Raw genomic sequence first — 229136 nt, forward strand, 5'->3', positions numbered from 1 at the left:
CCGAGTTCACCTTGATCGCGTTGTGGAACGCCTGCTTGGTCAGGATGTCCGAGGGCTTGAGGTCCTCCGCCACCATCGCCACGATCCGCTTGCCGGTGAGATACGCCACCTCCTGCCGGTCGCGGTACGGCGCCGGGATCGCCGCCGAGCCGGGCAGCGACATGCCCAGCGCCTCGCACAGCGAGTTCATCGTCGTCGCCGTGCCCATCGTGTTGCAATAGCCCGTCGACGGCGCCGAGCTCGCCACCAGCCGGATGAACTCGGCGTCGTCGATCTCGCCCGCGGCGAGCAGCTGCCGCGCCTTCCACACGATCGTGCCCGAGCCGGTGCGCTCGCCCTTGTGCCAGCCGTTGAGCATCGGCCCCACCGACAGAGCGATCGCCGGGATGTTCACCGTCGCGGCCGCCATCAGCGCCGCCGGCGTGGTCTTGTCGCAGCCGATCGTCAGCACCACGCCGTCAAGCGGGTAGCCGTACAGCACCTCGACCAGCCCCAGATACGCCAGGTTGCGGTCCAGCCCCGCGGTCGGGCGCTTGCCCGTCTCCTGGATCGGGTGGACCGGGAACTCCAGCACGATCCCGCCCGCCTCGCGCACCCCCTCGCGCACCCGCTCCGCCAGCACCAGATGGTGGCGGTTGCACGGGGACAGGTCGCTCCCCGTCTGCGCGATCCCGATGATCGGCCGGCCCGAGCGCAGCTCCTCCAGCGACAGCCCGAAGTTCAGGTAGCGCTCCAGGTACAAGGCCGTCATGTCGATGTTCGCGGGATTGTCGAACCACGCCCGGCTCCGCAGCGCCGGCGTCTCGTTGCTCTGGGTCATCGCTCGCTCCGGGATCGCTCGTCTAAAAGTCAGACAAATATCATCACGGCCCACCGCGTCAACGCCGTAGCGGCGCGAGCGGGATCGACTCGCCGATCAGCCGATAGCCCGCCGCATTGGGGTGGAGACCGTCGCCGCTGTCGTAGCGCGGCGCGAGATAGGCCGGCCTGGCCGGGTCGCGCATCCGTCGATCGAGGTCGATGACGCTGTCCACGTGACCGGGCGCGCGGATCCAGGCGTTGATCGCCCGGCGGTCCGCCTCGGACTCGGCGCCGGGGTGGTAATAAGCGCTGCCGCCGAACGGCAGGATCGTCGCGGCGTGAACGGCGATACCGTGCGCCCGCGCGCGCGCGACCAGCTGCGCGAAGGCGCCGGTGACGCCCTCTACCAGCGCGCGGTGCGCCGCGGCGTCGGCGGGCGAGTCGCGGGTCAGCATGCCGATGTCGTTGACCCCCTCGAGCAGGATGACGTGGCGCACCCCGGCCTGGCCGAGCAGGTCGCGGTCGAGCCGCGCCATCAGACTGGGGCCGAGCCCGTCGAGCAGCACGCGATTGCCGCCGATCCCGGCGTTGAGCACCGCCACGCGGCCGCCGAGCCGGCGCGCGAGCACGTCGGTCCAGCGCGCGTAGCTGTTGGGCGACACGCCATAGCCGTCGGTGATCGAGTCGCCGAGCGCCACCACGCCGCCGGGTGCGGCGCAGCGCTCCACCTCGACGCCGGAGAGGAGATACCAGCGGTCGATCGCGCGCGCGCCGGGCAGCTCGGCCGCGCCGGTGCGCTCGCCCGCCGCGAGATAGGAGGTGGCGCGGCTCCCCGGGTGCGCGGTCTGTCCGTCGGGCGCGCGCGCGAGGTGGAGCGACACCGCGACGTCGGTGAACGCCGCGACCGGCAGCGCCGCGGGATCGCTGACCCACTCGGCGCCCGCCGGGATCGTCACCGCGGCGCGTCCGGCGAAGCGCAGCGCGCGCCGGCTCGCGGGCCGGATCACGCCGCCGGTCGGTGCCGCGGCCAGCGCGACGCTGGCGGCGTCGATCACCAGCGGGGCGCGGCCGAAGGCGTTGGAGAAGCGGACACGGACCCGCTGCCCGGCGAGGCTGGGGCGGACGATCTGGCGCAGCGTGGCATCGGTGAGCGCCCCCGGCTCGAGCTGCGCGTCCGCCGATGGGGCGAGCTGCGCCGACGACCAGGCCGCCTGCCACGTGCAGGGTCTCGCGTCGGCCGGGCGGGAGGCGGCGCCGAGGAGGAGCGCTGCGGCGAGCGCCACGCGCGGCCCTCGCCGCGATGCCCGCGGGAGAACGCGCTCACCGACGGGGGCAGGTGGCGTCGGCGAGCCGCCGAGAAAGGGGCCGGCCTCCCGCGGGACGCCGACCCGGCCGGCGGCACGTCTCAGAGGGAAAGGGAGGCGAGACGTGCCGGAGCCGATGATCGCGGCGATACGGGCGATGGGACGCGGGGCGAGCGGCCGGGAAGCTGACGAGCGTCCGCCCGACCGGCACGGCTCGCGGCTCTCACAGACGCGGGTTCGAGCCATAGATGCGCGGAAAACCCCTCCCTCTCCGACGCTACACCCACGCGGCACCTTCGCCTCACGTCGGTCTGTTAGCGCTATCAATATCTCGATCTATGTTGAAACCCCTGCACCGTCAAGCACCTACGTCGTCAAGGTGACCGGCCGGTAGCGCGGGTTGAGCAGGTGGAAGACGAGCAGCGCCACGAGATAGGCGACCCCGCACGCGACGAAGAAGGGGCCGTAGCTGCCCACCGTGTCGAGCAGCACGCCCAGCGACTTGGACGCGATGAAGCCACCGACCGCGCCGGCGAAGCCGCCGAGACCGATCAGCGTGCCCTGGGCGTAGCGCGGGAACAGGTCGCCCGGCAGCGCGAACAGATTGGTCGAGAAGCCCTGGTGCGCCGCGCAGGCGAGCCCGATCGCGAGCACCGCGAGCCAGATGCCGCTCGCCTGCGCGGCGAACATCACGGGCAGCGCGAACAGCGCGCAGGCGAACATCGCGCGCTTGCGCGCGCGTCCGGTCTCCACCCCGCGGCGCAGCAGGTGCGACGAGTACCAGCCGCCCGCGATCGCGCCGCCGTCGGCGAGCAGGTAGATCGCCACCAGCGGCGGCCCGAAGCTCTTCAGGTCGTAGCCGTACTGCTTGTTGAAGAAGTCGGGCAGCCAGAACAGGAAGGTCCACCAGACCGGGTCGATCAGGAAGCGCCCCGCCATATAGGCCCAGGCCTCGCGCCGGCGCAGCACGGTGAGGAAGCCGGCGCGGCCGCCATCGACCGCGGGCTCGGCCTCGATCCAGCCGCGCTCCTCGGCCGACAGTCGCGGGTGCTCGCCGGGTCTGTGATAGAGGCGCCACCAGGCGAGCAGCCAGACGAGGTTGAACAGGCCCGTCACGATGAAGGCCCAGCGCCAGTCGAGCGCCAGCCCGGCGACGAGGAAGCCGACGAGCAGGGGGGTGACGATCGCGCCGACGTTCGCGCCGGCGTTGAAGACGCCGATCGCGAGCGCGCGCTCCTTCTTGGGGAACCACTGCGACGCCGCGGCGAGCGCCGACGGGTAGGTCCCCGCCTCTCCGAACGCGAGCGGGATGCGCGCGACGACGAAGCCGGTGGTGGACGTGACGAGCGTCTGCGCGAAATGGCCGATGGTCCAGCTGCCCATCGCGAGCAGATAGCCCAGCTTGGGGCCGAGCCGGTCGATCAGCCAGCCGAACAGCAGGAAGCCGATGCCGTAGAACACCTGGAAATAGCCGGTGACGTCGCCGTAGCCGGTGTTGCTCCAGCCGTAGAGCGCGGTCAGCTGCGGCTTGAGCACGCCGAGCACCAGCCGGTCGATGTACGACAGCACCACCGCGGCGAAGAGCAGCGCGCAGATCAGCCAGCGCACGCGCCCGCGCGGCCGCGGCACCGCGTGTGCGGCGGTCTCGGGCGCTCCCCTGGCGGCCTCGGTGACGTCGCTCATCTCAGGCCGATCCTCTCGTCGCGAGCTCGGCGCATCGTCGGGCGCCCCTCACCAGCTCCACAAAGTGCCGTCCTCGAGCCGGTTCACCGGCAGATAGGCACGCTTGTACGCGTAGCCCGCGGCCAGTTCCTCGTCGATGTCGACCCCCAGCCCCGGCGCCTCGCCCGGGTGCATGCGCCCGTCCTCGAAGCGATAGGCGTGCGGGAACACCGCGTCGGTGGCGTCGGTGTGCGGCATATGCTCCTGCACGCCGAAATTCGGCACCGACAGGCCGAAGTGCAGCGCCGCCGCCATCGTCACCGGCGACAGATCGGTCGCGCCGTGACAGCCGGTCCGGACCTGGTAGAGGTCGGCCAGCGCGGCGACGCGGCGCAGGTGCGTGATCCCCCCGGCGTGGACGATCGTGGCGCGGACATAGTCGATCAGCTGCTGCTCGATCAGCGTCTTGCAGTCCCAGATCGAGTTGAACACCTCGCCCACCGCGATCGGCGTGGTGGTGTGCTGGCGGATCAGGCGGAAGCCGTCCTGCTGCTCGGCCGGCGTCGGGTCCTCGATCCAGAACGGGCGATAGGGCTCGAGGTCGCGCCCCAGCCGCGCCGCCTCGATCGGGGTGAGCCGGTGGTGGACGTCGTGGAGCAGATGGATGTCCGGACCCAGCGCCTCGCGCGCCGCGGCGAACAGCGCCGGCACGACGCGGAGATACCTCTCGGTCGACCATATCGCCTCGCTCGGCAGCGCGGCGTCGGCGGGCTCGTAGCGCTGCCCCGGCCTGGCAACGCCGTAGGTGGAGGCAAGCCCGGGGACGCCGCATTGCAGCCGGATCGCGCGATAGCCCTGGTCGCGGTGCGTCAGCGCGGTGGCGACCGTGTCCTCGATCGTCGTGCCGTTGGCGTGGCCATAGACCAGACAGGCCTCGCGGCTGGCGCCGCCGAGCAGCTGGTAGAGCGGCAGGCCGGCGAGCTTGCCCTTGATGTCCCACAGCGCGACGTCGACCGCCGCGATCGCGCTCATCGTGACGGGACCGCGGCGCCAATAGGCGCCCTTGTAGAAATACTGCCAGATGTCCTCGATGCGATGCGCGTCGCGCCCGATCAGACAAGGTATGACATGCTCGGCGAGATAGCTCGCCACCGCCAGCTCGCGCCCGTTGAGCGTGGCGTCGCCGATGCCGGTGGTGCCGTCGTCGCAGATGATCTTGAGCGTGACGAAGTTGCGCCCGGGCGAGGTGACGATGACCCGCGCGTCGGTGATGAGCGGCATGACGACTCCCTCAGGCCTGATCCGCGGCGAACCGCCGGCGACGGCCGTCTCTCAGACAGGGGCACAGGTCAACGACGGCGATCACGCGCGCTCCTCTCCGGCGTAGGTCGCCCCGTCATCCGATCGCGACGGCTTGCCAACGCAGCTGGTAGCGATAACATGATCGAGAGAGTAAGGTCGAGTCAATGCGGCCCAGGACGGAGAGGAAGATGGCAGCACGCTTGTGCGGGTTAGGGGCGATCGCCATGGCGCTGCTGCTCGCCGGAACCGCGCCCGCGCGCGCGGACGATGGCTATCGCCTCTGGTTGCGCGCCGACGCCCCCGCCGGGCCGAGCGCGCGCGTGACGATGCGCGGCGAGGGCGCCACGTTGCGGCTCGCCGCCGAGGAGCTGACCCGCTCGCTCCCCGACGGCGTCGGCGACGTGACGTTGGCGCCGGCGAGCGACCCCCAGGTGGCGGCGCTGCGCCTGCCCCTCGCGGCGCTGGGCGACGAGGGCTATCTCGTCCGCCGCGTCCGGCTCGGCCAGCGCGACACGCTGCTGATCACCGGGAACGGCGAGCGCGGCCTGCTCTACGGCAGCTTCGCGCTGCTGCGCCACCTCGCCACCGGGGGCAGCGCCGCGACGGTGGCGCTCGCCTCAGCTCCCCGGGTCAAGCTGCGGGTGCTCAACCATTGGGACAATCTCGATGGCAGCGTGGAGCGCGGCTATGCCGGCCAGTCGCTGTGGGACTGGTGGACGCTGCCCGACGTCAAGGACCCGCGCTACACCGATTATGCGCGCGCCAACGCCTCGATCGGGATCAACGGCACCGTCCTCAACAACGTCAACGCCTCGGCCGACAGCCTGACGCCGCGCTACATCGCCAAGGCCGCCGCGCTCGCCGACGTGTTCCGCCCCTGGGGGATCAAGGTCTATCTGTCGGCGCGCTTCTCCGCGCCCATCGAGCTGGGCGGGCTGAAGACCGCCGACCCGCGCGATCCCGCGGTCGCGGCGTGGTGGAAGGCGAAGGCCGACGAGATCTACCGGGCCATCCCGGACTTCGGCGGCTTTCTCGTCAAGGCCAACAGCGAGGGCCAGCCGGGCCCGCGCGACTATGGCGCGACCCATGCCGACGGCGCCAACATGCTCGCCGCCGCGGTGCGCCCGCACGGCGGGATCGTGATGTGGCGCGCCTTCGTCTACGCCGACACCGATCCCGAGGACCGCGCCAAGCAGGCCTATAGCGAGTTCAAACCGCTCGACGGCCAGTTCGCCGACAACGTGCTGGTGCAAGTGAAGAACGGCGCGATCGACTTCCAGCCGCGCGAGCCCTTCCACCCGCTGTTCGGCGCCATGCCCAAGACGCCGCTGCTGATCGAGTTCCAGATCACCAAGGAATATCTCGGCTTCGCCACCCACCTCGCCTATCTCGGCCCGCTCTTCACCGAGGTGCTCGACGCCCGCACCGGGCGCGGGGGCGAGACCGTCGCCGACGTGGTCGACGGCGCGGCCGAGCATCACGCGCTCAGCGGCATGGCCGGGGTCGCCAATATCGGCCGCGACCGCGACTGGTCGGGGTCGACCTTCAACCAGGCCAATTGGTACGCCTTCGGACGGCTCGCCTGGGACCCGACGCTCGACGCCGGCGCGATCGCGCGCGAGTGGGCGCGGCAGACCTTCGGCACCGACCCGCGCGTGGTCGAACCCGTGGTCGGGATGATGATGGCCTCCCGCGAGGCGGTGGTGGACTATACCGGCGCGCTGGGACTCGCGCACGTGATGGCGACCGGTCACCATTACGGGCCCGGCCCCTGGGTCAGCGACCTCAAGCGCCCCGAGTGGAACCCCGTCTATTACCATCGCGCCGACCGGCAGGGGATCGGCTTCGACCGCACGCGCTCGGGCAGCGACGCCGTGGCGCAATATGCTCCCACGGTCGCCAAGCGGCTCGCCGACCCGGCCACCACGCCGGAGCGCGAGCTGCTGTGGTTCCACCATGTCGCGTGGGACCGGCGCATGGCCTCGGGCAGAAGCTTGTGGGAGGAGCTGGTCGCGCACTACGACCGCGGCGTCGCCACCGTGGGCACGATGCGCGCGACCTGGGAGACGCTGCGCCCGCTGGTCGACGCCGAGCGCTGGAACAAGACCGCGACCTACCTGGCGGTGCAGGAGCGCGAGGCGCGCTGGTGGCGCGACGCGAGCCTGGCCTATTGGATGTCGGTCAACCGCCGCGCGCTGCCCGCCGGCGTCGCCGCGCCCGCGCACGACCTCGCCTGGTACGAGGCCCAGCGATTTCCTCACGCACCGGGCCACCCGGAATGACGCCCCTTGCGGCCGTCGCGTTCGCCGCCGTAACGTCGGCGGCGAAAGGATGTTCATGAAGGAAAGCCGCGGCTCGCGTCGTCAGCGCAACGCCCCCACGATCAGCGACGTCGCGCGCCACGCGGGCGTGTCGCCGATGACGGTGAGCCGGGTCATCAACGCCGAGAGCAACGTCCGCGCCGAGACGCGCCGCCGCGTGCAGGAGGCGATCGCGACGCTCCACTACGCGCCCTCGGCCGCCGCGCGGACGCTGGCGGGCGGCGAGGAGTTCCGCCTCGGCGTGCTCCACACCAACACCAGCCTGTTCTATTTCAGCGAGTTCCTCGTCGGCTGTCTCGACCAGGGCAGCCGCCAGAACTGCACCATCGTGATCGAGAAATGCGAGGAGGGCACCGAACTCGCCGCGATCGAGCACCTGCTGCGCGGCCGCGTCGACGGCGTGCTGCTGCCGCCCCCGCTCGGCGATTCGGCGACCGCGCTGGAGGCGCTGCGCGCGCGCGACGTGCCGGTGGTGGCCGTCTCCACCGGGCGCGCGCCCGACTGGGCGCTGTCGGTGAGCATCGACGACCGCAAGGCCGCCTATGAGATGACGCGTCACCTCGGCGCGCTCGGCCACCGCCGCATCGGCTTCATCACCGGCGCGGCCAACCAGACCGCCAGCGCCGAGCGGCTCGCCGGCTATCGCGACGCGCTCGCCGACATGGCGCTGCCGACGGACGAGGAGCTGGTCGCGGAGGGGTGGTTCACCTATCGCTCCGGCCTCGACGCGGCCGAGCAGCTGCTCGAGCTGGCCGAGGCACCGAGTGCGGTCTTCGCCGCCAACGACGACATGGCCGCCGCGACGGTGGCGATCGCGCACCGCCGCGGGCTCGACGTGCCGGGCGACCTCACCGTCGTAGGGTTCGACGATTCGGCGCTGGCGACGACGATCTGGCCCGAGCTGACCACGATCCGCCAGCCGGTCAGCGCGATGGCGCGCACCGCGGTGGACCTGCTGGCGCGCGAGATCCGGGCGCGCAAGACCAGCGACGCCGGGCTGGACCACCCGCACCTGCTGGCGGACTATCAGCTGGTCCGCCGCCAGTCGGACGCCGCGCCGCGCCGTCGGCCCAACGCCGCGCCGCGACGCGTGCAGGCGGGGGCGGTCTAGGCCGCGAGAGCGTCCGCCTGCCGACCTGCCTCTGCACCGAGGTCGGCGAAGAAAGTCTCCGCTCCCCATCTGTCATCCCAGACGTGTGCCGGGATCGACCCTGCCGCGCACCCTTCCGCGCGCGAGCACGCGGGATCGTGGATCCCGGAACCGTCAGTCCATATGACGACGGCCGGCCGCCCCTGAAGGCGACCGGCCGCTCGCATGCCGAAGCCCGCCCCGCCCGCGAACGGGCGGGGCCGAGCCTCTCAGCCCACCATGTCCTCGAGCTCGCGCCCGCGCGTCTCGTGCACCATCGCGCGCACGAAGAAGAAGGAGATCGCCGCGAAGATCGCGTAGCCGGTGTAGGTCACCGCCAGGCCGGGCGAGACCGCCAGCGCGGGGAAGCTCACCGAGATCGCGGCGTTGGCGATCCACTGCGCGAAACCCGACACGGCGAGCCCCGAGCCCCGGATCTGGTTGGGGAACATCTCGCCCAGCATCACCCACATCACCGGGCCCCAGCTGGCGTTGAAGAAGATCACGTAGAGGTTGGCCGCGACCAGCGCGATCACGCCGTTGTTGCCGGGCAGGCTCACCGCGCCCGCGGCGTCGGTCACCGCGGTGGAGAAGGCCCAGGCGACCACCGCCAGCGTCACCGCCATGCCGGCCGAGCCGACCAACAGCAGCGGCTTGCGCCCGATCTTGTCGACGGTGAAGATCGTGAACAGGCACGCGCCGATCGACAGCACGCCCGACAGGATGTTGGTCTGCAGCGCGTAATCCTCGGAGAAGCCGACCGCCTCCCAGAGCGTCGCGCCATAATAGAACACCACGTTGATGCCGACGAGCTGCTGGAAGACGGCCAGGCCGATGCCGGCCCAGACGATCGGGCGGATCTTGCCCGAGCCGCGGTCGATCAGGTCGGACAGCTTGGGACGGTGATGGTCGCCGGCGAGGCTGGCGCGGATCTCGCCGACCTTGCGGTCCGCCTCGGCGCGGCCGAACAGGCGGGTGAGCACTGCGTGCGCGCGATCCTCATGCCCCTTGGCGACGAGGTAGCGCGGGCTCTCCGGGATGATCAGCAGCGCGAGCAGGTACACCAGCGCCGGGATCGCCTGGAGCCAGAACATCCAGCGCCACGCCGAGAAGCCCAGCCAGAAGTCCGCGGTCGAGCCGCCGGCGTAGCGCGCCAGCGCGAAATTGGCGACGAAGGCGCCGGTGAGGCCGGTGATGATCATCACCTGCTGCACGCTCGACAGCCGGCCGCGCACCGCGGCGGGGGTCACCTCGGAGATATAGACCGGCGAGATCACGCTCGCCGCGCCGACGCCCAGGCCGCCGATGATGCGCGCGAAGATGAAGATCGCCGAGGTCGAGGCCGCGCCGGCGAGCAGCGCGCTGAACAGGAACAGCGCCGCCGACAGCATCATCACGCTGCGCCGCCCGATCCGATCGGCCAGCCGCCCCGCGCTGAACGCGCCGATCGACGAGCCGATCAGGATCGCCCCGACGTTGACGCCGATCCCGAGCTTGCCGAGGTCGAAGGCGGCCTCCAGCCCCTTCTGCGTGCCGTTGATCACGCCCGAGTCATAGCCGAACATGAAGCCGCCGATCGTCGCCACCGCGACGATCGCGGCGATGAAGCCCATGTTGACGCGACCTGCGTCGCCGTCACTGAAAGCCGTTGTCATCCTCACCCGCTCCCACTCGTGCCTTTTAGATTATAGTGTCGCCTCGACGGTCGTGACGCCGGCGACCCCGGGCTCGAACGCGAACAGGTCGCCCGCGAGCGGCTGGTCGGCGAGCGCCGCCGCGTCGAGCCCCTTGCGCGCCGTCGTGGCGTAAGCGGTGCGCAGCCCCTCGCCGCCGAACGCGATCTTGGTCACGTTGGCGCAGGGGAAGCGTACCGTCGTCATCAGCTTGCCGGCCGGATCGTAGCGGCGCACGCCCCAGCCGGCGAACAGCCCGACCCACAGGCAGTCCTCGGCGTCGAGCGTCGACCCGTCGGGATAGCCGGCACCCTCCTCGATCGTGACATGGCGCTCGGGCGTGCCCGACGTACCATCGTCGCGGAGCGGCACGCGCCAGATCGTCTTCCCCAGCGTGTCGGTGTGATACAGCGCCGTCGCGTCGGCGCTGATCGCGGGCCCGTTGGTGATCACCACGGGCGCTAGCCCGCTGTCGGCGCAGTCCTCGCCGGCGTGGCGGTAGAGCCGACCCGTCGCGGCGACCTCATCGTCGTCCATCGATCCGAACCACAGCCGCCCGCGCGCATCGATCGCGGCATCGTTGAGCCGGTTGCCGGGAAGGTGCGGCTCGGGCGCGTGCAGCGGCGTGAAGGTGCCGGTGGCGGGATCGAAGCGGTGCAGCCCCGTCTTCACGCCCGCGATCAGGTCGCCGTGCGCGCTCGGCAGCACCCAGCCGACCTGGTCGGGCGCGGTCCAGCGCTCGTGCGCGCCGGTGGCGGGATCGAAGCGGTGGACCTGGTGCTGCTTGATGTCGACGAACCACAAGGCGTCGCGCCCCCACACCGGCCCCTCGCCCAGCGTCGCGCCGACCCGCAGGACCGACCGCGGCACCATCTCAGCGCCAGCCCGCGTCGACGAAATAGTCGTGGCCGGTGCACATGCGCGCGTCGTCCGAGGCCAGGAACAGCGCCAGCGCGGCGACGTCGGCCGGCTGGATCCGCCCGTCGAGGCACTGCGCCGCGACGATCTCGGCCTCGCCTTCGGGCGTGTACCATTTCTCCTGCCGCGGAGTCTGGACGTTGCCGGGCACGATCGTGGTGACGCGGATATTGTCGCGGCCGAGGTCGCGCGCCATGCTCCGCGTCATCCCTTCGATCGCGGCCTTGGCGGTCTGATAGAGCACCAGGTCGGGCAGGCCGAGATGCCAGCTGATCGACCCGAAATTGACGATCGCGCCCCCGCCCGCGCGCTTCATGTGCGGCACCGCGGCCTGAGCGACGAAGAACAGGTGACGCAGGTTGACCGCCATCCGCTCGTCCCAATAGGCGGGGGTCACCTCGGCGAAGCTGTGGCGGTCGTCGTTGGCGGCGTTGTTGACCAGCACGTCGAGCCCGCCGAGCGCCGCGGCGATCTCGTCCACCATCGCGGGCAGTGCGGCGACGTCGGTGAGGTCGCAGGCGCGGAAGAGCGGTGCGCCCCCCAGCCCCGCGGCCAGCGCCTCGCCCGCCGCGGCGTTCACGTCGACGAACGCCACCTCGGCTCCCTGGCGCGCGAAACCCTCGACGAGACCCGCACCGATCCCGGTCGCGCCGCCGGTCACCAGCACCTTCTTGCCGCGCAGCGACGGGTAGATCGCGCCCTCGCTCACGCCATCGTCCCCAGCAGCCCGCGCGCGGCGAGATTGCGGATCAGCCCGCCGATGCCGAGCTCCCAGGGCGCCGCCTCCTTCGAGGTGACCACGCGGTTGGTCAGCCGGCCGAGCCGCTCGCTCTCGATCGTCACGCGGTCGCCGACCTTGTGGGTGAAGCCGCGGCCGGGCTCGTCGCGGTCCTGCACCGGTGCGAAGAGCGTTCCGAGGAATAGCACGAAGCCGTCGGGATATTGGTGCTCGGACAAGGTCTGGCGCACCAGGTCGAGCGGGTCGCGGCTGATCTCGGCCATGTTGCTCTTGCCGTCCAGGACATAGCCGTCCTCGCCCTCGATCCGCAGCCGCACCTCGGCGCCGCGCACGTCGTCGATCGTGAAGGTCTCGTCGAACAGCCGCACCAGCGGGCCGAGCGAGCAGGAGGCGTTGTTGTCCTTGGCCTTGCCGAGCAGCAGCGCCGAGCGCCCCTCGAAGTCGCGCAGGTTGACGTCATTGCCCAGCGTCGCGCCCAGCGCGGTGCCGCGGCTGTCGACCAGCAGCGCGACCTCGGGCTCGGGGTTGTTCCAGCTCGAGTCGGAGCGGATGCCGATCTCGGCGTCGGGGCCGACGGTGGCGAGCACCGGCGCCTTGGTGAAGACCTCGGCGTCGGGGCCGATCGCGACCTCGAGATATTGCGACCACAGCCCGTCCTCGATCAGCGCCGCCTTGAGCGCCGCCGCCTCCGGCGTGCCGGGCACGACCGAGCGGATCGAGCCGCCGACCCGCGACTCCAGCCGTCCGCGGATCTCGGCCGCGGCGGACCAGTCGCCGCGCGCGCGCTCCTCGATCACGCGCTCGATCGCCGACACCGCGAAGGTGACGCCGCACGCCTTCACGCATTGGAGGTCGACCGGGCTGAGCAGCTCCAGCCCGGCGGCCTCGAGCGCGCCGAGCGAGCGGCCGCCCGCGCCGGAGAGGTCCCCCGCCTCGACCAGCATCGCGACGGTCGGCGCGACCGCCGACATGTCGAACGCCTCGCCGCGCACGACGAGCAGCGGGATCGGCCCCTCGGCGGTCGCCGCGCGGCCGATGAAACGACCTTCCTTCCAGTCGTGCGGCAGACCCGACGCTGTCGCGTCCTGTTCGAGCGCCATCACCCCTCCCCAACTCAGCGGCTATCTTGATAGCGCTACCAACACGCTCGCGAGGGAAGTGTCAAGACGGTGCCCACGCGCCCCGCCGGGGCCCCGCGCAGCGGGCGACGAGGCTAGCCGATCATTCCCGCATATGCGGCCGAGCGCAAGACCGTTTCGAGCCGCTCGGGGCGACCGAGGAGATAGCCCTGCACCTGCGGGAAGCCCCAGCGACGCAGCAGCGCGAGCTGCTCCTCGGTCTCCACCCCCTCGGCGGTGACCGGCACCCCGAGGCTCTCGCCCAGCGCGGCGATGCTGCGCACGATCGACGCCGAGGGGGCGTGGTCGAGCATCGCCGACACGAAGCTGCGGTCGACCTTGAGCTTGTCGAAGCGGAAGTCGCGCAGGTTGCCGAGCGACGAATAGCCCGTCCCGAAATCGTCCATCACGATGCGCGCGCCGCGGTCCTGCAGCGCGCGCAGCGCCCCCAGCACGGCGTCGCGGCGATGCCCCAGCAGCGTCGCGCTCTCGGTCACCTCGAACTCGAGCCGCTCGGGCGCGAGCCCGTAGCGCCCGGCGAGCGCGAGCAGGTCGGCGGCGAGGTCGGCCTGGCGGAACTGCACCGGCGACAGGTTGAGCGCGACGATGGCGTGATCGGGCCAGCCGCGCGCCGCCGCCATCGCCTGCTCGGCTACCCACAGGCCGAGCGAGTCGATCCGCCCGCTCGACTCGGCCAGCGGGATGAACTGATCGGGGCGGACGTCGCCCAGCTCGGGATGGCGCCAGCGCAGCAGCGCCTCATAGCCGATCACGCGCAGCGTCCGCGCGTCCGCCATCGGCTGGTACACGAGTGACATCTCGCCGCGTTCCACCGCGCCCTCGAGATCGCGCGACAGCCGCCAGCGCAGCCGCGTCTCCTCCTTGAGCGCGTCGTCGAAGAAGCGCGCGGTGTGGCGCCCCTCCGACTTGGCGCGGTACATCGCCATGTCGGCGAGATTGTACAGTTCCTCGCGCGCCTGCTCGGCGCCGGAGAGCGCCACGCCGACGCTCATCTGCACCGGCACCTCGTCGCCCGCGGTGGCGTCGCAGGCGCGGAAGATCCGCATCAGCAGCGCCTCCGCGGCGCGCGGCTGGTCGGGTGCGACCTGGATGATGGCGAATTCGTCCCCGCCGAGCCGCGCCACCATGTCGTCGGCGCGGACGCAGCCGGTGAGCAGCCGCGCCGCGCGATCCAGCGCGCGGTCGCCGCCGGCGTGGCCGAAGCGATCGTTGACCGACTTGAAGTCGTCGAGATCGATCGCGAACACCGCGACGCGCTGGTCGCTGCGCGTCGCCCGCGCGAGGTCCTGCGCGAGACGCTCCTCGAACAGCAACCGATTGGGCAGCGCGGTGAGCATGTCATGGTGCGCGAGGAACTCGATGCGCTTCTCGGCGCGGCGACGCTGCTCCACCGCGTCGCGATACTCGCCCAATCCGCGCGCCAGATCGCCGATCTCGTCCGCGCGGTCGCGGCCCGCGACGCGTACCTCGCCGTCGACCGTGTCGAACTGGCGCAGCTGGTCGGCGATCGCGACGATCGGATGGAGGACCTGGCGTCGCAGCCACAGGAAGGAGGCGAGCAGCAGCAGCAGCACGCCGAGCACGCCGAAGACGATGCGCGAGATGCTGGCGTAGAGCTCGCGCGAGCTGCGCGCGACCGCGGCGTCGATGCGATCGACCAGCCAGCGCCGCGCCTCGGCGCGCTCGCGCTCGAGCACGCGCAGCGCGGCGAGGAACTGCGGCATGTCGCGCGCGATGCGGCGCGGCTCGGCGCGCGCGTCGGCGATCAGCCCCGCCGCGAGCCGCGCGAACTCGGCCGCCGCGGCCTCGCGCGCGGGCGTCGCCGCCGAGGGCGCCGCGTGGCTGGCGCGGAACGTCGCGAGCGCGTGCTCGACCCGGGCCCATTGCGCCGGGGTCACCTGGCGCGGCTGCTCGGCGGCGCGGGTCACTTCCCCGATCGTGAGCCGCAGCTGCTGCTGCGCGCGATCCTGCGCGTCCTCGACGCGGAGCCGCTCGCTCAGCCGCCGCACCGACTGGTTGGCGTGCCGCACGTCGCCCGCGACTATCCAGCCGGCGGCCAACAGCAGCAGCACCACCGCCACCACGGTTCCGAACGCGGCAATCACACGGGTCGAGATCGAGGTCGGCAGCACAGCTCCTCCGGGGACGAGCGTATTATACGGCGCGCCTTACTCAATGATGAGCGCCGCCGACCGCTTGCTTACCCCGTCCTGCCCCGGCACACACGCGGGGCATAGGGAGAAGCTATTGATGAACAGGCGTGATTTCATCGGCGGCGCGACCGCCGGCGCGGCCGTCGCGGCGCTGCCGGCGGTGGCGGCGACTCGGGCCGGCGGCGACGCCGCGCTGCGCGCGACGCTCGACCGCTTCTTCTACGCTCGGCTCGACGAGAGCCCCGAGCAGGCGACGCGGCTCGGCCTCGACACCGCCGCGCGCGCCGGGCTGAAGCGCCGGCTCGACGACGGCTCGGCCGCCGGCCAGGCGCGCGCGCTCGCCCGCGCACGGCAGGAACTCGCCGAGCTCCAGCGGTTCGATCGCGCCGCGCTGTCGCCCGCGGCGCAGCTCGACCTCGACGTCGTCACCTATCAGCTGAGCCGCGCCATCGGCGGCAGCGAGCGCTTCCGCTACGGCGCGACGATGGGCCGCTTCGCCCCCTATATCCTCAGCCAGCTCACCGGCGCCTATCGCGACGTGCCCGACTTCCTCGAATCCCAGCATCGCGTCCGCGACGCCGCCGAGGCGGACGCCTATCTCGCGCGGGTCGAGGCGCTCGCCGGCGCGATCGAGGACGATACCGCCCGCCAGCGCGCCGACGCCGCGCACGGCGTGTTCGCGCCCGACTATATCCTCGACACCACGCTGAAGCAGCTCGCCGCCTTCCGCGACCAGGCACCAGAACAGACGGTGGCGGTGGTCTCCTTCGCCGCCAAGCTCGCCGCGGCGGGCCTACCGCCAGAGCGCGCCGCCCGCGCCCGCGCGCTGGTGGCGGAGAAGGTGTTCCCCGCGCTCGATCGCCAGCGCGCACTCGTCACCGAGCTGCGCGCCCGCGCCACGCACGATGCCGGCTGCTGGCGCCTGCCCGACGGCGACGATTATTACGCCGCCGCGGCCGAGGCGGCGACGACGGTGCCGATGTCGGGCGACGAGATCCACCGCCTCGGGCTCGCGCAGGTGGCGGAGATCTCCGCCCGGATCGACACGATCCTGCGCGCGCAGGGCATGGCGCAGGGGACGGTCGGCGAGCGGCTCGTCGCGCTCAACAAGCGCCCCGACCAGCTCTTCCCCAACACCGATCCCGGGCGCGAGGCGCTGCTGGCGCAGCTCACCCGGCAGATCGCGGCGATGCAGAAGCGGCTGCCCGAGGCCTTCGCCTCGCTGCCCAAGGCGCCGGTCGAGGTGCGGCGCGTCCCCGCCTCGATCCAGGCAGGCGCGCCGGGCGGCTATTACCAGAACGCGTCGCTCGACGGCTCGCGGCCCGCGATCTACTATATCAACCTGCGCGACACCTTCGACCGGCCCAAATTCGGGCTCGCCACGCTGACGCATCACGAGGCGGTGCCGGGGCATCACCTCCAGGTGATGCTGGCGTTGGAGAGCGAGGACATCCCGCTGATCCGCCGCCGCGGCTTCTTCTCGGGCTATTCGGAGGGCTGGGCGCTCTACGCCGAGCAGCTCGCGGACGAGATGGGCATGTACGAGGGCGACCCGCTCGGCCAGGTCGGCTATCTCCAGTCGCTGCTGTTCCGCGCGACCCGGCTGGTGGTCGACAGCGGGATGCACGCCAAGCGCTGGGGGCGCGAGCGGGCGACAGACTATCTCATCGCCACCACCGGTATCGCGCGCGGCCGCAGCCAGGGCGAGATCGACCGCTACACCGTCTGGCCGGGCCAGGCGTGCAGCTACAAGATCGGCCACACCGTCTGGACCCGGCTGCGCGACGAGGCCAAGGCGCGACCGGGGTTCGACCTCAAGCGCTTCCACGAGGTGCTGCGGCTCGGCGCCATGCCGCTGACCGTGCTCGAGCGGGTGGTGCACGAGCGCGCGAGCGCGGCGTAGCGACCTAGGCCCTGATCCACCTCGATCGATCCGCGCTCCGGCGAACGCCGGAGCCCAGGGCCGGAGACGTGACGCTCGTGGCTCTGGGCTCCCGCGTCCGCAGGAGCAGCCCGCTGGTTCACATAAGCTGGATCAGTCTCCGACGCCGCTCCGTGATCCGGAACGATCCCAGGAAGCGGAAGGGAGAATCGGGTGGGCCGCTCCCGCTCAGGCCGCCCCGGCCGCCGTCACGCGGCCGCTGCGCTCGAGCTTGCCCCAGCCGACCAGCCAGCCGCCGATCGCCGCGGCGATCGCGCGCAGCACCACCCAATACATGATCTGGCGGTACACTAGGCGCTGCGCCACCAGCAAATGCGCGGGATAGCGCGTGCGATGGCCGTCGAGCCGGTAGGCGAGCCAGCCGCACAACACGTCGATCGCGGTGAAGGCGACCCAATAGACCCCCATGCGCGCGACGTCGCCGCTGGTCTGCGCCCAGCCGTGCTGCGCCACGCGCAGCGCGGTGCCCGCGATCGAGACGAGCAGCGCCAGGTCGATCAGCGGCGAGATCGCGGCGAAGGCGATCTGGAACAGCCACGCCTGCGGCAGCCCGACCAGCGCCAGGCCCGAGGGCTTGCGCGTGCGCAGCACCGCGCGGTGCTTCCACAGGCATTGTAGCGTCCCGAAGGCCCAGCGGAAGCGCTGCTTGGCGAGCGCGCGGAAGCTCTCGGGCGCCTCGGTCCAGGCGATGGCGCTCGGATCATAGGTCACGCGCCAGCCGGCGCGCTGGATCGCGATGGTGAGGTCCTGGTCCTCCGCCAGCGTGTCCTCCGGATAGCCGCCCACCGCGTCGAGCGCGGCGCGGCGCCACGCGCCGACCGCGCCGGGTACCACCGTCATCGCGTCGAAGCCCGCGAGCGCGCGCCGCTCGAGATTCTGCGCGGTGATATATTCCACCGCCTGCCAGCGGGTGACGAGATTGACGCGGTTACCGACGCGCGCATCGCCCGCGACCGCGCCGATCCGCTCGTCGGCGAACCAGCGCGCGAGGCGGCGGATCGTCGCCGGCTCGAACTGCGTGTCGGCGTCGAGCGCGATCACCACCTCCCCCGTGGCCGACAGCAGAGCGCGGTTGAGCGCCGCCGCCTTGCCGCCGTTCACCAGCGTCAGCAGCCGCACGCGCGGGTCGTTCGCGAAGGCGGCCTCGACCACCGCGCTGGTGCGGTCCTTGGAGCCGTCGTCGGCGACGATCACCTCGAGCGCGGGATAGTCGCTCGCCAGCACGCGCTGGATCGAGGTGACGATCACGCGTTCCTCATTGTACGCCGGGATCACGACCGAGACGCTCGGCGCGTACACCGGCGGCGCGGGCCGCTTGCGTCGCGCCTGCGCCCAGGCCAGCCCCGCCATCAGCACCGCGCGCGCCACGCCGAGCGAGATGGCGAGATAGAACAGCCAGGCGAGCGCCGCCGCCAGCACGGCGAGCACGACGAACACCGCCACGTCGGTGCGAACCGCCCAGAGGTCGCCCTCGGCGACGGGCGGCATCGCCTGCGCCGGGCTGGCACCGACCAGCTGCGAGGCGGTGACGAACGTATAGCCCTCGGCGCGCAGCTGGCGGATGATGCGCGGCAGCGCCGCCACGGTCTGCGAGCGGTCACCGCCGCCGTCGTGGAGCAGGATCACGTTGCCCGATTTCTCGAGCGTGGCCGAGTGGACCTGATCGAGCACCTGCTCGACGATCGCGTCCTCGCCCGGCCGCTGCCAGTCGTTGGGATCGACGTGCAGCCCGACGATCGTGTAGCCCGCCTGCTGCGCCTGGAGCGCGGGCTCGAGCTCGTCGGTGGTGGTCGGCTCGGCGTCGCCGAAATAGGGCGCGCGGAACAGCGTCATCGAGCGGCCGGTATAGGCCTGCACCAGCCGCTGCGTGGCGTTGAGCTCGAGCGCGGTCTCACGTGGCCCCAGTCGTGCCATATTGGGGTGCGTGTAGCTGTGGTTGCCGATCTCGCCGCCGTCGCGCACGATCCGGTTGAGCAGGGCGGGGTGCTCCAGCGCGTTGCCGCCGATCACGAAGAAGGTGGCGGGCACGTGCGCCGCCTCGAGCACGTCGAGGATGCGCGGGGTCCAGGTCGCGTCGGGGCCGTCGTCGAAGGTCAGCGCCAGCTTCTTCGGGTCGGCGGCACCGGCGCGGCGAACGACATAGGGCGTCGGCAGCGCGTCGTAGCGCTCGCGCCGGATCAGCCCCTGCGGATCGGCCCAGAGCGTCCGCTGACCCGGCGTCGGGGTCGCGGTGATGCGGAGGATCTCGCCCGATCCTTCGATGTCGGTGTTGAGCAGCGAGGTCGGGCGGCGCAGGTCGGGCCGCCCGCCGGTGCGCATCGCGACGAGGTCGGCCCAGAAGCCCTGGTCCTCGCTGCCCAGCCGCCAGAGCGCCACCCCGCCGATGTTGAGCTGACGCAGCACCTTCATCTCGTTCCAGCTGGTCGCGGCGTCGAGCATCCAGACGGTGTGGCGCTGGCCGTCCTCGTCATAGGCGAAATAGGCGTTGCCGCTGGCGGGATCGAAGCTGATCGGAGCCTCGCTGTCGTGCGCGGCCAGCCACGCCTCCTCGATCGACAGCGCGTCGGTGGTGTCGCCGTGCCAGTCATAGGCGTAGCTGCCGAGCGCGACGACCAGCTTGTTCGCCGGCACGACGCGGCGCGCCGCCTCGACCTCGCGGATGAACCAGTCCTGCGCCGCGATCGGCCCGGGGGTCGCGCCCTCCCAATGCTGGTCATAGGCCATCAGGATGACCTTGTCCGTCGCCTGCGCGATCGCGGCGAGCGGCCAGCTATCGTCCTCCGCGGGGGCGGTCACCGCCAGCACCGTGCCCTTGGGCATGGCGGCGTGGAGCGTGCGCAGGAAGGCGACATAGGGGCGCATCGCCGTCTCGGGCAGCGCCTCGAAATCCATCACCAGGCCGCCCGCCCGGCGCTGCGCGACGTAACCGGCGAGGCGCCGCGCCAGGTCGGATCGCGCGCGCGGGTCGGCGAGCAGCGCGGCGCTGCCCTTGCCGTCCCACTGGTCGTCGCCCAGGTTCTGCACCATCGGGAGCACCTTGGGCGCGTGCGGCAGGGCCGCCAGGCTGCGCTCGAACGCGCCGTCGCGCTCCACCGTGACGCGGTGCTGCGACCCGGCGACGCTGATCAGCGCCGGCACGACCCAGTCGAGCGCGCCGGCGTTGCGACGGAACGAGGCGAGGCTGTCGTCGTTGCCCGGCACGTAGAAGGCGATGCTGAGCGGCGCGTTGACCGCGCTCTTCGCCGCCGGGCGGCGGTGCGGCAGCCAGGCGGCGAGACCGTGACGGCGCTGCTCGCCGCGCGCCGCGGCGGCGTGCGCGCGCGACAGCGGCAGCCGCAGGTCGACCCCCCGCGGCACCGCCACCAGCGTGGTGGCGAAGGCGATCGCCGCCGCCACCACCGCGACCAGCAGCGCCGCGATCACGCGCTTGGAGCGGCGGCTGCGGCGACCGGTGGGATCGAAGAAGACGGGGGCGGACATGGGCAGGCCTTGCATGGACGCGCGACGCGCGGGAACCATCCTCCCCTACCCCGGCGCGGATAATCGCCGCGTGGGCCGAGGCTTACAAGTTCGTCATGATCCGTTTCGGCGGCAGTGGGGTACCGCGGCGGCGCGATCGGGCGAGTGGCCGCCGCGGCGCTACCCGAGCATCCCGGAGCGATACCATCGCCGGATCGCGGGCAGCCGGGTGAGCTCGCAGCCGCAGCGCCGGCAGCGCGCGTGCGCGGCGCCATGGGCGTCCAGGGTGACGCGCCGCGCCGGCAGGTGACGGCCCGCGCGGCAGGCCTCCGGCATCGGCTCGGCCGCGACATCCTCGTCGTCGCGCGCGCGCTCGTCCAACCGCGCGGGCCTCACGACGAGGCCAGGTTGAGCAGCGTGTCGACGGGGCGCGGCGGCGTCACCTGGAACCGCGCCATCATCCCGCCCGAGCGCGCCGCGATCGTCGCGGCGGCGGGCGGCTTGCCGACCAGCAGCGAGAGGTCGCGCAGCGCCTTGACCATCGCCAGCCCGCGCGGCGCGGCGATGTAGCGCGGCTCCCACTCGGGCGCAAACTTCTCCTTGTACGTGCGCAGCCCGCGGAAGCCATAGAAGCGCTCGCCGTGGTGGAAGATCAGCGCCGCCGCGCGCGCCCAGGCCGGGGCGAGCCGCCGCCCGGCGATCCCCGAGAGCGGCGCGATGCCGAGCGAGAAGCGCCGGTAGCCGCGCTCGCGTGCCCAGTCGATCAGATGGACGAACAGGAAGTCCATCGTCCCCGCGGGCATGTCGTCGCGGTGGCGCATCAGGTCGACCGACGCCTCGTCGCGCCCGTCGGTGAGCCACAGGTTGGCGAAGGCCACGATCCGCCCCTCGATCGACACCAATGCCATGTCGAAATGGCCGAGATAGTCGCGGTCGAAGCGGCCGAGGCTGAAACCCTTCTCATTGTGGCCCTTGGCGCGCATCCACTCGTCCGAGATGGCGGCGAGCTCGTCGAAGATGACCGGCACCGCCGCGGCGGGGACGATGCGGAACTCCGCTCCCTTGCGCGCCGCGGCGCGCTCCGCCTTGCGCACCGAGCGCAGCCGCGGCACGTCGAGCGTGAACGACGGCAGGTCGACGATCGCCTCCTCGCCGTATTTCACGATCTGCAGCCCCATGCCGATCGCCAGGTCCAGCACCAGCCCGGTGACCTGGTAGAGCAGCAGCCGCCCCTGCGCGCGGTCGGCGAGGTCGCGAATACGCCACAGCAGCTCGTCCCAGGTGTCGCTGGGGCCGATCGGGTCGCCCATGATGATCCAACTCGTGCCTCGCACCTGGTACATCAGCATCGCGCGCCCATCCTCGGAGAGCAGGAAGCGCTTGTCGCCGGTCAGCGCCAGCATCGCGTCGGTGCGCTCGGCGTTCGCGAGCACCCGCGCCACCGCCGCGGGATCGGCGGCCACGTCGGGCACGCTGCGCGCCGGCCCGAGCAGCCGCCACAGCGCCACCGCCGCCAGCATCACCGCCACCGCCAGCATCGCGCGCAGGAAGCGCGGCGCGTCGCCGTGGAGCGCGAAACGCCACCACAAATCGTCGTCATAGGGGACGTGGCGGTAGGCGATCAGCCCGGCCCAGGCGGCGACGCCGACCGCCACCGCCACCGCCACCAGCCACGCGCCCGACAGCGGTGCCTGGGTCAGCGCGGTGCGGCGGTAGAAGGCGCCGCGAGTCCATTGCAGCAGCGCGGCGAGCGCGAGGCACACCGCGGCCTCCTCATAGTCGATCCCCTTCGCCAGCGAGAAAGCCGCGCCGGCGAGCAGCAGCGCGCGGGTGGCGACGAAGGCGCCGTCGAGCCGGCGGTACAGGCCGGGCGCGAGCAGCAGCAGCCCGGTGCCGACCAGGCTCGCGGCGACGTGGCTCGCCTCGATGAAGGGCAGAGGCAGCAGCGCGTGGAGCGCGCCGATGCGCGGCGCCAGCGCGGGGAGCGAGCCCGACAGCAGCAGCATCGCGCCGCCCGCGAAGCTGGCCGCGGCGAGCACCAGCGGCGCCACCTCGCTCGCCAGCGCGCCCGAGTCGCGCAGCAGCCGCGGCAGGCCGTGCTGACGCCGGCCCTCGTGCCACGCCAGCAGCGCGACGCCGAGCGCGAGCGGCAGCACGTAATAAACGAGGCGATAGGCGATCAGCGCCGCCAGCAGCGCGGCGCGGTCGCCCGGCATCACCGCCAGCACCACCGCCTCGAACACGCCGATCCCGCCCGGGACATGGGTCAGCAGCGCGACGACGATGCCGAGCGCATAGGCCAGGACGAAGGCGGGGAGCAGCGCCACCGGCGCGTGCGGGATCAGCACGAACAGCGCCGCCGCCGCGGCCGCGGTGTCGACCAGCGCGATCGCGATCTGCGCCACCGCCTGCGGCGCGCTCGGGAGCGGCAGCGTGAAGCGCCACACGCGCAGCGGCCCGCGTGCCATGCCGCAGGCGACCACCAGCGCGGTGACGCCCGCGATCACCGCCACGCCGATCGCGCGCGCCGCCGCGGCGCTGAGCGTCACGTCGGCGAGCGCGATCGGGCCGTCGCGCAGAGTCAGCGCGGCACCGGCTACCGTGACCACGCCGAGCCAGAAGGTCGCGCTGGCGATCCCGACGACCCGCGCCACGTCGGGCCCGTCGAGCCCGGCGGCGGTGTAGACGCGGTAGCGCGCCGAGCCGCCGGTCAGCAGCGCGAGCCCGAGATTGTGCGACAGCGTGTAGCTGGTGAACGATCCGAGCGCGGCGACGCGCCACGGCAGCGGGCGACCGATCACCCGCAGCGCCATCGCGTCGTAGAGCGTCAGCGCGAGATAGCTCAGCGCGGTGAAGCCCAGCGCCGCGGCGATCTGCGCCCCCGACAGGCCGTGGATCGCGGCGCGCACGTCGGCGAGGCGGATCTCGCGGGTGAGCCGCTCGATCGCCGTGAAGCCGAGCCCGAGCAGCACCGCCACCGCGACCACCGTCGCGGGGGTACGATAGCGCTCGAGACGGGCGCGGAGCTCAGGCATGCGGCGGCTGCGCGACGCGGTGCCACAGCTGCGAGCGGCACACGAGACCGTGGAGGATACAGCCCTTTACCCGCAGCCCGTCGCTGCCGACCGGCTCGATCCGCGAGTAGAAGCGCCGACCCATGTCCGGGACGAAGACGGTGCCGACCCAGCCACCCGAGGCCGGACGATAATTCTCGAGCAGCTGGGTGCCGATCAGCCCGGTGACCCCGCCCTCGCGCGCGTCGGCCAGCGCCTCGGCGCTGGCCCAGACGACCCAGCCGCACAGCCGTTCGCCGCAGGCGCCGGTGCGCACCGCCACTGAGCCATAAGGGTTGAGCCAGGTGCCCAGCGGGCTTGCCGTCTCGGCGGCGGCGGGCACGGTCGGCAGCACCAGCGTTGCCGCCGCGATCGCCGCCATCACCCCGCGCATGCATCTCACGTGATCGTTTCCCTGGTCTGTTTGACCGTCGGTGTAGGACGGCGCGCATTGCGAGAGGCTCGTCGTCCACTGAATAATCGGTAATGTGGCGCTCAATGCCCGCGGCGGATCGCCTGCCACAGCGTCGCGCACAGCCGATCCGGGTCATGATGGAGATAATGGTCGCCCGGCAGCGTCACCACGCGCACGTTGCGCTGGCGCCATAGCGGGCACAGGCTGTTCGCCTCCTGCGCGCCGTGGACGCAGAGCACCGGTGCCCAGTCGAGCTGCCGCGCGCTCGGCAGCGCGGCGCGGTCGGGCGGACCGTCGAACAGGCCGTTGGGGCTGGCGCGGAACAGCAGGGTGTCACCGGGTACCGCGAACAGCAGCTGCGGCACGCGCGCGCGCAGCGGCAGCGGCAATAGGCCGGCGCCATATTGCAGCATGTCGGCGCCGAACGACTGGCCGATCAGCACCACCCGCTGCGCCCCCGGCAGCGCGAGCGCGCGGCGGGTCACCTCCGCCACCAGCGCCGCGGTCTCCGCCGGCGTGCGGCCCTCGCGGAACGCGGTGAGCGAGTTGATCTCCAGCACGGGCACGCCGCGCGCCGCCAGCGTGCGCCCGATGTGCGGCGTCATTCCCGCGTCGAAGCCGGAGTCGCCGGAGAACAGCACCGCCACCAGCCCGCGCTGCGCCGTCGCCGGCGCCGTCGCGGCCGGCACCAGCCGGTAGATCGACGGGTTGTAATAGCCGAGCGCGCCGAGATACCCGAGCACCAGCAGGCCAGCCGCCGCGAGGAGCGCGAGCGCCACCCCGCCCGGGTTGCGACGACGCGGCGGGACGGCGGGATCGGGCATGGCTCAGGCACTCAGCGCGTAGGTGATGACGAAACAGGCCGCCGTCAGCAGCAGCATGGCGAGGATGAAACAGGCGTCGGCGAGCTGCTCCATCAGGTGGAGGCGGCGATGCGAGGCGCCGCGCAGCGCGACGTAGGAGGTCAGCGTCGCCACCAGGAACAGCAGCGAGTCGATCGCGAGCAGGTCGTCGGCCACGCCGGCGCGGCGCCCGCTCGCGATGCCGAGGTGAAGCAGGCCGATACCGGTGAGGCACACGCCCACCATCGCCGAGGCGATCGGACAGATCAGCCGGCAGATGCGCTCGTCCAGCGCGGCGCGCGTGGGTGGGGGCGGCTCCATCGCCCCCCCCTGCCCGCCCCCGCCTGCCGGCGCGCTGACAAAAACATTAGCGATTCGTCATCTTACGCTCATCGCTCGAACAGCCCGGCGGGGGCACAACGGCGGCGACGCCCCGCGCCGCGGCGTCAGCGGAGACCGTCGCGCATGGCCAGCCATCCCGTCCACGCTTTCGCGGCCCGACTGCTCGGCAAGTCGCCCGCCGCGCTGGATGCCGAGGAACGCCGCGTCCTCATCAAGATCGAGGAACGGCTGCCGATCGCGCGCGACGCCGGCGACGTCGACGACGAGACCGCGACGCTGGGCGACCGGCTCGCCGACCGCGTCGCGGCGGTGGGCGGCTCCTGGGGCTTCATCCTGGCCTTCACGCTGCTGCTGGTCGGCTGGATGCTGCTGAACAGCGGCGTGCTGCTGCGGCTCGGCCACGCTTTCGATCCCTATCCGTACATCTTCCTCAACCTGATGCTGTCGACGCTGGCGGCGATCCAGGCGCCCGTGATCATGATGAGCCAGAACCGCCAGTCGGCGAAGGACCGGCTCGCCGCGCGACTGGACTATGAGGTGAACCTGCGCGCCGAGCTCGAGATCCTGCGGCTGCACGACGTGATCGAGCACGCCGTGGCGGCGCGGCTGGACGAGCTGCTCGAGCGCCGGCGGGAGGCGTCATGACCGGGCTGCAGCCGCTCGACCGCGCGGTGCTCGCCTCCGCGCTGCTCGCCGCGCTCGGCTCGGCGCTGGCGCTACGCGGCGTCGATCAGTTGCACCACGCGCGCGGCGACTCGGTCGGTGCGACCTTCGTCACCACCGCGCCGCCGCGCGGCGTGCTGCCAATGGTGACGAGCCTGCGCGCCGGCGGGCCGGCGGAGCGCGCCGGCCTGTGCGTGGGCGACCTCGTCGAGCGGGTCGACGGCCGCGCGCCCGCAACGCTTGCGGAAGTGCAGCGCGAGATGGCAACACACGCGCTGGTGAAGCTGGTGGTGCGGCGCGGCGCGCGCGACCTGCCGATCGAGGTCCGCGAGCCGTGAAAGGAAGAGCGTGTCGCAGAAGATCCTGCTGATCGAGGACGACGCCGCCACCGCCGATTTCGTCGCGAAGGGGCTCGGCGAGGAAGGCTTCGTGGTCGACCGCGCCGACAACGGACGCGACGGGCTGTTCCACGCCACCGACGGCAGCTACGACTGCGTCGTGCTCGACCGCATGCTTCCCGGCATCGACGGCATGGCGGTGCTCGCGGCGATGCGCGGCGCGGGGATCGAGACGCCGGTGATCGTGCTCTCCGCGCTGGGCTCCCCCGAGGACCGGGTGAAGGGGCTGACCAACGGCTCCGACGACTATCTCGTCAAACCCTTCGCTTTCGCCGAGTTGCTCGCGCGGATCCGGCTGCTGGTGCGCCGCGGCCGCACCGCACCCGCGGTCGAGACGGTGCTGCGCTGCGACGACCTCGAGATCGACCTGCTCGCGCGACGCGTGAAGCGCGACGGGCGGACGATCGAGCTCCAGCCGCGCGAGTTCCGGCTGCTCGAGTTCATGCTGCGCCACGCCGAGCAGGTCGTCACCCGCACCATGTTGCTCGAGGGCGTGTGGGACTATCATTTCGATCCCGGCACCAACGTGATCGACGTTCACCTCAGCCGGCTGCGCAAGAAGGTCGACGAGGGCTTCGCGCGCCCGCTGCTCCACACCGTGCGCGGCTCGGGCTACCGGCTCGGCGTCAACCCGTAACATGCGCGCGCGCTGACGTGCACTGGCGCTCGACCACGGCGCGCTTCGCCGCGCTGGTCTTCCTGCTGCAGGTCGCCGCGGCGGCGACGCTGTTGCTGACCTTGCGCGCGATCGTGCGCGGCCAGGTCTACGACCGCGCGCTCGCCACCGAGGAGGTGCTGCGCCAGGACCTGCTCGCGATCCAGGGCGACGCCGGCACCGCCGGACTGGCGCGCGCGATCGAGCTGCGCGGCACGCGGCCGGCGCGCGCAGGCGCGGTGGTGCTGCTCGCCGACGCCGCCGGCAATCGGCTGGCGGGCAATCTCTCCGCCTGGCCGCCCAACATCCTGCCCGACGACGGCACGATCGCGGTCGAGCTCTATCGCCGCCGCCACGACGCGCCCGAGGCCATGCTGGTGCGCGCGACGCGACTGCCCGGCGGCGCGCGGCTGCTCACCGGCAGCGTGGTGGAGGGCGAGCGCCGCACCGTGCGGCTGCTCGAGGCGGCGATGCTGGTGGCGCTGTCGCTAGCGATCGCCTTCGCCGCGCTGGCGGCGTGGCTGGCGGCGCGGATGATCGTCACGCGGCTCGACGATACGGTATCGACGCTGCGCGCGGTACGCGGCGGCGACCTCTCGCGCCGCGTCGCCGACGATCGCAGCGGCGACGCCTTCGCCTTGCTCGCCGACGCGGTCAACGCGACGCTCGATCGGCTCGACGCGCTGGTCAGCGAGCTGACGATCGCCACCGACACGTTGGCACACGATCTGAAGTCCCCGCTTACCAGACTGCGCTCGGCGCTGGAGCGCGCCGCCGCGCAGGTGAGCGAGCCCGCGGCGCAGGAGGCGGTCGACCGCGCGCTGGCGGAGGGCGAGCGCGTGCTCGCGCTGGTGGAGACCGCGCTGCGGATCACGCGCGCCGAGGCGGGGATCGGGCGCGAGGCGTTCGCGCCGGTCGAGCTCGCCAACGAGCTCGAGCAGCTCGCCGAGATCTACGGCCCGCTCGCTGAGGACGCCGATCGCGCGATCCGCGTGATCGCGCCGGTGCCGCTGACGCTGCCGCTTCACCGCGAACTGATCGCGCAGGCGCTCGGCAACCTGATCGACAATGCGCTGAAATACGGCGCGGGCACGATCACGCTGTCGCTCGCGGTGACGCCGCATGCCGCCACCGTGAGCGTCGCCGACGCCGGCCCCGGCATCGCGCCGGAGCATCGCGCGGTGGCGCTGAGCCGCTTCGGCCGGGTCGACGAGGCGCGGGGCGGCAGCGGCGCCGGGCTGGGGCTGTCGCTGGTCGCGGCGGTGGCGCGGCTGCATGGCGGCAGCGTCACGCTCGACGACGCCGCGCCGGGTCTGGTGGTGGCGCTGGAGCTGCCGCTGCGGTCGTGAGGGCTCGGACGCGGGTGGATCGCCACCATCGTACCGCGGCGAGGTCGAGGACCCGGATGGGTGACGCTGATAACCTACGCCGCCGCCGCTCCGACGTTGCCCCGGCCGTCGGCGGGGCACGCGGTCGGTGGCATGAGGCGGCGCCTACGCCTGCCCCGTCGTGATCTTGGCGATCTCGCGCGCGACCATCTGCTCGACCAGGCGCGGCAGGTTCTGGTCGAGCCACTCGCTCAGCATCGGCCGCAGCATGTCGCGGACCAGCCCCTCGAGCGTGCCGTCGCTGTCGGGCTCGGGCTTGACCACCAGCCGCGACAGCGCGCCGAGCGCGCCGCGCGTGGCCTCCACCGTCGCCGGCGACACCGCTGGCTCGGGTGCCGCGGCGGATGGCGCGGGAACGGGGCTCGGCTGGGGCGCCGGCGCGTGGCTCGGCTCGGCCTGGGTGAAGCTCGGCACGGCCGGCTCGGGTGCGCGCTGCTCGGGTAGGCGCTGCTCCGGCAGACGCGAGGGCTCGGGCGAGGACGTCGGTGCGGCGAGCGAGTCGTTCAGTTCGAGGACGTGGTCGCGATCGTGGCCGCCGAGCGGGCGCGGCGCGGGGCGGCGCGTCGGCTGGGTCTCGCCTTCCTTGATCACGCGCTTGATCGAGGCGAGGATGTCCTCCATCGAGGGCTCGGCGTTCAGATCCGCCATCACTTGGTCCCCACAGCGTGTTTTCCCGCGTCAGATCAAGGGCGCGGTCGGTCCACACCTGTCGTCAACGCGGGTGATCTGTCAACATTGCTCTCGAGCAGAGGATCCAGCGGCCGGGTCACCGTCGCGTCCTGCGCGCCGACCGCGGCGGTGCTCCCGGCGACCGGCTCGGCGGCGCGGGTCCGCGCGAAATCGTTGAAGCGTCCGCGCGTCGCGCGATAGTTGACGCTGGGGTCGTACAGGGCGCCGCCGTCGAGCCCGAGATCCTCCGCCTCGGCATGGCCCATCGCCGCGAGCAGCGAGAAGCCAGCGACATAGGCGTCGCGCCGCGCGGTGACGAGCGTCACCTGGCTGTTGAGCAGCTCCTGCTCGGCGTTGAGGATGTCGAGGATGGTGCGCGTGCCGACGCTGTTCTCGGCGCGCACGCCCTCCAGGCTGAGCTTGTTGGCGTTGACCGCCGCCTCGGCCGAGGCGATCACCTCGAGCGACGAGCGCCACACCGCATAGGCCGAGCGCGCCTGTGCCACTACCTGGCGCTCGGCCGCGGTGGCCTGCTCGATCGCCTGACCGCGCAGTTCCTGCGCCTGCCGCAGCTGCGCCGCGACGCGCCCGCCCTGGAAGATCGGCAGGTTGATCGACGCGCCCAGCGCGGTCGCGGTGCTGCTCTGCCCGCCCAGGCCGAGCGCGCTGCCGCTACCGAACGTGCCGAGATAGTTGAAGTAATTCTGCGAGACCGTGGCGCCGAGCTGGGGCAGCCGATTGGCGCGCGCGACCTTCACGTCATAGTCGGTCGCCTCGCGCACCTTGCGCGCGGCGAGCAGGTTGGGGTTCTCCTGCAGCGCGATCTCCACCGCGGCGTCGGCACTGTCGGGCAGCTTGGGCAGCGCGGGGGGCTGCTCGAGTGTCCCCGGCGGCGCGCCGACCAGGCGGACGTAATTCTCGCGGCTGGAGATCAGCGTCGCCTGCGCCGACTGGAGCTGCGCGCGCGCGAGACTGAGCCGCGCCTGCGACTGCGCCACGTCCGTCCGAGTGAGGTCGCCCACCTCGAAGCGGTCGCGGCTGGCGCGCAGGTTGGTGTCGAGCACGCGCACGTTCTGCGCGTTGAGCGCCACGATCGCCTCGTCGCGCAGCACGTTGTTATAGGCGCCGACCACGTCGGTGAAGGTCGAGGCCTCGACGCCGCGCAGGTTGGCGACCCCCGCCTCGACGCGGACCTCGGCGGCGCGCACGCCATATTTCACGCGGCCGCCCTGATAGATCGGCAGCGTCACGCCGGCCGAGGCGGTCAGCTGCCGCTCGGGATTGGTGATGCTGTTGCCGCCGCGCAGGAAGTTTTCGGTGACCCCGGTCGAGGTCGACAGCACCGGCCGCCCGCCCGCGCGCGCGATCGGCACGTTCTCGTCGTTGGCGCGCTGCGCCGCGCGCTGCGCGGTCAGCGTCGGGTTGTTGCGATAGGCCTGGGCCAGCGCGTCGCGCAGCGTCTCCGCGGAGAGCGGCGTGCTCGCCAGCGCGAGCAGCGGGAGCAGCGGCAGCGAACGTCGGCGCAAGCGGATACCTCGATCAGAAGGTGAAGCCGCGCGGTTTGGCGAAACCGGGCAGGCGGACGGAGTCGATGTCGGCGAAGGGGGTCAGCGCGGTCGCGACGCCGCGGTGCGCGCCGGCGGCGAGCCGGAATACGCCGCGGTCGATCAGCCCGGCGGCGATGCGGCCGCCGTCGGCGACCTGGGTAAGCAGCGTCGACGGCAGTTCCTCGACCGCGCCGTCGACGATCAGGACGTCATAGGGCGCGCCCGCCGGATGGCCGTGCGCCAGCGACCCCTCCACCAGCGTGACCCGCGCCTCGCCGGCCAGCGCGGCGCGCGCGTGTGCGGCGAGCTCGGGCGAGTCCTCCACTGCGACCACGTCGGCGACGATCCGCGCCAGCACCGCCGCGGTATAGCCCGCCGCCGCGCCGATCAGCAGCACGCGATCGCTCGCACGCAGCCGCGCCTCCACCAGAAGCCGCGCGGTGGCGAGCGGCGTGTTCAGCGCGCGCCCCTGCCCCAGCGCGATCGCGGTGTCGCGATAGGCCATCGCGGTCGACTCCGCGGGGACGAAGCGCTCGCGCGGCACCTCCGCCATCGCCGCCACCACGCGCGGGTCGGTCACTGCGACGGTGCGCAGCTGGCTCGCCACCATCGCCTGGCGCATCGCGGTGAAGTCGTCGTCACGAAGGGTGGCTGCGGCGATCATCGGACGTTCCTGTGACATAGCTGTTTTAGTAATGCAACACACGTTGCGCGTGGCGGGTTTGTATCGCGCGGCGGCGGCTTCGCCAATCACTTTGCCGCGCGGCGGCGCTTGACAGCCGGCGTCCCTGCCCGCAGATGCGCGCCTCCACGGCATCGAGGCGCGATGGCGGAGTGGTGACGCAGAGGACTGCAAATCCTTGCACCCGGGTTCGATTCCCGGTCGCGCCTCCAGATGCAGCGGCTCACACTCGCCCCACCGGCACGATATACCGCTCGCCCCCCGCGGTGACCCCCACCTCCACCGCCACGCCATAGGTCGCCGCGAGCGCCTCGGGCGTCAGCACCGCCGCGGTGTCGCCCGCCGCCACCACGCGCCCGCGGCGCAGCAGCACCACCGAGTCCGCCAGCCGCGCCGCGAGGTTGAGGTCGTGCACCACCAGCACCACGCCCGCCCCCGCGGCGGCGACCGCGCGCAGCCGCGCGCCGACGTCGAGCTGGTGCGCCGGGTCTAGGCTGGCGAGCGGCTCGTCGGCGAGCAGCCACTCGGGCTCGCCCGCCAGCACGCGCGCCAGCAGCGCGCGCGCGCGCTCGCCGCCGGAGAGCTGCTCGACCGGCCGCGCCGCCAGCGCGGTCATCGCGGTGGCGTCCAGCGCGCGCTCCACCGCGGCGCGATCAGCCGCCTCCTCCCCGCCGCGCCCGCGCCACGGCAGCCGCCCGAGCGCCACCAGCGCACGCACGTCGACGTCCCAGTGGACGTCCGCCTGCTGCGGCAGGAAGCCGATCCGCCGCGCCCGCTCCCGCGCGGGCAGCGCGGCGACGTCGACGCCACCCAGCGTCGCCGTCCCCGCCTCGGGCCGGCGCAGCGCGGCGAGGCAGGCGAGCAGGCTGCTCTTGCCCGCGCCGTTGGGCCCGAGCAGCGCGGTCACGCGCCCCGGCGCGAGCGCGAGCGTCACCTCCTCGAGCACGCGCCGCCCGCCGAGCGACAGCGTCAGCACCTCGGTCGCCAGCGCGCTCATGCAAGCCGCCGGCGCAGGCGCAGCAGCAGGTAGAGGAAGAAGGGCGCACCGAGCAGCGACATGGCGATGCCGAGCCGCAGCTCGCTCGCGCTCGGCACCAGCCGCACCAGCGTGTCCGCCACCGTCACCAGCAGCGCGCCGGCGAGCGCGCTCGGCCACAGAGTCGCGCCCGGGCGGTGGCGCGCGAGCGGGCGGACGAGGTGCGGCACCATCAGCCCGACGAAGCCGATCACCCCGGCGGTCGCCACGGTGGCGCCGACGGTGAGCGCGACGCCCAGCACGATCGCGCGCTGCAGCCGCCGCGGCTCGACCCCGAGCGAGCGCGCCCCGGTCTCCCCCAGCGTCAGCGCGTCGAGCGCGGGGGCGGTGCGCGCCAGCACCGCCATGCCGAGCGCGACCAGCGGCAGCGCCAGCCGCACGTCGTCCCAGCTGCGGTCGGTCAGCGCGCCCATCAGCCAGGTGACGATCTCGGACGCCACGAACGGGGTCGGCGCCAGGCTGATCGCCAGCGCGGTGAGCGAGCCGGTGAGGCTGGTCAGCACCATCCCCGCCAGCGTGAAGACCACGAGGCTGGCCGAGCGTCCCGCGATCAGCGCCAGCAATGCCATCGACGCCGCCGCCCCTGCCAGCGCGAAGAGCGGCAGCAGCCAGGCTTGCGCGGCGTAGCCGAAGAAGAGCGCGCACACCGCGCCCAGCGCCGCGCCCGACGAGACGCCGAACAGGCCGGGATCGGCCAGCGGGTTGCGCAGATAGCCCTGCATCGCCGCGCCCGCCACGCCCAGCCCCGCGCCGACGATCAGCGCGAGGATCGTGCGCGGCAGCCGCAGCTCGACGATGATGATCGAGCGCGGGTCGGCGCTGGTCCAGGCGTCGAGCGGCACCCACACCTTGCCCGCGGCGAGCGACCCCGCCGCGGCGAGCAGCAGCGCGAGCAGCAGCCAGAGCGTCGCGCGGCTCATCGACGCGCCCCGAGCCGCGCGCGCGTGCCGCGCAGCAGCGCCATCGCCTCGACGATCGTCGGCCCGCCGCAGTTCATCAGCCGCGCCGGGAAGGGCACGGTGGCGAGCCGGGGTGCGAGCCGGCGGAGCGCTGGGTGGTGCTCGGCGCGCTCGCCCCCTCCCCCACCCGCGCCCTCCGCCGCGGCGACGGAGAAGAGTACGCGCGGCGGCGCGGCGACGAGATGCTCGAGTGGCAGCACGTCCCAGCGCGCCAGGCCATAGCCGGCGCTGGCGTTGCGGAAGCCGGCGCGGGCCAGCAGATCGTCGGGCAGCGTGCCCGCGCCGGGCACCAGCCCGCCCGCGCCGAAGATCAGCGCGGGCACCGGTGTCACCCGCGCCGGCCGCGCCGCCGCCTCGATCCGCGCCGCGAGCGCCGCGCCGCGCGCCGGATGGCCGACGCGCGCGGCGAGGTCGCGTACCTGGGCGACGCTCTCCTCCACGGTCGCGGGTACCGCGAACTGCGCGAGCGGCACGCGCAGACGCGCCAGCGCCGCGACCGTCGCTGGGGCGACATGGCCACCCGCGACCACGAGGTCAGGGCGCAGCGCCACGACCTCCTCCGCCGTCCCCGCGTTGGCGGGGAAGCGCCGAGCGAGCGCGAGCGGGATCGAGCTGGAGCGCGCGTCCTGCGAGTAGGCGCTGATCGAGGCGATCTGGGCGGGGTCGGCGACTCGCACCAGCACCGCGTCGAGGCACGGGTTGATCGACACGATGCGCGGCGCGCGCGGCGTCGCGGCGGAGGCCAGCGCCGGCGCTGCGAGCGGCAGCAGGAGAGCGCGCGCGCCCATGTCAGTAGCGCAGCCGCACCCCGCCGTAAGCGGCGCGCCCGGGATTGCCATAGTCCACCGCCACCACGTAGCGCTGGTCGAAGGCATTCTCGAGCCGCGCGTACAGCTCGACCCTGTCGGTCAGCGGCAGCGCGGCGCGCAGGTCGGCGAGGACATAGCCGTCGAGCCGCACCTGGCCGACGTCGTAGCTGTCGCCGACCGCGGTGAGCGTCACTCCGGTGGAGAGGCCGAACGGCCAGCGATAGTCGGCGTTGACCGTGGTGCTGTCGCGCGGGCGGCGCAGCAGCGGCAGGCCGAAGCTCGCGCCGGGCGAGTGGTTCTCACCGTCGAGATAGGTGTAGGCGGCGACGACGGTCAGCGCCTCCACCGGGCGCAGCGTGAGCGCGAGCTCCAGCCCCTGCGCGCGGGTCCGCGCCACGTTGTCGTAGATGCCGAACGGCCGCGCGTCGCAGATCGGCCCGTCGATCGCTGGGCTGCACGCGCGCGTGTTGATCAGGTCGCGCGAGACGCGGCGGAACCAGGTCGCGCTCGCCTCCAGCGCGCCACCGAGCGCGCGCTGGGTCACGCCCGCGTCCCAGCCCTCGGAGCGCTCGGGGCGCAGGTCGGGGTTGCCGGTGCTGCCGTTGAGCTGGAACAGCGTCGGCGCCTTGAAGCCCTGCGACCAGCTGCCGCGCAGCAACGTGGCGCCGTCGTTCGGCGTCCAGGCGAGGCTCGCCGCACCGACCGTCGCGCCGCCGAAACGGTCATGATCGTCGTGGCGCACGCCGCCGGTCGCGGTGACGCCGGCGAGCGGGGTGAGCGCGAGCTGGCCGTAGACGCTGAACAGCCGCGCGCGGCCGCGATCGGTGCTGCCATAGCCGCGCGTGAAGAGGCGCGACACCTCGCGCTCGGCGCCGAAGGTCGCGCGCGCGACCGCGCCGAGATCGGCGACGCCCTGATACTCGATCCGATCGTTCCGCCCCCGCGAGCGATAGGTCTCACGCGGCGTGAGGTCGCGGTCGTAGCTGACGCGGGCGATGTCGGTCCGCGCATAGCCCAGGCGGTTACGCAGCGCGCCGTCGAACAGCGCGACGTTGAGACCGCCATAGCCGACCCACTGTTCGGCGTCGCTATACTCGCGCGTGTCGTTGAAGGAGAAGTCGGGCGGCGGGAAGCCGTCGAACTCGGTCCGGCCGTTGGCGTAGAAACCGCGCAGGTCGACCGAGACGTCGCTCGTCAGGGTGGCGGTGACGCTGGCGTTGCCGCCATAGTGGCGGAACCCGTCCCGCTCGCTGCCGCGCGCGTAGGACGAGATGCCGTCGGTGGTGTAATAGCCGCCGCCCAGGCTCGCCGCGATCGCCCCGGCGCGCCCCGAGACGTTGGCGAAGGCCTGGCCCGTGCCCATCGACCCGCCCTCGGCGCGCGCGTTGACGCTCAGCCGGTCGGTCGGCTGGCGCGTGATCATGTTGACCACGCCGCCGATCGCCTGGCTGCCCCACAGCACCGAGGAGGCGCCGCGCAGCACCTCCACCCGCGCGATGTTACCGACGAGCAGCTCGCCGAAGTTGAACCCGCCGCCGGGCGCCGACGGGTCGTTGATCTTGACGCCGTCGATCAGCGCCGCGGTCTGGTCGCTCTCGGCGCCGCGGATGAACACCGAGGTGACGCCGCCGACGCCGCCGGTGCGCGCCACCGCGATCCCGGGGGTCTGGCGGAGCAGGTCGGCGAGGACGACCGTCTGCCGCCGCTCGATCGTCGCGGTGTCCAGCACGGTCACCGCCTGCGCCACACTCGACGCCGGGGTCGCGGCGCGCTCGGCGGTGACGATCACGTCGTCGCCCGCGCGAGTCGCCTGCTCCAGCGCCTCGGTCGACTGGGCGCTCTGCGCGTGCGCCGCGGGTGCGAGTAGCAGCAGCGGCAGCGCGGCCGCGATGCGGCGATAGGATATGGTCACGTCTTCCCCACACGGTCGCGGGCGGGCGCGCGGCCCCGTGCCGCAACGCTGCCGCCCGATCGTCGTCACGCGAGGACAAGACCTCGATCGCCCGGCACACCCCGTCCGCGCGAAGGACAACCGCGACGGGCAGGTCTCCTGGCTCCCGGGTCAGCGCCCCGCTCCGGCCTTCCCGGACCGAGGGTCGAGTGGCACGCGCGGGAGGAGGCTCGCCGGTCACAGTTGCGGGGGCAGCGCCGGATCGCTGTCGAGGCTACCGGCTTCCCTCTTACTTCCCCTCGCGGGGAACCTGTCGCGTCGGCGCCCCTAGGGCAGCGCGAGGCCGCGGGCAAGCGCCTCGCGCAGCGCGGCGAGCAGCGGGACGTCGACCGGCGGCATCGGCAGCGCGGCCAGCGTCGCGGGCACGTCCCAGCGCAGCGCCGCGGCGGCGAGCGGGCGCGGCTCGCCCGACCAGGCACGCGCGACATAGAGCAGCATCACCAGCGCGCGCTCGCCCGGCGCGGCGTCGGCGGCGAAGGAGAGCGGCGTGAGCGCCTCGGGTGCCACCGCGATGGCGAGCTCCTCGGCGAGTTCACGCACCAGCGCGTCGACGGGCGCCTCGCCGGGCTCGACCTTGCCGCCGGGGAACTCCCACAGCCCGCCGTGGCGCTTGTCCGATGGGCGCTGTTGCATGAGGCAGCGTCCCGCCGGATCGAGCAGCGCCGCGGCGACCACCAGCATCGTCATCGAACCGTTCCTTAACCGTCCCCGCGCTAGGATCGGGCCATGGCACGTCCTCGCACCAGACGCCCGCTCTTCTCGCGCCTCGGCCGTGACGGTCGCGGCGCCACCGCGGTGGAATATGCCCTGATCCTCGCCGCCATCGCGCTGACGATCGCCGCGGGGCTCGGTCGCGTGTCCACTGCCCTCGGCGATGTCTTCGCGACAGTGTCGACGAACCTTCTCGTCGGCCGGTGAGTGACGGCCTAAACTAACCTGCGTATATTTCTGAAATCGCTGGATTGAGCTTAAGTCTTTCTCAACCGAGCCGGCGCTACACCGGACGTCGCTGGAGCCCCCAAGGCTCATCGGCCGGGTAACTGAAGCCAATTTGTCTCGGAGATCGACATGCAGAAGATTCGCGCTTTCCTGAAGAACAACAAGGCCGCCACCGCGATCGAGTACGGCCTGATCGCCGCGCTGGTCGCCGTCGCCGCCATCGCCGCGATGAAGGGCCTGGGCAACCAGCTGACCAACACCTTCACCAAGGTGCAGACCACGATGAGCAGCAACGGCGCGTAATCCGCCGGCTCAGCTCACGTGACAAGGGCGGCGGAACCTCGGTTCCGCCGCCTTTTTCTTGCTCTCTGCGCGGGCGCCGTGATCCTGGCGCTGTGATAACCCTCGGGTCAGCAACGCGCACACCCTCACACTGCCGTCATCCTGAACTCGTCGCAGGATCCGACGTCCCGCGAGCGCCTCGCGCATGATGTAAGCGGCACCGTGGATCCTGAGACGAGTTCAGGATGACGAAGCTGGTCGCAGGCGGAGCCCCCTTCCCCGCGAGAGGGAGCCAAGCCTCAGCTCAGCCGACCCATGCGCAGGAACTTGTCGCGGCGATCCTGGCGCAGCGCGTCCGGCGACAGCGGCGTGAGCTCGCCCAGCGCGCGCTCGATCGAGTCGCCCAGCGCCCGGATCGCGCCCGCTGAGTCGCGATGCGCGCCGCCGAGCGGCTCGGGGACGATCGAGTCGATCACGCCCAACCCTTTGAGGTCCTGCGCGGTCACTTTCATCGCCTCCGCGGCGTCGGGAGCACGGTCGGCGGTGCGCCACAGGATCGAGGCGCAGCCCTCGGGCGAGATCACCGAATAGACCGCGTGCTCGAACATCAGCACGCGGTTGCCGCTGGCGAGCGCGATCGCCCCGCCCGAGCCGCCCTCGCCGACGATCGACGCGACCAGCGGCACGCCCAGCGCGAGGCACGCCTCGGTCGAGCGCGCGATCGCCTCGGCCTGGCCGCGCTCCTCCGCCTGAATGCCGGGGAAGGCGCCGGAGGTGTCGACCAGCGTCACCACGGGTAGCCCGAAGCGATCGGCCAGCTCCATCAGCCGGATCGCCTTGCGATATCCCTCGGGCTTGCCCATGCCGAAATTGTGCTTGAGCCGGCTGACGGTGTCGTCCCCCTTCTCGTGGCCGAGCACCATCACCCGCTGCCCGCGGAACGTCGCGAAGCCGCCGAGGATCGCCTGATCGTCTCCGAACGCGCGGTCGCCCGCCAGCGGCATGAACTCGTCGAACAGCCCGGCGACATAGTGGCGGAAGTGCGGGCGCTCGGGGTGGCGCGCCACCTGCGTCTTCTGCCACGGCGTCAGCTTGGCGAACGTGTCCTTGAGCTGCTTGTCGGACTTGGCCTGGAGCTTGGCGATCTCCGCGGAGATGTCGATCGCGCCCTCCGCGCCGGTGTCGCGCAGCTCGTCGATGCGCGCCTGCAGCTCGGCGATGGGCTTCTCGAAGTCGAGGAAACTAGGCATCGGCCGCAGCTAGTCGCGGTGACGCAACGCGTCAACGAGCGGGTGCCGCTCGTTGACCAGCTCGACCAGCCGGCGGCTGTCGACATGGGTGTAGATCTCGGTGGTCGCGATGTCGGCGTGACCCAGCATCGTCTGCAGCGCGCGCAGGTCGGCACCCCCCTCGAGCAGGTGAGTCGCGAAGGCGTGGCGCAGCACGTGCGGGCTGATGCGGTCGGGCGGGATCCCCGCCTCGGCGGCGAGCGCGCGCACCAGCTGGAACAGCCGGACGCGCGACAGGTGAGTCGCGCCCGAGGGAAAGAGGAAGGCGCGGTCGATCGCGACGTGCGCGCGCCACGCCGCCACCGCCGCGCGCGCGCGGTCGGACAGCGGCACCAGCCGTTCCTTGCCGCCTTTGCCGCGCAGGATCAGGAACGGCCGGTCGGGGTGGATCGCGTTGCGCGGCAGCGACACCAGCTCGCTCGCGCGCAGCCCCGAGCCGTAGAGCAGCTCGATCAGCGCGGCGAGCCGCAGGTCGGTGGGGATGACGGGATCGCGCGCGAGCCGCCAGGCGATCGCGGCGAACAGCCGGTCGACGTCGGCGTGGCTCAGCGTGCGCGGCAGCGCGCGCCGCGCGGCCGGGCGCGGGAGCGCGGGCGAGGGATCGTCGGGCCGCGCGCCCTCCTCCGCGAGGAAGCCGAAGAAGCGACGCAGCGCCGAGGCCTTGCGCGCGACACTGGCGCTCGCGAGCGCGGTCCAGCCATCGGCCAGTCGGCCGAGCGCGGCGGCGTCGGCGCGCGCGAGCCCGCCGTCGAGTGCCTCGGACGCCAGCGCGAGGTCGCGGCGATAGGCGGCGAGCGTGTTCGTCGCCGCGCCGGCCTGCGCCGCCAGCATCTCGAGGAAGCGCTCGATCGCCTGGCGGTCCTCGCCCGAGGCGCCCGCCGCGAGCTTGAGCCGCCGCGCGCCGGTCACGCCCATCAGAGCCGCGCGATCGCCTCGGCCGCGATCATCCGCGCCTCGCCGTCGAGCCCGACCGCGCGCAGCGCGGCGACGACGCGGTAGAGCGACGCCGCCGGCACCGTCTCCCAGCCGCGCGCCTGCAGACCGACCGCGGCGAGCAGCAGCACCGTCCCCTGCTGGCGCCCCGCCACGGCCTGGTCGAGCGCGCGCGTCCAGCTGTCCGCGCGCGCCACCGGTACGCCGAAGCGCTCGCCCTCCGCCGCGAGATCGGCGGCGGGCACGTCGCCCAGCCCGGCGAGCGCGGCGAAGAACAGCTGCTTCTTGCGCTCGGCGTTGGCGCCGGTCGGAGCATAGTCGCGCGCACTGACGCCGCGCGCGCCGCCGTCGGGGTCGGCGAGCAGCAGCATCGCCCAGGCATCGCCGCCCGCGCGGACGTGGCCGCGCCAGCGCTGCGCGGTGCGGTCCAGCCCGGCGCTCAGCATCGAGGCGACGAGCCGGTCGGCCTGCTCCACCTCGCCCGCGGGCAGCAGCCGCGCCGCCGCACGCGCGGTGAGGATCAGCCGCCCGTAGCGCGCCGCGGGCGTCTCCGCCGCGTCCCACAGCCGCTGCATCGCACCCAGCCGCGTATCCAGGCTGTCGCCGACATAGGCGTCGCGCAGGTCGTTGGCGGTGCGCGCCAGCGGCGCGGGCACGTCGTCGCCGTCGGCCAGCGCCGAGTAGAGGTCGACCAGCGCCGCGCTCGACAATGCCCCCATCGCCGCGGCGCGATCGGCGACCGCGGCGCGCTCGGCGAGCGGGATCGCCGGGGCGAGCGCGCGCCACGCGGTCACCTGCGGCCCGACCGTGTCGTACAGCTCGGCGGGCACCGCGACACCGGTGGCGGTGGCGAGGCCGAAGCGCCACGCGGTGAGCTGCGTCACCGGCGCCCACTCGATCGTGATCGCCTGGCGGCTGTCCAGCCCCGCGCCCATCACCTTCTGCGCGAGCTGGAGGTCGATGCCGCTCGCGACGCGGCGACGGCGGATGTCGGCGAGCAGCGGCTGCGTCCTGCCGGTGCCGGTGAGGCCGGCGCACATCGCGCGCGCCACGATCCAGCCGCGCTCGCTGTCGCCCGCCCCGGGTGCCAGCGCGCAGAGCGCGGCGGGGTCGGCGGTGGCGAGCGCGGCCTGCATCCACACCTGGTGCAGCTTGGGGGTGACTCGGTCCAGGTCGACCGATTGCGCCACCGCGCGCGCCGCGACCGACTCGCCCATGCGCAGCAGCAGCCACGCGCGCTCGGCGGCGAAATCGGCGCCGTTGACGTGCGCCGGCGTGACCAGCTCGGCGGCAAGCAGCCGGCGCAGCGCGATCTGGAGCCAGCGCGACGGCAGCGGCGCGGACAAGCGCCGCATCAGCCGCTCGAGATAGCGGCCATCGGCGCCGGCGACCGCATCGGCGGCGAAGCTGTCGCTCGGGCCGAGTTGCGCGAGCGAGCGCCGCGCGAAAGCGGGCATCTCGTAGCGCGGCGCCACCGGGGTCGGCGTCGCACCGGGCGTCGGCATCACCAGCGGCGGGAGCGGCGGCAGCGGCCCGGCCGGCGTGGTCGCGGCGACGGACGGCGCGGTCGCCGGCGCCGCCCCCGGGGCCGCGGGGGCGGCCGGCGAGGGCGCGGGGGACGGCGTCGGCGTCGGCGCGTTGTCGCCGAAGCCGGGCGGGAGCAGCGACTCGGGCCGCTGCTGCGCCGCGGCGGCGGCACCGATCGCGAGCGCCGCGGCGCCCGCGACGAGCGCGCGCCTAGTTCGCGAGGTTGCCAAGCTCGACCGCCTTCTCGACCCGCGTCGTCGGCTGCTCGGTCGCGCGCCCCGCGAGGAAGAACACGGCGCCGAGCACGATCACCAGCAACACCACCACCGAGACGATCAACCGAGACATGGATACCCCATCGCGCACGCGCCCAACCGCCCCGGGAGAAGCGCGCGGCGCGCACGCTGTTGCCGGGGCATGAAGGCGCTGTATAGCCCTGCCGACGATGTTGCAAAGCCCGCCTGCCCCGCGCGAACGAGGAGCCGCCTGGATCGGCCAGACGATCGTGCTGGTCGGGCTGATGGGTGCGGGCAAGTCCACCGTGGGACGCCGGCTGGCGACGCGGCTCGGCCTGCCCTTCGTCGACGCCGACATCGAGATCGAGGCGGCGGCGGGCATGTCGATCAGCGACATCTTCGCGCAGTTCGGCGAGGCCTATTTCCGCGACGGCGAGCGCCGCGTGATCCAGCGGCTGATCGACGGCCGCCCCAAGGTGATCGCGACCGGGGGCGGCGCCTTCGTCAACGACGAGACGCGCGCGCTGATCCTGGCGGAGGCGCTGGCGATCTGGCTCGACGCGCCGGTGGAGGTGCTGGCCGAGCGCGTGCGCCGCCGCGACACCCGCCCGCTGCTGCGCGGGCGCGACCCGGCGGCGGTGCTGCGCGACCTCGCCGCCGTCCGCAACCCTTTATACGCGCTGGCGCATCTCCGCGTCGCCAGCGCCAACGCCCCGCACGAGACGACCGTGCGCGCGATCCTGGAGGCCCTCGGCAGATGAGTATCGAGCAGACCGGCGAGCAGAGCGGCCGCGGCGCCACCGTCCCGGTGCGGCTGGGCGAGCGCAGCTACGACGTGGTGATCGAGGCCGGGCTGCTGGCCCGCGCCGGCGAGCTGCTCGCCCCGCTCGCGGGCAGACGGCCGCTGGTGATCGTCGCCGACGTCAACGTCGCCGACCATCTCGCCGCGCTGGGCAGCGCCCTCGACGCGGTCGGCGTCGGCCACCGCTCGATCGTGCTGCCCGCCGGCGAAGGGTCGAAGAGCTGGGCGACGCTGGAGAAGCTCACCGATCAGCTGCTCGCGCTCGGGGTGGAGCGCGGCGACCATGTCGTGGCGCTGGGCGGCGGCGTGATCGGCGACCTGGTCGGTTTCGCCAGCGCGATCCTCAAGCGCGGCTGCCGCTTCGTCCAGATCCCCACCACCTTGCTGGCGCAGGTCGACTCCTCGGTCGGCGGCAAGACCGGGATCAACGCGCGCGCGGGCAAGAACCTGATCGGCGCCTTCCACCAGCCGCGGTTGGTGCTGATCGACCCCGACGTGCTCGACACGCTACCCGCGCGACAGGTCCGCGCCGGCTATGCGGAGGTGGTCAAATACGGGCTGATCGACGACGCCGACTTCTTCGCCTGGTGCGAGCGCCACGGCGCCGCGCTGCTCGCCGGCGACCCGGTGGCGCGCACCCATGCGATCGCGCACGCGGTCGCCGCCAAGGCGCGCATCGTCGCCGAGGACGAGCACGAGACCAGCGGGCGCCGCGCCTTGCTCAACCTCGGCCACACCTTCGGCCACGCGCTCGAGGCGGAGGCCGGCTTCAGCGACCGGCTGCTCCACGGCGAGGCCGTGGCGGCAGGCTGCGCGCTCGCCTTCGCTTTCTCCGCCGCCACCGGCCGCTGTGCCCCCGCGGACGCCGAGCGCGTCGCGGCGCACTGGCGCGCCAGCGGGCTGCCCGACGGGATCGCCGCGGCAGGCATCGACGCGCCCGCCGCGCGGCTGGTCGAGCACATGCACCACGACAAGAAGATGGAGGCAGGTGCCCTGCCCTTCCTGCTCGCGCGCGGGATCGGGCAGACCTATCTGGACCGAGCGGTCGCACTCGGCGAGGTGGAGACCTTCCTCGCCGCCCAGCCCCGCGCCGCGGCGAGCGCCCCGGCGGACGCGACCGGCTGAGCGGAACGGGCGTCGCGGGCGGCGGTTGACGTGGCTGAGTTTCCGAAGGAGCGAGCCACATGCCCTACGTCAAGACGCGCGACGGCACCGACCTGTACGTGAAGGACTGGGGCGAGGGCCGGCCCGTCGTCCTGCTCCACGGCTGGCCGCTCTCGTCGGACAGCTGGGACCCGCAGATGAAGGCGCTGGCCGACAACGGCTTCCGCGCGATCGCCTATGACCGCCGCGGCTTCGGTCGCTCGGGCCAGCCCTGGTCTGGCTACGACTATGACACGCTCACCGATGACCTCAGCGACGTGCTGGAGGCGGCTGGCGCGACCCAGGACGTGACGCTGGTCGGCTTCTCGATGGGCGGCGGCGAGGTGGCGCGCTACCAGTCGCGCTACGACGGCAAGGGCGTGGTGTCGGCCGCGCTGATCAGCTCGGTCGTGCCCTACATGCTGAAGACCGACGACAATCCCGACGGGGTCCCGGAGGACACGCTGCAGGGCATCGCCGACGGTATCCTCAAGGACCGGCCGAACTTCTTCCGCTCGTTCCTGAAGGATTTCTTCGGGGTGGGCTATGTCACCAGCCCGGTCAGCGAGGCGATGCTCGACTGGGCGTGGCGCCTGACGATGCAGGCCGGGCTGCAGCCGACGCTGAAGTGCGCCGAGAGCTTCGGTCACACCGATTTCCGCCCAGACCTCCCCGCTTTCCGCGTGCCGACGCTGGTGCTGCACGGCACGAGCGACAAGACGGTGCCGATCGACGCCAGCGGGCGCCAGGCCGCCCGCGGCATCCAGGGCGCGCAGCTGGTGGAATATGACGGCGCCCCGCACGGCCTGTTCGCCACCGAGGGCGAGCGCCTGACGCGCGACCTGCTGACCTTCCTGGGGCGGTAAGAGGAGCGGCGAGCGGACCGTCGCTTTCGCTGCGGTGGCACCTACCCGCGGCTACTGTCGCCACCCCGGCGTTCACCGGGGTGGCGCAGCAGGTGGGGCCGATGTGAACTTAGAGGCCTCTTACCGTCCTACGCCCCTCACTTCAGCGGGACGATCACCTCGTCGGGGTGGGCGACGTTGAGTTCCTTGCGCACCAGCTCGTCGACCATGTCGGGATTGGCGTGGCGCGGGTCGAGCAGCGCGACCCGGTTGCGCAGCATCTCGCGGCGCGCGTCCAGCGCCGAGTAATGCCGCTCGCGCGCCGCCAGCTGGCGCTTATAGTCGCCCAGCGCGAGCGCGCCGTTGGGCCCCAGCACCGCATAGGCGCCGAAGAACAGCATCACCGCCACCGCCAGCGCGGGCAGCGCGGCGGAGCGGAGCGTGGATCGCAGGCGATCGGGTTTGCGGGCGGCCATGGCGACGCGATTCTCGCGCGCCGCCATGTCCTTGGCAAGCCCCCTCAACGCGCGCGCAGCACGTCGCGCCCGGCGTAGCGCGCCACGTCGCCCAGCTCCTCCTCGATGCGGATCAGCTGGTTGTACTTGGCGAGCCGGTCCGAGCGCGCGAGGCTGCCCGTCTTGATCTGGCCGCAATTGGTCGCGACCGCGAGGTCGGCGATGGTCGAATCCTCCGTCTCGCCCGAGCGGTGCGACATCACCGCGGTATAGCCGGCGCGCTCGGCGACGCGGATCGCCTCCAGCGTCTCGCTCAGCGTGCCGATCTGGTTGACCTTCACCAGCAGCGAGTTGGCGAGCCCCTGGCGGATGCCGTCGCGCAGCCGCTTCGGGTTGGTGACGAACAAATCGTCGCCGACCAGCTGCACCTTGCTGCCGATCGCGTCGGTCAGCGCCTTCCAGCCCGCGAAATCGTCCTCGGCCATGCCGTCCTCGATCGAGAAGATCGGGTAGCGCGCGGCGAGGTCGGCGAGATAGTCCGCCATCGCCCCCGGCTCGAGCGTGAGGTTCTCGCCCGAGATGACGTACTTGCCGTCCTTGAAGAACTCGGTCGCGGCGCAGTCGAGCGCCAGCATCACGTCGTCCCCGGGGGTGTAGCCGGCGCGCTCGATCGAGCTCATGATGAAGTCGAGCGCGTCGGTGGTGCTGGCGAGGTTCGGCGCGAAGCCGCCCTCGTCGCCCACCGCGGTCGCCAGCCCCTTCTCGCTCAGCCCCTTCTTCAGCGTGTGGAAGATCTCGGAGCCGCAGCGCACCGCCTCGGCGAGCGAGTCCGCGCCCACCGGCACGATCATGAACTCCTGGAAGTCGATCGGGTTGTCGGCGTGCTCGCCGCCGTTGATGATGTTCATCATCGGCACCGGCAGCACGTGCGCCGCGACGCCGCCGACGTAGCGGTACAGCGGCAGCCCGCGCGCGTCCGCCGCCGCCTTGGCGACCGCGAGGCTGACGCCGAGGATCGCGTTAGCGCCGAGCCGGCCCTTGTTCTCGCTGCCGTCCAGCTCGATCATCGCGTGATCCACCTCGAGCTGGTCCTCGGCATCGAGACCGACGATCGCCTCGGCGATCTCGCCGTTGACCGCCTCGACCGCGCGCTCCACGCCCTTGCCCGACCAGCGCGCCTTGTCGCCGTCGCGCTTCTCTACCGCCTCGTGCGCGCCGGTCGACGCGCCCGACGGGACCGCGGCGCGGCCGAAGCTGCCGTCGTCGAGCAGGACGTCCACCTCGACGGTCGGGTTGCCGCGGCTGTCGATGATCTGGCGGCCGTGCAGGTCGATGATTGCGGTCACGTAACGATCCTCTTAGCTTGCGCCACAGCGGCGGCGTCGCCGCGTGTAGCGATCGCCGCGGCATGCTGCAACGCGAGGGAACCCCCGGCCCCCGGCGCCGGTTGTTCGACTTCGACCAGGGAAGGATAGATCATGGCCGACCAGCAGGACCGCGACACCGCGCCGATCAGCGACGGCGACATCACGCCGCCGCCCGCGGACGCGAGCTTCACCCCCGCCGCGCCGCTCAAGGACGCCGGCGTCGACTTCTCGCCCGCGAGCGACGCGGGCGGCGAGACCGGCGGCACCGTCGCCGGCGCCAAGCAGGCGCTGCGCGACAATGTCGCCAAGGGCCGCGAGCAGGCCGCCGACAAGGCGCGCCTCTTCGCCGAGGACGGCAAGGCCAAGGCGAGCGACGCGCTAGGCCAGCTATCGCAGATGCTGCGCGACGCCGCGCAGCAGGTCGACGAGAAGCTCGGTGAGCAATACGGCCAATATGCGCGCGGCGCCGCCGACCGCGTGCAGGGCTTCACCAGCGCGATCGACGACAAGAGCGTCGACGACCTGCTCGCCGACGCGCGCGAGCTGGTGCGCAAGAGCCCGGCGGCGGCGGTGGGTGTCGCGGCCGGCATCGGCTTCGTCGTCGCGCGGCTGCTGAGCGCGGGTCTCGACCAGCGCGACGCCTGACGCGATGGATCTTCGTGAACCGGTGATCGGGGAGCCCACCATCCCCCATCTCGTCGCGCGGCTCACGCACGACGCGCGCGACGTCGCACGCGCCGAGATCGCGCTCGCGAAGGCCAAGGCGGGTGCCGCAGCCGCGCGCTACAAGAAGGCCGCGGTCTTGTTCGCCGCGGCCGGCGTGCTCGCACTCGCCGCGTTGATCACGCTGCTCGTCGGTCTGGTGCTCACGCTGATGACGCTGATCGGCCCAGGCTTGGCCACACTGGCGGTCGTGGGCGTGGTGCTGCTCGCCGCGCTGGTGCTCGCGCTGGCCGGACGCTCGCGACTGGCCGCGGGGCCGAGCGCGTGAGCGGCGCCGACGTCACCGCCGCCGCGGCCCGCGCGGCCGAGGCCCGCGCGCGGCTCAACGGCACCGTGGGTGCGTTGCAGGCGGAGCTGGAACCGCGGCGGCTCGCCAGTGTCGCCAAGGCCGAGGTGCTGGACGGCGGCAACCGTGCCGCGCGCGCCGGGCTCGAGGCGGCGCGGCGCAACCCCGCCGCTGTCGCGGGTGCCGGGGCGGTGCTGCTCGCGTTCCTCAACCGGAAGCGGATCGCGCGCCTGCTCGCCAAGAAGAAACCGTGAGATCAACTTCGTCCGCTAGGCTCAGAGGATAGAGACCATGACCGACCACCAGCATCATGATCATGCCGACGGCCACGGCCGCCTGCGCGATGGCGTGGACCAGGCGCGCGACAAGGCGTCGCATGCCTATGAGAGTGCGCGCGAGCGCGCCAGCGAGGCAGCACATGCCACCGCCGAGACGCTCGAGGCTAACCCGCTGGGGCTGGTCGTCGGGGGGCTCGCGCTGGGCGCGCTCGTCGCCGCGGTGATCCCGCGCGGGCAGCGCGAGCGGGAATTGCTCGCCCCCGTGGGCAAGAAGGTCAGCGCGGCAGCGACGGCGGCCTTCGCCGCGGCGAAGGAGGCCGGGCGAGGTGAGATCGAGCAGCTCGGCCTCACCCCCGATGCCGCGCGCGGCCAGGCCAAGTCGCTGTTCCAGGGCGTCGTCAAGGCGGCGACGAGCGCCGGTGCGGCGGCTGCGAAGGCGGGCAAGGACCAGGTGAAGACCACCAGCTGACCCCTTCTATCGTGCGGCGGGTGGCGCTAAGGCCTGTTCCACCACAGGTGATCGGCACCGCGGCACCGATATCGCACGGGAATCAGGAGAGCAGTCGCGCGTCGGGCGTCGGCTGCTCTCGCCCGTTCGGGTCAGGCGGCGGCGACCGGTCACCGCTCACCCTCTCAGGAGCCGCCCCATGAGCAAGCTGCACCTCGTCTTCGGTGGACGCGTGACCGATCCGCGCACCCTCGACTTCGCCGACCTCTCGTCGATCGACATCGTCGGCGTGTTCCCGGACTATGCCAGCGCCGAGAAGGCGTGGCGCGCCGCGGCGCAACGCACCGTCGACGACGCCGAGATGCGATATGTCGTGGTGCACCTGCACCGCCTGCTGGAGCCCGACCTCACGGCGTGAGGTCGAGCGGGGGAGCCTGCTGCTCGCCCCACATGGCGCGTGATCCCTTCCCGCGCCACCCCGGCGATGGCCGGCGACGTGGGAGAGGGAGACGGCTCCCGCGGGGGGAAGATCACCGACGATGCTTGGTACGGGCGGTCGGACTCGAACCGACAAGGATTGCTCCGGCGGATTTTGAGTCCGCTGCGTCTACCATTCCGCCACGCCCGCGTGACGCGCGCGCCTTGGCACGGGACGTGCCCCGGCGTCTAGGGTCTGATACGACCTGAGATGGAGCCGCGCGCCGACCGACCGCCGAGCTTCGGGCCGCGAAGACGCTGGCGGCTCCACCCACCGCTTCCGCGGAAGCACGCTAGGCGATGATCCTTGTCGCTGGATCGCCAGCCTGCTCCTGCGCAAGCAGGGGTCAAAGGCCACGCTCTATTTACCCGCGGCCCTGGGCTCCGGCGTTCGCCGGAGCACGGATCAACGGAGATGGATCACTAGATCGCGCGCACGCGGCTCGCAAAATGGCTCAGTGATGGAGGATCGCGGCCGGGTCGATCAGCTCGTCGAAGGCGACGCCGGCGCGGCGGTCGATCTGCCACGCGATCCGCCCGGGGATCCAACCCAGCCCGGCGAGCTCGATCTCGACCGCGCTATCGGGCGCGAGCGGGTGCGGCAGCTCGGCCATCAGCCCGCCGGTCGAGACGTTGCGCACGCTGACGTCGAAGCCGTCGGCCTGACCCGCCAGTCGCAGGCGGGCGAACATCGCGACCTCGTCACGGCCCCGCAGGTCCCGACGCTTGTCGGGCTGTCCACCCGGCGCCCGGATCTCGTCGTCTCGCCCACTCATGCCGCCCACCGTCGCCAATCGCCCGAAATGCTCCATCCCGTCCACCGCCTGCTGATCCGCGCCGAGCCTAGCCGGCGAATAGTTAAGCAGACGTTAGCGCCGGGCCGATCCGCGCGGCTCAGTCGTCGCGCGAGACCTTCTCGTTGCGCTCGTGACGCTCCTGCGCCTCGACCGTCATCGTCGCGATCGGGCGTGCCTCGAGCCGGCCCAGGCTGATCGGCTCGCCGCTCACCTCGCAATAGCCGTACTCGCCCTCGTCGATGCGACGCAGCGCGGCCTCGATCTTCGAGATCAGCTTGCGCTGGCGATCGCGCGTGCGCAGCTCGAGCGACCAATCGGTCTCGCTCGCCGCGCGGTCGGTGAGATCGGCCTCGCGCAGTGAATCCACCTGGAGCTGCGACAGCGTGCCCTGCGACTCCCGCAGGATCGCGTCCTTCCAATCGAGCAGCTTGCGGCGGAAATACGCCTGCTGCCGCGGGTTCATGAACGATTCGTCGGGGCTCGGGCGATAGCCGTCGTTCACCCCCCCGACATCAGCCTCGTCATTGGCCGCCGCCAGTTTGCCGGGCCCGTCACCGAAACGATTAATCGCCGTCGCCATCGACTTACTCCCGCTGCGCCCAGGATGTCGTTAGCACCGCTGTGCGCCCCCTCCGGGGCGCCTATAGTCGCGCGGGCGGGCCACCACAAGCGAACACGCGCGACTAGCCGCGCCGCCCTGTCCAACTCATGAACAGGGTGACGCGGCCCGGTGTCCGACGACGGGACGGGCGGCGCGACGCGCGCGCGATCAGGCCGAGAGCAACGCCTGCTCGATGTCCGGGATGGTATGCCCGGTCAGGTCCTTGCTCAGCTCACCGGTCAACCGCTGGCTGACCTCCTTGTGATAATGTTTGCGCAGCTCTCCGAGCGTCTTGGGCGGCGCGACGACGATCAGCGACTCGAAGTCGTTGGCGAGCGCGCGCCGCTTGAGCAGGTCGGCCGCCTCGGCGGCGAAACGATCCTCCTCGAGCTGGTGGAAGTCGGTCTCCTCCATGCTGCCGCGCGAGGGCGCGAACTGCGCGCCCCCGCCCTGCGCGTGGCCCGAGCCGCCCTGCGCCACGCGCGGCGCGCCGGCACCGCTCTGCGTCGAGGAGGCGCCGCCCGCGGCGTCGCTCTTCTGGTCGCGGTCGGCGGGGTTCACGCGCTCCTCGGCGTGCTCGACGGTGAGGTTGGGGTGAACGTCGTCGCCCTCGTTGCGCAGGAAGAGCAGCTTGCGCCCGTCCGCCACCAGCACCACCGAGTCATGGGGTACCTGCATCGCTCTATCTCCTCTGTCCGTGCGGGTGTGGGGTCTGAACGCGGCGGGCGCGCGCCGGGTTGCCTCGTCGCGGCGCCCCCGCCATAGCGCGGCGCATGCACGACATCCGGCTGATCCGCGACGACCCCGACGCCTTCGACGCCGCGCTGGCGCGGCGCGGTGCTGCTCCCTCGGCCGCGGCGATCGTCGCGCTCGACCGGCGTCGGCGCGAGCTGATCACCGAGGCGCAGGGGGCACAGGCGCGGCGCAACGAGGCGTCCAAGGCGATCGGCGCGGCCAAGGCGAGCCGCGACGAGGCGACGGCGCAGGCGCTGATGGCGGAAGTCGCCGCACTCAAGCAGCGGCTCCCCGAGCTGGAGACGGAGGAGGCGCGGCTCGGCGGCGAGCTCGACACGCTGCTCGCCGCGCTGCCCAACCTTCCCTACCCCGACGTGCCCGACGGCGCCGACGAGGACGACAACCAGCTGGTCCACGCGCGCGGTACGCCCCCCGCGTTCGGGTTCACGCCGCGCGAGCATGACTCGATCGGCCCGGCACTGGGGCTCGACTTCGAGACCGGCGCGGCGATCGCCGGCTCTCGCTTCACCCTGGTGCGCGGCCCCGCGGCGCGGCTTCAGCGCGCGCTCGGCCAGTTCATGCTCGATCGGCTGACGCGCGAGCACGGCTATGAGGAGGTCGCGCCGCCGCTGCTGGTGCGCGACGAGGCGGTGTACGGCACCGGCCAGCTCCCCAAGTTCGCCGAGGACCTGTTCCGCACCACGGACGGCCGCTGGCTGATCCCCACCGCCGAGGTGTCGCTCACCAACATCGTGCGCGAGCAGATCCTGGGCGAGGACGTGCTGCCGCTGCGCTTCGCCGCGCTGACGCCATGCTTCCGCTCCGAGGCGGGTGCGGCGGGGCGCGACACGCGCGGCTATATCCGCCAGCACCAGTTCGACAAGGTCGAGATGGTGTCGATCGTCGCGCCCGAGGCGAGCGAGGCCGAGCACGAGCGGATGACGTCCTGCGCCGAGGGCGTGCTCGACGCGCTCGGCCTGGCCTATCGCCGGATGAGATTGTGCGCGGGCGACATGGGCTTCACCGCGGCGCGGACCTACGACCTGGAGGTATGGCTGCCGGGGCAGGCACGCTATCGCGAGATCTCGAGCTGCTCGACCTGCACCGACTTCCAGGCGCGGCGGATGAACGCGCGCTACCGGCCCGCCAAGGATCACCAGGGGGGCGAGAAAGCGACGCGTTTCGTCCACACGCTCAACGGCTCGGGGCTGGCGGTGGGGCGCACGCTGGTGGCGGTGCTGGAGAATTACCAGCAGGAGAACGGCGCGGTGGCGGTGCCCGAGGCGCTGCGGCCGTATCTCGGCGGGCTGACGGTGCTGGAGCCGCGCGCGTGAGCCGTGCTCGTTCGATCTTCCCCGGCCTGGGGGGCGGGACCGCTCGCGAAGCCAGTGGTGGAAGGGGGCCCCCACGAGCGCGGCGCCTGCGGCAGCCCCCCTCCACCACCCGGCTGCGCCGGGCGGTCCCCCTCCCCATTCTGGGGAGGATCTGAGGTCATGCGCATCCTCCTCAGCAACGACGACGGCTATCACGCGCCCGGCCTGGCCGTGCTGGAGCGGATCGCCGCGCGGCTCTCCGACGACGTCTGGGTCTGCGCCCCCGCCGACGAGCAGTCGGGCACCGGCCGCTCGCTCTCGCTCACCCGGCCGCTGCGCGTGCGCCGCTTCGACGACCGCCGCTACGCCGTCGGCGGCACGCCCACCGACGCGGTGATGTTCGCGCTCGCCGAGGTGATGCGCGAGACGCCGCCCGACCTGATCCTCTCCGGCGTCAACCGCGGCGGCAACCTCGCCGAGGACGTGATGTACTCGGGCACCGTCTCCGCCGCGATGGAGGGCGCGCTCGCGGGCATCCGCTCGATCGCGCTGAGCCAGAAATATGGCGCGCGCGCGCCGGGAGAGGCGGTCTCCTTCGCGCCCGCGGAGCAATGGGGCGAACGCGTGCTGCGCCCGCTGCTCGACTCCGACTGGGCGCCGCGCTCGATGGTCAACGTCAACTTTCCCGCGCCCGACACGGGCGACGTGCGCGGCATCCGCGTGGTGCCGCAGGGGCTGCGCGACTATGGCCGCGCGCGCTTTGAGACCCGTACCGACCCGCGCGGCCACGATTACCACTGGCTCGCGCTCGGCAAGGTCGCGGCCGCGGCGCCGGGCGAGAGCGATCTCAGCGCGGTCGCCGACGGCTGGATCACGGTGACCCCGCTCCAGCTCGACCTCACCCGCCACGCCTCGCTCGAGCCGCTGGCGCGCGCTTATGGCTGAGCCGGGTGCGTGAGGCGGGCCTGATACGCGCCGCGGGGCTGGCGCTGCTCCTCGCGGGCTGCATCCCCGCCGCCGACCGCCCCGTGCCCGTCACCCGGCCCGAGCCCCCCGCCCCCGCCCCTGCCCCCGCCCCCGCCGCGGTCGACCAGCGGCAGCCCGACCCGGCACCAACGGCGGACGATCGGCAGGCACCCGTCTCCGCGCGCCGCGACGTCGCCCAGCTCCCCGCGCCGCGCCCCGCCTGGGAGGCGCGTCAGGTCGCGCCCGACGCGCGCGCGGTCGCGGCGCAGCGCTACACCGTCCGCCGCGGCGACACGCTCGGTGCCATCGCGGCGCGTACCGGTGCGGGCGTCGACGCGATCGCGCGCGCCAACGGGCTCGCCCCGCCCTATCCGGTGCGCGTCGGCCGGACCCTCGACGTGCCCGGCGGCCGCTATCATCTCGTCCGGGCCGGCCAGACCGGCATCGCGATCGCGCGCGCCTATGGCGTGCCGTGGACCGAGGTGATCGCCGCCAACGCGCTCAGCGAGCCCTATCTGCTGCGCGCCGGCCAGCGCGTGCTGATCCCGCGCGCCGCTGGCGGGGCGGTCAGCGCCGCCGAGCGCGCTGCCGCCTTCACGCTCGACGTCGACACCATTCTCACCGGCGGCGAGCCGGCGGTGGTCGCGGGCCAGGCTCCCGCGACGCCGGTGGCGAGTTCGCGTCGCGTGCTCGCGCCGAGCGCCGCGACGGTGGCGCCGGCGGCGCTGCCGGGCCGCTTCGTCTGGCCGGTCGACGGCACGATCGTGCGCCGCTTCGGCCCGGGCGCGACCGGCGAGCGCAACGACGGGATCAAGATCGCGATCCCGCTCGACACGCCCGTCCGCGCGATCGCCGACGGCACGGTCGCCTATGTCGGCTCGGAGGTACCGGCGCTGGGCGGGCTGGTGATCGTGCGCCACGGCGGCGGCTGGACGTCGGTCTACGGCCACGCCGGCACGCTGCTGGTCCAGCGTGGCCAGGCGGTGCGCCGGGGTCAGGTGATCGCGCGCAGCGGCGAGAGCGGCTATGCCGATCGCCCCGAGCTGCACTTCGAGCTGCGCCGCGGCCGCACCCCGGTGGACCCCATGACGCAATTGCCGCACCGCTGAGGCGCGTGTAACGCCCGCGGCACCATGACCGACTATCAGTCCGACCTGCTCCGCCTGCTCTCCGCGCGCGGCTATCTCCACCAGCTCACCGACGCCGCCGCGCTCGACGCGCTGGCGCGGCGCGCGGTGGTGCCGGGCTATATCGGCTTCGACCCGACCGCCCCCTCGCTCCACGTCGGCAGCCTGGTGCAGATCATGCTGCTCCGCCGGCTCCAGCAGACCGGCCACAGGCCGATCGTGCTGATGGGCGGCGGCACGGGCAAGATCGGCGACCCCAGCTTCAAGGACGAGACGCGCAAGCTCGCCGGCGAGGACGTGATTGCCACCAACATCGCCGGCATCCAGCGCATCTTCGAGCGCTTCCTGACCTTCGGCGACGGGCCGAGCGACGCGGTGATGGTCAACAACGCCGAGTGGCTCGACCGGCTCGAGTACATCCCCTTCCTGCGCGAGGTGGGGCAGCATTTCAGCGTCAACCGCATGCTCAGCTTCGACTCGGTCAAGCTGCGGCTCGATCGCGAGCAGTCACTCAGCTTCCTCGAATTCAACTACATGATCCTGCAGGGCTATGATTTCCGCGAGCTGGCGCGGCGGCAGGGCGTGCGGCTGCAGATGGGCGGCAGCGACCAATGGGGCAATATCGTCAACGGCGTCGAGCTGGCGCGGCGGATGGACAGCACCGAGGTCTATGGCGTCACCACGCCGCTGCTCACCACCGCCGACGGGCAGAAGATGGGCAAGACCGTCGCGGGCGCGGTGTGGCTCCACGAGGACCAGCTGCCGCACTTCGACTATTGGCAGTTCTGGCGCAACACCGACGATCGCGACGTCGGCCGTTTCCTGCGGCTGTTCACCGACCTGCCGCTCGACGAGATCGCCCGGCTGGAGGCGTTCGAGGGCGCCGAGATCAACGAGGCCAAGAAGGTGCTCGCCAACGAGGCCACGGCGATGTGCCGCGGCCGCGCCGCCGCGGAGGAGGCCGCCGAGACCGCGCGCCGCACCTTCGAGGAGGGCGCGAGTGGCGCGGCGCTGCCCGCGATCGTGGCGAGCGGCGCGCTGCCGCTGGTCGACGCGCTGGTGGCGCTCGGCTTCGCCGCCTCCAAGGGCGAGGCGCGGCGCCTGATCAAGGGCGGCGGCGCGCGCGTCGACGGCGAGAAAGTGAGCGACGAGGCCGCGGTGATCGCGGTCGACGGCGCGCCGGTGCGCGTCTCGGCGGGGAAGAAGCATCACGGCGTGGTGAACCCCGGTTAACCCTCTCGCTTCGGCGCGCGCTCATCCCGCGTTAACGGCGCGCCGCTATGCCACCACGCTGGTAGAGCGGGAGAAGCCGGATGGTCGCGCGTTCAGCGATGATGGCCTATGAGGATCGCGTCGAGCCGCGCGACGAGACGCTGTGTCGCACCTGGCTATTCGACGCCGCGGGCGCGCGCCACGCGGCCACGGTCGTCAATCTCTCGCTCAACGGCTTCATGGCGCGCGTCGACGCGCCGCTCGCCAGCGGCGATCGCGTGCTGCTCACCCTGCCCGTGGTCGGCGACCGCACCGCCGAGATCCGCTGGTCCCTAGGGGGTCGCGTCGGCGCCAAGTTCGCGCAGGAGCTGCCCGCGTCGCTCTATCCCTGCGCGCTCGCCGCGATGCGCTGAGGTGGGCGCTGAGGTCGGGCGCCGGCCTGGCTCAGCCGCGCCGCATCAGCAGCGCCCCCGCGAGCACCAGCGCGACCCCGCCGAGCCTCGCGGGTGACAGCGGCTGCTGCGGCAGCCCGAGCCAGCCGAAACGGTCGATCACCAGCGCGGTGACGAGCTGGCTCGCGACCGCGATCGTCAGCGTCACCGCCAGCCCGAGCCGCGGCGTCGCGAAGGCGAGCGCGGCGACGAAGGCGGCGCCGTAGAGCCCGCCGAACCACGCCCACCACGGCGCGCCGCGGAGCGACGCCAGCGGCGTGCGATCCGCCGTCGCCCAGACCGTCAGCAGCACCGCTACACCGCAGGCGAAAGACACCAGCGCGGCGAGCCAGACCGACCCGCCGGCCTTGGCCAGCGCAGCGTTGGTCGGCGGCTGCACCGCGACACCGACGCCGGCGAGGATGACGAGCAGGAGCGGGAGGAAGCTAGGCATGAGCGGCGCGGCCTTGTCATTGATCCGAGGTGTAACAGGCCCACGAAACCCGAGTTGCTACCCGGCGCTCATACTAGCCCGCGATCGCCGTGCCGATGGCGTCCTTCAGCGCGTCGCGACCCAACGCGGCGAGCCTGCGATCTCATACAAAATCATGGGTGCGCAGGATCTTAGTCCGATCCCTTCTCTTCCTTCTCAGTGCGAAACTCTGAATTTCCCTGTTTTTACTGAGTTTAATCGTCGGCACTTCCCGGCCCAGCTATCACCGCTCCTACTGGCATCACCTCTATATTGGATCGAAGACTACTGAGTTGAAGCGAGGGAGAACGAGATGTGCGACACCATTTACCGGCCGAGACGTTTGCACACGCTCACGAGCCGAGGCAGCGCGATCGCGCTGATGGTGGCGCTTACCGGCACGTCACAGGCACAGGCCGCCTCTCCCAATTCTCCGACCAAGGTGCCGGAGGTACGCTCACTGAACAACATCGGCGACGTCACCTTCTCGAATGACGAGGATATCAACGCTGAGAACGACGCAGCCCTTATGCTCGGCACCACGGGCGGGCAGATCACGGCACGCAACGCTGGCACCATCACGGGCGCCGTGGGCTTCCAGTCTTACACCGGCGAAGGTGATGCCGCGACCCACGCGGTGGGCGTATCGTTCAATAATGTCGGATCGATCTCCAGCAAGTCGGACGATGTCGTCGACCTCTCCGTCGGCGATCGCACGGGCGCGCCGGCTATCGTGACCGTGACGAACAGCGGTACGATCACCGCGTCGGCTGCCAACTCGACCGCCTTGTGCATCGAATTTCCCTTCGAGGGATCCGACACCGTTCCGAAAGACAGTCGCGTCATCACCATAAAGAACAACGGCATGATCAGCAGCAACTTAGGCGCCGAAAACATTCGTAAGGATGACTCCGGCTATAAGCTATCATCGGCTATCTCGGTGTTCTCAGGCAAAGACTACACGGCAGACATCGACAACGGACCTGCCGGCGTTATCGAGGCGACCGGCGCTCGTTCGACCGCGATCGTGTCGAGTGCCGCGTTGAGTCTTGTCAATGCGGGAACGATCCGTGGCGGTGCGGGTGCCCGTATAGCCTTAAGTGAGGAAGAACGTCCTTCGAAAAGCTTCGATTACATCGACATTCCCGGTGCCATCCTCGGCCGAGACGGCGACGACAAGATCGTCAACACCGGCAGCATCATCGGCGCTATCGACCTGGCCGATGGCAACAATCGCATCGACAATGCCGGCCTGATCGACGGCGATGTTCGGTTCGGCAACGGTGACGATACCTTCGCCGCGACCGGCCCCGGTCGTGTCACCGGACTGATCGATGGCGGCGCCGGCGCCAATCACTTCCTCGTGAACGGCGGCACCGCGAACGCGCCCGCCGCCTTCACCGCCATCCAGAACTTCCAGTCGCTCGCGGTGAATCAGGGCGTGGCGACGATCGCTCGGAGCGCGACCGTGGGACGGATCGATCTCACCGGCGGCCGGCTCGTCGGCCTGTCGGGTTCGACGATCACCGCCAGCGAGATCATCGTCGGCAAGGACGCGACGTTCGGCTCGGCCGGCGTGGTCAACGCCAATGTCACCGTCGCCGGCACGCTCAGCCCCGGCGCGTCGCCCGGCACGATGGTCGTGAACGGCGACGTCGCGCTCGGCAAAGGTTCGGTATCCCTGTTCGAGCTCGGACCAGTCTCGGACAAGCTTCTGATCAACGGCAAATTGTCGATCGTGCCCGGGGCCACGCTGAAGCTCGTCGCGGTCGGGCCGGTGCGCCCCGGCCGTACCCTGGAACTGATCGACGCGTCGAAGGGCACCACCGGCAACTTCACCACGATCGACAAGGCCGCGAACGTCCCCGGCGCGCTCGTCCTCGGGCCGCGGGGGGTCGAGCTTCTCACCCTGTTCCAGGCACCCAAGGGGACGAGCCGCGCGGTCGCCGGCACGGTCGGCTATCTCAACGACCTCCTCACCGGTGGCGCGAGCGACGACCTACTCGGCGCGATCCCGAAGCTGCTGACATCGTCGGGTGAGCCGAATGCGGCCGCACTCGCGCGGCTCACGCCCGAGCCCTACGCGCAGGCGGCGCAGATCGGCACCGACGACGCGTTGCTGCTGACCCAGGCGACGCGGGGCGCCGCACTGGCCCCATACGGCGACGATGCGGGCCTGTTCACCTTCGGGCAGGCGCTCGGGCAGTGGCACACACTGCGCGGCTATGCGCCGACGGGCAGCGCCGACGCGGTGGGCCAGACATATGGCACGATCGGCGGTCTCGGCTTCGCCGATCACGGCTGGGTGGTGGGCGCCTTCGGTGGCAACCTGACCAACCGCCAGCACGTCATCGGTCGCGGCGCCCAGACGCGCGCGGAGAGCCTGATCACCGGCATCCACAGCCGCTATGCCAGCACGAAGGGGTTCGGCTTCTCCACTGCGCTGGTATTCGACGGCGGTCGCGCGCGGACGCACCGCTGGCTGCCCGACGACCGGCAGGTCTGGAGCCATTACAAGCTCAACAGCGTGACCAGCGACCTGTCCGCCTTCTACGCCGCCGACGTGAGGCACGACTGGACGCTGACGCCCCGCGTCGGTCTCACCTACGTGCGCACCACGCGCGGCGCGATGATCGAGGACGGTTACAGCATCTTCGCGCTCGACGTCGCGCGCGAGCGCCACGTCGCCGGCTTCGTGGACGGCGGCCTCGGCTTCTCGCGGAGCGAGCGCTCGAGCGAGGCGTGGCGCCCCTATGTGACGCTGGGCGCGCGCTACCAGTTGCAGGGGCAGCGCGTCCGCGCGGTCGGCGCGCTCGACGGGGGCGACCTCGACCTGATCGGCGTCGGGGCAAGCCGCGCGCGGCTGGTCGGCACTGTCACTGCCGGGGTCGGGTATCGCCCGAGCGACACGATCGAGATCTTCGCGGGCGCCTCGGCCCAGACAGGACGCGACGACCACCAGGAGACGATCACCGCGGGCGTCCGCGCACGCTTCTGACACGACGGGGCGGGCACGCGTCGGCGCGCGTGCCCGTTCCCCCGCGTCCCCGCCCCGTCACCCCGATCGCAAAAGCGCCACCCCCGCCTCGCGCTCGAACAGGTACAGCGCCACCCGCGCCGCCTGTCCCCGCGCGCCCTCCAGTCCGCCGTCGCGGTCGATCAGCAGCCGCGCGTCGTCGGTCGCGGCGGGGAGCAGCTCGCCGAGCAGCTCGGGCGTGGCGAGCCGGAACATCGCCTCGCCCGACTGGCGCGTGCCGAGCAGCTCGCCCGCGCCGCGCAGCCGCAGGTCCTCCTCGGCGATGCGGAAGCCGTCGTTGGTCTCGCGCATCAGCGCCAGCCGCGCGCGCGCGGTCTCGCTCAGCGACCCGCCGCGCAGCAGCAGGCACACCGAGCGCCCCCCGCCGCGCCCGACCCGCCCGCGCAGCTGGTGGAGCTGCGCCAGCCCGAAGCGATCGGCGTGCTCGATCACGATCAGCGTCGCGTTGGGCACGTCGACGCCCACCTCGATCACCGTGGTCGCCACCAGCACGCCCGCCGCGTTGGCGGAGAAGCGCGCCATCACCGCGTCCTTCTCGGGCCCGCGCATCCGGCCATGGACCAGCGCCACGCGGTCGCCGAAACGCTCCTGGAGCGAGGCCGCACGCGCCTCCGCCGCCTGCAGGTCGCTGGTCGCGCTCTCCTCCACCAGCGGGCAGACCCAATAGGCCTGCTTGCCCTCGGCGAGGTGGCGACCGAGCGCGTTGACCACCTCGTCGATCCGCTCCTCCGAGACGACGCGCGTCTCGATCGGCTCGCGCCCTGGCGGCATCTCGTCGAGCCGGCTCTGGTCCATCTCGCCGTGCAGCGCGAGCGTCAGCGTGCGCGGGATCGGGGTCGCGGTCATCGCCAGCACGTGCGGCGGGGTCTGGCCCTTGGCCTGGAGCAGCATCCGCTCGGCCACGCCGAACCGGTGCTGCTCGTCCACCACCACCAGCCCGAGGTCGCGGTAGCGCACCGCCTCCTGGAAGATCGCGTGCGTGCCGACCAGCAGCTGGATCGAGCCGTCGGCCAGCCCCATCAGCGTCGCCTCGCGCGCGCGACCCTTGTCGCGCCCGGTCAGCACCGCGATCTCGACCGGCAGGCCGGCGAGCAGGCGGCGGAGCGTCTCGAGATGCTGGCGCGCGAGGATCTCGGTCGGTGCGAGCAGCGCGCCCTGCGCCCCCGCCTCGATCGCGATCAGCAGCGCCATCGCCGCCACCAATGTCTTGCCCGCGCCGACGTCGCCCTGGAGCAGCCGCAGCATCGGCGCGCTCTGCGCCAGGTCACCCTCGATCTCGCGCACGCTGCGCGCCTGCGCGCCGGTGAGCTGATAGGGCAGCCGCAGGAGGTCGCGCAGCCGCCCGTCGCCCCGCAACGAGCGCCCGCGACGCTTGCGGGTGTCAGCGCGCACCAGCGACAGCGCGAGCTGGTTGGCGAAGATCTCGTCATAGGCGAGCCGCGCCCGCGCCACCGCGTCGGCTGGATCGGCGTGGATCCGCTCCACCGCGGCGCGCCAGTCGGGCCAGTCGTGGCGCGCCTTGAGGCTGGGCTCGATCCACTCGTCCAGCACCGGCGCACGCGCCACCGCCTGCTCGACCAGGGCGGCGAGCCGGCGCGAGGTCAGCCCCTCGCTCAGCGGATAGATCGCCTCGCGCGCGCGGAACCCCTCCTCCTCGCCGCCGATCTCGGGATGGACGATCTGGAGCGTCTCGCCGTAGCGGTCGAGCCGGCCCGAGACTCGCTTGGGCTCGCCGAGCGGCAGCTGCTTGCGCGCCCAGCCCGAGCCCCCGCCGAAGAACACCAGGCTCGCATGGTTGCCCGCCGCGTCGGTCGCCTGCACCCGCGTCGGCGCGCGCGGGCTGGAGCCGCTGCGATACTCGCGTGGGGTCAGCGTGATCGCGATCGTGCGGCCGACGTCGATCGCGTCGAGCGCGTCGCGCGCGACGCGATCGACCCAGCCCGAGGGCAGATGGAACAGCAGGTCGACCGCGCGCGCGATGCCGAGCCGGTCGAGCGGCTTGGCCAGCGCCGGGCCGACGCCCTTGAGCGCGGCCACCTCGGCGAACAGCGGATTGAGGATCTCGGGTCGCATGACTATGTACCGCCCGACTATTCTGCCTCCCGCCGTCGCGCCAGCGAAAGCTCGCGGCGGCGTCGTGGCGGCGCTTCGCTATGGCATCACGGGTCCGCGGCGCGGTCCCATGGGAGATCACGTGGATCAGAACATTCGGCTCAAGCGGCTGCGCTTCCGCGCCTGGCATCGCGGCACGCGCGAGGCCGACCTGATGATCGGCGGCTTCTTCGACGCGCATGCGGCCGGCTGGACGCCCGCGCAGCTCGACTGGTTCGAGCGGCTGTTGGAGGAGCAGGACGTCGACATCATGGGCTGGGCGATCGGCTCGCTGCCCTGCCCGCCCGAGTGGGAGGGTGAGATGATGGAGGTGATGCGGCGCGTGGACTTCGTGACGATCCCGTGAGCCGGCGGCGTGAGCCCCACGCCGCCTTCGTCCCGTCATCCCGGACTTGTTCCGGGACCCACTGATCCCCCCGGATCGAACCCGCCGACGAGGCGGCGGTGGCCCCCGGGAACAAGTCCGGGGGGTGACGGCGTAGCGGCGGCGGCGGGCACGGCCCGCGCTCCATCGACCGCTCCGCGCGCCCGCGAATGACCCCGACCAAGGACCCGAATGCCCGACCTCAGCAAGATCCTCCGTGCCACCACCCCGCTGACGCTCGCGGGCGTGCCCGCCGGCTTCCTGCCCGCGCTGCTCGCCGATCTCGCGCGTGCGGCGCCGCTGCGCGCGGTGTTCGTCGCGGCCGATGAGGCACAGATGCGGGGGCTCGCCGCCACCGCGCCCTTCTTCGCGCCCGAGCTCGAGATCGTTCAGCTCCCCGCCTGGGACTGTCTCCCCTACGACCGCGCCTCACCGACGCTGCGGGTGATGGCGGAGCGGATCGGCGCGCTCCATCGCCTCCAGCAGAAGCCGCGCGCCCCGCAGCTGGTGCTCACCACGGTCAACGCGCTCACCCAGCGCACGCTCACGCCGTTCCGCCTGCGCCAGCTCGTGGCCGAGCTGAAGCCCGGCGCGCGGATCGACCGCGACCGGCTCGCGGCGCTGCTCCAGGCCAACGGCTATGTCCGCACCGACACCGTCCACGACCAGGGTGAATATGCGGTGCGCGGCGGCATCGTCGATCTCTTCCCCAGCGGCGAGGAGCAGGCGCTGCGGCTCGACTTCTTCGGCGACGAGATCGAGAGCGTGCGCAGCTTCGACCCGGCCGACCAGCGCACCACCGGTCGGCTCGACGGCTTCGTGCTGCTCCCCGCCTCCGAGGCCCTGCTCGACGACGACAGCGTCAAGCGCTTCCGCGCGCGCTACCGCGAGACCTTCGGCGCCACCGCGACCGGCGACCCGCTCTACCAGGCGGTGAGCGAGGGGCGCCGCCTCGCGGGGATGGAGCATTGGCTGCCGCTGTTCGAGGAGAAACTGGCGACGGTCTGGGACCATCTCGGCGCCGACGCGGTGGTGGTGCGCGACAGCGGCACACCCGCCGCGGCCGAGAGCCGGCTCGACTCGATCGCGGACTATTATGAGAACCGCAAGCGCGCCGAGGCGGCCGAGCCGGGCAGCTATCGCGCGCTGCCCGCCAAGACGCTCTACCTCGACGCCGACGAATGGGCGCGCGAGGTGGCGGCGATGCCGGCGCATCTCGCCACCGCCTTCCACGAGCCCGAGTCCGCCAATGTGCTCGACTTCCAGGTCGACGGGCCGCGCGACTTCGCGCCGGAGCGTGCGGCGCAGGCGAACGTCTACGAGGCGGTGGTGGCGCATGTCGCCAAGCTGCGCCGCGACGGGCGCAAGCCGGTGCTCGCCAGCTACTCGGTCGGCGCGCGCGAGCGGCTGCGCTCGCTGCTCGAGGACCATGGCCTCACCGGCGCGCGGCTGACCGAGACGTGGCAGGAGTCGCTCGGCGCCGCCGACCGCGGCGTGGCGATGGCGGTGGTCGGGCTCGACCACGGCTTCACCGCGCCCGACGTCGCGGTGCTCACCGAGCAGGACATGCTCGGCGACCGGCTGGTGCGCCGCGCCAAGCGCCGCAAGTCGGCCGACGCGTTCCTCGCCGAGCTGGCGACGCTGTCGCCGGGCGATCTCGTCGTCCACAGCGACCACGGCATCGGGCGCTACGTCGGGCTGACCCAGGTGCCGGTGGCGCGCGCGCCGCACGACTGCGTCGCGCTCGAATATGCCGGCGGCGACAAGCTCTACATCCCGGTCGAGAACCTCGAGGTGCTGTCGCGCTACGGCTCGTCCGAGGAAGGCGCCGCGCTCGACCGGCTCGGCGGCGAGGCGTGGCAGCGGCGCAAGTCGCGGATGAAGGAGCGAATCCGCGAGATCGCGGGCGAGCTGATCGCGGTAGCGGCGGAGCGCGCGCTGCGCCCGGGCGAGGTCGCCGAGCCCGACAGCGCCGGCTATCCCGCCTTCGTCGACCGCTTTCCCTATACCGAGACCGACGACCAGGATCGCGCGATCGAGGAGGTGCTGGCCGATCTGTCCGCGGGCAAGCCGATGGACCGGCTGATCGTCGGCGACGTCGGCTTCGGCAAGACCGAGATCGCGCTGCGCGCCGCCTTCGTCGCCGCGATGGCGGGGATGCAGGTCGCGGTGGTCTGCCCGACGACGCTGCTGGCGCGCCAGCATTACAACAACTTTACCTCACGTTTCGAGGGCTTCCCGATCGAGATCGGGCGCCTCTCGCGGCTCGTCCCCGCCGCCGAGGCGAAGCGCGTCAAGGACGGGCTGGCGAGCGGGGCGATCGACATCGTGATCGGCACCCATGCGCTGCTCGCCAAGACAATCGACTTCAAGCGGCTCGGGCTCGTCATCGTCGATGAGGAGCAGCGCTTCGGCGTGACCCACAAGGAGCGGCTCAAGACGCTGCGCGCGGACGTGCACATGCTCACGCTCACCGCCACGCCGATCCCGCGCACGCTGCAGATGGCGATGAGCGGGCTGCGCGAGCTGTCAGTGATCCAGACCCCGCCGGTCGACCGGCTCGCGGTGCGCACCTATGTCATGCCGTGGGACCCGGTGGTGCTGCGCGAGGCGCTGCTGCGCGAACATTATCGCGGTGGCCAGAGCTTCCTCGTCACGCCCCGCGTCGCCGACCTGCCCGACATCGAGGACTATCTGCGCCGGGAGGTGCCCGAGATCCGCTACGTCGTCGCGCACGGCCAGATGGCGCCGAGCGAGGTGGAGGAGCGGATGAGCGCCTTCTACGACAAGAAGTTCGAGGTGCTGGTCTCGACGACGATCATCGAGAGCGGGATCGACATCCCGTCGGCGAACACGATCATCGTCAACCGCGCCGACCGCTTCGGGCTGGCACAGCTCTACCAGCTGCGCGGGCGCGTCGGCCGCTCCAAGACGCGCGCCTATGCCTATATGGTCGCGCCGCCCGAGCGGCAGATGACCGACGCCGCCGAGAAGCGCCTCAAGGTGCTGAGCGACCTCGACTCGCTCGGCGCGGGCTTCCAGCTCGCCAGCCACGACCTTGACATCCGCGGCGCGGGAAACCTGCTCGGCGACGAGCAGTCGGGGCATATCAAGGAGGTCGGCTACGAGCTCTACCAGTCGATGCTGGAGGAGGCGATCATGGAGGCCAAGGCCGGCGGCATTCGCGAGCGCCAGCGCGACTTCTCGCCGCAGATCAGCGTCGACGCGCCGATCCTGATCCCGGAGGAGTATGTGCCCGACCTCGACCTGCGCATGGGCCTGTACCGTCGACTCAACGAGATCGACGAGGTGGGCGGGCTGGAGAGCTTCGCCGCCGAGATGATCGACCGCTTCGGCGCGCTGCCCGAAGCGACCGACAATCTGGTCAAGGTGATGGAGATCAAGCTCAACGCGCGCACGGCGTGCGTGGCCAAGCTGGACGTGGGGCCCAAGGGCGCGCTGGTCACCTTCCACGACGACAGGCCGCCCAACGTGCCGGGGCTGCTCGCCTATGTCGACCGGCTGGGCGGCGTGGCGAAGCTGCGGCCCGACAGCAAGCTGGCGCTGACGCGCGCCTGGGGGGATCCCAAGGCGCGGCTGCACGGCGCACTGCAATTGTCGAAGGGGCTCGCCAAGGCGGCCGCGTGAGCGGCGGCGGAGTGTCGCACGCCGGTGAGTCTCTCCAGATCTCTGCGTGCCACCCCGGCGAAGGCCGGGGTCCAGGTGGAGAGGCCATGGTGAGTTCCTCGGCCGTCACCCGACTGGACCCCGGCCTCCGCCGGGGTGGCAGGTTGGCGGGGGTGCGTCGTTCGACCATCCAGCCGCGTCGATGAGCCGCGCCCCCCTCCCCGTCGTCGTTCCCCGGCGGAGGTCGGGGCTTAGGTGGAAAAGCCATCGGGTGACGAGACACCTCACCTCCCCGGCCGCTGCCCCGTCAGCTGCTGTGATCCGAGATGATGCGCCACCCCTCCCTGCGCCGCTCGAACAGCAGCGTCGTCAGCCCGGTCTGCGGCGCGGCGCCGTCCGTCGGTGTCAGCGTCCAGCGCGCGACGTGGAGCAGGTGGACCGCGCTCAGCGGCCGCCACATCACCGGCGTGAAGCTCAGCCGCCCCCGCACGTTGCCGCCGCCGACGAAGCTCTTGGCGTAGCGCGCCGCGATCGCGTCCTTGCCGCGCGCCACCTCGCCGCCCGCGACATAGACCGCGTCGGGCGCGTAGATCGCGGTGAAGCGCGCGAGGTCGCCCGCGTTCCAGCCGGCGGCGCTGTCCGCCATCACCGCCTCGACCTGCGCCTGCGGCGTCGCCGCCGCGACCGCCGCCGCCCAGACCAACATCGTCGCGCTCATCGTGCCACCTCCGCCTCGTCGCCGACCGCCTCGGCCAGTTCGTCCGCGTCGAACCGCTCGCGCGTCATCGCGAAGCTGCCGGCGTAATCGGCGAACGACCAGTCGCCGCGCACCTCCGTCCCGCGCGGGTCGACGGTGCCGCGATAATCGACGGCGTGCACCAGCACCTCGCCGTCATATTGTTTCACGAAGGCGACCCCCGCGCCGTCGCGCCGCCCGCTCACCAGCGCGCGGCGGACCGGCTCCAGCCCGAGGTCGTCGGGCTCGCTGATCGTGCCGCTCAGCGCGCCATCGCGCTCGCTCAGCCGCGCGATGAACTGGTTCGACTGCACGCCGTCCGCACCCTCGTAGCGCCCGTACCAGGTGCCGCCGAGGTCGCGCGGGTCGGTCACGCCGCGAGCCGCGCCTGCAGTGCCGCGTCGTCGAGCGGCCCGGCCCAGAGGAAGCCCTGGTAGAAGGTGCATCCCCGCTGCGCCAACAGCGCGCGCTCGTCCTCGCTCTCCACCCCTTCCGCCACCGTCTCCAGCCCGAGCCCCGCCGCGATCGCGATCACGCCCTCGACGACGACGCGGTCGCGCGCGTCGCCGGTGATGGTCTGTACCAGGCTACGGTCGATCTTGAGATAGTCGAGCGGCAGCCGCGTGAGATAGGACAGGCTGGAATAGCCGGTACCGAAATCGTCGAGCGCGACGCGGCAGCCCGCCGCGCGCAGCGCGGTGAGCGAGACGGCGGCGCCGTCGAGGTCGTCGATCAGTCCGGTCTCGGTCACCTCGGCGGTGACTCGCTCGAACCCCACGCCCGAGGCGCGCACCCGCGCGAGGAAGCGCTCGACGAAGGGCGCGCGCGCCATGTCGGCGGCGGTGACGTTGACCGCGATCCGCAGCCCCCCCATCCGCGCCGGCCAGCGCGCGGCGCGCTCGAGCGCCAGCGCCTGCACCTGGTCCGACAGCGCCACGCCCAGGTCGGCGCGATGCGCCGCGGCGAGCAGCGTCTCCGCGCCGAGCACGCCCAGCCGCGGGTGCTGCCAGCGCGCCAGCGCCTCCACCCCGGTGACCGCGCCGTCGGCGAGCCGCACCTGCGGCTGAAAGCGCACGTCGATCTCGCCGCGCTCGATCGCGCGGTGCAGGTCGGCGGCGAGCGCGGCGAGCGGCACGCCCTCGTGCTCGGCGGCGACCCGCGTCGTCGCGCCGTCGCTGGCGCGGGCGCGCGCGAGCGCCTCTGCGGCGCGGCGCAGCAGATGCTCGGCGGGCTCGTCCTCGGTCATCCGCGCCACGCCGATGCGCGCGCCGACATGGATCGTCTCGCCCTCGATCGCGAACGGCTGCTCCAGCGCGCGCTCGATCCGGCTGACCGCGGCGTCGCCGGTCGCGGCGTCCCCCGCGACGACGATCGTGAAGGTCGCGCCGCCGCGCACCGCCGCCATCTCGTACCCGGCGAGCTCGGCGGCGAGCCGCTCCGCCATCGCCTCGACCAGCTGGTCGCCGGCCGCGCGGCCGTAGGCGGTGTTGACGATCTCGAAGCTGGTCGGCGCGGCGACGATCGCGGTGACGCCGCGCGCCGCATGGGCCTCGACGAGGCGCAGCTGCTCGGCGCTGGCCGCGCTCTCCCCCGGGCGCCGCCCGCCCCGCTGCATCGCCCGTGACCGCCGCTCCATCCCGCGCTTGGTAGGCGCGGGCGCGGCGCGCGGCAATCATCTTGCTCTGCCGTGAACGACTCCCTAGCTCTCTGCGTTGTGCCAGTCATGGACCTAGACCGCGCGCCCGCGCCCCTCGTCGACTCGTTCGGCCGCGCCATCCGTTATCTCCGAGTGTCGGTCACCGACCGCTGCGACCTGCGCTGCCGCTATTGCATGGCGGAGCACATGACCTTCCTGCCGCGCGACCAGATCGCCTCGCTCGAGGAGCTGGCGATCATCGCCGAGCGTTTCGTCGCGCGCGGCGTGCGCAAGATCCGCCTGTCGGGCGGCGAGCCGCTGGTGCGGCGCGACGTGATGATGCTGGTCGAGCGGCTCGGCCGCCATATCGGCACCGCGCTGGACGAGCTGACGATGACGACCAACGGCACGCGGCTGCGCCGCTACGCCGCCGATTTGGTCGATGCCGGGGTGCGCCGAGTCAACGTCAGCCTCGACACGCTCGACCCCGAGCGCTTCCGCTACATCACCCGCCACGGTGACGTCGCCGAGGTGCTCGACGGCATCGCCGCCGCGCGCGAGGCCGGCCTCGCGGTCAAGATCAACATGGTCGCGCTCAAGGGCCTCAACGAGGACGATATCGCGCCGATGCTGCGCTGGTGCGTCGCCGAGGGCCATGACCTCACGCTGATCGAGACGATGCCGCTCGGCGCGATCGACGAGGATCGCGCCGACCGCTTCCTGCCGCTCACCGACGTGAAGGAGCGGCTCGACCGCGAGTTCGCGCTGACCCGCGACGCGGCGGTGACCGGTGGGCCGGCGCGCTACTGGCGGGTCGACGGCGGCGGCACCCGGCTGGGGCTGATCTCGCCGCTCACCGCTAATTTCTGCGACGGCTGCAACCGCGTGCGGCTGACCACCGAGGGCAGGCTGTACACCTGCCTCGGCCACGACGATCAGCGCGACCTGCGCGCGGCGCTGCGCGCCGGCGGCGTGGGCGCGCTGGATGCCGCGATCGAGGACGCGCTGCTGACCAAGCCGCGCCGCCACGATTTCCGCATCGCGCGCGACGCCGCCCCGGCGGTGGCGCGGCACATGAGCGTCACCGGCGGATGAGCCGCTACCCGCGGCGGGCGCTGGTCGCCTCGCCCACCGCCCCGGCGCAGGCCGCGCGCGCCGAGCTGGCCGACACCTGGGACTGGTGCGCGCTCGACGAGGCCGACATGGTGGTCGCGCTCGGCGGCGACGGCTTCATGCTCCAGACGCTGCACAATCTGCTGGAACGGCGCCGCGCGATCGTCCCGGTGTTCGGGATGAACCTGGGCACGGTCGGCTTCCTGATGAACGAGTGGCGCCGCCACGACCTCGACGGCCGGATCGAGCGCGCCCGCGCCTTCCAGGTCACGCCGCTGACCGCCACGGCCACCGGCGTGGATGGGCGCGTCCACACGCTTCCCGCGATCAACGAGGTGTCGCTGCTGCGCGAGACGCGCCAGACCGCCAAGGTCGAGGTGAAGATCAACGACCGTATCGTGATCGACGAGCTGTCGTGCGACGGCGTGCTGGTCGCCACGCCGGCCGGCTCGACCGCGTACAACCTGTCCGCGCACGGGCCGATCCTCCCGCTCGGCTCGCAGATGCTGGCGCTGACGCCGATCAGCGCCTTCCGGCCGCGACGCTGGCGCGGCGCGATCCTGCCCGACCGGACGCGCGTGTCGCTGCGCGTGCTCGACTCGAACAAGCGCCCCGTCTCGGCGGTGGCGGACCAGCGCGAGGTGCGCGACGTGACCCAGGTCGACATCGCGATGGACCGCGCGCGCGAGCTGACCTTGCTCTTCGATCCCGAGCACGCGCTCGACGATCGGATCGCGATGGAGCAGTTCGTCGCCTGATCGCGCGCGTGGCGCGAAAGGGTATTGCGCCGCGCGAAACCCCGGCTATAGACGCCCTCCACAGCGTTCCCCGATAGCTCAGCGGTAGAGCTCTCGACTGTTAATCGAGCGGCCGTTGGTTCGAATCCAACTCGGGGAGCCACTTTCCACATCACTGAGCAAGCGCCCATGTCCAATGGCTCGGGCACGTGGTCTGCTGTGCCCGGCAAGGCGTGCCGTACCCGTGATAGGTAACGCTACCAGCCACTTGCCAGGTTTTGATGAATGGCAGCATGTCCAGCTTCGGCACGTGTGGCGCGACCCGTCGTAAGCTCGATCGATCAGCCGCTCTCCCGGGTCAAGCGGCAAGGCAAGTCAAGCGTTTAGTCGGCGCTTTGGCCCCCAAGGTCCGCAATCTTGACTGACGTAGCGTCCGTTTAGCTTCCGTTGAAAACGGTTACACTTGGTCACGCTTACAAGTGTCGGAAGTTTCACATTGATCGGACAAGCGGCGGGGGTTACAAGCCGCGTGGTAGCGCTCATCAAAGCGCACCATTGAAGCCTCGCCGTGCGACGCGGCGGGATTAGGGGGGATGATGGAAGACCGGCTTCGACTTGCACGTGTTGTTAACGTTCACCGGCGGTCGCTCCGCGCCGGCGCCTCGCTCGCCGCGCTGCTCGCGCTGGGGCTGAGCGGCACCGCCTGGGCGCAGGCCGAGGTCCAGCCGATCGCTCCCGACGCCAGCCAGGCCGCCGCCCCCGGCCAGGACCAGGGTGAGTCCGGCGCCAGCGACCCCGGCGACGTTGTCGTCACCGGCCGCCGTGCCGCGCTCCAGGCCGCCGACGACCGCAAGCGCCGCAGCGAGACCATCATCGACTCGGTCGTCGCCGACGACGCCGGCAAACTGCCCGACAATTCGATCACCGAGGTGCTCCAGCGCGTCTCGGGCGTGTCGATCGTGCGCTTCGCCGCGCTCGGCGACCCGGATCACTATTCGGTCCAGGGCTCGGGCGTGCAGGTGCGCGGCCTCACCGGCGTCGCCTCGCGCCTCAACGGCCGCGAGATCTTCAGCGCCAACAACGGCCGCGCCATCCTGTGGAGCGACGTCACGCCCGAGCTGATGGCGGCGGTCGACGTCTACAAGGCCTCCACCGCCGACCTGATCGAGGGCGGCACCGGCGGCCAGATCGACCTGCGCACCAAGCTGCCGTTCGACTTCGACGGCGGCTTCCACGTCGCCGGCACGGGCGAGCTGGCGCTGGGCGACATGGCCAACAAGGCCGACCCGACCGGCTCGTTCCTCGTCACCAAGAGCTTCGACACGGGCATCGGCCGGATCGGCGTGCTCGCCGACCTCGCCTTCAGCCAGTTCAGCTCGCTGTCGCAGTTCCTCCGCACCAGCCCCTATTTCCTGACGAAGCTGAGCGACGGCAGCGAGAAGTACGTGCCGAGCGGCTTCGCCTACGGCGACGAGGCGTTCCAATACCGCCGCTACGGCATCTACGGCGCGGTGCAATGGGCGCCGAGCGACTCACTGACCTTCACCGGCACCTTCTTCCAGTCGCGCTACAAGAGCCAGTCGAGCGACTATGGCACCCAGCTCGACTCGCAGACGCTAACGGTCAATCCCGCCACGAGCACCTTCGACAGCGATGGTCTGCTGCTCTCCACCGACGCGCTGTACAACCGCAACACCGACACGTTCGCGCCGACCAACGCCGCGATCACCAGCAGCGGCAACAAGGGCTTCGTCCAGAGCAACACGGTGACTCGCGACTACTCGCTGTCGTTCGCCTACGCGCCCGACGGCGGCCCGTTCTCGATCAAGGGCGCGATCCAGCGGGTCGACTCGCATCAGGTCTACGACCGAATCGATATCTTCCGCGACGTCGGCTTCGGCAACAGCTACGGCATCGACCTGACCGGCGACCTGCCGCTGATCAGCGTCGGCGCCGACACCCGCGCCGCCTTCGCCGACCCGTCGAACTATTTCTGGTCGGCGTCGATGCCGCACAATGAGAACAACAAGGGCCGGCTCGACAGCGCCCAGGTCGACGCCGAATATACGTTCGACGACAGCTTCTTCCGCTCGGTCAAGCTGGGCGCCCGCGCGGCGGAGCGCAAGGAGCGCGACTTCGCCAACGGCTACAACTGGACCGCGCTGGGCCGCGGCTGGAACGGCGACCCGCAGCTCACCTATGCCAACGCCGTGCCGGGCGACGTCGCGGTCCATACGTTCGACGATTTCTTCCGCGGCAACACCGCTCTGCCCGGCAACCTGATGTTCGCGACCCAGGCGCTGGCGTCGCGCTACAATCGCGATCGCACCGGGCTGGTCCAGTCGCCGCCGGCCGGCTTCTGCCCCGCTGGCACCGAGTTCAACTGCTCGGCCTCCGGCCCGCTGCCGGTGGGCAGCGGCTATGGCGGCGCCGCGGGCATCCGCCCGGTCGGCTTCGTGCTGCCGGGCGATCAGGTCGACAACCGCACGCGCAACATCGCGGGGTACGCGCTGCTCCGCTTCGGGCCGCAGGACAACATGCCCGGCATCGCGGGCAACATCGGCCTGCGCGTCGTCAACATCCGCAACCAGGGCAGCGGTTACGTCCAGCAGAACGGCGGGACTCCCTACCTGCGGAACGGAACGCTGCAGACGCTGGCGAACACCTTCGTGCCGCGCGGCGGCGAGGCCGAGTTCACGCGCTTCCTGCCCTCGATCAACCTCGAGTTCTCGCCTAGTGCCAAGGTGAAGCTGCGCGGCAGCTACAACGTGACGCTCGACCTGCCGAGCTTCAACGCGCTGCGTTCCTCGGGCTCGGTCGGTATCGCCACCATCCCCAACCCGGGTGGTACCGGGCTCACCCCGGTCTTCGCCAACTTCACCGCGGACACGGGCAACCCGCTGCTCAAGCCGACGCTGTCGAACAATTTCGACATCTCCGTGGAATATTACGCGCGCGCCGGCACGTCCTTCCACGTCGCGCCGTTCTTCAAGCGCATCAAGAACCTTCCGATCTTCTCGGTCACCGAACGACAGGTGAACCTCGTGTTCACCGACGGCTCGACCGAGACCGCCACCGCGACCGCGTCGGACTATATTAACTCCAGCAAGGCGGCGACGGTGAAGGGCGTCGAGGTCGGTGGCCGCTTCTTCCTCGACATGCTGCCCGGCTTCCTCAGCGGCTTCGGCTTCGAGGGCAATTACACCTTCATCGACAGCAGCAACCCCGGAGACCTGTATCGCGACATTCGCGGCGCGATCCGCAACGACGCGCCGCTGGTCGGCCTCTCGAAGCACAATGCCAACGCCACCCTGCTCTACGAGCGCAACCCCTTCTCGCTGCGCGTCGCTTACTCGTGGCGCTCGCGTTACCTGCTGTCGACCAACAGCAACGGCACGAATGGCACGTACAATTACTATAGCGCCCCCGGCGTGCTGACCGACCTGGACGGTGGCGCCAACACCAGCACGCAGATCGCGCTGCCGATCTACGGCGGCAATTACGGGTCGCTCGACGCCGGCGTCCGCTTCAAGGTGACCGACAATTTCTCCTTCGGCGTGCAGGGCACCAACCTCACCGCCTCGACCCAGCGGACGCTGATGGGCGGCTACCCCAACGGGCGGCTCGTCGGTCGCAGCTGGTTCCAGTCGGACCGTCGCATCAGCACGGGCATCAACCTGTCGTTCTGATAGGATGCGCTGCCCCGCCGGTCGGCGGCGGGGCAGCGGGAGGACGGGCATGAGGAAGCGCGTGCTGATCGTCGGAGGCGGCACCGCGGGGTGGCTCACCGCGGGCTATCTCGCCAAGCGGCTCGGCGCGGACCTCGCCGACGGCGTGGCGATCACCTTGGTCGAGTCCAAGGACATCGGCGTGCTCGGCGTCGGCGAGGGCACCTTCCCGACGATCAGGCGCACGCTCGCCACGATCGGGGTCGACGAGGCCGAGCTGGTGCGCCGCTGCGGCGCCACCTTCAAGCAGGGCGCGCGCTTCGTGCACTGGCAGCGCGCGCCGGGCACGCCGGGGCGCGACCATTATATGCATCCGTTCCAGGTGGCCGAGGCGCCGGGCGGGCTCGAGCTGCTGCCTTATTGGCTCAGCGGCGCGGCGGGTGACGCCGAATGGGACGAGGTCTCCACCCCGCAGAAGGCCGCCGCCGACGCGGCGCGCGCGCCCAAGCTGCCGACCCACCCCGATTATGTCGGCCCGCTCAACTATGCCTTCCACTTCGACGCGGTCGCGCTCGCCAGTTTGCTGCGCGAGCGCGCGATCGCCAACGGCGTCGCCCATATCGTCGACACCGTCACCGCGGTGGCGCTCGACGAGAGCGGCGCGATCGAGCGGGTCGAGACCGAGCGCGCCGGCGCGCTCACCGCGGACCTGTACGTCGACTGCACCGGCTTTCGTGCCGAGCTGATCGGCAGGGCGATGGGCGTACCGTTCCGCTCGTGCCGCGACGTGCTGTTCTGCGACCGCGCGCTCGCCGCGCAGCTGCCCTATGACGCGGCGGACGCGCCGATCGCGTCGCAGACCATCTCCACCGCGCAGGAGGCGGGCTGGATCTGGGACATCGGGCTCGACCGGCGCCGCGGCATCGGCCACGTCTACTCGTCGGATCACAGCGACGACGACGCTGCGGAGCGCGCGCTGCGGCGTTATCTCGGGCCGCACGGCGACCAGGCCGAGGTGCGGCGCTTCCGCTTCGAGGCGGGCTTCCGCGAGGTCAACTGGCGGCGCAACTGCGTCGCGGTCGGCCTGTCGAGCGGCTTCTTCGAGCCGCTCGAGGCGACCGGCATCGCCTTCGCCGAGGTGTCGGCGGCGATGATCGCCAACCTCTTCCCGTGGAGCGGCGACTATGAGACGTCGGCGCGCCAGTTCAACGCCAACCTGCTGCGAAGGTACGAGCGCGCGCTCGACTTCATCAAGCTGCACTATTGCCTGTCGGAGCGGCGCGACACCGACTTCTGGCGCGACAACGTCGCCGACACCTCGAACACCGCCAGCCTGCTCGAGCTGCTCGACCGCTGGCGCCATCGCTGGCCCAACGAGCTCGACATCGACCCGCAGGTCGACATCTTCACCGAGGCGAGCTGGCAATACGTCCTCTACGGCATGGGCTGGCGCACCGACCTGAGCGCGCGCGCCGGCGCGCTGCGCTACCGCGAGGACGCGCGCCGCGCCTTCGGCGAGGTGCGGCGGCAGGTCGGCGTCGCGCTCGCCAACCTGCCGGCGCACCGCGCGTTGGTCGAGGCCGCGCAGCACCGCGGCTTCGGCGCCGCCGCGGCCTGAACCGCGCTCAGAAGGTCACGCCGGCGGCGTGCAGCGCGGCCTCGGCGACGTCGACGCTGCTGCCCTCCGGCAATGGCATCGCGATCGCGCGCGTATAAGGGGTCAGCACGCGGGCCGCGAAGCCCTCGCGGCGCGCGTCCAGCGCCGACCAGCCGACGCAGAAATCATAGGCGAGGCCGACGAGCACGCAGCGCCGCACGCCTCTGTCGCGGAGGTAGCCGGCGAGGCCCGTCGCGGTCCTGCGGTCGTTCTCGTAGAAGGCCGAGTAGGAGTCGACCGCGGGGTCGGCGCCCTTGCGCAGGATCAGCCCGGCGCGCGCGACCGCGCCCGCGACGTCGGGGTGGAAGTCGGCGCCCGCGCTGCCCTGGACGCAATGATCGGGCCACAGCACCTGCTCGCCATAGGGCATGCGCACCGTGTCGAAGGCACCGGATCCGGGATGGCTACTCGCGAACGACGAGTGGCCGGCCGGATGCCAGTCCTGCGTGACGACGACGTGGCGGAAGCGCTGGGCGAGCGCGGCGATGGGTGCCATCACCGCGTCGCCGTCCGCCACCGGGAGCCGGCCGCCGGGGCAGAAGTCGAGCTGCGGATCGACCACGATCAGCGCGTCCTCGGCGGTGTAGTGGTCGCCGTCCATCGTCCGCCCCTTCGCGCTTCCGCCCTGAAGCGGGCCATCCTTATTTCTGCCCCGCAGCATAGGCGTGGGTCCGCTCGACGCCACCCCGCCTCAGCATCCTATCGCACCCCGTCTCCGCATGCTCGCACCGCCTCCCCGCAGGGGGTCGACACATCGCGCCACCCCCTTGACGGCGGAGCGTTTCCGTTCATCGCACGTTCCACTCGCCTCGGCTACACGACGACAGTCGTGCCGCCCTGGTGCGATTGGAGTGACTCGCCATGTTGAAGAAATGGGGCCGCACTGCCGCCGTCGTGGCGCTGGCGGCCAGCACCACGTTGGTCGCGGCGTGCGCGACCGAGACCGCCTACCGCCCGGCGACCGGATCGGGCTTCTATCGCACCGGCTACAGCGACACCCGCATCGAGCCGAACCGCTTCCGCGTGACCTTCGCGGGTAACACCGTCACCGATCGCGACGTGGTGGAGCGCTACCTGCTGTTCCGCGCGGCCGAGCTGACGCTGCAGAACGGCTATGACTATTTTGTCATGGCCGATCGCGACACCGATCGTCAGGCGCGTACCTATTCGACGCCGGGTTACGGCGGATTCGGTCCCGGCTTCGGCGCGTTCGGCGGCGGCCTGTGGGGGCCGCGCTGGGGCTTCTACGGCCGCGGCTTCGGTTATCGCGCCTGGGACCCGTTCTGGGGTGGCCCGTGGGGCGGCTTCGGCGGCGGCGCCGACATCCGCACCGTCGACCGCTACGAGGCCTCAGCCGAGATCGTGATGTTCAAGGGTTCGCCCGAGCCGGGCAACGTCCGCGCCTTCAACGCGCGCCAGGTGGTCGAGACGGTCGGGCCGTCGATCAGGCTCCCCAAGGCGTCCTGATCCGTACTGGAGGTCGATCAGGGCCGCGACCGGTCGGGTCGCGGCCCTTCGCGTTCTCTCCGGGTCAGAACGCCATCGCGGCCTTGAGCCCGACCACGCCGATGTCTCCGGCCGAGCGCACCCCGCCGGGACGGTGAATCCATTGCAGGTTCGGCCGCAGGTCGAGCCAGCGCGCGAAATGGGCGTTGTAGAAGAGCTCGCCGCTATATTCGGCGTCGCGCGGGGGCATGGCGGTGCGCCGCGACTCGTCGAGCGCGAGCCGCTGGTTCACGCCGGTGCGCGCCACCGCCACCCCGATCGCGTCGCCGAGCCGCCCCGGCAACGGTGCGTCGTAGAAGGCGCCCAGCGCCACTTGGCTACTCTTGCGCGCGGTGGCGCGGTCGATCTCGGTCACCTTGAAGAACAGACTCAGCCCCGACACCACCTTGCCGTCCGCCGCGGTGCCCGAGACCTGCTGCTGCAGCGAGACATAGACGCCGTGGTGCCCATGGCGGCGCAGCGGCGGGGCGCCGGTGAGCGCGCGCGCGCGGCGGTCACCGTCGAGCAGCACGTCATCGCTGTCGCCGGTGGCATACCAGCCACCGGCCTTGTACGTGGCGAGCCTCTCGCCATCGCCACCGCGCACCGCGCCCAGTTCGACCGGCACCAGCACTCCGGTCGCGCCGTGCAGATGCGCGAGGGTGAAATCGGTGTCGAGGTTGCGCGGGTTGATCTCATAGGCGCCGGCCGCGACATAGCCGCCTTTCCCGGCCGCCACACGGAGCCGTGTGCCCCACTGGCCGATCGGCCAATTGTGCCAGTAATCGCCGGCGAGCGCGCCCGGGCTCGCCGCGCAGAAAGCCAGGTTCATGAAGTCGCAGGAGAAGACCGCGAAATCCTCGCCCGGGTAGCTGCGCCCCAGCTTCACCGCGACGCCGTCGCCCAGCTTCTGCTCCCACCATGCCTGGGTGAGCCGGACGACGTTGCCGCGACCGTAGATCTCCTGCACCTGCTGGAGCAGGCCTAGATCGGCGGCCACGCCCAGGCTGCGACCGCGACGCCACGTCAGCGTCGTCTTGACGATGCCGCCGCGCACGCCGGCGAGCCGCTCCATGTCGACGGTCGCGCCGGCGGCGAGCTGCGACGCCTCGCGCACCAGCGAGCGCGCCCCGCCGACGGGGTTATAGGCGGTCTCAGAGACGTAACGTGCGCTCACCGTCACCGCGCGGCGGCAGCGCGCCGTCGCCGGACCGACGCGGCGACAGTGTGCGCGGACGGCGTGCGGCGAGGCGTCCGCCGCGGCGGGCTGCGCCACCGCGGGCGCACCCAGCCCGAGCACGCCCGCGGCGGCGATCATCACTCCCTTCCCGACCATCACCCGCGTCCCCGGCTTCCTCGATGAAGCCATCATGGGACGGAAGAGACAGTCGGGGGCGGCCGCGGCGCCGCGTCTCCCCGGCCCGGGTCAGACGCGCGTCAGTCGCGCAGCAGGTCGTTGATGCTCGTCTTGCTGCGGGTCTGCGCGTCGACGCGCTTGACGATCACGGCGCAGTAGAGCGCCGGCCTGCCGTCCCCCCCGCCGAGCGAGCCCGGCACCACCACGGCATAGGGCGGGACCTCGCCGCGGAAAACCTCGCCGCTCTCGCGGTCGACGATCTTGGTGGAGGCTCCGAGATAGACGCCCATCGAGAGCACCGCGCCCTCGCCGACGCGCACGCCTTCCGCCACCTCGGCGCGCGCGCCGATGAAAGCCCCGTCGCCGATGATGACGGGGTCGGCCTGGAGCGGCTCGAGCACGCCGCCGATCCCGGCCCCGCCCGAGAGATGGACGTTGCGCCCGATCTGCGCGCAGCTGCCGACCGTCGCCCAGGTGTCGACCATCGTCCCCTCGCCCACGTGAGCGCCGATGTTGACGAAGCTGGGCATCAGGATCGCACCCTTGCCGACGAAGGCGCCGCGCCGCACCACGCTGCCCGGCACGGCGCGAAAGCCGGCGCCGCGGAACTCGGCCTCGCTCCAGCCCGAGAATTTGCTCGGTACCTTGTCGAACCAATGGCCCGCACCCGGACCGTTGTCGATCAGCGCGTTATCGTTGAGGCGGAAGCTGAGCAGCACCGCTTTCTTGAGCCACTGGTTGACGCGCCAGCCGCCCGCCCCGTCTGGCTCGGCGACGCGCGCCTCGCCGGCGTCGAGCAGCGCCAGCGCGCGATCGACCGCCGCGCGGATCTCGCCCGCGGTGGTGAGGCCGAGCTCGGCGCGCTGCTCCCAGGCGGCGTCGATGGTGGCGGCGAGATCGGTCGTCATTGGTCCTCCAACAGGGTCTCGAGCCAGGCGGTGAGATCGGTCACGCGGTAGTCGACGTAGGAGCGGTCGGTGTCGTGGTCCTGCTCGGACCCGTTGTCGACCCACACCGTCGCCATGCCGATCGCCTTGGCGGGTCTGAGGTTGCGCGCCATGTCCTCGACGAAGAGGGCGCGCGTGGGATCGATGCCGAAGGCGTCGCACAGCCCCTGATAGGCCGCGGGCGCGGGCTTGGGCACCAGGTTCATCGCGGTGATGTCGTGCACCGCCTCGAAGCTGGCGCCGAGGCCGAGCCGATCGAGCACCTTGAGCGCATAGGGCCTGTCGCCGTTGGTGAAGACCAGCTTGCGCCCGGGCAGACGCGCCAGCGCCGCGGCGAGCGGCGCGTTCTCCTCCAGCGCGTCCATCTCGATGTCGTGGACATAGGCGAGGAAGGCCGCGGGATCGATCTCGTGGTGCGCCATCAGCCCCGCGAGCGTGGTGCCGTGGCCGAGGAAATAGTCCTTCTGCACCCGCCGCGCCTCCACCGGATCGAGCCCGAGCAGCTCGCCGACGAAGGCGGTCATCCGCCGGTCGATCAGCGCGAACAGGTCGGCGCTGGCCGGATAGAGCGTGTTGTCGAGATCGAAGATCCAGGTACGGATGTGCGCGAGCGCTGGCAGCATGGCGCGGGGCTGTAGTGCCACTCTTCCGCGCGAGCAACGCGCCTCGCGTATGCGGTACGGTGAATCCCGGACCAAGTCCGGGATGACGGCTGAGGGATTTTTGGCGCGCTATGAAGCGGTGCCAGAGCCGCATCCACCAAGCCCCCACCGTGAAGGTGAGCTGCCCTCCCCGCGCCGCGCGTGCCCAAGCCACGCTTCGCCCGCGCCAAGCCACGCTCGTCTGGCAAAGTACAGCCGCCCTCCCCACCTCTCTCCCCATGACGCTCTACTCCCTCCTCGATCTCGTCCCCGTCACCGAGTCCGGCTCGGTCGCGGAGTCGCTCCGCAACGCCGCCGACCTCGCGCGCCACGCCGAGGCGCTCGGCTACGAGCGCTACTGGGTCGCGGAGCATCACGGCATGACCGGCATCGCCTCGGCGGCGACCGCGGTGGTGATCGCGCACGTCGGCCAGGCGACCAGCACCATCCGCGTCGGCGCGGGCGGGATCATGCTGCCCAACTCGGCGCCGCTGCAGATCGCCGAGCAGTTCGGCACGCTCGACGCACTCTTCCCTGGCCGCATCGACCTCGGCCTCGGCCGCGCGCCCGGCTCGGACCAGCGCGTCGCGCACGCGCTGCGCCGCAACCTGAGCAGCGACGCCAACGAGTTCCCGCGCGACGTCGTCGAGCTGCAGAGCTATTTCGCCGATGACGGCCGCACTGGCATCACCGCCACCCCCGGCGCCGGCGCCAGGCCGCAGATGTGGATCCTCGGCTCCAGCCTGTTCGGCGCGCAGCTCGCCGCGATGCTGGGCCTGCCCTACGCCTTCGCCTCGCATTTCGCGCCCGACGCGCTCGACCAGGCGCTGGCGATCTACCGCCGCGACTTCCGCCCGTCCGCGACGCTCGAGCGACCCTATGCCATGGCGGGCTTCAACGTCTTCGCCGCCGACACGCGCGACGAAGCGGAGCTGATCGCCAGCTCGCAGCAGCAGCAGTTCGTCGCGCTGCGCACCGGCAATCCCGGTCGCATGAAGCCGCCGGTGCCGGGCTACCGCGCCTCGCTGCCGCCTCAGCACGCCGCCATCCTCGATCACGCGCTGTCGGCCAGCGCGATCGGCACGCGCGACGAGGTCGCCCGCGGCATCGCCGCCTTCGTCGCGCGCACCGGCGTGGACGAGCTGATGATCACGAGCGCGGTCTACGACCATCAGGCGCGGCGTCGCTCGATCGCGCTGGCGGCGGACGCGATGCAGGAGCTCAAGCTGGCGGCATAATCCGGCGGTTTACGGTCCAAGCGCGCCCTTGCCGCGCGGCCATCGCGCCGCTAACCGCACGCGATGGCGCGCGTCGGCATCATCATGGGATCCACCTCCGACTGGGAGACGATGCGCCACGCGAGCGAGACGCTCGAGGCGCTCGGCGTCGCGCATGAGACCAAGGTCGTCTCGGCGCACCGCACCCCACGGCGCCTCTACGACTACGCCAGCGGCGCGGCGGCGCGCGGGCTCCAGGTGATCGTCGCAGGCGCGGGCGGGGCGGCACACCTGCCCGGCATGGCGGCGTCGATGACCCATCTGCCGGTGCTCGGCGTGCCGGTCGAGTCCAAGGCGCTCAAGGGCATGGATAGCCTGCTCTCGATCGTGCAGATGCCGGGCGGCGTGCCGGTCGGCACGCTGGCGATCGGCAAGGCGGGCGCGATCAACGCCGGCCTGCTCGCCGCCGCGATCCTGGCGCTCGGCGACGCCGACCTCTCCGCCCGGCTCCAGGCGTGGCGCGAGCGGCAGACCGACTCGGTCGCGGTCGACCCCGCATGAGCGATGGGCCGATCCCGCCGGGCAGCACGATCGGTATCCTCGGCGGCGGCCAGCTCGGTCGCATGATCGCCAGCGCCGCGGCCGACCTCGGCTACCGCACCCACGTGCTCGCGCCCGACCGCGAGAGCGTCGCGGCGCAGACCGCCTCGTCGCTGACGCGCGCCGACTATCACAACAAGGTGGTGCTCGCCGACTTCGCCGCGCAGGTCGACGTCGTCACCTATGAGTTCGAGAATGTCGCCGCCGGCCCGGTCGAGTGGCTGGCCGAGCGCGTGCCGGTCTATCCCGGGCCGAAGAGCCTCGCGGTGGCGCAGGACCGGATCAAGGAGAAGAGCTTCGTCGAGCGCGTCGGCGGTCGCCCCGCGCGCTGGCGCGCGGTGACCTCGCGCGAGGAGCTCGACGACGCCCTCGCCGCGATCGGCTGCCCCGCGGTGCTCAAGACGACCCGCTTCGGCTATGACGGCAAGGGCCAGGCGCGGCTCGCCTCGGCCGCCGACGCCGATGCCGCCTGGGAGGCGATCGGCGGCCCCGCGGTACTCGAGGCGTTCGTCGCGTTCAGCCACGAGTTCTCGATCGTGCTGGTGCGCGGGCGCGACGGCGCGATGACGAGCTACCCGCCGCCGTGGAACGAGCATCGCGACGGCATCCTGCACCGCTCCACCCTCCCCGCCCCGCCCGAGATCGCGCGCCAGTGGACCGAGGCGGCAGCGCTGACCGGCCGCATCGCCGACGCGCTCGATCATGTCGGCGTGCTCACCTGCGAGTATTTCGCGAGCGCGGAGGGCCCGGTGTTCAACGAGATGGCGCCGCGCGTCCACAATAGCGGGCACTGGACGATCGAGGGCGCGGCGACCTCGCAGTTCGCCAACCACGTCCGCGCGATCTGCGGCCTGCCGCTGGGCGACACCGGGCTCACCGCGGCGCAGGTGGCGATGGAGAATCTCATCGGCGACGAGTGGGAGCGCTGGCCCGAGATCGTCGCCGAGCCGGGCGCGTACCTCCACCTCTACGGCAAGCGCGAGAGCCGCGCCGGACGCAAGATGGGGCATGTGACGCGCCTGACTCGCTGAGGCGAGTGGGGCAGCGCCGCCTCCGCAACGGCGGCGGCGCGGAGCAAAGCCGGGCGCGGGGGGTTGCAGTGGCGTAACGATCCCCGAGGTTCACCGAATGACGATCCCGCGGCGCCGTGTCGAGAACGGCGGCTTGCTCCTGTTCCTGCTGCTCATCAGCGTCGCGCTGGTGGCGGTCGTGTCGAGCTTCCTCGGCGCGCTGCTCTGGGCCGCGCTGGCGGCCCTGCTGTTCCAGCCGCTGTATCAGCGGCTGCTGCGGCGCTGGCCCGAGCGGCGCAACATGGCGGCGGCGGTGACGCTGCTGATCATCACCGTGGCGGTGGTCATCCCGGCGCTGATCGTCGGCAGCCTCGTGGTCGACCAGGCGGCGGGCGTCTACACCCAGATTCGCGGCGGCCAGATCAACTTCGCGACCTATTTCCAGCAGGTCCACGACGCGCTGCCGCGGCGGCTGCAGGGGCTGCTCGACAATTTCGGCTTCAACAGCTTCGAACGCGCGCAGGCACAGCTCAGCGCGGCGGTGAGCAACAGCGCCAGCACGCTGACGCGGCGCGCCCTGTCGATCGGCGCCAACGCGGCCGCGTTCCTGCTGGCCTTCGGCGTGGGGCTGTACGTCACCTTCTTCCTGCTGCGCGACGGCGATCGGATCGGGCCGACGGTGGTGCGCGCGCTGCCGCTCGAGCCGACGGTGGCGGGCAAGCTCGCCGACAAGTTCGTCGCGGTGGTGCGCGCGACGATCAAGGGATCGGGCGTGGTCGCGATCGTCCAGGGTGCGCTGGGCGCCGTCACTTTCTGGATCGTCGGCCTGCCAGCGGCGCTGCTCTGGGGCATCCTGATGGCGATCGCGGCGCTGCTGCCCGCGGTGGGGCCGGCGATCATCTGGGCGCCGGTTGCGCTGTATCTCTTCGCCACCGGCGCGATCTGGCAGGCGGTGGTGGTGATCCTGTCGGGTGTGCTGGTGATCGGGCTCGCCGACAATATCCTGCGCCCCATCCTGGTGGGGCGCGACACGGGCATCCCCGACTGGCTGGTGCTGGTGACGACGCTGGGCGGCATCGACCTGGTCGGGCTCAGCGGGATCGTGGTCGGGCCGCTGGTCGGCGCGCTGTTCATCACCGGCTGGCAGGTGCTGACCGAGCAGCGCGCGGCGCAGCGGGCCGCGGACGATGCTCCCTCCCCTTGAGGGCAAGCTGGGGTGGGGCGTCGCCGTCTCACCGAGACCGGCGTCGTCCCGCAGATGCCCCACCCCAACCCCTCCCCAAGAGGGGAGGGGCTTAACTCACCTCATGCCGTACGCGTGCCCGACAGCGGGAAGCTGCCGAACGCGCCCGCGCCGACGCTGCCCGTGATCGTGTCGCCGTCCACCGTCGCGGCGATGTCGAGTGTCATCGGCATCGGCGAGGTCATCTGCTGCTTCCACGCCAGCGTGTCGCCGTCCACCGTGCCCTGCACGTCCGAGGCGCCCATCGCGCCCGAGGCCTGGCCGGTGAAGGTGTCGCCCTGCGACGTCACCGTCAGCGTCAGCTTCTGATCGCCCAGCGGCGACTTCACGGTGCAATCGTAGGTCCCGTCCACTCCGGCCATCACGCTCTCCTCACTTCGATGCGGCGACGGGCGGCGCCGCGGGCGGCGTGCCCGCGACCGCGGATGCCGCCATGACCTCCACCGGCAACCCCAAGGAGTCAAGCTGGGGCTTCACCTTCGCCGCCTCGCCGACGACCACCCAGACGAAGCGCGACGGGTCGATCGCCGCCTTGGTCGCCGCGGTCACCTGCGGCAGCGTCAGCGCGCGATATTTCTGCGTGATCGTGGCGTAATAATCGTCGGGCCGGCCGTACAGGTCGTTCGACTGCATCGCGTCGAGCACGTTGTCCGACGTCTCGAACTCGCCCGAGAGCGAGCGCGTGCCGCCGTTGACCGCGCGCTCGAACTCGGCCTGGGTCATCGGCTGCGACGTGAGATATCGTGCGATGTCGCCGCGCAGCGCCGCGAGCGCGGGGCCGGTCTGGTCGGCCTGCACCGGGGCCGAGATCACATAGGGTGCGGCGAAGGCGTTGCGGCTGTAATTGCCGCCGACGCCATAGGACCAATGCTTGTCCTCGCGCAGGTCCATGTTCAGCCGGCCGAGGAAGCTGCCGCCGAGCGCGTCGTTGCCGACCTCGAGCGGGAGCAGGTCGTCGGTGCCCTTGAGGCCGGTCTGCACGCCGCCCGCGATCAGCGACTGCGGGCTGTCGGGGCGATCGATCACGACGATGCGGGGGCTGACCGACGTGACGCGGGCCGGGAAGGTCTTCGTGCCCGCGGCGCCGTCGGCGCGCCAGTCGCCGAAGCGCGTCTCCATCACCTGCCGCACCTCGGCGAGCGGCCGGTCGGAGACGACGAAGATCTTCGCCTTGTCGGGGCGCAGCCAGGCCTGGCGGAAAGCGAGCAGGTCGGCGCGCGTCAGCGAGGCGACCGCCGCCGGGTCGCCCGAGCCCTGCGCCTTGGCGTAGGGCGAGCCGGGCGAGACCAGCTTGGGCAGCACGCGCCGCGCCAGCCCGTTGGGGCTGGTCAGCTCCTGCGCGATCGAGGTGAGCTGCTGCGTCTTGACGCGCCCCAGCTCGGCCTCGGCGAAGGAGGGCTCGCGCGCGATGCTGGCCCATAGCGCCGCGCCCGCGCTCAGATTGGAACTCGGCACGCGCAACCCCAGCGTCGTCCGGTCGGCACTGCTGCCGCTGGAGATCGCCGCGCCCAGCCGCTCGCGCGCCTCGGCGATCTGGATCGAGTTCAGCTCGCGCGTGCCCTCGTCCATCATCGCGAGCGTCAGCTGCTGGGTGCCGAGCTTGTCGGCCACGTCGGCGGCCACGCCCGCGTCGAAGCTGAGCACCGCCTGGGTGATCGGCACCGCGGTGCGCTGCGCGTAGACCAGCTCGATCCCGTTCGAGAGCCGCGCGCGCTCCACCTTGGGGAAGCTGAGCGCGCCGATCTGGCCGACATCGGGCAGCGGGCCGCGGGTGCCCTTGGGCGGCTGCTCGGGCGCGTCCTTCACCGGCGCGGGGGGCGGCACCTTGCTCTCGGCATAAGCGTCGCGCTGGCCATCGACGATCTGGAGCGAATAGGCCGGTCGGGTGAGCCACTTGGCCGCGGCGGCGCGGACACTCGCCGGGGTCTGGGCGGCCAGCGCGGCGAGCTGCTTCTTGTAGAAGCCGGGGTCGTCCGAGTAGAGCGCGCCCTCGGCGAGGGCCACCGCCTTGCCGCCGAAGCCGCCGACCGCCTCCAGCCCGCCGATGCGCGACGAGACGGTGCTGGTAACGTAGCGGGCTACCTCGTCGGCGCTCGGCCCGTTCCTGACGAAATCGGCGACGAGCTGGTCCATCCGCGCCTGCACCTGCGCCGCGTCGACGCCCGGCCTCACGATCGCGATCAGCTGGAACGTGCCGACCTGCGCGAAGCTCTCATATTCCGCCGACGCCTGCACCGCGAGCTTCTCGCCCTTGACCAGCACGTTGTCGAAGCGCGAGCTGGCCAGGCCGCCGAGCACGCCGGCGGCGACCTCCAGCGCCGGCGCGTCGCGGTCGTTGAGGCCGGGGACCGCCCATTCCTTCATCACCAGCGTGGCGGCGACGCGGTCCTTCATGATCTCGCTCGCCTTGCCCGGCAGCGACGAGGGCACCGGCGCGGGCGGCGCGACGCTCTTCGGCCCCGCGGCGATCGCGCCGAAATATTTCTCAACCTTGACGCGCGCGGTGGCGAGGTCGACGTCCCCGGCGAGCACTAGCACCGCGTTGTTGGGGCCGTAGTGGCTGCGGAACCACTCCTTCACGTCGGCGAGGCTGGCGGCGTCGAGGTCCGCCATCGAGCCGATCGTGGTGTGGCCGTAAGGGTGGCTGGCGGGGAACAGCCCCTCGGTCGCCTTGTAGCGCAGCAGGCCGTAGGGCTGGTTGTCGCCCTGGCGCTTCTCGTTCTGGACGACGCCGCGCTGCTCGTCGAGCACGCTCTGCGTGATCGCGCCGGTGAGATAGCCCATGCGGTCCGACTCGAGGAACAGCGCGCGGTCGAGCGCGGCGGTCGGCACCGTCTCGAAGTAATTGGTGCGATCGAAATAGGTGGTGCCGTTGAAGTCCGTCGCGCCGACCTGCTGGAGCGGCTCGAAGAAGTCCCCCGGCGCATTCTCGCTGCCGTTGAACATCAGATGCTCGAACAGATGCGCGAAGCCGGTCTTGCCCTGCGGCTCGTGCTTGGAGCCGACGTCATACCACACGCTGACCGCGACGATCGGCGCCTTGCGATCGGTGTGGACGATCACCCGCAGCCCGTTCTTGAGCGTGAACTGCTGGTACGGGATGTCGATCGCCTTGACGAGCTCGGACACCGGTGCCGCGGCGGGCAATCTGGTGGCCGTCTGGGCACGCGCGGGAGCAGAGAGGACCGCCAGCGCCGCGCCGGCGGCCAGGAACGCACGATAGGTCAACGGATGATGCTCCCGCGGGATGGTGTCGGCGGCGACCATAGCGGGCCGGCGACCGCCCGCAAGCGCCCGCCCCAGCAACATGACGACACAGAAATTGACTGCGCCGGCAATAGTTGCTAAGGCAACGGAATGTCATTCTACAACCGTGACAATTTCATGCCCGACGACTCGGTCGGCTATCTGATCAAGCGGTGCAACCAGCTCAACCTGGCGCTGCTCGATCGGATCTTCACCGAGGAGGAGCTGACCGCGTCGCAATGGTCGACCTTGCTCACCATCCACCTCGACTCGGAGGCGACCTGCGCCTCGTTGGCGCGCGACCTCGCCTATGACAAAGGCGCGATGACGCGGCTGATCGACGTGCTCGAGGCGCGCGGTCTGGTAGAGCGCGCGCGCAGCGAGGACGACCGCCGCGTCGTCAACCTGTCGCTGACCGACGCCGGACGCGAGGCCGCGATGCGCTGCCGCGACAAGGCGATCGACTGCTGGAACCGTCATCTCGCCGACTGGGGCAACGAGGAGGTCGAGCGATTCCTCGGCCAGCTCCGCAAGCTGCGCAGCACGCTGGAGGATACCGACGCATGCGCCGACTGATCCCGCTCACCGCCGCGCTGCTGGCCAGCGCCTGCGCGGTCCCCGGCTCGCCGCCGGTCACGATGGCCAAGACCGCGCCCGACCTCGCGCTCGCCGGTCCGTCGGTGACGCTCGCGCCCGACTGGTGGAGCGCGATCGGTGACCCGCAGCTGGATCGCGTCGTCGCCGACGCGCTCGCGGGCAACCCCTCGCTCGACGCTGCCGCGGCGCGCGTCCGCCAGGCCGAGGCTGCACTGGCGCGGCAGGACGCCGAGCTGCGCCCCGACGCCGCGCTCGACGTCAACGTCCAGGGCCAGCGCTTGTCGAGCAACTATATCATCCCGCCGCCCTTCGCCGGCACGGTGCGCGCGCTCGGCACCGGCCAGGCCGGGCTCAACTGGAACCTCGACCTGTTCGGGCGGCAGAAGGCAGCGATCGCGGGTGCCGCCGCGCAGCTCCAGGCGGCGGAATATGACCGCGCCGCGGCGCGACTGATGCTCGCCGGCGCGGTGGTGCAGAGCTATGTCGAGCTGGCGCGCGCCGAGCGCCAGGCGACGATCGCGCAGCGCACCATCGCGACGCGCGAGCAGTCGCTCGGGCTGGTCCAGGTGCGCGAGCAGAACCGCCTCGCCAGCCGCATCGACATCACCGCGGCGCAGACGCTCGTGTCGCAGGCGCAGCTGGCGCTGGTGCAGGCGCAGGGCGCGCGCGCGCTCGCCGCCGACGCGCTGGCGGCGCTGGCGGGGCGCGGCGGCGACTATGCCCGCGCGCTCCAGCCGACCCGTCTCGCCGCCGACGCCGCGCTGCCGGTGCCCGCGACCCTGCCCGCGGACCTGCTCGCGCGCCGACCCGACGTCGCCGCGGCACAGGCGCGGATCGCCGCCGCCGCCGCGCAGCGCCAGGTCGCTCGTCGCGCCTTCTATCCCAACATCAACCTCTCCGCGCTGGTCGGGCTGCAGGCGATCGGCTTCGGCAATTTCCTCGACCTGTCGTCGGGCATCGCGGGGGGCGGTGCGGCGATCCATCTCCCGCTGTTCGACAGCGGGCGGCGCACCGCCGAGCTGCGCGGCGCCACCGCCGCCGTCGACGTCGCCACCGCGCAGTACAATGAGTCGGTGGTCGCCGCCGCGCGCGACGCCGCCGACGCGATCGCGCGCGTCCAGGTCGCCGACGCCGCGCGCGTGCGCCAGCGCGAGGTGGTGACCGGGCTGGCCGAGACCAACCGACTCAACGGCGTGCGCGTGCAGAGCGGGCTGTCGAGCCGGCTCGACCTGGTCAACACCGACATCCGCCTGCTCGACGCCGAGCTGGCCGACGCCAATCTCGCGATCGACTCGCTCGCGGCGCGCGCGCAGCTCGCCACCGCGCTCGGCGGCGGCTTCACGCCGCCCACGCCGATCACGCCCCTTCCCGCCACCGGCGCCCAGGACCTGTCCCGATGACCGACACCGCCGCCCCCACGCCGTCGCCCGCCCCGACGCCCGCACCCACGCCCACGCCCACGCCCACGGGTAAGCCGAGAGCGCGCCGCCGCGCCTTCCTGATCCTCGGCGCGGTGCTGCTGGTCGTGCTGGTCATCTGGGCGATCATGCACTTCTTCTTCGCGCCGCCGGAGGAGGAGACCGACGACGCCTATGTCGCGGGCGACGTCGTCGCGATCACCGCGCGCGACCCCGGTACGGTGACGCAGCTCCACGCCGACAACACCCAGTCGGTCACCGCGGGGCAGCCGCTGATCGACCTCGACCCCACCACCGCCGACGTCAACGTCGCCGCGGCCGGCGCCGAGCTGGCGCGCGCGGTGCGCTCGACCCGCGCCGATTTCACACGCGTGGGCCAGTCCGACGCCGCGATCGTCCAGGCCGAGGCCGAGCTCAACCGCGCGCGCGACGACTACGCGCGCCGCCGCGGCGCCGCGCAGCAGGGCGCGATCTCGGGCGAGGAGCTGAGCCACGCCGCCGACGCGGTGAAGGTGGCGACCGCCAACCTGCGGCTCGCGCGCGAGCAGCGCCGGCAGGCGCAGAGCACCGTCCAGGGCACCGACATCGACACCAGCCCCGCGGTGCTCGCCGCGATCGCCAATTATCGCCGCGCCGCGGTCGCGCGCGGCCACATGCACGTGATCGCGCCGATCGCGGGCGTGGTGGCGCAGCGCACCGTCCAGGTCGGCCAGCAGGTCAACGCGGGCACGCCGCTGATGGCGATCGTGCCGCTCGACCGGCTGTGGGTCGACGCCAACTTCCGCGAGACCCAGCTCAAGGACCTGCGTATCGGCCAGCCGGTCAAGCTGACCGCGGACATGTACGGGGGTGATCTCGCCTATCACGGTCGCGTGATCGGGCTCGCCGCCGGCAGCGGCAACGCCTTCGCGCTGCTGCCGCCGCAGAACGCGAGCGGCAACTGGATCAAGATCGTCCAGCGCGTGCCCGTGCGGATCGCGCTCGACCCGCGCGAGCTGCGCGCCAACCCGCTGCGCGTGGGCCTGTCGGTCACCGCGACCGTCGACACCGCCGACCAGCGCGGCGCGCGGCTCGCGCAGGCCGCGGCGGTGCCCTATCGCGGCGACACCAACGTCGGGACCGACCCGAAGGTCGAGGCGGAGATCCGCCGCATCGTGGCGGCCAACCGGTGAGCGGCGTCGCGGAGCGGCTCGGCACGGTGACCGCGCTGCTGTTCCCCCATCCGTCCACGCCGGCGGACGCCGGGATCCAGGTGGGGGACCTCGGCGTCGCTCACCGACGTCACCCGACTGGACCCCGGCGTTCGCCGGGGTGGCAGGTGGGGGAAGCGGTCCTCTATCCCCTCTCGCGAACGGACCCTTACCATGGCTAGCGCCGCGCCGCAGGAGCAGGCGCCGCTCACCGGCGTCCAGCTCGGCGTCACCGCCTTCGCGCTGGCGCTCGGCACCTTCATGATGGTGCTCGACAGCACGATCGCCAACGTCTCGCTCCCGACGATCGCGGGCAACCTCGGCGTGTCGAGCGACAATTCCACCTGGGTGGTCACCGCCTTCGCGGTCGCCAACGGCGTGGCGGTGCCGCTCACCGGCTGGCTGATGCGGCGCTTCGGCGTGGTGCGCGTCTTCTGCACCTCGGTGGTGCTGTTCACCATCGCCTCCTTCCTGTGCGGGGTGGCGTGGGACCTGCCCTCGCTGATCATCTTCCGGGTTCTCCAGGGCGCCGTCTCGGGGCCGATGATGCCCGGCAGCCAGGCGCTGCTGATCTCGATCTTCCCGCACGACAAACGCTCCACCGCGCTCGGAATCTGGTCGATGACCACGCTGGTCGCGCCGATCATGGGACCGATCCTCGGCGGCTACATCTCCGACAATTACCACTGGTCGTGGATCTTTCTGATCAACGTCCCCTTCGGCGTCGTCACCGCGTTGGTCTGCTGGTTCAACCTGCGCAGCCGCGAGACGCCGACGATGAAGCTGCCGATCGACACGGTCGGGCTCGGGCTGCTGGTGCTGTGGGTCGGTTCGCTCCAGGTGATGCTCGACCTCGGCAAGAACGCGGACTGGTTCAACGACCCGCTGATCGTGGTGCTGACGCTCACCGCCGCGGTCGGCTTCGTCGCCTGGGTGATCTGGGAGCTGACCGACGCCAACCCGACGGTCGACCTCACGCTCTTCGCCCGGCGCAACTTCTGGATCGGCAACCTCTGCTTCTCGCTCGGCTACGCGGTGTTCTTCGCCAACATCCTGATCCTGCCGCTGTGGTTGCAGACCCAGCTGGGCTATACCGCGACCTGGGCCGGGCTGGTGGCGGCGCCGAGCGGCGTGGTGGCGGTGCTGCTGACGCCGCTGGTGGCGCGGCTGTCGGGCAAGGTCGACGCGCGCGTGATCGCCACGGTCGCCTTCGGCGGCTTCGCGATCAGCTATTGGATGCGATCGGGCTATACCGCGCAGGCGACCTTCGGCGACCTGGTGCTGCCGCTCCTCGTCCAGGGCGTGTCGATGAGCACCTTCTTCCTGGCGATGCTGACGATCTCGCTCGACAAGATCCCGCCGCAGCGGTTGCCCTCGGCGACCGGCATCTCGAACTTCTGCCGCATCACCGCGGGCGGGTTCGCGGCCTCGCTGATCTCGACCGCGTGGGACCGGCGCGAGGCGCTCCACCAGAGCCGTCTCGCCGAGGCGATCGGCAACGGCATGCCGTATCAGCTGGCGGCCGAGCAGATGAGCCGCATGGGCATGAGCGCGCAGCAGGCCGCCGCGGCGGTCACGCGCCAGATGGTCGGGCAGGCGTACCTGCTCGCCTCGGTCGACCTGTTCCGCCTGTCGGCGTGGCTCGCGGCGGGGCTGGTCCTGCTGGTGTGGACCTGCCGCCGGCCCAGTGCGCCATCGGGGCCGGTCGCGGCCGACTGAGGGGACGGACTGCCGCACAGGCTTGTTCGCCGCGTCTTCGCTCCCTTTCCCCCCCGGCGTCCGCCGGGGCGGTAGTGAGCGCGGGACGGTTGGCCCCGCCCCCTCCCGCGCGCTAAGACGCAGGAATGACCGACTTCGCCGCCACCCGCGCGCTGTTCCACCTGCCGCCGGGCGTGATCTACCTCGACGGCAACTCGCTCGGCCCGCTGCCGCTCGCGGCCGAGGCGCGCGCCGCCGCGGTGATCCGCGAGCAATGGGGCGAGCGGCTGATCCGCGGCTGGAACGACGCCGGCTGGATGGCGCTGCCAACGCGCGTCGGCGACCGTATCGCGCGGCTGATCGGCGCACCCGCGGGCAGCGTGATCACCGGCGACACGCTCTCGATCAAGCTGTTCCAGGCGCTCGCCGCGGCGCTCGCGCTCCGCCCCGACCGCCGCGTGGTGCTGAGCGACAGCGGCAATTTCCCGAGCGACCTCTATATCGCCCAGTCGCTGCTCGACTCGCTCGGCCGGGGCCATGAGCTGCGCGTCGTCGCGCCCGAGGCAGTGGCGAACGCGATCGACGATGGCGTGGCGGTGACGATGCTGACCGAGGTCGACTATCGCACCGGCCGCCTCCACGACATGCGCGCACTCACCGCCCGCGCGCACGCCGCCGGCGCGATCGCTCTATGGGACCTGGCGCACTCCGCCGGCGCGCTGCCGGTGGATCTCGCCGGCGCGGACGCGGACTTAGCGGTCGGCTGCACCTATAAATATCTCAACGGCGGTCCGGGCGCCCCCGCCTTCCTCTATCTCGCGCCGCGTCACGCCGAGACCGCGCGGCCGATCCTGAGCGGCTGGCTCGGCCATCGCGCGCCCTTCGCCTTCGAGCGCGACTATACGCCCGCGCCGGGTGTCGAGCGGATGCGCGTCGGGACCCCGCCGGTGATCGCCCTGTCCGTGCTCGACGCCGCGCTCGACGCCTGGGAGGGGGTCGACATGACCGACCTGCGCGCCGCCTCGATCCACCTCTCGCAGCACTTCATCGCCGAGGCGGAGGCGCGCTGCCCGCAGCTCGCGCTCGCCTCGCCGCGCGACCCGCACGCGCGCGGCAGCCAGGTGAGCTTCGCGCATCCCCAGGCCTATGCCGTGATGCAGGCGCTGATCGCGCGGGGGGTGATCGGCGACGTGCGCGCCCCCGACCTGCTGCGCTTCGGCTTCACGCCACTGTACCTCGGCGAGGAGGAGGTGGTGCGCGCCGTCGACATCCTCGCCGACATCCTCGCCACCGACGCCTGGGACCGCCCCGAGCATCACGCCCGCGCCGCGGTGACCTGATGGGCGAGCATCACGACGCCGAGCTGAACTTCGCCGAGCGCATGGGCTACGGCGACTATCTCGCGCTCGACCGCGTGCTCGACGCACAGCACCCGCTGAGCGACGCGCACGACGAGCTGCTGTTCATCATCCAGCACCAGACCAGCGAGCTGTGGATGAAGCTGGCGGTGCACGAGCTGGAGAGCGCGCGTGACGCGATCCTGGCCGACCGGCTACCGCAGGCGTTCAAGCTGCTCGCGCGGGTGGCGCGGATCCTCGAGCAGCTCAACGGCGCCTGGGACGTGCTGCGCACGATGACGCCGTCCGACTACACCAGCTTCCGCGACGCGCTCGGCCAGTCGTCCGGGTTCCAGTCGTGGCAGTATCGCGCGGTGGAGTATCTGTGTGGCAACCGCGTGGCGGCGACGCTCGGGCCGCACCGCCACCGCGCGCCGACGCTGGCGCGGCTGGAAGCGATCCTCGCCGCGCCGAGCATCTACGACGCCGCGCTGACCCGTCTCCACGCCGCCGGGCTGCTCGCCGACCCGGCGCGCGACTGGCGCGCGCCGCATGTCGCCAGCGAGGCGGTGGTGGCGGCCTGGGAGCAGGTGTATCGCGTGCCCGAGACGCGCTGGCCGCTCTACGAGCTGGCGGAGAAGCTCGTCGACCTGGAAGATTATTTCCGGCGCTGGCGATTCAACCATGTCACCACGGTGGAGCGCGTGATCGGGCTGAAGCGCGGCACCGGCGGCACCGCGGGCGCGTCCTATCTGCGCAAGATGCTCGAGGTCGAGCTGTTTCCCGAGCTGTGGCAGGTGCGCACGCGGCTGTGAGCGGTGCCACCGACGCTTCTCTTCCTCCCCGGCGGACGCCGGGGTCCAGGTGGGGCACGCCGGTGAGACCCACGACCGCCTTCCCAACTGGACCCCGGCGTCCGCCGGGATGGTCGAGAGCGGCGGGCCGGCGGGGGCGCCGTCGGAGGGGATGCGCTCCGGCCGGTTCCGTCCTACGCCCGCGGCAACCAGAACGAAGGTCGCGCCCATGAGACTCCCGCTGCTCGCCTCCACCGCCCTCCTCCTCGCCGCCCCCGCGCTGGCGCAACAGGGCCCTGCCACCGCCCCCGGTGCGGTGCCGCTCGGCCAGCTCCCCGATGTCGCGCGACCGAGCGCCTATCGCATCGACCTCACCGTCCGCCCCGAGCGGGAGCGCTTCACCGGCCACGCCGAGATCGACGCTGACCTGACGCGCCCCGCGCCCTCGCTCTACCTCCACGGCAACGGTCTCGCCGTGGGCAAGGCGGTCGCCCGCGTCGGCGGCCGCAGCGTCGCCGCGCGCTACACCCAGGTCGACGCCTCGGGCGTGGCGCGCCTCGACTTCGCCGCGCCGCTCCCCGCGGGGCGCGTCACCCTCGCCTTCGACTATGACGCGCCCTTCATGACCGGCGCCGAGGGCCTGTACCGCGCCAAGGTCGGTGACGATTGGTACGCCTGGACGCAGATGGAGCCGATCGACGCGCGGCGCATGTTCCCCGGCTTCGACGAGCCCGGCTTCAAGACACCCTTCACGCTCACCGTCACCGCGGCGAGCGGGCAGAAGGTGTTCGCCAACACGCCCGAGACCGCCGCCACACCCGGCGGCGCCGGGCTGACACGGCACGTCTTCGCGCCCTCCAGGCCGCTGCCGACCTATCTGGTCGCGATCGCGGTCGGGCCGTTCGACGTCGTGCCCGGCGACGCGCCCGCCAACGCGGTGCGCACCGCCGCGCTGCCCTATCGCGCGATCGCCACCAAGGGCCAGGCCGAGCGACTGCGGCTCGCCGCCACCGAGGGCCCCAAGATCCTCGCGCTGCACGAGCGCTATTTCGGCATCCCCTACCCCTATGAGAAGCTCGACCAGATCGCCGGCCCGGTGATGAGCGGCGCGATGGAGAATGCCGGGCTGGTCAGCTACAACGACACGCTTCTGCTGCTCGACCCCGACGCGCCCGCGTCGCAGCGGCGCGGCTTCGGCACGGTGGTGGCGCACGAGCTGGCGCACCAGTGGTTCGGCGACCTCGTCACGCCCAAGTGGTGGACCGACATCTGGCTCAACGAGAGCTTCGCCGAATGGGCCGGGAACCGCGTCGGCGAGATCTGGCAGCCCGGGCTCGGCACCGACGTGGCGCAGCTCGCCGAGGCCTTCGCGGCGATGGACACCGACAGCCGCGCGGTCGGTCGCCCGATCCGCCAGGAGATCACGCGCAACGACCAGATCGCCAGCGCCTTCGACTCGATCACCTACCAGAAGGGCGGGCAGGTGCTGAACATGGTGGAGCGCTACCTCGGCGCGGAGAAGTTCCGTCGTGGCGTGCAGTTCCACCTGCGGCGCTTCCGCTACGCCAACGCCGCCGCGGACGACTTCTTCGAGTCGATGGCGACCGGATCGGGTGATCCCGGCATCGTCCCGGTGTTCCGCAGCTTCGTCACGCAGACCGGCGTACCCGTGATCCGCATCCGCGCCGAAGGGGCAGGACGCTGGCAGCTGAGCCAGCAGCGCTATCGCCCGATCGGCGTCGCCGCGCAGCGAGCGCCGCAGACATGGACAGTGCCGGTCTGCGCGCGCCAGGGCGAGACGCGCAGCTGCACGCTGCTCAGCGACGCCGCGGGGACGCTGACCTTGCGCGGCAGCGGCCTGGCGGTGCCGAACGCCGACGGCGCGGGCTATTGGCGCTATAGCCTCGACGACGCCGGCTGGACGGCGCTGCTCGCCGCCGCCGACACCCTGCCCGCGCGCGAGGCGATGGCGGCGGCGGACAGCCTCTGGGCCGATTTCCTCGCGGGCAACGCCAGCTTCGCGCGCGTGATCGCGGGGGCGCGCGCCTTCGCCGCGCATCGCGAGCGCAGCGCCACGCTGCAGCTGCCGCAGGCGATCGCGCAGGTCGAGCAGCTCGATCTCTCGCCCGCCGCGACCCAGGGGCTGCGCCGCCTAGCGGGCGAGCTGTCGCTGCCGCGGCTGCGCGCGCTCGGCGCGGTGTCGTTCGCGCCCGGCGCCTATGCCGGCGAGGAGACCGGCCAGGGCCTGCTGCGGCAGAACTTGGTCGACTATGCCGCGCAGACCGCGCGCGACGCTGCGCTTCGTTCGCAGCTCGCCGCGGCGGCCGAGGGCGCGATCGCGGCGACGCCGCGGCCGGTCGATCCGTCCTATCGCGAGCTGGCGTTCGCGGTGGCGGTGGAGGACCGCGGCGTGGCCTTCATGGACCGGCTGCGTGACTCGCTGGCGGCGAGCGGCGACCCGCTGTTCCGCTCGCACGCGGTGCGCGCGCTGGGGCACGCCACCAGCGCCGCCGAGGTCGCGCGCGCGCTCGAGCTGACGCGCGACCCGGCGCTGCAGTCGACCGAGCGGCTGACGCTGATGACCCGGCTCGCCGACCAGCCGCTCGGTCGGGACGCGCTGCTGGCGCTGTTCACGCGCGACTTCGACGGCGCGATCGCGGGCGTGCCCGCTTTCGCGCGCGCGCGCGTCCCGACCATGTTCGGCGGCTATTGCAGCGCGGACAAGGCCGACGCGGTCGAGGCGCTGTTCCGCCCGCGGCTGGCGACGCTCGGCGGCGGCGCGCTGGAGCTGAGCCAGGCGCTCGGCGCGATCCGCCAGTGCGTCGCGCTACGCGCGGCGAAGCGCGCGGAGGTGGAGGCGGCGCTGCGGTGAGGAGGAGCGGCGATCCGTCTGGTCCGTTCCCGTGACGCCTCCCTGCTCCTAGGAGAGGGTCAAGGTGAGACGTCATCAAGCCGGATCGCGAAGAGCGTCTCCCCTTCAGGGGAGGGGTTCGGGTGGGGCGCTTCCTCGGACGGCACGTTCGTGGAGAGCCTCCACCCCTGTCCCCCTCCTCTGACGGGAGGGGTGATCCTGCACCGTGATCGAGCCGTGATGACGAGGGGGATAGACCCTTCGTCGCGCCGGCCCCCATGACGCACGATAGGGCCCTACGCCTCCCGCAGCATCCGGATGATGCCGGAGAAATCCTCGGCGCCGTGCCCGCCCTCGCTGAACGCGCGGTACAGGTCGCGCGCGTGCGCGCCGAGCGGCAGCGTCGCGCCGCCGTCCCCCGCCGCGGCCATCGCCAGTTCCAGGTCCTTGAGCATCAGCGCGCCCGCGAAGCCGCCGCGATAGTCATTGTCCGCGGGCGACGACGGGCCGACCCCCGGCAGGGGGCAGTAGCTCGTCATCGACCAGCTCTGCGCGGTCGCCTTGCTGGCGATGTCGTAGAACACCTGCGGGTCGAGCCCGAGCCGCTCGGCGAGCACGAAGCCCTCGCAGGTCGCGATCATCGTCGCGCCCAGGATGAGGTTGTTGCACAGCTTGGCGGCCTGGCCGGTGCCGCTCGCACCGGCGTGGATCACCGCCTTGCCCATCGCCTCGAGGAAGAGCCGCGCGCGCTCGAACGACTCCGCCGGGCCGCCGACCATGAAGGTCAGCGTGCCCGCGGTCGCCGCCGCGATCCCACCCGAGACGGGCGAGTCGACCGCGGCGACGCCGCGCGCGCGCGCCTGCTCGGCGACCGCGCGCGCGGTGGCGACGTCGATCGTCGAACAGTCGATCAGGATCGTCGCGGCGTCGACCAGCGGCAGTATCTCGTCGTAGACCTGGGCGACGTGACGCCCCGCCGGCAGCATGGTGACGACCGCCTCGGCGCCCTCGACCGCCGCCGCGGCGCCGTCGGCGGCGAGGCAGCCGGCGGCCTCGGCGCGTGCCAGCGCCTCCGCGGACAGGTCGTAGGCGCGCACGTCATGGCCGTGCTTCGCCAGATTGGCGGCCATCCCGCCGCCCATGTTGCCCAGCCCGATGAACGCGACCCGTGCCATATTGCCTCTCCTTCTCGCCGGGGCTTCTCGCCCATCCGTTCGCCTCGAGTAGCCGTCGAGCTTGTCGAGACCGCGTGTCGAGAGGTCAGCGGCGCGCGACCCTCTCGTCCCGTGATCTCGACAGGCTCGATCACGGCGCGAGGCGAACGGACGGGGTCAGCACCAATTTATCGCCCGCTCCACTGCCCCGCCCGTTTCTCGACGAAGGCCGCCATCCCCTCCTTCTGGTCGGCGGTGCCGAACAGAGCGTGGAACAGCCGGCGCTCGAACTGGACACCCTGCGCCAGCGTCGTCTCGAACGCGGCGTTGACCATCTCCTTGTTCGCGATCGCGGCGAGCGGCGCCATCTCGGCGATCGTCGCGGCGGTGCGCAGCGCCTCGTCGAGCAGCTCGGCCGCGGGCACGACCCGGCTGACCAGCCCCGCGCGCTCGGCCTCCGCGGCGTCGATCATCCGGCCGGTGAGCACCATCTCCATCGCCTTGGCCTTGCCGACCGCGCGCGCCAGCCGCTGCGAGCCCCCCATGCCCGGCGAGACGCCCAGCTTGATCTCGGGCTGGCCGAACTTGGCCGTGTCCGCCGCCAGGATGACATCGCACATCATCGCCAGCTCGCACCCGCCGCCCAGCGCATAGCCCGCGACCGCCGCGATCAGCGGCTTGCGCGTGCGCGTCAGCTGCTCGTAGCCCGCGAAGTGATCGCTCGCGTACATGTCGGCGAAGCCCTGCCCCGCCATCTCCTTGATGTCGGCGCCGGCGGCGAAGGCGCGCTCGCTGCCGGTGAGGACGGCGCAGCGCTGGGCCGGGTCGGCGTCATAGTCGGCGAGCGCGGATAGCAGCTCAGCGAGCACCTGCGCGTTGAGCGCGTTGAGCGCCTTGGGGCGGTTGAGCGTCAGCAGCGTCACCGCGCCGCGTCGCTCGACCAGGATCGTCTCATAGTTCATATGCGGTCCCTCAATCGTGCGGTGTCCATGCCTCGGCCTCGGGCAGCGGCGCGAAGATCTGGTCGATGACATGGTCGCTGACCGCCTCGGGCGTGGCGGGGTCCCAGCGCGGGGCGTTGTCCTTGTCGACGATCACCGCGCGCACCCCCTCGAGGAAGTCGTGGCGCTGCACCACGCGCGTGGCGACCGCATATTCCTGCCGCATCTCGTCGGCGAAGTCGGCCATGCGCGCGCCGTCCTTCAGCAGCTTGAGCGAGACCTTCATCGTCTGCGGCGACTTGGTGCGCAGCGTCTCCAGCGTCGCGCGCGCGAACTCGCCGCCGTCCGCCTCCAGCGCGGCGACCACCTGCTCGACCTGGTCCGAGGCGAACAGCCGGTCGATCGACTCGCGCTGGTCGAGCAGCGCGGCGGGGCCGGGCTCGACGTGCGCCGCGTCGAGGATCGCGCGCGCCTCGCCGGGACGCCGGGCGATCTCGCGCTTGACGCCGTCCAGCCGCGCGCTCTCGACATAGTGCGTCGCCAGGCCGAGCGCGTGGCACGCCGCGCCGTCGACGCGCGCGCCGGTGAGCGCGAGATACTGGCCGACCCGCCCCGGCAACCGCGAGAGATACCAGCCGCCGCCGACGTCGGGGAACAGGCCGATCCCGGTCTCGGGCATCGCCAGCCGGGTGTTCTCGGTCGCGACGCGGTAGCGACACGGCTGCGACAGCCCGACCCCGCCGCCCATCGTCACCCCGTCCATGAACGCCACCACGTCCTTGGCATAGGTGAACAGCCGGTGGTTCATCCGATACTCGACGTGGAAGAAGGCGCGCGCGGCGCTGCCATCGCCCGCACCGCTGTCGGCGAGCAGGCGGATGTCACCGCCGGCGCAGAAGCCGCGGCCCTCGGCATGGTCGATCGTGATGCAGCGGATCGAGTCGTCGCCGCGCCAGCGCTCGAGCGAGTCGAGGACGGCGGCGCACATCTCGGCGGTGAGCGCGTGGAGCGCCCTGGGTCGGTTCAGCCGCAGCCGCGCGACGCCGCCCTCGGTCTCGACGATGAGGTCGGTCATACGATCCTCCCCGGCACGGGGAGGGGGACCGCGACGCGACGCGGCGTGGTGGAGGGGCCTCTCCGCGAACACTGCTGGTCGTAGAGGGAGGTGAGCGAACGTCCCGTTCGGGGAAGCCCCCCTCCACCACCAGCCTGCGGCTGGCGGTCCCCCTCCCCGTGCCGGGGAGGCTTTGGCGCCCGCCCCCTCATTGCCGGGTCAGCTCGCGGCCGATGATCATGCGCATCACCTGGTTGGTTCCCTCCAGGATCGAGTGGACGCGCAGGTCACGCCAGAAACGCTCGATCGGATAGTCCTTGAGATAGCCGTAGCCGCCGTGGAGCTGGAGCGCGCGGTCGACGATCGACGAGCCGTTGTCGGTCGCCAGCCGCTTCGCCATCGCCGAGAAGCGCGACTTGTCGGGCGCGTCCGCGGTCACCTTGGCGGCGGCCAGGTAGAGGAGCGCGCGGGCCGCCTCCAGGTCGGTCGCCATGTCGGCGAGCGTGAACTGCGTGTTCTGGAAGTCGGCGATCGGCTGGCCGAACTGCTGGCGCTCGCGCGCGTAGCGGATCGACTCGTCGAGGCAGCGCTGCGCCCCGCCGAGCGAGCAGGCACCGATGTTGAGCCGCCCGCCGTCGAGCCCCGCCATCGCGATGCGGAAACCCTCGCCCTCGCCGCCGACGAGATTGGCGGCGGGCACGCGGCAGTCCTCGAAGATCACCTGCGCGGTCGGCGAGGCGTTCCAACCGAGCTTGCGCTCCGGCGCGCCGAAGGACAGGCCGGGCGTGCCCTTCTCGACCACGATCGCGCTGATGCCGCGGCTCTTCTCCTCACCGGTCCGAACCATGCAGACGTAGAGGTCGTTGTAGCCCGCGCCCGAGATGAACTGCTTGGTGCCGTTGAGCACATATTCGTCGCCATCCCGCCGCGCGTTCGTCTTCAGCGCCGCCGCGTCCGATCCCGAGCCGGGCTCGGTGAGGCAGTAGCTGCCGATCGTCTCCATCGTGACGAGGCCGGGCAGAAAACGCCCCTTGATCTCGGCCGAGCCGAAGCGGTCGATCATCCACGCGACCATATTGTGGATCGAGATGAACGCGCTGGTGGCGGGGCAGCCATAGGCCATCGCCTCCATCACCAGCGCCGCCTCCAGCCGGCCGAGCGCGATGCCGCCCGCGGCCTCGCTGACGTAGATCGCGCCGAAGCCGAGCTCGCCCGCCGCCTTCCACACGTCGACGGGATAATGATGTCGCTCGTCCCACTCGGCCGCGTGCGGCGTGATGCGGTCGGCGGTGAAGCGGCGCGCGAGCTCCTGGATCTCGCGCTGCTCGCCCGTGAGGTCGAACTGGGGGGTGGGGTCGAACTGGTCGGTCATGTCCTGCCTCGCGGTCAGCAGCGCCGGTAGCGCTGGACGGTGGGAGCCTCGGTGCGGACGAGGATGGTGCCGCCCTGCTCCAGCGTGAAGCGATCGCGCCGCTCCCACGAGGAGGCGCCCGCGCCGTCGAAGCGGAGGTCGGCCACCACCTCATAGGGCGAGCGCTGCTCCAGCCGCTGCACGCGCGCCTTGGCCTCGTGGAAGCGGATCGTGTCGGCGTCGACGTTGATCCTCCCGGTCGCGTTCGTGTTGGCGAGCTGGCAGTCGTCGTAGCTGATGCCCCAATAGCCGAGGAAGTCGTTCGGGAAGGCACGTGCGCGCGCCGCGGTCTGGCTCGGCGCGGCGATCGGCACGCCGGCGCGCGCGGTGGTGGCGACGCCGTTCTGCGCCGCGGCGCGCTCGATCGCGGCCTGGGCGCGCGCCTCGTCCTCGGGCACCTCGTGGCGGTTGTAGTCCGCCGCCTCGGGCGAGCAGGCGGCGAGCACCGCCGCCAGCCCCGCCGTCACCGCCATCCGTCCGCTCAGCCGCATCGAGTCACCCCATCGTCGGGATCACGAACGCGTCCTGCACGCGCGAGGGTCCACCGTCCTCACTCCCGCTCGGCAGGGCCGAGCCGTCGGGCCAGCGCTGCGTCACGGTCTTCACCTTGGTCCAGAAGCGCACGCCCTCGGTGCCGTGCTGGTTGACGTCGCCGAAGGCAGAGCGCTTCCAGCCGCCGAAGGTGTGATAGGCGACCGGCACCGGGATCGGCACGTTGATGCCGACCATCCCGACGTTGACTCGCGCGGCGAACTCGCGCGCGGCATGACCGTTGCGCGTGAAGATCGCGACGCCGTTGCCGTACTGATGCTCGCTCGGGAGCCGCACCGCGGCCTCGAAATCGGGCGCACGGACGATCTGCAACACCGGGCCGAAGATCTCCTCCTGATAGGAGCGCATCCCCGGGGTGACCCGATCGAGCAGGGTCGGGCCGACGAAGAAGCCCTGCTCGTGACCCTGGAGGGTGAAGCCGCGGCCGTCGACGACCAGCTCGGCGCCCTCGTCGACCGCGGTGCCGATCCAGTCCTCGACGCGCTTCTTGTGCGCGGCGTTCACCAACGGGCCGTAATGCGCCTCGGCGTCGGTCGAGACGCCCACGCGCAGCGCGCGGATCGCCGGCACCAGTTTGTCGCGGAGGCGATCGGCGGTCTGCTCGCCCACCGGCACCACGACCGGCAGCGCCATGCAGCGCTCGCCCGCCGAGCCGAAGGCGGCGCCGGCGAGATCGGCGACGACCTGGTCGAGGTCGGCGTCGGGCATGACGATGCCGTGGTTCTTCGCCCCGCCCATCGCCTGGACCCGCTTGCCCGCCTCGACGCCGCGGCGGTAGACGTGATGCGCGATGTCCGACGAGCCGACGAAGCTCACCGCCGCGATCGCGGGATGGTCGAGGATCGCGTCGACCATCTCCTTGTCGCCGTGGACGACCTGGAGGATGCCCTCGGGCGCGCCGGCCTCCAGCATCAGCTCGGCGAGACGCACCGGCACGCTCGGGTCGCGCTCGGACGGCTTGAGGATGAAAGCGTTGCCGCAGGCGATCGCGACGCCGAACATCCACATCGGGATCATCGCGGGGAAGTTGAACGGCGTGATGCCCGCCCCGATGCCGAGCGGCTGGCGCATCGAGTAGACGTCGATCCCGGGGCCGGCGCCCTGGGTATACTCGCCCTTCAGCACGTGCGGGATCCCGCACGCGAACTCGATCACCTCGAGCCCGCGCTGGATGTCGCCGCGCGAGTCGGCCAGCACCTTGCCGTGCTCGGACGAGAGCAGCCGCGCCAGCGAGTCCATCTCGCGCTCGACCAGCTCCTTGTAGCGGAACATCACGCGCGCGCGGCGCTGCGGGTTGGTCGCCGCCCAGCCCGGCTGCGCCGCCTGCGCCGCGGCCACCGCGCGGTCGAGGTCGGCCGCGGTGCCGAGCGTCACGCGCGCCTGCACCTGGCCGGTGTTGGGATCGAAGACGTCCCCGCCACGCGCCCCGCTCGACGAGCCGCCACCGCCGCCCGCGGTCGCTGTCGCGCCGGCGATATGATGGTCGATGGTGCGCATCGCCTCTCCTCTCTCCGTCGCCTCGCTGTGCGGCGCGGCGCGGTTGCAGGCAAGCGGCAATTCTGCAACCTCCACCTGCAGTGACGCAGCCGATCGCCTGGAACGACCTGCAGGATTTCCTCGCGGTCGCGCGCGCCGGCCAGATCGCGCGCGCCGCCGCGCTGCTCGGCGTCGACGCCACCACGGTGGGGCGGCGGCTGCGGCGGCTCGAGGCGCGGCTCGGGCGTACCCTGTTCGAGCAGACCCGCGAGGGCCAGGTGCTGACCGAGGCGGGCGAGTCGCTGCTCGCCCAGGTCGAGCAGATGGCCGGGGCCGCCGAGCGGATCGGCGACGGCGCCGACCCGCCGGGCGCGCTCACCGGCACGCTGCGGGTCAGCGTGTCGGAAGGGTTCGGCACCTGGCTGGTGGCGCAGCATCTCGACTCGTTCGCCGCCGCGCATCCGGCGCTCACGATCGATCTGGTCGCCAACTCGGGCTTCCTGAGCCCGTCGCGCCGCGAGGCCGACGTGGCGGTGCTGCTCGCGCGTCCGCGCCACGGTCCGGTGGTGGCGAGCAAGCTCGCCGACTATACGCTCCACCTCTACGCCGCGCGCGCGCTGGTCGAGCGCGACGGCGTGCCGACGCTGGCGACGCTGGGAAAGCGCCACCGGCTGGTCGGCTATATCCCCGACCTGTTGTACGCGCCCGAGTTACGCTACCTGCACGAGATCGATTCGGCGCTGACGCCGACGTTGCGCAGCTCGAGCATCAACGCCCAGGCACGGCTGATCGCGGCGGGCGCGGGTGTGGGCGTATTGCCACACTTCATCGGTGGCAGCGACGAGTCGCTTTGTCGCGTGATCCCAGATGTGGCGATCTCCCGCGGCTTCTGGCTGGTCACACACCGCGACACCCGACAGTTACGGCGGGTCCGCGCCTTCCGCGAGTGGTTAACACAACTGGTCGATCATCAGCGCGATCGACTGCTGCCAGTCTGCAACACTGTCCCGCTATAAGCTCTTAACGGAGGACATTTTTCTGGACTCACGCGCCGGGCTCCGTAGAGAGAAACCATCGCGCTTCCTTAACCGTTGCCGGTTCGGAAACAGGGATTGGTCTCATCGATGAATAGCTGGCGTCGTCCGCTCACCCTGCTGTGGCAATTCACGATCGCACGCGTCGCGGTCGGCGGACTGGTCGGCGTGGCCGCGGTCGGCGGCTATGGCGCGATGGGCGGCACCATCGGCGGACTCGGCATCGCCGATGCGTCGGCCAAGGTGGCGCGCCTGGTCGACCTGCCCGATCCCTCCGCGATCCTCGGCGCGCGGTCGCCGGGCGGACGCGACGCCGGCGCGATGTTCACGACCAAGCCCGCGAAGCAGCGGCTGGCGTCGCGCCCGCGCGTGCCCCTGCCCGGCGCGCCGCGAGAGCGCGTGCTGAGCAACGTGCGCGAGCGGCCGAGTATCGGTTGGGCGCCGCCCTATGTCGAACTGCCCGTGACGCCGCTCGCCTTCGGGCCCGCGGGGCCGGGCGGTGACGTGCCACTCACGCCGGCGGCGCTCGGCCCGCTGCCGCCGGGCGGCGGCTTCACGCCTTCCGTGCCGTTCGTTCCCGGCGGTGGCACGGGCGGTGGTGGCGGTGGCGGTGGCGGTGGCGGTGGCGACGATGTCACGCCGCCTCCCGCGGTGCCCGAGCCGGCGACCTGGGCGACGATGATCCTCGGCTTCCTGATGGTCGGCGGCGCGCTGCGCCGCGTCGCGCGCCGCCGCGTGGCGGAGGCCGACGCGACCGCATGAGCCGGCTCGCCGGCGCGGCGGTCGCGCTCGCCGCGGCCGGTGTCGGTGCGATCGGGATGGCGTGGTGGAGCCGGCCGGCGACGCCGCCGCCGCTTCCCGCTTCTCCCGACCCTGTGCCCGCGACCACCGTCGGTAGCTTCGGCACGCGCGTGAGCTACCCCGCCGGGCGCGAGCCCGCGCTGCCCTCGCCCGACGGCACGCCGCTGCGGGTCCACAGCCTCCTTCGCGTCGACCGCCCGATGCGCTTCGGCGACTATGTCTGGAACGAGAGCGGCGTGCCCGCGGGCGGCGACACGCGCATCCGCGTCGACCTTTCCCGCCAGCTGATGTCGGTGTTCCGCGGCGGCCATGAGATCGGCACCGCGGTGATCCTCTACGGCACCGACCACAAGCCGACGCCGACCGGCACCTTCCCGATCCTGGCACGCGCGCGGCTGCACCAATCGACGCTCTACGACGCCGAGATGCCGTACATGCTGCGGCTGACCAACGACGGCGTCGCGATCCACGCCAGCGCGGTGCGGCGCGGCTTCGCCACGCACGGCTGTGTCGGCATCCCCGAGGACTTCGCGCGCCGGGTCTTCGCCGCCAGCGCGCGCGGGGATCTGGTGACGATCACCGCGTAAACATAGCTTACCCACCGCTAACCGTGTTTGGCGACCGGTTGGCAAGCGGCTGGCCGGTAAAACGCCCTCCTGGATCGAGCATCAGGAAGGGTTCCGGACATGCCGCGCGCCCACGCGCCCCGCCGGCTCATCGCCGCCGTCGCCGCCCTGCTGGCCGCCCCGCTGCTGAGCGGCGCGGCGAGCTTCTCGCAGACCTTCGACGCGCGCGTGCTCGCGGCGCACAACCACGAGCGCGCCTCGGTCGGGCTCGCCCCGCTGCGCTGGAACCGCGAGCTCGTCCAATCGGCGCAGCGCTGGGCCGACTATCTCGCCAGCACCGGCCGCTTCGAGCACGCGCCCGAGCGCCACTACGATCCCGAGGGCGAGAACCTCTGGGCCGGCACGCGCGGCTATTTCACGCCCGAGGCGATGGTCAACGGCTGGATCCGCGAGAAGCGCTACTTCCGACAGGGCGTCTTCCCGTACAACAGCGTGACCGGCCGGGTCGACGATGTCGGCCATTACACCCAGCTGATGTGGCACGATACCGACGAGGTCGGCTGCGCCGTCGCGCGCGGCCACGAGGAGGACGTGCTGGTGTGTCGCTACAAGAACGCGGGCAACTACCTGGGCGAGCGGCCCTTCTGAGGCGATCCGCCGCTTGCCGCGGCCGATCGCTCACCCCAGCCGACTGGTGAGGACCCAGCGGCGGTCCGCCTCCAGCCCGAGGACCGACAGCCGGTCCGAGGCGTAAGCGCCGGTATCGACGCCGATGCGATTGTGGCGGATCTCGACCTTGTCGCTCACGGTATGGCCATGGACGACCATCACGCCGTGATCCACGCGGCTGTCGAGGAAGTCGCGCCGGATCCAGCGCAGGTCCCGCTCGCTCTGCTCCTCGAGCGGCACGTGCGGCCGGATCCCGGCATGGACGAAGAGATAGTCCCCCAGTCGCACCGAGGTCCCCATGCGCCGCAGGAAAGCGACGTGAAGCGTCGGGATCGAGTCGCGCAGCGCGCGGCGGAACGCCTCGGGCGCGCGCAGGTGGAGCGCCGGGTCGACGCCATAGCTCACCAGCGTCTCGATCCCGCCCACCGCGAGCCAGTCGTCGAGCCGCTCCCACGCGCCGTCGAGGATGTCGAGCAGGGCCTGCTCGTGGTTGCCCCTGATAAAATGCCGCTGGCCGAAGGCGGCGCGCCCGCTCGCCAGCATGCTGACCACCGCCGCCGAGGCGGGTCCGCGGTCGATCAGGTCGCCGAGGAAGACGACGTGCACCTCGGGATAACCGCCGCGCGAGTCGCTGTCCGCGCGGATCCAGTCGAGCATCGGCGCGAGCAGGTCGGCGCGCCCGTGAACGTCGCCGACGGCATAGGCGCGCACGCCCTCGGGCAGGCAGTAGCGCCGATCGCGGTCACGGCGACCCCATCGCCCGATCATCGCCCTACCGCCGCCTCACTCCCCCGCCGCGGCCTGTCCGCGAACGGTCATGCGCCGTCGAACAGCAGCGCGTCGATCCGGTCAAGAACGGGATCGTCGTGGTCGAACTTGCGCGCGAAATGGGCGTTCGAGGCCATGATCGCGGGCAGGTCGGCGACGCCGAGCTGCTGCGGGTGCGCGCCCCCGCCGTTCCACTGCGCGTAGCGGCGGTTGTCGCGGTCGAGTCGCAGGCCGGGCTCGTTGCACAGCACCGTCTGGTAATAGCATTCCTCCGGGATCGCGCGGCGGAGGAGGTGGCGCTGGAGTCGCAGGTGGCGCGCGCTCGGCGCGAGCAGCAGCCGCGCCGCGCGGCGGTCGGCGGTGATCCAGTGATCGCCGTAGAAACACGGGAAGTCGCGCGAGAACGGCGTGAAGGGCGAGGCGAACGGCAGGTGCCAGGTGAACCGTCCCGGCCGCACGTGCCGTCCGCCGTCGTTGAAGCGCAGCATGGGGAACCACAGCTCGGCGCCCTCATAGTGGCTCCATTTGAGCCGGCGATTGCCGTCCGACTCGAACTGGTCGAGCTCGGGATTGCGCGGCCCGAATCGCTCGAGCGCGCTCGCGGCGGTGTCGCCGACCTGACGATAGTCGATCAGCGCGTCGACCTCCGCCGCCGCCAGCTCGGCGCGTACCGTCTCGGCGGGTTTGATCGGATAGTCGGCGCCGCTGAGCAGCACGAACCAGTCCGGGCCGGCGTCGCGGTACAGCAGCTCCAGCGCGGCGAGGAAGGCGCGCACCACCGACCATTTCGCCCAGCCGGTGCGGATGCTCGGCGCGACGAAGCGGACGTTCTCGGGGAAGGGCGCGGTGTCGATCGGGCATTGCGCCATGTCGTGGTGGCAGGCGATCGGCGGGTCGCCGTAGAGCCGGTTCAGCGTGCGCACCAGCCGGAGCAGCTGGCGCGGCTCGCGATGCGACAGGATCACGAAACCGATCTGCGGACTCATCCTCGACCTTCCCCCTGGCCTCGCCCCTGCCCTGCGCCGAAGGCGGGAGCGAGGCAACGCGAAAACGGCGGCCGCCCGGGTGGGCAGCCGCCGCTTCCTTCATAGCATCATCCGGTCCGCGGGGCGGTGTGCCCCGCGACGGATCAGATCGCCTGCGAGAAGCGAACCGCCGGGCGGCGGCGCATCGAATAGCCGACCACGCCGAAGCCGAGGATCATCAGCGCCCAGGTCGCCGGCTCCGGCACCGCGGCGAAGCTGACGTTGGCGGTGTAGCTGCCGCCACCCTGCGAGTTGCCGCTGATGAGCAGCTTCTGCGGGTTGGCGATCGACGGGATCCCGGCGGTCGGCAGCGTCAGCGTGTACACATAGTCGCTGACCTTGCTGAGCGTCAGCGCGGTGCCGTTGAGGCTGCCCGACATCAGCTGCAGCCCGCCCGTGATCGACAGCGAGATGACGCTGGCGCTGACCGAGCCGGCGGTCGGCACGGCGAACTCATAGGCGTCGTTGAAGGCGCCGACCATCGGCGTCACCGACCCGGTGGTCCCCGAGTACGTACCATCCATGCCCTGGGTGAGCGAGATGGTGGTGGCCGCCATGGCCGGCGTCGCGGCGACGAAGGCGCCGGCGACGAGCGCGGATGCAACGAACTTCTTCATGCGGATAACTCCCTCTGATCCCTGAAAACACCACGACCCGGACGGTTGAATGACGAGGCTGGTCCACCACCCGATGGCTGGCTGATACTCGTTTACGACAACTACACCATCACCGATTTGAGGCACGTCGGACTGTTTCGGGACAGATCCTCAGTGTAACAAAAGGCAGAGTGGGGAAGAGCAACCTCACTTCGTCCTGCTCACTTAAGAGCGCAGGACGCGGCACATCGCAACGCTCGGCTTTTCCAAGAACGGGACGAGTAAGTCACCGCGGGAAACGGCCGAATCGCGACTGATCCGCTTCGGACGAATGCGTGCACCCGGTCAGCCGCGGGCACTCAACTTGGTGATCGTAGTTAACGCTCAGATCGTGGGCGGCGGAGCATTAATATCGCTCCCGCGGCCGCGATGATGATCCCGCCGAGTTCCAGCACCCAGTTGAGACGAACGCAAAATATCGTACGACTCAGCGCCCAGTCGACGTGGTGGAACGACGAAGCGCGCACCAGGATGAAGCAATACAGGAAGACGAGGCCCGCCAGCGTGATGTTGCGCGCCTTGGGCTGGTTCCGCATGACATATGGCAGTGCAGCAAAAAGCACCGCCCCCGTCGCCGCGATCGCGAAGATGAACAGCGCCTGAAACTCGCGGCGCCGCTCATACCAGCCGTGCGCCTTGGCACGGTCACGCATGACTTGGGTTAAGAGCGACTGTAGGTCGAGCTGCTTGTTGATCCCGAGCGCGACGAGCAACACCGCGATCGCGAGCCAGAAAAGGCGCGGTCGCGGCCCGGCCGAGTCGCGCCGCTGCGCGGCGGCGCACAGCGACGCGGCGACGAGATAGGCCAGGACGGTGATCCAGCCGATCGCGGTGGGATCGCCGATCTGCGGGTGCCAGCGACCGTCCACGTGCTCAGTCGGGGGCGAACGAGTCGCGCCCGGCGCGCCACGACCGCGCCAGGCGGAAGATGCGCGGTCCCTCGACGAGGTAGCGCCGCCACAGCCGCCGCGGCTGCGAGGCCAGGCGATGCGCCCATTCCAGCCCGAGTCGCTGTACCAGCCGCGGCGCGCGACGCTGTCGACCGACGATGAAGTCGAGCGAGGCACCGATGCACAGAGCGACGCCGCCCGCGCCGGCCAGCGCCGCGATCCGCGCGGCGACGATCTCCTGCTGCGGTGAGCCCACCGCGAGCAGCAGGAAGCGCGCGCGTGAGTCGCGCCCGAACGCCGCCGCCGCCTCGAGCGCCGCGGCGTCGCGCAGCAGCCCCATCGGGGGCACGTGCTGGACGATGTCGAGCGCCGCGAACCGCTCCCGCAGCGCGGCGAGCAAGGTCGAGTCGCCGCCGATGATCGCGATCCGGTCGCCGGGCCGCGCCACCTCGTCGAACAGCCGCACGGTGAGGTCGCTCCCCGGCGCCACCGGCAGCGTCACGCCGCACCAGCGCGCCAGCCGCGCGAGCACGCGGCTGTCGCACAAGGTCAGCGCGGCGCCCTCATAGGCACGCCACAGCGCCGCCCCGGTCGGTTCCTCGCGCCCCGCCGCGTCCAGCCGGACGATATGGTCGACGTTGGGCGTCACGACATAGGCGAAGGGCGAGTCCGCGCGCGCCGCGCGCAACCAGGTCACCGCCGCGTCGGTGTCGAGCGGGTCGAAGCGCAGGCCGAGGAAGCCACGCGTCGGGCCGGGCTCAGTACGCATTCTTGTCGAACAGGATGTTGGCGACGGTCTGGACGATGATCTTGAGATCGAGCGTGAGCGACCAGTGATCGATGTAATAGCGGTCCAGTTCGATCCGGCGCTTGGCGCGCTCGATCGTCTGGATCTCGCCGCGCAGCCCGCGCACCTGCGCCAGCCCGGTGATCCCCGGCTTGACGCGGTGCCGCGCGGCATAGCCCTTCACCGCGTCGAAATAATAATGGTCGCCCACCTTCATGTGCGTGGCGTGTGGGCGCGGCCCGACGATCGACATCTCGCCGCGCAGCACGTTCCAGATCTGCGGCAGCTCGTCGATGCTGAGCTTGCGGATCAGCCGCCCGACCGGGGTGATCCGCGGGTCGCCCTTGCGGGTCCGCTCCGCGCCCGAGACGTCCTGCCGGTCGACGTACATCGAGCGGAATTTGTAGACCATGATCTCGCGGTTGTTGAAGCCGAAGCGCGGCTGCTTGAACAGCACTGGCCCGCGGCTGGTCGCCTTGATCGCCAGTGCGGTGACGAGCAGCAGCGGCGACAGGAACACCAGCGCCACCGCGGCGATGATGAGGTCCTCGGCGTCCTTGAGCAACGTGTCGCCGTCGCGCATCGGGCGCTGCCACAGGGTCAGCACCGGGATCGCGCCGACGAAATTGACACGGTAGTCGGGCGCCAGCGCGATCGCCTCGCGCGGGATCAGCGAGATGTCGATCGCCACCTCGCTCAATTTGTCGAGGATCAGGTCGAGCCGGTCGCGCGTGAGGTCGGCCAGCGCGATCAGCACCTGGTCCACCTCGCCGTCGCGCGCCATCGCCAGCAGCTCGGAGAAGCCGCCGATGAAGGGCAGGTCCCCCACCGTCTCGTCGCGCGAGCGCCGCGCGTAATCGTCGGCGACGCCGACCAGCAGCAGCTGCGGGAGCGCCTGCAGGTCGAGCATGCGGCAGGTCCGCTCGACGATCTCCGTGTCGGCGCCGTACAGCACCACGCGCTGCCGGATGCGCCCGCCCACCGCCAGGCGGTGGAGCAAGGCGCGCAGCACGAAGCGGCTGACCAGCAGCGAGCCGACGCAGGCGCCGACGTACCAGAGCGTGAGACCGCGCGAGAACTCGTCGACGAGCCCGAACTGCCACACGATCGCGCTGCTCAGCAGCGCGGCGAAGACATAGTCGAGCGCCACGGCGGCGTCGCTCGAGCGCAGCATCGCGAGCGACTGGCTGTACACGCCGCGCGACTGACGGATCAGGAAGAAGGCGACCCCGGCGATGAAGGCCGCGGCGGTATGGACGCCCGGCACCACCGTCAGCCCGACCGAGAACTCGTACAGCAGCAGCGCCGCCGGCATGCTGACGAGCAGGCAGAGCAGGTCGACGACGAAGATCAGCGACGGGATCACGTTGGACGTGAACCGCCTCACCCTGGTGGGTCGCACTATCGTCGCCACTCGCTCACGCCCCGCCGTTTCCTTCCCGCGCGAGAATATCTCACCACTGCGCCCGTGCTAACCGCTGCTGCTCTACAAATTGTTGACCCAATTCGTCGAGTTCATCGCTGCGCCCCATCGCGACCAGATAATCTCGCAGCTCCCCGTAGAGCAGAGGGTCGCCGGGTATGTCCTGCAGCCCGCCGCGCAGCGCATTCTCGGCCAGCTGCGCCTGCCCCGCCTGGCGGTAGGCGCGCGCGAGTCGCACGCGGTCGTCGGGCGCGCGGGTCTTCTCCGCCACCAGCTTCTGCGCGTCGAACACCGCCTGGTGCCCGCGGCCCGTGCGCAGGTACAGGTCGGCGCGCGCGCGCAGCGCGACCACGTTGCTCTGGTCGAAGGCGAGCACCTGGTTGAGCAGCGACTCGGCCTCGCTGTCATGCCCCTGCGTGGCGCGGATCTGCGCCAGCAGCGCCAGCACCGAGGCGTTGGCGGCGGTGACCGGCGGCCGCGCCATCGGCGCCACCAGCGACTCGGCGTCGTCGGCCGCGCCGGTCAGCATCAGGAAATAGGCGTAGCGCAGCCGGTCCCGCGGCGACGCCGCGGCGGCCAGGGCTCGGACGGTCGGCACGCTCCAGTCGCGCGGCTCGTAGCGGCGCCACAGCGCGAGCACGTCGATCAGCGAATCGCCGTAGTCGCCGCCGCGGACCAGCCGCTCGGTCAGCCCGCGCGCGCGTTCCCGCTGGCCGAGCGCGTAGAGCGAATCGGCATAGGCGACCCGCAGCGCCGCGTCGTGCGGACGCAGCGCGACCAGCTTCTCGCGCGCCGCGGCGAGCGGCGCGAGCCGCCGGAAGCGCCGCGCCACCGTGACCATCGTGTCGAGCGCGGCGCCGTCGCGCGGGTGGGCCGCGGTGAAATCCGCCAGCAGCTTGAGCGAGGCGTCGGGCTCGCCGCTCGACGCCAGCGCGCGCGCCTTCAGGATGGTGGCGTTCGAATCGTCGGGGCGGCTGGCGAGCACCGTGTCGGCGCGCTTGAGCGCGGTGTCGAAGTCGCGGTCGTGCAGCGCGACGAAGCCGAGCGTCGCCTGCGGCGCCGGGTCGCTCGGCAGCAGCAGCAGCACCTGGTTGGCGTATTTCCGCGCGTCCTCCGCGCGCCCGCTCAGCGCGGCGAGGTCGGCGAGCGTCTGGATCACGTTGGCGTTCGAGCGATCGAGCTCGTTGGCGCGGACGTAGGCGGCATAGGCGCCGGGATAGTCGCCCAAGGTCAGCTGCACCCGGCCGAGTGCGGCCCAATATTGCGGGTTCGAATCGTCGATCGCGACCGCGCGCTGCATCGCCAGCCGCGCGGTCCAGGGATCGTTGCCGGCCAGCGCCGCCTCATACATGCCGGCGTAGCGCGCGGCGCGTTCCTCCGGCGCGCGGCAAGCTGCCACGGCGAACAGCGCCAAGAACAGCGCGATGCGGCCGGACCGCTCCATTCGTCGCACCAGAATGCTGCACATACTCAACAATCTCGTGCGTACATGGAAAGGAAAATGCGGTAAGGCGGCTGACGTCGTGCCCGGTACTCGATATGGGACAAACGAGCAAATAAACTCGTGGCGCGCGCCGATCGCTTTGTGGATCAGGCCTTAGTAGTTGGGGGGTCAAGGGAATGGTGAATAAGCTTCTGTCCGGGGCGACGGTGGCCTTGGCGCTGATCGGGGCTGTGCCCGCGGCGGCGCAGGCGGCCGGCGGCTCGGCCGCGACGCTCGCGGCCTATCGCATCAATCCCGGCGATGAGCTCGACATCTTCGTCTGGGGCGAGGAGCGCCTGCAGCGCACCGTCCGCGTGCTGCCCGACGGCACCTTCTCCTTCCCGCTCGTCGGCAAGGTCGACGCGCTCAACGCGCTGCCCAGCGAGATCGAGGCGCGCATCACCAAGGGGCTGGAGAGCCAGTATCGCACCGCGGTGCCGCAGGTGACGGTGTCGGTGAAGACGCCGTCCGGGCTGCAATTCTCGGTGCTGGGCAAGGTCCGCTCGCCGGGCTCGTTCAATCCCAACCGCTACGTCAACGTGCTCGAGGCGCTGAGCTTCGCCGGCGGCCCGACCGAGTTCGCCTCGCTCGGCAACGTCGTGATCCTGCGCAAGACGCCCACGGGCGCGCAGGCGGTGCGCGTGCGAATCAGCGACCTGATGCGCGGTTCGACCGACAATCTCTCGAGCGAGTCGCTCCCGCTGGTGCGCGGCGGTGACACGGTGATCGTCCCGTGAGTCGGCTGACCCGTCGTCTCCGCGCCGGTGCCGCGCTGCCGCTCGGCGCCGCGTTGGCGCTGCTGCCCTCCGCGCTGGCCGAGGCGCAGACCACGCGCTTCATCGTCGACGGCCAGGCCGGCGTCGGTTACTCGACCAACCCGTTCGTGGTCGACGACAATGACACGGGCAGCGCCTTCACCGAGCTCTCGATCACGCCGCAGCTCGTCCGCCTCGACGAGAAGGGCGAGGCAGCGCTCAGCGCTTACTATCGCCGCACCGACTATTTCACGCGCTACGACTCGGCCGACAGCTACGGCGTCGAGGCGCGCGCTCGGCGCCAGCTCAGCCAGACGTTCAACGCGCACGCGGTGGTGAGTTACGACAGCTCGATCATCGGCCAGAGCAGCTACGGGCTGGTCGGCGTGCTCGACCCGTCGCTGCCGCCCGATCTCGGCACGCCCGACATCGCGCTGCTCGGCCTGCGCCAGCGCCAGAAGAGCCTGGTCGCCGCGGTCGGCGCCGACCTGCGGATCAGCCAGCGCGATACCGTCAACGGCGAGCTGCGCGCCAGCCGGATCAGCTACGCGGACGGGGGCATCCTGACCTCGTCGACCACGAAGTCGGCGACGCTCGGCTGGTCGCACGCGGTGTCGGCGCGCACCAGCGTCGGCCTGCAGGGGTCGGGCTCGTGGACCAGCTTCGAGCGCCAGCGCACCTCGGGCGCCTTCTACCAGCCGCAGGTGACGCTGACCCACCAGTTCAGCCCCTCGGTCACGGTCTCGGCCGCGCTCGGCGCGCTGTTCATCACCTCGCGCACGCCGCTCGGGACGGTCCACTCGACCGGCATCTCGGGCAACATCTTCGCGTGCAAGGCGGGGCAGCGCAGCAACACGTGCTTCCGCGCCTATTCGGACGCGCAGCCGACCGGTTTCGGCGACGTCTCCAAACGCCAGGGCGCCGGGTTGGACTATTCTTACCAGGTGCGGGAGAACGACGTGGTGCGCGCCTCGGTGGATTACTCGCGCGTGCAGGAAACATCGAATCTTCTGCAGGCTCGCAACGCCTCCTTCATCACTGGCGGTGCAAGCTACGAACATGGCTTCTCGCGGCGACTCTTCGGCGGCGTCGCGGGCGGCTATCGGCGGGCGACCGGCGGCGGGCGTGACTGGCCGTCGGACCTGAACGTCAAGGTATTCGTGCGAGCGAGATGGGGCGATACGCAGTGAGTGACGTCGACACGAACGAGGAAGAGGGCGGCGCCGGCTTCTTCGGTTATATCCCCACGATATTGTGGCAGCGCCGCTGGCTGATCATCGTGCCCTTCGTGGTGCTCTCCACGATCGGGGTCGCGCTCGCGCTGCTGCTGCCGCCGATGTACCGTTCCTCGGCGACGCTGCTGGTCGAGTCGCAGGAGCTGCCCTCCACGCTGGTCAGCTCGCCGCTGACGACGATCATCGACCAGCGCATCGCCAAGATCCGCGAGCAGGTGCTCAGCCGCGGTGACCTGATCGCCCTCATCGAGCAGAACAATCTCTACGAGAAGGAGCGTCGCTCCAAGCCGCTGTCCGAGATCGTCGAGACGATGCAGAAGGCCACCGCGGTGCAGGCGGTGAGCGGGGACATCGGCCAGGGGCAGCAGGCGCAGCAGGGCGGCACCAGCACGATCGCCTTCACGATGAGCTTCGACTATGGCGATCCTGCCAAGGCGCAGGCGGTGATGCAGAGCATCGTCAGCCGCTTCCTCGAGATCGACGCGACCAGCATGGCGGCGCAGGCGACCAACACGGTCGATTTCCTGCAGGACCAGTCGCGCAAGCTGCAGGACCAGATCGGTCAGATCGAGAGCCAGATCACCCAGCTGAAGGCGCGCAACGGCCTCGCGCTGTCGTCGGGCGGCATCGTGATGCCGTCGAACAGCAGCGGCTATAGCGCGCAGATCGCGCAGCTGCAGAGCGAGAACCGGGCGCTGCTGGCGCAGTCGCGCAAGTCGGGCGGCAAGGACCCGCTGGTGCAGCAGGCCGAGCAGGCGCTGGTCGCCGCGCGCGCGGTCTACAACGAGAGCCACCCCGACGTGGTCCGCGCCAGGGCGCGGCTCGCGCAGGCGCAGGAGATCGCCAACTCGCAGGGTGACACGTCCGACGCGTCGCTGGTGCAGGGCCAGATCCAGGCGAACAACGCGCAGATCGCGCAGCTCGAATCCTATCGCGCCAGCGACAATGCGCGCGCCTCGGCCAGCCTCGCCAACTCGTCGCGCGCGCCGGTGGTGATGGAACAGGTCAACCAGCTCGAGGCGCGTGCCAGCGGGCTGCGCGACCAGCTCAAGGACATCACCGGCAACGTGCTGCGCGCGCAGAACTCGGCGCGGATGGCGCAGGAGCAGAAGGGCGAGCGGCTGACCGTGGTCGATCCGCCCGCCGCGCCCGATCGCCCGGTCTCGCCCAACCGTCTGGTGCTGATCGGCGGCGGTGTCGCCGGTGGGCTCGGCCTCGGGCTGGTCCTCGCGCTGGCGCTGGAGTTCCTGCTGCGCCCGATCCGCGGCGTCGACCAGCTCAAGGCGCTCGGGCTCGAGACGTTGACGGTGGTGCCGACCTTCACCCCCGACCTCGCGCCGGGCAGGAAGCGGCGCCGCTGGCTGCCCGCGCTGCCGTTCCGTCGCCGATCCCGTCTGGCCGCCGACACCGGCGGAGCGTTGTGAAGATGACCGATATGCTCAAGGCCATTCCCATGACCAAGCCCGAGATCGCCCCGTTCGCGGGCGAGACCATCCCCGTGCTCGAGCAGAGCGCCGAGTTCGCCTGGAGCAGCGCCGAGGCGAAGCAGCGCGGCATCTACGGCTTCGACAGCCGCGACGTGCGCTCGCGCCCGTTCAACATGCTGCGCTCGCGGCTGCTGAAGCTGCAGCGGCACAAGGGCTGGCGGCTGTTCGGCATCGTCTCGGCGACGCCGGCGGTGGGCAAGTCGTTCTGCGCCACCAACCTGGCCGCCGCGCTGTCGCGCACCCCGGGGCTCGACACCTATCTCGTCGACCTCGACCTGCGGCGCGGCTCGATCGCCGACAACTTCGGGATCCCGGTCGAGCGCGGCATGCGCGACTATCTCGAGGGCGACGTCGACTCGCTCGGCGCGTTCGCCTGCCACCCGCAGGGCGAGCGGCTGGTGATCCTGCCGACCGACCGTGCCCCGGCGCATTCGGCCGAGCTGCTCGCCTCGTCGCGGATGGAGCGCGCGATCGCGTCGATGCGCGCGGTGACCGCGCCCTCGATCTTCCTGTGCGACCTGCCGCCCGTCTTCGCCAACGACGACGCGACGATCGTGACCACCAAGCTCGACGCCTTCATCATGGTGGTCGAGGAGGGGCGCACCACGAAGAAGCAGGTCAAGGACGCGCTCCACGTGCTCGACCAGGCGCCCTGCGCGGGTGTCGTGCTCAACCGCTTCGACGGCGGCCTGCTCGCCGACAGCTACGGTTACGGCTACGGCGCGGGCTACGCCGACTATTATAAGTAAGCGGTAAGCAGATCCCCCCTGCAAGGGGAGCAACCGCGGGCTGGTGGAGGGAGGTCGTCGTCGGCGAGGTGAGCGGATGTCGCCACCGGCAACTCCCCAATATCAGGCCCGCGGCCTGCCACCTTCCCTCGTCGGGAGGATGATGCACGGGGCGGCGCGGCGGCCTCGCCTCATTTGGCTTCGCCTCACTGAGCCTCGGCATAATCATGCGCATCCAGGGCCCCTGGGCCCCGAGCGCGATGCGGCCACCCCGGGTTCCTGCCCACGCAGGCCCCCGCAGGCGAGCGGCGGCGCCCCGAGACGCCGCCGCCCTCACCTCATTTCGCGGCGGCCGGTGCGCCCGAGCCGGTCGGCGGCGGGGCATAGCCCGGCTGATACTCGATCTTCGCGGTCGAGCGCAGCTGCTTCACCTGATCGTTGAGGCTCTTGTCCTCGCTCTGCTTGCGCAGCGCGGCGACCGCCGCCTTGCGCATGTCGTCCGCCGACATCGCCACCGGCTCGCGCCCGACGATCACGTTGGCGAACAGCTTGCCGCCGGCGGGCAGCACGAACGGCTCGGTCGAGGGCAGCGCGAAGATGCGCTTGAGCACCTCGGGGGGCACGCTGGCGGTGTCGAGCCGGCCGCTGGTGCGCGTGAACGGGATGCCGAGCTTGGTCAGCGTCGCCGCGACCGCGTCGAGCGAGTGCGCGTCCTTGAGCGGCTCGAGCGACTTGGGGTCGCTCGGCGGGTCGATCGCGACCTGCTGCAATGCGAGCACCTGACGCTGCGCGAAGGCCTGCGGGTTGGCCGCGATGAACTGGTCGATCGCTCTCTGGTCGGGCAGCTTCTGGCTGCCGGACTGGCGCTCGGCGTTCATCGCGATCAGCAGCTCGTCGGTGAGCCGGCGCTGACGGCTCAGGAACTCGGGCGTCTTGTCGACGCCGTTCTTGCGCGCGTCCTGCGCCAGCAGTCGGCGGCTGATGATATTCTGCAGCAGCTGCGCGCGCACCGCCTTCTGGTCCGCGCCCTGCGGCACGTTGGCCTGCTGCAGCTCGGCGTTGAGCTCGCCGATCGAGACCTCGTCCCCGTTCACCACCGCGACCGTCTGCCCAGTCGGCTTGCGATCGCATCCCGCCGCGAGCAGCGCGAGCGAGCTCGCCGCGATCAGAGTCCCACGCCTGAACATCTCAATCCCCTTTTCACTGTTGGCCGCCTACCTAGCACAAGCTGCGGAATTGCTGTACCGCTGCCTCGTCAAGGATTGGACCGCCGGATGCAAACTGCTTACGATTGGGTGACTTTGGCCATTTTCGCCGGCCTTGTCGTGCTGTTTCTGCAACGATCTGTTTCCAGCGACCGACAGGATTCGATGCTTGCCTATCTGGCCGGCGCGGTGATCTGCGCGCTCGCCAATTATTTCGGCAATTCGGGTCAGCATCTGCTCGCGATCGTGCTGATCGTCGCGAACCTGATCTTCATCCTCCTCGTCCTCAAGCCGATCGACCTGCCCAGCCGCCGCTCGTGAGTCGGCTCAGCCGGCGGCGCTGTCGAGCACGCGGCGCACGTCGGCGGGCACGGCCGCGAACAGCGCGCGGGTGAAGGCCGCCAGCGTCTGCATCCCGGCCTCGCGGTCGTGCGTCAGCGTCGAGATGCGCACCAGCATCGCGTCGGGCACGTCGCCGCGCAGGTTCGCGCGCGCGACCGACCAGCGCTGCTCCGCCCAGGACAGCGGCATGTCACGCCCGACGCGGGTCCAGTACATCAGCTGCTCGACGCGATTGTCCGCGCTCGCGGTCATCACCGTCGCGTCGAGCTGACCGCCGGGCAGCGGCACCGCGCGGACGGCCTTGTCGGTCAGTTTGAAGCCGCCGGCCGGATAGCAATATTCGGGGCGGTGCACCTGGAGCACGCCGGTCTGCCCGCTGCTCTGCGCCATCAGCAGCATGATCGGCAGCTGATCCGAGGCGAGATACACGCGGGTGAGCAGCTGCGAGTAGAGCAGGTCGGAGAGCTGATCGGGCGGCGGTGTCACCAACCCGCTCTTCGAGTAGAAGGACCAGGGGCCCACCTGCGCGGGGATCAGCGCGTCGAGCTTGCGCTTGCCGAGCAGGTCGATGTGGTTGCCCGGCACGCGCGCGGCCGCGACGCCCGCGGTGAGCAGGAAGGCCCCGCCCAGCAGCGCGCGACGCCGGTCGAGCAGGCGGGTCTCGGGCACCGCGTGGCGGCTCGCCTCAGTCATGGCCATTCCCCAGCGCGCGGCGGAGCGGGCTCGCCAGCGCGTCGATCGCGAAGATGGTGAGCACCGAGACCAGGAACATCACCAGCCCGGCGAAATCGTGCGCGAACCCCTGCGCCGCCGCGTCACCGAAATAATAAGTGATCAGGATCAGCAGGATCACGCGGATGAAATTGGCGAAGATCGCGATCGGCACGATCGTCAGCATCAGCAGCGCGGCGTAGCGCCAGTTCGCCTGGTGCCGCACGTAGATGTAGAACAGGCAGATCGCGGTGAGGCTGATGATCGAGTTGAGCCCGGCGCAGGCCGCCGCGACCAGCAGGTCATATTGCGCGATCTGGATCGTCACGCCCGAGCTGCCGATCGGATAGCCGAGCGCGTAGAGCAGGTTCACCGCCTGCTCCGAGATGGCGATCTTGAGCGGCTGGGTGATCACCGCCACCAACTGGTCCGGCGGCGGGAAGACGAAGCCGAGATAGACGATCGGGAACCACAGCTCGCGCAGCACCGCCCCGCCCAGCAGCGCATAGGCCGCGACGAGCAGCGCGCCGTAGAGCGCGAACCCCTCGATCTCGATGATGCCGGTGATGTGCGCGGCGAGATAGAGCAGCAGGCAGACCGGCAGCAGCAGCGCGACTACCCATCCCGAGCCGGGCCGCCGCAGCGGCCACACGCCCGGTACTTCGCGCCACAGCAGCCACAGCCCGGTGGCGAGCACCAGCGGGCCATGTCCGCCCTGCTCGGTCGACCAGCTGAAGCGGGCGACCGTCACCATCGTCGGCACCGCCAGCGCGACGCAGCCGATCAGCAGCAGCCAGGCCGAGGCCGACAGCGTGGGGAGACGCGGCGCGGGCCGTCCGCGCGGCCGATCGAGCTCGGCCGCGGTCGACATGGTCGCACTGTGCTGACTATTCACCTGTATCGAACTCGACGAGCGGGCACATACCGACGCGGCACCGGCGACCCCTTCCGGCGGAACTTGGCATAGACATCAACGCACCCGCTCGCAACTGACGGAGGCCGTCATGCGCCGCGGCCGATTGACGAAAGTGGCACGGTTTAAGGCAAACGCGCCGTTTACCGAAAGCTCACCCGCGACAAGCTAGTGGCCAGCGCTCGCGCCGCTGCGCTACAGCCGCGACGGCGCGGTCCGCGGCGTTCGAAGGGTGAGACAGGTGACAACAGTGGCAGTGATCGCGACCATCGTCGCTGGGATCGTCGCGGCACCGCTGCTGGCGCTCACCAGCGCCTTCGTGATCGAGGTGGTCGCGGGACTGCGCCCGCCTGCCTCTGCCGCCCCGACGGGAGCCGTGCCGCGCGCGGTGGTCGTGATGCCCGCGCACGACGAGGGGTCGATCATCGCGGCGACGGTCGCGCGGCTCCTCCCCGAGCTGCCGGCGGGGTTCGAGCTGCTGGTGGTCGCGGACAATTGCCGCGATGACACCGCCGCCATCGCTGCCGCGGCGGGGGCGAGCGTCACGCGACGCGACGACCCGGCGCGCCGCGGCAAGGGCTATGCGCTGGCGCACGCGCGCGACCAGCTCGCCGCGCGCGATTCCGCCGACCAGCCGGCGGTGGTGATGGTGCTCGACGCCGACGGCGCCACCGATCGCGCCTCGCTGCTCGCCATGGCGGCGCGCGCGACCGAGCGACCGGTCCAGGCGACCAACCTGCTCGCCCCCGACCTGACCGCCGCGCCGATGGTGCAGGTCTCCAACTTCGCCTTCGTCATCAAGAATCTGGTGCGTCAGGGCGGACTCTCGCGACTGGCCGGTCGCGCCAATCTGACGGGCACGGGCATGGCCTTCCCCTGGCCGATCTTCCGCGACGCGCCGCTCGCCACCTCGGACATCGTCGAGGACCTCGCGCTCGGTCTCGACCTCGCGCGCCGCGGCAAGCTGCCGCGCTACGTCCCCGAGGCGACGGTGTGGAGCGCGGCGAGCAGCGCGGAGGGCACGCTGCAGCAGCGCCAGCGCTGGGAGGGCGGCTTTCTCGCCACCTCGCTCACGCGCGCACTGCCCGCGATGGGCGCGGCGCTGCGCCGCGGTGACCCGCGCGCGCTGTGGGCGGGGCTGAGCCTCGCCATCCCGCCGCTGACGCTGCTGCTGATGCTCGACCTCGCCGCTCTGATCGTCGCCTTGCTGCTCGTGCTCGCCGGCGCGTCGCTCTGGCCCGCGCTGCTGCTCGCGGGCGCGCTCGCCGCCGCGACGCTGGCGCTGTGGGTGGCGTGGCGGCGCGTCGGCCGACCGTTCCTCTCCGCCGGGGCGGCGGCGCGGCTGCCGCTCTACGTGCTGTGGAAGATCCCGCTCTACCTCAAGTTGCTCGGCGGTCGACCGACCGGCTGGCTGCGCGCCCGCTGAGCCAGCGCCGCTCGACCTTCTTGCCGAGCTCGATCATCGGTCGCTCGAAGCGGAAGGTGGAGAGATGCGCTGCGGCGAACGTCGCGGCGAACAGCAGCGGGCGCTTGGCATAGCGGACCAGCGTGTCGCCGCTGCCCAGCCAGGTCGCCGCGAACATCGCGTGGAAGACGTAGACCGCGTAGGAGACCTCGGCGACGTAGCGCGCCGGGGTCGAGCCGAACAGCGCGCGCAGCCACGCCGGCGCGGCGTAGATCGAGCACCCCACCGTCGCCGCGGCCAGGTAGGGGCGCAGGAACATCAGCGCGCCGCTCCCCTCATGCCCCGAGGCGACCAGCAGCGGCAGCAGCAGCAGCGGCAGCGCGCGCGGCAGCGAGGCGGTCCAGCGCGGCGCGCGCGCGTGCAGCAGCGCCAGCGTCGCGCCGGCGAGGATCTCGTCGATTCGCTGCCAGGTGAAGATGCTGATCGGCGCGTGCTGCGCGACCCGGGTCAGCGTCACCGCGACGCACAGCGCCGGCAGCAGCCACAGCGCGCGCCGCCCGCCCAGCGCGACCAGCAGCGCGACGCCGACGTAGAACTGCACCTCGACGCACAGGCTCCACAGATGCTCGCCGCCGGGCAGCAGCCGCGTCGGCGGCAGGTTGGCGATGAACAGCAGGTTGGCGCCGAGCGACTCGGCCCCGGCGCGGCTCGCCAGCGCCAGCGCGACCATCGCGAGCCAGCCGAGCGGCACGATGCGGAACAGCCGCCGGATCAGGAACGGCACCACCTCGGGCCGGTGCAGCAGGAACTGCGTGATCAGGAAGCCCGACAACGTGAAGAACAGCGCCATGCCGCTCGCCGCGACCGCGCCGTTGAGCCCCCAGCGGTGCGGCCCGAGCGGCAGCAGGTGCCCCGCGAGCACCAGCAGGATGCTCAGCGCGCGCCAGCCGTCGAGGATCGGGATGCGCCGCATCAATGGTACCTTAGTCATTCGCCGCCATTCTTGGCCATCGTCGACGACGTGATGACGGCTTTGTCTGAAAGCTTCCTTGTCGCCGCGCGGGATCATTGGCACAAGCACGCGCCCGGCGACCGGTCGGGCGCCGGCCGGCGCTATCAGGGAGTTTCACCGTCTATGTCGCGCAACTATCAGTCGCGGAAGCGCGTGCTCGTCACCGGCGGCGCCGGCTTCCTCGGCTCGCACCTGATCGACCGGCTGCTCGACCGCGGCGACGAAGTGGTGTGCGTCGACAACCTCTTCACCGGCGCCAAGCGCAACATCGACCATCTGCACGGCAATCCCCGGTTCGAGTTCCTGCGCCACGACGTGTGTTTCCCGCTCTACGTCGAGGTGGACGAGATCTACAATCTCGCCTGCCCCGCCTCGCCGATCCACTATCAATATGATCCGGTGCAGACCACCAAGACCTCGGTGATCGGCGCGATCAACATGCTCGGTCTGGCCAAACGGTTGAAGTGCAAGGTGTTCCAGGCGTCGACCAGCGAGGTCTACGGCGACCCGCACGTCCACCCGCAGAAGGAGGACTATTGGGGCAACGTCAACCCGATCGGCATCCGCTCCTGCTACGACGAGGGCAAGCGCTGCGCCGAGACGCTGTTCTTCGACTATCACCGTCAGATGAACCTCGACGTGAAGGTCGTGCGAATCTTCAACACCTATGGCCCGCGCATGCACCCCGCGGACGGGCGCGTGGTGTCGAACTTCATCATGCAGGCGCTCCGGGGCGAGCCGATCACGCTCTACGGCGACGGCGCGCAGACGCGCAGCTTCTGCTTCGTCGACGACCTGATCGAGGGCTTCCTGCGGCTGATGGACACCGAGCCGGGCTTCGCGGGCCCGGTCAACATCGGCAACCCCAATGAGTTTACCATCCGCGAGCTGGCCGAGCTGGTGATCGAGCTGACCGGCTCGTCCTCGACGCTCGACTATCGCCCGCTGCCGCAGGACGACCCGATGCAGCGCAAGCCCGACATCGCGCTGGCGCAGTCGAAGCTCGGCTGGGAGCCGACGGTGCAGCTGCGCGAGGGGCTGCAGCGCACGATCGACTATTTCCGCGAGTTCGCCGCCTGAGGTGATGGGAGCGGAGGGGCGCGCCGCGCTGTGTGCCAAAGAAGAGTGGTGACAGTCGGCCCGTGAGCCACTCGGGCGGTGTCGCCCCGCTCCCCTTCACCGTCATCCCCGCGTAGGCGGGGATCCAGACACGCTGACGCCGCCGCTCCTGCCGTGAGGTCCGCGCGTCTGGATCCCCGCCTCCGCGGGAATGACGGAGGAGGTTTAAATCGAGGAGCCTCGCTCAGGGCTCACGAACCCCCCGCCTCACCCCGTCGGCGTGGCGCTGTTGTCCGGTTCCTCCGCCGGCGTCGGCAGCTCCATCTCGTTCTGCTCACGCGCGCGCTCGCGCTCGTCGCTGGTCACCGTGCCGTCGCGGTTGAAATCCTGCTGGTCGAAGCGCGCGATCATCCACGCGCTCCACTCGTCGTTGGAGATGCGGCCGTCCTTGTCGCGATCGATGTCGGCGAGGCGATCTGCCAGCCGCTTGGGAAGCTCGTTGGGCGTGAGATGATCGTCGTGGTTGACGTCGAGCCGGCGGAAGCGACGCTCGACCACGCCGCCATAGTCGAGCCGCGACATCACGAACGGCGGCACGTAATTGGCCAGCACCGCCGGGTCGGCCGCCTCCTCCGCATTCTCCTTCGAGCAGGCGGCGAGCAGCACGGCCCCCGCCACCATCATCTGCCACCGCATGCGCCCCGAAACTCCCGTGTGTGTCACCCGCGACGCGTCACGCCTCGAGCTCGACGTCCCAGTAGAGCCAGTCGTGCCAGCTTTCATGCAGATAATTCGGCGGGAAGCGGCGGCCGTGCTCCTGCAGCTGCCAGCTGGTCGGGCGGATCGGCTCGATCGCCAGCGGCATATGCGCCTGGCGCGGCGTCCGACCGCCCTTCTTCAGGTTGCACGGCGCGCAGGCGGTGACGACATTCTCCCACGTCGTCCGCCCGCCCTGCGCGCGCGGCACGACGTGGTCGAAGGTCAGCTCGCGCGCGTTGCTGCCGCAATATTGGCACGCGAACGTGTCGCGCAGGAACAGGTTGAAGCGCGTGAAGGCGGGGAACTGCGACGGCTTCACGAACTGCTTGAGCGCGATCACCGACGGCAGCCGCATCACGTGGTTGGGGCTGCGCACCTCGCGCTCGTAATGCGCGACGATGTCGACGCGATCCAGGAAGACCGCCTTCACCGCCGTCTGCCACGGCCAGATGCTGAGGGGATAATAGGACAGCGGCGTGTAATCGGCGTTCAGCACCAACGTCGGGCAGCTGTCCGGATGCCGGATCAGGTCGGGATGGAACACGCTTGAACGTCTCCCTTACCTCTTACTCGCGCCGGCGCTGTCGCGCAGTGGCGTGACGACATGATGACAGCGCGACTCGGCGGCTTCAAGACTGGTCGCCGCGGCGCGGCTGTGGCACGCCTCGCGGCTTCGTCTCTCACCATCGGGTCCCGTCCATGCCGACTCCTACCGCGCGCCTCCGCGCGCTCCGCGACCAGCTCGCGCGCGACCAGCTCGACGGGTTCGTCGTGCCGCTGACCGACGAGCATATGAGCGAATATGTCGGCGACTATGCGCAGCGGCTGGCGTGGCTGACCGGCTTCGAGGGCTCGGCCGGCAGCGCGGTGGTGCTGGCGGACGCCGCCGCGATCTTCACCGACGGCCGCTACACGATCCAGGTGCGCGAGCAGGTGTCGGAGGCGGACTGGTCGTTCGTCAGCGTGCCCGAGAGCAACGTCGCCGCCTGGCTGGGCGAGCACGCGCGCGCGGGGACGCGGGTCGGCTATGATCCCTGGCTGCACGCGCGCGGCTGGGTCGAGGAGGCGCGCGCCGCTCTCGCCGGCGTCGGCGCCGAGCTGGTCGCGGTCGAGCGCAACCCGATCGACGCGATCTGGGTCGACCGCCCCGCCCCCTCCCCCGCGCCGCTCGCGGTCCAGCCCGAGCGGCTCGCCGGGCGCGGCGCGGCGGCCAAGCGCGCCGACGTCGCCGACTGGCTCGCCGACGCGGGCGCGGACGCGACCGTGATCACCGCGCTCGACTCGATCGCCTGGCTGCTCAACCTGCGCGGCAGCGACGTCGCGCGCACGCCCGTGGCGCTCGCTTATGCGGTCGCGCACGCCGACGGCACCGCCGACCTCTATGTCGCGCCCGAGAAGATGACGGCCGAGGTCGCGGAGCATCTCGGCAACGCGGTCCGAGTCCATGACCGCGATGGCTTCGCCGCGTCGCTCGACTCGCTCGCCGGCAAGCGCGTGGCGATCGACCCCACGCTCGCGGTCGCGGCGGTCGCGGACCGCGTCGAGCGCGCCGGCGGCACCGTGCTGGCGCTGCGCGACCCGACCGTGCTGCCGCGCGCCACCAAGAACCCGACCGAGATCGACGGCCATCGCGCCGCCTCGCTGCGCGACGGCGCCGCGCTGACCCGCTTCCTGCGCTGGATCGCCGACGCGGCGCCGCGCGGGGGCGTCACCGAGCTCTCCGCGGCCGAGCGGCTGCTCGCCTTCCGCACCGAGGGGGGACTGCTACGCGACCAGTCGTTCGACGCGATCTCGGCGACCGGGCCGCACGGCGCGATCCCGCACTATCGGGTCACCCCCGAGTCGAGCCTGCCGATCGAGCTCGGGCAGCTCTACCTGATCGACTCGGGCGGCCAGTATGAGGACGGCACCACCGACGTGACCCGCGTCGTACCGGTCGGCGCGCCGAGCGACGAGATGCGCGACCGCTTCACGCGCGTCCTCAAGGGGCATATCGCGCTCGCTACCGCGACCTTCCCGCGCGGCACCAACGGCGGCCAGCTCGACTCGCTCGCGCGCCGGCCGCTGTGGGACGCCGGGCTCGACTATGCGCACGGCACCGGCCACGGCGTCGGCAGCTATCTCTCGGTGCACGAGGGGCCGGCGCGTATCGCCAAGCCGAGCTACCCGGGCGGCGGCCCGGCCGAGCCGCTGCTGCCCGGCATGATCCTCTCGAACGAGCCCGGCTATTACAAGGCAGGCGCCTACGGCATCCGCATCGAGAACCTGCTGCTGGTGGTGGAACGCGAGCTGCCCGGCGGCGACGCGCCGATGCTCGGCTTCGAGACGCTGACGCTGGCACCGATCGAGCGCGACCTGATCGCGCCCGGACTCCTCACCGACGACGAGCTGACGTGGCTCAACGCCTATCATCACCGCGTGGCGGCGACGCTCGCGCCGGTGCTGGGGGGAGAGGACGCGTCATGGCTCGAGGCGAAGTGCACGCGCATCGCGCGCTGATTGTGGCGCGTGGCCAGGCGATGCCGTGCCGCGTCGGTGAGGATCTGCGCGAGGCCGTCGCTCGCCGTCACGCCGGCTCGTCACGCGGCGGTGGGCTGGCCGCCGCGGGTGTGTCCCCCTCATCCGCGCGCTCCGCCGCCTGGGTGGCGCGCGCCTGCGCCTTGCGCCGCCGCAGGTTGGCACGCAGCTGCTCGGCCAGGCGGGCCGCCCGCTCGTCGCGATCGCTCATGAAAAGCGCGCTAGAGCGCGCGCGGCACCTTGACAATCACCGGCGCCTCGTCTCTTAGGCGCCCTCCGCCCGACGAGGTCGGAAGTGCTGCCGTAGCTCAGTGGTAGAGCGCATCCTTGGTAAGGCTGAGGTCGTGAGTTCAATCCTCACCGGCAGCACCATTCTCCCCGATCCCCCGGCCGTGCGCGGCTGATCCCGTCAGCCGCTCGGCGAGAAAGTCGACGAACACGCGCACCCGCGCCGGCAGATGCGCGCCGCCGACGAAGACGGCGTGGATCAACTCGACGTCGCCGGGATTATAGTCCTCCAGCAGCGGCACCAGCCGCCCCTCGGCGATCTCGCCCGCGACGCTGAAACGCCCGACGCGAGTCACCCCGACCCCGGCCGCCGCCAGCTGGCCCAGCGTCTCGCCGTTGTTGGCGACGATGCCGCCCTCCACGCACAGGTTGAAATCGTGGCCGTCGCGGCGGAACGGCCAGGTCGGCTCGGCGCGGCGGAAGCTGAAGTTGAGGCAATTGTGCGCGTGCAGGTCCTCCGGCACCCGCGGCGTGCCGTGCCGCGAGAGATAGGCGGCCGAGGCGACGATGACGCGCCCGCTCTGGCCGAGCTTGCGCGCGGTCAGCGCGCTGTCGACCAACGGGCCGAAGCGGATCGCGACGTCCGCCTGCCCCGCGGCGACATCGACCAGCGTGTCGGTCAGCGCGATGTCGACCAGGATGTGCGGGTAGGCGTGCGCGAAGTCGCCGAGCAGCGGGACGACGTACAGCCGCCCGTGCGCCAGGGCGGCGGAGACGCGCAGCCGCCCGCGCGGGCTGCCCTGGTCGGCGATCTGCTGCTCGGCGTCGTCGAGGTCGGCGAGGATGCGCCGCGCCGCGAGCAGATAGGCCTGCCCCTCCGCGGTGAGCGTCAGTGCGCGCGTCGAGCGCAGCAGCAGCCGCACGCCGAGCCGCGCCTCGATCCGGTCGATCGCCCGCGCCACCGCCGACGGCGTCAGATCCAGCACCCGCGCCGCGGCGGAGAAACTGCCCGCCTCCACCACGGCGGCGAACAAAGCGAGCGCGCGCGCCCGGTCGCTGCCACCCGTCAGCTTTGCGTCCATCGCACAGATCCTTCGCATCCTGCGGCGGTTCTCCTCCGCCGCATCCTTCGCCACCTAGCCACCTCGGATCGGATAGCAAAAGGTGGATGATGGACTATCGGCAATTGGGCGCGTCGGGGCTGCGGGTCCCCGCGCTGTCGTTCGGCACGGGCACGTTCGGCGGCAAGGGGCCGCTGTTCGGCGCCTGGGGGCAGAGCGACGCGGCGGACGCGCGCCGCCTGCTCGACATCTGCCTCGACGCGGGCGTCACGCTGTTCGACACCGCCGACGTCTATTCGGAGGGCGCCTCCGAGGAGGTGCTCGGCGCCGCCATCAAGGGCCGCCGCGACGCGGTGCTGCTGTCGACCAAGACCGGCCTGCCGCTGGGCGACGGCCCGCAGGACTGGGGCGCGTCGCGGTCGCGGCTGATCACCGCCGTGGAGGCGTCGCTACGCCGGCTGGGCACCGATCGCATCGACCTGCTCCAGCTCCACGCCCATGACTCGCACACCCCGACCGAGGAGGTGATGCAGACGCTCGACCGGCTGATCGCGGCCGGCAAGGTTCGCTATGCCGGCGTCTCCAACTATCCCGGCTGGCAGCTGATGAAGGCGCAGGCGCTCGCCGACCGCCACGGCTGGCCGCGCCTCGTCGCGCACCAGGTCTATTACTCGCTGATCGGCCGCGCCTATGAGTGGGAGCTGATGCCGCTCGCGCAGGATCAGGGCGTCGGCGCGCTGGTGTGGAGCCCGCTCGGCTGGGGCCGTCTGACCGGAAGGATCGGCCGCGACCGCCCGGTCCCCGCGGGCAGCCGCCTGCACGACACGGCGCGATACGCGCCGCCGGTGGAGGACGACCACCTCTATCGCGTCGTCGACGCACTCGAGGGGGTCGCGGCCGAGACGGGCCGCACCGTGCCGCAGGTCGCGATCAACTGGCTGTTGCGGCGGCCGACCGTCGCCTCGGTGATCGTCGGCGCCCGCGACGAGGCGCAGCTGCGCGACAATCTCGGCGCGGTCGGCTGGGCGCTCAGCCCCGAGCAGATCGCGACGCTCGACTCGGCCAGCGAGCAGCTCCCGCCCTATCCCCACACGCCCTACCGCCAGCAGGAGGGCTTCGCCCGCCTCGCGCCGCGGCTCGTCTGAGCGGAGGCCCGCCATGAAGCTCAACCCCGGCCTGTTGGCCCTCGCGATCGGCGCCTTCGGCATCGGCGTCACCGAGTTCGCGCCGATGGGCATGCTGCCGGTGATCGCCGCCGACCTGCACGTCTCGATCCCCTCGGCGGGGCTGCTGGTCAGCGCCTATGCGCTCGGCGTGCTGCTCGGCGCGCCGCTGATGACGCTCACCACCGCCCGGTTCGACAGGCGCACCCTGCTGATCGCGCTGATGGCGATCTTCACGCTCGGCAACGCGATGTCCGCGCTCGCCGATGGCTACGCGCTGCTGATGGCGGCGCGCGTGGTCACCGCGTTCAACCACGGCGCCTTCTTCGGCGTCGGCGCGGTGGTCGCGGCGGGGCTGGTGCCGCCGGAGCGGCGCGCCGGGGCGGTCGCGGCGATGTTCACCGGACTGACCGTCGCGACGATCGGCGGCGTGCCGCTCGCCACCTGGGCGGGCGAGACGATCGGCTGGCGCCCCGCCTTCGCCGGCATCGCCGCGATCGGCGCGGTCGCGATGGTGGCGCTGCGCCTCGCCTTGCCGCCGCTGCCCGCGCCGGCGGGGGCGGACCTCGCCGCCGAGCTGCGCGTGCTCAGCCGCCCGCGCGTGCTGCTCGCGCTGGCACTGACCACCCTCGGCTTCGGCGGCGTGTTCACCGTCTTCACCTATATCGTGCCGATCCTGCGCGACGTCTCCCACGCCTCGACCGCGATGGTCACCGTGTCGCTGATGCTGTTCGGCGTCGGCGCGACGATCGGCAACACCGTCGGCGGCCGTCTCGCGGACCGGTCGGTGACGCGCGCGCTCGCCACCATGCTCGGCCTGCTGACGCTGGTGATGCTCGCCTTCGCCTGGCTGATGCAGTGGCCGCTCGGCGCCGCCGCGGCGATCCTGATCTGGGGCGTTGCCAGTTTCGCGACCGTGCCGCCGCTGCAGATGCAGGTGATGGCGGCGGCGGCCGAGGCGCCCAACCTCGCCTCGGCGATGAACATCGGCGCGTTCAACCTCGGCAATGCGATCGGCGCGGCGCTCGGCGGCGGGGTGATCGCCGCCGGGTTCAACCTGCCCATGGTGGCGCTCGCCGGTGCGGCGATGGCGGCGGCGGCGCTCGCGCTGCTGCTGGTCGCGACGCGTCAGCGACGTGGTGTCGCCTGCGCGGCGTGACGCGCGGCGACGCACGCGGGCTTGCCGGGATCGCGCACGATAGCGATCGAGGCGACCGGCCCCGTCGTGCGCCGCATCTTACCGCCCGCCCGCGCGCGCGCTAGTCTGCCACCGGGCGCGCGAGGCGCCCGCGGGAGCCAGCACGATGCCGACCGGACCCGATCGCGCACCGCTCGAGTGCGACCTGGTGATGAAGGGCGGGATCACCAGCGGCGTCATCTACCCCGGCGCCATCGCGGCGATCGCGGCGACCTATCGGCTGCGCGCGATCGGCGGCACCTCGGCGGGGGCGATCGGCGCGGCCGCCGCCGCGGCGATGGAGTTCGGCCGCCGCTCGGGGCGTAACCCGGCGGCGCGCGAGCGGCTGGCGCAGCTCGCGCTCGATCTCGGCGAGGAGCACGGCGGCGCGCCGCTGCTCCAGCATCTGTTCGAGCCCGACGCGGCGACCGCACCGCTGTTCCGCCTGCTGCGCCGGCTCCAGGCGGCGGCGGGGGAGCGGGGCATGGCGGGCGTCGTCCGGGTCCTCGCGCTCCCGGCGCTCTGCTGGGCGGCGCTGGCGGTCGGGCTGGTCGCGGCGACGCTGCTGTGGCTGGAGCCGACCCGCGGCGCCGCGCTCGCGGTCGCGCTGCTGCTGCTGATCCTCGTCGGCGTGCCCGCGCTGACGCTGCTGCTGGCGGGGCTGTCCTGGTGGCCGCTGCTGCGCGGCGGGCTGCGCGCGGTCGCCGCCAACGGCTATGGCTTCTGCTCGGGTAAGGCGCAGGCGAGCGCGGGTGGCACGGCGCTGCCGTCGCTCACCGGGTGGCTCCACGAGCGGTTCCAGGAGCTCGCCGGCCTGCCGCCTGAGGAACCGCTCACCTTCGCCGATCTCTGGACGGCGTCGCGTCGGAGCCCGGACAGGAGCCGCGACCAGGCGCTGGACGCGGCGCTGCTCGCCGCGCGCGACCCGCGTCGGCCGCCACCCACGGTCGCGACGATCGGCCGCGACATCGAGCTGGTGCTGGTCGCGTCGGACATCAACCGCGCCCAGTCGGTGCAGCTGCCCTTCCTGCGCGGCGAGGACCTGCTCTACGTGCGCCGCAGCGACCTGGCGGCCTTGTTCCCCGACGACATCGTGACATGGATGGACGCGTGGCAGCGCGACCCGACCGACCCGCGCGACGATCTCGGCGGGGTCGAGCTGCACGGCATCGACCAGGGCGACTTCCTGCGCCTGCCCCGGCCCGAGTACCTGCCGGTGCTCGTCGGCGTGCGCATGTCGCTGAGCTTCCCCTTCCTGTTCAGCGCGGTGCGGCTCTACGTGCTGCGCGAGCGTGCCGCGGCGGTGGGCGGCGGGCGCGAGTTGGCGGAGCTGTGGATCACCGACGGCGGGATCACCTCCAACTTCCCGCTCCACCTGTTCGACGCGCCGATCCCGACGCGGCCGACCTTCTGCCTCAACCTGCTCTACCACGACGACGAGCTGCAGCCCGAGCGCGGGAGCGGCGCCGCGCCCCCGGATCCCGGCCTCGCTCCCGCCGGTGCGACGCCCGAGCAGATGGTCTATATGCTGCGCACCAATTACGGCCGGCTGGCGAGCTACACCCGCTTCACCGCCGGCGCGCCCGCGGGTCAGTTGCTGCGCTTCGCCGGGCGGATCGTCACCACCGCGCGGCAATGGAACGACAATCAGCTGATCGACGTGCCGGGCTATCGCGACCGGATCGTCCACGTTCGCATGCGCGCGCACGAGGGCGGCTTCAACCTCGCGATGAACAGGACGACGATCGCCGACCTGCAGGCGCGTGGCGAGTACGCCGGCCGCATGATCGCTGCCCGCTTCGTCCCCGACACCCTGCTCGACCCACTCCACCCGGGTACGAGGCTGCGACTCAACTGGGCGAACCACCGCTTCGCGCGCTACCGCGCCTTCCTCGCAGGCCTGGAAGTGACCGCCGCGCGCTTCGTCGCCGGCTGGGACGACGATCGCGCCCGCGCCGAGCTGCCCGCGGACGAGCCGCTGCATCAATCGCCGAGCATCGAGCGGATGACGGAGGAAGCGGGTACCGCGGCGGAAGACGCGATGCCGACCAAGCCCGGCTATCCCTTCGCCAACGCGTCCCAGCGCGACCTCGCGCTCGACATGGTGGCGGCGATCGACGCGCTCGCCGCACTCGCGCCGGCGCCCGCGCTCGACGGCGTCGACAGCGCCAAGGGCCGCGCCGGCGCGCCCCGTCCCAAACAGTCGCTGCGCCTGCGACCCAGCATTGACACCGACCCGCGCGCCGAGCTGCCATGATCCCGCGCGACGCGCACGCGGGCTTGTGGCAGAGCGACGCGATGGCCCAGCGCGTGCACATCCTCGTCGACGCCGACGCCTGCCCGGTGAAGGAGGAGGTGTATCGCGTCGCCTATCGGCTCGGGATACCCGTCACGATCGTCAGCAACGCGCACCTGCGCGTGCCCGCGCACCCGCTCGTCGAGCGCGTGACGGTGAGCGACATGTTCGACGCCGCCGACGACTGGATCGCCGAGCATGTCGACGCCGGCGCGATCGTGATCACCGCGGACATCCTGCTCGCCGACCGCTGCCTCAAGGGCGGTGCGGCCGCGGTGCTCGGCCCCAACGGACGGCCGTTCACTACTAGCTCGATCGGCAGCGCGGTGGCGGTGCGCGCGATCATGAGCGACCTGCGCGCGGGCGGCGACCGCGTCGGCGGGCCGCCGCCGTTCGCCAGGGAGGATCGCTCGCGCTTTCTCTCCGCGCTCGACGAGGCGGTACAGCGCGCGCGCCGACGGGCAGGCTGACGATCCCGCGACGCGGGCGATTGCGCCGCGGCGCGGGCTGACGCAGTCTCGCGCCGGCGGCGCCTCCCGGGTCGCCCGGCGCCGCACCTCGGGGCCGATCGTCCAGCGGATGTCCCAGCCTCATGCCGATCCGTCCCGCGCGCCTCGCCCTCCTGGTCGCCGCCGCGACCCTCGCCGCGCCGGCGCTCGCCGCGCCGCGCCTCGACGGCGCGATCGGCGAGCATGCCGTGCTCCAGCGCGACCGGCCGATCGAGCTGCGCGGCACTGCCGGCCCCGGTGAGACGGTGATGATCAGCCTCGCCGGCCACAGCGCGAGCGCCATCGCGGCGCGCGATGGCCGGTTCGCGGCGCGCCTCCCCGCCCTGCCCGCCGGCGGCCCCTATGAGCTGACCGTCGCGGCGCCCAGTGGCGCGCTGCTGCTCGGCGACATCCTGGTGGGCGACGTCTTCCTCTGCTCGGGCCAGAGCAACATGGAGCTGACCGTCGACGACGCGCAGACCGCCTTCGCCGACGCGCATCCGCCGCTCGACCCACAGCTGCGGCTGCTGACGATCGCGAAGAACGCGAGCGCCACCCCGCTCGGCCGGCTCGCGACGCCGCCGCGCTGGCAGGCGGCGGGGCGCGACACGGCCGGCGCCTTCTCGGCCGCCTGCTTCTACATGGTGCAGTCGCTACGGCGGACCGAGAAGGTGCCGATCGGCGCGATCCACGCCAGCTGGGGCGGATCGCGGATCAGCGCGTGGATGAGCGACGCCGCGCTGCGCGCCGGGGGCGAGGGCGACGCGGCCCAGCTGCTGGCGCTCTACGCGCGCGACCCGGCCGCGGCGGTGCGCCGCGCGGTAGGCGCCTGGGAGGCATGGTGGCGCGGCGCCAGCGGCGACGCACCGGGGCGCGAGCCGTGGCAGACCGACTCCGCGCTCGCCTGGCGCGCGGTGCCCGCCTTCACCCATTTCGAGGACTGGGGCGTGCCCGAGCTGGCCGATTACAACGGCATCCTCTGGTACCGCCGCGAGATCGAGCTCACCGCGGCGCAGGCGGCCGGGCCGGCGACGCTGTCGCTCGGCGCGATCGACGACGCGGACGAGACCTGGGTCAACGGCGTCGGCGTGGGCGCGAGCAGCCTGGCGACCCTGCCGCGCGTCTACGCGCTGCCCGCGGGCACGCTGCGCTCCGGGCGCAACGTCATCACGGTCGGCGACGACGACGTCTACGCCTTCGGCGGCATGACCGGCCCGACCGAGCGGCTGCGGCTGACCTTCGCCGACGGCACCAGCGTCCCGCTCGACGGCGGCTGGCGCTACGCGCTCGCCAAGCCGGTCGGCGGCGGGGCGCCGCGCGTGCCATGGGACGACATCAACGGCGCGGGCACGCTCGACAACGCGATGGTGGCGCCGCTCGCGCCGCTGCAGTTCGCGGGCATCGCCTGGTACCAGGGCGAGTCGGACACCGGCCTGCCCGGCTATGACAAGCGCCTCGCCGCGCTGATCGCCGATTGGCGGCAGCGGATGGGCACGCCCGAGACAGGCCTCGCGGTGGTCCAGCTCGCGGCTTATGGGACGCGGGCCAAGGCGCCCGCGGAGAGTGGCTGGGGCATGGTGCGCGACGCGCAACGCCGCGTCGCCGCGGCCGACCCGCACGCCGGCCTGGCGGTGACGCTCGATCTCGGCGACGCGCTAGACATCCACCCGGGCGAGAAACGCGAGGTGGGGCTGCGGCTGGCGCGCGCGATGCGCGCGGCGCGCTACGGCGCGCCGGTCGCCGCGGCGGGTCCGGCGATCGCGGGGGCGAGGCGCGGGGCGGACGGCGGCGCTGTGCTGCGCTTCACCGGCGTGACCGGGGCGCTGAGCGCGCGCGGGGCGGCGCAGGCGATCGGCTTCGAGCTGTGCGGCGCGGCGGCGGGCTCGTGCCGCTTCGCCGCGGGCACGGTCGCGGGCGACACGGTGACGCTGGCGGGGGACGGCCAGCCGGCGCGCCACGTCCGCTACGCCTGGGCGGAGACGCCGGTGGTGAACCTGTTCGACGAGGCGCAGCTGCCGGTGGGGACCTTCGACGTGCCGGTGGAGTGAGCGCTGAGCGAACCGGCCCGGTCAGTCGCGCAACCGGGGGGCTGCAGAGGCTTGATAGCGATCTACCCCCGTCAGGGCCGGCCAGGTCGGAGGTCTGCCGGAGGGGCGTGATCATCGGTGGGTTCACCCGCGCTCACCAGCGTCGGCAACCCTTCGTCGGTGTGCGCGTACCTCCCGCGATGGGTGAGGATCAGCCTCACGTCGATGACGCTTATGGCCGCGTCCCGCTGGTCACAGCCACCCCCGACAAGGTGAACGAATCCACGTCCATCCACCCCTTGCTCACGCCCGGCGCGTAGCAGAACAGGGCGAACTGCTCGCCCTGGAAGGTGCCGGTGCGCCAGGCGAAGCGGAGCGGGACGTCGCCGCCGAGCCCGCGCCACCGTCTCTTGTCCTCGCTATACGCCACCCGGCCGGTGGAGGCCCGGAAGTCCATCTCGGTGCGCAGCCACAGTCGCTCGCCGGCGAGCGGCACGGTCGCGCGCGTCGCGGTGCGGGCGCCCTCGACCCGGTCCTCGGTCACCTCCATCGCGAGCGCGAGCCGCCCGTCCGCCCCGCGCGTCGCGGTGAGGTTGGCGCTCACCTGGCCGAGCGTGCCGAAGCCGCAGCGGTCGCCCGGCGCGAGATGCGCCAGGTCGAGCGCCACCTCGCCGCGGCTCGCCGGCCCCTGCCCCTTCTGCGTCAGCGTGTTGCGCGCGTCCCAGAAACGCGCGGCGCGGGTGGGGCGCAGCCGCAGCCAGCCCGGCCGCTCGGTCAGCGACCAGCGGCGGTCGTCGGGATTGTGGTTCCACTGCCATTGTAGGCCCAGCGTCGAGCGGTCGAACGTGTCGGACGAGGGCGGCTCGGTGAAGGCGCCGCCCGCGATCGGCTTGCGCGCGCGCGCCGGCACGCGGTTCGGCGCCGCGGGCGTGCCCCACACCGGCCAGTCGTCCTGCCAATAGACCGGGCTGACATTGGTCATCCGTCCGATCGCGCCGCTGTCCTCCATCACGAAGCCGAACCAGCCGCCGCCGGGCAGGTCGACCAGCGCGCCCTGATGGCCCCCGCTGCGGTCGTCGATCTGGTCGCGCGTCTCCCACGGGCCGAACAGCCCGCGCGCGCGCGACACGCTCAGCGCCAGCCGCGGCGGCAGCGCGTTGAACAGATAGTAATAGTCGCCGCGCCGGATCAGCTTCGACCCTTCGGCCCCCTTGATATAGTGGATCTCGCGCGCGTCGGTGACCTTGGACAGCGCGCGGTCGAGCGTCAGCAGCGTGATCGTGCCGTCGGCGGTGGTCGCGGTGGCCAGATAGGCGCGGCCGTCGGGCTCGATGAACAGGCCCGGGTCGAACGCCTCGCGGTCCAGCTCGTGGTAGCGCCACGGGCCGCGGATGTTCTTGGCATAATAGATCCGCGTCTTCTGCCCCACCGGGGTGATCGCGAGATAGAAGGTGCCGCGGTGATGGCGGAGGCTCGCCGCGTACAGCCCCTTGCGATAGGCGTTGCCGCCGACCAGGTCGTAGCGCTGGTCGCCGTCGAGCCGCGCCGCGACATGGGTCACGATCGTCCAGTTGATCAGGTCGCGGCTGTGCAGGATCGTGATGCCGGGCACGTTCACGAAGGTGGTCGACACGAGATAATAGTCCTGCCCCACGCGGATCACGTCGGGGTCGGGATAATCGGCGTAGAGCACGGGATTGCGATAGCTGCCGTCGCCCTGGTCCGAGCGCCACACCTGCGCCCCGGCCGCGCTCGAGACCGCGAGCAGCAGCGCCGCCAGTGCCCGGCGCCTCACGGGAACACCAGCGCGCGCGAGAAGAAGGGGATCACCTGTTCCTGCACGCGCGTCGCCACGCCGCTGACATGGTCGCCGGGATAGACCGCGAACGCGTGCCTGATGCCGTAGCGGTCGAGCGCGGCGTGAAGCGCCTGCGCGTCCTCCTTCAGCCCGTCACGGTCGCCGACGTCGAGCCCGATCGCGCGATAGCGGCGCAGGTTGCCGACATATTGGTCGAGCATCGCCAGCGGCGCGTTGGCTGCCCAGCGCGCCACCACCCCGGGCCGGGGCTGGCCGCCCTCGGTCGGCAGGTCGAGGAAGAGCGGCGGCCGGGCCGGGTTGGGCGACCAGGCTGCGGCGGCGGCGAGCTGCGCGCGCTGGTTCCAGCTCAGCGTCGCCGAGTCGGCGGGCGAGCGCAGCGCGGCCACCGCTTTCTCGTCCGCGGCGGCGTCGCGCCCGGGCGTGCGGGCCGCGAGGCAGCATGGGCTCATCATGTAGAGCGCGCCGAACACCTCGGGATGCTTAATCCCGATCCGCGCGGTGCCGTAGCCTCCCATCGAGTGGCCGGCCAGTCCGCGGCTCGCGCGGTCGGCCACGGTGCGATAGTGCGAGTCGACATAGGCGACGAGGTCGCGCGCGACGAACGTCTCATAGTCGCCCGTCGTCACCGAGCTGGAATACATCGAGCCGTTATGCGCGGTCTTGCTGTCGGGCAGCACCACGATCATCTCGCGCGCGCCCTGCGCGAAGGCGCCCTCGATCGTCTGCGGCACGTGGATCTCGCGGGTCCATTGCTCCGCGCCGATCGAGTAGCCGTGCAGCGCGTAGACCACCGGATAGCGCCGGCGTGGGCTGGCGCCGTAGCTCGGCGGGAGGACGACCAGGACGGTGCGGTCGGCGCTGTCGCCCTCCAGGCTGCCCTCCAGCGCGCGGCCATGGACGGTGATCCGCTCCACCGTCGCCGCCTTCGCGCCGGCGACGGGCGGCGGCGCCGGTGTGGCGACCTGCGCCGAGATCGGAGATGCCACCAGCGCCGTCAGCGCCGCGCCAGTCGCCCCGAGTGATCGCCCGATCCTCATCCATCCGCTCCTGTTACCGCTATCGGGTCAACCCGCGCTTCTTCTCGATCTCGGACAGTAAGTAGCTGGAACAGCGATCGTCAATCGGCCGAGCTGATCCACGGCATATGGCCCTCGCGGTTGTTAGCGCTATACACAACTGAACGACTGCCGCCGACAGGCGCGGCGCATGGGGGATGAGGATGAGCAAGGCGCAGGTCCGTATCGGCCTAACGATCGTCGCGACGCTGCTGGCGAGCGCGGCACCGGCGCAGCAGCGGCGTGCGGCGCCGACGGGGGGCGAACTGGCACTCAACGCCAGCGGCTATTACGAGGCGCCCGGCGCCGACGTGCTCGTCTTCTCCAACTGGTACGACGGGCTGTTCGCCGACTCCAAGATCAGCGGCGTCGAGATCATCCAGCAGGACGAGCGGATCGCCACCAACGGCGACGTCCGCCTCTCCGCGACGCCCGGGCAGTGGGACGCGACCGCACGCTTCGTCGGGCGCGAGGTGGACCAGCGCAGCGGCGCCATCACGGTCACGCTGGAATATCCCGACCAGCACTGGCGCTACCGCGTCCGCTCGGAGAGAGCGGGCGGCGCGGTGAAGATATCGGTGCTGCTCGACGAGCCCGTACCCGCCGCGCTGGCAGGGCGCGCGGGTTTCAACCTGGAATTCCTGCCCGCCGCTTACTTCCACCACGGCTATCTCGCCGACGAGCGCACCGGCACCTTCCCGCTCTATCCCGCCGACGCGATGACTCGCACGCCCGAACGTAACGCCGCGAGCGGCCGCGCCGAGGGACCGGGCGCCGAGCCGCAGCCGATCGCCGCGGCGCGCCGCTTCGTGCTCGCGCCCGAGGACGCGGCGCGGCGCGTGACGATCGAGTCGAGCGAGCCCGTGCAACTCTACGACGGCCGCAATCAGGCGCAGAACGGCTGGTTCGTGCTGCGCTCGATGCTGCCGACGGGGAGAACCGGGGCGGCGCTGGAATGGACGATCCGTCCCACCAGCGTACCCGGGTGGCGCCGCGCGCCGGTGATCGCGCACTCGCAGCTCGGCTACACCCCGGGCGGGCGCAAGGTGGCGACGATCGAGCTCGACCGTGCCGACACGCGCGCGCTCGCGCCGCGGCTGCTGCGCGTCGGCGCCGACGGCGCGATGACGCCCGTGACGATCCCGGCGGCGGAGCGCTGGGGCCACTATCTCCGCTACGCCTACCTGCGGCTCGACTTCACCGCGGTGCGCCAGCCCGGCCTCTACGTGCTCGAGTACGGCGGCACGCGGACCGCCCCGTTCCGTATCGCCGACGACGTCTACGCCGGCGCGTGGCATCCCACGCTCGACGTCTACTTCCCGGTCGCGATGGACCATATGTACGTCAACGAGGGCTATCGCGTGTGGCACGGCGAGGCGCATCGCGACGACGCGCGCCAGGCGCCCGTCGACCACGAGCATATCGACCTCTACGCGCAGGGCCCGACCACCGACACGCCGTACAAGCCGGGCGAGCATATCCCCGGCCTCAACACCGGGGGCTGGTTCGACGCGGGCGACTTCGACATCCGCACCCAGTCGCAATATCAGGTGATCCGCTCGATGGTGGACAGCTGGGAGCGCTGGCGCCCGACCCGCGACACCACCGCGGTGGACGAGACGCGCCGCCGCACCGAGCTGCACGTGCCCGACGGCACGCCCGACCTGCTCCAGCAGATCGCGCACGGCACGCGCCAGCTGGTCGCGCAGTTCGACGCGGTCGGCCACGCGATCCATGGCATCGTCGAGCCCGACGTCGCGCAATATACGCACCTCGGCGACGCCTCGACCAAGACCGACGGGCTGATCTACGACCCCTCGCTCCCGCTGGGGGAGGAGAAGGATGGCCGCAGCGGCATGCCCGACGACCGCTGGGCCTTCACCACCAAGACGTCGGCGCTCAACTACGGCGCGATCGCGGGCCTGGCCGCGGCGTCGCGCGCGCTGCAGACGTCGGACCCCATGTTGGCCAAACGCGCGCTCGCGCTCGCCACCTCGACCTGGGCGGAGGAGCAGTCGCACGCGCCCGATCTCTACCAGCACGGCAACACCACTGGCGGTCCGCTCGCGATGGAGCGCTTCTCCGCCGCGGTCGAGCTGCTGCGCGCCACGCGTGACCCGCGCTACGTCACTGCGGTGCAGACGCTGTACCCCGAGATAGAGAGCAGGTTCGCCCCCAGCCTGCGCGACGCGGTCGCGGCGATCCCCTTCATGCCCGCTTCCTATCGCGCGCGGATGATCCCGGCGGTGCGTGCCTACGCGACGGAGTCGGACAAGGCCGCGACCGCGAACCCGTTCGGCGTGCCGATCACCACGGGCGGCTGGGCCGGCAGCGGCACGGTGATGGGCTATGCGCTCAACGCCTACGCGCTGCACAAGGCCTTTCCCGAGATCGTCCCCGCCGACGCGGTCTTCCGCGGCGCCGAGTTCCTGCTCGGCCACCATCCCGGCTCGGACCGCTCGTTCGTCTCGGGCGTGGGGACGCTGTCGAAGGAGGTCGCCTATGGCAACAACCGCGCCGACTTCTCCTTCATCGCCGGCGGCGTCGTGCCCGGCGTGCTGGTGATCAAGCCCGACTTCCCCGAGAACCACGAGGACTGGCCGTTCTTCTGGGGCGAGAACGAGTATGTCATCCCCGAGGGTGCGATGTGGATCGAGCTGGCGCAGGCGGTCGACGAGCTCGCGCGCGAGCGGCGGTGAGCCGCCGCTACACCGCCGTCCCGCTGGCCGCGGCCGCGGGCGCGGACGCGCGCCGCCGCGCTCCCGCCAGCGCCGCGGTGGCGAGCAGCGGCACCAGCCAGATCACGCGGCTCTGGTAGCGGTCGTGCGGCTTGGAGAAGGCGCCGCAGACCGCGGCGTTGAGCAGGATCCCCGCTAGCACGATCGCGACATAGCCGCGCGCGGCCGCCGGCATCGCGTCGCGCCGCGCGGCGCCGAGCGCGAGCAGCGCGGCCAGCGCGAGCAGCGTCACCGGCGCGGCGAGCAGGTTGTAATAGCCGCTGGGAAAATCACCCTCAGCGGCGCGGGTCGTATCGAACTGGGCGCGGACTGCCGGGGGCAGTTTGGCGCGGTTGATGCCGCCCTGCCGCGCGTCGGCGATGTCGTCGACCTGCCAGCGCAGCAATTGCCCGCCGATGTTGCGCAGCGAGGTGCCGACTACCGCGAGCGGGCGGTCGGCCAGCACCGCGAGCACGAACGCGCGCTCCTCGGCGGCGACGCGGCGGCGGTCCTCGGGCGGCATGCCCATGAAACTGCCGCGCCCGCTCGCCCACAGGAAGGAGTCGCTGTCCTCCGGGATGGAGTCGCGATACTGGCAGAGCGTCAGCGTCGCGCCGTTGGCGCAGGCCCGATCGAGATAGTCGCGCCCCGGTCCGTCGGCGATCAGTCGCGCCGCGACGAAGGGCGGCCGCACCGGTGAATAGCCGGTCATCTTGCGCACCGCCGCGCCGAACGCCGCCTCGCCGCCCGCGCCGACCAGCAGCGCCAACGCGATCGGGACGAGGCACAGAGCCGTGCGCGTCCCCAGCCGCCACAGCAGCAGCACGCCGACCAACAGGCCGATCACCAGCAGGTTACCGCTGTGGAAGAGCGCGGCGGCGGCGAGCAGCAGCAGCCAGAAGGCGCGCTCACCGCGCCCCATCGCGCGCCAGTGGAGCGCGATCTGCGCGGTCGCGAGGATCGCCAGCGGCGCGAAGATGTCGGGCATCAGCAGCGCCACTTGGAGCCCCACGCTCGTCACCACCGCCACCGCGAGGACCGGCCACAGTCGCTCGGGCGAGTCGAGCCGGCCGGCGACGCGGCGCGCGGCCAACAGCGCCGCGGTCGCGGTCACCAGCGCCTGGACGATCGCGACCCACCAGAAGCTGCCGAGGAAGTCCCCGGCGTAGAGCAGGGCCCCGTAGAAGACCGAACGCCCCGACAGCACGACCGGGAAGCCGCCCGCAGGCGCTGCCGTCGCCCCGGCGCGCTCCTCACCGTCCGCCACGGGGGACGGCGCCGCCACGGCGGTGCTGCTCGCCGCCAGCGCTCGTCTGGCGTCGTCCGACCACGCCGAGCTGTGCCCGGTCGCCGCGACGACCGCGGCGTCGGCGCCGCGGATATAGGTGGTCGTATCGGGGAATTGCAGCACGCCGCGGTTGACCGCCGCGGGCAGCAGCAGCAGCAGCGCGAACAGCGCGATGAGGCCGGCGAGAACGCCCCGACCCTGCATAAGTCCCCCTGGTTGCTCGCCAACCGCTTAGCTCTTCGGGGGTAGCGTGGTCCAGCGACGATCGGCGTCCGTAACGGGACGGGTCAGTGCCGCGCGAAGACGTGCATGCTCTTCGGCACCGCGACGTCGCGCTCGCCCGCGGCGAGCCGGTGCGCCGCCTCGACCGCGCGGCTCAGCGCCGCGGTGGCGAAAGGCTTGCCGACACAGCCGATGATCAGCGGGTGATCCGCCGCGGTCGGGCAGTTGCCGCTGACGTAGAGGCAGGGCACACCCCGGCCCGACAGCTCGCGCGCGACGGTGATGCCGCTGTCGTTCTCCGCCAGCCGGACGTCGCACAAAGCGAGGTCGATCGTCTCGCGCGCGGCGATCGCCAGCGCCTCGCCCGCGCTCTCCGCCACGCCGACGACGACATGGCCGGCCATGGTGAGCGCGTCCTCGACGAGCATGGCGATGATCGCCTCGTCCTCGACGACGAGCAGGCGGAGCGAGCGGGCGTCGGTGTCAGCCTGCATGAGCGAGTGGGAACCTCAGGTGGATGGCGCCGGCCTCGTCGGAGAGGCTGGCGTTGAGCTGGCGCAGCAGCGAGCTGGCGAGCCGGTCGAGCGGCGGCGCCGCCGCGTCCTGCGCGGCGAGCGTGATCCGCGCCTCCAGCGTGGCGGCACGGCGCGCCACCGCGACCCGCGCGCCGGCACGGTCGCGACGGTCGAGCAGCGCGTGGATCAGCAGCGAGAAGGCGACCGCCTGCTCGATCGGGATCATCACCGGCTCCGCCGCCTCGACCCGCCCCTCGCCGCCGGTGGTCAGCTCGACCGCGCCGTGCAGGATCTCGACCGCGTCGACCGCGAGCGAGGCGCCGTCGGCCTGGTACAGCGGGCGGTGCGCCAGCGCGATCAGCTCGAGCCGCTCCGCGACGGTGGTCAGCGCCGGCGGCACCGGCCCGGCACCGCGCAGCTCGTTGCGGACGACGCCGACCGCCATCTGCAGGTTGTTGCGGACGCGGTGGTTGAGCTCGGCGAGCAGGCGGTCGCGCTCGGCGATGTTGCGGCACAGCTCCTCCTCGTGCCGCAGCCGCAGCTTGGCCAGCGCGACATAGTGGCAGAGCGTGTGGAGCAGCTGCAGCTCCTCGGCGGTGAAACCGGTGCTGTCGCGGCGGCCGAAGCCGAGCGTGCCGAGCAACCGCTCGCCGTCGAGCAGCGGGGTGCAGGCGTAGCAATCGAGACCGACCGAGCGGACGAAGGCGAGGTGCGGGTCATCCGAGCCCTGCACACCGCTGGCGTGGATCCGGCGGCGCTCCAGCGCGGCGCAGCCGCACACCGCCTCCCCCAGCCGCAGCTGGGCGCCGTCGCGCGCCTGCTGCGCGGTCAACCCGGCATAGGCCTCGAGCCGCAGCAGCCCCTCGTCGTGGCGGTAGTTGAAGAAGACGTCGAGCCGCAGCTCGGCGCGGATCAGCGCGAACAGCTCGTCGACCATCCGTGCCGGGTCGGTCGCGGCGAGCAGCCGGTCGGCCGCCTCCGCCGCGAGCGCGAGATAGCGGCGCGACAGGTCGGGCGCCGCGCCCGCGTCGGGGCTGGCGTGTGATGATGGGGGTCCGCGCTCAACCTCCGACATGGCGGGCTGGTTAGTGCCCTTCGGCCATTTTTTACAGCGCGAATCCACTTGCCTAGGTGAATCAACCGTCCGGCAGTGACTTAGATCGGCGAGGCGTAGAGCGCGTGGTGGGTCAATATGTACAGGGTGCGCCGGTCGGGGCCGCCGATCAGCAGCTGGAGCGGGCGCTCGGGCACGTCGATCCGCTTGGTCTCGCGTCCGTCGGCGGCGTAGACGAAGACCTGGCCGTTGGCGACGTAGAGGTTGCCGGCCTCGTCGCGCGCGACGCTCTCGCCGCCGCGCTCGGCCACCACCTTGAGGTCGGTCACCTGCCCCGACGTCCCGACCAGCCCGCTGTAGGTGCGGTTCTCCGAGGCATTGGTGAGCGTCACGCGACTACCCGGCGCCGCCCCGACCAGGCCGTAGGAGTCGAGCGTGTCGGACCAGCGCCAGCCGATATGGTCGTCCGGCCCCTGGTTCCAGACGCGGAAGGCGGGCAGCACCAGCGAGCCGTCGGGCGAGACATATTCCTGCGGCTTGGCCTCGCCCAGCTTGCTGGTGAAGAAGGAGGAGATCGGCGGATAGTCGTAGCTCTTCGGGTCGATCCGGTCGGCGAACTCGCCGTTGGCCCAGACGTTGACCGGCAGCAGCGTGGTCGCGCCCGGGTGCGCGCGCGCCGCCGTGGGCGCGATCACGCGGACGTCCTCCGGCCTGGCCGGATCGATGCTGTAGACCGTGCCGTCGCGCCCCGCCGAGGACTGGACGAGCAGGTCGCCCGACCGCGCGATCGCGAGGTTGACCGGGTCGAGCGGCGCCTGCGCCACGATCGACAGCCCCTCCTGGCGCGACCAGCCGTGGATGCGGTGGAAGAAGCGGTCGATGAAGTAGAGCTTGCCGGCCTTGTCCACCGCGCCGCCCGCGATCGAGTAGAAGCCGTCGGCGAGCTTCTCGACCCCCGGCGACACCGGCACCGCCGGCGCGGTCGCCGCACTGGCGGGGGCAGCGGGCACGTCGAGGCGCGCGAACTCGCGCTCGCGCACCTCCTGCTGCCGCGTCATGTCCTTGATCGCGTTCTCGAACGGAAATTTGCTCGCGCGCAGATAGGTGCCGCAGCCCTTGGCATCGCAGCTGGCGAAGCCGCTCTCGGCGTTGACGTGAACGTTGCGGAAGCGGATGTCGCCCGAGTGGTACAGCTTCACCGCGGCGTCCATCGGCTTGATCGTCCGCGTCACGCGATAGCCGTGATAGTTGGCGAACAGGATGTTGCGCGAGTGGTGGATCTCGGTCGAGATCGCGTTGACCCCGTCGCGCACCTCCTGCTCGGTCTGCGGCGCGAGGAACTCCCAGTTCTCGACATGGTCGAGCACGATCTCGGCGCGATAGTGGTGCTCCGCCGACAGCTCGTAGACATGCCCCGGCGTCGTCGTGTCCGAGACGTAGAAGCCCGCCGAGGCCAGGGTGTTGGGTGACCAGATCGCGGCGAAGGTGCCGCCGCCCCCGTCGGTCACCCAGATGCTCGGATGCTGGCCGTCGGGGCGTGCCCGCGGGTCGTTGGGCTTGATCGCGCTGCCCTCGGTGAGGACGGTCCCGCCCCCGCCCTGGATCTTGACGTCGTTGACCATCGAGGCGGCGCCGGCACGCCACAGCAGCGCGGTGGCGCGCGGGTTGACGCTCCCGGTCCACAGCCCCAGGCCGTGGACGATCGCCCGGCCGCCCTTGGCGCTCTCCAGCAGCGCGCGCGCCCCGCCGACGCCGGCGTAATTGGGCGCGTTGTCGGGCAGATAGAGATGAGTCAGGCTGGGGTGCAACGCGATCAGGACGCTGTCGGGGCGCAGCCTGAGCGTGTCGGTGACGCGATAGCGGCCCGTCGGCAGATAGAGCACGCGATGCGTATCGATCGCGCGCTGCAGCGCCGCGGTGTCGTCGGTGGCATCATCGCCCCTCACGCCGAGCGTTCGAACGTTGACCCACTGGCTGACCGGCGGCAGCGCGGCGATCGCGGGCGCGGCCGCCCGCGGCGCGCGGGTGAGCGGCGCGATGTCCGCGCGGGTGGCGGTCTCGCCGATCTCGCCCAAGCCGGCGAGCGCGAGGCCGTGCGAGAAGTCGGTGACCTGGTACAGCTTTCCCTTGCCCGCGATCGTGCGCCCGCTATCGCGGAAGCGCGCGAACACCGGCGTGTCGCTCGCCACCGCATGGTCGAAGCCGATCTGGGTGAAGACGCTGCTCTCCTCCGAGATCACCACCGCCGCCGAGCTGACCTTCTCGAAGCGGACGTCCTTGCCCCACACGGAGTCGGACCAGCCGCGGTCGATGTCGATCCCGATCGGCGTGTCGCGGATGGCGACGTTGACGAGCGTCAGGTCCACCTCATGCTCGCGGATCGCGGCGTCGCGCTGGCCCTCGAACTCGGAGTCGATCAGCGTGAACTGCCACGCCGGCGAGGTCTTCTCGGTGAGGATGCCGTAGCGGCCGCCGTAGAAGCGCAGGTCCTCGAACTCGTTGCCCGCCTGGTAGACGCCCGCCAGCGCCGAGCCGAGGTGGAAGTCGGCGTGACGGACATAGCCGTGCTGCGCGACGCGGAAGCGCACCGCCACCGCGCCCGCATTGCCCTCGCCGACGCGGAAGTCGACGTTGGCGATCGCCGAGTAGAAGGTGCTGGAGGTGGCGTCGAACACCTTGGGGTCGAACGGCACGGTGGTGGGCGGCGGCACCGCGACCGCGCCGACGCGATACTGGTCCTCGCCGGTGAAGGCGAGCATCGCCGCGACGCCGCTACCGAAACCGGGGGTGGAGTCGCCCAGCACGATCTCGGGGCGGGTCTTGCCGATCCCGAAGATCCGCACCGCGGGGCGCACCAGGATCGTGCGCGTGACGCGGTAGCGCCCCGAGGGCAGGAAGACCACGCCGCCGCTGCCGCTCGCCGCGGCGCGGTCGATCGCCTGCTGGATCGCGGCGCTGTCGTCGGCACGGCCGTCGCCGACGCCGCGCACGGTGATCGCGCGCGGGTCGTCGGGTCGGGTCAGGTACACGGAGGTCGACCTGGCCATCGCGGGCATCGCCGTTCCCGCCGCCAGCGCCGCCGCCGCGACGCCCGGCCACCATCTCGCCCTCATCGTCCGTCTCCCGGCTCTCAGCTTCTCGACACGCCGGCGGCACCCCCGCCGCGCGCTAGGCGGCGTGCGCGCCCAATGCCTCGGCGACCACGGCGACCTGGGTGCGGTTGCGCACGTTGAGCTTGCGCATCAGCGCGGTCATGTGCGCCTTCACCGTCGCCTCGGCGATGCCGAGCTCGAAGGCGATCTCCTTGTTGAGCCGTCCCGAGCGGACGCCGCGCAGCACCTTCACCTGGGTGGGGGTGAGGTGAGCCAGCGTGGCCATGTCGCTGGCCGATCGGTCAGGGAATGCGCCCGTCGTCATCCTGCTCCTCCTTCGCCGCGGTCGTCGCCGCGCGCCCTTGTCTTGCTGCCCGCCACGAACCGGTTGGACAGCTTTGCGCGATAAGAGCTCGGATCGCTCCGTTCGGCAAGTGATTCGGCGGCGCCCCGCTCAAATCTGTCAGACAGGCAAGAAGCTCGCCACGGCAGTCGCGCTCGGTTATGCCAGCTGACCGGGCGAGGAGAGGATCGTGAGCGAGGGACGGCTGACCGATCGCGCCTATGCCGCGATCGTGCGCATCATCAACGACGAGGCGCTGGCGGTCGGCGACCGGCTGCCGTCCGAGGCACGGCTCGCGGAGAGCTTCGGCATGTCGCGCGCGATCGTGCGCGAGGCGCTGGCACGGCTGGCGTCGGACGGGATCACCGAGGCGCGGCGCGGCGCCGGCTCCTACGTCAAGCGGCGTCCCTCGGCGCGCCTCGACACGCACATGCCGATGGACACGCTGGCCTCGGCGATGGGCACCTATGAGGTGCGCTTCGTGCTCGAGGCCGAGGCCGCGCGGCTGGCGGCGCAGCGCCGCTCGCCCGCGCAGATGGAGGCGATCGAGCGCGCGCTCGCCGGCCTGCGCGGCGCGTTGCTCTCCAACGATCCCGCGCACGACGAGGACTGGCTGCTCCACCGCGCGATCGTCGAGGCCACCGCCAACGCCTCCTTCCCGCTCGTCTTCGACCAGCTGCGCGACGGGGTGATGCGTGTGCTGCGCGCCGGCGTCGACATCTCGCGCTCGCGCCCGCCCGCGGTGATCGGCGCGATGATGGAGGAGCATGACGCGATCGTCGACGCGATCCGCGCCCAGGACGCCGAGGGCGCCGCGCTGGCGATGCGCTGGCACCTGTCGCAGGGGAGACGCCGGCTGATGCCGTAGGAACTTACGATCCTCCCCGCTGGCGGGGAAGGTCGGCGCTCCCGCCCTGGCGCGTCGCCGCTCTCACCTCCGCGCCAACCACGCGCGTACCGTCTCCACCAGCTCGTCGGGCGGCCGCGTCGAATCCAATGTCAGCGCGCGCTCGTCCGCGGTGGGAGGCTCGAGTGTGGCGAGCTGGCTGTCGAGCAGTGCGACCGGCATATAATGGCCGGAACGGGTCGCCATCCGCCGCGCGATCGTCGCGTGATCGAGGGAGAGCAGCACGAAGGCGGGGCGGAGGCCCGACGCCGCACCGAGCCGCTCGCGATAGACGCGCCGCAGCGCCGAGCAGGCCGCCACCGCCCGCCCCCGTTCGCGCGCGGCATCGCCGAGCGCCGCCCCGAGCCGATCGAGCCATGGCCAGCGATCGTCGTCGGTCAGCGCGTGCCCGTCGCGCATCTTCGCGATGTTCGCGGCGGAATGATAGGTGTCGCCCTCCAGCATCGGGCAGCCGAGCGCGCCAGCCAGCGCGGTGGCGAGCGTCGTCTTGCCGGTGCCGCTCACCCCCATCACCACGATCGCGAGCGCCGCCGCGCCCTCGCCCCCGCTCGCCTGCCCGATCGCTCGCAATGCTCACCCCGTGTCCGCCGCGACCCGATAGGGCCGCCTCACCGTCTGCCGCTATCCCGCGTCCGTGGCGCCTTGACCAGCGCGACCTTGGTCGGCGGTCCGCCGCTGCCGCGACTTTGGTCGTAGATGAAGCTCGGTCGCGGATCGGCTATATCGCCGGTGAGCGAAATAGCGGCACCGCGCCGTCAGCGCGGGCTCACCTCAGGGGATGGATGATGATCAAGGCCGAGCGCGACCCTTCTGCCCGTCGATTTGGTAACGCTACCAGCTATCTCACGATGGCGCTGATGCTGGCTGCCGCACCCGCCGCGGCCCAGACCCAGACCCAGACCCAGACCCAGACTCCGCCCGCTTCGCCCGCGCCCGACGTGCCGCCCGCCACGCGCAGCGCCGATCCGGCCGCACCCGACTCGTCGATCGCGCCCGCCGACCAAGATGCGGCGCCGGCGTCGACGAACGGCTCCGACATCATCGTCACTGGCTCGCGCATCACCGCCTCCGGCTTCAACGCGCCCACGCCCACCACCGTGGTCGGCGAGGAGCAGATCGCGCGCAACGCGCAGCCCAATATCTTCAACACGATCGCGCAGCTGCCCTCGCTCCAGGGTTCGACCGGCGCGGCGACGGGGACGTTCAGCACCTCGAGCGGCCAGCAGGGGCTCAGCTCCTTCTCGCTGCGTGGGCTCGGCACGATCCGCACGCTGACGCTGCTCGACGGGCAGCGCGTGGTCGGCGCCAACGTCACCGGCGTGCCCGACATCAGCCAGTTCCCGCAGCTGCTGATCAAGCGGGTCGACATCGTCACCGGCGGCGCCTCTGCCTCCTACGGCTCGGACGCGGTCGGCGGCGTGATCAACTTCGTCACCGACACGCGCTTCGAGGGGTTCAAGGCCAACGCGCAGACCGGCGTCACCACCTACGGCGACGGCGGGCAGGTGCTGCTCCAGGCCGCGGCGGGCCACGCCTTCGCCGACGACCGGCTCCACCTCGTCGTCAGCACCGAATATGCCAAGGACCAGGGCGTCGGCCCCGGCTTCTTCGGCGAGGATCTCGCCGGCAGCCGCGACTGGTATCGCGCCACCACCCTGGTCGACACCGGCATCCGCAACAACGGCAACCCGCAGTTCCTCTACCGCGATCACGGCCAAGCCTATCAATACACCAAATACGGCCTGATCTCGGCCGGCCCGCTCCAGGGCACGGCCTTCGACGCGAGCGGCAACCCTGTCCCGTTCAACTACGGCTCGAACGGCGTACCCTCGAAGACCGCGGGCGGCAGCGTGATCGGCTGCTACGTCGGCTTCTGCGTCGGCGGCGACCAATCGGGTCATGTCGGCTCGGGCACCTCGCTCCAATCGGGGCTGGAACGGATCAACGGCTATACCCGCGTCGGCTTCGACGTGGCCCCTGACATGGAATTCTACGTCACCGCCAATATCGCGCAGGTGAAGAGCAACAACCAGCCCAACCCGGGTGCCGCGCGCACGGGGCTGACGGTGCAGTGCGCCAACCCCTACCTGCCCGCCTCGATCGCGGCGCAGTGCGCGGCGAACAACATCACCAGCTTCTCCTACGGGCTCAGCAACGCGATCCTGCCCAACATCAAGGTCAACACCGATCGCCGGCAATATCGCTTCGTCGGCGGGCTGAAGGGCAAGGCGAACCTCTTCGGGGACGATTGGACCTACGACCTATACTACGAGCACGGGATCAACGTCACCGACATCAACGTCGACAACATCAGCATCAATCGCCGCTACGACCAGGCGATCAACGCGGTGCGGCTGGGCGGTGAGATCGTCTGCGCCAACCCGGTCGCGCGCGCGCAGGGCTGCCGCCCGATCAACATCTTCGGCAACTTCCAGCCGTCGCCCGAGGCGCTCGCCTATATCGTGCCCGAGAACGGGCCCTTCCAGCATACCAAGCAGACGCAGGACGCCGCCGGCGCGAGCGTCTCGGGCACCCCGCTCGACCTCTGGGCGGGCCCGCTCGCGATCGCGCTGGGCGTCGAGTATCGCAAGGAATTCTACCGCGTCCGCGCCGACCCGTACGGCGCCGGCGTGACGGCGCTCAGTCCCAACTCGGCGCTCTATCCGGCCGACCCGATCCTCAACGCCACCGACGGCAGCAACTGGTACGCGGGCAATTACAAGAACGGCCGCGGCAAATATGACGTGGTCGAGAGCTTCGTCGAGCTCAACCTGCCGATCCTCGACTCGGCGGCACTCGGCAAGGCGAACGTCAACGTCGCGGGCCGGTCGACGCGCTACTCCACCTCGGGCGTGATCTACGCCTGGAAGATCGGCGGCACCTGGGAGACGCCGATCGACGGCTTCCGCCTGCGCGCGGTCACGTCGCGCGACGTGCGCGCGCCCAACCTCTCCGAGCTGTTCGCCGCGCCGGTGACGACCACCGTCCCCAATTTCACCGACCCGCGCCCGACCGCGGCCAACCCCAACGGCCAGCAGGTGCTGATCATCCAGAACACGATCGGCAACGCCGCGCTGCGCCCCGAGACCGCGCGCAGCACCGAGCTGGGCGCGGTGCTGTCGCAGCCGAGCTGGGCGCCAGGGCTGAGCCTCTCGTTCGACTATTACAAGATCAAGGTGAAGGACGTCGTCTCCAGCCTGTCGGCGCAGCAGATCGTCAACCTCTGCGTGGTGTCGAACATCCCCGACACGTGCGGCGCCTTCAACCTCGACGGCGATTCCAAGTTCGTCAACGTCCAGTCGTTCAACCTCGCCTCGATCGACACCGACGGCTTCGACATCGAGGCGAGCTACCAGTGGCGCAACCCGCTGTCGCTGGGGGGCAGCTTCACGCTGCGCGCGCTGGCGACCCACGTCATCAAGTTCGTCACCGACCCGGGCCTGCCCGGCACCGTGCCGGTCGACACCGCCGGCGCCAACTCGGGCGCGACGCCCGACTGGAAGCTGCTCGCGATCCAGACCTATGAGAATGACAAGTTCAACCTGACGCTGCAGCAGCGCTGGTTCAGCAACGGCGTGATCGGCAACCAATATGTCGTCTGCGACCCCGGTACCTGCCCGGAGTCGACGACGGCCAACCCGACGATCGACTTCAACCGCATGAAGGGCGCCTTCTACTTCGACCTGGGCGGCGGGGTGAACGTGACCAAGGAGGTGAGCATGTACTTCAAGGTCGACAATCTATTCGACCATGATCCCGAGCCGTCGCCGCAGACCAACACGGGTCTGGACGTGAACCCGGCGCTGTACGACACGCTGGGCCGGATCTACCGCGTCGGGGTGCGCGCGCGGTTCTGAAGCCGGCGCGCTGCTCCCATCGTGCTGTTCCCCGGCGAAGGCCGGGCCGCGGTAGGGCAGATCGTGGAGAGTGATACCGCCGTCGCCCAACTGGACCTCGGCTTTCACCGGGGAACAGCGCGTCGCCCGGAGGTGCTCCCCCTACTCCGCCCGCGCCCAGCCCGGCGCCGCTGGCGTCAGCGTCTCCAGGAACGCCCGCGCGCTGTCGCGATACTCCGCCCGGCGCGCGTCGCCGAACCGCCGCCACGTCGCGTAGACGTTGCGCATCCGCGGGTTGCGCGCGAACCGCTCCTCGTGGCGCGCGACGAAGTCCCAGTAGAGCGCGTTGAACGGACACGCGCCCTCGCCCGTCTTCTTCTTCACGTCGTAGCGGCAGCGCCCGCAGTAATCGGACATGCGGTCGATATAGGCGCCGCTCGCGACATAGGGCTTGGACGCGATCACGCCGCCGTCGGCGAACTGGCTCATGCCGACCACGTTGGGCAGCTCGACCCACTCATAGGCATCGAAATAGACGACCAGGAACCAGTCCGAGATCGCCGCCGGCGCCACCCCCGCGAGCAGCGCGAAATTGCCGAGCACCATCAGCCGCTGGATATGGTGGGCATAGGCCTCGCGCCGGGTCTGGTCGACCGCCGCGGCGAGGCAGCGCATCTCGGTCTCGCCCGTCCAGTAGAAGTCGGGCAGCGGCCGCGTCGCCCCCAGCGCGTTGCGCTCGGCGAACTCCGGCATGTCCCACCAGTACATGCCGCGCATATATTCGCGCCAGCCGATGATCTGGCGGACGAAACCCTCGACCGAGTTGATCGGCGCGCGCCCGCGCTGATAGGCGCGCACCGCCGCCTCGCACACCTCCACGGGCCCGAGCAGGCCGAGGTTGAGGCACAGCGACAGGCTGGAGTGGAACAGATAGTCCTGCCCCGCGACCATCGCGTCCTGGTAGCGGCCGAAGTCGGGCAGCGCCTCGGCGACGAACTGGTCGAGCGCCTGCAATGCCTGATCGCGGGTCACCGGCAGCGCGAACGGTTCGAGCGCGCCGAAATGCTCACCGAAGCGCTCCGCTACCAGAGCGAGGACCTCGCGCGTCGTCTCGTCGCGGGCGAAGCGCAGCGGCGCGGGATAGTTGCGCCCGGCGGTCGGCCCGGCGCGATTGTCATGGTCGAAGTTCCACTGCCCGCCCTCGGGCTTGCCGTCCGCGGTCATCAGCAGACCCGTGCGGCGGCGCATGTCGCGGTAGAAGAACTCCATCCGCTTCTCGCGCGAGCGCTGCGCCCAGGCGAAGAAGTCGGGCAGCGGGCAGACGAAGCGGTCGTCCTCGAGGATCTCGACCGGCAGGCCGGTCCGCTCCGCCCAGCCGTCCTGTGCCTGGCGGACACGATACTCGCCGCCCGCCACGGTGCGGATCGCGCTCGCACGGTGGCGCCGGGCGGCGCGCTCGACCTCGCCCGTGAAACTCCGCGTGTTGCCGCGCGCGTCGAGCGCGACATAGTCGACCGTCCAGCCATCGTCGCGCAGCGCCGCGGCGAAATGGCGCATCGCCGAGAAGATCAGCGCGATCTTCTTCTGGTGATGGCGAACGTAGGTGGCCTCGTCCCACACCTCCATCATCAGCACCACCGCGGCGGCGCGATCGACGCCGCGCAGGCTGGCGAGCGTGGGCGTGAGTTGGTCGCCCAGCAGTGGGATGAGCAGCGTCATGCCCGCGCCAACGCGCGGGGCGCGCGAAAGCAACGTGGGTTAGGTGGGGGCGGCGCCGCGCGTTCCCCCCTCATCATTATCACTCTTCAACGTCGTCCCCGCGTGGGCGGGGATCCAGATACGCTGACGCTTACGATAGAGCCGCCGCGTCAGCGTCTATGGATCCCCGCCTGCGCGGGGATGACGGGAGAGAATGGGTCTGACCCGCGGCGCCTAGGCCGCCACCCTCACCAGATCTTCACCCGATCCTTGGGCGCGAGGTACAGCTTCTCGCCCGGCTTGACCCCGAAGGCGTCGTACCAGGCGTCGACGTTACGGACGATGCCGTTGACCCGGTAGAAGGCCGGCGAGTGCGGGTCGGTCAGCAACCGCGCGCGCAGCGCCCCGTCGCGGATCTTGCTCCGCCACGCCTGGGCATAAGCGAGGAAGAAGCGCTGGTCGCCGGTCAGCCCGTCGATCACCGGCGCCTTGCCATGCTCGGCCTGGTAACGCTGATAGGCCGAATAGGCCGCCTCGATCCCGCCGAGGTCGCCGATATTCTCGCCGAGCGTCAGCGCGCCCTTCACCTTCACGCCCGGGATCGGCTCATATTGGTCGTACTGGCCGACCAGCACCCCGGTACGCTGGGTGAAGGCCTCGCGCGTCGCGGGCGTCCACCAATTCTCGAACTTGCCCGAGGCGGAGAACTGGCTGCCCTGGTCGTCGAAGCCGTGCCCCATCTCGTGGCCGATCACCGCGCCGATCGCGCCGTAGTTCACCGCGGCGTCGGCCTTGGGATCGAAGAAGGGAGGCTGGAGGATCGCCGCGGGGAAGGTGATCTGGTTCGCCAGCGGATCATAATAAGCGTTCACGGTCTGCGGGGTCATGCCCCACAGGCTGCGATCGACCGGCTTGGGGAAGCGGCTGAGATCGAGCTGGTGCTCGAACTCGGCGGCGCGCAGGTCGTTGCCCAGCGGATCACCGCGGACCACCTTGAGCGCGGCATAGTCGATATAGGTCGCGGGATGCCCGGTGCGCGGCTCGAACGCGGCCAGCTTCGCCAGCGCGGCCTGTTTGGTCGCCGCGTCCATCCAGCCGTTGCCCGCGATCCGCTCGCGATAGGCGGCGCGGAGATTCTTGATCAGCTCGGCCATCTGGGCCTCGCTCTCGGGCGGGTAGAAGCGCTCGACGTAGATCTTGCCGACCGCCTCGCCCATCGCGCCGTTGACCAGTGCCACGCCGCGCTTCCACCGCGCGCGCTGCTCGGGCTGGTCGCTCAGCGTCTTGCCGTAGAAGGCGAAGCTCGCGTCGTCGAACGCCTTGGGCAGCACCGCGGCCTGGCTCGAGGCGAAACGGAACTTCATCCAGTCCTGCCAGGTGCTCACCGGCGTCGCGGCGAAGATCTTGCCCAGCGCGGTCAGCGCGGTGTCGTCGCTGACGATCAGCACCGGCTGGTTGCCGTAGCCCGCCGTCGTCTCCATCGCGGCGAAGTCGAACTCGGGCGCGAGCGCGCGGCGCTGCGCCACCGTCATCGGCTTGAGCATCTTGGCGAGGTCGCGCTGCTCGACCGGCGACCATTGCACCTTCGCCATCGCGGTCTCGAGCGCGACGATCCGGTCGGCGCGCGCCGCCGCGTCGCCCAGCCCGGCGAGCGTCAGCACCTGCTCGACGTAGCCGCGGTAGGCGGCGCGATAGGCGTCGTACTTGGCGCCGGGCAGCAGGTAATAGTCGCGCCCGCCCATGCCGAGCGAGCCCTGCCCCCAGTTGGCGACGTAACGGTTCGGGTCGGACGGGTCGGGCAGCTGGCTGATCTCGACCGGCGAGGCATAGCCGACGGTCGCGAACAGCCGCTGGAGCTGGGCGCGGTCGCGCGCGGCGTCGATCTTGGCGAAATAGGGCTTGAGCGGCGCGGTGCCGGCGCGCTCGATCGCGGCCTGGTCCATGAAGCTGGCGTAGAGCGCGCCGATCTGCGGCGCCGCGGGGCCGATCGCGGCGGGGTCGCTGGTCGCCTCCTCGAGGATGCGGCGGACCTGGAGCTCGGCCGCGTCGCTCAGCACCACCGCGGGCCCGGCGGACTGGCGGTCGGCCGCGATCGGCGTGGTCTTGTCCCACTGGCCGTTGGCATAGGTCCAGAAATCGTCGCCGGGCCTCACCGCGGTGTCGCGCGCGGTCAGGTCGACGCCGAAGTCGCCGTAGCGCGCGCCGCTCGTGGCGGCAGCGGTCGGCGTGGGCGCGGTCTGTGCCGCCAGCGGGGCCGCGGCGATCGAGCCAACGAGCGAGAGTCCCAGCAGGATCTTCGAAGTCATGGGGGCAGGCGTCCTCATCGAGTCACTGTGTGACTCGATTAAGGCACCGCGGTGTCGCGCGCAATCGCGCGCCTCGCGGCGGCCACGCGCGGCTGAACCCGCGGCGCTGCCGCTCGTTCGGCGCACGTGGCGCTCGCGACCGACCTCCCCCGCCCCGTCGTCTGGCGCCCGCGCCGGCTGCTGATCACGCGTGCCGCGCGCGGCTTCGCGCACGGCCGCGCCATCGCCGCGCGCGCGGGCGCCGCGGGGGTAGAGGTGGTCGAACTGCCCGGTGACCGCCTCACGCTGGATCTGCCCGACGACCCGCGCCGCGCCTATGCGGCGGCGAAAGCGACCCTGGCGGTCACGGTCGCGCCGCCGTCCAAGCGCCGGCTCCAGCCGATCGCGCCCAGCGCCGACTGGCGGATGGACCTGGCCGAGGGCTGCCCGGCGCATTGCAGCTACTGCTATCTCGCGGGCTCGCTGCAGGGGCCGCCGATCACGCGGGTCTACGCCAACCTCGACGAGATCCTGGCGGTGCTGCCCGACCATCTCGGGCGCGGCACGGTCACCTCGCGCCAGCGCGCGCGTGCCGGCGAGGGCACCACCTTCGAGGCGTCCTGCTATACCGACCCACTCGCGCTGGAACCGTTGACCGGCTCGCTCTCCGCCGCGATCAGATGGTTCGGGCGCTGGCGGGCCGAGGCACAGCTGCGCTTCACCACGAAGTTCGCCGACGTCGCGCCGCTGCTCGCGCTGGATCACGGGGGCCGCACGCGGATGCGCGCCTCGCTCAACCCGACCGCCTTCGCACGCTTCGAGGGCGGCACCGCGCCGGTCGCGGCGCGGCTGCGCGCCCTGCGGCAGATGGCGGACGCGGGCTACCCGGTCGGGCTCACGATCGCGCCGATCATCGCCGCGCCCGGCTGGGAGGTGGCCTATGGCGCGCTGATCGACGACGCGGCCGCCGCGCTCGACGGCGCGCCCGACCTCGACCTCACCGTCGAGCTGATCACGCACCGCTACACCGCCACGTCGCGCGCGGTGCTGGAGAGCTGGTACCCGGGCTCGGCGCTCGACATGAGCGGGCAGGACCGTGCCACCAAGCGGACCAAGTTCGGCGGCGAGAAACAGGTGTATGACGCCGCGACGATGCGCGCGTTGCGCGCCTTCTTCGAGACGCGGCTGGCGGCGGCGCTGCCCGCGGCGCGCGTGCTCTACTGGACATGACAATCTGGTTCACCGCCGACACGCATCTCGGCGATCATCGCACGATCAACATCTGGCATCGCCCCTTCCCAGACGTGTCGGCGATGGATGCCCATCTGGTCGAGCGCTGGAACGCCACGGTCGCGCCGGAGGACACGGTGTGGCACCTCGGCGACGTCGCGCGCCGCGCCGACGCGGTGGCGCCGCTGCTGGCGTGCCTCAACGGCACCAAGCACCTGCTGCGCGGCAACAACGATCCCGCGGCGACGCTGGCCGCGCCGGGCTGGGCGAGCGTCGGCGACTATGCCGAGCTCGAGCTGGACGGGCATCGGCTGGTGCTCGGCCATTATCCGTTCCGCAGCTGGAACGGCCAGCACCGCGGCGCGATCAATCTCCACGGCCACAGCCACGGCCGGCTCGCGCCCATGAAGCGGCAATATGACGTCGGCGTCGACGTGCACGACTTCGCGCCGGTCACGCTGGCGCAGCTGCTCGCCGCACCATCTCGAAAGCCGCCGACGCGCACCTTATCTAAGCCGGGAACGGAGGTTGCATGACGGACTATCGCAAGACCGACGAGGCGCTCGCGCGGCTCACGCCCGAGCAGTATCGCGTTACCCAGCAGAGCGGCACCGAGCGCCCCGGCACCGGCGAGCTGCTCTACAACAAGGAGCCGGGGATCTATGTCGACGTGGTGTCGGGCGAGCCGCTGTTCGCCAGCGCCGACAAATATGAGTCGGGCTGCGGCTGGCCCAGCTTCACCAAGCCGATCGAGCCCGCCAACGTCGCCGAGCTGGTCGACCGCTCGCACTTCATGACCCGCACCGAGGTGCGCTCGACACACGGCGACAGCCACCTCGGCCATGTCTTCGACGACGGCCCGCGCGACCGCGGCGGGCTGCGCTATTGCATCAACTCGGCGTCGCTCCGCTTCGTCCACCGTGACGACATGGAGGCGCAGGGCTATGGCGCGTATCTGTCGCAGGTCGAGGAGATCGGCTGAGCCTCGCCGCGCGGCGTGCTCACCACAGCACGCCGTGCTCGGGGGTCATCGGCTCGGGCGCGTCCTCGCCGATCGACTGGAGCAGGTCGATCTCGATCGTGCGGCACATCGCTAGGAGCGGCAGGTCGTGGACGGTGTTCGCGAACGGGTCAACCAGATCGTCGCCGATCGCCAGCACCGCGAGGAACATCAGCCCCGCCACGGTGGAGCCGAGCGGCGTCGCGAAGCCGAGCGTCTCGACCAGCCCGATCGGCAGCAGGATGCAGAAAAGGTGCGTGAAGATCATCGGGAAGAAGCGATATTGATTGGGCAAAGGCGTGTTCTTCAACCGCTCCATGCCGCCCTGCGCGTTGGCGATGTCGATCAGCACGCGCTCGATCGAGGCCTGCTGGATCGTGTCGATCCAGCCGTTCTCGCGCGCCAGGTTGACGCGCCGGCCCGTGCCGTCGACGATCCCGTTGGCGATGTTCGTTCGCGACAACGCGAAGTCCGCCTCTCCCTTAGAGAGGAAGCGAAGCACCGCGTCGTCCGCCTTCTGCTTGCGTAGCTGGCAGCGCAGCGCGTTCACATAAGCGATCTGGCGCAGCACGATCGTGCGCTTCATGTCGCGCGCCTCGGGATCGGGCAGGAAATTGCGCGCCGCGCGCGCCAGGTTGCGACTGGCGTTGATCATCAGGCCCCACAGCGAGCGCCCTTCCCACCAGCGCTGATAGGCCGAGTTGCTGCGGAAGCCGAGGAACAGCGCCAGCGCCGAGCCGAACAGGGTCAGCGGTAGCTCGGGCGCCTTGAACGGCAGCACGTAGTAAGTGACGGTGACGATCACGTCCCAGATGAACAGCAGCGTCAGCGGCTTCCAGACTTCGCGGACGATCTGGGTGAAGCGGGGCACGGCGGTGACGATCATGCGCGGCCAACGCGCGTTCGGCGGGGTCGTTGCACGGGTGAAACCGAACGTTACAGAGCCGCGCGTCGGTGTCGGTCGCTGGCCCGAGATGCCTTCGGTCGAGCGACCTCGTGCTCGGGCGAACGTCGAAGCCCAGGGGCTCGGGCGGCGACGTCGCCGGCGCAGGGCTCCCCTGCGCGCGAGCGCGAGTGGTCCCGCTATGCCTCAGCCGACCAGGGCGCGGTCGCGCAGGCCGCGCCAGACGCGCAGCGCCTGTACCGTCTCGGCCACGTCGTGGACGCGCAGCAGCTGCACCCCCGCCTCGGCGCCCTTGAGCGCGAGCGCGACCGAGCCGCCGAGCCGCGCCTCCACCGGCGCCTCGTTGCTGAGCGCGCCGATCAGCCGCTTGCGGCTGGCCCCCAGCATCACCGCGCAGCCGAGCGCCTGGAACGTCGCTAGGCCGTTGAGCAGCGCGAGATTGTCCGCGAGCGACTTGCCGAAGCCGATGCCGGGATCGACGATCACGCGGCCGCGCTCGACCCCGGCGGCGACCACCGCCTCGACCCGCGCCTCGAGCCAGTCGAACACCTCGCCGACCACGTCGGCGTAGCCGACGCGCCCGTGCCCGCCGGCCTTCGGATCGGGCGAGTGCATCAGGATCACGGGCGCGCCGCTGCGCACCACCACGTCGAGCGCGCGCTCGTCCCACAGCAGCGCGGACACGTCGTTGACGATCGCAGCGCCCGCGCCGAGCGCGGCCTCCATCACCGGCGCCTTGCGCGTGTCGACCGAGACCAGCGCGCCCGCGCGCGCGAGCCGCTCGACCACCGGGGCGACGCGACGCGCCTCGTCCTCCTCCCAGACCAGCGCGGCACCGGGGCGGGTCGACTCGCCCCCCACGTCGATCAGCGCGGCGCCGGCGGCGGCCATCGCCATGCCCGCGGCGGCCGCGGCGGCGGGGTCGTCGCGGTGCGCGCCGCCGTCGGAGAAGCTGTCGGGCGTGACGTTGAGGATCGCGGCGACCTGCGGCTGGTCGAGCCGCAGCACGCGCTCGCCCAGCGCGAGCGGCGCGCGCGGCGCGGTGACGCGCGCGTGGAGCAGCGCGGCGCGCTCGCCGAGTCGCGTGACCTCGGCGACGGGGACGACGCGGCGCGCGCCATCGCCGCTCACCTCATAGGCGGCGAACCATTGCAGACCCCCGGCGAGCCGCGCCACCGTGCCCTCCGGGTAAGCGAAGGGCGCGTCGACGAAGTGGACGGGGCGGAGGCGCATCGATCGGACCTTCTGCTGGGCGAGTGCCGCCTGCTACCGCGCTTCGGCGGGACGCCCAAGCGCTGGCTGGGAACAGAGCCGATTGCCCCTCAAGATGACCGCCATCCAGCTGATCCCCCCTGTCAGGGGAGGATCGGCGATCCCGTATCGCCTGTCGAACGACTTACGGCTGGGTGGCGAGCAGGTACGTCTGCCGCACGCGGTCGATCGGTTCGAGCGCGCCGTCCACCTCGCGGTGCCAGAAGGTCCAGCCGTTGCACGCGGGCGCCTGCTGCACCGTCGCGCCGACCTTGTGGATCGAGCCGCTCGCACCGCACGCGCTCGCCAGCGAGCCGTCCGCGCGCACCGTCGCGCGGTGGCGCCGCTTGGCGTCGACCAGCAGCGTGCCGGGCGTGAGGTAACCGTTCTCGACCAGCACGCCGAACGCCACCTTGGGCGCGGCGCGCGGGCTCTGCATCGTCGCCAGCGCCGACTCATCCAGCGGCAGCGCGGCGGCGATCCGCTCGGCCGCGGCGTCGACATAGGCCAGCTCGCGCTCGATCCCGATCCAGCGGCGCCCCAGCCGCTTCGCCACCGCGCCGGTGGTGCCGGTGCCGAAGAAGGGGTCGAGCACCACGTCCCCCGGCTTCGTGCAGGCGAGCAGGATGCGATAGATCAGCGCCTCGGGTTTCTGGGTCGGATGGACTTTCACCCCGCCCTTCTTGAGCCGCTCCTGCCCGCCGCAGATCGGGAATTCCCAGTCGGAGCGCATCTGCAGCTCGTCGTTCAGCGTCTTCATGCTGCGATAGTTGAAGGTGTATCGGGCCTTCTCGCCCTTCGACGCCCAGATCAGCGTCTCGTGCGCGTTGGTGAAGCGCGTGCCGCGGAAATTGGGCATCGGGTTGGCCTTGCGCCACACGATGTCGTTGAGGATCCAATAGCCCAGGTCCTGCACCGCGGCACCCACCCGGAAGATATTGTGGTAGCTGCCGATCACCCAGATCGTACCGTCGTCCTTGAGGATCCGGTGTGCCTCCGCCAGCCAAGCGCGCGTGAAAGCGTCATAGGCGGCGAAGGTGTCGAACTTGTCCCAATCGTCGGTCACCGCGTCGACGTGGCTGCCGTCGGGGCGGAACAGCTCGCCGCCGAGCTGGAGGTTGTAGGGCGGATCGGCGAAAACCATGTCGACCGACTTGGCGGGCAGCGCGCGCATCGCCGCGATACAGTCGCCCATCACGATCTGGTCGAGCGGGAGCGGTGCGTCCGCCGGCGCCGCGGCGCGTCGCGACCGCGCGACCTTGTCCATCACCCCCATCGATCAGCCCCCTTTTCGCTCGCGCAAGAGGCCGCCGAAAGCCGTCCCCGTCAAGCCGGCTTTTCGCAGGCGACTCGTGGACCGAAGCCGAGTCGCTGGGGGAACAAGATGAGTCCACGTCCATATGTTGAGTCGTCCGCGGCGAGATTGACTCGATATATGGTGGTGTGACGGAAAAGACTCAGAGTGGCAGAACCGACTGCGCCACGGGCGCGAAGCTGCGGCGATGGAGCGGCGACGGCCCGTGTTCGCGCAGCGCGCGCAGGTGCGCGGGGCAGCCATAGCCCTTGTTCGAGTGCCAGCCGTATTGCGGGTGCGATTCGGCGGCGGCGATCATGATCTGGTCGCGCGTGTGCTTGGCGACGATCGAGGCGGCGGCGATGGAGCGGCTCCGCGCGTCGCCGCCGACGATCGCGGTGGCGGCGTAACTCCAACGCGGCAGACGGTTGCCGTCGACCAGCACGTGCCCGGGCACGTCGCCCAGCGCGCCCGCCAGCGCGTCGACCGCGAGCGTCATCGCCTTCATCGTCGCCCAGTAGATGTTGAGCACGTCGATCTCGGCGGGCTCGACGATGCCCACGCCCACGATCGCGCAGTCGCGCAGTCGCGCGTACAGCCGAGCGCGCTCGGCGGCGCCCAGCTTCTTGGAATCGTCGATGCCGCGCGGCACGCCCCGGGCGGGCAGCACCACCGCGGCGGCCACCACCGGCCCGGCGAGCGGCCCCCGCCCCGCCTCGTCGACACCCGCCACCGGCGGTAGGCAGCGCTTCTCGTGGAGCAGCCCGGGCATCAGAGCCGCCACGGCGGGAAGCGACGGTTCTCGCCCGCCTGGTAGAGGCACAGGGCGTTGCCCGACGGGTCGCGCAGCCGCGCCTCGCGCCAGCCCCACGGCCGGTCGCGCGCGTCGTCGACCGCGACTCCTGCGGCGCGCGCGTGCGTCACCGCGGCGTCGACGTCGGCGACCTCGAGGAACACCAACGGTCGGCCATCGATCTCCTGTGCCGCCTCGATCGACAGCGTCGCGCCCCCCTCGCTCTCGAAGCGCGCGTAGCGGCTGCCGCTGGCGACGATCGGGACGAGCCCCAGACCGCGGTAGAAGGCGAGCGCGGCGACGTGGTCGGTTGCCGGCAACGTCACCTGGTTGAGCATCGGCGCCGCCGCGCCGACGTCGAGGCGCACGCGCGCGTGGCCCATCGGTCCGTGGCCGCCGCCCAGCCCGGGCGCCTCGCGCAGCGCGACCCGGACGAACCCGCGCGCGCGCGCGATCGCGGCGGGCAGCGCGAGGCCCCGCGCCAGCCCGTCGGCGATCGCGCTCGCCAGCGTGCAGCCGGTGCCGTGGCTGTGGCGCGTGTCGATGCGCGGCGCTTCCCACCGCATGATCTCGCCGTCGGGGCCGATCAGCCGGTCCACCACGCTCGCCCCCTCGGCATGGCCGCCCTTCACCAGCAGCGGCGTGCCGATCGCGGCGGCATAGTCGCGCGCCGCGTCCGCGACCGCCTCGGCGGCGAGCGACTCGCGCCCGCACAGCGCCGCCAGTTCGGGCAGGTTGGGCGTGACGAGCGCGCTGCGTCGCGCCAGCCGCCCGAACGCTTCGATCGTGGCGGCGTCGGCCAGCACCGCGCCGCTGCTCGCCACCATCACCGGGTCGAGCACGATCGCGCGGCCGTATCGGTCGCTCTCCAGCTCCTCGGCGACCGCGGCGGCGATCTCCGCGCCCCCGAGCATCCCGATCTTGACCGAGTCGACGCCGAGGTCCTCGACCACGCTCGCCATCTGCTGCCGCACCAACTCGGGCGACAGCGCCGCGACCGCCTGGACGCCGAGCGTGTTCTGCGCGGTGATCGCGGTGATCGCGGTCATCGCGTGGCCGCCCAGCATCGTGACGGTCTTGATGTCGGCCTGGATCCCCGCGCCGCCGCCCGAGTCCGAGCCGGCGACGATCAGCACCCGCGGCATCATCCGCGGTGGTGCCGCACGGTGGAAGCCGGGTGCTTCTTGAGCGTCGCACCGACGCGCGCGGGGCGGTCGAGCAGCTCGCCGCCGCAGCCGGGGCAGCGCTCGTCGAGGTCGTCGGCGCAGTCGGCGCAATAGGTACATTCGAGCGAGCAGATGAACGCGCCGCCCGCGTCGGCGGGCAGGTCGACGCCGCAGCGCTCGCAGTCGGGACGCATCTCCAGCATGCGGGCGCCATAGCGCCCCGCGCGCGCGAGGTCACGGGGGGAGAACGCAGCCGGGCTCGTGGCCGATGATCCGCGCGCCCTCCTCCGCACCGCGCGCGCGGCGCTCACCGACACCCGGGTTCCTTTCCGCGCCGTCGCGCGTATGCGCAGCGGATGGAACAGCAGGCTCTCGTCATCGCGCTGATCGGCGCGCTGGGTATCGGCGCGCAATGGGTGGCGTGGCGCACCGGCTGGCCGGCGATCGCGCTGATGCTCGTCGCCGGCGTCGTCGCCGGGCCGGTGACCGGCCTGATCGACCCGCACCGCACCTTCGGCGACCTGCTCGAGCCGCTCGTCGCGGTGGCGGTCGCGATCATCCTGTTCGAGGGCGGGCTCAGCCTCAACTTCCGCGAGCTGCGCCGCACCGACGGCGCGGTGACGCGGTTGCTGCTGGTCGGCGTGCCCGTCGGCTGGCTGCTCGGCGCGCTGGCCTGCTATTACATCGGCGGCCTGGTGTGGCCGGTCGCGATCCTGTTCGCGGGCATCCTCGTCGTCACCGGGCCGACCGTCGTGCTCCCGCTGCTGCGGCAGAGCAACATCGCGCCGCGGCCGCGCGCGATCCTCAAATGGGAGGCGATCGTCAACGACCCGATCGGCGCGCTGTGCGGCGTCGTGACCTACGAGTATCTGCGCCGCGCCGGCGAGGGCGTGACGATCCCGCAGCTGCTGCTGTCGCTGCTCGCCGCCAGCCTGGTGTCGGGGCTGATCGGCTATGGCGCGGCGCGTGCGGTCGCCTGGGCCTTCCCGCGCGGGCATGTCCCCGAATATCTCAAGGCGCCGGTGCTGCTGGTCGCGGTGATCGGCACCTTCGTGGTCTCCAACCTCGTCCAGCAGGAGACTGGGCTGCTCGCGGTGACGGTGATGGGCGTGGCGCTCGCCAACCTGCGGCTCGACTCGCTGCGCGACATCCATCCGTTCAAGGAGAATGTCACCGTCCTGCTGATCTCGGGCGTGTTCGTGCTGCTGTCGGCGACGCTCAACCTGGGCGTGCTCGAGCGCTTCGAGTGGCGCTTCGCCGCCTTCCTGCTCGCGCTGCTGTTCCTGGTGCGCCCCGCCACGGTGCTGCTCAGCCTCGCCTTCACGCGCGTGCCCTGGAACGAGCGGCTGCTGGTCGCCTGGATCGCGCCGCGCGGCATCGTGGCGGTGGCGATCTCGGGGCTGTTCGCGCTGCGGCTGGGCAATCTCGGCTATGACGACGGGTCGATCCTGGTCACCTTGTCCTTCGCGGTGGTGGTGGCGACGATCGTCGCGCACGGCTTCTCGATCGGCGCGGTGGCGCGGTGGCTCAAGGTGACCGGCGCGACCGAGCGCGGGCTGCTGATCGTCGGCGCGACGCCGTGGAGCAACGCGCTGGCGGCGCAGCTGCGCCAGCTCGAGGTGCCGGTGACGATCTGCGACACCAGCTGGCAGCGGCTCGCGCCGGCGCGGCGCGGCGGGGTCGACACCTATCACGGCGAGATCCTCGCTGAGGCGACCGAGGACCGGCTCGACCTGTCGCGCTTCCAGGTGCTCGTCGCCACGACCGACAACGAGGCGTACAACGCGCTGGTCTGCAACGAATTCGCCCCCGAGCTCGGGCGCGACAACGTGTATCAGCTCGGCGCCGGCACGCACGAGGACGACCGTCGCGCGCTGCCCGCCTCGCTGCGCGGCCGCGCGCTCTTCACCAGCGGGCACGGCGTCGAGGAGATCGTCCGCCGCGTCGACGACGGCTGGGCGTTCCGCAAGACGCGGATCACCGACAAGTTCGACTATGCGACCGCGCGCGCCGACCTCGCCGACGAGGCCGACATGCTGCTGCTGCTGCGCAAGGGCGCCCCGCTGCGCTTCTTCTCGCACGCCAGCCGGCCTATCCCGCAGTCGGGCGACACGATCATCAGCTTCGGTCCGCCCGCCGGGCCGCGACGCGGGCAGCAGGAGGTGAGCGTATGAGCGACAATGCGATCAGGGCCGGCGCGGCGGCGCTGCTGCTCGGCCTGGCGGCCTGCTCGTCGCCGCCCGCGCGCGATCGCGGCGACGAGGCCAACGCCGCCGACACGGCCAACGCGGTCGCCGCGACCGCCACCGACAACGACACGGCGGCGCCCGCCAAGTCGATCCTTCGCCCCGAGGTCGCCGCCCCCGCACCGCAGGAGGAGGCGCCGCGCGCCGAGGACGCGGTCGCCGGCTTCGACGAGAGCGGCAAGACCTTGACCGACGAGGCGAAGGTGGCGCTCGACTCGCTGGTCGCCAGCCCCGCGGCACGCGCCGGCGGCGCGTTCACGCTGCGCGGCCACAGCGACTCGCGCGGCGACGATCGCGCCAACCTGCGCGCGTCGCGCCGCCGCGCCGAGACCGTCCGCGACTATCTCGCCGCCGAGGGGATCGACCCGGGGCGGATCACCGTGATCGCGCTCGGCGAGACCACGCCGCTGGTGCCCAACGCCCACCCCGACGGCAGCGACGATCCCGCGGCGCGGCAGCGAAACCGTCGCGTCGAGGTGCATGTCGCGCCGCCCGCGGTTGCTCCCGGAGGCACCGAGGAGGGCGAGGACGCGGTCGCGGGCAATGCCATGACGCCAGCCGACGAGGCGACGGCCCGGCCATGACGGTGTGGGCCCGATCTAGCGCCAGGCGATCCTCCCCCGCAGGGGAAGGTGTCTGGCCGAAGGCCTGACGGGTGTCGCGGGTCGTGAGTCCATCAGCAATCACGTCCGGTGACACCCCTTCGTCGCGCTACGCGCGCCACCTCCCCGTTCGGGGGGAGGATCATCGCGCTGCGCCTCCTCGACGCCCACGCCCCTCGCCAGCGGCGCGCCCACCACGCCAGATCACTGCGCCGCGGTCGCCGGCGCGGTGCCGGGATAAGCGATGCCGAGCTGCTCGAGGTAGCTCGGGTAGCGCGCCGGGTCGTAGTAGAATTTCTCCAGCTGCGGGCGCATGTCGCGCATCACCTTCTCGTTGAGCCAGATGGCGGGCTTGTCCTGCGCGGTGATCAGCGGCGCATAGGTGTCGGTCTTGAGCTGAACGTCCTGGAAATAGCTCTTCGCCTGCGCGAGCAATTTGGGCGAGGTCATCAGGTCGAGCACGGTCATCGCCACCGCCTTGGCGCCGGCCACCGCCCCCTTGTGCGCGATCGGGGTCGCCATCGCCATCGCCGAGGTGAGATGGTGGCCGATCATGTTGGGCACGTTCGAGGGGAAGCGGATCGTGATCGTCGGCACCGTCCACATGATGTCGCCGATATCGTCCGAGCCGCCCCCGATCGACTGCGGGCGGTTCTCGGGCGTCGACAGCGCGGTCACCTTGGTCTTGAGCGGCTTGACCTTGCGCTGGTTGGCCTGCTGCACCGCGCGCGCGAACGCCTGGTCGTCGGCCGACCAGCGCGGCATGCCGACCGCGGCGATATTGGCATAGGCCGCCTCCGCCATCGGCTTGTTGCCGAAATTGGGCGCGGCATAGCCGAGCACGCGATGCGTCACGGTCGTGCCGGTCGCCTTGGCCGACGCCTCCGAGATCTCGTTGCCGGTCTCGTACATCGACTTGATCGCGCCGAAGCTGCGGTCGCGGAAATAATACCAGACCGAGGCGGTGGCGGGGACGATGTTGGGCTGCCCCCCGCCGTCGGTGATGACGTAGTGCGAGCGCTGCGTGACGGGCAGATGCTCGCGTCGATAGTTCCACGCGGTGTCCATCAGCTCCACCGCGTCGAGCGCGGAGCGCCCCTCCCACGGCATGCCCGCCGAGTGCGCGGTCTTGCCGCGGAACTGATATTCCACCGAGACCATGCCGTTCATGCCGAAATCGCCGTAGGCGGTGCCGAACTCGCTGGCGACATGCGTGAAGATGCAGGCGTCGACGCCCTTGAACATCCCGTCGCGCACGTAATAGGCCTTGGTCGCGAGCAGCTCCTCGGCGACGCCGGGCCACACCATCAGCCGCCCCGGTATATGATGCTTCTCCATCACCGACTTGGCCGCGATCGCCGCGGCGATCACCAGCGGCAGCCCCGCATTGTGTCCCTCGCCGTGGCCGGGGCCGCCCTCGACCATCGCCTTGGCCTCGGCCATGCCGGGATATTGCGACACGCCGAGCAGCCCGTCGATGTCGCTGCCCAGAGCGATCAGCGGCCCGCCCTCGCCCCAGGTGGCGGTGAAGGCGGTCGGAATGCCGGCGACGCCGCGCTGCACGGTGAAGCCGGCCTTCTCCAGCACGTCGGTGAGATAGGCCGAGGTGCGCACCTCCTGGAAGCCTGGTTCGGCGTAGCTGAACACCTGGTCCACCATCACCTGGATCTGCTTGGCCTGCGCGTCGACCTTGTCCTCGGCCTCGCGCTTGAGCGCCTTGCCGGCCTGCGCGAGCGCCGCCTGGGGCGCCAGCAGCGCGCCCAGCAGCAGCGCGGTCACGGCGTCGCGGAACCTCGTCATATCGTGATCTCCCTTGGTGATGCGGTCAGAAGTTCATCGTGAAGGCGACGCGGAAGCTGCGACCCAGCACGTCGTAGAGACTGCGCGAGGTCTGCGGGTACGCGGGCGTGTTGTTGCCGTCCGGCCCGTTGCCGACGAGCAGCGGGTCCTTGTCGAGCAGGTTGGTGACGATGAAGGTCAGCGACCCCTCGCGCCCGCCCGAGCGCAGCTTCACCCCCAGCGAGGCGTCGAGGTAGAAGGCGCCGCCGATGTCATTGTCGTTGATCGTGCGCGCGCGCGTCGTCGAGACCGGGCAGCCGCTGGTGCACTCGACATAGTCGTTGCCGTACACGCCCGAGCCGAAACCGCGACCGACGAGGTTGAGCGTGAAGGCGTCCACCTCGTAGAAGGCGCTGACGCGGTAGCGCCAGCTCGGCGACGAATAGGTGCCCGACAGGCTGCCGCCGTTGACGCCGGCATAGTCGATCGGGAAGATGCCGTTGTCGATGACGTTCTCGATGTAGTGAGTCACCGCGCCGTTGACGGTCAGCCTTCCCGGCAGCGACGAGGCGATCTCGGCGAGATCGCGGCGATAGCTCACCGCGATGTCGAAGCCCTTCTCCACCTGGCTGGCGAAGTTGAACGGCTGGATGACGATCGAGCTGAGCGCGCCGCCAGAGTAGACGATGTTGTCGCAATATTGCGTCGTCCCCGAGTAGCAGAAGTCGACCGTGTTCTGCGCGGTGATGGTGCCGATCGCGTCGCTGATGCGGATGTCGTAATAGTCGAACGAGGCGGTGAAGCCGGGCAGGAAGCGCGGCGTCGCCACCGCGCCGACCGTCCAGCTCTTCGCCTTCTCGGGGTCGAGCGCGGTGTTGCCGATCGTGTTCTCGAGGAACTGCTGCGATCCCGTCGCGGGCGCGTTGGCGGGCAGGATCACGGTGTTGGTGCGCGCGGTGCCCGCGGCGAACAGCTCCTGGAGGTTGGGCGCGCGGATGTCGCGGCTGTAGGTGCCGCGGAACTTGATGTCGGGGATCGGCTCGAAGGTGGCGCCCGCCTTCCAGGTGAACACCGAGCCCGAGGTGGAATAATCGGTGTAGCGCCCGGCGGCGTTGACGGTCAGCCCGCGCCACAGCGGCAGGTCGAGCTCGACGAACCCTTCCTTGACGTTGTAATCGCCGCGATTGACCAGGTAGTTGCCGTAGAGCCAGCCGGAGTTGAACTGCGGGTCGACGCTGCCGTCGATCTGCTCCTTGCGCCACTCGCCGCCGAACGCGATCGCCGCCGCGCCGCCGGGCAGGTCGAACAGCGTGCCGCTCATGCTCGCCGAGGCGACGTCCTGCTGGATCGACTGGTCGCGCTGGGGCTGTGCCGCGCCGTAGATATAGCCGAGCGCCGCCGCGGACGGCCCGTCGGTGCCGAGCCGGTCGATCGGCACGCAGCCGTTGCCGGGGTCGCTCAGCGTCGAGCGGCAGACGATCTGGCCGCCCGACAGCACCGCGTCCTGCGCCAGCGCCATGCGCGCGTTGTTCCAGGTGTTGGTCAGCTCCTCGTGCGACTTGGTGAGCCCGTGCTGGTAGTAGACGTCCCACGACCAGCTGCGGCCGAACAGCCCGACCTTGCCCTTCGCCCCGCCGACATAGCGGTAGACGTCGCGGCGATTGTCGCTGCCGGGCACGGGGAAGCCGGCGTTGGACGTGCCGATCGTCAGGCTCGACACCCCGGCCGCGGCCATGCGCGCGGCGACGTCGGGATATTGCGTCAGCAGATAGGCATTGTCGCCGCGGATGGTGACGCCGGTGCTCGGGGTCTGCTGGTAGAAGCTCTGCCCCTCGTACCGGTTGAACGAGACTTGGCCGTAGACCTGCACGTCGGGCGCGAGATCGACCCCGATCCGCGAGAAGAGGCTGACGCGCTTCTCGTTGGGCAGCAGCGAGTTGGTCCCGGCGTGCCCGGCCAGGGTGGTGCGCCAGTCGCCGCCGACCATCCACGGCGAGGAGGTCGCGTTGGTGGTGCCGTAGTTGAGCTGGCCGGTGCTGCCGGGAGCGAGGAAATAGGTGCCGCGCAGCGGCCCGGCGGTGACCAGCCCGCCCGCGGTATAGGTCGCCGGCCCGAACCCCTCGCCGACCAGCCGCTGCGGCAGGCCGTTGGTCGCGGTATAGGCGGGGTTGTTGATCTGGAAATAGCCGCGGTCGTTCCAGTCGCGCGCGATCGTGTCGACGCCGTCCTGGTGATAATATTCGGCGCTGGCGAGCAGGTGGACGCGGTCGCCGAGCAGCGACTTGCCCAGCGTCGCGGCGAAGCGGTAATTGTGGCCGTCGCCGCGCTCGGTGATGCCGGTGTCGGCGGCGACCTTGAACCCGCGATATTTCTCGTCGAGGATGAAGTTGACCACGCCGCCGACCGCGTCCGAGCCGTACTGCGCCGAGGCGCCGCCGGTCACCACCTCGACGCGCTCGATCAGGTCCTGCGGGAAGGTGTTGACGTCCACCACGCCGTTGACCGCGGAGGCGACCGAGCGCTGGCCGTTGAGCAGCACCAATGTGCGGCCCGCACCGAGCCCGCGCAGGTTGACCGAGTTGATCCCGGCGAGACCGTTCGACAGCGAGCCCGAGCTGTTCGCCGCGGTGCTGCCCTGCGCGATCGAGGGCAGCTGGTTGACGAAGTCGGAGACGTTGGCGGGGCGCTGCGCCGCCAGCTCGGCGGCGCCGAGCACGGTGACGGGGGTGGGCGCGCTATAGCCGTCGCGGACGATGCGGCTGCCCGTGATGACGATGTCGTCGGGCGGGGTGGGATCGACGCCGGTGTCCTGCGGCGGCGCGGCGGCGAGCGCGCCGTCGGCCTCGGCCGCGACGCTCTGGAGCGGCGCGGCGGGCGCGGGTGTCTGCGCGGCGGCGCCGCTCGCCCCCACCGTCGTCGCGGTCGCGAGAAGCAGCGCCTTGGCCGCGCGGCGCCGCCGCGCCTTCGCTGTTGTCACCTGCATGTTCGAACACCCCCGAGAAGAATCGACCGCGTCCCTGGCGTCGCTCTCCCCGGCCTGGTGGGTCGTCTCCGAGGCGGTGGCACGCGTGTAATGGCGCTTCCCGCGGGCGACCCAGCCTGCCCCGCCCTGACGGGTGCAGCCTCATCGAGGAGGCCGTCACGCAACTTAATTGCGGCTCAGGCCTCGTTGATGACCGTAAGGTTGCACGTTAGCGCGCGGGTGATCCCAGAAAAGATCGTGCAAAGGATCGCACCGCGTGACGGAATCCGGCGTGCAAGAACGTTTCGGTGACCGAAGCCAGCATAGGGTCCGATTCGGTGCCATCCCGCAGATCCTCCCCCGCACGGGGAGGGAGACCGCTCGCGCAGCGAGCGATGGAGGGGGCTCTCCCCACGGCGCGACTGACGTGAGGGGTCTTTCGGAGGCGGGGCGTTCGCGGACAGCCACTCCCCACCGCGCCGACGCGCGGCGATCCCCTCCCCGTTCCGGGGAGGATTTCCCACACCTTCGCCTCAGCGCGCGAACACCACTGGCGGCACTTCGCGGCGAGCGACCTGGCGCATGATGAAGCTGCTGCGAATCTTGGCGACATAGGGCAGGCGCGACAGCTCGCTGCGATACACCCGGTCATAGTCGTTGAACGAGCGCACGTGCACCATCATGACGAAATCGGTGTCACCCGAGACGAAGCTGCAGAAGCTCATCGAGGGGCATTGCAGCACCGCTTCCTCGAACTCGATCAACGCCTGCTCGGCCTGGGAGGCGAGCTCGATCGAGACCAGCACCATGATGCCATAGCCGAGCCGGTCGAGGTCGAGGCTGGCGGTATAGCCCGCGATCAGCCCGCGCTCCTCAAGGATCTTGCGCCGCCGCGCCGCCGCGGTGCTCGACAGATAGACGCGCTCGCCGAGCGCGACGTCGGACATCCGGCCGTCGACGGTGAGCTCGCTGAGCAGGCGGCAGTCGGTCTGATCGATGTCGGCCGTCGTGATATCCATCGCGTTTCCCCATTCCGCCGCCCGAAAGCATCACACCTCGCGTCTATGCTGTCTGAAAGAGGCGGGATGCGCAACGCCGGGCGTGCTAGCCTCGGTTAGGTCGCAACACGAAGGGGCCGCATGACCAGCACCGATCGTCTCCGCCGCGCGCTCGGCGCATCGCTCCTGCTCGCGGGCGGCCTCGCCGCTCCCGCCGCGCTCGCCCAGCACACGATGCCGACGGCCGCCCCCGCCGCAGTGCCCACGCTGCTCCCCGTCAAGGTCGAGCGTGACAGCGGCAAGGTGCTCGTCACCCTCCCCGCGCCCGACGCCGACGGCGTCTCGGGGCGCTTCCTCTACGCCACCGCGCTCAAGACCGGCTTGGGCTCGGCGCCGATCCGGATCGACCACGGCATGGTCGGCGACACCCAGCTGCTCGCCTTCCGCCGGCTCGGGAAGAAGGTGGCGGTCGTGTTCGAGAACCCGCGCTACCGCTCGTCGGGTGACGCGCTGGAGCGGCGCGGCGCCGGCGCGGACTTCCCGTTCAGCACCGTCGCGATGCTCGACGTCGCCGCGGCCGCGCCCGACGGCGCGGTGACGGTCGATCTCGCCCCGCTGCTGCTGCGCGACACGATGCGGCTGGCCGACAAGCTCAACGCCGAGGCCAAGGGCTTCAAGCTGGTCGACTCGCTCAGCGCGGTCGACCCCGGCTCGATCAAGGCCTTCCCCGACAATATCGAGATGGAGGCGGTGCAGACCTATGCCTCGGACACGCCGGGCAAGGAGGTCGACACGATCGCGCCCGACGGGCGGCAGGTGAGCTTCACCGTCCACCACTCGCTGGTGCGCCTGCCCGCCCCCGGCTTCGTGCCGCGCCGCTTCGACATCCGCTCGGGCACCTTCGCCACCCCGGTGTACGAGTTCAACACCCCGCTGGGGGCGCCGGTGTTCCAGCAATATGCCAACCATTTCCGCCTCGAGAAGATGGACCCCGGCGCGGCGCGCTCGCGCGTGCGCAAGCCGATCGTCTTCTACATCGACAACAAGGCGCCCGAGCCGATCCGCACCGCGCTGGCCGAGGGCGTCGCCTGGTGGAACCAGGCGTTCGACGCCGCCGGCTACGTCGACGCCTTCCAGGTCCGCGTGCTGCCCGCCGACGCCGACCCGCAGGACGTGCGCTACAATATGGTCAACTGGAACGAGCGGCAGACGCGCAGCTGGTCCTATGGCGGCGGCGTCACCGACCCGCGCACCGGCGAGATCATCAAGGGCAATGTCGTGCTCGAGGGGCTGCGGCTGCGCCAGGACATCTGGATCTTCGAGGGGCTGGTCGGCACCGCCGAGGAGAATAAGGGCACCGCCAACGACCCGGTCCGCGTCGCGCTGGCGCGGATCCGCCAGCTCGGCGCGCACGAGGTGGGCCACGCGCTCGGCTTCGCGCACAATTTCGCCGCGAGCACGCAGGATCGCGCCTCGGTGATGGACTATCCCTTCGCCAAGGTCGCGCTCGACGGCGACGCGATCGACCTGTCCGACGCTTATGCCAGCGGCATCGGCGCGTGGGACAAGTTCACGGTCGACTGGCTCTACGGCCAGCCCGCCGCGGGCACCGACCCGGACGTCGCCGCCGCGGCCAAGGCCGACGCGGCGCAGCGCGCGGGGATGCGCTACCTCACCGACATCGACGGCCGCGACTCGAGCCTGGCGGTGCCGGGCGACAGCATGTGGACCGAGGGCGCCGACTCCCCCGCGGACCTCGCGCACGTGATGGCGGTGCGCCGCGTCGCGCTGGCGCGCTTCGGCCCGGGCGTGCTTCACGCCGGCGCGCCGCTCGCCGACCTGCGCCGCAGCTTCGTGCCGTTGTGGCTGTTCCACCGCTACGCCGTGGCGGCGATCGGCAAGACGCTCGGCGGGGTTCACTACAGCTACGCCACCGCGGGCGACAGCGCCCCGCCCCCGACCCGCGCGACCGCGGCCGAGCAGGGAGAAGCGCTCGACGCGCTGATGGCGACGCTCGCTCCCGCCGCGCTCACCGTGCCGCCCGCGCTGGCGCTGACGCTGTCGTCGGGGGTCAACGGCAACGCCGACCCGCAATATGACACGGAAGTGTTCGACACCGCGGGCGGCGCGGTGTTCGATCCCTTGGTCGCGACCGACGTGGCGGCGCAGGTCACGCTCGAGACGCTGCTGGCGCCGTCGCGGCTCACCCGGCTCCATCTCCAGCACGCCGCCGACCCGGCGCTGCCCGGCGTGGAAACTTTGCTGGACCGGCTCGACCGCGGCGTGGTGGCGCGCCACGACGACGCGGTGACGCAGCGGATCGCGCTGCGGACGGTGCTGGCGATCGCCGCGGCGGCGCGCGCGCCTGCGACCGGGGCGGACGTGGCGCTGCGGCTCGACGGCGCGCTGGTGGCGGTGCGCGAGCGGCTCGCGCGCGACAAGCGCGACGCCTGGGCGCAGGCCGTGGCGCGACTGCTCGGCGACCCGGACGCGCTCGACCGCGCGCTCGCGCCGGCGTCGCGCGCCGCGCCGGCGATCCCGCCGGGCATGCCGATCGGGTGAGCGAGAGGCGGTGGCTAATCCTTTAGCAGCCCGTCATCTCCACCACCACGATCACGACCTTGGCCCCGCAGACTAGCCGATGCGCCGCGCGAGATCGCCGTCCCGCGCCGTATCGCTCGGTTCAATGTGGGGCAAAACTGCGCTGGACGGAACTGGCCAAAACCGACTAGCACGTCGAGCTGCGATTGGGGAATCGCGTGTAATCAGGGGGTTAAATTAAGATGAGGAAGCTGGCTTCGGTGCGGATGCGCCGGTGGTCACTCGCGCTCAGCGCGAGCATCGTCGCGATCGGGACGGCCAGCTCATCCGCGGCGGCGCAGTGCAGCCCAGACCCTGTGAGCAGCAATACCGTCACGACCTGCATCGACACCGACCCCGATGGGCTGGTGGTGGGCGCCGATCTGGCGCAGGTTGTCGTTGCCGCTGACGCAATCGTTCGCGCGGGCAGCGCGGCAGCGATCGACGTCGCGGCATGGGGCGTCCAGGTTTCAGTAGCCGGCACGGTCGAGGGCGGTGCTAACCCCGGCATCCGCGTCAACGCGGCCGCGCCCTATAGCGTGCTCTGCTCCGACCCTTACGCCGGGGCATCCGTCAACTATTGCACGATCGGCACCTACTACACCGTCTATCCCTCCGCCAGCGCGACGATCAGCGTCGCGGCGGGAGCGAGCGTGATGGGCAAGCAGGCGCTGCTCGTGTCACGCGACCCGGCGAGCACGAGCTACGTCACCGCCAGCCTCACCAACGCCGGGACGCTGATCGGCAGCACGGACGCGGCAGTCGTGGTGTCGCTCCCCGGTCAGACCTATTACGAGGGCGTCGACGTCATCAACGCCGCGACAGGTGCGATCGGTGGCATCCGCGGCCGCGTCGGCACGATCCGCAACGATGGTGCCATCTCCGCCGTCAACGGTCTCGCGATCGAGGCGGAGGGCGCGCTGACGCTCACCAACCGCGGCACGATCTCGGGATCGGTCATCTCGCACGCGGTCAGCGGTCAGAACAGCACCATCGACTCGGTCGGCGGCACGATCGACGGTGATCTCACGCTCGGCGCCGGCAACGATACACTCGTCGGCACGTACACGAACGGCGTGACGCAGACCGGCGTCACCGGCACGATCGACGGCGGCGCGGGAACTGACACCCTTCGCCTCGGCATCGACGCCGACGCGACGCTAGGCACGATAGCGCTGCCGACGAACTTCGAGCAGCTCGGCCTGGTTGTCGCGCGCGACGTCACCGCGACCCTAGGGGATGGATTCGCCGGTGCGGTGCAACTCGGCGGCGAGGGCACGGTGATCAATCGCACCGCGCTCGTGGGTGGCATGCAGGTCGTCACGAGCACGAGCTTCGGTTATGGCAGCGGCAGCTTCGTGAACGCTGGCACGCTCCGGACCACGGCCGCGGGCGCCTATGCAGTGCGCTCCAGCGCCACGAAGTTCGACAATCAGGGCACGATCGATGCCGCCGGGGCTGGCGTGTCGATCGATTCGTACGGCACCAGCTTCACCAACAGCGGCACCATCACTGCGGCCGACACCGGGGTGCTGGCGTGGAGCGCGCAGGTCACCAATAGGGGCACGATCGCGTCTACCGGCGGAGTCGGGCTGGACGTGTCGGGATCGTCGGGGTTCGCGTCGACCAACAGCGGGACGATCACCGGCGCGGTCGCGGGTGCGAGCGTTTCGTCGACGCTGGTCAACGAAGGCACGATCAGCTCGCCGGGCACCGGCGTGATCCTCAGCTACTACGGCACGATTGACAATCGCGCGGGCGGGCGGATCAGCGGCGGTGCGCGCGCGATCGGACCGCAGAGCAGCAATGTCTCGCTGTTTAATTCGACCGTCGTCAACGCCGGCACGATCGATGGCGACGTCGTGCTCGGCACCACGTCGGGCAACGACTTCTATAACGGGAACCGCTTCATTGCGCTCACCGGAGGCGTGCTCAACGGTAATCTCACGCTGGGTCGCGGCGATACGCTCGTGACCGAGCTGGACGGCAGCAGCGGCGGCACCTTCGCCGGGATCAACGGCAGCGTTAGCGCGACGGGCAGCGGACTCCGCTACCGTGTCCGCGGCACCGCCAGCACGACGGCGAACGGCACCGCACCCGCGGGTTTCACCTCCGTCGGCTATGACCTGCTGGACGGCGCCGCGCTGACCCTCACCGCAGCTACCGCACCGCTAATGTTGGCGGGCTCGGGCAGCGTCGATGTCAGTGGGTCGATCACCGCGACCAGTGCCCCAGCGATCGCGCGTGGTAGCGTCATCTACGCACCCGGCGAAGCGCAGGTCACCAACGACGTTCTGGCGGTCACCAGCCGGGGCATGCTCTCGCTGGTGCGCGCGAGCGGTGGCGCGGCTTTCTATCCCGACGTCGCGGTGAGCCTCGGCGAACGTGACACCTTCACCAACGCGGGCACGATCGTCGTCGGCGGCGGCGCGAGCGCGGCGCGGGCCGGCACGATCGTGAACGGCGGGACGATCCGCCAAGCTGCCGGCAGCGCCGCCTCGGACGGGATAGTCGGCAGCTACAACGGCCTCGTCGTCACCAACAGCGGTACGATCGAGGTCGCGGGCGCGGCAATCCGCGGCGATTACGGCGCCCTCACGATCGACAACAGCGGGCGGATCACCAGCACCGACACGGCCGCTATACAGTCACCTTACTACGGCGCCACCGTCTTCAATCGCACGGGCGGCACCATCGCAGGCAACGGCATCGCGGTGCAGCTCGGCAGCGGCACGCTGAGCAACGCCGGCGCCATCATCGGCGACGTGCTGCTCGGCACCTCCGCCAGCGGCTATTATGGCGCGGCGACCTATGTCGCGCAGCGCGGCACGATCGCGGGCGATCTACGCTTCGGCGCGGGCGACGACCAGTTCGTCAGCTACGGCGACGACGCCGGGGTGAGTGGTACGATCGACGCGGGCGATGGTGTCGACACCTTCGTCTACGCGCGCGACGCTAGCGCAACGGTGACGCTGGGTCAGTCGCTGCCGACGAGCTTCGAGCGCGAGGGCGCGCGCGCGGTCGGCACCGACGTGGTGCTGACACTGCGCTCCGACGCGCCGATCACGCAGCCGCTGCGGCTCTCGGGCGACGGCACGATCATCAACACCGCTACGATCGATGCGAGCGTCAGCGCCGACAGCCTCAGCCTCGCTCCCGGTTCGACGCCGGCGGCGCTGGCCTTCGTCAATCGCGGCAGCATACGCGGCCTCGGCGGCACGGTGCGAGACTTCGACAACCAGGGCACGATCACTGCGGCGAGCGACAGCCAGTTCGCCGTGGCGCTGATCACCGACACGACGCTGTCGGCGCGCAATGCCGGCCTCATTGCTGGCGGGATCAACCTGAGCTCGGAGAACTACTTCTTCCCATCGGACACGCCGCCAGGCGCACTGTCGATCGGTTACGTCAACACGGGCACAACGAGCGTGGCGCGCGGCGCCGCGGTGCAGCTCAGCTCGAGCAGCTACCAGCCACGTGATGTCGCGCTGTCGCTCGATAACAGCGGCACAATCGAGGCGAGCGGCGCGGCGAGTTACGGTGCGGCGCTGACCACCGGCACCGGCGGCGCGATCCAGTCGATCACGGTCACCAACAGCGGCACCATCCGCGCTAACGGCGGGGGCGAGCGCTACACCTACGGCTACCCGCCCTTCGTGAGCTCCTTCGTGAGTTCCTCGATCGCGCTGGCGCTCTATGCAGCTGATGACGCCTCCGCCACTGTGATCAACGCCAAGTCCGGCGTGATCGAGGCCACTGGCGCCTCGTCGACCGCGCTGAGCGTGAACGCGGGAATGTTGACGCTGGTCAATGCCGGCACGATCCACGGCGGCGCAGGCGAGACGATCGAGAACTACGATTACTACAGTGCGGCGCCCTACACCTACTATCTCCCCGGCGCGATCGCCGGGAGCGGTGGTGTCGACACGATCACCAACAGCGGCGCGATCATCGGCTCGATGGCGCTGTACGACGGCGACGACCGGCTCGACAGCACGGGGCGCATCGTCGGCGACGTCTTCCTGGGCGCCGGCGACGACCGCGTCACGCTGGCCGGCAGCTTCGCCGGCGCGATCGACGGCGGAGACGGCACTGACTCGATCACCGTTACCGGCGGCACTGCGGCGGCGCCGATCGCCTTTACCCGGCTGACCGACGTCGAGCAGCTGGCGGTGACCGGCGGCTATGCCACGATCGCGGGCGCCGCCGCGCTGCGCCGGCTCGACGTGACCGGCGGCCGGCTGGTCGGGCTGGCAGGCTCGACGATCAGTGCGCCGCTGATCACCGTCGCGCGCGGTGCCACCTTCGGCTCGGCCGGCACGGTCGACGCGAATCTCGCGATCGCGGGCACGCTGAGCCCCGGCGCCTCGCCCGGCACAATGACCGTCAACGGCAACGTCGCGCTCGCCGGCGGCTCGACCGCGCTGTTCGAGATTACGCCCAGCGTGTACGACAAGCTCGTCGTCAATGGCGCCGTGTCGATCGCCTCGGGTGCGACGCTGCAGCTCGTCTCCGCCACGCCGCTGCGCGCGGGCACCAGCTACCAGCTGATCACCGCCACCGGTGGGGTGAACGGCGCCTTCACGACGGTGCAGCTGCCCGGCAGCCAGCCCGGCGTGGTGCTGCAGGACGCGGGCAGCCTGCGCGTGCTCGCGCAGTTCGCCCAGCCGACCAGCCTCGCGCCGCAGGTCGCGAACAGCGTCGCTTATGTCAACGCCGCGCTCGCCGCCGCGCCGCGCGACGCCGCGCTGCTCGCCGGCGTGCCCGCGCTGCTCGACGCCTCCGGCGCGACCGACGCGCGCGCCTTCGCGCGCCTCACCCCCGAGGCCTATGCCTCGGCGACCCAGCTGGGCGTCGACCAGGCGCTGTCGCTGGCGCAGGTGGCGCGCGGCGGTGCCTTCGCCACCGACCACGCCGAGGCGGGCGCCTTCACCTTCGCGCAGACGGTCGGCCAGTGGCATCGGCTCGCCGCCGACTCCGCGAGCGGCAGCAGCGCCGCCAGCGCGCAGAGCTACGGCTTCCTCGGCGGCGTAGGGTACGGCGACCGCGGCTGGATGGTCGGCGTCTTCGCTGGCTATCTCAACGGCCGTCAGCAGATCGGCGCGCTCGGTACCCGCACCCGTGCCGACGGCGCGGTGGCCGGACTGCACGCGCGCTATACCGCCCCGGCGGGCTGGGGCTTCAGCGGCTCGCTGCTGTACGACGGCGGCGAGGCGCGCACCGACCGCGCGCTGCCGGGCACGGTCGCGGCGAGCGCGCGCTACGGCCTGCACAGCTGGGTCAGCGACGTGTCGCTGCACCACACGCAGGCCGTGGGCGGCGACTGGACACTGCGCCCGCGCCTGGGCGCCACCTTGGTCCGCACCGCGCGCGACGGGGTGAGCGAGGAGGGCGCGAGCCCCTTCGCGCTGCAGGTCGCGCGCGAGCGCCATGTCGCCGGCTTCGTCGACGCCGGGCTGACGCTGGCGCGCGCCGGCGCCTCGGACGCGCGCTTCCGCCCCCACGTCGCGCTCGGGCTGCGCCATCAGGTCGAGGGGCGCCGCGTCGACGCGCGCGCCGGCTTCACCGGCGGTCCGCTCGGGCTCGACGCGGTGGGCGCCGCGCGCGCGTCGGTGGTGGGCACCGCCGCGGCGGGGATCGACTATCGCCTGAGCGCCGCGGTCAACCTGTTCAGCGCCGCCTCGGCGCAGACCGGGCGCGACGACCACCAGGAATCGATCACGACCGGGGTACGGCTGCGCTTCTGAGCGGGGCCGCACTCACCCTCTCGCCATCGTGCGGCTCTGACGGGCGCGCGCGGGCTCTCAAGTCACGATGGACGGTCAAACGGATAATCGTGGACGGCGGCGAGAAGTCGGCTACGTCACCGATCGCCACGTTCTTCGCAAAGAACCATCGAGCTTCGCGCAAGGCAAACGGGCGTGGTGGCCGAGGCAGGAAGACCTATACCTGCGCTGCGATCTCCGGCGTACTCGCAACCCTGCTTGGGGTTCGACTCCGGCGGATGGGCCGATCGCACTGACGACCGTAGGAAGGCTTCGCCAGTCCCCGCTTTAGACCGGACGTCCGCGCACCACCGCCGACGCCGGTGCGAGACACAGCGCGAGCGAGCCGACAATCAGCATGATGAATTGGGCGAAGTGGAACATGCCGTCGAATAGTCCGATCACGAGCAGACAGTCCAGCATCATTAGCAGCGGCAGCAGGGAGCGTTCGCCGCGCACGCGCGCATGCGCCCGTATTACGGCTCCTCCGAGCAGCGCGAGCGCCGGGATCGTCGGCACCAAGCCCCAATTCAGAAGAAATTGCACGAGCACGTTGTGCGGTTGAACGTGGCGAGTCGTGCCGAGCGTGATCAGCCACCAGCTCGATCCCGCTCCCGTTCCGAACAGTGGATAGTCGCGCACGATCTCCAGCGATCGGGCCCAGAAGGTCAGCCTCAGCGAGGAGATCGCGTCGGCGGAGGCGTTCAGCCGCGGATCGAGCAGGTCGAAGAAGGTGAAAGCAGGATGGCCGTAGGGCCGCAGCAGGCTCGCGATCACCGCCGCAACGGTGAGATAGAGCGGCAGGACGGTGATCATGTCGCGCGAGCGCGGGGGCCCCGCGACCAGCCAAGCGAGCGGGAGCGCCCCGATCCAGCCAACCATCGCGGCACGCGTCGCGCTCCAGAACATTAGCCCGAAGACAAACGCTATCGCTATGAAAAGCAGACGACGACCAGTGACATCACCCGATCGCGTCCAGGCGATGCCGGTCAATAAGGTTAAGATCGCGGCGGTCCAGGCGCCGAACAGCCGTACCGAGATGAAGCCGGGGATGGCAGACCCCCAATCGATCTGGTCGGCATGCGCGGCCACGTCCGGTGGCAGCACGGTGAAATGAACCGCGGTGACGACCGCCACGGCGACCATGCCGGCGACGAAGCCCAGCCAGATGTCGGAGCGACACGCCGGCACCGCCTCGGTCGCGATGTTGAACACAGCGCCGGCAAACAACAGGTGGATCACCCAGCCGACGCAGAGCAGCAGCGAGAACGCTGGGAAGGGTGAAACGTAAGCGGAGCTGATCCAGAAGGTGGCGGCGAACAGCGCGAGGCACCGGCGCGCCCAGCGCGGCATCGCGCTCCACTGCTCGCGATAGCTGAGACCACGCCGCATACGGTGGAGGATCAGTCCGATTTCACCGGCCAGAAAGACAATGCCGACCTGGCGCGTTCCTTCCAAGCCGATCGGGCGCACCGCAATATCATAAGTCAGGTACAGAAACGCCGCGACCATCGGCAACGCCAGCCCACCCACCAGCCCAAGCACCAGCATCGGCCCAGGCCGGCCGATCACGCGCGCGAACAAGTCAGTCTCGATCCTCGCTTCCATCTGCCCAACGTAGCGCGGAATGGTTAAGGAATGCATAGCGCTGAACGAGGCGTGCCGTTCCGCTCCGCGGCCGCCTCAGGCCTGGATGCCGTCAGGTGCGTCGCGCAGGTTCGAGAATGTGACGGAAGCGTACAACCGCGATATCATCCAACCTCATACGGCTCAGTTCGCGAATGATAATGTCGTTTGCGGAAAGGTCGTCCCCGCGCTCACCGCGGCCCTCCGGCATCTACCACGCGTCTCGCTTCGTACATTGCTTGCCGGCCCGGCAGCGTCTAACGGCGCGTTCTCCGCAATGCCGGGTCGCAGGTAAGAGCGCTCCAACGTGAGTCGATGAGATGAACAGGCGACAATGGCTTGCCACCGCCACCGCCGCGACCGCGACGGTGGCGGTGGCGCCGCTCAGAACCGATGTTCATACGTTCGGCGCCCGCGGCGACGGCGTCGCCGACGATAGCGCCGCGATCCAAGCCGCTATCGATCATGTCGGCGCGCGGGGCGGCGGCGTGGTGTATCTGCCGCCGCCCAAGATGCACTACCGCATCTGCGCCGGCCTGCGACTATCATCCTACGTCGTGCTTGAGGGTGCCATACCGGCGCGCTATCCGTTCAACGCGGGCAATGCCGGCGCCTGCGCGCTGGTCGCGGATTTCGCCGATCCCTATCAATGGATCATCGAGCCGGCCACGCAGGTCGGCGGCCGCAGCGTGGCACATGATCGCCTCGTCGCTGGCGCCCTTCCCGACGGAGTCATGTATAATTGCGGCGTGCGCAACTTGCTGCTGTCCTCGAAGGGCAAGGTGCCATACGGCGGCATTCGGTTCCACGGCGCGCCGGGGTCATTTGTGGAAGGGGTGTCGATCGACCGCGTCGGTTGCGGACTGCTGGTGAATTACAGCTTCGGTGGCAACTACAGCGTCCAGGTCCATTCGCTCTATTATGGCGTGGCTGCCTGGGACGACGCCAACGCCAACGTGTTCGAGGTCTACTGCACGCATAGCGCACCATGGCCGCAGGACGTGCCGGCGTCCTATCGTTTGGCCTTCATGGCTCAGCTGGCGGGACATTACGCAGACACGTTGAAGCTGTCGAGCGACGAGCACGGGTCGCGTCCTTATGGTGTCCTGTGCGGGTCGATCGGCTCGACTTCTATTAACAACGTCTTCGACCTAGTCGTCGAGCAATTTCCTGGCGGCATCTTCCTGTTCAACGCTTATGCGGCGGATTTCCGCCGCTGCTACATCGAGAGCGACCGCGGGCGGATGGTCGGCGCGATTGCCGCGTCGCGCGCACGCTTCGGGATGCAGGCGCTACACGCTTATCTGTCAGGCGAGGGCGCAATTTTCGACCTCGGGATCGACGTGCTCGCACGCGTGTTCGCGAGCGGCATCCTAGACGCCGCGTCATTCGGCAAAGCGCCGGCCGCCGATGACACCTCCCTGCTGATCTTAGAGGGTCTCGATCCGGGGACGGCGGGCGCACCGCTGCAGCGCAACGTCCGTTACGCCGGTAGACCAACGCCGTGGATCGATCTCGCGTTGCGATCTGGGTGGCGCGCGGCGGGAGGCGATCATGAGCCGCCGGCGGTGCGGTTCGATCCCTGGTCCCATCAGGTGGAATTGAAGGGCACGATCACCGCGGGCCGTGACGGTCCCGGCTTCATCTTGCCAGAGTCATGTCGACCCACGCGACGAAGGCGCTATATGACCGCCGGTGCGCGCCTTGACGTGGGTCCGGACGGCATCGTCGGGATCGCTGCAGCAGACGGCACCGTTAGCCTCGACGGCATCGCTTTTTATCGTTGGTGAAGGTGATGCGTGATGGATGAGCCAACCACCAGCACTGTCACACCGGCGACGGCCAACGCCGGCCGGCCCGGCGGTCGGACGGAGGTGATCGCCGGCACGCCTTCCGCCGGATTGGACCCTAGCGGCGAGCAGGTGGTCGCGCTCACGGCCGCGCCGCGCGGCCGGCTTATCGCGTTGGTCGGGCGTTTCCGCGATCAGCTGGTCAACCTCACCGCGTTCACGCTGCTTCAGGCTGCCTCCTATCTGATCCCCGTGGTGACGATCCCGTACTTCGCGCGCATTTTGGGTATCGCCGGCCTGGGATTGCTCGCCGTATCGGGTGCGGTCGCGCTCGCGGCGGGTGTGGCGATGGACTATGCGGTCCAGCTGTCGGGGACGCGGTTCGCCGCCAGCCACGCCGACGATCCAGCCGCGATCAACCGCTATCTCGACGTGACGACGTTCCTGAAGTTGACGCTGCTCTGCCCGATCATGCTCGGTCTCGTCGGTGCGACGCTGGTGTCGGATCAAGTCGCCGCGCATTTCTGGGTCTTCTTCTGGTCGCTCGTCTCTGCCGCCACGATCTGCCTCTTCCCTCAATGGCTGTTCCAAGGGCTGTTGGCGATGCCGGTCGCCGCTCGCATCCTGGTGTCGTGTCGAGTCGGCTCGGCGGTTGGCGGGATGCTGCTGGTGCGGGGCGAGGCCGACACGTACGCGGTGCCAATGACGCAGGCGATCGGCGGCATGGTCGCGTTACTGGCAGCCGTGATCGCGCTGAGACGGCGCTACTCCATCGTCCCCGGGCGAGCGAGCGTGGCAGAGGCTCGCGCACTGCTGCGCGACAATTGGACGCTGTTCTCCGCCACAGCATGGGGCGCCGCCTACAGCCACGGCGGCATCATCATCATGAGCGCGCTGCTCTCGACGACCAGCATCGGATTTTACAGCATCGCCCAGAAAATCTCCCAGGCCTTCGTGTCGATGTTCAACGTGGCGGCGCAGACGGCCTTTCCGTCTTTCGTCCGCTCGCATCGACGTAACGCCGGCGAATTCCCGCGGCAGATCCTATTGTACATGACCGTCGTGATCGCCGGTTCGGCCGCCGCGCTCGCGATCATGTTCCTTGCGCGACACCCCATCTACGGCTTCTTCGCCGGCGAGCGAAATCAGTTGGGCGTCACCATCTTCGTGCTCTGGATGATTGCCTCGCTTTTCACCATCACGAGCGTGTCGCTCAACCCGGTCATGGTCGTGCTCCGACTCGACGGCGCGATGGCAAGCTTCTACAGGCTCACCGGTGTGACCTTCCTCGTCCTCGCCCCGCTCGCCTGCCACTATTTCGGTGTCGTCGGCATGGCCTCCGCCATGCTCCTTACCGAGGGGCTGATGGCTACGTTCTTCGCGATCAGCGTGCTGCGTGCGGCCCGGGCTACGCGCACGGCGCTGCCGCACTGATGTCGCGCGACAGGATCATGCGTAAGCTAGTTGCCGCACACGCGCGCGCGCGTTGCTGGCTGTTTCTGCGACCGCGGGTCACCGGACGACTCAAGCTACGCGGCGAGGTCGGTCGGATCCGGGTCCACCCAAGTTTCCGCTGCGATGGCGATTTGTGGCTGGGCGTTCACGCCTCGGCCGCCTCCATCGACATAGGCGCCGGGGTCAGCGCATCGGGCCCGCTCGTCATTACAGCGATACGGCCACTACACGTCGGATCGGGTGTCCTGTTCGGCCCCAACGTGCTGGTGACCGATCATTATCACGGTGACGTCCGCGACCCCTCACATCTGGGTATGACGCCGTCGCGGCGACCGCTCCACTCCCCCGGCGAGATCGTCATCGGCAGCGACGTCCAGCTCGGCGCCAACAGCGTCGTGCTGAGCCCGGCGCAGATCGGCAGCGGCGCAGTGGTGGCGGCGAACGCCGTGGTGAAGGGCCGGGTGCGCGAGCGGACGATATACAAGGGGCTGTCGTTGGCGCGCCAGCACGGCCAGACGAATGACGTCGCATCGGGAGGCTAAGCAGATGCAGGAAGGCTATTACGACCATTCGCGGCCGGAGGCGCTGGACCTGCTGCCGAGCTGTCCGCGCAGGATCCTCGATATCGGCTGCGGGCGCGGTGGCGTCACCCGTTCGCTGAAGCAACGGTGCCCGGGCGCGCAGAGCGTCGGGCTCGACCTGTTCCTGGATCCGTCGTTCGACTATGCCGCGATCTTCGACTCTTTCTCACAGGTTGACCTCGAACGAGACGAGCTGCCGGTCGACGTCGCCAGCTTCGACTTGGTGCTGTTGCTCGACGTTATGGAACATCTCCGCCAACCCGAGGGCCTGCTTGACAAGCTCGTCCCCGCCGCCGCGCCAGGCTGTTTGTTCCTCGTCTCGCTGCCCAACTTCCATTATTATTCGAACCTTCTGACGATCGTTCGCACTGGGCGATTTCGGTACACTGAAGCGGGCATCTTAGACCGCACCCACGTTCGCTTCTTCGGTCTTGACGACGCGCGCGAGCTGTTGACGAAGCAGCTGACGATCATCGCCGAGCGGCCGTTCAACCCGTTCGAGAACGTGAAGTCGCGCATCATCGGTCGCTTGCTGGGCGATAAGTACCGCGCGTACCAGAATATCTTCCTCTGCCGAAAGCCGTGACGTGAACGGCACGATCGTACTCTACTATAACGATGTTGCCTTCTCGCCGTCGGACGCTTTCCTTACCCGCGACTTCGGCCAGGTTCCCTTCGTGCTGTCCGAGCGCCACGGTAAGGACGTGGAGTTCGTGATCGGCGCGAGCACCGTAAACCCAGGCTACACCACTTTTCGTGGACGGAAAGTGTCGCAGTTCCGTAAGATCTTCAGTGCTCTGCCGGACAGGTTCGACGTTTTCAAAAATATCGCGCTCTACCGCCATCTGCTCAAGCGGCGCGACATCAGCCATCTGGTGCTGTTTCCGTTCACTCCCCCGACCGACGTGTTGGTCGCGCGACTGGCCAGGTTCGGCGCGCGAGCCAGTCGCCTGATCGTCAAGCTGGATACCAACGTCGAGTTCCTCGATCGCGTTTCCGCCGACTGGCGCAGCAGTCGTTTTTGGAATCGGCCGTTCCGCCAGTCCTTCTATTATCGCCAGTTGTTGCAGATGGCGGACGCGGTAATTTGCGAGACAAGCGGATGCGAAAAAATCCTCCGCGCTGGTTTCCTCGGGCTCGATCTCGGCGCCAAGCTGGTTAAAACGTTTAGCGGAGTCAGCGAGCGGTGGCTTGCGTCACTCGGCGTCGTCGCCCACCCGGGCGGCCCGCGCGAGAACAGAATTATCGTGTCAGGTCGCCTGTCGATACCGGTAAAATATACAAGTCTTATCTTCGATGCGGGGCCGCCGCCACCAGGGTGGACAATTGATTTCATCGGTGAAGTAGACGATGCGTTCGGGCGCGTGGTCGAGTCCTATCGTGCCGCCGACCCGCATTTCGACGATCATTATCGATTTCATGGCATTATCACCGACAAGAAGAGATATTACAATCTTCTCATGAATGCCCGTGCCTTGCTGATGAACTCGCGCGGTCCTGAAGGATTTCCCAACGTTTATGCCGACGCACATCTGTGCAGGCTCTTTATCGTAACCAGCGATATCGCCAGCTCCTACGATGCGACCGGCGACGGCCGCTGGGGCATCATCTACGAGCGCGAGAACGCGGACGCGCTGCGTGCGGCGCTCGCGGCGCTGCCCGCGGCGGTCGAGCGCTACGACCGTGAACCCAGCGTCGAGCCGCATCGCCGCGCGTTCATCTGGGAGTACTCGCTCGCTCAGCCCGTGCTAGACCGGCTCTTCCCCATCTCGCCAAATCTCGAGCCACCCAGCGCATGACTGCCGTCATCTTCACCATTTGTGCTCAAAACTATATCGGCCTCGCGAACGTCTTGCGCCGCTCCGTAGTCGAGCATAGTCGCGGCGTCGACTTTCGCGTCTATGTCGTCGACGAGGCGCCAGGCGACCTGGTTCGCGATACCTCGATCCTCTCGGCGCGACAGGTGCTGAGCGGCCTGATCCCGCCGCATGAATACGACAACATGGCGTTCATGTACGACGTCACGGAATTTTGCACATCGATTAAGGCCGCTTGCTTTCAGCACGCCTTCGGCGACGGCTACGAATCGTGCATCTACATGGATCCCGACATCTTCTTGGTAGCGGACGTCGAACATATCCTAACCGCTCTCGACGGGCGAGATATTTTGATAACGCCGCATCTATGCGTTGCCTCGGCGCAGCAGGGTCCGCGGCGCGACGCTGGCATTCTGGCAACGGGGGTCTACAATCTGGGATTCATAGCGCTCGCTGCCGGCGAGGTCGCGCGCTCATTCCTCAGATGGTGGCACGAACGACTGCGGTCACAAGCATTCAACGATCACTACAGCGCGCTCTACACGGACCAGCGCTGGATCGACTTCGTCCCTTCCCTGTTTCCAGAGAAGTCAGTGCAGGTATGGCGACATCTCGGCTGCAATGTCGCGCCGTGGAACTACCACGAGCGACGGGTGACGCAGCGCGGCGAGGGGTTTGAGATCGTCCCTAGATCGACCTCGGCCACGTTGGTCGATGCCGCGGTCCCACTGATCTTCCTTCATTTCTCCGGGTTCGACTTCCGGCGCATATTGGATGGCACCTTCGACCAATTGAACCTCGCGGATGCGACGGTGTTCCCCGACGTCACGCCGATTTACAATCGCTACGGTGCGGCGATCCGCGCGAACGCGGGAGAGATGGTGCACTATCTCGCGCTGCCGTACGGCTATGCGACCTTTGCCGACGGCACGGCGGTACTGCCGAGCCACCGCCGCCTCTTCCGTGTCTGGCGCGAGCGGCACGGCGACGCCGTCGACCCGTTCGGCGTCGGCCCTGACAGCCTGTACCACGCGTTGAAGACGCGCAAGCTACTCGGTCAGCGCGACGGGCAGGCACTCGCCGCCGACAAGGCCACCGCCCGCACCCTGCCCAACGCGGACGGCCTGCTCCGTCACGCACAGCGACTCTTCAACCTGCTCTATCGCTTGCTCGGGCGATCGCGCTTCATCTTGCTGATCCGGAGTTTGAATCGCCTGTCGCGGATCGAGCAGCATTACGACACCTTCGGCATGGACGATGCCGCCATCACGCCGGTGATGCAGGAACCTGCGCGATGAGGGAGGTACTCCGACAAATCTGGGTCGAGGGACAGGCTTACCTGTTCCTCTACGTGATGTTTGCCGCCGCTATGGTCCTAGAATCGGCTTATGAAAGTGAGCGATTCAGCCGCGCGCTCGGACGCATCTGCATCGCGACTCTCATCTTGTTCATCGGCTTGCGCTGGGAGACCGGCACCGACTGGCTGGCCTACCTCCGCATCTTCCTTACGCCATCATCCAGCGGCGAATATGACGCCGTCGTTTTCGGTATCGATCAGGGGTATCTCTACCTCAATCAGGTAGTTTTTCGCCTTACGTCAGACTACACCTACTTCCTTCTGCTCGATGCCTTTGTTGCCCTGGTCGCAGTTTACTACTTCATCGAACGAAGCACGCGCCTGCCAGCGATGGGTGTCTATCTCTTCTACACGTCCTACGCGATCACCCACTTCATGGGCAGCAACCGCCGGATGTTGGCGATTGGGCTAGCGTGCATCGGCTTCCTCCACATGTTACGGCCGCGTCGGTTGTGGCAGGGCTGGCCGCATTGGATGTTGCCGTTCGCGGGTGCAGCGGCGTTTCACCGCACCTCGCTGATGGCGATACCGGCCCTCCTCGTCCCAAGGCGCGCCTGGCCCGCCGGCTGGGTCATCGGCGGCTTGCTCACTTGCGTCGTCCTCGGCGTCTCGGGGGTGCCGTTCGCCGCGCTCGAGGCGCTTGGCAATGCGCTCTCGCAATTCGCCCACATCACCGTGGTCGACAAACTACTCTTCTACACTTCGGGCGGTGACTCGCAGTCGGTCGCGACGTTCGACGTGATGGGTCAGGCGCTGCTCGGTGTCGCAAAGCGAAGCACCATCTTGGTCATCTTCATCGCTTTCATGCGATGGCACACGCCAGACGAGTACGCTCAGCGGCTATACAACATCTACGTGATCGGTTGCGGAATATACTTCCTTCTGATCGGTTCCCCAGTGTTCCAGGTGACGAGCACCTATTACACGATCGTCGAAGTGGTTCTACTGCCGATAATCCTTTCGCAGGTACCGCAGTACAAAGTACCTTATATCATGTACCTGCTGATCGTGCCATTCTTCCTCCTGATCAGCGCACTCAGCCCGTATATGGAACTCTACGTTCCATATCGCTCGATCTTCACGACTTATTAGGCGCTGAAGTCGCCATAGCGCTGCCGCGCCGCACGGTTTCGGGTGGTTCGCATCGGATCTACCACCCAGCCGAATTTGTTAAAATAGCGCACTGCGGAGTGGATGTGCGTCAACATGAGGCGGCTGAGCCGATAGGAACCGCGGGCGTGCGCGTGCGTGATCTTAGCCGCCGGCACGTAGATCGTGCGCCCTCGATCGCCGAGGCGCCGAACCAAATCGATGTCCTCCATGTACATGAAATAGCGCTCGTCGAAACCGCCGATCGAGCGGAACGCGGCCGATCGGACGCCGAGGAAGCATCCTGAGAGGTTAGGGATGTCAATCAGCCCGTCACGCGGAAGATCTCTGAACTCATAACCGCGATCGAGCCGCTCCCGCAGTACTGACGAGGGCACGAACCGTCGCCCGATCAGTTGCATCGGCGTTGGCAACGCCTTGCATAGATGCTGCTGCCGACCCGCCTGATCGTAGATCGCCGGCATCACGGCGGTTACACGGGTGTCGGCGCGGAACGCATTGACCAGCGTACGGATCACGGATGGGGCGAACTGGACATCCGGGTTGACAATGAAATGCGCGTCGGACGCGGCCGCGACGGCCGCGAAGGCCCGATTGTGGCCGGCGCCGAAGCCGATGTTGGCACCCACGTGATCGTAGATGATCTGCGGATGGTCGAACAGCGCACTGGTCAATGGGGCGGGTGAGTTGTCTACGATGGCCAGTCGCACCGGCGTGTCTGCCCCGAGGACAGAGCGGATCGCCTCCTCGTAGACCGCAGGACTGTTTCGGTAGAGTACTAGGGAAGCGGTAATCTTCATGTCGGGCGCAGGTCCTCTCGGCGCAGCCAGGCGATGCTTGCCTCATAATCATCGGTCATTGCGGCTGGCAGCCCGAAGATTGGCCGCGCGACCTGCGCTCCCGGCCGAAGCGCGCTCACCAACGCGTCGGCGAGCGCGTTCACGTCCGCGTAGAAGATCGCCGCCTCGCCGTAGAACTCGCGGAACACGGCCGCTTCGACGAGCCAGCACGGCACTCCAGCGGCCAGCGCGAGCGCGGCCGGTCGGCTGAAGCCCTCACGCGATGCTGCCGAGGCGAGGATATCGATCGCACCGATAAATGACGTCAGCTCATGCGCGCGACTGTCGCACACGACGATGGACAACGTAGGGAAAGCGGCGACCAGCCCGTCGACATAGGGATTGGGCTGGCCATACAGCAGCAGCCGAAGTCGCGCCGCGTCGGGCAAGGCTGCCAGCGCAGTGAACAGAGCGGCATAGTTCTTCTTGGACGAGTCGGTGCCGAACAGCCCGATCGCGGGTCGCGCTGGCACCGCCAAGGCGCCCCGCCGCGACGTGACCTGCTCGGTTGGTACCAGATTGGGGGTGGCGTGCCGCCTCGTCGCCGGCACCCCACAGCGTTGCAGGAAGGCGAGCGCATCACTTCGATTGATGTAGCCCGCGTGTGCCCGCGCGCTTCGCATGGCCAGCGCGAAGAGCCCCGTCTTGACGGCACCGGTGCGACCCTCGAAGGGATAGGTGTCGTGGACGACGACGAGCTGCTTGCCGCAGCCAGGGATCGGGTGCGGTGAGGGCGTGAACGTCATCTCGCCGCGCCGCGACGCGCGCCAGACCGCACACCCTGCCGCGACCGGACCCGCTAGCCGCGTCACCGCCGAGAACCCACGGCGGTCGAGCACCGCGGCCTGTTCGGCCGTGCGGACCAGGATCACCGAGGTGACGTCGCGCAGCGCCTCGATATAATCGAGGGCAAAGTAGAACAGGCCGTTGGTCGTCCTGATAAAGCTCAGGTTGATCAGCATGGCGCCGCCGCCGCATGGCCCAGCGCCTGCGCGTAGAGCGCGACCACGTGCGCCCAATCGCGCGGCAGCGTGGCTGCGATATAGCGCCGCCCGGCAGCGTTGATCTCAGCCGCACGCTCATCTGTCATCGCCAGTGCGCCGAGCAGCACGTCGACGTCGGCGAGCGTGCCGTCGCAGGCGATCACCGCTGGACGCAGCGCATGAGGCGTCGCGTCGCCGATCCGTGTCGCCACAAGCGCGTCATTGCCGAGCGCGGCGAGCACACTGCCCCGCCTCGCCGAAACGCCGTCGGGGAACGGCAAATAGAGAAGGCGGACCTGCCGAAGCAGTCGTGCCGCCGCCTCGTCGTCGCGTCCCAGCATCATCGCGCAGCCGATCTCGTTGCAACGGCGAGTTACCATCGCGCCGAAGGCCTCGTATCCGGCGGGAATTTCGCCGATCATAGCGAGTGACGCGGTCGGCGCGCGCGCGCGTAGCGCCTGCATCACATCGAGAAACACCTCAAGCCCCTTGTTCGGTCGAATGTGACCGAAATAGGCAAGGTCGATCGGACGGCGCTCGACACTTGACGAAGCGGATCCAAACGGGATGTTGCTTATAATCCCGACGACCGACGTCGGCACCGATCCCGAGAACAGCGGGTGGCGGCGGGCGCGATCGCGCTCCGCCTCGGTGGTGAAGATGACGCGGCCGACCACGTGCGAGGCAAGCGCGAGCGCGGCCTGCGATTTCCGGGACAAGGACGAGAATTCGTGCAACGCGAAGGTCACTGTGCCGCGCCGCGCCAGCGTGAAGGCGATTGCGACGAAGTGCGGTATGATGCTCCAGCCGTAACCCTGTGTCGGATATTGAACGACGACATCGGCGGGCTTGAGTGCGAAAAGCCGCCGTAGGATGCCGGGAGCCGCCGCGGCGGACCAATCGCGCTCGACGAGGATGTGCCAATGCGGCGGTGCTGCCGCCATGAGCCGACCAGTATAGTCACCGACTCCGCACACGTCCGGCGGGTAGGAGCCGCTGACGATCACCGTCGTCGGGCGATCCCGCGTCGCCCCCTCGATCGGTGGCACGTCAGCGAGCCCCGTGGCCGGTGATCATGGTCCGAGCGGTGCGCACGGCGATCAACAGATCGAGCCAAAAGGAGAAATTTTTCACATAGTAGAAATCCAGGTGCAGCTTTTCCTGAACGTCGGCAACATCGGTGACATGCCCCTGGTTGATCTGCGCCCATCCGGTCACGCCGGGCCTTATCAAGTGCCTGTAATGATAGAAGGGTATTTCTTTCTCATACCATCTGCTGAGTGCCTCAGCCTCCGGTCGCGGGCCGATCAAGCTCATCTCGCCCTTCACGATGTTGAAGAGCTGCGGCAGCTCATCGAGTCGCGACCGCCGGAGGAAACCACCCAGACGAGTGATCCGCGGATCGTCCACCTTCGTCATCGCGGCCTGTCTCATTTGATCGTCCGACCCCGCGGTGGGCTGGGCGCCGGTACGCATGGTCCGGATCTTATACACAGTGAAGGAACGCCCGCGGTGGCCGGTGCGACGCTGGCGAAAGAGCGCCGGCCCTGGGGAGTCGAGCCGCACGAGAAGGCAAGTGAAGGCGATCACCGGACACAGCAACGCCAGAAGCACCGCCGCCGCGACACCGTCGACGACCGCCTTGATTTTGAGGTAGACGTCATTAGGGTTCAGCGATCCAAGAGTGTTTTCCGAAAGATGATGGATCTCCACTCGGCCGGAAATCTGCTCTAGCGCTTGTCGAAAATGGTAGACAGGGATACCGTTGAGCACGAAGCGCGTGATCTGCGCGTCCCACGCCGCGTCATGCTCGCCGTGCAGATCGGCCACAATGGCGTCGACGTCTCCCGCGGGCGAGTCGTTCGCAGGCGTCAGATGAACCCAGTCGACCGTCGGGAAATCGGGAAGCTTCTGCGTTCGCGCGCTCGGCACCACGCCGAGACGAAGCCGCCGCGCGACCGTCACCTTCTGGTGGATCGCGAGGTATACCAGAACCGAGAGAACGTAACTGCTTAGAAACTGGACGCGACTATAGTCGATCCGCATCATGAAGAAGGCCACCGCCAGAAAGCCAAACATGGCGGTCAGCGACATGACGACATAACCGCCCGCAGCGATGCCGGGGAAGACATGCATGCGTCGATAGCCGAGGACGCCAAGGAGCAGCGCGATGCACCCTCCCAGCGCGGTGTTGTACTGCGTGGGCTGGGTGAGTGCGATCCCCGTCGTGACTTGCCGGGTAAGCATCGGGCACAGAATCGCCACGATGAGACCAGTGAGAACCATGTAGCGCAGTCGCAGCAGCCGGTGGGGTGCCGTGCGCGCGGGACTCTGATGGGCGTCAGACAACGGTCCGGTATGAGCCTGGGGCCGCGAGGGGGGTTGAAAGTGAAGAGTCATGGTCGAAGCACGTTTGCCCGGGTCAACGGTTAGGTGGCTCTTAGGCGCGACGTGCCGCGGCAACAAGTCGGGGCTTCAGCCGCGGACCCCCGACGACATAGCTGCGCCGTCCTCGCGCCATATTCCTTTCCATCGATCGATCGCATAAGCGAACTGGCATGATGATCCGCGCGCGCCGCCTGCCCACCCCCAGCCTCCCACTCTTGCTCCTGATCATTCTGTTCGCGACGCTTTGGCTCGGCGGTGGCGCATCGCGGGCGGACGCGCTGGGGCAGGCGCTGGTGAGGAGTATGGCCTGGGCTTTGCTGGGAGCGACGATCCTGTTCGGCCCGCGCCCGCGCCTCGGAGAGGCGCGGCCTGTGCTGCTCCTGCTTGTCGCGGCGGTCTTGTTGAGCCTGCTTCAACTGGTGCCACTGCCCCCACCCCTCTGGCAGACATTGCCGGGTCGCGGCGTGCTGACAGAGGCCGCTGCGAGCAGCGGTCAGGCGCAGCCGTGGCGTCCACTCGCCATCGTCCCTGGGGCAGCGGCAAACGCGGTCGCTTCGCTGGTCGTCCCGATCGCAACCTATGTCCTGATCGTCAGCTTGCGTCCGGAGGAACGTCGGTGGCTGCCCCGATTGATGCCCGCCCTCGTCGTCGCAGGCGCGCTGGTCGGGCTGCTGCAATTCTCGGGCGTCCACTTCAACAATCCGTTGATCAACGACACCGTTGGCGAAGTCAGCGGCCCCTTTGCCAACCGCAACCATTTCGCACTGTTCGTTGCGATGGGCTGCACGATGGTACCGACATGGGCGTTCCTAGACGGTCGCTCGCCGCACTGGCGCGCCCCGGTGGCGCTGGGGCTTAGCGTCTTGCTCGCGTTGATCATCCTGTCCAGCGGCTCGCGTGCGGGCCTGGCGCTCGGCGCCGTCGGACTCGTTTGCGGTCTTCTGATCGCGCGCAAAGATATTCGCCGCCTGCTTGCGCGCTATCCACGTTGGGTCTTCCCCTCGCTGGTCGCCGCGATCGTCGGGCTGATCGCGATCTTTGTCCTCATCAGCGTCGCCGCAGACCGCGCGGTGGCGATCAATCGCGCGCTGGCTATGGATCCCGCGCAGGACATGCGGAGCCGCGGCCTTCCCATAGTGTGGGACATGGTCGCCACCTATTTCCCAGCCGGGTCTGGCCTCGGCGGCTTCGATCAGCTCTTCCGCCTGCACGAACCCTTTGCCTTGCTCAAGCCGACCTATTTCAACCACGCGCATAACGACTGGCTCGAGATCGTGCTGGATGCCGGGGCGGCGGGTGCGCTGCTGCTCGGCGCCGCGGTGGCGTGGTGGGGCTGGGCCAGCGTACGGGCTTGGCGCGGCCAGACGTCAGGCTCGGTGATGCAGGGACGGCTCGGCTCCACGCTGATCGGCATGATCTTGCTCGCCAGCCTGTTCGACTATCCGGCGCGTACTCCGATGGTCATGGCGATCCTCGTCGTGGCGGCGCGATGGATGTGCGGCGAGCCCGAGGCGGCCTCGACCTCAGCTTTACCGCGCGATGGACGCCATCTATAGCGACATCGTTCACCCCCCTTCACTCCTGGAACGTCTCGAGCGCATGCGCAGTTTCTTAACGGTGGTTCTGATCGCCGGCACCTTGTCGGGCTGCGCGGGCCGGCAGCCGCTACAGTCTTCTTCTCGGTTGACCGTGGTCGAGAACAGCAGTTCGCTGCCCGCCCCGAATCGCAACGATCTCACCGCGGGTGACCGGCCATCGCTGATCGGTCCGCTCGACACCATCCAGGTCGACGTGTTCAACGTACCTGACCTCAGCCGCGACATGCAGGTGGACGCGAGTGGCCGCATCTCGATGCCGCTCGCCGGCACGATCGAGGCGAGCGGGAGGACCGCGGAGGAACTCGCAAGATCGATTGAGGCGGCGCTGCGCGGGCGCTACGTTCGCAACCCGGAAGTGACCGTAAACATCCGTAATTCGGTAAGCCAAGTCGTCACAATCGATGGTCAGGTCGTCGAGCCGGGGCTGTATCCGGTGACCAATCAGATGACTTTGTTGCGCGCGATCGCGTCGGCGAAAGGCATGTCGGAATATGCTCGCGAGGACGACGTCGTCGTGCTGCGAACCGTTGCCGGGCGCAAGATGGCCGGACTGTACAATGTTTCCGCGATCCGGCGTGGACAGTACGACGATCCGTCGATCTATGCCAATGACGTGATCGTCGTCGGTGATTCTCCACAGCGCCGCCTGTTCCGCGACTTCGTCTCACTGTCGCCGCTGATCGCCGGCCCATTGATCGCGATTCTACAGTAAGGTCGCTGAAAGAATGAACATAGTCACATCCTCGCTGCGTGGTGGCGTCCCAACCGCTGACATCGCGATTGCGACGCCGCGCGGGATTGAGGGGGAGCAGATCCCGGTCATTCGGCAATATCTCCGGATCGCCACCCGGTGGCGCTACGTCATCATCGGTGCGGTAGGGGCCTGCGTGCTGCTGGGTCTGATCGCGACGCTGTTAATGACGCCTAAATATACCGCCGAGACGACCGTCGAGATCTCGCGCGAGTCTAACAAAGTCACGGACTTCCAAGGTGTCGAGCGCGAGGCGAGTGTCGCGGATCAGGAGTTCTATCAGACGCAGTACGGCCTATTGAAGTCGCGGTCGTTGGCGGAGCGCGTCGCGACGCAGCTCCGCCTAGTCGACGATCCTAAGTTCTTCGACCTGTTCGGGGTATCTAGCAACGATCCGGCCTTTCAGCTGGTCAACGGACGATATCCGGCCAACGGTCGCGCAGCGCGGCAGCGTGCCGCCGGCGGCCTTCTGATGAAGCAGGTTGAGATATCGCCGACCCGCTTGTCGCGGCTCGTCGACATTCGATTTACGAGCCCAGACCCGGACTTCTCCGCGCGAGTCGCTAACGCTTGGGCGGAAGGGTTCATCCAGACCAACCTGGAGCGCAAGATCCAGGCGACGTCGTACGGTCGGAACCTGCTGCAGCGGCAGCTCGCCCAGTTCAAGGAGAAGTTGGACGAATCGCAGCGGCAGTTGGTGGCGTATGCGTCGGCGCAGCGGATCATCAACATTCCGGGTCAGTCCAGCGACGGTCGTTCGTCGTCCGAGCGATCGATCGTCGCCGACGATCTGGCAGCGCTTAACGGATCGCTGACGCAGGCGACCGCCGACCGGATACAGGCGCAGGCTCGCTTCGAACAGAGCGGTCGCGGCGGCGCTTCGCCCGAGGCGCTGCGCAACCAAGCGATCAACACTCTGCGGCAGAAACGCGCCGAATTGGCCGCCGAGTACGAGCGACTGATGACGCAGTTTGAGCCCGGCTATCCCACGGCAGTCGCAATTAAGTCGCAGATCAATCAGCTGGACCGCTCGATCGCGCGGGAGGAAAGTCGCGTCTCGGGTTCGCTCCTCGCCGACTATCGTCAGGCGCAAGAGCGGGAGCGCGCCCTTCAACGTAAGGTGGAAGAGCTAAAGACCAGCTTCCTCGATCTGCGTCGGCGCAGCATCCAGTATAACATTTTTCAGCAAGAGGTCGATACCAACCGCGCGTTGTACGATGGCCTGCTCCAGCGCTTCAAAGAGATCGGTGTCGCCGGTGGTGTCGGGGTCAACAACGTCTCAGTCGTTGATGCCGCTGACGTACCTCAGCGCCCCTCCAGCCCGCGCCTGCTCGTCAATCTGGCGGCATCACTGCTCGCGGGTCTGGCACTGGGTGCGATGGCGGCCTTCGCGCTGGAGCAGATCGATGAGGCGATAGCCGATCCGGCGGAAGTGGAGCGGCGGCTTGGCCTGCCGCTGCTGGGATCGGTGCCCAAGGTGGAGAGCGGTACGCCCAAGGACGCGCTGCTCGATCGCAAATCCGATCTCTTCGACGCGTATCTCGCGGTCCAGACCAACTTAGCCTTCACGACCGAACACGGCGTACCGCGATCCTTCGCCGTCACCTCGACTCGCCCTGCCGAAGGCAAGTCCACGACCGCGCTGGCGCTAGCCACCACTCTGGCTCGCGCGCAACGCCGCGTCATCCTCGTAGATGGCGACATGCGGTCGCCCTCGATCCATCATCTGGGCGGTGTGGATCACGACAGGGGCCTCAGCAACTTTCTAACCGGGCAGGATGAACTGGAAAGTCTCACGTTCCCGATGAGGGAACTTGGGTTCACCGCGATGTCGGCCGGACCGATACCGCCCAACGCGGCCGAGCTGCTGACCGGACATCGGCTCTCACTCCTGATTGAGCGGCTGCTTGAGAGCTACGATCACGTCGTGATCGACTCGCCACCGGTGATGGGGTTGGCCGATGCGCCACTCATCGCGAGCAAAGTCGAGGGCGTGATCTACGCCGTCGAGTCGCACGGCATTCGATCGAGCATGGTAAAGACGGCTCTATTGCGCCTCGCCGGCGCACATGCCCGCGTCATCGGCGGGGTCCTCACCAAGTTCGAGGCTCGCAAGGCTCATTACGGTTATGGCTACGAATATGGCTATGGCTACGGTCGTGCCGATCGGAAGGAGGCCTCGCGCAGCTGATGCCGCGCCAGTCGTCCATCCGCCATCGTTCGGTATCCGAATGGGCCGTGCGCGGTGCTGCCGCAGCCTGCGCCGGCGTGCTAGCCTATGTCAGTGTCACCGCAACGCTCGGCTATACCTATCGCAACCGGGCGCCGGAGCGAGCGCATCGGCTCGCGGGATGGGACGGCCGCGTCACCGCCGTGCTCGCGGCGCGCCTGGCTGGGCTCGACGGCGGAACGCCGAACCCACGCGCAGCCGCCCGACTGGCGCGTGAGGCACTCCGCCAGGACCCGACCGCCGTCACGGCCGCGGCGGCACTCGGCCTCGTCGCAGACATGGACGGCCAGCACCAGGTCGCCGCTCGCCTCTTCGACTATGCGGAAACCCTGTCGCGGCGCGACCTCCCGACGCAATTATGGAAGATCGAGGCCGCAGTCGGTCGCGGCGAGGTGGCTGAGGCAATGCGCCACTATGACATCGCGCTGCGAACGTCTCGCCACGCGCCCGACCTCCTGTTTCCGGTCCTGGTCGCTGCGATGGCCGATCCGCCGGTGCGCACCGAACTGGTCCGCACCTTCCTGCGTCGCCCCGCATGGGGGCCATTGTTCGTCGAATATGCCGCGGGCAGCAGTCCCGATCCGGAGGTGACCTCGCAGCTTTTCCAAGACCTGCAGCGGAACGGCATCAGTCCGGCTCCGGTCGCCCAGACCGTCCTAGTCGACACACTCGCATCGCGTGGCGCCTTTCAGGACGCGTGGCGATACTATCAGGTCTTCCGCCCGAAAGTGGACCGGCGCCGCTCGCGCGACCCGCGCTTTTCCGCCGATATAGCGCTGCCGACGGTGTTTGACTGGCGCATCGTGAGCGACACCGGTGTGAGCGCGTCGCTCCAACGCGGTGACCAGGGCGGTCTCCTCGACTTCGCCGCACCAGCCTCGCTCGGCGGGGCGGTGGCACAGCAGAAGCAGTTCCTTCCGCCGGGGCGATACCGCCTGTCGGGGCAGGCGGGAGGGTTGGCGGGGGCGACCGGGCCCGACGCTTATTGGGTGATGACCTGCCCCGACGGGCGCGAACTCGGCCGCGTCGACATCCACGGCCCCGGCGGGTTCGCGGGGACGATCGAGGTGCCCGACGACTGTGTCGCGCAGACGCTCACGCTGATGCTGCGACCATCCGATATGCCATCTGGCATTGCTGGCCAAATCCTGCGAGCAGAAGTGGTGCCGTCATGAGAATGCGTCGTGACCCGGGATGCCGCGCGTGAGCGGCCTTCTCCTTGTTCTCGCCGCGATGGCGCAATCGCCCGCTCCCGCGGCACCGGACGAGGCCAGCGCGCCGCCGGTCGCGGCCCCCGCCGGTCAGCGCCAGAGCCGCGACGACCAGCTATTGCACATCGCGCCGATGAGTCGATTGTCGACTAGGATCGACAACCGGCTGCAGACTCGGATCCAGAATCGCATCGCCGGCTCGCAGTCCGATCTGGCCGCCGCGTACAAAGCCGCGACCGACCAGAGCCAGCGCTCGCGCTGACCGTCCGCCGCCCGCGGCGGCGGCTCAGCAGTCACCTCGATGGCCGTGCTCGGAGCCTGGCCTCAATGCCCCTCTACCGCCCTCAGGATCGCGCGCCCGTACGCCGTCTTGGCGAAGCGTTCTCCCGCCGCGCGCGCCTGATCGGCGGTGATGAAGCCCATCTCGAACGCGATCTCCTCGAGACACGCGATCTGGATGCCCTGGCGGTGCTGGAGCGTGCGGACGAACTCGGCCGCCTCGAGCAGGCTGTCGTGCGTCCCCGTGTCCAGCCAGGCGTAGCCGCGCCCCATCTGTTCGACGTGGAGCTCGCCCGCCTCCATGTACAGCCGGTTGAGATCGGTGATCTCCAGCTCGCCGCGCGCCGAGGGACGCAGCCCGCGCGCCAGCTCGACCACGCGATTGTCGTAGAAATACAGGCCCGTGACCGCGCAGTTCGAGCGCGGCGCGGCCGGCTTCTCCTCCAAACTGATGGCGCGCCCGTCCGTGCCCAGCTCGACCACGCCGTAGCGCTCGGGATCCTCGACGCGATAGCTGAACACGGTGGCGCCGTGCGCCCGTGCCACCGCGCTCGCCAGCAGGTCGGTGAGATGCGCACCGAAGAAGATATTGTCGCCGAGCACCAGCGCGACGGGGTCGCCGCCGATGAACTCCGCGCCGATGGTGAAGGCCTGCGCCAGCCCCTCGGGACGCGGCTGCTCGGCATATTCTATACGCAGGCCGAGCGCCGACCCGTCGTCGAACAGCCGCTGGTAGTTGCCGAGGAACTCCGGGCTGGAGATGATCAATATGTCGCGGATTCCCGCCAGCATCAATACCGACAGCGGATAATAGACCATCGGCTTGTCGTAGACCGGCAGGAGCTGCTTGTTGACCGCGAGCGTCGCCGGGTGGAGCCGCGTGCCCGATCCGCCGGCGAGAATGATGCCTTTCACTTCGGTGCTCCGATCAGTTCGTCGAGGATATCGCCCAGCGCCGCCTCCCACCGCCGCGGGTGGATGCCATAGGCCGCGCCGATCGCGCGGAGGCTCAGCAGCGAGTTGGCGGGGCGGCGCGCGGGCGTGGGATAATCGGCCGTGGCGATGGGCGTCACCGCCGCGCTGGGGCCGCCGCGCCGCGCCGACTGGCGGAAGATCTCCTCGGCGAAGCCCGCCCAGCTGGTCGCGCCGGCGTTGCTGAAGTGGAAGGTTCCGGTCGGCGCCGCGGGATCGTCGGCGAGCCGCACCGCGATCCCCACCAGCGCCGCGGCGAGGTCGGCCGCCGCGGTCGGGCAACCGCGCTGGTCGGCGACGACGCGCAGCGTGTCGCGCTCGGCCGCGAGGCGCAGCATCGTCCGGACGAAATTATGGCCGTGCGCCGACACCACCCAGGCGGTGCGGACGATGGCGTGGCGCACACCGCTGGTGCGCACCGCCAGCTCGCCGCCTAACTTGGACGCGCCGTAGACGCCGAGCGGCGCGACCGCGTCGTCGACCTCCCAGGCGCCGTCGCGGTCGCCGGGAAAGACGTAGTCGGTCGATACCTGCACCAGCGGCACCGCGGCGCGCGCGCAGGCGACGGCGAGCGCGGCCGAGGCGAGCGCGTTGACCTGCCAGGCGGCGACCTGATCGCTCTCGGCCTTGTCCACCGCGGTATAGGCCGCGGCGTTGATCACCGCGGCCCAGCGCCGCTCGGCGACCGCGGCCGCGATCGCGCCCGGGTCGGCGAGATCGAGCGCGGCGCGGTCGAGCGCCACCACCGCCCAGCCCTCGGGCCAGACGGCGCGGCGCAGCGCGTCGCCGAGCTGGCCGGTCGCGCCGGTGATGAGGACCGCGCGCGTCACGCCGCGCCGCGCCGCTCGGCCGCCTTGGCCGCGACGAGCGGGCGCCACCAATCCTCGTTGTCGAGATACCAGCGCACCGTCTTCTCGATGCCGCTCTCGAACGTCTCGCGCGGCTGCCAGCCGAGCTCGTCGCCGATGCGCGAGGCGTCGATGGCGTAGCGCTTGTCGTGGCCGGGGCGATCCGCGACCGAGGTGATCTGCGCGGCATAGCTGGCGCCGTCGGCGCGCGGGCGCAGCCGGTCGAGGATCGCGCAGACGGTGCGCACCACCTCGATGTTCTGCTTCTCGTTGTGGCCGCCGACATTGTAGGTGCGGCCGACCTGCCCGCGCTCGAACACCGCGCGCAGCGCGCGCACGTGATCCTCGACGTAGAGCCAGTCGCGCACCTGGTCGCCCGCGCCGTAGACCGGCAGCGGCTCGCCCCCGAGCGCCTTGACGATCATCAGCGGGATCAGCTTCTCCGGGAAGTGATAGGGTCCGTAATTGTTCGAGCAGTTGGTGATCAGCACCGGCAGGCCGTAGGTATGGCCCCAGGCGCTGACGAGATGATCCGACGCCGCCTTGCTCGCCGAATAGGGCGACCGCGGGTCGTAGGGCGTCTCCTCGGTGAACAGCCCCTCCGCGCCGAGCGAGCCATAGACCTCGTCGGTCGAGATATGGTGGAAGCGGAAGGCGGCGCGCGCCGCCTCGTCCAGCGTCAGCCAATAGGCGCGCGTTTCCGCCAGCATCACGTAGGTGCCGACCACGTTGGTCTGGACGAAGGCGCCCGGGCCGTCGATCGAGCGGTCGACGTGGCTCTCGGCGGCGAGGTGCGTGACCACGTCGGGGCGGAACTCGGCGATCGCGGCACGCACCGCCGCCGCGTCGCAGATATCGCCCTGGACGAAGCGGTAGCGGTTGGAGGCGGCGACGCGCTCGACCGTCGACAGCGTGCCGGCGTAGGTGAGCTTGTCGAAGTTGAGCACCTCGTGCTCGGTGTCGTCGATCAGATGGCGGACCAGCGCCGAGCCGATGAAGCCGGCGCCGCCGGTGACGAAGATGCGCATGGAACGGTCCTCAGGCGAGCGGCGTCAGCGGACGGCCGTCATAGTCGAAGGGGCTGTCGAAAGCGGCGAGCGTCGGCTGCACCTGGTCCTTCGCGCTCAGCTCGGGCCGGAGCCCGGCGGGGATCGGCCAGTCGATGCCGACGCTGTCCCAGGCGATGCCGCCGTCCTGCTCGGGCGCGTAGGTGTCGGAGCATTTGTAGACCACCTCGCACTCGGGCTCGAGCGTGACGAAGCCGTGCGCGAAGCCGACCGGGATGAAGAGCTGGTCGCCGTCGGCCGCGCTGAGCTCCGCGCCGACCCACTGGCCATAGGTCGGCGAGCCGCGGCGCAGGTCGACGGCGACGTCGAAGATGCGGCCGCGCAGGCAGCGCACGAGCTTGTCCTGCGCCCGCGGCGGCGTCTGGAAGTGCAGCCCGCGCAGCGTATAGGCCGGCACCGAGAGCGAGTGATTGTCCTGCACGAAGGTGCAGCCGATCCCCAGCGCGGCGAAGGTGTCGCGATTGTAGGTCTCGGTGAACCAGCCGCGCGCGTCGCCGAAGCGACGGGGGTGGAGGAGGCGGACGGGAGACTGTTGCACCGCGCGCCTATACGGTCCCAATACGCCCGATCGCAATCCGCTTCTCCTCGCCCCGCGGCGCCTACAGCGCCGCCAGCGCGGCCGCCAGCACGTCCGGGTTGACGCTGAAGCCGCTGAGGTGGGGCGCTACGCCGGCATCGCTCACCTCGCCGTAGATCACCCGGTAGTGATGACCGCGCACCGCGGCGAGGTCCCAGTAGAAGGGCTCGATCCAGCCCGTCGGCGCGAGGTGGATCACGGTGGTGGTCGGACGACAGAACAGGGTGTTGGTCATCGCCGCGCCCATCTGGCCGATGACCACCTGCGCGCCGGCGAACAGCTGCACCTGCTCGGCGAACGACAGGCCGTCTGGGTCGACCAGCGTGAAGCCGCGCGCTGACACCAGCGCGCGGATCTCCTCCTGGTTGGTGAGCCCGCGGCCGTAGTGAGGGGTGCGCAGCACGAACAGCTGCAGCGGCCCGTTCTGCAGCGACCCGACCAGCGCCAGCCGGGCCAGCACGTCACGTGCTGCCTGATCCAGCGCCGCGGGAGACTTCTGCAGCGGGTGCTGGGTCACCGGCGTGACGTAATAGAGCTCGGGAACATGATATGGCAGATTCGGGTCGATCAGGTCGATGTGGACTGAATCGCCGAGCAGCAGCCGGACCGAGTCCACGCGGACCGCATCGATCGCGCCGCCGAAGCCGAGTATCGCCACCCGCACCGGCCGCCCGGCGTGGCGCATCGCGCCGACAAACCCCTTGAGCCGCGGCAGGTCGTCGACCAGCCAATGGCCGTAGTTGGACGAGCCGGCGGAGCCGACGAACAGCGTCGCCCAGGCGGGGTCGGCGAAACGAGTGCGGTCGGCGCGCGCGATCTCGCCGCGGTCGATCGCGGGCAGCGCGGGGCGGTCGTTGGGTCGATAGGTCTCGTAGACGATCGCGGGCGCGTCGCTGGAGGCGCGCGCGTAGAGCACACTGTGCGCCAGCACCGCGTCCTCGATCCGCACCAGCACCGCCGCGGGACAGTTGCGCGTCACCTGTGAGGCATAGAAGCGGGCGAGCTCGTCGGTGAACGGCCCCGGGTTGACGTACATCTCGGGGTGCGGGCGCCAATGGTAGCGCACGGTATTGTACACCTCCTCCAGCGTGTGGATGCCGAACGCCGCCGGGTCCGCCGTACCCGCCCCGGGCGCGTCCTCGTCGAGCCCCGGCGGCAGCGCGCCGATGCCGTAGGTGTGGCGCGCGGCGCAGCAGATGAACGGCAGCGCACCCGGATCGCTCATGCCGCGGCCCCCTGCTCCCATGGGAACGGCACCCGGGGCCGCAATGCCGGGGCGAAATCGAGCCGGTCGAGCGAGAGGTTGGGTGACCAGAAGGGATCGTCGCGCAACTCCTTGCCCCAGCGCGCGTGCATCCACGCCGCTTCCTGCGCCAGCCGCTCGGCGCGCGGCCCCTTCTTGTCGCTGCCGCGCGTGCGGCTCTCCTTGTGGATCAGCAGGATGTCCGGGTCGCCCACGATCTTCAACCCACGCGCGCGGACCTTGAGGCAGAGGTCGACGTCGTTGTAGGCGACGCGCAGTTCGGGCTCGAAGCCGCCGACAGCTAGGAAATCGGCGCGTCGTATGAACAGGCAGGCCGCGGTCACCGCGGAGAATTCCTGCATCAGCCGGGCCTTGCCGAAATAGCCCGGGTCGTCGGCGCTGAAGCCGCCGTGCGGCGTGCCGGCGACGCGATGGTCGGCGATCCCCAGGGCGATGCCGAAATGCTGCAGCGTGCCGTCCGGGAAGAGCAGCCGGGCGCCGACCACGCCGACCTCGTCGAGGGACAGCAGCGCGCGCGCCCGCGCCAGCCAATCCGCCGCCAGCAGTTCGGTATCGTTGTTCAGAAAACAAAGGATCTCGCCGCTGGCGTACTCGGCGGCCATGTTGTTGAGCGCGGAGAAATTGAACGGTCGTTCGTCGCGCACCACGCGGATCACACCGGCGGCCTCGCGCTCGGCCAGATAGCTCAGCGTCGCCGGATCGTCCGAACCGTTGTCGACGACGATGATCTCGACGCGATCGTGAGGTGCGGCGAGGATCGAGGCGATGCAGGGCGCCAGCACGTCTAGGCCGTTGCGGGTCGGGATGATGATCGAGACGGGCGTGTCGAAAGCGCGCGCTGGGAACACCCCCGTGCACCCCGGGGCGAAGCCCTCACCCGAGCGGAACGGCAGCCCTGTCCGTTCGAAATGCTCGTTGATCGCGCGCTCGGCGGCGACGATCGCATAGCCCTTCTGGTCGGCCGAGATCGCGGTCGAGCCGGGGGTCGTCCGCCAATGGTAGAGGACGTGGGGGATATGCACGATCCCGCCGTCGCCGCAGCGCTCGTAGCAGCGCAGCAGCAGATCATAGTCCTGGCTACCCTCCAGCCCGATCCGGAAGCCGCCGATCTCGTTCAGCAGCGCGCGACGATAGACGCCGAGGTGGCTCACCATATTATGGCCATACATCAGGAAGCGGCTGAACGCGCCCTTGAAATAAGGAGCGAACCGATTGTCTTGAAGGTCGATCTTGTCCTCGTCGGAGAACAGCACGTCGGCCGTGGGATGCTGGTTGATATAATGTGCGACCACGAAGAGCGTATAATCGGGAATGACGTCATCATGGTCGACCAGAACGACGAAATCGCCCGTCGCGAGCGCCAGCGCGCGGTTGCTCGCGTCCGAGATATGACCGTTCACGGGTGAACGGACGTAACGCAGCCGCGCGTCGCGCGCGGCATAATCGGCGAGAGTCTCCACCACCGCAGGGTCTGGCGAATGGTCGTCGGCGACGCAGATCTCGAAGTCGGGCCAGGTCTGCGCCAGCAGCGCGTCGAGGCACGCGCACAGCAGCGGAACCGGCGTATTATACGTCGGCATCACGAAGGAGAAGGTCGGGCGCACCGGCATCGCGTCGGTCATCGCGCGGATCACCGCATAATCTTCGGGTGCGGGGCGGCCGTGGCGGAACAGCCAGCGCCGATACAACGTATCGAGCCCAACGTCGGACAGCATCAGCGCCAGCGTCACCTCGGCTGCCTCCCGTGGGGCCAGCGCGCGGCGGTCGAAGCAGGTCCGCGCCAGCTCCACCAGCGGCTCGGGGTCGAGTTCGCCCGCGGCACTGTCGCGCAGCAGCGCGGCGGCCTCGCCGAAATCGGCCACGGTCCGGAAGCCCAGCCGCGGCAGGTGCAAGAGGTTGCTCTTGCGATCGGGATCCCAGCGGACACCGCGGATCAGCTCGGGCGCGGCGAGCAGCAGGGCTACGCCGGTCGCCCCCGGACGGAACGACAGGCTGGTCTTCTCGACGAAGCCGTCACCATAGTCGACGTAGACTTGGCCCTGCAGCGGGCGCTCAGAGTCGAGCGGGCGGACGTCGATGGTCAGTACGCCCAGCCCGCCGGCCGAGGCGACCGCCGGGTCGAGCGCCAGCGTCACCCAGGGATCGTGCGACAGCAGCTGGAGCCGCCGCCCACGCGCCGCTGGCGCGATGTCGCACGCCTCGATGGGCACCAGCCCGGCGCAGCGCCGCGCCAGCAGCTTGACCGCGCGCGCGCGGTCCCCCGTCGTGGGCGGCGCTACCCCGGCGTGACGCAGCGCGTCGAGCTCGGTGAGCGCATGCCGGTTGCCGTCCAGCTCGGCGCTGCGGCGATACCAGCGCAGCGCCTCCGCGGGACGCCCCGCCAGCTTGTGGACGTGCCCGATGCTGAGCAGCAGGTCGGCGTCGCGCTGCCGGCGCCGAAGCGCGACGCGGTAGGCCGCGAGCGCCGCGTCGAGCGCTCCCATCTCTTTGAGCGCGTGGCCCAGCTGGATGCGGATGGCGTGATCGCCGCGGCGCGTCGCCAGGTGCGCGCGATAGTGACGCACCGCCTCGGCCCAGTCTCCGACGTCGCGCGCACGGTCGCCGTCGGCGCGCGCGGTAGAAGGTTGGCGGCGCCCGAACAGGACCCGGATCATCGCATGTTTCCCCGCATAGGTAGCCCGCTAGCGCAAGCGCCGCAGCGGCACTAGAGCGGCGCTCACATATGGCAAGGTTCGATCTTCGAGCGATGCGGTGGCGCGCGGCGGCCCGCGGCCGCGCGCGCGCGCTCGACTGGGCTGCCGCGGCCGCGGCGTGGGAACATTATCTCGACCGGCGCCCGGAAGACGCCGCCGCGTGGGAGCAATATGGCCATGCCGCCAAAGAGGCGGGTTCGATCGCGGACGCGGCCGCGGCCTATGCGCGCGCGGTGGCGCTGACGCCCGAGGCGGCCGAGACGTGGTGGCACCTCCACGACGCGCGCGCGCGGTTGGGCGACCGTGTCGGCGCGATCGAGGCGTGCGCCCGCGTCGCCGAGCTCGACCCCGGCTTCGCCCTCGCACGCGCGCGGCTGGCGGCGCTGGGCGCGCGCGACCGCGCCCCGCCCATGGCGAGCGACGACATGCCCGAGGCGGTGGTCGCCCCCGGCCGCTACGACAGCTGGCGCCGCGGCCTGGTGATCGCCGGGCCGCCGCACCACGTGCGGCGCGACGGCGAGGTCACCGTCCTGGTCGACGCGCGCGCCGCGCTGCCGGTCTCCGTCCGTGCCACGCTGGCGGCCTTGCTCGACCAGACCGACCCGCGCTGGCGCGCGATCGTCCACGGCGCGCCGGCACTATGCGCGCATCCCGTCGCCAGTCTCGCGCAGCTCGACCCGCGCGTGCGCTTCGACGCGGCGGATGCCGCCTGGCCCGCGCCCGGCGCGACGCTGTTGCTCACCGCCGGGACGGTGCCCGACCGCGAGGCGCTGGCCTGGTTCGCCTATGCCGCCGCGCACACCGGCTGCGCGGCGGCCTATGGCGACCACGACCATCACGTCGACGACTGGCGCGCCGGGCGCGGCTTCGCACGACCGGTCTTCCAGCCCGACGCGGACCCCGAATGGTTCGCCGATCCCATGGTCGCCCCCGCCCTGCTCTATCTCGACCGCGCCCGCGTGCCATTGCGCGGCTGGGACGGGCTCGACGTCGCAGCGATCGCGCGCGCGGTCGCGGTGAACGGGTCGATGGCGCACCTGCCGCTGCTGCTGTCGAGTCGCAAGGAGTTGGCGCCGCAAGCGGAGCAGGCGCCGCCCGACCCGTCCCCCATCGCTCCACCCGCCGCTCTGCCCGCTTCGCCCGCGACGTCGGCGAGCGCACCGCCGATCGCCGGCGTCAGTGACGAGCGCCTCCACGTGATCATCCAGACCCGCGACGAGGCGGCGATGCTGCGCGCCGCGATCGACAGCCTGCGTCAGCACGCCGCTCGCGCCGATCTGCTCGACATCACCGTAGTCGACAACCGCAGCAGGGAGCCGGCGACGCGGCGGCTGCTCGACGATTGGGCACGGCGCGGCATCGCCGCGGTACTGCCGCTCGACGCACCGTTCAACTGGTCGCACGCCAACAATCTCGCGGTCGCCGCGGGCGCCGCGCCACTGCTGCTGTTCCTCAACAACGATACCGAGATGCTGACCCCGGGCTGGGACGCGCTGCTGCGCGACGCGCTCGCCGCGCCCGGGGTGGGTGCGGTAGGGGCGGCACTCTTCTATCCGGACATGACGCTCCAGCACGCCGGTATCGTGATGGGCATCGGCGGTGGCGGCCCGATCCACGAGGGGGTCGGGCGCGACGCCGCGCTCGGCCCAAACGATCGCTGGCGCCGGCGCCGTGCCGCCGCGGCGGTGACCGGCGCCTTCCTCGCCACTCGCCGCGACCTCTTCGACTCGGTCGGCGGCTTCGACGCCACGCGATACGCGATCGCCTTCAACGACGTCGACCTGTGCCTTCGGATCCGCGCCGCCGGGCGGCGGGTGGTGGTCGCGTCGGACATCCGGCTGCTTCACCATGAGTCGAAGACGCGCGGGATCAACGTCACCCGGTCGCAGGTGGCCTGGGACCTGGACGAGCTCGGCGACCTGCACGCGCGCTGGGGCGCGGCGCTGTTCCACGACCCCGGCTACAACCCGCACTGGACCCGCGACGGGCATCCGTTCGACGGCTATCGCTACCCGTCGCGCACCGAGATCCTGCGGCACATCGATCGCGCCGCGCGCGCACTGCCCTGGGCGCCGGTCGCCCGCGAGGACGAGCCTTACTGGTGGTGACGTCGCGCCCGTGGCGTGTCAGCGGATCTGGCGCGCGGTGATGAACGGCGTGAACAGCTGGTTGATGATGCTGAACAGTTTCGACGGCTGGTTGGTCGAGGCGTTGGCGAAGTATAGCACGTCCTTGTCGCGCATCATGAACCGCTGTGCCAGGAAGTAGGCGTCGGGGCGCAGCAGGTTGAGCCGATAGATGACGGGCCGCTCGCCGGCCGCGTCGGCTAGCGCGTCGTAGCGGAACAGGAAGATGGCAGACGGGTTGGCGAGATTGTCGTTGGGGCCGCCGACCCGTGCCAATGCCTCGGCGAGCGAGACCCGGTCGGAGTCGAACGGCACCTGCGCGATGCGATTGGCCGCGCCCAGCGCGGTATAGGTACGCGGCCGCCTGATCAGCTCGATCCGGTCTCCCGGCACCAGCGTGATGTCATCGGCGCTGCCGGTGCGGATCGTCCCGAGCGGCTGCTCCGCCATCTGCGTGCCGCGGACCACGCGCACCAGCGTATCGTCCGCCGCGGCGGCGCTGCCGCCGGCGTTGGCGATGGCATCCAGCAGCCGCTCGCGACCGAGCGTCAGCGCGAGCCGGCCGGGGCGCGGGATCGCGCCGGAGAGATAGGCGGTGTTGGTGACGTTCTGGCGGATCGTCACCAGGGCGCGCGGGTCCTGCGACTTACCGCGCAGCCCGGCGACCAGCCGCTGCTGCACCTCTCCTGTGGTCAGCCCGGCCACGTTGATCGGACCCAGATACGGCAGGTCGATCCGTCCTTGCGCGTCGACCATGGTGTCGGGGAAAGTCTCCCCGTGCGCCGAGGGGTCGAACCCACCTCCGGCGACCGCCGCGGCGCGATTGCCCGCGAACAGCGACACACCCACCTCGTAGATCGTGATCGAGAGCACGTCCCCGGGGCCGATCTGATCGACCCGACGCTCGCCGCCGAGCGCCGCCAGCGTGCTCACCCCCGCCGCGACGGGGGCGTTCATCGCCTCGACCGACGCCAGCGACAGGTCGATCACCTGGAAGGTGGCGGTGCCATCGGGCTGGCGCGCCTCGGCGCGGTGCAGGATCGCCCCCGCGGTCGGGCCGTTGGAGGGCAGCGACGTACACCCCGCCACGCCCAGCAGCGCCACCGGTGCCAGCACGGCGCACATACGCGAACTCACGAACGGCAGCGACATCGAGGCATCATTCCCGCGTTTGACCAACCGGCACGCCGCGAAACGCGGTCACATGCCGCGCGTCTGGAGGCGGTGGTGCACCTCGCAGGCTTCGGCGATCGTGTCGTACCGTACCAGCGCGCCGCCATAGAGCACCGCGCCGGTGCGACAATAGGCTTTGAGCGTGCCGGGATCATGCGAGATCATCACCAGCGTGGCGTTGTCGCGCCGCGAGATCAGCGCGTCCTCCGAGCGGCGCCGGAAGCGCTCGTCGCCCGCCGCGGTGACCTCGTCGACCAGATAGCAGTCGAACTCGACCGCGAGGCTGATGCCGAAGGCGAGCCGCGCGTTCATGCCGGCCGAATAGGTGCTCACCGGCTGGTGGAGATAGGGACCGAGCTGCGCGAACTCCTCGACGAAGTCGAGCAGCTCGCGCTCCGGTCGATCGTAGATGCGTGAGATGAAACGGGCGTTGTCGGCGCCGGTCAGGCTCGACTGGAACGCGTTGGCATAGCCGATCGGCCAGGACGTCGTCATCGATCGCGTGATCCGGCCGGTGGTGGGCTGCTCCACCCCCGCGATCAACCGCATCAGCGTCGACTTGCCCGCGCCGTTGGCGCCGCAGATGCCGAGCGCGTCACCCTTGCCGATCGTGAAGTTGAGGTCGGAGAACACGCGCTTCTCGAACTTGCGCAGGTGATAGCTCTTCGACACATGGTCGAATTGGATCATGGGATATTTCCGTCGTCGTTCCAGCCGGCTCGCGCGGCCCCGCCCCTACAGGCTCTGGCCCACCATGAGAAGACACGCGACGTGAGCCACGAGCCTCCCCCTCCGGCGCGGCTCACGCTGCCGCTGTGTCTCGACGCGCGCATGCTGGGCGACGGTGGGACCGGTGTAGCGACCTACGCGCGCGCGCTCGCGACGGCGACGCGCGCGCTGACCGATCGACCCTACCGACTCGTGGCGGAGCACACCGACGACGGTCGCGCGGCGCGCTGGTCGGGCGCCGTGCCGCGCGCGGCACGACACCTTCGCGCGGGAGCCGACGCCGACGGCGCGACGCTGCTCGGGCGCGATCTGTTCCGCCGCGCGCACGTTCATTTCGACCTCTACCGCCGGCTCATGCCGCTGCGCTGCGACCTGCCCGCGGGCATCATGCACTGGACCTACCCGGTGCCGCTGCGAGTCGAGGGCTGGATCAACCTCTACACCGTCCATGACGCGATTCCGCTGGACCGCCCCGAGCTGACGCCGATCGCCCCGCGTCGGCACCGCGCGGTGCTCGACGCGATCGTCGCAGGCGGCGACGGCATCACCACCGTGTCACAGGCGGCGCGCGCCGCTATCGTCGCGGCGCTGGGCTGCGACCCCGCCTTCGTGGTCGATACCGGGCAGCCGGTCGACGTCGCCGAGGCAGCGCGCGCGTCGCTGCCGGTGGGTCTCACCCCGCGGGGTTATCTCCTCGCTGTCGGCACGGTCGAGCCGCGCAAGAATCTCGTCGCGCTGCTCGCTGCTTATCGCCGCAGCGGCACCGAGCTGCCGTTGCTGATCGCGGGGCCAGACGGATGGGAGGCGGGACCGATCCTCGCCGACATCGCCGCGACGCCCGGCGCGATCCGGCTTCGCTATCCTCCGCGCGAACTGCTGGTGACGCTGCTCGCCGAGGCGCGCGCTCTGCTGTTCCCCTCGCTCGCCGAGGGATTCGGCCTGCCCGTCGCCGAGGCGATGGCGCTCGGCACGCCCGTGCTGGCCGGCGGAACAGGCGCGCCGGCGGAGGTGGCGGGCGGCGCGGCGCTGCTGGTCGACGTCACCGACGTCGACTCGATCGCCGCGGCGATCACGCGACTAGCGAACGACGACGCGCTGGTGCGCGACCTTGCCGCACGCGGGCGCGCGCGCGCTCCGGCCTTCGCCCCGTCCCGGTTCGCCGAACGCCTCGCCGCGATCTATCGTGCCGCATTGCAGCGCCGCGCCGCGGCGTCTAACGGCCGAAGTCCGTGAGTGATCGGGAACGGTGGCGTTGTGCGTGTCGGCGTAGACGGCTATAATCTGGCGATGCCGCACGGCACCGGGATCGCGACCTACGGTGCGATGCTGGCGCGCACGCTGCGCGCGGGCGGGCATCGCGTCGACGGCGTCTTCGGCCTCGACGTGGCCGGACCCGCCGAACAGCGCGAGACACTTTTCTACGACCAGCTCGCGCGGCCGCAGCTGTGGCGAAGGCGGCGAAAGGGGCCGCGACGCGCGCTGGCGGTGCTCGCGGCGGCGCGCGGCATGACCGCTGTGGCGGTGCCGCGCGACACCGTCGACACGCGCGCGCTCGACGATCGCACCGCGATGTTCGACTCGCTCTGGAGTTGCCCACACCTGTTCGAGCGCGCGCACGCCTATTTCCACGCCACCGGCCGGTTCGTCCGGTTGCGGCTGGCGTCGCCGCCCGACGTCATGCACTGGACCTATCCCGTGCCGATCACGCTCATGGGCGCGCGCAACGTCTATACGCTGCACGATCTGGTGCCGCTGCGCCTGCCCTTCGCCACGCTGGACGAGAAGCGGCACTATCGCGCCCTGGTCGCCGCCTGCGCCGCGCGCGCCGACGCGATCTGCACCGTGTCGGAGACCAGCGCGGCCGACATCGCCGAGCTGCTGAGGGTGGCGCCCGAGAGGATCGTCAACACCTATCAGGTGTCGGCGATGGAGCCGGCGCTGCTCGGTGAGCCGGCCGCGACCGCCGCGGCCGCGGTGGAAGCCACCTTCGGGCTGCCATACCAGGGCTATTTCCTCTACTTCGGGGCGATCGAGCCGAAGAAGAACATCGGACGGCTGATCGAGGCCTATCTGTCGCTCGGCACCGACACGCCGCTGGTGATCGTGGCCGGGCGGGCGTGGCAGAGCGAGGCCGAGCTGGTACTGCTGCCGCGTGCGGACGACCTCGGCAGCCCGCGTCACACGCACCTCGAGCGACGAGTCATCCAGATCGACTATCTGCCGCGCCACCTGCTGATGCGGCTGCTGCGCGGCGCGCGCGCGCTAGCCTTCCCGTCACTGTACGAAGGCTTCGGGCTGCCAGTGCACGAGGCGATGCTGCTCGGCGTGCCCGTGCTCGCCTCCACCACCGGCGCGCTGCGCGAGGTGGCCGGCGGCGCGGCGCTGCTGGTCGACCCCTATGACGTCGACGCGATCGCGGCGGGGCTGCGCGCGCTCGACGACGACCCGACGCGCCGCGCTGATCTCGCCGCACGCGGACGGCGGCAGGCAGCGCTGTTCTCGGCCGAGCGCTACGCCGCGGCGCTGGACTCGCTCTACGCGCGCGCGCGGGGGGCGGCGTGACCGCGGCACAGGACGGGGCCGCCGTGCCCGATCCCGGCCGGCCGGATCCCGCCCAGCCCGTCCCCGATCAGCTCAGCTTCCTGCCGATCGATCCCTTCGCCGCGCACCCGCAGCTCGCCAGCCGAGTGACGGGACTCGGCGGCGACGCCGCCGGCGACGATCCCGGCTATGTATTCCAGTCGCTCGACATCTATCCCGTGCTGGGGCCGAACCGCTTCACGTTGCACTTCCACGGGCTGAGCGCGACCAGCGGCACGCTGACGGTGCACCTGCGCGCGCTCTCCTGTCATCCCGCGCTGCCGCCCTGCCCGGCACCGATGCCGCTGCACACGCTCTCGGTACCCATGCGCGATCTGGTCGCGCGCGGCGGCATCCTCCACGTCGACCTGATCGGGCGGCGCAACATGGGCTGTACCATCGGCGGCACGATCGACGACCCCACCGACGCGCGCGCCGCGGCGCTCAGCCTGTCGCTCGACCCGCGCCAGCGCGCTGCGCCGCCGCTCCCCGACGGACCGGTCGCGCGCGTCACGCCACCCGCGCTCGCGACGTCACCGGCGGAGCGCGCCGACCGGCCCGAGCTGGCTGTGGTCAGTGCGCCGCAGCTCGCGCGCCCGGTGTCGCAGGCGATGACCGCGGCGCAGCTGCGCGACCCCTTGGTGGCGGCGTGGAACGCGGCGCTGGGCCAAGAGGGCGGCGCCCCTGCCGAGCGTTGGGGCAATGCAATCATCCTCCAGGCGCTATGCTATTATGGCATCGACCTCGAGAACGCGCGCGCTGTCGCCATCGTGAACGGTCGTGATCGCCTGGCCTCCTACCTCGCCGGACTCGGCAGCTCCACGTTGGTGGCGGTGACACGGCGCGACGATCTGCCCGACGCCGACCCCGGCGTGGCATTGGAGCACTGGCATTATCCCGAGCTGTGCTCGCCGCGGCGCTACTTCGACTCGGTGCACCTGACCTTGTTCGAGCGGCTGGCGCTGCCGCCGATGCGCGACGATTTCGACTTCCTGTGGTCGGTCGAGGCGTGGCATGCCGCGCCCGACCGCTTCGCGCCGATGGTGCGCGGCGCGATGGCGTGGCTGCGACCGCGCGGCGTGGCGGTCCACCTGCTCCCTTATGCGGGGACGCTGGATCGCCCGGCCCACGGGCGTGGACTCGGCCGCGTCGAGATCGAGCGGCTCGCCCTGACGCTGGTAGCCGACGGGCACGAGGTGGCGCAGCTCGATTTCGCGCTGGACCCCACGCCGCGCGGTGCCGCGCCGGTTACCCCGTTCGCGCTGATCGCGCGGAAACAGCGCTGAGCCGCGCGGCCGTCCTCGATCACGGTCGCGCGGCGCCGTCTAGGCGGCGTGCTCGCGCACGCCGGCGGCGATCAGCCAGCCGATGCTATAGACTAGCAGCAGGGCGAAGAAGGCGGTGAGAACGATCTTGCCGCGCTGCGGGAACAGCGACTTGACCGGCATGTTGGGCTCCACGACGCGGACGAGGTAGAGCTGCTGCCGCCGCGCCCGCTCGCGCGCCTGCGCCAGCGCCGCCGCCGCCGCCTCATAGCGCTTCCCCGCGAACTCCTGGCGTAGGCGCAGGTCCTCGTAGCCGCCGAGATTGCCCGCGATGGTGCGCTCGCCGCCGCCTTCGCCGGCGAGCCGCCCCGACTGTGCCGCCAGCTGCGCCTGGAGTGAGCGGACCTGACGCGACAGCGCGACGTACTGCGGACTGGTGTGGCTGACGAACGCGCCGGTCGTCTCGAGCTGCGCCTGCGCCGCGGCGAGATTGGCGCGCAGCCCGGAGACCAACCCGATCTGCGCCTTGCCCGATCCCTCCGGATCGACGTCCGCGCGCGTCTGACGGTACTCGGTGATCTCGCCCTGCACCTCGGCGAGCGCGGTCTCGGCCTCGCCGAGCTGGCGGCGCGAGGCAGCGATCGCGTCCTCGTAGGAGCGCGCGTTCATGGTGTTGACGCGCTGCTCGCCCATCTCAAGCAGGTGGCGGATGATCTCATAGGCGTCGTCGGGGCGGAAGGCGTGCACCGACAATTTCGTGATCCCGGTATCATGGTCGGTCTCGACCGACACCTTCCTCTCATAATAGGTCAGCAGCTTCTCCGGGGTGGGATCGGCGGTTGACAGGCGGCTCACCACGTCCGCCTCGGGGCGGCGGAAGCGCTCGACCAGCCCGATGTCGCGCGATAGCCGCGCCACCGCGTCGTGCGAGGTGAGATAGTCCGAGACGCTCGCCGCCTCCCCGCCCGAGCCGCCCATCCCGCTGAGCCCGAGCAGCTGCCCGAAGCCCGAGGGCGAGGCGGTCGGACCATCCGCCGATTTGACGAGGAAGTGCGCCTGCGACTCGTACTGATCCGCGGCGATCAGATAGTAATAGCCGGCGAGCAGCAGCGTCGGGAGCACGACCACCAGCATCAGCATGCGGCGCCGGCGCGCGACGGCGAGCAACCGGGCCAGAGCCGAGGGCCGAGCCTCGGCGACCGGATCGTGGGCGGGGGCGATGATGCCGTGCATGTTCATACGCGAGGATCTCGTGAATCAGCTCAGGTGGATGCGGTGACGCACCGCGCGAATGGCGAGCAGCCCGAACAGGTTGAGCACCAGTGTCCAGGCGGTCATGTAGGTGAAGTCGACATACTCCAGCGTCGCGGAGGGGAACTGCCCGTGGCGCACCAGCTCGAACATCTGCGGAAAGGGATTGTACAGCAGATAATGGCGGTAGGGCTCGGGCACCCACGATACCTGGTAGAAAGCGGCGGAGAGCGGGATCATGAAGTAGCTGAACGGGTGTACCAGCCGCTCCAACAGGCGATTGTCATGCGTGCCACCCACGATGATCATCGAAATGCCGAAGGAAAAGAAGAAGATGTAGGCGATCCCGGCGAGCAGCATCAATGGCCGCGCGGGTAGGTCGGCGAAGCCCAGCACGATGACCAGACTGAGCAGGATGGTGAAGGCGACGAAGGTGCCCGCCGCTTCCAGCAGCGCGCGCGCGATCGCGATATCGAACACTGTCACCATGCGGTGGTAGAGCAGCGGCAGGTTGCTGTGCAGCGTGCCCTCGGCGCGGTTGACGATGCCACGGAACATGATGAAGATGGTATATCCGACGACGGTCAGCGCCACCGGGTTGATCGTGCCCTTGTGCGCCGTCTGGCCGCTGTGCAGCAGCGCGATGATGCTGCCGAGCATCAGCGGCTCGGCGATCAGCCAGAGGTAGCCGATGTTCTCGCGGCCGTAGCGCGTGTGCAGCTCGCGCATCAGCACCGCGCCGATCACCCTGCCCTGGACGGACAGCGCGCGGCGCCACGGCGTACCGGCGGTGGGAGCGGGCGAACCGCCCATGGGTCGACGTCCTTCCTCCAGGGAGCGCATGCACGGGCTGGGCAGCGCGCGGCTGGTCTTCTCGGATGCGCGCTCTAACCTATCGCGCCCGTCACGGGAATGCCGCACGCGCGGCCGGGCCGAGACGCGTGACGCGCCACCCGCCGCCGCCTATAGCCGCGCGCGTGCCCCCAGCCGATCCCCTCCTGCTCGACGTCGGTCGCCTCGTCTGGCGCAGCTGGGCCGGGCGACTGCCGACCGGGATCGACCGCGTCTGCCACGCCTATCTCGATCGCTACGCGGGCCGCGCGCACGGCGTGATCCAGTGGAAGGGGCGCCGCTTCGTGCTGCCGCCGGGCGACACCGCGCGGCTCGCCGCGCTGCTGGCGGGCGACAGCGCCGACCGGAGGCCGCGGCTCGCCGCTCTGTTGGCACGCGCGCTGCCGCGCGCCGTGCGCGCGCCCCGACGCGGCGCGCTCTACCTCAACGTCGGCCACACCGGGCTGGACGATCCCGGCCTGGTCGACTGGATCGCGCGCCACGAGCTGCGCGCGGTCCACCTCATCCACGACCTGATCCCGCTCGAGACGCCCGAATATTGCCGCCCCGGCGAGGCGTCGCGGCACGAGCGGCGGATGCGCCACGCGCTGGCGAGCGCGAGCGGTATCATCGGCAACTCGTGCGCCACGCTCGACGCGCTCGACGCCTTCGGCGCGGCGCGCGGCCTGCCGCGACCGGCTGCGGTAGCGGCTTGGCTCGCCGCCGACGCGCTGCCATGCCCCGCAACCGCTCCCGCGCCGCCGGACACGCCTTATTTCGTCGCGGTCGGCACGATCGAGGGGCGGAAGAACCATCTGCTGCTACTCCAGCTGTGGCGCGAGCTGGCGCGTCGGCTGGGCGGCTCGGCACCGCGGCTGGTGCTGGTCGGCCAGCGCGGCTGGGAGGCGGCGGACGCGATGGCGCTGCTCGACCGCTGCGCCGCACTAGCGCCGCTGGTCGAGGAGCGCGGCCGCTGCGACGACGAGGCGCTGGCGACGCTGCTGACCGGCGCGCGCGCACTGCTGATGCCGTCCTTCGCCGAGGGCTATGGCATGCCCGTGGTCGAGGCGATGCGGCTCGGCGTGCCGGTGATCGCCTCGGACCTGCCGGTCTTCCGCGAGGTCGCGGGGACAATCCCGACCTATCTGTCGCCGCTAGACGCGGTGGCGTGGGAGCGCGCCGTGCTCGACTTCGCGGGTGAGTCACCGACGCGCGAGCGCCAGCGCGCCGCGCTGCGCGGCTATCGCGCGCCCGACTGGGGCACGCATTTCGCCGCGGTGGAGCCGTGGCTCGCCGCGCTGCCGGCGCGGCGCTAGCGCCCCTTCACCACCGCGTCGATCGCGATCAGCTGACGCAGCAGCGGCTCGAGCTGGTCGAGCGGCCAGGAGTTGGCGCCGTCCGACAGAGCGCGGTCGGGATCGGGGTGGGTCTCGATGAAGAGGCCAGCCACCCCCGCGCCGACCGCAGCGCGCGCCAGCACCGGCACGAACTCGCGCTGCCCGCCCGAGCGGTCGCCCTGGCCGCCGGGCAGCTGGACCGAGTGGGTCGCATCGAACACCACCGGGCAGCCGGTCTCGCGCATGATCGCCAGCCCGCGCATGTCGGAGACCAGGTTGTTGTAACCGAAGGAGGCGCCGCGCTCGCAGACGGTGAAAGCGTCGGGGTCGTGCCCCGCCGCGGTGGCCGCCGCGCGCGCCTTGGCGACGACGTTGACCATGTCGCCCGGCGCCATGAACTGCGCTTTCTTGATGTTGACCGGCCGCCCGCTCGCCGCCACCGCGGCGATGAAGTCGGTCTGGCGCGCCAGGAAGGCGGGGGTCTGCAGCATGTCGACCACCGCCGCCACGGGCGCGACCTGTTCCTCGGTATGGACGTCGGTCAGCACCGGCACCCCGATCTCGTCGCGCACCTTGGCGAGAATACGCAGCCCCTCTTCCATGCCGGGGCCGCGGAAGGTCCTGCCCGAGCTGCGGTTCGCCTTGTCGAAGGAGCTCTTGTAGACGAACGTCAGCCCGAGCCGCGCCGTGATGTCGCGCAGCGTGGCCGCGGTGGACAGCGCCAGCGCCTCGCTCTCGATCGCGCACGGGCCGGCGATCAGGAACAGCGGGTGCTCGGGGCCTATGTCGCTGCCGAACAGCTTCATCGTATCCATTCCCGTCATTTCTGCTGCGACCACGAATTGGCGTGCCGCTAGACATGGGTTATAGGCGCGCGCTTCGGCGCCCGGTCCCGGCCGGGTAGCTCCCCCACGGCGGATTGGCTACCCGCCCGACGAGGTGACGGGTTTGCGTATCGAGAAGACGAGCCAGATCGGCGATGCCGCGCTGCGATCGGCGCTCAACACCATCAGGGTCGAGCGCGAGGCGTTGGACGTGCTGACCGAGGCGCTGGGATCGCCGCCGCTGCGCGAGGCGTTCGCGCGCACCGTCGCAGCGATCGCAGCGATCGCGGCGACCGCGGGGCGGCTGGTGGTGACCGGCATGGGCAAGAGCGGTATCATCGGCCGCAAGATCGCGGCGACGATGACGTCCACCGGCACGCCCTCGCTGTATCTCCATCCCGGCGAGGCGAGCCACGGCGACCTCGGCATGATCACCGGCGAGGACGTCGTGCTCGCGATCAGCTGGTCCGGCGAGACCGCCGAACTGGGTGACCTGATCGCTTATTGCCACCGGTTCGCGGTGACGCTGATCGTCGCCACCGCCAACGCCGGGAGCACTGCGGCGCGCGCCGCCGACATCTGCCTGCCCCTGCCGCACGTCGACGAGGCCTGCCCCAACCGGCTCGCTCCCACCTCCTCCACCACGCTGCAGGCGGTCCTGGGCGACGCGCTGGCGATCGCGCTGGTCGAACAGCGCGGCTTCTCGCCCTCCGATTTCCTTACGTTGCACCCCGGCGGTCGGCTCGGCGCGCGGCTCACCACCGTGGCGCAGCTGATGGGCAAGCCCGAGGACATGCCAGTGGTGCGTGTCGGCGCCTCGCTGATGGAGGCGACCATCGAGATGAGCCGCAAGCGCTACGGTGCGACCGCGGTCGTCGACCAGGCAGGCGATCTCGTCGGCGTCTTCACCGACGGCGACCTGCGCCGCAGCTTCGCCGCCCAGCACCTGCACGAGCCGATCGAGGCGCACATGACCCCGCGCCCGCTCGCGGTGGCCGCCGACACGCTGTCGACCGAGGCGCTGCGCGTCATGAACGCCAACGCGGTCACGGTCTTGTTCGTCTGCGACCGGCGCCGCCCGGTCGGCGCGCTCCATATGCACGACCTGCTGCGCGCGGGCGTCGCCTGAGCCGGCCAGCCGTGCGCGACCTGATCGTCGTACCGGCGCGCTACGGCTCGACCCGGCTACCGGGCAAGCCGCTGCTCGCGATCGCCGGACGCACCCTGCTGGAGCGAGTCGCGCGCGTCGCCGCCGCGGCCGCGGCGCTGGCGGGCGAGTGCGACATGGTGGTGGCGACCGACGACGCGCGCGTCGCCGACCACGCGCGCGCGCTCGGACATGAGGTGACGATGACCGCGGCCGCGATCGAGTCGGGCTCGGGTCGCGCCTATGCCGCGGCGTGCCAGCGCGCCGTCCCCCCGGGAGTGGTGGTCAACCTGCAGGGCGACGCGCCGTTCGTGCCGGCGCCGCTGGTCGCGGCACTGCTCGTCGCGGCGCGGCGCGATGACGTCGCCTGCGTCACCCCGGTCGTGCGACTCGACTGGGCCGCGCTCGATCGACTGCGCGCGCACAAGCGCGAGTCGCCGTTCAGCGGTACTACCTGTGTGCGCGGCGCCGACGGCGACGCGCTGTGGTTCTCCAAGGCGATCCTGCCCGCGATGCGCGACGAGGCGGGGCTGCGCGCGGCCGGGCCGCTCTCGCCCGTGTACCGTCATCTCGGCCTCTACGCCTATCGCCTCGCCGCGCTGGCGCGCTTCGAGGCCGCACCCCCTGGCCGGTACGAGCTGCTCGAGGGGCTGGAGCAGCTGCGCTTCCTCGAGCTGGGTATGACCGTGCGCGCGATCGCGGTCGACCCGCCCGCTCACAGCATGTCGGGCATCGACACCGCCGCCGACGCGGCGCTGGCGGAGGCGCTGATCCGCCGCCACGGCGACCCCTACGAGGGATGAGCACGACCTTCGTCATCGTGCGCCACGGCGACACCTTCGCGCCCGGCGACCCGCCGCGCCGCATCGGCGCGCGCACCGACCTGCCGCTGGTCGAATCGGGTCGCGCGCAGGCCGCCGCGCTGGGGGAAGCCTTCGCGGCGCGCGGCTGGCATTTCGACCGCGTCCTCGCGGCGTCGCTGCGCCGCGCGCGCGACACCGCCGCGGTGATCCGCGCCGCGCTCCCCGGCGCTCCCGCGATCGAGGACGCCGGCTTCCTGGCCGAGATCGACCATGGCCCCGACGAGGACCGCACCGAGGCCGAGGTGCGCGCGCGCGTCGGCGCCGACGCGCTCGCCGCATGGGACGCGCACGGCGTGCCCCCGCCGGGCTGGCACGTCGACCCGGCGGCACGCCTGGCCGCCTGGCGCGCGCTGTTCGCCGAGCCGGGGGGCGAGAGGATCCTGCTCGTCACCAGCAACGGCGCCGCGCGCTTCGCGCTGCTGGCGGCACCGGGGCTGGCGCAGGGGCTCACGTCGCTCAAGCTGCGCACCGGCGCCTATGGCGTGCTGCGCACCAGCCTGGGCGAGACGGCGCGGCTGGCATGGGACGAGCGGCCGTGAGCGGTTGCGCGCGCGCGCCGCATCGGGGAGAGACGCGGCGATGAACCCGGCGCGCCTGCTCCTCTATCCCTGGTGGGTCGCCCAGCTCGCGACCGGCGCCAAGGCCTTCTGCGACAATCCGGTGATCGGCTCGCCGCGGCTCAATCGCTGGGGGCTCCACGCGGCGCGCGTGCGTGCCGCGGCGCGGCTGGCGGAGTCGCGGCGGCGCCGGCTCGCGCGGCTCGTCGACCCGGCCGATCGCGCGGCCTTCGACCGCGACGGCTTCGTGCTGCGGCGCGACTTCCTGCCCGGGGACCAGTTCGACGCGCTGCGTCGGCAGGCGCTGGGCCGCGTCGCCCCCGCGCGCGAGATGGTGCAGGGTGACACGATCACGCGTCGGATCGCGCTCGACCCCGCCGCGCTGGCAGCGATGCCGGCGGTCGCCGCGCTGGTGCGCGGACCGGTGTGGCGCGGGCTGATGCGTTACGCCGGCAGCTTCGACAGCGAGCCGGTCGCCTATATCCAGACGATCCTCTCGCACGTCCACGACGGCCCGCCCGACCCGCAGACGGCGCTCCACGCCGACACCTTCCACGCGACGGTCAAGGCCTGGTTCTTCCTCACGGACGTGGCCGCGGACGAAGGACCCTTCGTCTACGTGCCCGGCTCGCACCGCATGACCGCCGCGCGCGTCGCCTGGGAGAAGGAGCGCAGCATCCGCGCCGCGAGCGGCCTCGACAGGCTGTCGTCGCGCGGGTCGCTGCGGGTCGCGCCGGCCGAGCTCGCCGCGCTCGGCCTGCCCGCGCCGCGCGCCTTCGCGGTACCGGCCAACACCTTGATCGTTGCGGACACGTCGGGCTTCCACGCGCGCGGGCCGTCGCTGCGCCCCGCGACGCGGATCGAGATCTGGAGCTATGGCCGGCGAAACCCCTTCCTGCCCTGGATCGGGCTCGACGCGATGAGCCTGCCCGGCATCGCCGAGCGCCGCGCCACGCTCGCCTGGGCGGCGCGCGATCGGCTGCGCGCGCTGCTCGGCCAGCCCTGGGCCGACGTCGGCGGCAAGACGCCTGACGCGCCCGTCCACGGGAGCTGAGGCAATGGACGAGCCCGTGGCCGACGTGCCGCTGCTGCGAGCCCCGCCCTTCCCCGGGCCGCGGGTGATCCTGTCCGAGCCAGTGACGGCGTCGTTGGGCACGATCGACGCGGCGACGGTCGAGCGCCTCTTCGCCGCGCTCCGCGCCGAGCGCGTCGGGGGCAGCTACTGGGCTCCACCGGGGACTGTCGCGGCGCGGATCGACCGCGCCGCGGCGCCGGCACGTGAGACGGTCGACCCCTGGTCGGTGCTGTCGCCAGGGGTGACGGTCCGCGGCCACGGCGACGACGAGTGGATCGCCCTCGCGCAGATCGTGGGCGCGCGCGTCGAGCTGACCGCGCCCGGACGCTACGACACGCCCGAGCGCGTCGCCGCGACGCTGCTGGCGCGGCGCTATCGCGACCCTTTCACCGGCGTGCCGAGCGACCTGGAGTCGGTGATCGCGCTACTCGGCCTATGGCGCCGCCTCGCCGCGACCAATCGCGCGATCGTCGCGGCCTGCGGTATCGCCTGGTGGAAGCGACGCGAGATCCGGCGCTTCCTGTGGTCACCGGGGCGTCCACTGCGGTTCTACCGGTCGGAGCGGCGGGCCGTGACGCACGCCGCGCGCGTCGGCGGCGCGGTCGCGGTGTGGCCGTCGCGCGTCTCGGCGGCGATGGTCCGCGACGCCGCCGCCTCGGGCGTAACGCTGATACGGGTGGAGGACGGATTCGTCCGCTCGGTCGGGCTCGGCAGCGACCTAGTGCCCCCCGCGTCGATCACCGTCGACGCGCGCGGCATCCACTATGACCCGTCGAGCGCGAGCGACCTCGAGCAGTTGCTCGCCGCCGCCACGTTCGCGCCCACGCTGTTGGCGCGGGCGGCGCGGCTCCGCGAGACGATGGTCGCGACGCGAATCAGCAAATATGGCGGCGGCGCGGCGCATACCTTTCCGACCCGCGCGCCCGGTCGCAGGCTGGTGCTGGTACCCGGACAGGTCGAGGACGACATGTCGGTGCGGCTCGGGGGCCATGGTCTGGCGAGCAACCTCGAGCTGCTGCGCCGCGCGCGCGCGCTAGAGCCCGACGCGGAGATATGGTTCCGCCCCCATCCCGACGTCGACGCCGGGCATCGCCGCGGGGCGGTGCGCGACGCCGAGGCGCTGACGCTGGCCGACCATGTGGTGCGCGGCGGCGCGATGGCCGACCTGCTGGACGTGATCGACGGCGTGCACGTCCTCACGTCGCTGACCGGCTTCGAGGCGCTGCTGCGCGCGCGCGACGTGACCTGCCACGGCACCCCCTTCTACGCCGGGTGGGGGCTGACGCGCGATCTCGCCCCGGTTCCCGACCGGCGCGGCCGCGCGCTGAGGTTGGACGAGCTGGTGGCGGGCGTGATGATCCTCTACCCGCGCTACCTCGATCCCGTCACCGCGCTGCCCTGCCCGCCCGAGACGCTGGTGGCGCGGATGGCGACGGGGGGCGCGGTCAACCGGCTCGACCGGATCAGCCGACTGCGGCGTTGGCAGGGCCGCGTGGCGCGGCGCTGGCGCTAGGCGTCGGCGCGGGGGTGGGCTCCCGCCGCCTTCTTGGCGGACAGATAGGTCCCGAAGACATGGTCCCAGAACAGCGCGGTGATCGCGTAATTGCCGTCCTCCCGCCCATGATGGTGGCGCAGGTGGTGGCGCCGCAGCGTGCGCATCAGCCGGCCGCGCACCGGCAGCCGGTGACAGGCAAAATGGACCGCGTCGTAGATGACGTATCCGGTGATGAAGCCGAGAAACAGGACCGTACCGGCGCCCCCCAGTGCCAACGCCATACCGGCCCAGATCGCCCCCGACCATGTCACGCTGACGATCGGCGGCATGATGCTGCGCCACGGGTCATTCGGATCCTCGTGGTGGTTGCCGTGCATCAGGAAGACGAACCGGTGACCCCAGACGGTCGGCAGCTCCAGGTGGAACAAATAGCGGTGCATGACATATTCGAACAGCGACCAGGTGAGCAGCCCGGCCGCCGCCAGCCCGACCCACGCCGCCGGCCCGACCTGCCCGAGGCTAGCGTAGAAAACCAGCGCAAGCAGCACCACCCACAGCGCGACGAACAGCTGCGGCGGCATCACCGTCAACCGTTCCATCCAGTCGCGACGGAAGAGCCGCAGGCGCGGGTGCACGACGCCGGCGTCGACGCGCCGCGTGTGTCTGCGGCTGGCTCGGCTCACATCCATAGCTCGGCCATGGACAGATGTGCGCTCGATCTGTCAAGTTGCACCGCAGCGAGAACCGCCAAACCGGTGCATCATTACCACATCTCCCCAGTACGATGACCGATTCCGATAAAGCTGCGACACCGCTAGGTCGCATCCTCATCACCGGCGCGTCGGCCGGGCTCGGGGCGGCGCTGGCACGTCACTATGCCGCGCCCGGCCGGGCGCTGCTGTTATGGGCACGCGATCCGACTCGGCTCGAGACGGTCGCGGCCGAGTGTCGCCGCGCCGGCGCGACCGCGCAGATACGCTCACTCGATCTCGCCGACAGCGAAGCGGCGTTACGCGCGCTCGTCGCGGAGGACGAGGCGGGCGACATCGATTTGGCGATCCTGGCCGCGGGGCTCGGCGACGTCCGGACGGCGGGCCGCCGGGTAGAGGCGGCGGCGGCAGTGGTGCGGCTCGGCCTGGTCAACTTCGTCACCCCCGGGGCGATGGCCGCGGAACTGGCCGAGCGTATGGCCGCGCGCGGTCGCGGCGACATCGTGCTGATCGGTTCGGCGGCCGCGGCCTATTCGCTGCCCTTCGCCGCGGGCTACGCGGGCTCGAAGGCGGGACTGGCGCGGTTGGCCGACGCGCTGCGCGTCGCGGTCGCGCCGCGCGGCGTGCGCGTGCTGCTGGTGGAACCAGGCCCGTTCGACTCACCCGGCGGCCGGCTCGTACCCGCGCCGGGGTGGCTGACGCGACGCCCCGCCTGGGTCGCGTCCCAGATCGCGCGCGCCGACGCGCGTGGCCGCGTGCGGCTGACCTTGCCCTGGCCCTTCGCGCTGCTGCGGTGGATCGACCCGCTGCTGCCGCGCTGGGCGCGCGACCGGCTGCTGCGAGCGCTGGCGCCCGACTGAAGGGTGACGGCCGCGCTACGGGGTCGCCACCGCGGCCAGGATGGCATGGTGCAGCCCCGCAGGGGTGAGATCGACGCGGCGGCCCGCCTCCCCGCCCCCCTCTGCCCCGGTTGCGGCGCTCCCCGGCCGATCGCCGAACCGCAGGATCACATAGGGCGTGTGACGGTCGGGGCCGGGCTCGCTCGCGCCCGGGATACTGGGGCGATGGTCCCCGAAGAAGACGAGCACGGCGCGGCGATCGGCGCGGTCGAGGTGATCGATCAGGTCGCCCAGCATCGCGTCGCTGCCGCGCAGGTGACGCAGATAGGCGTCGAGCCCGCCCGGCGAACCCGCGATCCGCTCCTTCCCCCACGGCCCGTGATTCTCCATCGTGACCGCATAGACGAAGGTGGGGCATCCGGCGGCGTCGGCGAGCGCGCCCAGCGCCATGCCGAGCGCGCGGTCGTCGACGTAGCGCCCGATCCCGGGCGCGGTCGCGACGAAGGCGTCGTCGCCGACCAGCCGCTCGAATCCGACCGCGGGCATCAATCGATCGCGCCCGTAGAAGCGCAGGTCGTGCGGGTGGACGAAGAGGGTGCGATAGCCGCGGCCGCGCAGCCGCGCCGATAGCGCGTACGACGCCTCGCCCGCCGCGGTGAGGAAGGGATCGTAGCGGCGAAAGCCTAGCGCCGCCTCGTCGCGCCCGAACAACACGCCATATTCGGTCCGCATGGTATAGGCCCCGAAGCCGCTGACGTGCAGCTCGCCCCACTGCCACGCCGCCGCGCGCGCGCGCGCCAGCGCCGGCAGCGGCGCGGCGCCCGCGAGCGCGACCGGATCGGCGAAGGACTCGCACTGGACGACGATCACCAGCTCGGGCCCGGGCGCCCCCTGGTCAGGCGGCAGCGCGGGCGGGTCGAGCTGCACGCGCCAGCGGCGCCAGTAGAGCAGCAACGTCGCGACCAGCCCGTGGCGCGCGAGATCGGCCTCGGCGTCCGGCACGCGCGCCAGCACGGCGAGCGGCGGCAAGCGCAGCAGCGCCAACAACGCGACGAGCGCGGCCGCGCCGATCGCCGCGCCGGCGAGATGCGGCGCGGGCCGTGGCACGAACAGCCACGCCAGTGCCACGGGAAGCGCCAGCGCGCCGGCGACACCGAGCGCACGCTGCGGCAGCGACAGCGCCGTGAGATAGAAGCCCGGGTGGCGGACCAGCGCGCCGACCAGCGCCAGGTCGGAGAACAGCAGCGGCTCGCCCAGCACCGCACGCTTGGCGTTGGACGCGATCGCCACAACCGCCAGCAGCGCCGCCGCCAGGATCGCGGCGGCCGGCGCGTTACCCGAAACGGCGAGGCCGCACCCGAAGGCGACCGTAACTGCCAGCAGCAGCAGCAGGCTCCCCCGCCAGTCACGCACGATCCGGCGCGCGCGCGGGCGCACCATCGCATCGATCGCGAGCGCGCCGAGCAGCAGCAGGAGATAGGCCAGGACGGGGATCGTCACGGTACAGCCGCGGACTCGCTCGAGGATGACGGGGCGGCCGGCGGCACGCGACCGAGCGGCTCCATAGGCGGACGGGGCGCGATTGTCATGTCGCCTCCGCGGCCGATCCGCTGTATCAGGGCGCGATGACCGACCTGCCGCTCATCCCGGACGCGGTGCCGAAGATCGCGGCGCCGGGCGCGACGCCGCCTTCCCATCGCCGCGAGATCCTGCTGCTGCAGGGCCTGATGGGGCCGCTGTTCCGCCGCGTCGGCCTGGCGCTGCGGCGGCGCGGCTACGGCGTCCACAAGGTTCATTTCAACGGCGGTGACCGCCTGTTCTGGCGGCTGCCCGGCGGGGTCGACTATCGCGGCGCTCCGGCGGACTGGCCCGCCGCGCTGGCGGCGCTGATCCGCGAGCGCGGCATCACCGACGTGATCTTGTTCGGCGACTGCCGCCCGCTCCACATCGCCGCGATCGCGACCTGCCGCGCGCTCCACGTCCCTGTCCACGTCTTCGAGGAGGGCTATATCCGCCCCGACTGGGTGACGTTCGAGCCGGGTGGGGTGAACGGTCATTCCAGCCTGCCGCGCGACCCGGCCTGGTATCTCGCGGAAGCCGCGCGCCTGCCCCCGGCACCCGAGCACCGCCAAGTCCCCTCCTCCTTCCGGCGCCGCGCGCTGGAGGCCGTGGTATACAATAGCGCCGACGTCTTCTCACGCTGGTATTATCCTCACTGGGAGAACCACCGGCCGTGGCACCCCTTGGTCGAGGCGGCGGGCTGGATCCGGCGGCTGCGCCGGCGCC

The 229136-nt window shown here is 71.0% G+C and carries 194 protein-coding genes, 4 tRNA genes and 1 riboswitch (1 of these 199 running past the window's edge); of the genes, 95 read left to right on the forward strand and 103 right to left on the reverse strand.

The window, feature by feature from the left end; translation table 11 throughout:
* The 4 genes from KZ813_RS07050 to manD form a co-directional block, all read right to left on the reverse strand.
* Nucleotides 1–820, reverse strand: an 820-nt coding sequence (locus KZ813_RS07050) for a dihydroxy-acid dehydratase domain-containing protein (RefSeq protein ID WP_219754278.1), incomplete at its 3' end; no start/stop codon positions are given.
* 58 nt (nt 821–878) lie between these two features.
* Nucleotides 879–2084, reverse strand: a complete 1206-nt coding sequence (locus KZ813_RS07055; RefSeq protein WP_308461810.1) for an SGNH/GDSL hydrolase family protein — start codon at nt 2082–2084, stop codon at nt 879–881.
* Nucleotides 2085–2471: 387 nt separating this feature from the next.
* Nucleotides 2472–3788: an MFS transporter gene (locus KZ813_RS07060; RefSeq protein WP_219754280.1), complete on the reverse strand. Its 1317-nt coding sequence runs from the start codon at nt 3786–3788 to the stop codon at nt 2472–2474.
* A 48-nt stretch (nt 3789–3836) separates the two neighbouring features.
* Nucleotides 3837–5048 (reverse strand): D-mannonate dehydratase ManD, encoded by a 1212-nt coding sequence (gene manD, locus KZ813_RS07065; protein WP_219754281.1) that lies wholly within the window; start codon nt 5046–5048, stop codon nt 3837–3839.
* 209 nt (nt 5049–5257) lie between these two features.
* On the opposite strand from manD, the gene KZ813_RS07070 reads away from it, so the two are divergent.
* Both KZ813_RS07070 and KZ813_RS07075 read left to right on the forward strand, forming a co-directional pair.
* Nucleotides 5258–7351 carry an alpha-glucuronidase family glycosyl hydrolase gene (locus KZ813_RS07070; RefSeq protein ID WP_219754282.1) on the forward strand — a complete coding sequence of 698 codons (2094 nt, stop codon included), beginning with the start codon at nt 5258–5260 and terminating at the stop codon, nt 7349–7351.
* Between the two features lie 55 nt (nt 7352–7406).
* The gene (locus KZ813_RS07075; protein WP_219754283.1) at nt 7407–8501 is read left to right on the forward strand and encodes a LacI family DNA-binding transcriptional regulator; all 1095 of its coding nucleotides are present in this window, start codon (nt 7407–7409) and stop codon (nt 8499–8501) included.
* Nucleotides 8502–8749: 248 nt separating this feature from the next.
* Here KZ813_RS07075 and KZ813_RS07080 read toward each other — a convergent pair whose 3' ends face one another.
* The 5 genes from KZ813_RS07080 to KZ813_RS07100 all read right to left on the reverse strand — a co-directional run bounded on the left by KZ813_RS07080 (nt 8750) and on the right by KZ813_RS07100 (nt 15120).
* Nucleotides 8750–10174 carry a sugar porter family MFS transporter gene (locus tag KZ813_RS07080; RefSeq protein WP_219754284.1) on the reverse strand — a complete coding sequence of 475 codons (1425 nt, stop codon included), beginning with the start codon at nt 10172–10174 and terminating at the stop codon, nt 8750–8752.
* A 30-nt stretch (nt 10175–10204) separates the two neighbouring features.
* On the reverse strand, nt 10205–11065 hold the full coding sequence (locus tag KZ813_RS07085) for an SMP-30/gluconolactonase/LRE family protein (protein ID WP_219754285.1): 861 nt from the start codon (nt 11063–11065) through the stop codon (nt 10205–10207).
* A gap of 1 nt (nt 11066) precedes the next feature.
* Entirely contained in the window at nt 11067–11819 is a 753-nt protein-coding gene (xylB, locus tag KZ813_RS07090; RefSeq protein ID WP_219754286.1) for a D-xylose 1-dehydrogenase, read from the reverse strand.
* Nucleotides 11816–12949 carry a fumarylacetoacetate hydrolase family protein gene (locus KZ813_RS07095; RefSeq protein ID WP_219754287.1) on the reverse strand — a complete coding sequence of 378 codons (1134 nt, stop codon included), beginning with the start codon at nt 12947–12949 and terminating at the stop codon, nt 11816–11818. Before KZ813_RS07095 ends, xylB begins: the two co-directional genes overlap by 4 nt.
* Before the next feature lie 113 nt (nt 12950–13062).
* Nucleotides 13063–15120 (reverse strand): putative bifunctional diguanylate cyclase/phosphodiesterase, encoded by a 2058-nt coding sequence (locus KZ813_RS07100; RefSeq protein WP_219754288.1) that lies wholly within the window; start codon nt 15118–15120, stop codon nt 13063–13065.
* 118 nt (nt 15121–15238) lie between these two features.
* Between KZ813_RS07100 and KZ813_RS07105 the strand changes: the two genes are divergently transcribed.
* On the forward strand, nt 15239–17044 hold the full coding sequence (locus tag KZ813_RS07105) for a DUF885 domain-containing protein (RefSeq protein WP_219754289.1): 1806 nt from the start codon (nt 15239–15241) through the stop codon (nt 17042–17044).
* Nucleotides 17045–17251: 207 nt separating this feature from the next.
* Here KZ813_RS07105 and KZ813_RS07110 read toward each other — a convergent pair whose 3' ends face one another.
* The 6 genes from KZ813_RS07110 to KZ813_RS07135 form a co-directional block, all read right to left on the reverse strand.
* The gene (locus KZ813_RS07110; RefSeq protein ID WP_219754290.1) at nt 17252–20563 is read right to left on the reverse strand and encodes a trifunctional glycoside hydrolase family 18/polysaccharide deacetylase/glycosyltransferase family 2 protein; all 3312 of its coding nucleotides are present in this window, start codon (nt 20561–20563) and stop codon (nt 17252–17254) included.
* A gap of 159 nt (nt 20564–20722) precedes the next feature.
* The gene (locus KZ813_RS07115) at nt 20723–20923 is read right to left on the reverse strand and encodes a hypothetical protein (protein ID WP_219754291.1); all 201 of its coding nucleotides are present in this window, start codon (nt 20921–20923) and stop codon (nt 20723–20725) included.
* 11 nt (nt 20924–20934) lie between these two features.
* Nucleotides 20935–23577 carry a bifunctional lysylphosphatidylglycerol flippase/synthetase MprF gene (mprF, locus tag KZ813_RS07120; protein ID WP_219754292.1) on the reverse strand — a complete coding sequence of 881 codons (2643 nt, stop codon included), beginning with the start codon at nt 23575–23577 and terminating at the stop codon, nt 20935–20937.
* On the reverse strand, nt 23570–23989 hold the full coding sequence (locus KZ813_RS07125; RefSeq protein ID WP_219754293.1) for a DUF2147 domain-containing protein: 420 nt from the start codon (nt 23987–23989) through the stop codon (nt 23570–23572). The genes mprF and KZ813_RS07125 overlap by 8 nt, the downstream gene beginning before the upstream one ends.
* A gap of 101 nt (nt 23990–24090) precedes the next feature.
* Nucleotides 24091–24834: an AcvB/VirJ family lysyl-phosphatidylglycerol hydrolase gene (locus tag KZ813_RS07130; RefSeq protein WP_219754294.1), complete on the reverse strand. Its 744-nt coding sequence runs from the start codon at nt 24832–24834 to the stop codon at nt 24091–24093.
* Nucleotides 24835–24837: 3 nt separating this feature from the next.
* Complete coding sequence (locus tag KZ813_RS07135) at nt 24838–25173, reverse strand: hypothetical protein (RefSeq protein ID WP_219754295.1); 336 nt, start codon at nt 25171–25173, stop codon at nt 24838–24840.
* 144 nt (nt 25174–25317) lie between these two features.
* On the opposite strand from KZ813_RS07135, the gene KZ813_RS07140 reads away from it, so the two are divergent.
* Genes KZ813_RS07140 through KZ813_RS07155 form a run of 4 tightly spaced genes read left to right on the forward strand, consistent with a single transcriptional unit; the run spans nt 25318 to nt 28259 of the window.
* Nucleotides 25318–25839 (forward strand): DUF1003 domain-containing protein, encoded by a 522-nt coding sequence (locus tag KZ813_RS07140; protein WP_219754296.1) that lies wholly within the window; start codon nt 25318–25320, stop codon nt 25837–25839.
* Nucleotides 25836–26195, forward strand: coding sequence for a PDZ domain-containing protein (locus KZ813_RS07145; protein WP_219754297.1), 360 nt, complete (start codon nt 25836–25838; stop codon nt 26193–26195). Before KZ813_RS07140 ends, KZ813_RS07145 begins: the two co-directional genes overlap by 4 nt.
* A gap of 10 nt (nt 26196–26205) precedes the next feature.
* Nucleotides 26206–26892, forward strand: a complete 687-nt coding sequence (locus KZ813_RS07150) for a winged helix-turn-helix domain-containing protein (RefSeq protein WP_219754298.1) — start codon at nt 26206–26208, stop codon at nt 26890–26892.
* A gap of 17 nt (nt 26893–26909) precedes the next feature.
* A complete protein-coding gene (locus KZ813_RS07155) occupies nt 26910–28259 on the forward strand; it encodes a sensor histidine kinase (protein ID WP_219754299.1) in 1350 nt (449 codons plus the stop codon).
* A gap of 144 nt (nt 28260–28403) precedes the next feature.
* Here KZ813_RS07155 and KZ813_RS07160 read toward each other — a convergent pair whose 3' ends face one another.
* From KZ813_RS07160 to KZ813_RS07170, 3 genes are read right to left on the reverse strand one after another with little or no spacing between them, the layout of a single operon-like run.
* Nucleotides 28404–28946 carry a DUF2497 domain-containing protein gene (locus KZ813_RS07160; protein WP_258046529.1) on the reverse strand — a complete coding sequence of 181 codons (543 nt, stop codon included), beginning with the start codon at nt 28944–28946 and terminating at the stop codon, nt 28404–28406.
* Nucleotides 28947–28981: 35 nt separating this feature from the next.
* Complete coding sequence (locus KZ813_RS07165) at nt 28982–30493, reverse strand: TolC family outer membrane protein (RefSeq protein ID WP_258046530.1); 1512 nt, start codon at nt 30491–30493, stop codon at nt 28982–28984.
* 13 nt (nt 30494–30506) lie between these two features.
* The gene (locus tag KZ813_RS07170) at nt 30507–31178 is read right to left on the reverse strand and encodes a protein-L-isoaspartate O-methyltransferase family protein (RefSeq protein WP_219754300.1); all 672 of its coding nucleotides are present in this window, start codon (nt 31176–31178) and stop codon (nt 30507–30509) included.
* Nucleotides 31179–31334: 156 nt separating this feature from the next.
* Between KZ813_RS07170 and KZ813_RS07175 the strand changes: the two genes are divergently transcribed.
* Nucleotides 31335–31408 (forward strand) — tRNA-Cys (locus KZ813_RS07175).
* Nucleotides 31409–31419: 11 nt separating this feature from the next.
* On the opposite strand, the gene KZ813_RS07180 is transcribed toward KZ813_RS07175, so the two are convergent.
* The 5 genes from KZ813_RS07180 to KZ813_RS07200 all read right to left on the reverse strand — a co-directional run bounded on the left by KZ813_RS07180 (nt 31420) and on the right by KZ813_RS07200 (nt 36632).
* Nucleotides 31420–32193: an ABC transporter ATP-binding protein gene (locus tag KZ813_RS07180; RefSeq protein WP_219754301.1), complete on the reverse strand. Its 774-nt coding sequence runs from the start codon at nt 32191–32193 to the stop codon at nt 31420–31422.
* Nucleotides 32190–33152 (reverse strand): FecCD family ABC transporter permease, encoded by a 963-nt coding sequence (locus KZ813_RS07185; protein WP_219754302.1) that lies wholly within the window; start codon nt 33150–33152, stop codon nt 32190–32192. Before KZ813_RS07185 ends, KZ813_RS07180 begins: the two co-directional genes overlap by 4 nt.
* Nucleotides 33149–33979 (reverse strand): ABC transporter substrate-binding protein, encoded by an 831-nt coding sequence (locus KZ813_RS07190; protein WP_219754303.1) that lies wholly within the window; start codon nt 33977–33979, stop codon nt 33149–33151. Before KZ813_RS07190 ends, KZ813_RS07185 begins: the two co-directional genes overlap by 4 nt.
* 1 nt (nt 33980) lies before the next feature.
* Complete coding sequence (locus KZ813_RS07195; RefSeq protein ID WP_308461811.1) at nt 33981–35912, reverse strand: TonB-dependent receptor plug domain-containing protein; 1932 nt, start codon at nt 35910–35912, stop codon at nt 33981–33983.
* A gap of 111 nt (nt 35913–36023) precedes the next feature.
* Nucleotides 36024–36220: riboswitch (cobalamin riboswitch) on the reverse strand.
* The gene (locus KZ813_RS07200) at nt 36219–36632 is read right to left on the reverse strand and encodes a (deoxy)nucleoside triphosphate pyrophosphohydrolase (RefSeq protein ID WP_219754582.1); all 414 of its coding nucleotides are present in this window, start codon (nt 36630–36632) and stop codon (nt 36219–36221) included. It overlaps the preceding riboswitch by 2 nt.
* Nucleotides 36633–36677: 45 nt before the next feature.
* Between KZ813_RS07200 and KZ813_RS07205 the strand changes: the two genes are divergently transcribed.
* Both KZ813_RS07205 and KZ813_RS07210 read left to right on the forward strand, forming a co-directional pair.
* Nucleotides 36678–36869 carry a Flp family type IVb pilin gene (locus KZ813_RS07205; protein ID WP_219754304.1) on the forward strand — a complete coding sequence of 64 codons (192 nt, stop codon included), beginning with the start codon at nt 36678–36680 and terminating at the stop codon, nt 36867–36869.
* A 150-nt stretch (nt 36870–37019) separates the two neighbouring features.
* Nucleotides 37020–37193, forward strand: a complete 174-nt coding sequence (locus tag KZ813_RS07210) for a Flp family type IVb pilin (protein ID WP_183944304.1) — start codon at nt 37020–37022, stop codon at nt 37191–37193.
* A 278-nt stretch (nt 37194–37471) separates the two neighbouring features.
* On the opposite strand, the gene KZ813_RS07215 is transcribed toward KZ813_RS07210, so the two are convergent.
* Genes KZ813_RS07215 through KZ813_RS07230 form a run of 4 tightly spaced genes read right to left on the reverse strand, consistent with a single transcriptional unit; the run spans nt 37472 to nt 41269 of the window.
* Nucleotides 37472–38422, reverse strand: a complete 951-nt coding sequence (locus tag KZ813_RS07215; RefSeq protein WP_219754305.1) for an acetyl-CoA carboxylase carboxyltransferase subunit alpha — start codon at nt 38420–38422, stop codon at nt 37472–37474.
* A 9-nt stretch (nt 38423–38431) separates the two neighbouring features.
* Nucleotides 38432–39376: a tyrosine recombinase gene (locus KZ813_RS07220; RefSeq protein ID WP_219754306.1), complete on the reverse strand. Its 945-nt coding sequence runs from the start codon at nt 39374–39376 to the stop codon at nt 38432–38434.
* On the reverse strand, nt 39376–41151 hold the full coding sequence (locus KZ813_RS07225; RefSeq protein WP_219754307.1) for a hypothetical protein: 1776 nt from the start codon (nt 41149–41151) through the stop codon (nt 39376–39378). Before KZ813_RS07225 ends, KZ813_RS07220 begins: the two co-directional genes overlap by 1 nt.
* Entirely contained in the window at nt 41132–41269 is a 138-nt protein-coding gene (locus KZ813_RS07230; RefSeq protein ID WP_219754308.1) for a hypothetical protein, read from the reverse strand. The genes KZ813_RS07225 and KZ813_RS07230 overlap by 20 nt, the downstream gene beginning before the upstream one ends.
* 97 nt (nt 41270–41366) lie before the next feature.
* On the opposite strand from KZ813_RS07230, the gene KZ813_RS07235 reads away from it, so the two are divergent.
* Genes KZ813_RS07235 through KZ813_RS07245 form a run of 3 tightly spaced genes read left to right on the forward strand, consistent with a single transcriptional unit; the run spans nt 41367 to nt 43968 of the window.
* Nucleotides 41367–41918, forward strand: a complete 552-nt coding sequence (locus KZ813_RS07235; protein ID WP_219754309.1) for a shikimate kinase — start codon at nt 41367–41369, stop codon at nt 41916–41918.
* A complete protein-coding gene (aroB, locus tag KZ813_RS07240; protein ID WP_219754310.1) occupies nt 41915–43084 on the forward strand; it encodes a 3-dehydroquinate synthase in 1170 nt (389 codons plus the stop codon). The genes KZ813_RS07235 and aroB overlap by 4 nt, the downstream gene beginning before the upstream one ends.
* 59 nt (nt 43085–43143) lie before the next feature.
* Nucleotides 43144–43968, forward strand: a complete 825-nt coding sequence (locus tag KZ813_RS07245) for an alpha/beta fold hydrolase (protein ID WP_219754311.1) — start codon at nt 43144–43146, stop codon at nt 43966–43968.
* Nucleotides 43969–44105: 137 nt separating this feature from the next.
* Here KZ813_RS07245 and KZ813_RS07250 read toward each other — a convergent pair whose 3' ends face one another.
* Both KZ813_RS07250 and eno read right to left on the reverse strand, forming a co-directional pair.
* Complete coding sequence (locus KZ813_RS07250; RefSeq protein ID WP_258046531.1) at nt 44106–44423, reverse strand: FtsB family cell division protein; 318 nt, start codon at nt 44421–44423, stop codon at nt 44106–44108.
* 44 nt (nt 44424–44467) lie between these two features.
* A complete protein-coding gene (gene eno, locus KZ813_RS07255) occupies nt 44468–45748 on the reverse strand; it encodes a phosphopyruvate hydratase (protein ID WP_219754312.1) in 1281 nt (426 codons plus the stop codon).
* A 132-nt stretch (nt 45749–45880) separates the two neighbouring features.
* Here eno and KZ813_RS07260 point away from each other — a divergent pair, with 132 nt between their 5' ends.
* The 5 genes from KZ813_RS07260 (at nt 45881) to KZ813_RS07280 (ending at nt 47922) form a co-directional block, all read left to right on the forward strand.
* The gene (locus KZ813_RS07260; RefSeq protein ID WP_219754313.1) at nt 45881–46414 is read left to right on the forward strand and encodes a hypothetical protein; all 534 of its coding nucleotides are present in this window, start codon (nt 45881–45883) and stop codon (nt 46412–46414) included.
* A gap of 4 nt (nt 46415–46418) precedes the next feature.
* Nucleotides 46419–46760 (forward strand): phage holin family protein, encoded by a 342-nt coding sequence (locus tag KZ813_RS07265; protein ID WP_219754314.1) that lies wholly within the window; start codon nt 46419–46421, stop codon nt 46758–46760.
* Nucleotides 46757–47032, forward strand: a complete 276-nt coding sequence (locus KZ813_RS07270) for a hypothetical protein (protein WP_219754315.1) — start codon at nt 46757–46759, stop codon at nt 47030–47032. The genes KZ813_RS07265 and KZ813_RS07270 overlap by 4 nt, the downstream gene beginning before the upstream one ends.
* Nucleotides 47033–47069: 37 nt before the next feature.
* Complete coding sequence (locus KZ813_RS07275; RefSeq protein ID WP_219754316.1) at nt 47070–47525, forward strand: hypothetical protein; 456 nt, start codon at nt 47070–47072, stop codon at nt 47523–47525.
* A 178-nt stretch (nt 47526–47703) separates the two neighbouring features.
* Nucleotides 47704–47922, forward strand: coding sequence for a DUF4170 domain-containing protein (locus KZ813_RS07280; protein ID WP_219754317.1), 219 nt, complete (start codon nt 47704–47706; stop codon nt 47920–47922).
* Nucleotides 47923–48048: 126 nt separating this feature from the next.
* Here KZ813_RS07280 and KZ813_RS07285 read toward each other — a convergent pair.
* The 4 genes from KZ813_RS07285 to KZ813_RS07300 form a co-directional block, all read right to left on the reverse strand.
* Nucleotides 48049–48132, reverse strand: a tRNA-Leu gene (locus KZ813_RS07285).
* 304 nt (nt 48133–48436) lie between these two features.
* Entirely contained in the window at nt 48437–48793 is a 357-nt protein-coding gene (locus tag KZ813_RS07290) for a PilZ domain-containing protein (protein ID WP_308461834.1), read from the reverse strand.
* Between the two features lie 82 nt (nt 48794–48875).
* Entirely contained in the window at nt 48876–49358 is a 483-nt protein-coding gene (gene dksA / locus KZ813_RS07295) for an RNA polymerase-binding protein DksA (protein ID WP_219754319.1), read from the reverse strand.
* A 189-nt stretch (nt 49359–49547) separates the two neighbouring features.
* Entirely contained in the window at nt 49548–50057 is a 510-nt protein-coding gene (locus tag KZ813_RS07300) for a host attachment family protein (protein ID WP_219754320.1), read from the reverse strand.
* Nucleotides 50058–50152: 95 nt separating this feature from the next.
* On the opposite strand from KZ813_RS07300, the gene serS reads away from it, so the two are divergent.
* The 5 genes from serS (at nt 50153) to KZ813_RS07325 (ending at nt 55145) form a co-directional block, all read left to right on the forward strand.
* Nucleotides 50153–51448 carry a serine--tRNA ligase gene (gene serS / locus KZ813_RS07305; RefSeq protein ID WP_219754321.1) on the forward strand — a complete coding sequence of 432 codons (1296 nt, stop codon included), beginning with the start codon at nt 50153–50155 and terminating at the stop codon, nt 51446–51448.
* A gap of 159 nt (nt 51449–51607) precedes the next feature.
* Nucleotides 51608–52372, forward strand: a complete 765-nt coding sequence (gene surE, locus KZ813_RS07310; protein WP_219754322.1) for a 5'/3'-nucleotidase SurE — start codon at nt 51608–51610, stop codon at nt 52370–52372.
* On the forward strand, nt 52369–53502 hold the full coding sequence (locus KZ813_RS07315; RefSeq protein WP_373369266.1) for a peptidoglycan DD-metalloendopeptidase family protein: 1134 nt from the start codon (nt 52369–52371) through the stop codon (nt 53500–53502). Before surE ends, KZ813_RS07315 begins: the two co-directional genes overlap by 4 nt.
* Nucleotides 53503–53526: 24 nt before the next feature.
* Nucleotides 53527–54753, forward strand: coding sequence for a tyrosine--tRNA ligase (tyrS, locus tag KZ813_RS07320; protein WP_219754324.1), 1227 nt, complete (start codon nt 53527–53529; stop codon nt 54751–54753).
* Nucleotides 54754–54833: 80 nt separating this feature from the next.
* Nucleotides 54834–55145: a PilZ domain-containing protein gene (locus KZ813_RS07325; protein ID WP_219754325.1), complete on the forward strand. Its 312-nt coding sequence runs from the start codon at nt 54834–54836 to the stop codon at nt 55143–55145.
* Nucleotides 55146–55176: 31 nt separating this feature from the next.
* Here the strand turns inward: KZ813_RS07325 and KZ813_RS07330 are convergent, their stop codons facing one another.
* Nucleotides 55177–55617, reverse strand: coding sequence for a DMT family transporter (locus KZ813_RS07330; protein ID WP_219754326.1), 441 nt, complete (start codon nt 55615–55617; stop codon nt 55177–55179).
* Between the two features lie 331 nt (nt 55618–55948).
* Here KZ813_RS07330 and KZ813_RS07335 point away from each other — a divergent pair, with 331 nt between their 5' ends.
* Entirely contained in the window at nt 55949–58633 is a 2685-nt protein-coding gene (locus tag KZ813_RS07335; protein WP_219754327.1) for an autotransporter outer membrane beta-barrel domain-containing protein, read from the forward strand.
* A 57-nt stretch (nt 58634–58690) separates the two neighbouring features.
* Here KZ813_RS07335 and recG read toward each other — a convergent pair whose 3' ends face one another.
* Entirely contained in the window at nt 58691–60745 is a 2055-nt protein-coding gene (gene recG, locus KZ813_RS07340; protein ID WP_219754328.1) for an ATP-dependent DNA helicase RecG, read from the reverse strand.
* A 121-nt stretch (nt 60746–60866) separates the two neighbouring features.
* Between recG and KZ813_RS07345 the strand changes: the two genes are divergently transcribed.
* Nucleotides 60867–61130, forward strand: coding sequence for an FAD assembly factor SdhE (locus tag KZ813_RS07345; protein WP_219754329.1), 264 nt, complete (start codon nt 60867–60869; stop codon nt 61128–61130).
* Between the two features lie 210 nt (nt 61131–61340).
* Nucleotides 61341–64796 (forward strand): transcription-repair coupling factor, encoded by a 3456-nt coding sequence (gene mfd, locus KZ813_RS07350; protein WP_219754330.1) that lies wholly within the window; start codon nt 61341–61343, stop codon nt 64794–64796.
* 286 nt (nt 64797–65082) lie between these two features.
* Here the strand turns inward: mfd and KZ813_RS07355 are convergent, their stop codons facing one another.
* The 3 genes from KZ813_RS07355 to KZ813_RS07365 are packed head-to-tail and all read right to left on the reverse strand — an operon-like array spanning nt 65083 to nt 67147.
* Entirely contained in the window at nt 65083–65493 is a 411-nt protein-coding gene (locus KZ813_RS07355; RefSeq protein ID WP_258046532.1) for a YybH family protein, read from the reverse strand.
* Nucleotides 65490–65885 (reverse strand): hypothetical protein, encoded by a 396-nt coding sequence (locus KZ813_RS07360; RefSeq protein ID WP_219754331.1) that lies wholly within the window; start codon nt 65883–65885, stop codon nt 65490–65492. The genes KZ813_RS07355 and KZ813_RS07360 overlap by 4 nt, the downstream gene beginning before the upstream one ends.
* Complete coding sequence (locus KZ813_RS07365; protein WP_219754332.1) at nt 65882–67147, reverse strand: GGDEF domain-containing phosphodiesterase; 1266 nt, start codon at nt 67145–67147, stop codon at nt 65882–65884. The genes KZ813_RS07360 and KZ813_RS07365 overlap by 4 nt, the downstream gene beginning before the upstream one ends.
* 87 nt (nt 67148–67234) lie before the next feature.
* Here KZ813_RS07365 and moaA point away from each other — a divergent pair, with 87 nt between their 5' ends.
* The 5 genes from moaA (at nt 67235) to KZ813_RS07390 (ending at nt 74283) form a co-directional block, all read left to right on the forward strand.
* Nucleotides 67235–68242: a GTP 3',8-cyclase MoaA gene (gene moaA / locus KZ813_RS07370; protein ID WP_219754333.1), complete on the forward strand. Its 1008-nt coding sequence runs from the start codon at nt 67235–67237 to the stop codon at nt 68240–68242.
* Nucleotides 68239–69018: an NAD kinase gene (locus KZ813_RS07375; protein WP_219754334.1), complete on the forward strand. Its 780-nt coding sequence runs from the start codon at nt 68239–68241 to the stop codon at nt 69016–69018. Before moaA ends, KZ813_RS07375 begins: the two co-directional genes overlap by 4 nt.
* 67 nt (nt 69019–69085) lie before the next feature.
* Nucleotides 69086–69160 (forward strand) — tRNA-Asn (locus KZ813_RS07380).
* Nucleotides 69161–69593: 433 nt separating this feature from the next.
* The gene (locus KZ813_RS07385) at nt 69594–72686 is read left to right on the forward strand and encodes a TonB-dependent receptor (protein ID WP_219754335.1); all 3093 of its coding nucleotides are present in this window, start codon (nt 69594–69596) and stop codon (nt 72684–72686) included.
* A 49-nt stretch (nt 72687–72735) separates the two neighbouring features.
* The gene (locus KZ813_RS07390) at nt 72736–74283 is read left to right on the forward strand and encodes a tryptophan halogenase family protein (protein ID WP_219754336.1); all 1548 of its coding nucleotides are present in this window, start codon (nt 72736–72738) and stop codon (nt 74281–74283) included.
* Between the two features lie 7 nt (nt 74284–74290).
* On the opposite strand, the gene KZ813_RS07395 is transcribed toward KZ813_RS07390, so the two are convergent.
* The gene (locus KZ813_RS07395) at nt 74291–74923 is read right to left on the reverse strand and encodes a nicotinamidase (protein ID WP_219754337.1); all 633 of its coding nucleotides are present in this window, start codon (nt 74921–74923) and stop codon (nt 74291–74293) included.
* 260 nt (nt 74924–75183) lie between these two features.
* Here KZ813_RS07395 and KZ813_RS07400 point away from each other — a divergent pair, with 260 nt between their 5' ends.
* Complete coding sequence (locus tag KZ813_RS07400; RefSeq protein ID WP_219754338.1) at nt 75184–75789, forward strand: CC0125/CC1285 family lipoprotein; 606 nt, start codon at nt 75184–75186, stop codon at nt 75787–75789.
* 64 nt (nt 75790–75853) lie between these two features.
* Here KZ813_RS07400 and KZ813_RS07405 read toward each other — a convergent pair whose 3' ends face one another.
* The 3 genes from KZ813_RS07405 to KZ813_RS07415 all read right to left on the reverse strand — a co-directional run bounded on the left by KZ813_RS07405 (nt 75854) and on the right by KZ813_RS07415 (nt 78734).
* Nucleotides 75854–77143, reverse strand: a complete 1290-nt coding sequence (locus KZ813_RS07405) for a carbohydrate porin (RefSeq protein ID WP_219754339.1) — start codon at nt 77141–77143, stop codon at nt 75854–75856.
* A gap of 101 nt (nt 77144–77244) precedes the next feature.
* Entirely contained in the window at nt 77245–78072 is an 828-nt protein-coding gene (dapD, locus tag KZ813_RS07410; RefSeq protein WP_219754340.1) for a 2,3,4,5-tetrahydropyridine-2,6-dicarboxylate N-succinyltransferase, read from the reverse strand.
* Nucleotides 78069–78734 carry a pyrimidine 5'-nucleotidase gene (locus tag KZ813_RS07415; protein WP_219754341.1) on the reverse strand — a complete coding sequence of 222 codons (666 nt, stop codon included), beginning with the start codon at nt 78732–78734 and terminating at the stop codon, nt 78069–78071. The genes dapD and KZ813_RS07415 overlap by 4 nt, the downstream gene beginning before the upstream one ends.
* 257 nt (nt 78735–78991) lie before the next feature.
* On the opposite strand from KZ813_RS07415, the gene KZ813_RS07420 reads away from it, so the two are divergent.
* From KZ813_RS07420 to KZ813_RS07435, 4 genes are all read left to right on the forward strand, one after another.
* Nucleotides 78992–79990: an LLM class flavin-dependent oxidoreductase gene (locus tag KZ813_RS07420; protein WP_219754342.1), complete on the forward strand. Its 999-nt coding sequence runs from the start codon at nt 78992–78994 to the stop codon at nt 79988–79990.
* A gap of 63 nt (nt 79991–80053) precedes the next feature.
* Complete coding sequence (gene purE, locus KZ813_RS07425) at nt 80054–80530, forward strand: 5-(carboxyamino)imidazole ribonucleotide mutase (RefSeq protein WP_258046533.1); 477 nt, start codon at nt 80054–80056, stop codon at nt 80528–80530.
* A complete protein-coding gene (locus tag KZ813_RS07430) occupies nt 80527–81600 on the forward strand; it encodes a 5-(carboxyamino)imidazole ribonucleotide synthase (protein ID WP_219754343.1) in 1074 nt (357 codons plus the stop codon). Before purE ends, KZ813_RS07430 begins: the two co-directional genes overlap by 4 nt.
* Nucleotides 81601–81697: 97 nt before the next feature.
* On the forward strand, nt 81698–82783 hold the full coding sequence (locus KZ813_RS07435; RefSeq protein WP_219754344.1) for an AI-2E family transporter: 1086 nt from the start codon (nt 81698–81700) through the stop codon (nt 82781–82783).
* A 101-nt stretch (nt 82784–82884) separates the two neighbouring features.
* Here the strand turns inward: KZ813_RS07435 and KZ813_RS07440 are convergent, their stop codons facing one another.
* Both KZ813_RS07440 and KZ813_RS07445 read right to left on the reverse strand, forming a co-directional pair.
* Nucleotides 82885–83184, reverse strand: coding sequence for a hypothetical protein (locus tag KZ813_RS07440; RefSeq protein ID WP_219754345.1), 300 nt, complete (start codon nt 83182–83184; stop codon nt 82885–82887).
* 10 nt (nt 83185–83194) lie between these two features.
* The gene (locus KZ813_RS07445) at nt 83195–86089 is read right to left on the reverse strand and encodes a M16 family metallopeptidase (protein WP_444547597.1); all 2895 of its coding nucleotides are present in this window, start codon (nt 86087–86089) and stop codon (nt 83195–83197) included.
* 90 nt (nt 86090–86179) lie between these two features.
* On the opposite strand from KZ813_RS07445, the gene KZ813_RS07450 reads away from it, so the two are divergent.
* From KZ813_RS07450 to KZ813_RS07480, 7 genes are all read left to right on the forward strand, one after another.
* The gene (locus KZ813_RS07450; protein WP_219754347.1) at nt 86180–86644 is read left to right on the forward strand and encodes a MarR family winged helix-turn-helix transcriptional regulator; all 465 of its coding nucleotides are present in this window, start codon (nt 86180–86182) and stop codon (nt 86642–86644) included.
* The gene (locus tag KZ813_RS07455; protein WP_219754348.1) at nt 86632–88065 is read left to right on the forward strand and encodes an efflux transporter outer membrane subunit; all 1434 of its coding nucleotides are present in this window, start codon (nt 86632–86634) and stop codon (nt 88063–88065) included. The genes KZ813_RS07450 and KZ813_RS07455 overlap by 13 nt, the downstream gene beginning before the upstream one ends.
* Nucleotides 88062–89255: an HlyD family secretion protein gene (locus KZ813_RS07460; protein ID WP_219754349.1), complete on the forward strand. Its 1194-nt coding sequence runs from the start codon at nt 88062–88064 to the stop codon at nt 89253–89255. Before KZ813_RS07455 ends, KZ813_RS07460 begins: the two co-directional genes overlap by 4 nt.
* Nucleotides 89256–89447: 192 nt before the next feature.
* Nucleotides 89448–90992 carry a DHA2 family efflux MFS transporter permease subunit gene (locus KZ813_RS07465; protein ID WP_219754350.1) on the forward strand — a complete coding sequence of 515 codons (1545 nt, stop codon included), beginning with the start codon at nt 89448–89450 and terminating at the stop codon, nt 90990–90992.
* A 125-nt stretch (nt 90993–91117) separates the two neighbouring features.
* The gene (gene kynU / locus KZ813_RS07470; protein WP_219754351.1) at nt 91118–92311 is read left to right on the forward strand and encodes a kynureninase; all 1194 of its coding nucleotides are present in this window, start codon (nt 91118–91120) and stop codon (nt 92309–92311) included.
* The gene (locus KZ813_RS07475) at nt 92311–93123 is read left to right on the forward strand and encodes a tryptophan 2,3-dioxygenase (RefSeq protein ID WP_219754352.1); all 813 of its coding nucleotides are present in this window, start codon (nt 92311–92313) and stop codon (nt 93121–93123) included. Before kynU ends, KZ813_RS07475 begins: the two co-directional genes overlap by 1 nt.
* A 208-nt stretch (nt 93124–93331) precedes the next feature.
* Nucleotides 93332–95974: a M1 family metallopeptidase gene (locus tag KZ813_RS07480; RefSeq protein WP_219754353.1), complete on the forward strand. Its 2643-nt coding sequence runs from the start codon at nt 93332–93334 to the stop codon at nt 95972–95974.
* Between the two features lie 275 nt (nt 95975–96249).
* Here the strand turns inward: KZ813_RS07480 and mmsB are convergent, their stop codons facing one another.
* The 6 genes from mmsB to KZ813_RS07510 form a co-directional block, all read right to left on the reverse strand.
* A complete protein-coding gene (gene mmsB, locus KZ813_RS07485; RefSeq protein WP_219754354.1) occupies nt 96250–97128 on the reverse strand; it encodes a 3-hydroxyisobutyrate dehydrogenase in 879 nt (292 codons plus the stop codon).
* A gap of 167 nt (nt 97129–97295) precedes the next feature.
* Nucleotides 97296–98069, reverse strand: a complete 774-nt coding sequence (locus KZ813_RS07490) for an enoyl-CoA hydratase (RefSeq protein ID WP_219754355.1) — start codon at nt 98067–98069, stop codon at nt 97296–97298.
* A 10-nt stretch (nt 98070–98079) separates the two neighbouring features.
* Nucleotides 98080–99123, reverse strand: coding sequence for an enoyl-CoA hydratase/isomerase family protein (locus KZ813_RS07495; RefSeq protein ID WP_219754356.1), 1044 nt, complete (start codon nt 99121–99123; stop codon nt 98080–98082).
* A 187-nt stretch (nt 99124–99310) separates the two neighbouring features.
* On the reverse strand, nt 99311–100474 hold the full coding sequence (locus KZ813_RS07500) for an acyl-CoA dehydrogenase family protein (RefSeq protein WP_219754357.1): 1164 nt from the start codon (nt 100472–100474) through the stop codon (nt 99311–99313).
* Between the two features lie 14 nt (nt 100475–100488).
* Nucleotides 100489–101004 (reverse strand): hypothetical protein, encoded by a 516-nt coding sequence (locus KZ813_RS07505; protein ID WP_219754358.1) that lies wholly within the window; start codon nt 101002–101004, stop codon nt 100489–100491.
* 4 nt (nt 101005–101008) lie between these two features.
* A complete protein-coding gene (locus KZ813_RS07510) occupies nt 101009–102562 on the reverse strand; it encodes a CoA-acylating methylmalonate-semialdehyde dehydrogenase (protein ID WP_219754359.1) in 1554 nt (517 codons plus the stop codon).
* An 80-nt stretch (nt 102563–102642) separates the two neighbouring features.
* Between KZ813_RS07510 and KZ813_RS07515 the strand changes: the two genes are divergently transcribed.
* The 4 genes from KZ813_RS07515 to KZ813_RS07530 all read left to right on the forward strand — a co-directional run bounded on the left by KZ813_RS07515 (nt 102643) and on the right by KZ813_RS07530 (nt 105590).
* Nucleotides 102643–103557, forward strand: coding sequence for a LysR family transcriptional regulator (locus tag KZ813_RS07515; RefSeq protein WP_219754360.1), 915 nt, complete (start codon nt 102643–102645; stop codon nt 103555–103557).
* 108 nt (nt 103558–103665) lie between these two features.
* Entirely contained in the window at nt 103666–104337 is a 672-nt protein-coding gene (locus KZ813_RS07520) for a PEPxxWA-CTERM sorting domain-containing protein (RefSeq protein WP_219754361.1), read from the forward strand.
* The gene (locus KZ813_RS07525; protein WP_258046534.1) at nt 104334–104963 is read left to right on the forward strand and encodes a L,D-transpeptidase family protein; all 630 of its coding nucleotides are present in this window, start codon (nt 104334–104336) and stop codon (nt 104961–104963) included. The genes KZ813_RS07520 and KZ813_RS07525 overlap by 4 nt, the downstream gene beginning before the upstream one ends.
* Before the next feature lie 99 nt (nt 104964–105062).
* A complete protein-coding gene (locus KZ813_RS07530) occupies nt 105063–105590 on the forward strand; it encodes a CAP domain-containing protein (protein ID WP_219754362.1) in 528 nt (175 codons plus the stop codon).
* Nucleotides 105591–105620: 30 nt separating this feature from the next.
* Here KZ813_RS07530 and KZ813_RS07535 read toward each other — a convergent pair whose 3' ends face one another.
* The 7 genes from KZ813_RS07535 to KZ813_RS07565 form a co-directional block, all read right to left on the reverse strand.
* Entirely contained in the window at nt 105621–106379 is a 759-nt protein-coding gene (locus tag KZ813_RS07535) for a metallophosphoesterase family protein (protein ID WP_219754363.1), read from the reverse strand.
* 47 nt (nt 106380–106426) lie between these two features.
* Complete coding sequence (locus KZ813_RS07540) at nt 106427–107365, reverse strand: beta-1,6-N-acetylglucosaminyltransferase (protein ID WP_219754364.1); 939 nt, start codon at nt 107363–107365, stop codon at nt 106427–106429.
* Between the two features lie 143 nt (nt 107366–107508).
* The gene (locus tag KZ813_RS07545; RefSeq protein WP_219754365.1) at nt 107509–108021 is read right to left on the reverse strand and encodes an FxDxF family PEP-CTERM protein; all 513 of its coding nucleotides are present in this window, start codon (nt 108019–108021) and stop codon (nt 107509–107511) included.
* 356 nt (nt 108022–108377) lie between these two features.
* Nucleotides 108378–108929, reverse strand: coding sequence for a hypothetical protein (locus KZ813_RS07550; protein WP_219754366.1), 552 nt, complete (start codon nt 108927–108929; stop codon nt 108378–108380).
* Nucleotides 108930–108933: 4 nt separating this feature from the next.
* Nucleotides 108934–109719: a WecB/TagA/CpsF family glycosyltransferase gene (locus tag KZ813_RS07555; protein WP_219754367.1), complete on the reverse strand. Its 786-nt coding sequence runs from the start codon at nt 109717–109719 to the stop codon at nt 108934–108936.
* Nucleotides 109709–111124 (reverse strand): undecaprenyl-phosphate glucose phosphotransferase, encoded by a 1416-nt coding sequence (locus KZ813_RS07560; protein ID WP_308461812.1) that lies wholly within the window; start codon nt 111122–111124, stop codon nt 109709–109711. Before KZ813_RS07560 ends, KZ813_RS07555 begins: the two co-directional genes overlap by 11 nt.
* 67 nt (nt 111125–111191) lie before the next feature.
* Complete coding sequence (locus KZ813_RS07565; protein WP_219754368.1) at nt 111192–112604, reverse strand: tetratricopeptide repeat protein; 1413 nt, start codon at nt 112602–112604, stop codon at nt 111192–111194.
* Nucleotides 112605–112780: 176 nt separating this feature from the next.
* On the opposite strand from KZ813_RS07565, the gene KZ813_RS07570 reads away from it, so the two are divergent.
* The 4 genes from KZ813_RS07570 to KZ813_RS07585 are packed head-to-tail and all read left to right on the forward strand — an operon-like array spanning nt 112781 to nt 116869.
* Nucleotides 112781–113380, forward strand: a complete 600-nt coding sequence (locus KZ813_RS07570) for a polysaccharide biosynthesis/export family protein (RefSeq protein WP_219754369.1) — start codon at nt 112781–112783, stop codon at nt 113378–113380.
* Nucleotides 113377–114588 carry a hypothetical protein gene (locus KZ813_RS07575; protein ID WP_219754370.1) on the forward strand — a complete coding sequence of 404 codons (1212 nt, stop codon included), beginning with the start codon at nt 113377–113379 and terminating at the stop codon, nt 114586–114588. Before KZ813_RS07570 ends, KZ813_RS07575 begins: the two co-directional genes overlap by 4 nt.
* Nucleotides 114585–116057, forward strand: a complete 1473-nt coding sequence (locus tag KZ813_RS07580; protein WP_219754371.1) for a GumC family protein — start codon at nt 114585–114587, stop codon at nt 116055–116057. Before KZ813_RS07575 ends, KZ813_RS07580 begins: the two co-directional genes overlap by 4 nt.
* A 2-nt stretch (nt 116058–116059) precedes the next feature.
* A complete protein-coding gene (locus KZ813_RS07585; RefSeq protein ID WP_219754372.1) occupies nt 116060–116869 on the forward strand; it encodes a CpsD/CapB family tyrosine-protein kinase in 810 nt (269 codons plus the stop codon).
* Nucleotides 116870–117186: 317 nt separating this feature from the next.
* Here KZ813_RS07585 and KZ813_RS07590 read toward each other — a convergent pair whose 3' ends face one another.
* Nucleotides 117187–118035 (reverse strand): SurA N-terminal domain-containing protein, encoded by an 849-nt coding sequence (locus KZ813_RS07590; protein ID WP_219754373.1) that lies wholly within the window; start codon nt 118033–118035, stop codon nt 117187–117189.
* Nucleotides 118036–118122: 87 nt separating this feature from the next.
* Here KZ813_RS07590 and KZ813_RS07595 point away from each other — a divergent pair, with 87 nt between their 5' ends.
* The gene (locus tag KZ813_RS07595) at nt 118123–118374 is read left to right on the forward strand and encodes an XrtV sorting system accessory protein (RefSeq protein WP_219754374.1); all 252 of its coding nucleotides are present in this window, start codon (nt 118123–118125) and stop codon (nt 118372–118374) included.
* A 6-nt stretch (nt 118375–118380) separates the two neighbouring features.
* Here the strand turns inward: KZ813_RS07595 and epsI are convergent, their stop codons facing one another.
* Nucleotides 118381–119088 (reverse strand): exosortase-associated protein EpsI, V-type, encoded by a 708-nt coding sequence (gene epsI / locus KZ813_RS07600; RefSeq protein ID WP_219754375.1) that lies wholly within the window; start codon nt 119086–119088, stop codon nt 118381–118383.
* On the reverse strand, nt 119081–119977 hold the full coding sequence (gene xrtV / locus KZ813_RS07605; protein ID WP_219754376.1) for an exosortase V: 897 nt from the start codon (nt 119975–119977) through the stop codon (nt 119081–119083). Before xrtV ends, epsI begins: the two co-directional genes overlap by 8 nt.
* Nucleotides 119978–120269: 292 nt before the next feature.
* On the opposite strand from xrtV, the gene KZ813_RS07610 reads away from it, so the two are divergent.
* A complete protein-coding gene (locus KZ813_RS07610) occupies nt 120270–121445 on the forward strand; it encodes a glycosyltransferase family 2 protein (protein ID WP_308461814.1) in 1176 nt (391 codons plus the stop codon).
* Here the strand turns inward: KZ813_RS07610 and KZ813_RS07615 are convergent.
* Nucleotides 121399–122397 (reverse strand): acyltransferase family protein, encoded by a 999-nt coding sequence (locus KZ813_RS07615; protein ID WP_219754377.1) that lies wholly within the window; start codon nt 122395–122397, stop codon nt 121399–121401. The genes KZ813_RS07610 and KZ813_RS07615 overlap by 47 nt on opposite strands.
* Nucleotides 122398–122559: 162 nt before the next feature.
* Between KZ813_RS07615 and KZ813_RS07620 the strand changes: the two genes are divergently transcribed.
* The gene (locus tag KZ813_RS07620; protein WP_219754378.1) at nt 122560–123516 is read left to right on the forward strand and encodes a UDP-glucuronic acid decarboxylase family protein; all 957 of its coding nucleotides are present in this window, start codon (nt 122560–122562) and stop codon (nt 123514–123516) included.
* Nucleotides 123517–123762: 246 nt separating this feature from the next.
* Here KZ813_RS07620 and KZ813_RS07625 read toward each other — a convergent pair whose 3' ends face one another.
* Both KZ813_RS07625 and KZ813_RS07630 read right to left on the reverse strand, forming a co-directional pair.
* Nucleotides 123763–124191 carry an EF-hand domain-containing protein gene (locus KZ813_RS07625; RefSeq protein WP_219754379.1) on the reverse strand — a complete coding sequence of 143 codons (429 nt, stop codon included), beginning with the start codon at nt 124189–124191 and terminating at the stop codon, nt 123763–123765.
* A 37-nt stretch (nt 124192–124228) separates the two neighbouring features.
* Entirely contained in the window at nt 124229–124798 is a 570-nt protein-coding gene (locus KZ813_RS07630) for an HNH endonuclease (RefSeq protein WP_183944220.1), read from the reverse strand.
* Nucleotides 124799–124953: 155 nt separating this feature from the next.
* Here KZ813_RS07630 and KZ813_RS07635 point away from each other — a divergent pair, with 155 nt between their 5' ends.
* Nucleotides 124954–126753: an aminopeptidase P family protein gene (locus KZ813_RS07635; protein WP_219754380.1), complete on the forward strand. Its 1800-nt coding sequence runs from the start codon at nt 124954–124956 to the stop codon at nt 126751–126753.
* A 67-nt stretch (nt 126754–126820) separates the two neighbouring features.
* Here KZ813_RS07635 and KZ813_RS07640 read toward each other — a convergent pair whose 3' ends face one another.
* On the reverse strand, nt 126821–126982 hold the full coding sequence (locus KZ813_RS07640; protein WP_219754381.1) for a hypothetical protein: 162 nt from the start codon (nt 126980–126982) through the stop codon (nt 126821–126823).
* Nucleotides 126983–127068: 86 nt separating this feature from the next.
* On the opposite strand from KZ813_RS07640, the gene KZ813_RS07645 reads away from it, so the two are divergent.
* A tRNA-Thr gene (locus KZ813_RS07645) sits at nt 127069–127143 on the forward strand.
* Here the strand turns inward: KZ813_RS07645 and KZ813_RS07650 are convergent.
* Nucleotides 127122–128081 (reverse strand): LysR substrate-binding domain-containing protein, encoded by a 960-nt coding sequence (locus tag KZ813_RS07650; protein WP_219754382.1) that lies wholly within the window; start codon nt 128079–128081, stop codon nt 127122–127124. The two genes, KZ813_RS07645 and KZ813_RS07650, sit on opposite strands and share 22 nt — an antisense overlap.
* A gap of 89 nt (nt 128082–128170) precedes the next feature.
* On the opposite strand from KZ813_RS07650, the gene KZ813_RS07655 reads away from it, so the two are divergent.
* The 5 genes from KZ813_RS07655 (at nt 128171) to KZ813_RS07675 (ending at nt 135232) form a co-directional block, all read left to right on the forward strand.
* Nucleotides 128171–129205, forward strand: a complete 1035-nt coding sequence (locus tag KZ813_RS07655; protein ID WP_219754589.1) for an aldo/keto reductase — start codon at nt 128171–128173, stop codon at nt 129203–129205.
* A gap of 13 nt (nt 129206–129218) precedes the next feature.
* Nucleotides 129219–130382 carry an MFS transporter gene (locus KZ813_RS07660; RefSeq protein ID WP_219754383.1) on the forward strand — a complete coding sequence of 388 codons (1164 nt, stop codon included), beginning with the start codon at nt 129219–129221 and terminating at the stop codon, nt 130380–130382.
* Between the two features lie 145 nt (nt 130383–130527).
* On the forward strand, nt 130528–132657 hold the full coding sequence (locus KZ813_RS07665; protein WP_219754384.1) for a patatin-like phospholipase domain-containing protein: 2130 nt from the start codon (nt 130528–130530) through the stop codon (nt 132655–132657).
* Between the two features lie 53 nt (nt 132658–132710).
* Nucleotides 132711–133166: a YaiI/YqxD family protein gene (locus KZ813_RS07670; protein WP_219754590.1), complete on the forward strand. Its 456-nt coding sequence runs from the start codon at nt 132711–132713 to the stop codon at nt 133164–133166.
* Nucleotides 133167–133288: 122 nt separating this feature from the next.
* Nucleotides 133289–135232 (forward strand): sialate O-acetylesterase, encoded by a 1944-nt coding sequence (locus tag KZ813_RS07675; protein ID WP_219754385.1) that lies wholly within the window; start codon nt 133289–133291, stop codon nt 135230–135232.
* A 211-nt stretch (nt 135233–135443) separates the two neighbouring features.
* On the opposite strand, the gene KZ813_RS07680 is transcribed toward KZ813_RS07675, so the two are convergent.
* Together KZ813_RS07680 and KZ813_RS07685 are read right to left on the reverse strand one after the other, a co-directional pair.
* The gene (locus KZ813_RS07680; protein WP_219754386.1) at nt 135444–137006 is read right to left on the reverse strand and encodes a glycoside hydrolase family 43 protein; all 1563 of its coding nucleotides are present in this window, start codon (nt 137004–137006) and stop codon (nt 135444–135446) included.
* A complete protein-coding gene (locus KZ813_RS07685; protein ID WP_219754387.1) occupies nt 137003–138067 on the reverse strand; it encodes an alpha/beta hydrolase in 1065 nt (354 codons plus the stop codon). Before KZ813_RS07685 ends, KZ813_RS07680 begins: the two co-directional genes overlap by 4 nt.
* A gap of 182 nt (nt 138068–138249) precedes the next feature.
* On the opposite strand from KZ813_RS07685, the gene KZ813_RS07690 reads away from it, so the two are divergent.
* Nucleotides 138250–140784: a glycoside hydrolase family 9 protein gene (locus KZ813_RS07690; RefSeq protein WP_219754388.1), complete on the forward strand. Its 2535-nt coding sequence runs from the start codon at nt 138250–138252 to the stop codon at nt 140782–140784.
* 7 nt (nt 140785–140791) lie between these two features.
* Here the strand turns inward: KZ813_RS07690 and KZ813_RS07695 are convergent, their stop codons facing one another.
* The 5 genes from KZ813_RS07695 to KZ813_RS07715 all read right to left on the reverse strand — a co-directional run bounded on the left by KZ813_RS07695 (nt 140792) and on the right by KZ813_RS07715 (nt 147298).
* Nucleotides 140792–142294 (reverse strand): hypothetical protein, encoded by a 1503-nt coding sequence (locus tag KZ813_RS07695; protein ID WP_219754389.1) that lies wholly within the window; start codon nt 142292–142294, stop codon nt 140792–140794.
* A gap of 83 nt (nt 142295–142377) precedes the next feature.
* A complete protein-coding gene (locus tag KZ813_RS07700) occupies nt 142378–142806 on the reverse strand; it encodes a response regulator (protein ID WP_219754390.1) in 429 nt (142 codons plus the stop codon).
* Nucleotides 142796–143902, reverse strand: coding sequence for a GAF domain-containing protein (locus tag KZ813_RS07705; protein ID WP_219754391.1), 1107 nt, complete (start codon nt 143900–143902; stop codon nt 142796–142798). The genes KZ813_RS07700 and KZ813_RS07705 overlap by 11 nt, the downstream gene beginning before the upstream one ends.
* An 80-nt stretch (nt 143903–143982) precedes the next feature.
* A complete protein-coding gene (locus KZ813_RS07710) occupies nt 143983–146994 on the reverse strand; it encodes a glycosyl hydrolase family 28-related protein (RefSeq protein ID WP_219754392.1) in 3012 nt (1003 codons plus the stop codon).
* A 55-nt stretch (nt 146995–147049) separates the two neighbouring features.
* Nucleotides 147050–147298: a response regulator transcription factor gene (locus KZ813_RS07715; RefSeq protein ID WP_219754393.1), complete on the reverse strand. Its 249-nt coding sequence runs from the start codon at nt 147296–147298 to the stop codon at nt 147050–147052.
* Between the two features lie 208 nt (nt 147299–147506).
* Between KZ813_RS07715 and KZ813_RS07720 the strand changes: the two genes are divergently transcribed.
* Complete coding sequence (locus tag KZ813_RS07720; RefSeq protein WP_219754394.1) at nt 147507–148184, forward strand: FadR/GntR family transcriptional regulator; 678 nt, start codon at nt 147507–147509, stop codon at nt 148182–148184.
* A 63-nt stretch (nt 148185–148247) separates the two neighbouring features.
* On the opposite strand, the gene KZ813_RS07725 is transcribed toward KZ813_RS07720, so the two are convergent.
* Nucleotides 148248–148793 carry a gluconokinase gene (locus KZ813_RS07725; protein ID WP_258046536.1) on the reverse strand — a complete coding sequence of 182 codons (546 nt, stop codon included), beginning with the start codon at nt 148791–148793 and terminating at the stop codon, nt 148248–148250.
* A gap of 215 nt (nt 148794–149008) precedes the next feature.
* Here KZ813_RS07725 and KZ813_RS07730 point away from each other — a divergent pair, with 215 nt between their 5' ends.
* Nucleotides 149009–152080: a TonB-dependent receptor plug domain-containing protein gene (locus tag KZ813_RS07730; RefSeq protein ID WP_373369264.1), complete on the forward strand. Its 3072-nt coding sequence runs from the start codon at nt 149009–149011 to the stop codon at nt 152078–152080.
* Between the two features lie 141 nt (nt 152081–152221).
* On the opposite strand, the gene KZ813_RS07735 is transcribed toward KZ813_RS07730, so the two are convergent.
* Together KZ813_RS07735 and KZ813_RS07740 are read right to left on the reverse strand one after the other, a co-directional pair.
* Nucleotides 152222–153778 (reverse strand): cryptochrome/photolyase family protein, encoded by a 1557-nt coding sequence (locus KZ813_RS07735; protein ID WP_219754396.1) that lies wholly within the window; start codon nt 153776–153778, stop codon nt 152222–152224.
* 227 nt (nt 153779–154005) lie between these two features.
* Nucleotides 154006–156063, reverse strand: coding sequence for a M13 family metallopeptidase (locus KZ813_RS07740; protein ID WP_219754397.1), 2058 nt, complete (start codon nt 156061–156063; stop codon nt 154006–154008).
* Between the two features lie 126 nt (nt 156064–156189).
* On the opposite strand from KZ813_RS07740, the gene KZ813_RS07745 reads away from it, so the two are divergent.
* From KZ813_RS07745 to msrB, 3 genes are read left to right on the forward strand one after another with little or no spacing between them, the layout of a single operon-like run.
* Nucleotides 156190–157272, forward strand: a complete 1083-nt coding sequence (locus tag KZ813_RS07745; protein ID WP_219754398.1) for an SPL family radical SAM protein — start codon at nt 156190–156192, stop codon at nt 157270–157272.
* Entirely contained in the window at nt 157269–157808 is a 540-nt protein-coding gene (locus KZ813_RS07750) for a metallophosphoesterase family protein (protein ID WP_219754399.1), read from the forward strand. The genes KZ813_RS07745 and KZ813_RS07750 overlap by 4 nt, the downstream gene beginning before the upstream one ends.
* Entirely contained in the window at nt 157805–158254 is a 450-nt protein-coding gene (gene msrB, locus KZ813_RS07755) for a peptide-methionine (R)-S-oxide reductase MsrB (protein ID WP_219754400.1), read from the forward strand. The genes KZ813_RS07750 and msrB overlap by 4 nt, the downstream gene beginning before the upstream one ends.
* Nucleotides 158255–158273: 19 nt before the next feature.
* Here the strand turns inward: msrB and KZ813_RS07760 are convergent, their stop codons facing one another.
* From KZ813_RS07760 to KZ813_RS07785, 6 genes are all read right to left on the reverse strand, one after another.
* Nucleotides 158274–159359: a bestrophin family protein gene (locus KZ813_RS07760; RefSeq protein ID WP_444547598.1), complete on the reverse strand. Its 1086-nt coding sequence runs from the start codon at nt 159357–159359 to the stop codon at nt 158274–158276.
* 3 nt (nt 159360–159362) lie between these two features.
* Nucleotides 159363–160409, reverse strand: coding sequence for a dihydropteroate synthase (folP, locus tag KZ813_RS07765; protein WP_219754402.1), 1047 nt, complete (start codon nt 160407–160409; stop codon nt 159363–159365).
* A gap of 163 nt (nt 160410–160572) precedes the next feature.
* The gene (locus tag KZ813_RS07770) at nt 160573–161703 is read right to left on the reverse strand and encodes a site-specific DNA-methyltransferase (protein ID WP_219754403.1); all 1131 of its coding nucleotides are present in this window, start codon (nt 161701–161703) and stop codon (nt 160573–160575) included.
* A 181-nt stretch (nt 161704–161884) separates the two neighbouring features.
* Nucleotides 161885–162493: a ribonuclease HII gene (gene rnhB, locus KZ813_RS07775; protein WP_219754404.1), complete on the reverse strand. Its 609-nt coding sequence runs from the start codon at nt 162491–162493 to the stop codon at nt 161885–161887.
* A complete protein-coding gene (thiD, locus tag KZ813_RS07780) occupies nt 162493–163662 on the reverse strand; it encodes a bifunctional hydroxymethylpyrimidine kinase/phosphomethylpyrimidine kinase (RefSeq protein ID WP_219754405.1) in 1170 nt (389 codons plus the stop codon). Before thiD ends, rnhB begins: the two co-directional genes overlap by 1 nt.
* Nucleotides 163659–163883 (reverse strand): DUF1272 domain-containing protein, encoded by a 225-nt coding sequence (locus tag KZ813_RS07785; RefSeq protein WP_219754406.1) that lies wholly within the window; start codon nt 163881–163883, stop codon nt 163659–163661. The genes thiD and KZ813_RS07785 overlap by 4 nt, the downstream gene beginning before the upstream one ends.
* A gap of 153 nt (nt 163884–164036) precedes the next feature.
* On the opposite strand from KZ813_RS07785, the gene KZ813_RS07790 reads away from it, so the two are divergent.
* On the forward strand, nt 164037–165854 hold the full coding sequence (locus KZ813_RS07790) for a cation:proton antiporter (RefSeq protein ID WP_219754407.1): 1818 nt from the start codon (nt 164037–164039) through the stop codon (nt 165852–165854).
* The gene (locus tag KZ813_RS07795) at nt 165851–166510 is read left to right on the forward strand and encodes an OmpA family protein (RefSeq protein ID WP_219754408.1); all 660 of its coding nucleotides are present in this window, start codon (nt 165851–165853) and stop codon (nt 166508–166510) included. Before KZ813_RS07790 ends, KZ813_RS07795 begins: the two co-directional genes overlap by 4 nt.
* A gap of 222 nt (nt 166511–166732) precedes the next feature.
* Here KZ813_RS07795 and KZ813_RS07800 read toward each other — a convergent pair whose 3' ends face one another.
* The 3 genes from KZ813_RS07800 to KZ813_RS07810 form a co-directional block, all read right to left on the reverse strand.
* Nucleotides 166733–168328 carry an amidohydrolase gene (locus KZ813_RS07800; protein WP_219754409.1) on the reverse strand — a complete coding sequence of 532 codons (1596 nt, stop codon included), beginning with the start codon at nt 168326–168328 and terminating at the stop codon, nt 166733–166735.
* A 25-nt stretch (nt 168329–168353) separates the two neighbouring features.
* Nucleotides 168354–171290, reverse strand: a complete 2937-nt coding sequence (locus KZ813_RS07805) for a TonB-dependent receptor plug domain-containing protein (RefSeq protein WP_219754410.1) — start codon at nt 171288–171290, stop codon at nt 168354–168356.
* Nucleotides 171291–171802: 512 nt separating this feature from the next.
* Entirely contained in the window at nt 171803–172288 is a 486-nt protein-coding gene (locus KZ813_RS07810; RefSeq protein ID WP_219754411.1) for an Lrp/AsnC family transcriptional regulator, read from the reverse strand.
* 120 nt (nt 172289–172408) lie between these two features.
* On the opposite strand from KZ813_RS07810, the gene KZ813_RS07815 reads away from it, so the two are divergent.
* Complete coding sequence (locus KZ813_RS07815; RefSeq protein ID WP_219754412.1) at nt 172409–174829, forward strand: zinc-dependent metalloprotease; 2421 nt, start codon at nt 172409–172411, stop codon at nt 174827–174829.
* A 211-nt stretch (nt 174830–175040) separates the two neighbouring features.
* Here the strand turns inward: KZ813_RS07815 and KZ813_RS07820 are convergent, their stop codons facing one another.
* Entirely contained in the window at nt 175041–175199 is a 159-nt protein-coding gene (locus KZ813_RS07820) for a hypothetical protein (RefSeq protein WP_219754413.1), read from the reverse strand.
* A 19-nt stretch (nt 175200–175218) separates the two neighbouring features.
* Between KZ813_RS07820 and KZ813_RS07825 the strand changes: the two genes are divergently transcribed.
* Entirely contained in the window at nt 175219–180594 is a 5376-nt protein-coding gene (locus tag KZ813_RS07825; RefSeq protein WP_219754414.1) for a hypothetical protein, read from the forward strand.
* 306 nt (nt 180595–180900) lie between these two features.
* Here KZ813_RS07825 and KZ813_RS07830 read toward each other — a convergent pair whose 3' ends face one another.
* Nucleotides 180901–182220: an O-antigen ligase family protein gene (locus KZ813_RS07830; protein ID WP_219754415.1), complete on the reverse strand. Its 1320-nt coding sequence runs from the start codon at nt 182218–182220 to the stop codon at nt 180901–180903.
* Between the two features lie 338 nt (nt 182221–182558).
* On the opposite strand from KZ813_RS07830, the gene KZ813_RS07835 reads away from it, so the two are divergent.
* The 7 genes from KZ813_RS07835 to KZ813_RS07865 all read left to right on the forward strand — a co-directional run bounded on the left by KZ813_RS07835 (nt 182559) and on the right by KZ813_RS07865 (nt 190330).
* The gene (locus KZ813_RS07835; protein WP_219754416.1) at nt 182559–184028 is read left to right on the forward strand and encodes a glycosyl hydrolase family 28-related protein; all 1470 of its coding nucleotides are present in this window, start codon (nt 182559–182561) and stop codon (nt 184026–184028) included.
* Between the two features lie 12 nt (nt 184029–184040).
* A complete protein-coding gene (locus tag KZ813_RS07840; protein WP_219754417.1) occupies nt 184041–185462 on the forward strand; it encodes an oligosaccharide flippase family protein in 1422 nt (473 codons plus the stop codon).
* Nucleotides 185463–185797: 335 nt separating this feature from the next.
* Complete coding sequence (locus KZ813_RS07845; protein WP_219754418.1) at nt 185798–186025, forward strand: DapH/DapD/GlmU-related protein; 228 nt, start codon at nt 185798–185800, stop codon at nt 186023–186025.
* A 4-nt stretch (nt 186026–186029) separates the two neighbouring features.
* Nucleotides 186030–186650: a class I SAM-dependent methyltransferase gene (locus KZ813_RS07850; RefSeq protein WP_219754419.1), complete on the forward strand. Its 621-nt coding sequence runs from the start codon at nt 186030–186032 to the stop codon at nt 186648–186650.
* A 1-nt stretch (nt 186651) separates the two neighbouring features.
* A complete protein-coding gene (locus KZ813_RS20355) occupies nt 186652–187863 on the forward strand; it encodes a glycosyltransferase (protein WP_219754420.1) in 1212 nt (403 codons plus the stop codon).
* Nucleotides 187860–189179 (forward strand): hypothetical protein, encoded by a 1320-nt coding sequence (locus KZ813_RS07860; protein ID WP_219754421.1) that lies wholly within the window; start codon nt 187860–187862, stop codon nt 189177–189179. The genes KZ813_RS20355 and KZ813_RS07860 overlap by 4 nt, the downstream gene beginning before the upstream one ends.
* Nucleotides 189176–190330: an EpsG family protein gene (locus KZ813_RS07865; RefSeq protein WP_219754422.1), complete on the forward strand. Its 1155-nt coding sequence runs from the start codon at nt 189176–189178 to the stop codon at nt 190328–190330. The genes KZ813_RS07860 and KZ813_RS07865 overlap by 4 nt, the downstream gene beginning before the upstream one ends.
* Here KZ813_RS07865 and KZ813_RS07870 read toward each other — a convergent pair.
* From KZ813_RS07870 to KZ813_RS07885, 4 genes are all read right to left on the reverse strand, one after another.
* On the reverse strand, nt 190327–191148 hold the full coding sequence (locus KZ813_RS07870) for a glycosyltransferase (protein ID WP_219754423.1): 822 nt from the start codon (nt 191146–191148) through the stop codon (nt 190327–190329). The two genes, KZ813_RS07865 and KZ813_RS07870, sit on opposite strands and share 4 nt — an antisense overlap.
* A complete protein-coding gene (locus tag KZ813_RS07875; RefSeq protein WP_219754424.1) occupies nt 191145–192149 on the reverse strand; it encodes a glycosyltransferase in 1005 nt (334 codons plus the stop codon). Before KZ813_RS07875 ends, KZ813_RS07870 begins: the two co-directional genes overlap by 4 nt.
* The gene (locus KZ813_RS07880; protein WP_219754425.1) at nt 192143–193114 is read right to left on the reverse strand and encodes a glycosyltransferase family protein; all 972 of its coding nucleotides are present in this window, start codon (nt 193112–193114) and stop codon (nt 192143–192145) included. Before KZ813_RS07880 ends, KZ813_RS07875 begins: the two co-directional genes overlap by 7 nt.
* A 106-nt stretch (nt 193115–193220) precedes the next feature.
* A complete protein-coding gene (locus tag KZ813_RS07885) occupies nt 193221–194519 on the reverse strand; it encodes a sugar transferase (protein ID WP_219754426.1) in 1299 nt (432 codons plus the stop codon).
* 209 nt (nt 194520–194728) lie between these two features.
* Between KZ813_RS07885 and KZ813_RS07890 the strand changes: the two genes are divergently transcribed.
* The 5 genes from KZ813_RS07890 to KZ813_RS07910 are packed head-to-tail and all read left to right on the forward strand — an operon-like array spanning nt 194729 to nt 200610.
* Entirely contained in the window at nt 194729–196114 is a 1386-nt protein-coding gene (locus KZ813_RS07890; RefSeq protein ID WP_219754427.1) for an O-antigen ligase family protein, read from the forward strand.
* Entirely contained in the window at nt 196098–196868 is a 771-nt protein-coding gene (locus KZ813_RS07895; RefSeq protein ID WP_258046538.1) for a polysaccharide biosynthesis/export family protein, read from the forward strand. The genes KZ813_RS07890 and KZ813_RS07895 overlap by 17 nt, the downstream gene beginning before the upstream one ends.
* Nucleotides 196869–196881: 13 nt before the next feature.
* Nucleotides 196882–199098 carry a GumC family protein gene (locus KZ813_RS07900; RefSeq protein WP_219754428.1) on the forward strand — a complete coding sequence of 739 codons (2217 nt, stop codon included), beginning with the start codon at nt 196882–196884 and terminating at the stop codon, nt 199096–199098.
* Complete coding sequence (locus KZ813_RS07905; RefSeq protein ID WP_219754429.1) at nt 199098–200312, forward strand: hypothetical protein; 1215 nt, start codon at nt 199098–199100, stop codon at nt 200310–200312. The genes KZ813_RS07900 and KZ813_RS07905 overlap by 1 nt, the downstream gene beginning before the upstream one ends.
* A 28-nt stretch (nt 200313–200340) precedes the next feature.
* On the forward strand, nt 200341–200610 hold the full coding sequence (locus KZ813_RS07910) for a hypothetical protein (RefSeq protein ID WP_219754430.1): 270 nt from the start codon (nt 200341–200343) through the stop codon (nt 200608–200610).
* 62 nt (nt 200611–200672) lie between these two features.
* On the opposite strand, the gene rfbA is transcribed toward KZ813_RS07910, so the two are convergent.
* The 6 genes from rfbA to KZ813_RS07940 all read right to left on the reverse strand — a co-directional run bounded on the left by rfbA (nt 200673) and on the right by KZ813_RS07940 (nt 208009).
* On the reverse strand, nt 200673–201542 hold the full coding sequence (rfbA, locus tag KZ813_RS07915; protein WP_219754431.1) for a glucose-1-phosphate thymidylyltransferase RfbA: 870 nt from the start codon (nt 201540–201542) through the stop codon (nt 200673–200675).
* A complete protein-coding gene (rfbD, locus tag KZ813_RS07920; protein ID WP_308461815.1) occupies nt 201539–202429 on the reverse strand; it encodes a dTDP-4-dehydrorhamnose reductase in 891 nt (296 codons plus the stop codon). Before rfbD ends, rfbA begins: the two co-directional genes overlap by 4 nt.
* Entirely contained in the window at nt 202426–203475 is a 1050-nt protein-coding gene (gene rfbB / locus KZ813_RS07925; RefSeq protein WP_219754433.1) for a dTDP-glucose 4,6-dehydratase, read from the reverse strand. Before rfbB ends, rfbD begins: the two co-directional genes overlap by 4 nt.
* 10 nt (nt 203476–203485) lie before the next feature.
* A complete protein-coding gene (gene rfbC, locus KZ813_RS07930; RefSeq protein WP_219754434.1) occupies nt 203486–204052 on the reverse strand; it encodes a dTDP-4-dehydrorhamnose 3,5-epimerase in 567 nt (188 codons plus the stop codon).
* A gap of 61 nt (nt 204053–204113) precedes the next feature.
* Nucleotides 204114–205316, reverse strand: a complete 1203-nt coding sequence (locus KZ813_RS07935; RefSeq protein WP_219754435.1) for a glycosyltransferase family 61 protein — start codon at nt 205314–205316, stop codon at nt 204114–204116.
* Complete coding sequence (locus KZ813_RS07940) at nt 205313–208009, reverse strand: glycosyltransferase (protein ID WP_219754436.1); 2697 nt, start codon at nt 208007–208009, stop codon at nt 205313–205315. The genes KZ813_RS07935 and KZ813_RS07940 overlap by 4 nt, the downstream gene beginning before the upstream one ends.
* Nucleotides 208010–208101: 92 nt before the next feature.
* Here KZ813_RS07940 and KZ813_RS07945 point away from each other — a divergent pair, with 92 nt between their 5' ends.
* Nucleotides 208102–210156, forward strand: coding sequence for a glycosyltransferase (locus tag KZ813_RS07945; RefSeq protein WP_219754437.1), 2055 nt, complete (start codon nt 208102–208104; stop codon nt 210154–210156).
* Between the two features lie 18 nt (nt 210157–210174).
* Here the strand turns inward: KZ813_RS07945 and KZ813_RS07950 are convergent, their stop codons facing one another.
* Together KZ813_RS07950 and KZ813_RS07955 are read right to left on the reverse strand one after the other, a co-directional pair.
* On the reverse strand, nt 210175–211311 hold the full coding sequence (locus KZ813_RS07950; RefSeq protein WP_308461816.1) for a polysaccharide biosynthesis/export family protein: 1137 nt from the start codon (nt 211309–211311) through the stop codon (nt 210175–210177).
* 63 nt (nt 211312–211374) lie between these two features.
* Nucleotides 211375–212037 (reverse strand): ABC transporter ATP-binding protein, encoded by a 663-nt coding sequence (locus KZ813_RS07955; RefSeq protein WP_219754438.1) that lies wholly within the window; start codon nt 212035–212037, stop codon nt 211375–211377.
* Between the two features lie 81 nt (nt 212038–212118).
* Between KZ813_RS07955 and KZ813_RS07960 the strand changes: the two genes are divergently transcribed.
* The 3 genes from KZ813_RS07960 to KZ813_RS07970 are packed head-to-tail and all read left to right on the forward strand — an operon-like array spanning nt 212119 to nt 215942.
* Nucleotides 212119–213309, forward strand: coding sequence for a glycosyltransferase family 4 protein (locus KZ813_RS07960; RefSeq protein WP_308461817.1), 1191 nt, complete (start codon nt 212119–212121; stop codon nt 213307–213309).
* Nucleotides 213310–213330: 21 nt separating this feature from the next.
* Nucleotides 213331–214638: a glycosyltransferase family 4 protein gene (locus KZ813_RS07965; RefSeq protein ID WP_308461818.1), complete on the forward strand. Its 1308-nt coding sequence runs from the start codon at nt 213331–213333 to the stop codon at nt 214636–214638.
* Nucleotides 214635–215942 carry a hypothetical protein gene (locus KZ813_RS07970; RefSeq protein WP_219754440.1) on the forward strand — a complete coding sequence of 436 codons (1308 nt, stop codon included), beginning with the start codon at nt 214635–214637 and terminating at the stop codon, nt 215940–215942. The genes KZ813_RS07965 and KZ813_RS07970 overlap by 4 nt, the downstream gene beginning before the upstream one ends.
* A 39-nt stretch (nt 215943–215981) precedes the next feature.
* Here the strand turns inward: KZ813_RS07970 and KZ813_RS07975 are convergent, their stop codons facing one another.
* Both KZ813_RS07975 and KZ813_RS07980 read right to left on the reverse strand, forming a co-directional pair.
* A complete protein-coding gene (locus KZ813_RS07975; RefSeq protein WP_219754441.1) occupies nt 215982–217160 on the reverse strand; it encodes a KpsE/RkpR family capsule polysaccharide export protein in 1179 nt (392 codons plus the stop codon).
* Nucleotides 217161–217178: 18 nt separating this feature from the next.
* Nucleotides 217179–217985: an ABC transporter permease gene (locus tag KZ813_RS07980; RefSeq protein WP_219754442.1), complete on the reverse strand. Its 807-nt coding sequence runs from the start codon at nt 217983–217985 to the stop codon at nt 217179–217181.
* Nucleotides 217986–218149: 164 nt separating this feature from the next.
* On the opposite strand from KZ813_RS07980, the gene KZ813_RS07985 reads away from it, so the two are divergent.
* Nucleotides 218150–219319: a glycosyltransferase gene (locus KZ813_RS07985; RefSeq protein ID WP_308461819.1), complete on the forward strand. Its 1170-nt coding sequence runs from the start codon at nt 218150–218152 to the stop codon at nt 219317–219319.
* Here KZ813_RS07985 and kdsA read toward each other — a convergent pair.
* Complete coding sequence (kdsA, locus tag KZ813_RS07990; protein ID WP_219754595.1) at nt 219316–220146, reverse strand: 3-deoxy-8-phosphooctulonate synthase; 831 nt, start codon at nt 220144–220146, stop codon at nt 219316–219318. The two genes, KZ813_RS07985 and kdsA, sit on opposite strands and share 4 nt — an antisense overlap.
* 133 nt (nt 220147–220279) lie before the next feature.
* On the opposite strand from kdsA, the gene KZ813_RS07995 reads away from it, so the two are divergent.
* The 5 genes from KZ813_RS07995 to KZ813_RS08015 are packed head-to-tail and all read left to right on the forward strand — an operon-like array spanning nt 220280 to nt 225319.
* Nucleotides 220280–221293 carry a KpsF/GutQ family sugar-phosphate isomerase gene (locus KZ813_RS07995; RefSeq protein ID WP_308461820.1) on the forward strand — a complete coding sequence of 338 codons (1014 nt, stop codon included), beginning with the start codon at nt 220280–220282 and terminating at the stop codon, nt 221291–221293.
* Between the two features lie 11 nt (nt 221294–221304).
* Entirely contained in the window at nt 221305–222114 is an 810-nt protein-coding gene (gene kdsB, locus KZ813_RS08000) for a 3-deoxy-manno-octulosonate cytidylyltransferase (RefSeq protein ID WP_219754444.1), read from the forward strand.
* Nucleotides 222111–222713, forward strand: coding sequence for a histidine phosphatase family protein (locus KZ813_RS08005; RefSeq protein WP_219754445.1), 603 nt, complete (start codon nt 222111–222113; stop codon nt 222711–222713). Before kdsB ends, KZ813_RS08005 begins: the two co-directional genes overlap by 4 nt.
* Nucleotides 222714–222753: 40 nt before the next feature.
* Entirely contained in the window at nt 222754–223785 is a 1032-nt protein-coding gene (locus KZ813_RS08010; protein WP_219754446.1) for a phytanoyl-CoA dioxygenase family protein, read from the forward strand.
* A 4-nt stretch (nt 223786–223789) separates the two neighbouring features.
* Complete coding sequence (locus KZ813_RS08015; protein ID WP_219754447.1) at nt 223790–225319, forward strand: capsular polysaccharide export protein, LipB/KpsS family; 1530 nt, start codon at nt 223790–223792, stop codon at nt 225317–225319.
* Here KZ813_RS08015 and KZ813_RS08020 read toward each other — a convergent pair.
* Entirely contained in the window at nt 225316–225936 is a 621-nt protein-coding gene (locus KZ813_RS08020; RefSeq protein WP_308461821.1) for a sterol desaturase family protein, read from the reverse strand. The two genes, KZ813_RS08015 and KZ813_RS08020, sit on opposite strands and share 4 nt — an antisense overlap.
* A 149-nt stretch (nt 225937–226085) precedes the next feature.
* Here KZ813_RS08020 and KZ813_RS08025 point away from each other — a divergent pair, with 149 nt between their 5' ends.
* Nucleotides 226086–226871 carry an SDR family NAD(P)-dependent oxidoreductase gene (locus tag KZ813_RS08025; protein ID WP_219754449.1) on the forward strand — a complete coding sequence of 262 codons (786 nt, stop codon included), beginning with the start codon at nt 226086–226088 and terminating at the stop codon, nt 226869–226871.
* Nucleotides 226872–226886: 15 nt separating this feature from the next.
* On the opposite strand, the gene KZ813_RS08030 is transcribed toward KZ813_RS08025, so the two are convergent.
* Nucleotides 226887–228350 carry an LTA synthase family protein gene (locus KZ813_RS08030; RefSeq protein WP_308461822.1) on the reverse strand — a complete coding sequence of 488 codons (1464 nt, stop codon included), beginning with the start codon at nt 228348–228350 and terminating at the stop codon, nt 226887–226889.
* A 125-nt stretch (nt 228351–228475) separates the two neighbouring features.
* Between KZ813_RS08030 and KZ813_RS08035 the strand changes: the two genes are divergently transcribed.
* Nucleotides 228476–229136, forward strand: partial view of a capsule polysaccharide biogenesis protein gene (locus KZ813_RS08035; RefSeq protein WP_219754450.1) — the start only. It continues 692 nt past the right edge of the window; the window shows 661 of its 1353 coding nt (coding positions 1–661); its start codon is at nt 228476–228478; its stop codon lies off the right edge, out of view.

This window comes from Sphingomonas folli (assembly GCF_019429525.1).
In the GTDB taxonomy this organism is placed as follows: Bacteria; Pseudomonadota; Alphaproteobacteria; order Sphingomonadales; family Sphingomonadaceae; genus Sphingomonas; species Sphingomonas folii.

What these genes read in the sequence shown, in the direction of transcription:
- KZ813_RS07060 (WP_219754280.1), bottom strand. Translation starts at nt 3,788, where the DNA reads ATGAGCGACGTCACCGAGGCCGCCAGGGGAGCGCCCGAGACCGCCGCA.
- manD (WP_219754281.1), bottom strand. Translation starts at nt 5,048, where the DNA reads ATGCCGCTCATCACCGACGCGCGGGTCATCGTCACCTCGCCCGGGCGC.
- KZ813_RS07070 (WP_219754282.1), top strand. Translation starts at nt 5,258, where the DNA reads ATGGCAGCACGCTTGTGCGGGTTAGGGGCGATCGCCATGGCGCTGCTG.
- KZ813_RS07075 (WP_219754283.1), top strand. Translation starts at nt 7,407, where the DNA reads ATGAAGGAAAGCCGCGGCTCGCGTCGTCAGCGCAACGCCCCCACGATC.
- KZ813_RS07080 (WP_219754284.1), bottom strand. Translation starts at nt 10,174, where the DNA reads ATGACAACGGCTTTCAGTGACGGCGACGCAGGTCGCGTCAACATGGGC.
- KZ813_RS07085 (WP_219754285.1), bottom strand. Translation starts at nt 11,065, where the DNA reads ATGGTGCCGCGGTCGGTCCTGCGGGTCGGCGCGACGCTGGGCGAGGGG.
- KZ813_RS07095 (WP_219754287.1), bottom strand. Translation starts at nt 12,949, where the DNA reads ATGGCGCTCGAACAGGACGCGACAGCGTCGGGTCTGCCGCACGACTGG.
- KZ813_RS07105 (WP_219754289.1), top strand. Translation starts at nt 15,239, where the DNA reads ATGAACAGGCGTGATTTCATCGGCGGCGCGACCGCCGGCGCGGCCGTC.
- KZ813_RS07110 (WP_219754290.1), bottom strand. Translation starts at nt 20,563, where the DNA reads ATGTCCGCCCCCGTCTTCTTCGATCCCACCGGTCGCCGCAGCCGCCGC.
- mprF (WP_219754292.1), bottom strand. Translation starts at nt 23,577, where the DNA reads ATGCCTGAGCTCCGCGCCCGTCTCGAGCGCTATCGTACCCCCGCGACG.
- KZ813_RS07125 (WP_219754293.1), bottom strand. Translation starts at nt 23,989, where the DNA reads ATGCGCGGGGTGATGGCGGCGATCGCGGCGGCAACGCTGGTGCTGCCG.
- KZ813_RS07130 (WP_219754294.1), bottom strand. Translation starts at nt 24,834, where the DNA reads ATGCCCGATCCCGCCGTCCCGCCGCGTCGTCGCAACCCGGGCGGGGTG.
- KZ813_RS07135 (WP_219754295.1), bottom strand. Translation starts at nt 25,173, where the DNA reads ATGGAGCCGCCCCCACCCACGCGCGCCGCGCTGGACGAGCGCATCTGC.
- KZ813_RS07140 (WP_219754296.1), top strand. Translation starts at nt 25,318, where the DNA reads ATGGCCAGCCATCCCGTCCACGCTTTCGCGGCCCGACTGCTCGGCAAG.
- KZ813_RS07145 (WP_219754297.1), top strand. Translation starts at nt 25,836, where the DNA reads ATGACCGGGCTGCAGCCGCTCGACCGCGCGGTGCTCGCCTCCGCGCTG.
- KZ813_RS07160 (WP_258046529.1), bottom strand. Translation starts at nt 28,946, where the DNA reads ATGGCGGATCTGAACGCCGAGCCCTCGATGGAGGACATCCTCGCCTCG.
- KZ813_RS07170 (WP_219754300.1), bottom strand. Translation starts at nt 31,178, where the DNA reads ATGATCGCCGCAGCCACCCTTCGTGACGACGACTTCACCGCGATGCGC.
- KZ813_RS07180 (WP_219754301.1), bottom strand. Translation starts at nt 32,193, where the DNA reads ATGAGCGCGCTGGCGACCGAGGTGCTGACGCTGTCGCTCGGCGGGCGG.
- KZ813_RS07185 (WP_219754302.1), bottom strand. Translation starts at nt 33,152, where the DNA reads ATGAGCCGCGCGACGCTCTGGCTGCTGCTCGCGCTGCTGCTCGCCGCG.
- KZ813_RS07190 (WP_219754303.1), bottom strand. Translation starts at nt 33,979, where the DNA reads ATGGGCGCGCGCGCTCTCCTGCTGCCGCTCGCAGCGCCGGCGCTGGCC.
- KZ813_RS07200 (WP_219754582.1), bottom strand. Translation starts at nt 36,632, where the DNA reads ATGCTGGTGGTCGCCGCGGCGCTGCTCGATCCGGCGGGACGCTGCCTC.
- KZ813_RS07205 (WP_219754304.1), top strand. Translation starts at nt 36,678, where the DNA reads ATGGCACGTCCTCGCACCAGACGCCCGCTCTTCTCGCGCCTCGGCCGT.
- KZ813_RS07210 (WP_183944304.1), top strand. Translation starts at nt 37,020, where the DNA reads ATGCAGAAGATTCGCGCTTTCCTGAAGAACAACAAGGCCGCCACCGCG.
- KZ813_RS07215 (WP_219754305.1), bottom strand. Translation starts at nt 38,422, where the DNA reads ATGCCTAGTTTCCTCGACTTCGAGAAGCCCATCGCCGAGCTGCAGGCG.
- KZ813_RS07220 (WP_219754306.1), bottom strand. Translation starts at nt 39,376, where the DNA reads ATGGGCGTGACCGGCGCGCGGCGGCTCAAGCTCGCGGCGGGCGCCTCG.
- KZ813_RS07230 (WP_219754308.1), bottom strand. Translation starts at nt 41,269, where the DNA reads ATGTCTCGGTTGATCGTCTCGGTGGTGGTGTTGCTGGTGATCGTGCTC.
- KZ813_RS07235 (WP_219754309.1), top strand. Translation starts at nt 41,367, where the DNA reads ATGTTGCAAAGCCCGCCTGCCCCGCGCGAACGAGGAGCCGCCTGGATC.
- aroB (WP_219754310.1), top strand. Translation starts at nt 41,915, where the DNA reads ATGAGTATCGAGCAGACCGGCGAGCAGAGCGGCCGCGGCGCCACCGTC.
- KZ813_RS07245 (WP_219754311.1), top strand. Translation starts at nt 43,144, where the DNA reads ATGCCCTACGTCAAGACGCGCGACGGCACCGACCTGTACGTGAAGGAC.
- KZ813_RS07250 (WP_258046531.1), bottom strand. Translation starts at nt 44,423, where the DNA reads ATGGCCGCCCGCAAACCCGATCGCCTGCGATCCACGCTCCGCTCCGCC.
- KZ813_RS07260 (WP_219754313.1), top strand. Translation starts at nt 45,881, where the DNA reads ATGGCCGACCAGCAGGACCGCGACACCGCGCCGATCAGCGACGGCGAC.
- KZ813_RS07265 (WP_219754314.1), top strand. Translation starts at nt 46,419, where the DNA reads ATGGATCTTCGTGAACCGGTGATCGGGGAGCCCACCATCCCCCATCTC.
- KZ813_RS07275 (WP_219754316.1), top strand. Translation starts at nt 47,070, where the DNA reads ATGACCGACCACCAGCATCATGATCATGCCGACGGCCACGGCCGCCTG.
- KZ813_RS07280 (WP_219754317.1), top strand. Translation starts at nt 47,704, where the DNA reads ATGAGCAAGCTGCACCTCGTCTTCGGTGGACGCGTGACCGATCCGCGC.
- KZ813_RS07290 (WP_308461834.1), bottom strand. Translation starts at nt 48,793, where the DNA reads ATGGAGCATTTCGGGCGATTGGCGACGGTGGGCGGCATGAGTGGGCGA.
- dksA (WP_219754319.1), bottom strand. Translation starts at nt 49,358, where the DNA reads ATGGCGACGGCGATTAATCGTTTCGGTGACGGGCCCGGCAAACTGGCG.
- KZ813_RS07300 (WP_219754320.1), bottom strand. Translation starts at nt 50,057, where the DNA reads ATGCAGGTACCCCATGACTCGGTGGTGCTGGTGGCGGACGGGCGCAAG.
- serS (WP_219754321.1), top strand. Translation starts at nt 50,153, where the DNA reads ATGCACGACATCCGGCTGATCCGCGACGACCCCGACGCCTTCGACGCC.
- surE (WP_219754322.1), top strand. Translation starts at nt 51,608, where the DNA reads ATGCGCATCCTCCTCAGCAACGACGACGGCTATCACGCGCCCGGCCTG.
- tyrS (WP_219754324.1), top strand. Translation starts at nt 53,527, where the DNA reads ATGACCGACTATCAGTCCGACCTGCTCCGCCTGCTCTCCGCGCGCGGC.
- KZ813_RS07325 (WP_219754325.1), top strand. Translation starts at nt 54,834, where the DNA reads ATGGTCGCGCGTTCAGCGATGATGGCCTATGAGGATCGCGTCGAGCCG.
- KZ813_RS07330 (WP_219754326.1), bottom strand. Translation starts at nt 55,617, where the DNA reads ATGCCTAGCTTCCTCCCGCTCCTGCTCGTCATCCTCGCCGGCGTCGGT.
- KZ813_RS07335 (WP_219754327.1), top strand. Translation starts at nt 55,949, where the DNA reads ATGTGCGACACCATTTACCGGCCGAGACGTTTGCACACGCTCACGAGC.
- recG (WP_219754328.1), bottom strand. Translation starts at nt 60,745, where the DNA reads ATGCGACCCGAGATCCTCAATCCGCTGTTCGCCGAGGTGGCCGCGCTC.
- mfd (WP_219754330.1), top strand. Translation starts at nt 61,341, where the DNA reads ATGCCCGACCTCAGCAAGATCCTCCGTGCCACCACCCCGCTGACGCTC.
- KZ813_RS07355 (WP_258046532.1), bottom strand. Translation starts at nt 65,493, where the DNA reads ATGAGCGCGACGATGTTGGTCTGGGCGGCGGCGGTCGCGGCGGCGACG.
- KZ813_RS07365 (WP_219754332.1), bottom strand. Translation starts at nt 67,147, where the DNA reads ATGGAGCGGCGGTCACGGGCGATGCAGCGGGGCGGGCGGCGCCCGGGG.
- moaA (WP_219754333.1), top strand. Translation starts at nt 67,235, where the DNA reads ATGGACCTAGACCGCGCGCCCGCGCCCCTCGTCGACTCGTTCGGCCGC.
- KZ813_RS07375 (WP_219754334.1), top strand. Translation starts at nt 68,239, where the DNA reads ATGAGCCGCTACCCGCGGCGGGCGCTGGTCGCCTCGCCCACCGCCCCG.
- KZ813_RS07385 (WP_219754335.1), top strand. Translation starts at nt 69,594, where the DNA reads ATGGAAGACCGGCTTCGACTTGCACGTGTTGTTAACGTTCACCGGCGG.
- KZ813_RS07390 (WP_219754336.1), top strand. Translation starts at nt 72,736, where the DNA reads ATGAGGAAGCGCGTGCTGATCGTCGGAGGCGGCACCGCGGGGTGGCTC.
- KZ813_RS07395 (WP_219754337.1), bottom strand. Translation starts at nt 74,923, where the DNA reads ATGGACGGCGACCACTACACCGCCGAGGACGCGCTGATCGTGGTCGAT.
- KZ813_RS07400 (WP_219754338.1), top strand. Translation starts at nt 75,184, where the DNA reads ATGTTGAAGAAATGGGGCCGCACTGCCGCCGTCGTGGCGCTGGCGGCC.
- KZ813_RS07405 (WP_219754339.1), bottom strand. Translation starts at nt 77,143, where the DNA reads ATGGTCGGGAAGGGAGTGATGATCGCCGCCGCGGGCGTGCTCGGGCTG.
- dapD (WP_219754340.1), bottom strand. Translation starts at nt 78,072, where the DNA reads ATGACGACCGATCTCGCCGCCACCATCGACGCCGCCTGGGAGCAGCGC.
- KZ813_RS07415 (WP_219754341.1), bottom strand. Translation starts at nt 78,734, where the DNA reads ATGCTGCCAGCGCTCGCGCACATCCGTACCTGGATCTTCGATCTCGAC.
- KZ813_RS07420 (WP_219754342.1), top strand. Translation starts at nt 78,992, where the DNA reads ATGACGCTCTACTCCCTCCTCGATCTCGTCCCCGTCACCGAGTCCGGC.
- purE (WP_258046533.1), top strand. Translation starts at nt 80,054, where the DNA reads ATGGCGCGCGTCGGCATCATCATGGGATCCACCTCCGACTGGGAGACG.
- KZ813_RS07430 (WP_219754343.1), top strand. Translation starts at nt 80,527, where the DNA reads ATGAGCGATGGGCCGATCCCGCCGGGCAGCACGATCGGTATCCTCGGC.
- KZ813_RS07435 (WP_219754344.1), top strand. Translation starts at nt 81,698, where the DNA reads ATGACGATCCCGCGGCGCCGTGTCGAGAACGGCGGCTTGCTCCTGTTC.
- KZ813_RS07440 (WP_219754345.1), bottom strand. Translation starts at nt 83,184, where the DNA reads ATGGCCGGAGTGGACGGGACCTACGATTGCACCGTGAAGTCGCCGCTG.
- KZ813_RS07445 (WP_444547597.1), bottom strand. Translation starts at nt 86,089, where the DNA reads ATGGTCGCCGCCGACACCATCCCGCGGGAGCATCATCCGTTGACCTAT.
- KZ813_RS07450 (WP_219754347.1), top strand. Translation starts at nt 86,180, where the DNA reads ATGTCATTCTACAACCGTGACAATTTCATGCCCGACGACTCGGTCGGC.
- KZ813_RS07455 (WP_219754348.1), top strand. Translation starts at nt 86,632, where the DNA reads ATGCGCCGACTGATCCCGCTCACCGCCGCGCTGCTGGCCAGCGCCTGC.
- KZ813_RS07460 (WP_219754349.1), top strand. Translation starts at nt 88,062, where the DNA reads ATGACCGACACCGCCGCCCCCACGCCGTCGCCCGCCCCGACGCCCGCA.
- KZ813_RS07465 (WP_219754350.1), top strand. Translation starts at nt 89,448, where the DNA reads ATGGCTAGCGCCGCGCCGCAGGAGCAGGCGCCGCTCACCGGCGTCCAG.
- kynU (WP_219754351.1), top strand. Translation starts at nt 91,118, where the DNA reads ATGACCGACTTCGCCGCCACCCGCGCGCTGTTCCACCTGCCGCCGGGC.
- KZ813_RS07475 (WP_219754352.1), top strand. Translation starts at nt 92,311, where the DNA reads ATGGGCGAGCATCACGACGCCGAGCTGAACTTCGCCGAGCGCATGGGC.
- KZ813_RS07480 (WP_219754353.1), top strand. Translation starts at nt 93,332, where the DNA reads ATGAGACTCCCGCTGCTCGCCTCCACCGCCCTCCTCCTCGCCGCCCCC.
- mmsB (WP_219754354.1), bottom strand. Translation starts at nt 97,128, where the DNA reads ATGGCACGGGTCGCGTTCATCGGGCTGGGCAACATGGGCGGCGGGATG.
- KZ813_RS07490 (WP_219754355.1), bottom strand. Translation starts at nt 98,069, where the DNA reads ATGAACTATGAGACGATCCTGGTCGAGCGACGCGGCGCGGTGACGCTG.
- KZ813_RS07495 (WP_219754356.1), bottom strand. Translation starts at nt 99,123, where the DNA reads ATGACCGACCTCATCGTCGAGACCGAGGGCGGCGTCGCGCGGCTGCGG.
- KZ813_RS07500 (WP_219754357.1), bottom strand. Translation starts at nt 100,474, where the DNA reads ATGACCGACCAGTTCGACCCCACCCCCCAGTTCGACCTCACGGGCGAG.
- KZ813_RS07505 (WP_219754358.1), bottom strand. Translation starts at nt 101,004, where the DNA reads ATGCGGCTGAGCGGACGGATGGCGGTGACGGCGGGGCTGGCGGCGGTG.
- KZ813_RS07510 (WP_219754359.1), bottom strand. Translation starts at nt 102,562, where the DNA reads ATGCGCACCATCGACCATCATATCGCCGGCGCGACAGCGACCGCGGGC.
- KZ813_RS07520 (WP_219754361.1), top strand. Translation starts at nt 103,666, where the DNA reads ATGAATAGCTGGCGTCGTCCGCTCACCCTGCTGTGGCAATTCACGATC.
- KZ813_RS07525 (WP_258046534.1), top strand. Translation starts at nt 104,334, where the DNA reads ATGAGCCGGCTCGCCGGCGCGGCGGTCGCGCTCGCCGCGGCCGGTGTC.
- KZ813_RS07530 (WP_219754362.1), top strand. Translation starts at nt 105,063, where the DNA reads ATGCCGCGCGCCCACGCGCCCCGCCGGCTCATCGCCGCCGTCGCCGCC.
- KZ813_RS07535 (WP_219754363.1), bottom strand. Translation starts at nt 106,379, where the DNA reads ATGATCGGGCGATGGGGTCGCCGTGACCGCGATCGGCGCTACTGCCTG.
- KZ813_RS07540 (WP_219754364.1), bottom strand. Translation starts at nt 107,365, where the DNA reads ATGAGTCCGCAGATCGGTTTCGTGATCCTGTCGCATCGCGAGCCGCGC.
- KZ813_RS07545 (WP_219754365.1), bottom strand. Translation starts at nt 108,021, where the DNA reads ATGAAGAAGTTCGTTGCATCCGCGCTCGTCGCCGGCGCCTTCGTCGCC.
- KZ813_RS07555 (WP_219754367.1), bottom strand. Translation starts at nt 109,719, where the DNA reads ATGCGTACTGAGCCCGGCCCGACGCGTGGCTTCCTCGGCCTGCGCTTC.
- KZ813_RS07565 (WP_219754368.1), bottom strand. Translation starts at nt 112,604, where the DNA reads ATGGAGCGGTCCGGCCGCATCGCGCTGTTCTTGGCGCTGTTCGCCGTG.
- KZ813_RS07570 (WP_219754369.1), top strand. Translation starts at nt 112,781, where the DNA reads ATGGTGAATAAGCTTCTGTCCGGGGCGACGGTGGCCTTGGCGCTGATC.
- KZ813_RS07585 (WP_219754372.1), top strand. Translation starts at nt 116,060, where the DNA reads ATGACCGATATGCTCAAGGCCATTCCCATGACCAAGCCCGAGATCGCC.
- KZ813_RS07590 (WP_219754373.1), bottom strand. Translation starts at nt 118,035, where the DNA reads ATGTTCAGGCGTGGGACTCTGATCGCGGCGAGCTCGCTCGCGCTGCTC.
- KZ813_RS07595 (WP_219754374.1), top strand. Translation starts at nt 118,123, where the DNA reads ATGCAAACTGCTTACGATTGGGTGACTTTGGCCATTTTCGCCGGCCTT.
- epsI (WP_219754375.1), bottom strand. Translation starts at nt 119,088, where the DNA reads ATGACTGAGGCGAGCCGCCACGCGGTGCCCGAGACCCGCCTGCTCGAC.
- xrtV (WP_219754376.1), bottom strand. Translation starts at nt 119,977, where the DNA reads ATGTCGACCGCGGCCGAGCTCGATCGGCCGCGCGGACGGCCCGCGCCG.
- KZ813_RS07615 (WP_219754377.1), bottom strand. Translation starts at nt 122,397, where the DNA reads ATGCGGCGCATCCCGATCCTCGACGGCTGGCGCGCGCTGAGCATCCTG.
- KZ813_RS07620 (WP_219754378.1), top strand. Translation starts at nt 122,560, where the DNA reads ATGTCGCGCAACTATCAGTCGCGGAAGCGCGTGCTCGTCACCGGCGGC.
- KZ813_RS07625 (WP_219754379.1), bottom strand. Translation starts at nt 124,191, where the DNA reads ATGCGGTGGCAGATGATGGTGGCGGGGGCCGTGCTGCTCGCCGCCTGC.
- KZ813_RS07635 (WP_219754380.1), top strand. Translation starts at nt 124,954, where the DNA reads ATGCCGACTCCTACCGCGCGCCTCCGCGCGCTCCGCGACCAGCTCGCG.
- KZ813_RS07640 (WP_219754381.1), bottom strand. Translation starts at nt 126,982, where the DNA reads ATGAGCGATCGCGACGAGCGGGCGGCCCGCCTGGCCGAGCAGCTGCGT.
- KZ813_RS07650 (WP_219754382.1), bottom strand. Translation starts at nt 128,081, where the DNA reads ATGGACGCAAAGCTGACGGGTGGCAGCGACCGGGCGCGCGCGCTCGCT.
- KZ813_RS07655 (WP_219754589.1), top strand. Translation starts at nt 128,171, where the DNA reads ATGGACTATCGGCAATTGGGCGCGTCGGGGCTGCGGGTCCCCGCGCTG.
- KZ813_RS07660 (WP_219754383.1), top strand. Translation starts at nt 129,219, where the DNA reads ATGAAGCTCAACCCCGGCCTGTTGGCCCTCGCGATCGGCGCCTTCGGC.
- KZ813_RS07665 (WP_219754384.1), top strand. Translation starts at nt 130,528, where the DNA reads ATGCCGACCGGACCCGATCGCGCACCGCTCGAGTGCGACCTGGTGATG.
- KZ813_RS07675 (WP_219754385.1), top strand. Translation starts at nt 133,289, where the DNA reads ATGCCGATCCGTCCCGCGCGCCTCGCCCTCCTGGTCGCCGCCGCGACC.
- KZ813_RS07685 (WP_219754387.1), bottom strand. Translation starts at nt 138,067, where the DNA reads ATGAGGATCGGGCGATCACTCGGGGCGACTGGCGCGGCGCTGACGGCG.
- KZ813_RS07690 (WP_219754388.1), top strand. Translation starts at nt 138,250, where the DNA reads ATGAGCAAGGCGCAGGTCCGTATCGGCCTAACGATCGTCGCGACGCTG.
- KZ813_RS07695 (WP_219754389.1), bottom strand. Translation starts at nt 142,294, where the DNA reads ATGCAGGGTCGGGGCGTTCTCGCCGGCCTCATCGCGCTGTTCGCGCTG.
- KZ813_RS07700 (WP_219754390.1), bottom strand. Translation starts at nt 142,806, where the DNA reads ATGCAGGCTGACACCGACGCCCGCTCGCTCCGCCTGCTCGTCGTCGAG.
- KZ813_RS07705 (WP_219754391.1), bottom strand. Translation starts at nt 143,902, where the DNA reads ATGTCGGAGGTTGAGCGCGGACCCCCATCATCACACGCCAGCCCCGAC.
- KZ813_RS07710 (WP_219754392.1), bottom strand. Translation starts at nt 146,994, where the DNA reads ATGAGGGCGAGATGGTGGCCGGGCGTCGCGGCGGCGGCGCTGGCGGCG.
- KZ813_RS07715 (WP_219754393.1), bottom strand. Translation starts at nt 147,298, where the DNA reads ATGACGACGGGCGCATTCCCTGACCGATCGGCCAGCGACATGGCCACG.
- KZ813_RS07730 (WP_373369264.1), top strand. Translation starts at nt 149,009, where the DNA reads ATGATCAAGGCCGAGCGCGACCCTTCTGCCCGTCGATTTGGTAACGCT.
- KZ813_RS07735 (WP_219754396.1), bottom strand. Translation starts at nt 153,778, where the DNA reads ATGACGCTGCTCATCCCACTGCTGGGCGACCAACTCACGCCCACGCTC.
- KZ813_RS07740 (WP_219754397.1), bottom strand. Translation starts at nt 156,063, where the DNA reads ATGACTTCGAAGATCCTGCTGGGACTCTCGCTCGTTGGCTCGATCGCC.
- KZ813_RS07750 (WP_219754399.1), top strand. Translation starts at nt 157,269, where the DNA reads ATGACAATCTGGTTCACCGCCGACACGCATCTCGGCGATCATCGCACG.
- msrB (WP_219754400.1), top strand. Translation starts at nt 157,805, where the DNA reads ATGACGGACTATCGCAAGACCGACGAGGCGCTCGCGCGGCTCACGCCC.
- folP (WP_219754402.1), bottom strand. Translation starts at nt 160,409, where the DNA reads ATGCGCCTCCGCCCCGTCCACTTCGTCGACGCGCCCTTCGCTTACCCG.
- KZ813_RS07770 (WP_219754403.1), bottom strand. Translation starts at nt 161,703, where the DNA reads ATGGGGGTGATGGACAAGGTCGCGCGGTCGCGACGCGCCGCGGCGCCG.
- rnhB (WP_219754404.1), bottom strand. Translation starts at nt 162,493, where the DNA reads ATGCCCGGGCTGCTCCACGAGAAGCGCTGCCTACCGCCGGTGGCGGGT.
- thiD (WP_219754405.1), bottom strand. Translation starts at nt 163,662, where the DNA reads ATGATGCCGCGGGTGCTGATCGTCGCCGGCTCGGACTCGGGCGGCGGC.
- KZ813_RS07785 (WP_219754406.1), bottom strand. Translation starts at nt 163,883, where the DNA reads ATGCTGGAGATGCGTCCCGACTGCGAGCGCTGCGGCGTCGACCTGCCC.
- KZ813_RS07790 (WP_219754407.1), top strand. Translation starts at nt 164,037, where the DNA reads ATGGAACAGCAGGCTCTCGTCATCGCGCTGATCGGCGCGCTGGGTATC.
- KZ813_RS07795 (WP_219754408.1), top strand. Translation starts at nt 165,851, where the DNA reads ATGAGCGACAATGCGATCAGGGCCGGCGCGGCGGCGCTGCTGCTCGGC.
- KZ813_RS07800 (WP_219754409.1), bottom strand. Translation starts at nt 168,328, where the DNA reads ATGACGAGGTTCCGCGACGCCGTGACCGCGCTGCTGCTGGGCGCGCTG.
- KZ813_RS07805 (WP_219754410.1), bottom strand. Translation starts at nt 171,290, where the DNA reads ATGCAGGTGACAACAGCGAAGGCGCGGCGGCGCCGCGCGGCCAAGGCG.
- KZ813_RS07810 (WP_219754411.1), bottom strand. Translation starts at nt 172,288, where the DNA reads ATGGATATCACGACGGCCGACATCGATCAGACCGACTGCCGCCTGCTC.
- KZ813_RS07815 (WP_219754412.1), top strand. Translation starts at nt 172,409, where the DNA reads ATGACCAGCACCGATCGTCTCCGCCGCGCGCTCGGCGCATCGCTCCTG.
- KZ813_RS07830 (WP_219754415.1), bottom strand. Translation starts at nt 182,220, where the DNA reads ATGGAAGCGAGGATCGAGACTGACTTGTTCGCGCGCGTGATCGGCCGG.
- KZ813_RS07835 (WP_219754416.1), top strand. Translation starts at nt 182,559, where the DNA reads ATGAACAGGCGACAATGGCTTGCCACCGCCACCGCCGCGACCGCGACG.
- KZ813_RS07840 (WP_219754417.1), top strand. Translation starts at nt 184,041, where the DNA reads ATGGATGAGCCAACCACCAGCACTGTCACACCGGCGACGGCCAACGCC.
- KZ813_RS07845 (WP_219754418.1), top strand. Translation starts at nt 185,798, where the DNA reads ATGACGCCGTCGCGGCGACCGCTCCACTCCCCCGGCGAGATCGTCATC.
- KZ813_RS07850 (WP_219754419.1), top strand. Translation starts at nt 186,030, where the DNA reads ATGCAGGAAGGCTATTACGACCATTCGCGGCCGGAGGCGCTGGACCTG.
- KZ813_RS07860 (WP_219754421.1), top strand. Translation starts at nt 187,860, where the DNA reads ATGACTGCCGTCATCTTCACCATTTGTGCTCAAAACTATATCGGCCTC.
- KZ813_RS07865 (WP_219754422.1), top strand. Translation starts at nt 189,176, where the DNA reads ATGAGGGAGGTACTCCGACAAATCTGGGTCGAGGGACAGGCTTACCTG.
- KZ813_RS07870 (WP_219754423.1), bottom strand. Translation starts at nt 191,148, where the DNA reads ATGAAGATTACCGCTTCCCTAGTACTCTACCGAAACAGTCCTGCGGTC.
- KZ813_RS07875 (WP_219754424.1), bottom strand. Translation starts at nt 192,149, where the DNA reads ATGCTGATCAACCTGAGCTTTATCAGGACGACCAACGGCCTGTTCTAC.
- KZ813_RS07880 (WP_219754425.1), bottom strand. Translation starts at nt 193,114, where the DNA reads ATGGCGGCAGCACCGCCGCATTGGCACATCCTCGTCGAGCGCGATTGG.
- KZ813_RS07890 (WP_219754427.1), top strand. Translation starts at nt 194,729, where the DNA reads ATGATGATCCGCGCGCGCCGCCTGCCCACCCCCAGCCTCCCACTCTTG.
- KZ813_RS07895 (WP_258046538.1), top strand. Translation starts at nt 196,098, where the DNA reads ATGGACGCCATCTATAGCGACATCGTTCACCCCCCTTCACTCCTGGAA.
- KZ813_RS07900 (WP_219754428.1), top strand. Translation starts at nt 196,882, where the DNA reads ATGAACATAGTCACATCCTCGCTGCGTGGTGGCGTCCCAACCGCTGAC.
- KZ813_RS07905 (WP_219754429.1), top strand. Translation starts at nt 199,098, where the DNA reads ATGCCGCGCCAGTCGTCCATCCGCCATCGTTCGGTATCCGAATGGGCC.
- rfbB (WP_219754433.1), bottom strand. Translation starts at nt 203,475, where the DNA reads ATGCGCATCTTCGTCACCGGCGGCGCCGGCTTCATCGGCTCGGCGCTG.
- KZ813_RS07935 (WP_219754435.1), bottom strand. Translation starts at nt 205,316, where the DNA reads ATGAGCGATCCGGGTGCGCTGCCGTTCATCTGCTGCGCCGCGCGCCAC.
- KZ813_RS07940 (WP_219754436.1), bottom strand. Translation starts at nt 208,009, where the DNA reads ATGATCCGGGTCCTGTTCGGGCGCCGCCAACCTTCTACCGCGCGCGCC.
- KZ813_RS07945 (WP_219754437.1), top strand. Translation starts at nt 208,102, where the DNA reads ATGCGGTGGCGCGCGGCGGCCCGCGGCCGCGCGCGCGCGCTCGACTGG.
- KZ813_RS07955 (WP_219754438.1), bottom strand. Translation starts at nt 212,037, where the DNA reads ATGATCCAATTCGACCATGTGTCGAAGAGCTATCACCTGCGCAAGTTC.
- KZ813_RS07975 (WP_219754441.1), bottom strand. Translation starts at nt 217,160, where the DNA reads ATGAACATGCACGGCATCATCGCCCCCGCCCACGATCCGGTCGCCGAG.
- KZ813_RS07980 (WP_219754442.1), bottom strand. Translation starts at nt 217,985, where the DNA reads ATGGGCGGTTCGCCCGCTCCCACCGCCGGTACGCCGTGGCGCCGCGCG.
- kdsA (WP_219754595.1), bottom strand. Translation starts at nt 220,146, where the DNA reads ATGAAGCTGTTCGGCAGCGACATAGGCCCCGAGCACCCGCTGTTCCTG.
- KZ813_RS08005 (WP_219754445.1), top strand. Translation starts at nt 222,111, where the DNA reads ATGAGCACGACCTTCGTCATCGTGCGCCACGGCGACACCTTCGCGCCC.
- KZ813_RS08010 (WP_219754446.1), top strand. Translation starts at nt 222,754, where the DNA reads ATGAACCCGGCGCGCCTGCTCCTCTATCCCTGGTGGGTCGCCCAGCTC.
- KZ813_RS08015 (WP_219754447.1), top strand. Translation starts at nt 223,790, where the DNA reads ATGGACGAGCCCGTGGCCGACGTGCCGCTGCTGCGAGCCCCGCCCTTC.
- KZ813_RS08025 (WP_219754449.1), top strand. Translation starts at nt 226,086, where the DNA reads ATGACCGATTCCGATAAAGCTGCGACACCGCTAGGTCGCATCCTCATC.